The organism is Dactylosporangium sp. NBC_01737 (genome assembly GCF_035963215.1).
Classification (GTDB): domain Bacteria; phylum Actinomycetota; class Actinomycetes; order Mycobacteriales; family Micromonosporaceae; genus Dactylosporangium.
In genome coordinates, this window is the sequence record NZ_CP109153.1 from 9953954 (window position 1) to 10184639 (window position 230686).

The window sequence follows — 230686 nt, forward strand, 5'->3', positions numbered from 1 at the left end:
GGAGCACCGAATCTGCACGTTGTCACACGACTGTCACCGTTGTCGTCCGGCCCCGTCAGGTCGCTCACACGGCCGGACGGTCGGTACGATCGGGTCCTTGACGCCGCAGCCAGTCCAGGGCCGCGATGTGGTCGACGAAGTTCGGGAAGGTGCTCTGGAGACAGAGCAGTTGCAAGGCGTGCAGTACCGGCCCTGACGCGCTGACGATGCAGGTTCGCCGGTGATTGGCGATGGTCCGGTCACGGGCCCGCATGAGGACGTCGAGCGTTGCCGTGTCGACGATGCGGAGCAGGCTGAGATCGAACAGCAGGTGTCGGCCGGCTACGGGTCCGTCGTCGAGCAGGTCGTGCATCTCGACGTTGTCGAGAAGGCCGAGCCCGCCCTTGAGATGCACGACGGTCACATCCGACAGCACCTGGAGGGTGACACGGCTCGGGGTTGCGTCATCCTCGATGCCGCTCTGCGGATGGAGCGTCTGACCGATGGCACCGTTCCGATGCGGCGACAGCACACACCGGCCGCAGGCGTGCGGCCCTACCGCGAGCGGTGTGCCATGCCAGCCGTCCAAGGTGAACAGGCTCCACGCGACGTTCCAGTCGCGCATCGTCCCGGCAAGGTTGGGGATCAGGTGGCCACACTCGTCGCAGGCGAGGCTGAAGTCGGTGCCGTCGAGGCTCAGCAGCGCCGTCACAGCACGGCTTCCGTCGTGGGCGATCGCCACCAGCACAGATCTTCGCTCTGCCGTTCGCTGGTCACCTGCCTGGGGCGTTGCCGTGGTCTGCGGTGTCGCGACCGGTAGCCGGATGGCCGGTCCGCGCTCTGGAGGATCTCCTCCAGCCGCTCCGAGCGCAGTGGCAGGTACAGCTGCATCGATAGTCCGTGCAGTGTCAGCTGCCCGCCGCCGTCGCGGATGGTGCGATGCACGTCGGTGAGCAGGGCGGCGCCGGCCTGGTCGACGGCACTGCACCGGGTCAGATCGATGATGAGCTTTGCGGGCCGCATCGCGATCATCTTCTCGATCAACGCGAGATTGCGGCGTACCGAGTCCTCGTCCAACACGTCGGTGACGGTGATCTCCACGATGGGGGCTGTCCCAGTGGACGTGACAGGCCGCATGCGGCTCCTTACGGATGTCGGTTCGTGTCGTGTGCCCGGTCTCACCGGCGACGGATCAGGCGGAGGGGACCGGTTTCCGGCCATGCGTCGCGCCGGCATGCGCGTCCCGCCCTGCGACGGTGGAGACCGGTGCTGCCGGCCGGCGCCGACCGTCCCGATGCTTCGGCCGGTAGCCCGCAGGTGTCGGCGCCTGCGGCGGGACCTGGTCGAGCCGGGGATTCATGCCCCGCAGGGTGAGCCGTCCCCCGATGGCCCACATCCGTTCGTGTACGCGGGCGAGCAGCGCTGTACCGGCGTGGTCGACGTCGGCACAACCGGTGAGATCGACGACGAGATGTGCCGGCAAGGCTGCCACCGCATCGTCGAGCAGGCGCCGCCAGCGGGGCAGTGTCGCCGCGTTCAACGATCCTGTGACGACGACCTGGATGCGCGGAACGATGGGCGTGGTCACGCGGCCTCCCGGGCGGATGTCCTATACCTGCCTCACCCTGCGCTGTCCATGTGGAGAAGATTCGGCAGCGGTGTGACGGTTCCATGACGTACCCGCGCCGAGCCCGGCGGCCGCGGCAGCGCCGCCGGACGGTGGATGTCACGCAACTGTCACAGGGTTGAGGACTCTCCGCCGAACCCGACGGTGACGCTGGCATGCATGACCCGGAGGGAGATGTCATGCAGCCGATAGGTCAGACACCTGCGATGCGGTTGGTGGAGGTGCTGGTCACCGACCCGCTCGACACCGGTGCGGTGCCGCGCGTCCGGGCGCTGCTCGACGACGCCGCCGCGCTGCGGCCGGCGGACCTCGTTGTGGACATGACCGCCTGCGCGTACGTCGACGCCGCCGGTATCGGAGTGCTCCTCGACGTGCACCGCAGGGTCTGGAGCGACGGCGGCCGGCTCACGCTGCGCGGCCTGTCGCCGAAGGTCGCCCGCACTCTGCAGCTGGCCAGGGTCGATCGGGTCCTGCACGTCACCGAGGGGCCGGCCGTGCCGCCGGCGGCTTCGTCATAGAACTGTCATCTGTTCGCGGGACGGCTGCCATGCCCCGCCAGCAGGGTGGGGTCTTGTCCGCACCGTCCGATGGGGGCCACGATTGACTGCGCTGCTCAGCCTCGACAGCAAGAACTTCACCCTCGCCTGCGACGGATGCGGCCAGTTGGTCACCAACCTCGCCCCGACGATGGGTGAGTGGGACGTGGCGTGGAGCCTGTTCAGCCAGGACGGCTGGACCGGCGACGATCTCGCGACCGGTCCGCACACCTGCGGCCGCTGCACCAGGACGTCGCCGCCGCGGATGGTTGAGCAGGCGTTGACGCGGGAACGCACGACGCCCGCGACCCGGGAGTCGCGCCGGCTGACCGTCTCCCAGGTCGCCGGCGTGACCGTCGTGACGCTGACAGGCAACCCTGATCTGGTCATCAACGCTCGCCTGCGTGATCTCGTCCTCGACCTGCACGGCCGGGTGCGGCGCCTCGTCGTCGACGTGACCAGGGTGTCGCGGCTGGATTCCGGCGCCTTGGACGTGCTGGTGCAGGCCCACCGCCTCTCCATCGCCGTATGCCTGGTCGGCCCGGCCCAGCAGATCCAGGACGCGCTGCGGCTGCTCAATCTCGACCGTCTGTTCCCGACCTGCCTGACCCTGCCGGAGGCGCTGGCCGATAGTCAGGTCGTCGATGCCATCCCTCCCTCGGAGGGCGTGCCACGACCCGACCGGATCGATGCACTGTGAGCGTCTCGGTCAGCACCAGCATTGAGCACAACGGGACGGTGGCCGTCACCGTGCGCGGCGCGGTCGAACATGCCACGATCACGCCACTGTGCGACACGATCAACCACGTCGTCGAGCAGCACCGGCCCGCGCTCGTCCACGTCGATCTGCAATTCGTCACCTACATCGACGCCGCCGCGGTCGGCGCGCTCGAAGCGTGCCGTCGCAGCGCCCGCAACGGCGGGACGAACGTGGTCCTGCGCAACGCGAGCGCCGCCGTCGGCCGGACACTGCAGACGTCGGGGATGTTCGGCGACCACCGCACTTGAGCGCCCTTTCGACCATCACCGAGCCGAGAGGTTGACCCAGCTGATGCCCGATGCCGCGAAGCACCACTTCGTTGTCGTGACCGGGCACCTGCCAGTCGATCCGATCCCGGACGGCGGCGACCGGGTGCGGTGGCGAGCGAGCCGCAGCGGCGTGAACGCCGCGCTGCACCCGGTCGTCGCTCGCCGTCATGGCACGTGGATCGGCTGGCACGGCCTCGCCGACCGCCAGCTCGGCAGGTTCGACTGGGACGGCATCAGCGTGCAACCGGTGCCGATGCCAGCAACCGACGTCACAGATCACCTCGGCGGGCACTGTGAGACGTCGCTGGCGCCGCTGTACCACGACGCTGTGGAACCGCCGCAGTTCGACCGGCGTTGGCGGCAGGCATACCGACGGGTCAACGACCGCTACAGCCGCGCCGTCGCCGACATCGCCGCACCGGGCGCGACCGTCTGGATTCACGACTACCAGCTCCAGCTCGTCCCCGCGATGCTGCGCGTGCTGCGCCCGGACCTCCTGATCGGGTTCTTCCTGCACGTACCGTTCCCGCCGATCGAACTGTTCGAGAAACTGCCGCAGCGCGGCGAGATCCTCGGCGGGCTCCTCGGCGCCGACCTGGTCGGATTTCAGAACACGCGATCCTCGGCCAACTTCTGCCAGGCGGTCACCGAGTTCGGCGAGTTCCGCATGGACGCCGACGTGGTCCATCCCAACGGACGGCGGGTCTCCATCAGCGCGTTCCCGGTCTCCGTCGACGCGGCCGGCTTCGAACGGCGGGCCCGGGACCCGCAGACCCAGCACCGGGCGGCCGAGATCCGCGCCGAACTCGGCCAACCACGCACGATCCTCCTCGCCGTCGACCACCTCGACCCGGCGAAAGGCATCGAACAGCGCCTCGACGCCTACCACGAACTGCTCGCCGAGGAACGCCTCGACCCTGCCACCACGCTGCTCATCCAGGTCGCTGTACCCGGCCGGCAGCACGGCGCAGAACGGCCGGACGCGTGGACCCGGGTCGAGCGGAAGGTCGCCCAGATCAACGGCCTGTACAGCTGGATCACCCGACCGGCGGTGCACTTCCTGCACCAGGCACTCACCCCGCAGGAACTCGTCGCGTTGTACCTGGCCGCCGACGTCATGCTCGCCACACCGCTGCGGGCCGGCATGAACGTCAACGCGAAGGAATACCTGGCCTGCCGCACCGACGACACCGGAACCCTCCTACTCAGCGAAGGATCCGGCACCGCCGCCGGATTCCCCGAAGCAGTCACCGTGAACCCCTACGACATCGACGCCTTCAAGTCCGCGATCCTCACGGCAATCAAGCCCGGAAATTCGGACGGCCGGCGCATCCAGATGCGCGCGATGCGGCGCCGGCTCCGCGAACACGACGTCCACCGGTGGGCCACCCAGTACCTCGACGCTCTCAACGACACCGCAATGCGCAATCGGCCGGCCTCCTCGAGCCTCGCAGCCCGCGTACCGCTGCCGATGTCCAGGCGGACGCAGCCCTCGACGAACTGCGGGTCGAGCTGATGTACCCGCTCGACCAGGCCGCCTGGCGCTTCTTCCGCGCACGCGTGACCCGGCCGCACCCTGACCGGTTGGCAGAGGAGTTCTGTACAGTGCCGCGCCGTGCGTGCACGTAATTGGCCGGCTCACAGCCGCAGGTCTCGCCGGTGGTGGCCGAGCACGCCGGCAACCGTCAGGGTCGCTGCGATGCCGAGCATGGCGAGCGCTGCCGGCAGGTCTGGTGCGGCAGCGGGAACCCGTGCGAGGTGAGCGAACGGCGACAGCCAGCGGATCCAGGCGGGCACGCTGTCGCCGAGGGTGTAGAGGAGGAACCCGCCGACGGCCGGGGTCACGCCCACGAAGGTCACCGCCTGCGGTAGCCAGCCGAGCGCGAGGACGGCCGCGCCGAGGCAGAGCGCTGCGACCGGAAGCGCGTTGACGGCGCCGGCGACGGCTGACCCGATCCCGAGATCCGCCGTTACCGCGTGGGCGCCAAGCCAGGCGGCTGCGGCCGCGGCACCGGCCAATGCGGTGGCACCGGCCGCGGTGACTGCGGCCTCGGCGCCGACCAACCGGGTCCGGGACACAGGGGTGGCGAGGATCAGGGTGAGACGGCGAGCCGACTCGTCGGCGGCGAGCGCGCCGATGCGCACGGCGCAGAATACACCCGTGGGTATGCCGAGGAGCGCGAACAGCGTCGCCGTGTATCCCTCGACGGTGCCGAGGCCGCCGAACCCGGCCTGTGCGGCGAGGTCGGCGAAGCGCGGGTTGTCGGCGAGGAAGCCGGTCATGGACATCGCGAGCAAGCCGATGAGCAGGTGGTATGCGACGATGCCGAGCGCCCATCCGGTGAGTGGCGCCAGCAGCCGGCGGACCGCGAACCCGGGGACCGAGCGCAGTGTCCGCAGCCGGGGTGGCCGGCCGGTCCGGGCCGTCAGCAGGCTGCCCGAGACGTCGCGGCGGGCGGCGGCGAGGGCAACCGCTGCCGTGAGGCCGGCGGTTGCTGCCGCGAGCACGATGAGCGGCGCGACACGGTCGGCGTGGTACGGACCGGCGAGTGCGGTCAGGCCGAACGGTGACACCCAGCGCAGCCATGCGACGGCATCGATGCCGTCCGCGGCCATCCGGGTCAGCAGGTTGGCGCCGAGCAGCGCCAGGGCCGCACCGGTCGCGGCCGCGCGGCTCGGGAGGACCTGCGCGGACAGCATCCCGGCCGCGGCGTAGCAGCTGCCGAGCAGGGTAAGTCCCGTGCCGTGCAGAAACGCACCGGCCGGTGCGGTACCGGCCGCGGTCAGCGCGGCACCGGTCGCCAGACCGGTGCACGCCAGCGCGGCGACGATGACGGCGAGGTGGCGTACGACGATGGCGCCGACCGGGGTCCGCCCGGACAGCAGGAGGCTCCAGCGGCCGATGTCCTCCTCGCCGCGGCTGATCCGGGTCGCGGTGAGGATGCCCCACACGCCGAGGAGCACGCCCAGGACGGTGCCGGTGCGCCAGACGGTGAAACCGCCCGCGGTGTCCAGGGCGGCCGGGGCGCCGAACAGGGTCCGGACCGCTGGGTTCTGCGCCAGCGCGGCCAGGGCCGCCGCGTCAAGGGTGTCGCCGACGACATGTTCGTATGTGCCGGCGACCATCGCCGACATGCCCGCGGTGAGCACGGCGACGATGACGGCGGCGCGTCGGACCTGCCGTACGGCGAGCCAGGTCACCGCCCGCCCCGGATACGGATCGGTGACAGGTCGCACCGTCGAGGCGTCCAGCCTGGCGCCGTTCACGGCGTCGTCTCGCCGTAGTAGTCCAGGAAGATCTCCTCGAGCGTCGGTTCACGGACCACCAGGTTCGTCACGTCGGCGATGGCGAGTGCCCGCAGCGCCGGGCCGGGAGATCCTGTGAGCGCGAAACGGATCCCGTTCGGCCCGACCGCCTCGATGGTGTCCACGCCGTCGACCCCGAGCAGGTCGGGTCGCCGCCCGACGAAGGTCGCCTCGACCTCGGTGCGACGCAGCCGGCGTAGGTCAGTGAGCTCGGCGATCTGTACCAGGCGGCCGGCGCGCAGGATGCCGACCCGGTCGCAGACGGCTTCGACCTCACCGAGCAGGTGCGAGCTGAGGAACACGGTCTGCCCTCGGTCCCGGGCGGCGACGACCGCGTGCCGGAATTCGCGTTCCATCAACGGATCCAAGCCGCTGGTCGGCTCGTCGAGCACGAGGAGCGGGGCCCGGGTGGCGAACGCGGCGACGAGGGCGACCTTCTGCCGGTTCCCGGTCGAGTAGGTCCGGCCCGGTCTGGACACGTCCAGCGCGAACCGCTGCACGAGCTCGTCGCGGTAGGCACGGTCGACGCCGGGCCCGACGCGGCCGAGCAGTTCCAGGCTCTCGGCGCCGGTCAGTGTCGGCCACAGCGCCACGTCGGCCGGCACATGGGCGAGGTGCCGGTGCGCGGCCACCACGTCGGCGGCGTCTGTGCCGAAGATCCGGGCCAGGCCGGCCGTCGGACGGGCCAGGCCCAGCAGCAGCCGGATCGTGGTCGACTTCCCGGCGCCGTTGGGGCCGAGGAACCCGAACACCTCACCCGCCCCGACCGTCAGATCCAGCGCGTCGAGGGCCAGAACCCGCCCGTAGCGTTTGCTCAGCCGTTCGGTGTGGATGACAGGCACGTCCATGACGGAACCCTTCTGAGCCGACGACGATCACATTGCCGACCAGACTTCCCGGCGCACCTGTATCGACGGTACGCCGATGCGGCAACCCCCCGATACGGCTCGCACGACCGTAAGGCCGTTCGTATGATGGGTCGCAGGATGTCGGGCAGGGAGTGTGGTCGGTGAAGGTTCGCCGCGTCCTTCCCTGATGGAAGCGCCGCCGACGCGCGCAGACGAGTTCGCAGCGTCCTTTCGCACCGTCCGGGTAGTGGCTGGCGGTCATGCGGTACGGTCGCGTGCGGAGCGCCGGGAAGTCTGGTCGGCAACGTCAGCACCATGCCACCGACAGGACTCCCCATGACTCTGCTGTTCGTCTTCGCCGTGACGCTGCTCATCGCGGTGCTGTTCTCCGCCCTGGCCAACCGCACCATCCTCTCCACCGCCGTGCTGTTCCTCGTGGCCGGCTTCCTCGTCGGTGACGGCGCCCTCGGCATCGTCCACGTCACGCCCGCCTCACCCATCGTCGCCACCCTCGCCGAACTGGCCCTGTTCGTGGTGCTGTTCACCGACGGGATGCGGGTCGGCTGGAGCGACCTGCGCGCCGCGTGGCGGCTTCCCGGCCGGGCGCTCGGCTGGGGCCTGCCGCTCACGCTGCTCATCACCGCGCTCATCGCGCACTACGTCGCCGGGCTCGACTGGCCCGAGGCGCTGCTCATCGGCGCCATCCTGGCGCCGACCGACCCGGTCTTCGCCGCCGCGCTCGTCGGCAACGACAAGGTCCCGGGCCGGCTGCGGCACCTGCTCAACGTCGAGTCCGGCGTCAACGACGGCCTCGCCCTGCCGTTCGTCGTCGTCCTGCTCGCCGTCGCCGCCGACACCGATGACCTGCACCTGCCGGCACTCGGCACCGAACTGCTGCTCGGCGTCGTCATCGGCATCGCCGTGCCATGGGTGGCCATCCGCCTGGAACGCACCCGCTGGTTCGCCGTCTCCGAGCAGTACCTGCCGCTCAACGCCGTCGCCATCGGCCTGCTCGTCCTCGCCCTCGGCAAGGCCACTCACGCCAACCTGTTCCTCGCCGCGTTCGCCGCCGGCATCACCGTCGCCACCGTCGGCCGCCGCGAACGTAACGCGTTCGAACACTTCGGCGAACTGCTCGCCGAGATCTTCAAACTCGTCGCGCTGCTCGTCTTCGGTGCGCTGCTCACCCCGGCGTTCTTCGGCGACGTCGCCTGGACCGGCTGGGTCTTCGCCGTCCTGGCGCTGATCGTCGCCCGACCGGCAGCGCTGTGGATCTCGTTCCTCGGCTCCCGTCTCGGCCTGCGCGAGCAACTCGCCGCAATGTGGTTCGGGCCGAAAGGCTTCGCCTCCGTCGTCTACGGACTGCTCGTCCTCGCCGCCGGCATCGCCGCCGCGCAGGAGGTCTTCGCCCTCGTCGCCCTCACCATCGTGCTCAGCATCGTCCTGCACTCCTCCACCGACGTCCTCGTCGCCCGAGGCTTCGATCCCACCCTCATGCCCGCCTGGCAGCAACGCCTTGAACACCGCGGCCGCAGACTGCTGCGGCGCACACCCCGCGCCACCGACCCCAGCGCGTCAGCCGATGACTGACACCGCCACTGCACCTACCGACCAGCGTGGTAGCCGAAAGCGGTGCCCGCCCGGCATCTGGCGGGCCGCCACGCGCGAACGGCCGATATCCGGCCCGAGTGCGCTCAGCCGTTCCTGAGGTCACGCACCAGCCGGCGGTACATCGGCCGAAGCTCGACGTCGGTCTCAGCGGACCGCTGCGGGTCGGCCGGCAGCGTCGCCGGCGTCTCGTCGAGCACCTCGATACGCCGGCCCAGCGGCGGCGTGACCGCGAACGGTGACGCGGTGCGGGCGACATCGGCGTCACACCGCTCGGCCAGCAACGGCGCGTTCTTCGCCAGGACGGCGGCAGCGAGGGCAGGCCAGCCGGCGACTACCGTTTCGGGCTCGTCGCGTCGGACCGCTCCGGAGCGGTCACCGGCGCGGGCGTCTCGGCGCAGGACCGTCACCATCGGATAAACAGTCCCTTGGTGCCAGATCGACGAGTAGAACTCGAAGCGACCTTCCCCGGCAGCTTCCAGGTCGGGTCCGGCCATCACCCGCAGGGATGTCCGCCGCCTCGGCCGTGGCGGGCGTCGTCGTCGGCGCGCGGCAGCCCGGCGAGGTCGCGCACAACGCCGCGCTGCTCGCACACGCGATCCCGGCCCGGCTGTGGGAAGACCTGAAGGCCGCCGGCCTGTTGCCCGGCGACGCGCCTGTCCCGGCCGCGCCGGGCTGAGGCAGCGCCGCTTCCGCCGCGCTCCCGGTCCGTCAGGCGATCGGCTGGACGACCCGGGTCTGCCAGGTCGCGGGGTCGGGGCGCAGTCCGCAGCGGCGCCAGGTCCGCCAACCGGATGCGGCGACACTTTGCTGGAGGATGGCGTCGGGGACGTCGTGATTGGTCGCGGCGACGTGGGGCCCAGCGGGCCGCCGCCGCGGTCCGGGCCCCGGCGACGCGCGGCGACCACCGCGGACGGCTCCCCACGACCGACGGGCTGCGACGATTCGGAGAGCAGGACCGCCCGGACCTCTGCCCGGTCCAGCAGCGGCTGCAGCCGGTGCAGGTGGTGGCGTCTGGCCGGTGAGCACATGCAGGCGACGGAGCCGTCGCAGGGGCAGTCCTCAGTGGGACGGCCGTCGACATCGACAAGAGCGACACCTACGCTGCCGAGCTTGCCCATCGGCCGCTGACGGCCGGGTAGAGCTATACCGCAGCACGAACGCGCGCCCTGCGGCCATGTCCGGATTCGATGCCGAGCTCCGACGTACCAGGTGTGAACGACACCTCGCGAAGAGCGGCCGCACGGCTCGCCGCCGCCGCCATTGTCACCTACCAGGTCCTGCTCCTCATCGCGGTCATAGTTCGGTCCAACATCGATGTCACCCACAAGCCGGTCAGCGAGTACGCCATCGGCCGGCACGGCTGGATTGCCGTTACCGCGTTCCTGACCTGCGCGTTGAGCTACGCCGCGCTGGCCGCTGCGATCCACGGGCGGACGGCCCGAACCCTGCTCGCCATCTGCGCCCTCGGCACCGCCGGTGCCGGCGTCTTTGTCGCCGATCCGGTCACCACACCACTGGACCAGCTGTCAACCATCGGCACACTGCACGTGATCGCCGGCCTGACCGCGCTGGTCCTCCTACCCTTCGCCGCCCTCTTCGCCGGTGGCCGCCTCAACTGGCTACCACTGGCCGGGCTGCTGGGCCACTACGCACTGTCCGTCGTCATCCCACCCAACGGCTGGCCTCCGCGCCTGCTCTTCCTCACCTACGCGATCTGGGTCGTCCTCACGACCCGACGCACCATCCGGCAGTCCCGGCACCCGGCGCCGCCTCTCCACGAACCCGCCACCTGGCGCGGCGATCTCGATTGACCGCGCCGCGCACACGGCGGCATGGGCGCGCATCCGATCAAGCAGCCGAATAGCCGCGCCGATGCGTACATGCAGCGGTATTGATCACCAGTCGCGCCGTAAGGGTTCCGGACGTCCCACGCCGTGCCCGGGACGCCAGATGCGCAGAGGGCCACTCAGCCTTCGATGAGCGTCGCGATCCGGCGCGCGGTGGCGCGGTCCTGCACCAGCCGGCCGAGCACGTCGCGCAGTGCCTGGCCGGTCTCGTCGTCGGCTTCGAGCACGACTTGCAGGCGCGTGAGCGCGAGGGTGCGTTGCGCGGCGGGGTGCCGCTGTGACTGGTATGCGTCGAGCAGGGTCTGCGGCGCTGCGCCGCGCAGTACCGCGGCGAGGGTCTTGCCGAGGGTGACGGCGTCGAGCAGGCCGGTGTTGATGGCCGAGCCGCCGGCGCTGAAGATGTGCGCGGCATCGCCGGCGAGGAAGACCCGGCCATCGCGGTACCGTTCCGCGTGCCGGCTGTTCGCGACGACGCTCCTCGCGGCATAGGCCGTCGTGTACGGGAGATCGGTACCCAGGACGCGGCGAAGGCTCGCCCGCAGTTCGTCGTCGCTCAGTTCATCGGTCGGCTCGCTGTCACCACGCGGTTCGTGCGTGCTGACGATGTACACGTCATCCGGGGCGGAGCGGTCGAGCACGTCGGCGGGGGCAATGGTGATCGACCCATGTCCGGTCCGGTTGGGCTGGAAGGGCACGAGCTGGCCGATGCCGCGCAGGTCGATGCGATCGCCGACCCGGGCCACAGCTCCCGCCGGGATGGTGACCCGGGCCAGCCGGGAGATGTTGGTGCTCGTGACGCCGGGGAAGCCGATGCCGAGGCTCTTGCGCACAAAGCTGTGTGCGCCGTCGCAGCCTACGAGGTACCGGGCGCGCAGCTCGACGGACGAGCCTTCGGCGGTGGCCTGGACGGTCACACCGTTGCCGTCCTGCTCGAACCCGGTGACCTCGCGCCCGCGCAATACCGTGGCACCGAGGCGCACGGCGCGCTCCGCCAGCAGGCTTTCCAGCCGGTGCTGTGGCACCGGGAGCACGTGCAGCGGACTTCGCAGCAGACCGAGTTCGAGGGTGAACGGGCCGAAGCGAAACCGCGGTGGCCGCACCACCCGCAGCCCGGTGCCCCGCAGGAGCTTGCGCCGCCGCAACTCCAGAGCGGCCCGACCGACAACGCCGTTCCCTTTTGGGATCTGGATCGGCTCGGCGGTGCGGTCGAGAACGGCCACACGGACGCCTGCGCCGGCGAGGTCGCCGGCGAGCAGCAGGCCCGTTGGCCCGGCGCCGACGACGACCACGTCAAGGACGGATGCGTCAGTCAGGGTCGACATGGCTGTCAACCTAACTTGACACACGATCCCTGTCAACGTGAGTTGACAGAGAAGTGGCTACGCGGTCGACGTCAGTCTCCGACCAGGCACTCGATCGCTTCGCCGAGACTGTCGGACTGTTTGGCTTCGCTCGTTCGCGGTGCAGCCCGGTGGATCGCGGTTCGCCCGCGATCAGTCCACCGGGTTGTACCGCGGCATCCCAGCACCCTCGATCCGGCACGAGAGTGCAGCACGTCGTCAGAGCGTCTCGCCTGTGGCGCGTACGCAACGTGATGGGCGCCGGCAAACCGCAGCACCTGACCGGCGACAGATCCACGCACCTGTCGCGTGCGCCGATCAGTAATGGGCGAGGATCTGCGTGACAGGGCGACCGAGAAGCGCGGCCACATCGGCAAGTTCGACGGCATCCGGCTCCTACTTGGCTCGAGTCGGATTCATGGCGCACACCTCGAATCGCGCGAACCCGACCGGCCAGTCCTAACGCAGCGGGTGCAGGGCGACGATCGCGCCACAGCACGGTACACGAACGTCGAGGCTGTCGAAGCCCGCACCGTTCTCCTCGATCAGGTCGAAGCACGAGGGGTGTCACGCCCGGCAGCGCTGAGCTGCTCGATCTGGATTTCAGGAAGGACCGTCCTGAGCAGTCGCTCGACCGCTCATTCGGTGAAACTTTCACATTCCTGGTGCCGTAGCGGTGCAATATGACGGTCATTCTGTGCCAAATATTGTTCATTCCTGCCTGCTCGGCCGGCGAGGTAGATCAGGAGGCGGCCGTTTTCGAAAACGATTGACGCCCGCAGCGCTGCCGAATCACAATGCCGCCATCGACGCAAGTCGACTTCGCTGCATGAAAGGACGCGCACATGAACGAGGTTCCCGCATCTCCGAAGCGCCGGCGGCGCCATCGCGGAGGGCTGCTCATCGGCGGCGTGTGCGCCGTCGCGCTCGTCGTGGCATCGGTCGCAATGACCGGCACGGCGCACGCCGAGGCCGACCGGACCGTCACGTCGAACACGACCGGCACCCACAACGGCTACTTCTTCTCGTACTGGAAGGACAGCGGCAACGTCACCATGACGCTGGGCTCCGGTGGTTCGTACCGGGTCCAGTGGAGCAACATCAACAACACCGTCGTCGGCAAGGGTTGGAAGCCCGGCTCCAACCACACGGTGAACTACTCCGGCACGTTCAGCGTCAACGGCAACGGCTACCTGGCGCTGTACGGCTGGACCACCAACCCGCTCATCGAGTACTACATCGTCGAGAATTTCGGCAACTACAACCCCAGCACCGGCGCGCAGCGGCTGGGTTCGGTGAACACCGACGGCAGCACGTACGACATCTACCGCACCCAGCGCGTCAACCAGCCCTCCATCATCGGCAACGCGACGTTCTACCAGTACTGGAGCGTCCGGCAGCAGAAGCGGACCGGCGGCACCATCACCACCGCCAACCACTTCAACGCCTGGCGGAACCTCGGGCTGAACCTCGGCACGCACGACTACCAGATCCTGGCCACCGAGGGCTACCAGAGCAGCGGCAGCTCCAACATCACGGTCAGCGAAGGTCCGGTCGTCGGTCCCACCACCTCGTCGCCCCAGGTCCCGTCGGGCAACGCGAAGCGGATCGTCGGCTCCCAGTCCGGCCGGTGTATCGACGTGCCGAACTCGTCGACCTCCAATGGCACGCGGGTCCAGCTCTACGATTGCCACGGCCAGAGCAATCAGCTGTGGACGCCGACGTCGAGCAGGCAGCTGACCGTGTACGGCAACATGTGCCTGGACGCCGCAGGTTCCGGCAACGGCTCGGCGGTGCAGATCTACAGCTGCAACGGACAGGCCAACCAGCAGTGGAACGTCAACAGCAACGGCACCATCAGCAACGTGCAGTCCGGCCGCTGCCTGGACGTCTGGGGCACTGCTAACGGCCAGCAGGTGCAACTCTACGACTGCAACGGACAGGCCAACCAGCGCTTCAGCTTGAGCTGATCGGATGTGCTGACGACGGGGTGGCGGCAGGTCCTGCCGCCACCCCGTTTCGCCGTTCTCCTCAACCTCGGACCGCCAATCTTTGACGACGCCACCCGCGGGCCAGGTGTCCCGGCACCGTGACGGGTTTGGAGCGGACGGCTGTAGTGCTCGACACCCTGACCGACCGCCTCCAAGCCGACACCGTCACCCGCGGCGCGGTCGGGTGGACGCCGGACTTCGTGGGCACGTACGCGACCAGGCCCTGACCGCACCGAAGGTCGCCATCACCGAGTACAACTGGGGCGCGCCGCACGACGTCAACGGCGCGCTGACGCAGGCCGGTCTGCCCTGGCGGCTGGTGCCCGACGCAGACCGCCACGCCACACGCGGCCATGACCGCCGGGAGATCCGAACCCTGAAGATCCTTTCCGTCTCCACCGGCATCGACTTCCCCAACGCCGCCCAGGCCATGCAGATCCGCCGGCGCCGCCGACGGCTCGACGAACCCAGACGCTTCACCACCGAAACCGTCTACGCGATCACCGATCTCCTTGTCCACCAAGCGAAACCGACACACCTGGCCGACTGGATCCGCGGATACTGGCCCATCGAGAACAAGGTCCATTGGGTCCGTGACGTCACCTACGACGAAGACCGGTCCCAGATCCGCACCGGCACCGGCCCGCAGGTCATGGCCGCCATCCGCAACGCCGCCATCGGCGACCTCCGACTTGCCGGCGCCACCAACGTCGCCGCCGCCAACCGGCCGCTGGCCCTGCTCGGCATCACCTAACGACGTTGCCAGGGCGTCATCGGCATGGCCCCGCACAAGCGGTCCGCGACCATCGAGATCATCAATAGTCGGGAGAAGGTCCTGGCGCAGGGTCGGTTCGGCACCGACCGCGGCGGCTGCGCCGCGATGCTCCAGGCCGGCCGGCAGCACAATCGATGCCGAGCGTCGCTGGGCTGTCGGTCATGCCGCACGCGCTGCCGACGGCCGCCGGGTCCATTGACCGTCCGTCCGGACGGTCACCGCTCAACTGCATGGCCCGTGAGCGCGGCTGACCACCCCACGAGCCGCCCGGCGCAACGGACGTCGGTCAGGACCCAACCGTCAGCACGAGCTTCCCATGCACCCCGCCGGCCAGCACCCGCCGGTGCGCCGCGGCCGCTTCGGTCAACGGCATGGTGGCCGCCACGCGCGTGCGCAGCCGTCCCGCCGCCACCTGCCCGACCAGATCGGCCAGCAGCTCGCGGTCGAGCCGGATGAGTTGCAGGTCCTGACGTACACCGCGGGACGGGAGGATCGCCGGGGTCGGCCGGGTGGTTACCACGACCCCACCGTTCTGGACGGCCTCGGCCGCCGCCTCGCCGATCGGCACCGCGTCGAACACCGCCGCCACCGGCCCCACCGCGGCCAGCTCGGTGGAGCGCGAGATCACCTCATTGACGCCAAGGCTGTGAACCCATGCTTCATCCCCCGTGCTGGCCTGCGCCAGGACCCGGTAGCCGCTCTGAACGGCCAGCTGGGCGGCGAAGCCACCGACACCACCGCTGGCGCCGGTGACCAGGACGCTGCTACCCGCCAGCAACATGCCCCGCGCCACCAGCCCCAGCCCCTGGTGTGCGGTCATGGCGTTGAGCGGCACCGTGGCCGCCGACACGAAGTCGAGCTCGTCCGGCAATGGCACCAACCAGGTTGCGTCGGCGGCCACCAGCTCGGCATAACCACCGGGTGCACCCCGGGTCAGGTACCACGGGATCATCCCGACGACCCGATCACCCACCTGGAACTGCGCGGTGTCGGGGCCGACCGAGGCCACCTCGCCGGCGATGTCCCATCCTGGCAGGAACGGCGGCGGCACCGGCCCGAGCGGGATCTCCCCGGTGGTGGCGGCGACGTCGGCCGGGTGCACACACACCGCACGGATCCGGACGACGACCTGCCCGGGCCCAGCCTCGGGCTCCGGCAGCTCGGTCGCCTGCAACACCTCAGGTCCGCCCAGCGCGGCGGCAACGATCCCCAGCATGCGTCCACTGTAGACCGAGCCACAGATCTACGTGATCCGCGAGTGGGCGCCCGCCAAGAACCGGAGCCGATCCACCCATCCGCGCCCGATCTCAACGCGAACTGCAGCCAATTCGGATGCCGCTTTGGTCGGGTTCGGGCAGGATCGCGTTGTGCGGGACGTGCTGTGGGACGACGTTCGGCAGTGGTTCGACCCGGTCGGAAACGGTAGCGCACCGGACGTGATCGTGGCCGGCACGACGGTGGCCGACTGGGACCGGCTGCTCGGGTGGGGTGCTGCAGCAATTGTCCATTATCGGCATAAAAACGGTAGTGCGGGCCACGTCGAGCGTCGCGTCTATACCTACCAGGGACCGCCGGCAGCGCCCTCAATTCGGCCACGGGCGGACGAGGGAGACCCCGTTGTCGTCGCTTGTGCGTGGCGAGCGCATCGCGGCATAGAGCGTGCACCAGCCAACGAGACGCTGATCAAGCGCTTGGTTCGTGGGAACCGAGCCTGACTATGAGCCGCGGAACGGACCGGCAATGCCGCCGCTGGACACGATCGATGTACGCGCGGGGTGACCCCCCTCGTCCGTCTCATGGGCGGCCGTGGAACTGGTCGTTGATCGCATGCAGAGCTCGAACCATCCGCTCCACCACCTCGATCACCTCCGCGTCGGTAGCTGCTTCCCACCTGTGGTCGATGAGGCCAGCGACATCCGCTTCGAAGCCGTCAAGGACGGCATCGGTCGCTCGGATCAGCCGGTGTGCAGCTGGACGGAGACCGCTGCGCTTCCCGCACGGGTCTGAGACCGGCCCGGCAGGCACGCTACGCGTCGAGGTCGGGATCCCGGCGGCCGTAGACATGGCGCTCTGCGTTGGCGGGGATCCAGGGTCCCGGCCGAGTCGCCCAGCCGGCATCGTAGTGCCGCACCGCCTCGACGAACTCCGCCGGCGGCCGGTACCCGTGTGCGGTCACGTAGTGCCAGACCAGCGCCGGCGCCGCGAACATCACGGCCGGCCCGGCCGGCACCCGGATCTCGTGGTAGGCGAGGTACCTCGGCCCGAGCGGCATCTCAACCCCGTTGATGACGATGAAGCCCTCGCGGGGCCGAGGATCGAGGATGGCGCGACCCTCCCCGGGCGGGCAGAACTCGCAGTCGTGCAGGCCGCGGTACTGGTTGACGGACAAATTGCCGATCGCGCCGAGCAGCGCGCCGGCGAACCAGTCCGGCATCGGGCCCCGCTCGAACGGGTGCTCCGCGCTCAGCCAGCCGACGTTGCGCCGCTCGTACTCCGGGCGGTAGCTGACGTAGCCCCAGTCGTACTGCAGCGTGTCGGTGTCGGCATGGCCATATGCGTAGGGCGTCAGGTCCGCGAAGTAGGTCACGGCGCACGGTACACCGTCCGGCTCCCCGACCCCGGTCCGACCGTAGTCCCCGACCGTCGATTCGTACCTGGACGCGCCTCTGTGCACCGACCGTCGGTGCCTACATATCCCAGCAGGCCACAGCCGAGCGACACCGTCAGCGCCCCAGCGCTGGACTCTGACTTCCTGGCCTGAACCGATATCGTGGCCGACCCGAACTAACGAATTCATGATCCTGCCACCGGAGTGGTGGCACTCGACCTCACCGACCAATAGGCCCCATCCTCACTGGCAAAGCCACCCTTGGCCCAGCTCGCGAGCAGACGCGGAGCGCGGCGGCCGACCGAATCTCAAGCCGTAGCAGCGGTTCCGGGCCGCGCGCTCATCGGCTGCCCGCTGCGGTTTGATTCAGCCCCAGAGGTAGCGGACACCCATGAGGAGTGCTGTCGTGCGTTGCTGCCGCGTCCGGCGCTATCTCAGCGTTCGGATCACCGTTGTCGGGAGGCTCGCAGCACGCTGATGATCTCCTCGGCCTCCACCCGCTCGCAGCCGTGCCTTCACATCACCGTCGTAGTTGTTCAGGACAAACAGAACGGTGGGTTCGCCTGGCGGTAGGACCACGCCGAAATACCCTTCACACAGCCATTTGGTCTCCTGTACCGTGCCGTCGGCGGAGATACCCCAGGAGTGCTGCCGCCACAAACCTTCGGACAGGGCGTAGCCCGTGCCAACTGCCGTGATCTCGTCGTCGATCCACAGTCTCGCGACGTTGGCGTGGCAGTCGCCGCCCGGATCCGATGAGGCCAGCGCAGGTCCGTGCGGTATCCCGACCGTGAGCAACAGGTCCAGGTCGGATTCAGGAATCATTGGCGGCACGACCAGTTCACCGCCGTGGGTCAGCAGAACGCGGCACAGCGCCAACCACCGGTCGCTGAGCGTGCCGTCGATGTCGGCGTAGCCAGCAATGCGCTTCCGGTACAGCTCCAACAGGCGATCACGCTCGCTCAGCACGGGCCGACCTAACCACGACAGCACCCGCAAGACCAGTGTCGCGTAGACATCGCCGGGCTACAGACCGCCGTCCACGATCTGCGGCAAGCGACCCGCGGCAATGCGCTCAGCCGATCAAGCCGTCAGGGCTGCTGCAACCGCGCTCGATCGAGGGCATGTGACGATACGGCTGTCCGATGGTTCGGCCAGTGTGCTCAAACTGCTGGTCAGGTTGGGGTACTGGTCGCGCTATCTACGGGCGCCGGCCGCGATCCGCTGCTCGCCGACGTCCCGCACGGCGCCAACGTGCTCCTCGAGGCGCTCTTGGCCGCGTTCCGCCGGGGCGACGAGGGTTGCGGGGCCGCCTGTAGCCTGTCGCCGTGCGGGGGCAGCGGACTGGGTGGCTGTGCGGATCGGCGGTGACGGTGGCCGTCGCCGCGTTCCTCGGACTGGCCGCGTGCACCGGCTCACCCCGGTCCGGCTCGGAACCCGGTCCGGCTCGGGCGCCCGCCTCGACACTCGGGCCGGACCGCGCCGTAGCCTCGACGCCCCAGCCAGACCGAACGCCCGACTCGTACGACCACCCGGCCGGCGCATGGAGCTCGACGGAACACGGCGCGCGCCACGTCGAGGTCTCGATACCCAACGGCTGGCACCTGCATCTGCGGTTGCGCTGCACGGGCACCGGCCTGCTCCGCATCAAGATCAGCACCCCGCATCCGTTCGGCATGACCGAGGAATGGCAGTGCTACAGCAGGTGGGTGATCTCGGACGGCTGGTTCCCGGCGAGCGCCATCGACGTCGACGACCTGGACAACGGCCCGTTCACCATCACCGTCGACCGGCCGGACACCATCACCGCGTGGGACATCGAAGCGTACGACAGCGGGCAAACCGAGCAGGACACCCGCCTGCTCAGCCCGCGGCCGTCCACGTCCTGACCTGGGGCGGCATCCAGTTTCAGCCGCCATGCGTACCAGGAAACGCCGCCCGAAGCTGACGGCGGCGAGCCGGAGTGGTACCGCGCCGGTGGCGCCGACATGGTGAGCCGCTCGGCGTCGCCAGCAAGATCAGCGCGTTGCTGGAAGTTGCGCTGGAGCCGTGGGGCGAAGACTACTGGCTCAATCCGGACGGCACGCCGACCGCGCTGACCGCCGCGCTGACCGCCGCGCTGACCGCCGCCGGCGTGCAGGTCCGGTTCGTGACGACCGAGGACGGCGCTTGACGGCCACTATTCATCCGGTGAATAGTAAGAGCCATGTCCGCGCCGTTCGTGTTGCTCGGCCTCCTCGGGGACGGACCCAAACACGGGTACGACCTCAAGCACGCCTACGACCGCACCCTGCCCCGCGCCAAGCCGCTCGGGTTCGGCCAGGTCTACGCCACGCTCGGCCGTCTCGAACGCGACGGCTACGTCGAGCAGGCCGGACAGGAACGCGCCGGCGGCCCGGACCGCACCACCTTCGCCATCACCGACGCCGGCCGGGCCGAGCTGGAACGCTGGGTCAGCGAGGTCGAAGCGCCCGCACCGCACGTCGGCGCCGTCCTCCTGGCCAAGGTCATGGTGGCGCTCATGTGGCCCGACAGCGCCCGGGCCGTCGGCTACCTCGCCGCCCAGCGCGCCGCACACACCGCGCGGCTGCGCGAGCTGACCGCGATCAAATCTGATCCGTCCGCCGACGTCGGCGACGTCATCGCCGCCGACTACGCCATCGCCCACCTCGACGCCGACCTGGTGTGGCTGCACACCACGCTCGCCCGCGTCGCCGAACTGCACCCGGGGGTACCGCAATGACCAGCGTCCTACAGGCCAGAGGGGTGGTCCGCGCGTACGGCGCGACGCCCGCCCTGCGCGGAGTCACGCTCGACGTCGAAGAAGGCGAGATCCTGGCGGTCACCGGGCCCAGCGGCTGCGGCAAGTCGACGCTGCTGCACTGCCTGGCCGGGATCATGCGACCGGACTCGGGCGAGGTCGTCTACCGCGGCACCCGCATCGACACGCTGTCCGAGACGCGCCGCTCCCGGCTGCGGCGCGGCGAGTTCGGGGTGCTGTTCCAGTTCGGGCAGCTCGTCGCGGAGCTGTCCGCGGCCGACAACGTCGCGCTGCCGCTGCTGCTCGCCGGCACGGGGCGGCGAGAGGCGCGCACCGCGGCGTTGTCATGGCTGGAGCGGGTCGGGGTCGGCGACGTCGCCGACAGCCGGCCGGGGGAGATGTCCGGCGGGCAGCAGCAGCGGTGCGCGATGGCACGGGCGCTGGTCACCGAGCCGCGGATCATCTTCGCCGACGAGCCGACCGGGGCGCTGGACAAACTCGCCGGCGAGCAGGTCCTCACGCAGCTCGTCCGGGTCGCCCACGAGCAGCACACGACCGTGGTGCTGGTGACGCACGAGGCGCGGGTCGCCGGCTACGCGGACCGGGAGATCGTCCTCACCGACGGCGTGATCGACGACAGCGGCCTCGGCATCGCCCTCCCGGCAGGGCGGCACGGCCGATGAGACCGACGACGCTGGTGCGCCTCGGCCTGGCCGGTACCCGGACCGACGCGATGCGGGTCGTGCTGACCGCGCTGAGCACCGCCCTGGCCACCCTCGCCGTGCTCGCCGCCGCGAACGTGGTGGCGATCGGCCAGTTCGGCGACGGGTCGGGCGCGGCGGGCGGTTCCGAAGACTGGTCGCAGCAGTACAGCAACGCCCTGCTGCGCGAGCCCGGGCTGCGCCCCGGGGTGGCGATCACCCTGCTGCTGCTGACCTTGCCCGTGTTCGCCCTCGCCGGCCAGTGCGCGCGACTCGGCGCGCCCGCCCGCGACCGCCGGCTCGCGGCGTTCCGGCTCGCCGGGGCTACGCCCTGGCAGACGACCGCCGTCGCCGTCGCCGAGACCGGGCTGGCCGGCCTGATCGGGTCGCTGACCGGCACCGCGGCGTTCCTCGCCGGGCACCGGCTGCTGGACCGGCCCGGCCCCGACGGGCTGCTGCCGCTGCCGACCGACGTGTGGCCGGCACCCTGGTTCGTGGTCGTCGCCCCGCTCGCCATCCCGGTCGCCGGCGCCCTCGCCGCGGCGCTGGTCATGCGCCGGGTCACGGTCAGCCCGTTCGGCCTGGTCCGCCGGGTCCGTCGCACCGAGGGACCCCAGCCCTGGTCGGGCGTGTTCATCGTGATCGGCGTGCTGGCGTTCGCCGCGATCGGCACCGCCTCGCAGTGGGGCCAGCACGTGCACGTCAAGGTCCCGGCCTGGACCCTGCCGGCAGGCCTGCTGCTCGGCTCGGCATGCGCCGGCTTCGGCGTGGTGCTCGGCACCGGCTGGCTGGCGTACACCGGCGGCCGCCTGCTGCACCGCTTCTCGCGCCGACCGGCCGGGCTGCTCGCCGCGGGACGCCTCATGACCGACCCGTGGAGCGGCAGCCGGACCCTCGCGGTGCTGCTCGTCTGCGTGCTGTTCGGCGCCGGCGCCGCCGGGATGCGGGCCCAGTTCGCGGCGCAGGCCGCCATCCAGCGCGACGCGTACAAGGACTACTTCCCCAGCGAAGGGCTGGACCCGTTCTACATGCGCACCATGGACCTCATCGACGCGGCGCTCATGACCGGCCTGGTGCTGACCGCGCTGGCGATGCTGGTCGTCGTCGCCGAGGGCATCGTGACCCGGCGCCGCGCATACGCCTCGCTGGTCGCGACCGGCGTGCCACGCGGCACGCTGAGCCGCTCGATCCTGTGGCAGTCGCTGCTGCCGGCGGTACCGGCGATCCTGGTCGCGCTCATCGTCGGCGTCAGCCTCGTGCGCACCCTCGGCGCCGAGGTCCAGAGCGGCGGCGGCTCCGCCTCGCAGTGCATCGCCACGGCGGCCGAGTGCGAGAGCAGCGACCCGCAGGTCCGCGCGCAGGCCACCACCATCGTGGAGATCCCGACGATGACCCGCGCGGTCCCGGTGCCGTGGGCCGAACTCGCCCGCGACGGCGGCATCGCGGTCCTGGCGGTCCTCGGCACCACCGGGCTCGGCCTGCTCTTCCTGCGCCGCAGCACTGACCTGGAGGAGTTGCGCGCCACGTAACCTCCACGGCATGCATCCGAACGGTTTCCGCCCCGCCGTCGAGGCCGAGGTCGTGCTGGCCTTCCTGCGAGGGGAGGCCGGCTCGGTCCGCTTCGGCGACGACGTGCGGCAGGCCCTGGCCGACGCCGGCGGCCTGCACCTCGTGCACAGCCCGGACCTGGACTCCGCCGAGGAGAACCAGGCACGCGAACACGCCCTCGCCGCCGCCAGGGGCTGGCGAGACCGCGAACTGTTCACCGGCTTCCCCCGACACGTGGACTGGCACCACGGCGTCCTGCCACCCGACGTCCTCACACGCGTGCGGTACATCGACCACTCCTACTGGAGCGCGCTGTCGAGCGGCTCCCGCCGGCCCGCCGACGTCCTGCCGACCCTGCGGTCCGGCACGTTGTCCACGTGGGTGAGCGAGCTCGGCACCGACTGGTGCTTCCAGCTGGCGGCCCGGCTCGCCACCGCCGACGCGGTCGACGACCTCATCGTCATGGCGACACCCGACCTCGGCGAGCTCGTGCTGCTCGAAGGCCACGCACGCCTCACCGCCGTCTTCGTCGGCGGCCTGCAACAGCGCCTCACCGTCCGCGCGTACCTCGGTCTGTCACCGGCGATCGAGCAGTGGAACTCCTTCTGAGCCGGCCGAGGCTCAGGCGCGGTGACGGCTCAACCAGGCGTGCCGAGGATGCGGTTCAGCTCGCTGCGGGAACGGATGCCCAGCTTGGGGTAGATCCGCGACAGGGTGGGTGGTGACCGTCCGCGGGGACAGGAACAGGCGGGCGGCGATGTCGCGGTTGCTCAGCCCGTCGGCCGCCAACCGGGCGATCTGCGTCTCCTGCGGCGCCAGGCTCTGCGCGGCGTCGGTGCTGGGGCGGCGCAGCGTCTCGCCGGAGGCCCGCAGCTCGCCGCGGGACCGGTCGGCCCAGGCAGTCGCGCCGAGCGCGTCGAAGGTGGCCACGGCGGCACGCAGCAACGGACGGCAGTCGGCGGCCTTGCGCTGGCGGCGCAGCCACGTCCCGGGTCTTCGACCGGCGGATCAGGCGTATCACCCGTACACCCGGTTCAGTTTGTTCGGGCACCTCACCGACGCAGCGGTGGGCAGCGGCGCGCTGGGACCGCTGCGAGGGCTGGTCGAGCAGCTGACACCGATCGCGGCGCAGTGCCCGTCACCGGCCCTGCTGGCCGGCCTGCGATACACCCGCACGGCCCTGACGACGGCTATCCAGGCCCAGGCCTGCGCCTGGCGGCATCGCTGGACCTCCTGCACGCCGTCGCTGTGTCGTCCGCCGAGGCAGCGGCGATCAGCCACTTGAACGTCGACGGCGGCAACGAGATCTACATGCTCGTCGAACAGACCCTGGACATCGACACCGGCGGCGAATCCGACGACTACAACGTAACGTCGCTGGAGGGCATCCACGCACTGCCGGGCCTGCGGTCGTTGGACCTGGACGGCCACGGCTATCACCCAACGCCGCTGGATCTCACCCCGCTGACCGGCTACACGACGCTGTCGGAGCTGTTCCTCACCGGCGACTGCACAAGGGCGGGGGCGCTGGAGTCGCTGCCCGCGCTACGCAACCTGAATGTCACCCTCGCACGCCTCGACGTCCCCGATGTCCTGACCCGCCCGGAGGCTCGCAGAGTGACAGTCCACCACTGCAGGCGCCGTTGATCGAGTGATGACATGCCCAGGTCCTAAGCGCTCTCATCGGCAGGAGCGGAAGCCTCGGCGCCGCTTGGGTCTGTCACTAACTGTGACGACGACGGTCTGGCGCCGCGCAACACTCGCGGCATGAGTGCGCACGTGATCAAGCAACTCCGGGTGGTCGCCGGCGCCCCGGACGTTCGGAAAGCAATGCCCTTTCGCCCTTGACTGGAGGTGCTGATGCAAGCAGATGAGCCGGCCGTGGCCAAGACGGAGCGTGCGACAGCGGACCTGCTCCGCCTCGCGTTCGTCGAAATTCGATTCCTGACCGAGGATCGACAAGAGGATCAGTCGCCCGAAGCTGTCATCCGGCGCCGCAAGCGCGTCAACGCCATCGCCGACATCTGCCATAACCTTCCTGGCCTGCTCGCGCCGGGTCGGCCTGACCGTCTGGCTGATGGACTGCGGTATCTGTGGAGCACTGCCAGCGCGGTCAAGCGGTGTTGGCTGGTCAGCAACTGGGATCACCTCGCCTATGACCATTGGTGGCTCACCGCGCCGACACCGAAGGTGACAGCAGACGCCGCCGAGTGACGGTTCGCCGTAGGACCGCAGCACACCGGACAGCGGCATGAGCGCGCACCTGATCAAGCGCATCAGGTCGCGACCACTGCGAGTTCGGTAGATTCATCAAGCACCGGCTCTAGGTCGTGCCGCTAGGCTGCCCTGCTGTGAGTTACTTCGGCACGGTGTTGCTGACCCGCTCCGATACTGCGATGACGCGCTTGCCGCGCATCGAGGCTATCGGGTTCCGACACCGTCGCCTGCGCGACCTCGGGGATGGCTGGCAGGTTCTGGAGACGTCGGGCTGGAACGATCCGCCCGACCTGGAACAGGCTGTCACCGAGGTTGCGGCGTTGTGGAAGGCGTCGGTGTTCGCCGCGTATGTGGCTGACTGTTGTGCTCAGCTTCACGGTGCTGTCCCCGATGCGGCGACGTGGTCGGGGCACCTCGATGACCCGGCCGATGCGGACTGCGGGATGTTGCATCGGCCGCCAGTGCGAGCTGGCGGCACATTCGAAGCGCTCGAAGCCCAGATCATCAATTGGGCTGCGGCTGCGGGCCTGACGCCGTCGGTGCCGCGGCTGGACCATGCCCTGCACTACCGTCTGCAACGGCGCGACAGCGACGACGGGCCGTACCTCAGCGCGGACCAGCAGATTTTCGAGGTGGTCCGGGCGCTGGGTTTCCCGGTGTTACCGGAACCACGCGCATACGAGTTCGATCCGGACGACGAACCGTTCGCGGAGGTGACCGCTTACATGTGGGGGTTGGCGTCGCGGGCACGCTCCGCGGCGGCGTTCCGCGCCCACACCGGTGAGACGGAGCAGCCGGCAGCGTGGGAAGCGGAGGCGATCATGCTTGAGATGGACGTCTACGCAGCCCTGTACGGCGGCGGGCGGCCGTTGGCGGAACTGGCGGCTCAAGCCGCCTGGGTCAGCGCGGCGCACGACGCCGCTCGGCGCAACACGCCGCCGCCTCCGCAGGAGGTCATGGTTCAAGGACGACCAGTGACCAACATGCACCGCATCATGCATGACCACGGTCCCCGGCAGATCGCCGATCAGGTGACATTCGTGCAGAACCACGGCAAGGAGATGCCGAACGGGTCCTTCTTCAGCGATCGGATCACCGGGCCGGGGCTCTGGCCCGACCTGATTTGACCCACGACACGACCAGCCGCTGCCGGACGCACGGCGTTCGATCATCGGGCAGGCGCTCATCGGCAGGACAGAAAGCCTCGGCCTGGCGGAAGCTGGTCACGGTGGGTGGTGAGCTCGCACGGCCCATCGTGCGCCATCGGCGGCAGATGTGCGCGGTGGGTAACTGGCTTCGGCCAGCCGCCGGACCAGCTACGGCTCGCGCCGTCAGTACAACCACACAGGTCGCTTGACTCGCATAGATGTGGTGAACAACTCCCGCAGCAATGCCACTGAGCTGATGTAAATGTCAATGTCCATCGGTCTGTCTTCGGCCCTGAGCCGTGCCGGTCGCGGGCGATCAACTCCGGACCACGGTACTGGTGAGCTGTGCAGGACTTCGGCGCCCGTGATGTCGTTGCGGAATTGCCAGCCGTGTCCGGCCGCCTCTTGACGGAACTCGCGGGCGGCGAAGAGTTCGACGCCGTCGGCGTCGCGGACTCGGACGATTGCGTCCTCGTCGAGCCAGACCGTGGTCAGTGGCACATCAGGTAAGCCAGTCATGCCATGGATACGGTGTGCTGCGTCAACATTGACTGCGTACGGTGGCGTCATGGCATGGATACGGGGGAATGAGACCAAGCGGTCGGTGGAGCGGACGTGCAGCACTGTGCCATCGTCCGCGTCGATGAGTACGACCATGCGGTCGGCGCGCGTCAGTACGGCGAGGTGATCGAGCTCGGCCAGGCAGCGTGCGGAGTCGTCGGGGGGAACTTGGTCATCCACCGGGTCGAGGATCGCAGCGTGTAACGCCGGAAACGTGGCCGCGCCGCCGAAACCGGCGAGCGTCTCGCGCAGTTGGCCGCGGCTGATCTGGTCGTCAACGAGTTGAAGCCCGGGGTGCGCGCATGCGGCCTGGGCCCAGGTGTCGACATCGCGCTGCTGAGCCTGGTACCCGGGCGCGGGGGCGACCCATGGCCCGTGGAAAACGATCGGGCATGGCGGCGGCGTAGACACGCCCGTATCGAGGCAGTCGCAGAGCACGCATCCGTTGAAGGACATGGCGTCAGCATCGCAGGCCACCCCGGCCACGTCGTCGGCCGTCTTGGACACAGCTATGGCGTGGCCGTACCAGTACCAACCGCGCCCCCAGGGCGCCGCCAACGAATAGCAGCATCCCCAATTCGGCGCGGCCGGACGCTGGCGACCGGCGCCGCCGTTACATTGGGTGGCGAGCGCATCGCGGCATGAGCGAGCACCAGACCAAGGTCAACCTCCGCCGATCGGAGCGTTGCTGGTGCAGTTGCTCAATGGAGCTTCTGGCGGCTTCGCGATCCCAACGCCGGGCTACCATCGGCGGCACTGCAAGCCCTGCCGCTGACCACGGGCCCAGCGATCCGCCTGCTGCGTCTAGCATTCTGCGATGTGGAGCGACGGGAGCCGGTGGACGACGACAAATGGCCGGAGCGCCAGCTGGGCCGACGGCACATCATCGGCACAGTGGCGGTCGCCGGCGTCCTGGTAGGCGGTATCGCGGCGCTGATGCTGGCCATGCCAGACTACGACGACCCGCCGGACCCGCGCCGTACTCCAGCCGCTGGGCCGCCCTCCATATCGCAGAACATGCGACAGGGAGCCTCTGTGCGGCCCGTCGAGGGCGGTGAGCACGGAGGAGCCCAGCTACCCGCGTCGCCGCGATCGCTGCTCCCGCTGGAACCATGGGCGTCCGTTGTGCCAATCACACCGGCGACGCGGCCGACGCGATCGCCCGGACCCCCAACCGGGTTCACTCCTCCCCCAGGCGGGTGAGTCCCACCGACGACCGACCGTGATCCCAGCCAGCATCCTCCGACCGAGGCAAAGGCCAGGCTCGCACACCCGAGCCGGTCGAAGCTCTCGCTCGCGGGCCCTTCACCGTCGGTGCACGCCGCGGTACGTGCGGATACGTGATGAAGCGCGACCAGCGGCATGAGAGCGCAGCTGATCAACGTTTCTGGCGGCTGGTGCCGCCACGAATTGGCCAGGTAGGTGATCGACGTGTCAAGGTACTGCGGCTTTGATGTCAGCATGGTCAGCGGCATCCGAGCACGTAATGGTGACAGTCCTCGAGGTGGGCGGGTGGGTCGAGCGAAAACGGGCACGGCGAGATGACAAATCCCGCGCTTTGCCAGGTTGACGATTGTCGGATCAGTGCCGTCGCCCGCTGCAAGGGTCGGAACTGTGAAGTCCGGGGCGGAGCCGCTTTCTGCTGGTCACATGGCCAGATCGGCGGCTTCTGCGGCCTGTGCGTTCGCGCTCAGAGCCTGCGTATGCAGCGTGTGCAAGAGGCCGAGGACAGCGCTCGAGCGTGTGTCCGTACCCTTGCGGCCCAGTTGCAAGCCGGCGGCGTACGACCCGACGCCCGGTACCTGACCGGCCGGAACACTCGAACGAACTGGCGAGGCAAGGTCATCCAGTTCGAGGATCCATCCCGGGACCGGCACGGATGGCTGCTGCGTACTGAATCGCGGCAGAACGTATCGCCGACCGGAATCGCGGTACCGGTGACCATCGCGATCTACGCGAGTGCCGATGGCGAGCTTGTGACTTCTGGTGGCGGGCGAGTCGCGTCGCCGCAGGGCACCATGTACGCATTCATGCGAGATCAGACCGACATCGACTTCTGGGACGGTATCGCGGCGGACATGCGACGCGTCGCCCGCGAACGGGGCATGGCGTAGCGCCGTGCCGTTCCTCCTCGCGGTGATCAAAAATCTTGTTCATAGTTGAATCCGTTTGAGCAAACAGGCCCTGATCGACCAACGGTCTGGTGGATGGGCGGCCGCCAGCTGGGCTACCTGTATCGCCCGGTCAGTCGACAACATGGTCGGGACCTCGGTTATTGATCGCGTTGGCCAGGCCGGCGATCGACTGGCACGCGGCCTGCGGAACGGCACGATCAAAGCCGTGCGTGCGAGCCGTCGGCAGGACAATCGGCCTCGTGTGACCGGCCTACGCCGTCGCGTTTGTTCACCGGGTGGTCGGAGGAGTCTGAAAGTCCGTTGATCGTGCCGCGGACCTGGGAGAGACTCTGCTGCTCGAATTGGGGACAGGAGGCAGGTGATCGAGGCGTCGGTCCCGCGTTCGTGGCTCCTGTGCGGGCTTGCGGCCAACCCTGCCGTGCCGGCTGACCTCCTCGATCGGTTGATCGCCCTCGCCGACAACGAGGTGTGCCTCGAGCTGGCAGACCGGGACGACCTGTCGCCGTCGCAGCTTCGCACGCTGGCGGCCCGTGGCGGCGCCGGCACAGTGATCCGTCTGGCTCGTCGAGGGTTGGTGACCGCCGCCGAGGTGGACCCGGCGGACCCGCCGGCGGCGCTGGCGTTGCTGGACATCGGTAGCGCGCCCGCGTCGTGGGCGCATGTCATGAGTGATCACCCTGATCCGTCGGTGCGTGCCTGTGTGGCCGCCGCCGAGCACGTCCCGGTTGAGGTGCTACGGGCTCTGGCAGACGATCCGGACCCCGCGGTCGTCACCGAGGCCGCCCGGTCGCGCACGATGCCCGCCGACGTGATCGTGCGGCTTGCCCGGCACCTGCACGTCGCGGTCCGGCGTGCCGTCGCCACCAACGAAACAACACCGACGCCGGTGCTGACCGCGCTTGGCACCGACGGGGTACTGCCGCCGGCGAGGTTCTGCCCTGGATGCGACGGAACCACTGACCCGCCTGCCGGCAGTTGCTGCCGCGGTGAGCACGAGGACGCGTTAGCGGACCTGCGGTACGCGCTGGTGACGAACCCGGCCACGCCACCGGACGTCGTCGCGGGGTGCGCCGGGCATCCTGCGAATTGGGTACGGTGCGCCGTGGCAGAACGGCAGGACCTCCCGGCGGAGGTCTACCACCGATTGGCCGTGGACCGGACACCGGGCGTACGCGGCGCCGTGGCCGCCAACCCCGCGATCGGTGAGAACCTGATCCGGACGATGGCCGCCGACGACACGCACGACGTACGGCGCCGCGTGGCGCACAACCCCAACGTTCCGCTCGACGTGCTCACCACGATCGCGCCCATCACGAGGATCGGTCCGAGGCTACTGCCGCGCATCGCCGCCGCCACCCCGGACGAGATCGCCCAGCTGGCCCGCTCCCCGGTCGCCGCCATCCGGATGCTGCTGGCCGAACGGCCCGACCTGCCAGCGACGGTCGTGAACCTGCTCGCCGATGACCCGGACGCCAAGGCACTCAAGTCCCTGGCACCCAACCCCGCGCTCACCGAACAGCAGCTGCGCACGATGGTGGCCCGCCACGGCACTCGGGTCATCGCCCGGGTCGCGCGCAACCCCACCTGCGGTCCCGGCCTGTTGCGCGACCTCGCCGCGCACGTGCCTCCGGTCCAGAAGGCGTACCGCGTCATCGCGTCGCACTCGAACGCGGACGCTACGACCCTGATGCTGTGCCTGCGCGACCATCAGGCCCGACCTGTCGCCGCGCGCCATCCGGCCCTGCCCGCCGCGACCATCACAGCACTCCTGGAGGATCCCGATTACAGGGTCGCCGAGGCCGCCGCGGCCAACCCCTCCCTACCCCGCCCCGCGATGCTGACCCTGCTCAGCGCCACCGGGTGACACCGTCGCATCCACATCCAACCGACAACGACGGCCGCAAGGCCACCAGCACCCGAAACGGTCCAGCCGCGACCCGACAGATCTCGCAACGGTCAAGGAACGTCCCCGCGGACCGGAAGCGGGCCACATACCGACAACAGGCGCTCGACATTCCAGTCCCGAGCGACCAACCACGCGTACTCCACAGCGGAAAGATCACGTGCACTGTATTCGGCAGGAGCGGAAGCCTCGGCGCCGCTTGGTCTGTCACTCACTGTGACGACGGCGGTTCTGGCGCTGCGCAACACTCGCGGCATGAGCGGATGTCAAGATCGTTTTAAGTGCAGAGGGTTCGCCCGGCGGCAGCCTCGTGAACTGCGGGCCTTCCACACTTCGTGTCGGCGTCCTAGTGACGGCCCGGGCTCTTGCATCAGCCTGCAAGACCGGCAAGATCAGAACCGGCTCAAACAGGTGCGCGGTTTGTTGACCTTGCTGCAGGGATGATGCTGCCGGCTGAGTCACATCGGGAACAACTACGCAGGTTTCCGAGGACAACAAGCGGATTCATACCCCACAATGCTGCGCAACCTTGTGTGCACCCGGGGTGGTACCACCACCCTGCACACAAATGGGCGGCGCCCGACTCGCGATCGGGCGCCGCCCGGAAGTCCATTACCCATGGCTGAGCGAAAGGACCTGCTGGTGAGCAAAGTACCGCCCGATCCCTGCCCTCCGGACGGCAAAGGAGCAGGACGTACGACACACCCGTCACAGCGGCGAGGTAGTCGCGGTGCCACCCTGCGGGACTGGGCTGCGGTCCTGCTCGCGGCGACTGCCCTGACCACGGCCGTCGCGGCCGGGTTCAAGACGATCGTTACAACGGTCGTCGACACCCTGATGACCGTGTTCAGTTAGCGCGCCGAAGTCCAAGCGTGCCGCCTGGCGTGCCTTGACGTGTTCTGGGTAAGCCCCATGGCGCAACTCCGCGTTGCGGACGTACGGAACGCGGCGTACGCAGCACGGAGTTGCGTACGCCGCGTTCGGTGCCGCCAGCCGCCTGCCGGTCGCGATCAGCGCATACCCGCACCGGAACGCCCCGTGCCCTGCATCCGGAGCCCACCACACCTGCCAGCAGCAGCCGAGACGGCGTACGTAGCGTGACGCTCATCGACGAGCCGCCGAGCTCGCTCGGCGGCAGATGAGTGCGCCGTCGGTCCTGAGTGGCTCGATCGATCGTGCGGCTCAGCGTCGCATGGTTCACGCGCTGAATGGATGGTTCGTGCTCTGTGCCGTCATGCACTGGCACCTCGGCACCCTACGATCACGGGCGTGAGGTACGAACAAATAGGTTGTCGGTGCGTCATGTGCCACGACTACGGCGACCGAAGCGAGCGCGATCCTGCCGAGGTCAACACCGTCAGCCAGGTACAGGAGCATGGCTGGAGCGTGCTCATGGTCCCCGAGGACGATCACGGTCCGGGCTGGGCGTACACGATCGGCTTGTGGCACAGTCATCGGATTCCGGAGCTCGCCATGTTCGGGTTGGACGTTGAGATACTGCGTACCTGCCTCAACGACATCGGCAGGCAGGCCGTGGCCGGGCAATCGGTCGAGGCCGGCCAAACACTCGACGGTGTGATCGAGCGGTGGCCGCTCCAGCTCAGGGATGTCGACTTGCGTTGGTGTCGCGCGTTCTTCGGCCGCGCCATTGCCTTCTACCGGCGGCCACCGATCCCGTTTCTCCAGGTGTTATGGCCGGATCGCAACGGCCGCTTCACGTGGGACGCAGATAGCGAGGCAGTCGTTCGCGTACGTCAGCCGCAACTCTGGCTACCGCCTGCCCTGCATCCGAAGGGCGTATGGACTCAGGATCTGTGATCTGCAGCAGCCGGTCCTGGGCTGCCGTCTGTTCGGCCTCCAGTGCAGGGCGATTGGGAGAAAGCACCGGGCCGTTCCCTCGTCCGCGCACCGGCGTACAGCGAGTCACATGAGCCGGAGCCGGCGGCGCGCTCGCTCGGCGGTATGAGCGCGCAGCTGATCTGTGGCTACGGTCGGGGGTACGTTTCCAGCAGGCGGGTCGCTTCGGCGCGTAGCTCCGCTCTGGTGAGTCCGCCGCCGAACATCGAGTCGGCGACCAGGTCCAGGAACCGGATGAACTCGTCGGCGCCTGCCGGCGGCGGGTCGTCCAGCGGCTCGAAGTTCGCCGGTCCTGCGGAGGTTCCATTCCTGGATGACCCGCACGCTGGCGTTGTCGGCGCGCCGCCAGCACTCGTGCCAGTCGGCGTCGTTGAGCTCAACGGCCGGGTACACGGTGTCGACCGGGACGAGGCCGAGCGCCTGCACCAGTCCGTACACGGCGGACTCGTCGGTGTGGGTGCCGAGCGCCTCTGCGATACGTTTCGCGGAGGTGTCGAGCCCGGCTTCGCCGGCCCAGCCGGCCAGGTGGTCCGCCAGGCCGGCAGGGTCGTCCGCCGGCAGGTCGACGCCGGCAGGCAGTGGCACCGTTGCGTCGACGTGGTGATCGAAACTGCAGCGCTTGTGGCGATCGGCCGCGGCGGGGGCGGAGTGCGCCAGCCACTGTCGGCCGCCGGGGGTCGCACCGCCGTACTGCAGGCAGTAGCTTTCCTTGATCTCCACCGCCAGCACCGGTGTGCCGGTGGCGGTCGCCAGAGGTACCGGTCCGCCGTTGATGGTGGGCATCTCGTGGTACATCGGCGTCATGAGGCCGACCAGCTGCCACCCATCTTGGTACCGGTCGATGGACATGAACCTGCTGCCGAACGCCGAACGCATGCCGGGCACATGCGGCAGCAGTGTCGCCGACCGGGCCAGCACGTAGGTGCCATAGAAGCTCACTCAGCGCCCCTGCGCCTGGCCGAGGTGAACTCGTCGCGCATGAGGCGCCACCCGGCGTTGACCGTGCGGCCGGCCCCCGGCAATCCGACCGTCGACTTCCGCCACCAACGCCGAGGAGCCCAGCTCAACCCCAACGAGCCGAGCGCCGATGCCGCCGCGCGGACGCAGGAGTTCTGCAAACTTGTTGAGAGGTTCGTCTCGCATGCCGACAGGATGCCCTACGCGGTGAAGTCCGAGCACATCCCGGCCTGCAGGCGTCCAGACACTCGCGTGATCGGCAACAACCACTCAGACCAGCACCAGCAAGATCGGCGCGCCTCGCGAACCTCAGCAGCGACGCACTCCAACAGCGGAGATGAGGGTGTGCCGGACCGGAGAGGATTTGAACCCCCGGTGGGGGCGGGCACGCCAGCGACCCCACGCGCCTTCGAGCCGCCCGTGCGTGCCCGGCTTTCGGCTCCAAGCGCTGCAATAACCCGGCTCTGCCACCGGTCCGGACGCAGCATGGCTCAATCTTGCCGACCACGTCGACGGGATTACGGGCAGCACAGCGAGCGAATCGCGGCAGATGAGTGCGTCTGATCTTGGTGAGGCCGGGTGACTCTTCGGGTGTCAGACGACGACAGAATCGAGGCCGGCGTAGGAGCCTGTTTCGTAGTACGCCTTCACGATCGTCAGCACCTTGTCGATGTCTGTAAGGATGTTGCGCTGGGCGCAGAAGTAACCCTGGTTGCTGGTCCACAGGCGTACTTCCTCGTCCGAACCGGCCGAGTCGCTGTACTGCCAATCGCCCATCATGTGGAAGAGGGCGAATCTGCCGTTGCCGCCGATTACGTTGAATATCGTCTCGCCGTCGTCACGCTCGCTGCAGTTGAGTTGGACGATCGGGTAGAAGTGGTCGTCCATCCGGCGGATCGCGGTAACCACGTCGTCCCAGCCGGGGGTGGTTGTCGACTCGGCATCCCAGGGTCGATCATGGTGGTAGCGGATAGCGGTCAACTGACGAACAGGCGAAGTCACGGACTGGATTCTCCACGGGCGTCCCGCTGCGGGCAGGACGGACCTGCTGGGCTCGCACGGCGCCCGCGTATCAGTGACTCAGACGCGCGGCCGGCCACTATCTCGCTCGTCGCGAAGAGCGCTTCGCGGCATGAGACACGTCCGTCGAGCGGCGAGGTGACATGCGAGCGATCAGCACTCGGCTAGGTCGGCCTCGAAGACTGAGTGGGTGGTTCGCACGTAGAGGCGGCTTCCGCGGGTGCTGACGAGATCTATCTTCTTCAGCGGGGTCAGGACGGCTGGGCCGTGCTCGACGATGGTTCCATCGCGCAGCCGGCACTCGGTGAGCTCGTGCGGCTTGCCGCACCCACCGATGTCCATGGCCCAGTACACGGCAACCCGGCGAGCTGTCCTCGAGGCACTCGCTGCGCACCATGACGAGACACACACATCGCGCCTCGACGAGCTGGGAAGGCAGTTCGGCGAAGCTTTCAATCAGCTCGACGCGGCCGACCCGTTCATCGAAACCGTGGAACGAGAGGAACTGTTCGAGGCACTCGACGCCATCGTCGACCGTGCCCAGGCAGAACACGGCCGCACCTTCGACACCGCCCGTCACCACCTGACAGCCGGCGTTGACAGCGTCCGCGACTGGTGACCCACGGCGCCGACCCGATGCGCGAAGGCGCACGCGCCCGGATCGGGCACGAGCACGCACGTGGTCCGGCGTAGCGCGACCGGCTGCCGGCGGAACGATCGACGCCCGCTGCCGACGACGCCCGGCCAACGGCAGATGAGGATGCAGACGAGCCGTACGCCATCATTGGGGCTCGTGGGCGCCAGTGATCCCTACACGACTATCACCGAGCCGACGTTCGTGGCGCGGTTCCTGCTCGGGCCGGACCCGGCGGCCGTGAGCGCGGTGGCCAACGTCGACGTATTTGTCGACCTTCCGGACGGCTCCACGTGGGCGTTGACGATCTTCACCGTCGACGAGGTCGGCCGATTGCTGACACGGTGGAAGGAGACCGGCGAGGTTGCGAATGGCAGCTACTTCTGGGCCGTTGACCAGCTGATCGTGCCGGTGTCAGGCGTATCGGCAATGACTGCGGCGATCCGGGAACTTGTGCACAGAGGAGACATCACGACAGCCGGCGTCCGATGCGAAGACCGGGACCCAGGTGTCTCGGCGACTGCTGACGGTTGACCCTTCGGCCGTTGCGTCGAGCCCGATCAGCGGCAAATCCGTACGCCAAGATCACCTCAGCGGCGACCGGAGAGCACCCCGTCAACTGGCGCACGGCTTTGGATCGCGAGCATCGGCAGCGGGGCGGCATCTGTCACGATGGCGGTGTGACGGACAGGGTGGCCGCCTGGCCGGACGGTGCCGGCGAGTTCTGGGAGACGGAGCCCGGCTGGGTGCTGCTGGACGGTCGCGACGGCGATTACCTGCCCTTCAACCAGTTGACGTCGGGGGCCATGCTCATCTGCGACGAGGAGGAGTACGCCCGCGTCGTCGCGGGCATGCGGGCGTCCGGCTGTCCCATCCTCGACATGCCCGGCGACGACGATCGGCCGTGCTTCGCCGAGATCTACATTGACCAGGTCCCGCAGGACGCCATAAAGGTCCTGGTCGAACTTCGGCATCTGTTGGGCAAATCGTGGCCGTTCTCCGACCTCCGCACCATGCTCGCTGCCCAGCCGATCCACGTCGCGACCCGGGATATCGCCGAGTTGCGGACCGCGTTGACCGCCGCACCGCGCCTTCGGCCGTACCTGTTCCACGACAGCCGTGATGGACTCATCCCGGTCTGGCCCAACAGCTGATACACCACCGCCCTGACCGGCCTGCAATCCGGTCTGGCTCCGGTTGAGCAGGACGACCTTCAAACGCTCGAGCTCTTCGGCGCCGGACGCCGGCGCGGTTGGCGTCTGCATCGTGCACTCCAACGCCGGCGAGCGCCTCGCGGCAGATGAGCATGTGTTCAGAGGTGTCAGAGGCGCTCCACGCGGTCGGCCTGCTGGCCCCGGTCGCTCTGACGCACCGTGTACCGGACCTGGTCGCCCTGCTGCAGCGGTTCCGACCCGGCGACCACGGATACGTGGACGAACAGGTCGTCGCCTCCGGCGTCCGGGGTGATGAACCCGAACCCGCGGTCGCCGTCGTAACGTGCGACGACGCCGTGGCCCGCGCGTGCGGGCACGCCCCGTGACGGCGGCTTACTCCTGGCGGGTGGCGGCCCGGCCGGTGCCGGGCGTCGCGGTGGCGGCGCGGGCTCGGCCCCTCGGACCAGCTGCACGTCGCGGGCCTGCGGGCCCTTGTCGCTGCTGACCACCTCGTACGCCACGCGGTCGCCCTCTGTCAGCCAGGTGAGGCCCTCGGCCAGGGACCGGGCGTGGACGAAGACGTCCCCGGCGCCGGAGTCGGGGGCGATGAAGCCGAAGCCCTTGTCCTCGTCGTACCAGGAGACGGTTCCGTCCGCCCCGTCGGCACCGCCTGCCGTGGCGGACAGGCCGGCCCCAGGACCGAGCGGGATCACGTGCGCGGCCTGCGGGCCGCGCTCGCCCTCGACGACGACGAAGGCCACCCGCTGCCCGTCGCTGACCACGCCGCCGGTCACGATGGCCGAGCTGTGCATGAAGATGTCGGGGCCGCCGCCGTCTGGCGACGCGAACCCGTACCCCTTGGTCGGCTCGTACCAGTTGACCGTGCCGAGCAGGCCCACGGCACCGCCGGCGGCCTGCTCGGCGGTGCCGCGCACGCGCAGCGCCTGGGGACCGCGGTCGTTCTTGCCGGCCTCAAACTCGACGGCCTGGCCCTCACGGAGCACCTTCGAGCCGCCGTCCCCGACGATCTCGGAGGCGTGCACGAACACGTCTGGTGATCCGTCGTCAGGCGCGAGGAAGCCGAACCCCCGTTCGGCGTCGAACCAGCGGACGATCCCGTGCGGCATAGGAAAGCTCCAGGTCGTTAGAGCGGCATTGCTCCCAGTCTCGCTGACGTCGTCGTGCCCGGGACCACCGGGACCGGCCACGGTCAGTCGGTTGCAGGAGGTCGTAGGCGGCCAGGACGCGGGTGGCGGTCGCGAACGACTCCGACCGGCTCGTCGCGCCGGCCCGCCCGCCGCGCGGCCGCTCGACGTGGCCGACGATGAGTTCGACTCCGTGGCCGAGCGCGTCGTTGCCTGGTGGGCCCGCTCAGCGCCGACGGTGACCGGTCCAGACGCGCCGACACCGTGCCCGGCATGCGGCGCTGACCCGGACCAGTCCACCGACCCCCAGCACACGCTGCTCAGCGTCTGCTACTGCGGTCATCCCCGCTCCTACGACTACAAGCACCAGGACGAGACGTGCCCCTGCCTCATCGGCGCAACGTGACCAGCCCTCGATAACCAACAGCGCATTGACAGCGGCACATGTGTGCGGCGCCGAGCATGTTCTGCCGGGCCTGTTTCGATCGCAGGTCGGGCACTCCGATGCGTTCTCTGCTGAGGGTGCTGGGTCAGGCCGGTGCAGCGTCCGCCGAGGCCGGCCTTGGTGGCATGGCTGGGTGAGAACGTGATCGGCCCGAGCCAGCGGGCGTGCACCGCAGCGATCTGAGCCCGTCGTGGCCGTACGGGATGCAGGTCCCAGCCATGGGACCAGTTGTCCAGCAGGGCCCGGGTGGTGTCCAGGGCGGGTGGTGACCACGGTGCACGGCCGGCCCTGGTCGTCCCAGGTGTGCCACAGTGCCCAGCCCTCGTCGCGGGCGACGACGCCGAGACGCTCGCATCCAGCGTCGTAGGTGTCTTGGGCCGCTGTGGTCTGACCCGGTGTGATGACGGCGGCGCCGCCGAGTGGCAGCATTTCCCGGTCGGGGTCGAGGCAGCCGTCACCGTCGAAATGCCAGTGTGCCAGGGCGCGGGCAAGTTCGTTGACCGCACGGTGCAAAGCGGGGCCTCAGCCGCGTCGGCACCATGGGTCAGCCAGCCTTCCTCGGCCGCAGCGCGGACCACGTCGCCGGCCAGCAGCTCAACTTGCCGCAGGTACTCGTGTTCGTCGAGCTCCGGCTCCAGCACCAGCACCGTGTGCCGCCTACGTCCGAGGGCAGCACAGCAATTTCGCGTGTTCAACCCCGCGGCCAGAGTGAGCGAAGTGAATCAATGTCGGATTGCGGGCGCCTCCTGTCACGGGCACCTAGAGTCGACGTACACCGTCGGTACCGAGCACCTCGCGGCAGAAGCGGACGGTCGCCGGAACTGCGGGCAAGCCGCAATCGGCATTGAGCGACTCCACCCCATCGACCGAACCCGAAATGGTTGGACGGCCTCGCTCGTGTGAGCCGATACTGTGCGGCTGGTCTCCTTCGACCGGCGCTGGAAGCGGTCGCTTCACCCTGAGCCACGGTGGCGACAGGGCCGGGTGGTCGATCGACACGCGGAGGTTGCCATCACCGTTCTCGGTTGCCGAACCTGCGGAGCGGCTCTGACGGCACCGGTGTCAAGGGTGGCGCTTCCCGTACACACGCGGCAGAAGTACCACAACGGGCCGGGTTCACTCGACCCGGTGCTGGAGCCGGGCACGTATGCGGTGGATCCGCTGCCCTCCGGTTCGCCGTGGCGCCGGTGGGCCGACCTTGAAGCCGGTGAGGCCGAGGAACATGGCTGGTACGCGCCGAGGTTCAGCATCTCCGACGGACCGGCCGGCCAGGTGCTGCTCGCCCCAGGGGACGTCCGCGGCGCCGTCATCGACCCGTCGCTGGTCGGCGACTCCGCGTGTTGCGGGCTCGGCGGCGGCAAACCCAACATGGTCTGCGTCACCTGCGGTACGCCGGTGGCCACCCGGATCGACGACTGCGGCCGGTGGCAGGCGGTGTGGCTAGACCCACGGACGACCAGCGTGATCGAGATAGGTCCGGGCCCGCACCCGACGCTCGACTGGACGGACCTGATCGACCAGCGGCCCGGCATCCCGCCGTCGACACCGGACGGCAACTGGCACCCGATATGGGAGGCCGCCGCCGCCTCGGCGCTGGCGCATCTGCTGGCCGCCTCGGGCGGTGACCCGATCCTGATCCCGGATCACCGCGTCGCCGAAATCTTCCGGCCCACTCTCGACCGCCTCGTCGGCCCCGCGAGTACCGGGCCGGAACGCGCCCTGTTTCTAGCCGGACCCGGCCTGGCGGCCGCCGACGGCGACTTGGCCCTCGTGCCGGAACATCCGCAGACCGGTGAACTTTGGCCGCTGGCCCGGCCGGTGAAGCCGGTCCCGCTGGCCTGGGACGTCTGGGCCCATCTCGCATTCCACCGCGACCCGAAACCGGTCGGGCGGCCGGTGCCGATCCTGCCGGAGGCCCTGCCGGCACTGCTCCCAGGTTCCCGGCTCAAGCCGGACGGCCAGATCTTCCTCAGCGTCTTGTCCCGACTACCCAAGGTCAAACAGCTCTGGCTACGTGCCATCTACGACCGAGGACGCCCCTACAACTACAGCTACTACCCCTTCTGACCGGCTGATTCACTATCGTCGGCGGCAAGGTCACGTGCGCTGTAATCGGCAAAGTCGTGCACGCCGCCGCTGGCCCAGCCGCGACGGACAGTGACTGCCGCATCGGTGGACACGCGATGACAGCGGCAGATGTGCGCACGCAGGTCGGTGCTCCGCGGTGGACCTCGCGACTCTCCCGGGGACGAGCGCAGCACTGCGGCGATCGCGTGGGCCGTGCCAGCACCCTCGCCGTTCTCGTCACCGTCGATCCAGGTGTCGTATCAGTCGTTGCCGGGACGCGGCATCATCTCCAGGCCTGCCAGCGCCTGCGCCCGCAGTTCAGCGTCGACGTCACCGATCACGACCGAGGCCTCAGCGTCGTGCCCGATGTCGCCCAGCACCGCGCGCCGCTCGTCGTCGGTGCTCTGCACGAGCTGGTCGAGCAGGTCCTGACCGGAGTCGCTCGCGAACGGTGCGGTCCCCATGCCGCCATGCCTCGAAGTACAGCACGGCGAACAGGCTGGTCCGGGTTCCGGAAATCGGTGCGAGCGGGTAGAAAGAGCGTCGTGTTCGAACGGGTGACCGCCGAGGCGCGGCAGGTGCTGTTACTCGTGCCGCGGTACGCCGTCGCCGCGGGCCGGTCGGAGATCACCCCGGCTGATTTCGCCGCCGCCCTTGCCGGCCGGCCGATCGGCAACACCGCCGGCGTGTGGACGGCGCCGCCGTCGCCCGAGCCGGCCGAACCGACGAACGTACCCGGTGGAGGGACGGCGCCGAACAAGCCGACCCGGTTCAATCGGGCGGCGCGAGCGGCCCTGGAACGGTCACTGCGCGTCGCGCTGGACGAAACGGCAACGCACCTCGGCACCGAGCACCTGCTTGCCGCGCTGGTCCGCGGCGGGCCGCCGGACGTCGCGGCCGGCCTCGGCGCGCTCGGCGCGACGGCCGACGCCGTCGATGCGCTGCTCGCCGGGCTGGCCGGCGCGCCGGGTGCCGAAGGACCACCGGAGGATCCGCGCGCTGTCAACGGGGCGGGCTCCGTCCTGACCTACACGCGTCTGACGGTCGACGCCCGCGCCGTGGTACGGCAGGGTGCGGCGCTGGGACGTGCCGCGGGACGCACGAACGTGACGCCGGTCGACCTGGCTACGGCGCTCGCCCGGTACGACGGCGGCAACGTCGCCCGGGTGTGGGCCGAGGCCCCGGTCCCGCCGCCGCAACCCGCCGCGCGGATCAGCGACGTCGCTGCACTGGCAGGGCCGACCGAGCAGGTGCTGGGGACAGCCGCGACGATCGCACGGGAGGCGGGCGCCGCACAGGTCGGCACCGAGCATCTGCTCGTGGCCCTGATCCGCAACGACCACCCGGAGGTCGTGACGCTGCTGGCCGGGCGGGGCGGCACCGCGCAGGCCGCAGCCGCGCTGCTCGCCGACCTGGCCGGTGACCCCGGTGTCGAGGCGCCACCGCCTGCGGCCCGGCAGCCCTGGTGGCGCGCGATACAGGGATGGCAGGTAGCCGTTGCACTGAGCTCCTTGGCCGTGGTGCTGGTGATTGTGGTGGTGTGCGTGCTCGGCCCCATCTTCGGCCCGTAGCCACGCGCGGGCCGGACGGCACCGGACACGGACAGTGGGTGCAGCGCGAGAAGCCGGCCGCGGCGCAACCGGCGGGCTGGTTTCCGACACCCCGCCATCAGGTCGCCATGATGAAGCAGGCGCCGCCGACGAAGCGACGCTACGGTCATCACCGCTGTGAGCTGCCATCGGCCGGAGCCCTATCCGCCCGACGCCAAGCCGCCACAGTTGGTGGATTGATGTACGTCCGAATCCAAGATCAGACGCGCTGTCATCGGTACGACAGGAAGCCTCGGCCCCAACGAGCCGGGTCACCGTCCGTGGCGCACGCTGGCCCTGAACGCACGCACGCAGCGGCATGAGCGCGCACGCGGAGCGCGACGGGCGGACACCTGATCAAGCTGGCTCGGCTGCGTCGTCGCAGGCGGCGGCGGTCGATCGCTCGTCGAGGCATTCCCGGATGCGAAACCGGACCCAGGGGTCGGTCTCGGTTGTCTGCAGTTGGCGCAGCAGGGGAACGCTTGCAGGGTCGAACCAGCGGACCATGGCGACGCCGCATGAGCGAACCAGCGGATCCGGGTCGCGCAGCAGTCCGGCGATCGCGTCGCCGAGCAGTCCTCGGGGCGCGCTCGTCTCTGCGAATCGCCAGAACTCATGCGCTGCAGTTGCCGCGCGGCGGCGCCGTTCGAGGTCGGGACTTGCCAGCTCTGCCAGCATGTCGGCGAACGTCAGTCTTTTCAGCGCGCCAAGCGCACGCAGGTCTGGCGGGGTGCACGACCTGGCGTACCGCTCAATGTCATCCGCGATCTCCTCGGCGTCGTCGAACCGGCGCCCATGCTTGTTCCGTGCCCTGTTCAGCAGCAACCACATCGAGGCACGCACGTCGGCGTCCGCGTCGGCGGTCATGGCGCCCACCAACGCCGTCCACGAGCTGTCGCGTATCGCTGGCAGATCCAGCAGCGACACCCCGGCCCGGCTCCGCCTGTCGGGTGAGGCATCGCTGAGGAGTACGGCGACCAGCTCGGATTCCGGCATTGGGAGCCGCTCGCCGAACCAGCTGACGTCGTATCCGGCGACCGCCTCGTCCAACCACCGCTCGTACCAGGCCAGAAAGTCAACATCCTCGACGACGTACGGCGCTGCTCCGCCGAGGCTTCCCCCGTCGAGGTTGAACAGCCGCCCCCTCGCCGGTCCCGTCACGATTAACTGCGTGGTGAGAGAACACCCGTGAGCGGCGACTGCCAGCGTGCCGCGGAGAAAGTTCTGACCCGGACCCGGCGGGTTCTCGTGTCGCTGCTCCCAGTCAACGGGATACCGCGGCCCCGGCAGGTACGGACTGGGTTGAGCCAGATGACCCGAGCGCAGGTACGCACAGCACGAGGGCTCGAGACGGCATAGCCCGTAGCCCGGCCCGGCACCTCCGCCGCCCAACTCGGTCACGAACAACCGATACGCCGGCGGCAGCGACACCTCGTGCCATTCCTCGAACTCCGCCACCACGGCCTCTGACAACGGCGGCCCGACAACGAAGCCATGCACTTCCACCCCGAACGGCATCGGCACTACCGGCTTCGCACGTGCCTCGGCGAGCTTCTCAGCGATCCGCCCCAGCCGAACATGATCGGCATCAACCATCCGCCCAGCCTACAAACGGCCCCGTCGGCGGGGCAGAGGCGAATGCACGCTCATCGGCAAAGTCGTGCACGCAGCCGCTGGCCCAGCCGCGACGGACAGTCACTGCCGCATCGGTGGACACGCAATGACAGCGGCAGATGAGTATGACGACAACAGAGAATCGGTCGACTCGTATATCCTCGCGTCGAACGTATGCCCGGTAGGCGACCAGGGACTGAGGAGATGCGAAAATGCCTTGGACGGCCCAATTGTTGTCGGAGCAGATCCTTGACGGGATCAGGGAGGGTTCGTATAGCTTCGATATCCATAAGAGGCTTCCCGAGGCCCTGGCGGACGACTTGGCGGCAGCAGGTATCCGTCGAGATGCGGTGCTGACGGACGCGAGCGTTCGAATCGGCGAGGGATACAGCATCTCACCTCGTCCCTGGGACGCGGTAATTATGGAGGACGACCTACCGGTAGCTGCGGTCGAGGTCAAGATTAGTATCGGGCAAGCCGGAAAGGCTCTCCGTAACCGCCTGGATGATCTTGTGGCTATGGCGACCAATATGGCGCGAACATTCGACGGTCCGGAACGAAGGCCGTACCGACCGTGTGTAGCGCTGGTCTTCATTATGGAAAAGAGTGTCGAAACTACGACACCATTTGTCGCCCGCCGAACGGCCTCCCCGTTTGCAGGGCACACGTCCCGTGAACCGAAGTCATATCTTGATTTAGCGGGAGAAAAATTCTCCCAGATGCTCTCAGATGGACTGTTCGATGCTGTCTGTTATCTAACTGTCGACCGTGAAGAAATGAAGGTTTTCGAGCCTGTTGCCGAACAGTCTTTCGACGCCTTTGTTACGCGCCTGATCGCCTGCATTGCCGACTCGGCCCAGCGCCGCGCGAGCGAAGGATTGAGTGCTGCCGGTCTCGGCCGTATACTCGCGCGCGGCGAAAACGTTGAAGAGGTCGTCGCAGGGCTCACTTCTACGCCTGAAGGGCTTTCGGCTGCTGAAGCGGCGGTGATTCGCGAGCGACGAAGGGTTGTCGCGGACCTTCAGCAGCTAGCGCTTGACCCGGGCACCAACGAGACAAAGATGCATGCGGCCATCGGCAATCGGTATTGGGTTTTTGGGGGACAGTACGTCGGAATCGCGGACAGGCGCACCATGGTTCCGTTGGACCAATACGATATTCCGCTCATCTGTGCCGACGGCAGTCTGGAGATCGTTGAGCTCAAGGGGCCAGAGGCCAAGCTCGTCAGAAAACATCGGAATCATCTGATTGTGTCCGATGAGGTGCACGAGGCGGTTAACCAATGCCTCAACTATCTGCGCCATCTTGATGAGTTGGGCGCAGCGCTGAGGACGCACTACATCAATGAGCTTCAGATGGATGTCGACTTCCGCCGTGCGAAGGGCACTGTGGTCATCGGGCATCCCGGTAGGCATCTTTCGGCGGGATTTTCGAGAGAGCAGATCGATCAGACCATCCGATCTTACAATGCTCACCTTAGCAGGCTGACCGTTCTCACCTATGCCGACGTACTCGAAAGTGCGGATCGTACACTTCGCTTCGCGTCCGAGGAGTCTGCGCGCGACCATAACGCGGCGAGTACCCCGTGAAGTGGATCGCACGGTTCCTGAGCGTCGCACTGTCATCGGCAGAACAGGAAGCCTCGGCCTCGCCGAGCCAGCCACGGTCTGTGACGAGCACTGGCCAGCCGCCGCGCACCAACGGCGGCATGTACGGAGACGTGATCAAGGCTTCAGACGGGCACGTTACCGCCTACGGTAGGTGCACGGTCAGGCTGAGCACCCGGGTGATCTGATTGGCGGCGAAGTTGTCGTCGCTGATGAGCGTGACCGTCGCGTCGCCCGGTCCTTCGGTGACAGCCATGCCCTCGAAGTTGTCCAGGAGCGGGTTACGCTGCGCCTGTCTGGTCGGGGCAGCGAGGGCCGGGCATCGGGCCAGGTCCGCGACGAGCGACTTGGTCACCACGGCGGACGCCGGTCCTTGCGACAGGTTGGCGACGCCGCTCACGTCGGCGGCGTGGCTGATTCCAGTCACAGCGTACAGGCTGACGCTGTTGCCGGCTCCGGGGCTGTACGAGCCCTCGAGGACCAGCAGAGAGTCGGCGCCGTACGCCTGGATCTCGGGCACTCGGTTGCCGCGCTCGGTGCGGTACGTGATCTGTTTGGTCAGCTGCCAGCTTCCATGCTGGTCCCGGTCGTAGACGAGGAACCGGTTCAGGGTCGGGTCGGCGTCGCTGCTCAGCGGGCTCTCCATCGCCGCGACGATCCGCGTGCCCGCCGGCGCGATGGTCAGGCCCTCGAGGGTGGCATCGACAGTGGCCTGGCCCTGCGGGGTCGAGCCGGTGACGGCGAAACGGGCCGGCACGTCGAGGGAAGCCTGCTGCACACCGTCGCGGCCGAAGACCCGGATCGAGGGCTCGGCCTCCGAGCTCACCAGGAAGTCGCCGCCCGGCAGCACGGCCAGGCCCTCGTTGTCGGTGGTCCGGCCGTCGTACGCAGTGCCGTCGGGTCGGCGCAGCACCAGCGGGTCCCGGTCCACCGACGGGTTGCGCGAGTCGGACCAGAACCAGAGGCGGGCCGGGTCGGTGCCGTGGTTGTCGATCGTCGATGCCCAGGAGCCGGACTGCCGGTCGAACGCCAGGTCCGACAGCCCGCCGAGCGGTGCGCCACCGCGGACGAGCTTGTCGAGCCGGTCGCTGAAGCTCACCACGCGTGCCTGGGGCGGACACGCCCCGCCGTCCGAGGACGTCGGAGCGGCGGCTGGGTCCGCCGTGCAGGCGCCGACCAGCAGCGCCGCCGCGAGCAGGCTGCACGTCAACCTCCGCCGACGAAGCACGAGACCGCGACCCCCGAATGTGTGCCATCGCTTCCGCAATCATCTGACGGACACCCGAGCAGGCAGCGACGCTCGCTACGCGCAGGCGGTCGGTCACCTCCCGGGGCGCGCAGCGCCCGGGCCAGTTGCCGGGCGGCGGCCGCTCGGCGTCCGTGACCGGTTCGGTCGCCGGTGCCGGCGTTGCGCCGGAGGACAAAGTGCGGCCATCACGTGCAGCCAAGGGCCTTTTGGTATAGCAGGCAGGTAGGCACCGCCGATGGCTCGGCTCGGCGGCGTTGCGTTCTGGGTCATCAGCCGATCGGATGACCGAAGGCGATGATCGGCTATTTCCATGTGCGACGGACACCCTGCGACGCTTAGGAAGGAGGCATGGCCAACGAGGTGACCGTTCCCCTGCTGCCGTGCGCATCCATTGACGACATCGAAGCCTTCTACGGGGTTCTCGGTTTCCGCACCACGTACAAGCAGCGCAAGCCCAACGCGTGTGTGGGGGTGCAGCGGGAAGACCTGCAGCTGCAGTTCTTCGAGATCGCCGGATTTGACCCGGAGCAGTCCTATGGCTCCTGCCTCGTACTCACCCCGGACATCGAGGGACTACACCGGGCATTCGCAGCCGGCATGCGCGCCGCGTACGGCAAGGTACTGGTGTCCGGAACGCCGCGGATGACCCGGCCTAGGGCGCGGAAGAACGCCGACGGGTTGGGCGGGTTCAGCGTCATCGACCCGGGCGGCAACTGGATCCGCGTCTTTCGGAACGCCGCCACCGCGCCCATGCCGGCCACCACGCCTGCCGGGCGGCTGGGCAAGGCCCTGGCGAATGCTGTCGTGCAGGCCGATTCCAGGGGAAACGTCGGACAGGCCGTTCGAATCCTCGACAGCGCGCTGGCCCGCCCGCAAGCCGACGACGACCCGGTCGAGCAGGTAGAGGTCCTGGTCTACCGCGCCGAACTCGCGATGGTGCAGCACGATCCAAACACTGCGGCCGACATGCTGGCCCGCGCCCAGTCCGTCACGCTCACGGAAGACGAATCCGAAAGGGCGGCACCCGCGTTCGACAACGCCGCCGAACTCACAGCAGCACTGCGGTGACTCACCACACGAAACGCCTCCCTCATCTCAGCAGGACAGGAAGCCTCGGCCACGGTGCGCCGCTGACGGTCTGTGACGACCGTCCAGCGAGCCACAGCGCCCGACCGGCGGCTACTTATGAGCGTGCCCGGCGCCGGGCCCTCGACGCCGCGGAGCGATGCACCCGGATGCCGGGCGACGTCGACTCAGCGGGCGGGTACGGGCTCGGACGACGGCCGCCACTCTCGCCTGATCAGCCCGTAGACCCACGAGTCGGAGACCTCGCCGTTCACGACGCAGTCCTCTCGTAACGTCCCCTCACGCACGAACCCGAGCTTCTCCAGCACCCGGGCCGACGCCACGTTGCGCGTGTCGGTCTCGGCCTGGACGCGATTCAGGTCCAGCGTGTCGAACGCCCACCGCAGCAACGCGCGCGCGGCCTCCGTCGCGTAGCCGTGGCCCCACGCCGCATCGTCGAAGCAGTAGCCGAGCGATGCGCTGCGGTACTCCGGATTCAACCGGCTCAGGCCGCACCACCCGAGGAACGCCCCGTCGGCGTCGCGGTCGACGGCCAGCCGCGTCCCGGTGCCCTCCTCCGCCATCTCCCTGCAAGCCGCGATGAACCGTTCGGCGCGCCCGCGTTCGCTCCACGGCGGCGCGTCCCAGTACCGCAGCACATAGCCGTTGCTGTGCAGCGCGAAGAGGTCATCGGCATCCGCGTCGTCGAACGGGCGAAGTGTCAGGCGGGCGGTGTGCAACGTGGGGGTCGGCAGCGACATAGGTGTCCCGTTCTCTCCTGCGATTGGGTGGGCCAACCAACCAGACATCCGGTGCCGACCACCCGCAAGGGATTTCCGAACGCCCGTAGAGGGCAGACTGGGAGGCGTGGACGATCAGGGGCGGATGACGTTCGTGCTGCATGAGCACGCCAAACCGCGGCACCACTTCGACCTGCGCTTGGAGGAGGACGGCGTCCTGCGCTCGTGGGCGGTGCCCCGCGGCCTGCCGGACGACCCGAGGCACAACCGCCTGGCGGTCGCGGTATCGGACCACGACCTCGAGCACCTGACCTACACCGACGCCGACAAGTCGATCGCCGACATCGGCTGGTGGCAGGAGGTGGACCGCAATGACAAGCGCATCGTCTTCACACTGCACGGCCGGGGCGCCCCGCGAACGTACGCGCTGATCAGAACGGACTCGGACTGGCTGCTGCACCTCATGAAGGACTAGCGACCGGTTCGAACTGCGTGGGCCCGCCGTCCGTCGTCGGCGCGGCGAGCGCGATCCGCCCGATCGGGCCGGACGGTGCACCGTCCGGCCCGATCGGGGCGCAGAACCACTCCGGCTTCGTGCCGGAGATCCGGGGTTCAGCTGCAGGTGGAGCCGTTGAGCTTGAAGCCGGTGGGGGCACCGGCGTTGCCGGTGTGGTTGGCCTGGTAGCCAATGGTGGCGGAGGCGCCCGGGACGAGCGTGCCGTTGTAGCTGACGTTGGTCGCGGTCACCGTGCCGCTGGACGGGGAGTAGGTGGCGCTCCAGCCACCGGTGATGGTCTGCCCGGCGGGCAGGGTGAAGACCAGGTTCCAGCCGTTGATGGCGGTGCTGCCCGTGTTGGTGATCGTGATGTTGTTGGTCAGGCCGGTGTTCCACGCGCTGACCGCGTTCACGACCCGGCAGGTGCCGGTACCGCCCGGGCTGCTCTTCGAGGGCGAGGGCGACGGCGATCCGGGTGTCTTGGACGGCGACGGCGAGACGGGCGGGGTGGTGGGAGACGTGCCGCCGGCGGCGGTGATGATGGCGCTGATGATGCCCTGCTGGGTCACGGTGTTGGAGCTGCGGTTGAACAGGCCGAGCCCGTACTGGCCGTTGTAGCCGTTGTCCCAGTAGGCGCTCGCCCCGCCGTACTTCTTCGCGGTGGCGACCACTGCCTTGGCGAAGTTCGCACGGTAGGTGTTGTTCGCCGCGTCGGCCGACGTCTTGTCGACCGAGCCGAACTCACCGACGAAGAACGGATATCCCTTGGTGACGAAGGTGTCGTACATCTTCTTCATCGTCTGGTCCATGTAGTCTTCCTGGCCCCAGGTCGACTTCTTGGCCGGGTTGGTCGCGGCCGCACCCCACTGCGTGATGTTGCCGTCCTCCTGACCCGCGAAGTCCCACGGGTCGTAGTAGTGCACGGAGATCATGAGTCGCTGCTCGCCGCTGGGGATGGAGGACGACCGGTAGGTGTCGGTGGGCAGCGAGAAGCCATAACTGCCCGTCGTGTACTCGATGTTGGTGTTCCAGCCCGGAACGAGCAACCATCGCGACGCGTTGGTGCCGCCGGTCCGCCGGACGGTGTCCACGAAGATCTGGTTGTAGGCGACGATGTTCGAGTAGCACGGCTGGGTGGGGTTGCCGTACTGCCCGTCGAACTCCTCGTTCATCGACTCGAAGATCAGGTGATCGTTGTAGCTCGCGAACTTCGTCGCGACCTGCTGCCACACCTTCTGGTACTTGGCCTTGATCGTGGTCTGGTCCGATGCATCGCAGATCAGCCAGGAACCGGTCACGCTCTTGTAGCCGTCGCCGTGCATGTTGATCAGCACGTACAGGCCGGAGTTGTAGGCGTAGTTGACGACCTCCTGGATCCGGCTCAACCAGGCCGAGTCGACGGTGTAGTTCGGGGCGGCACCGATCTTTCCCAGGTACGACACGGGGATGCGGATCGTCTTGAAGCCCGATGCCTTCACCCGGTCGATGAGGGCCTGAGTGATGACCGGGTTGCCCCAGGCCGTCTCGCTGGGAATGCCATTGGCGTTGGCCTCCAGCTGATTGCCGAGGTTCCACCCGGCGCCCATGTCGGCGACCAGTTGGGGAGCGGTCAGCTGCACCGCGGCGTTGGCCTCGGTCGACCTCGCCACGCCGTACACGGCTCCGGTGAGGGCCAGGGCGGCGGCAAAGACTGCGAGCCCGGCCCTCCTAACTCTCGAACTCATGAGGCTTCCTCTCGTACGGTCTCGAGCGCCGGACGTGGCGGCGTCTCCGGTCCGAACCTGGCGAGGAGTGTTGCCACGGCCGCGACGGGTGTCAATCGATGCGCTTCGACGAACATGTTCGTTAGGCCGCCGCAGGCTGCTGAGCAGCCGGTTTGCCGCCGACGGCCGCGAAACCGGCTCTGCATCTTTCGGAAATTATCGACAATCCTGGTTGCCTGACCGGCGGGCGGGCCGCCGCCACTCGGCCGTCCCTGCGGTCAGCTGGCGCGAGGGTGCCAGCGGACCGTCCGGCGCCGCACTAAAGTCCCGCGCCATGGAGCAGCCTGGCTGGATCGCCGAGACGCGCACGTCGTACGACACGGTGGCGGCCAGTTACGCCGAGCTGCTCCGCGATTCCCTGGACAAGCAGCCGGTCGTGCGGCACCTGCTGGCGCTGTTCGCCGAGCTGGTCAATGCCGCCGCCGGCGGCCCCGTCGCCGACCCCGTGGGCCACGCAGCCGTCGCACTGCCCAGCCACCTTGAGATACATCCCGCGCCGATCGCGGCATGACCGGAAACCTGATCAGGGTTTCGGCGGCATTCGAGCGCCCGGCCGAACTGCCCGGTCGGCGGTCAGCGAGCGTTGCGGCCCTGCGGTTGCCGCGGATCGTAGGTGCCCTCGAGGTAAGCGATGAACCGCTCGGGATGCTGAACGTAGGTCGTGATGGTGCTGGGCCGATGATTGCCGGCAGCGAGGAGCTCTCGGTGGTACTTCGCGAGCTCAGCACGTAGCTGAGCGGCCGTCCACGTCCGCTCGGTCATGCCGACATCATGCCGCGTGGCGCAGACCTGACAGACGAAGCCGTGCGAGGGCGCGCACGGCGGCAGATCAGGACGGCTGCGTCACTGGCATGAGATGCCGGTCAAGTGGTCGGCCAGATTGAATCGAGTACTGCAGCTGGGACAGCTGAGCCGACCGAAGAGGCGCGTCAAGTGAGCGGCTACGGGCTCCCGGCCTGCCTGCACCGCCTCGGCATGCAGGCGCCCAGCCAGTTCCGAGGACAGCTCCGGTTCGATCCCGGAGTCTTCGGACTGCAGGTCGAGCAGCAACTCCTCGTTACACCCGGGGCCATTGCACGTCGATCTCCCCGTCGTTGAGGTGATCGAGCTCTTTGCCCCAGATCTCGTCACCGTCGAAGCCGAGAACGGCCTGTTGCAGGTACACAAACGTGCTGTCGCTCGATGCACCGGGCAGGCAGTCCACCGCGAGCGCGCGCAAGGTCGCGATCTCGCCAGCGTATGCGGCGCGGCCGGCGTCGTCGGCGTCCAGCGCGATGAAGCCGGCAAGCACCACCGCCCTCTCGCGGTCTTCCGGGGCGAAGGCGGCACAGGTCCGCGTCAGCCAGGGCAGCAGGACCGCGCTGGCTGGGTCACAGGTGCCCTGATGACACGACTCTTGCCAGATGAAGTCCCAGGCCGGAGAGGTCGGGTCGGCAGCCGCAGAAGCCAGAACTTCCGAGGAGATCGTCACCCGACCAAGTTTTGCACGTTCAAGATCGGACGCACTGTTCTCGGCAGTTGAGCGCGGAACCGGACCGACCGCCCGACACGGACGGTGACGAGGGCTGCAGGCTGTCGGCGCGCCATGACAGCGGCATGTGCGGAATCCAAGATCGACTGACGGTCGCGTCTGCGGCACGATGCAACCCGCGACGACTGGTCGGATCGGTGCGTGACATCCGTGCCGACCGGACGATGACTTGGTACATCGAGGCGGTACCGCAGCCGATCGCCCGACGATGCGGGATGAGCTTGAATGGCCTGTACCCCGAGCGCCGACGTCGCCCGGGGCGGCGTGGAGTGGATGCGCGGCCTCGCCTGAGCCGGCGGCCCTCTGCCCGAGCTGCCCGAATCTCCTCAGACGTTCCAGTCCCCTTGCCGATCACCCGGCTCGCCCGCTGGACGGCCTTGTTGGAGTGCTCGGGCACCACCCACTTCTTCATGGCCTCGACCGTACCTAACCCGCTCTGACGCCTCCGCCGAGTTCCCCTGCGTCCCGGGCGGTCCCGCGAGCTCCGAGTCGCGTCGGTTTGGTGCTGCGGACGCACGCACATCGGCACGCGCGAGCACTGCGGCCGTGGTGCGACGTGCCAGACCGCCACCAACGAAGCGTGACGATCTCAGTGTCGGCGGCAGTGCGCGACTGGCGGCAGATGAGTGCGGCTGATACTGCGGGATGCTCCGTGGTGCCGTCTCAGAACGTGTTGTCATGCCTCGAGGTGATGGAGCCGCCACCGCGGCGGGACCCGCGCCGCGGTGGCCGGTCGTGTGTGCGAGCGCGGTCCGGGTGGCTGAAGGCCGTGATCCGCAGCCGTTCACGGCGGTCCTGGACTCGCAGACCGCCCACGATGCCAAGGCACCCAATACTTTCTCAGGCAACGGCGCGGAAGAAAGCGTAGTTGCCGGCGACCCGGCGGCTGCCGTGTCCGGTCGTGGACACCTCGGTCAGCCCGCCCCGGCGCATGACCGCCTGGATCCGTTCCGGGGTGTGTCCGGCCAGCCGCGGGTGCTGGTGCCCCCGCGCGCCCGGGGGCCGCGTCCCGTCCGCGTCGAGCACGTGTAGTTCGCCACCGGGGCGCAGCACCCGGCGGATCTCGCGCATCGCCGCCACCTGCGGCTCCTCATCGAGGTGGTGGAGCATGTAGGAGGACAGGACCCGGTCGAGGCTGTCGTCCGGCAGTGGCAGTTCGTCGGCGTACGCGAGCGTGAACCGCACCGTAAGGCCGCGCCGGGCGGCCTTGCGACGGGCCTTGCGGAGGGCGGCTGGGTCGGGATCGATCCCGGTCAGGTCGGCTCCCGGCACCCGGCGGCCGAGCTGCATGAGCAGGTCGCCCGGGCCGCAGCCGACCTCCAGCACCCGGTGGCCGGGCTGGACGCCGGCCCGCTCGAGCAGCTCCCCGTGCACCTGGGAGAGGCCGGCCACCCGGGCGAACGGGTCGTAGAGGAACAGCATCCAGTGTCGGCCCATCGCCGGGATGTACGGCCGTACGGTGTCGGTCATGGCAGCCTCCGTGGTGGTGATCAGACGGACTTCGGTCGTACTCTCAGCGTCGTGCGCGAGCAGAGCGGTGCCATCGCCGGATCCGTGGCGGAGATAGGACATTCTTCGGATGCTCCGGCGCACGCACGGCTGACCCGGATGGCCCGCAGGACCACCGGCGGCGTGCCGGTCGCGGTGTTCCGCCGGGTGCCCGGCATCCCGCCGGTGGCGGTGACCCGGCTGCCCGACCAGCCGCTGACGCCGCAGCCGCTGCCCGGCCCGCAGACGCACACCCACGATTTCCTGGTCCTGCTGTATGCACACCGCGCCGGCGGCAGCTTCCTCATCGACGACCGCACGTGGACAGCTGTCGACGGAGATCTGTTCGTGATCGCGCCCAGCCAGGTGCTGTCCTTTCCAGAGCCGGCCGACCAGATCGTCGAGGACGGATGGGTGGTGTTCTTCCCGGCCGATGTGATCCGCAGCGGGGCGTACTCGTGGCGGGCGCACCCGCTGCTGTTCCCGTTCGCCTGCGGCACCGACCGGGCGCAGCGGTTGCGGGTCCCGCCGGAACAGCGGCCCGGCTGGGTGGAGCGGATCAGCGCTCTCGACGGCGAGCTGCGGACCCGGCGGACCGGATGGTCGGAGGCGTCGCTCGCGCACCTCATGCTGCTGCTGGTCGCAATGGCCCGGCTGGCCGGTGACGTCGCCGGTGAGCTGCGGTCGGCCAACGAGCCGCTGCTGGCCGCGGTGTTCGACGTGATCGAGCACCGGTTCACCGAACCGATCTCGCTGGCCGATGTGGCCGCCGAGCTGGCGCTGACCCCGGGGCACTTGACCACCTCGGTGCGTCGCCGGACCGGCCGAACCGTGCAGCAGTGGCTCACCGAGCGGCGGATGCAGGAGGCCCGCCGGTTGCTGACCGAGACTGATCTCACGGTGGCGGCGATCGCCCACCGGGTCGGCTATCTCGACGTCAGCTACTTCATCCGACGTTTCCGGGCCGAACACCAAATCACGCCGGCGCTCTGGCGGCGCGGCTGACAGGGTGGCCACAAGGGCCGCCCGCCACCCCGTGAGGAGGCTTACCGCATGGTTGGTGCAGGCACAGTCTCGAAATAGGGCTGGACCGTGCTCTGCCGCGTCGAGGTTGACGGCCACCAGCGCAAGGACGTCGGCCAACAAACCCAGATCGCGGGCCATGGGGTAAGGGACCAGGACATGGTGGTGGCCGACGCGAAACAGTTCGCCATAGCACTGCAGCTGCCAGCTAGCCATCCAGACGGGTCGCCACGGCGGCCATCTCTGACGCGTCGCAGCGGGCTGGATGCGGCGAGCGGCCACCAGCCGACGAAGTTCCACCCTGCTGCCGAAGATTCCGCTCGCGTACCCACGCACGACGGCCACATCGCGGCTACGCACCTGATCAAGGGAATTGGTGGATTGGGCGCGTTTTGCTTGGCGCGCTCGTGGCCTTCGACAGTGCAGCTCAGCGGGCCCTCTTTGTCGCCCGTTTGCGGGGCGGCGTCAGCAGGTCGGCGATCGCCGCGATCGCGGACGGCACCAGGCGGTAGTACGCCCAGACGCCGCGCTTGTCGCGCTCGAGCAGACCGGCCTCGGTGAGGATCCGAAGGTGATGACTCACGGTCGGCTGGGACAGACCAAGCGGCGCGGTGAGGTCACTCACGGACGCCTCGCCCGCCGGAGCGGACTGGATCAGACTGAGCAGTTGCAGCCGGGCCGGATCGGCGAATGCCTTCAGTACTCCCGCGAGCCGCTCAGCATCGGCACGATCAATCGGCTCGCCGGCAATCGGCGAGATGGCAGGCATGGCAGTTGTCGCAGTTCCCACGCCTTCCATCGTTCCACCAATACCATCGATAGGCCGGTGGAACCGGGATCAGGACCCCCGATGGCGACCGCGAGGCCGGGTCCCACGTTGCACAGTTGGGCGGCGGGTCTGGGCACGGACGGCGGTGAAACCGCAGGTCACCAGCTCGGCGGTCATTGATCACCATGCTGACCGTGGCGAGCGCTTCGCGGCATGAGCGGACGCCATGATCAGCAGCGTTTCGTGTGCGTCCGGCGGGTCCATGAATGTCATTGGCGAGATTGCGCCCGTCCCGACCGCCGCGCGTTCGGCGGCGTCGGGACGCCGCTGCGTGACGGCAGCCTTTGTCCTGTTCGCCGGCAAGCTGTGCGATGAGCGAGCATGCGGCTGTTGTCAGTGCCGACACCCTCTGTGGAGAGTGAGGAGTTGGGCTTGTAGCCATCCGGGGTGTGGGATTTTGGGTGGTTGCTGGTTGCTGGTTGTGGGCGGGGATGGGGCGGAGGTCGTGGAGGGCTTGCAGGATGAGCCGGCCGGTGGGTCGGGACGGTTGTCGAAGCCGTAGAACCCGACCATGTCGGTGGCTCAGCTGCGTCCGCAAGGTGGTTCGGGAGTAGCCAGCAGACTCCAACTGCCGGTACGCACGCTCGACCGTCCGTGCACTCAGCCGCGACGCCCGGGCCTGGCCCACATACGGGTAGCGAGCGGACCAGGCCCGCGTCTGCCCGGACCGGCAGCTCGCATCCCACCGTGATCGGATCGCGGCCGACTCGGGCGCACAAACCGTGCCCCCGAGTCGGCGCAACAATCGGCAGCCCGTTACCGGCGGTCGGGCTTGGCACTCACCTCTGCTGTCTGTCAGGCGGGTATGAACTGCCACTGCTGGTTGGTCCCGCCGTTGGTGGTCCACTGCACGACCTGCGCCCCGTCGCTGGTCGCCGCGCCGTAGACGTCGGCTGCCAGTCCGCTGCTGCGGCTGACGATGGTGTAGTAGCCGTCACTGGTGGGCCGCAGATACCACATCTGGTTGGTGCCGCCATTGGCTGACCACTGCTGCAGTTGCAGGCCCTGCGTGCTGCTGCCGCCGTTGACGTCGAGCACCTTTCCGGAGGCGGTGTAGCGCAAGGTGTAGGCGTCCTGCGTGGTGCTGATCGTCCATGTGGGGGTGCCGCTCTGCTGGACCGCCTTGGCACCGTCGGCGGTGGAGTTGCCGGCGATGGCGAGGGGCTTGCCGCTGTTGCGGTTGACGATGCGGTAGGTGCCTGGTGCGGGCCCGGTTCCGCCGCTTCCACCGAGGGTGAGGTACTCGACCGCGTCGGTGAAGACGGTGCTGCCGGACTTCGTGGTCGACAGCTGCAGGTACACGCGGCTGCCGGTGGCGGGGGCGGTGAAGGACACCGGCTGGGTGACCCGTGAGCCGAGCGGGATGGTCAGGGTGGTGCTGCCGGACGCGACGACCGTGCCGGTCGGGTTGTCGAGCCGGGCGGTCCAGGTGAAGCCCACCGAGGTGTTGGTGAGGTCGTCGTTGAACACGGTGATGTTGCGGGTCACCGTGGCGTTGCGGGCGTAGCTGGGGACCGCCTGCGGCAGCGGGAAGGTGCCGTTGGAGTCCGACGCGCCGGAGGCGGACCAGTACGGCAGGTCGACTGCGGCCACCGGGTTGAACGCCGCCTGCACGCGCTGGATCTGCGGGTTGCTCCAGGGGTCGGGCAGGTTGTCGGCGCCGTAGATGGGGTGACCGCCCTCCTCCGGGGTGAAGTCGGTGGACCGCACGCCGGGCACCACGCTGGCCCAGGCCGACAGCAGCGTGTACGGGCGCAGGTCGCTGGCGTTCTTGCCGCGCTTGGCCAGGGTTGCCGTGGCGAACCACTCGAAGCCCTGCTTGGTGTTGCATGCCGGCCAGATGTACTCGCCCTCGCCGTCGGGCCGCCCATTCACGGTGATCAGGCCCTCCCCGTACCTGCCGAAGCCGTCGACGTAGTGCGGGATCACCGCGAAGTTGGCGTACGTCATCCCGGGATACAGGCTGACATTCCCGCCGACGCCCACCTCGGCAATGATCGGCCGGGTGCCGTCGGCGCCGTTCATCGCCGCGTACAGGTCCTTCTCGAACTGTTCGGAATCCTGGCCGCTCTGGTTCGGCTCGTTGTTCTGACTCCAGCGGATGACCGCGGGGTGGTTGCGGTCGCGCAGGACCAGCGCACGGGCGTGGTTGACCATGTTGTCGTGCCCGGCGATCCAATCCTGCCCGGCCTGGGAGCCGCGAATCGCGGTCTCGTCGATGATCATCAGGCCCATCTCGTCGGCGACATCCAACATGTACGGGCTCGCGGGCTCCTGGTGGATGCGCACCACGTTGTAGTTCAGCCGCTGGTAGTTGTCCACCGCCTGCGGCCAGCCGCCGTTGCCGGACGACGGGGGCAGGAAGCCGGGCAGGGTGTCGAACGCGTCGCCCTTGCCGCCGTTGTTGATCCGGTCGTAGTCGGCACCCTGGAGGTTGTCGCCGCGGAAGTTCACGCGCACGCCGTTGAGGTTGTAGTACTCGCCGTTCTGGGTGGCCTCCCGGAACCCGAACCGGTACGTGGCGTCGCTGGTGTGCCCGTCATCGGTGACGGCATGCACCGTCAGCCCGTGCAGCTGCGCCCGATACCCCGACCGGTACGGCACGTTGGGCCACCAGTACGAGGTGCTGTCGAGGTTCCACGCGACCGGCCCGACGGTCACGGTCGCGGTCGAGCGGGCCGCCACGGTGACCGTACGGCTGGGCAGTGCCGGGTAGCTGAAAGCCGTTCCGTTGTTGGACGACAGCGACCCGGTCAACGTCACCGACCGGGAACTGCCCGACGTGTTACGCACCGACACGTCGTAGCTCAACGTCTTGTTCGCCACCGACGTCCGCACGAATGTGTCGCTGACGTACACCGCCGGGTACACCCGCAGGAACGCCGAACGGTAGATACCCTGGGGGACCGCCTCGGACCACTCGGCGGCGTCGGGCACCAGGTACCGGCCGTTGGATGCCTTCAATGCGCCGCGGCCCTTGACGTTCACCGTGATCGTGTGGGTGGTGCCGGGCGCCGCGTATGCGCTGATGTCGAAGTTCGACGGGGTGAACGCCGTCGTCTGGGTGGCGACCACGCGGCCGTCGACCGACAGCGTCGCCTGGTGATTGACGGCGCCGAACTCGATCCAGGTCGACTGCGGCTGCCCCGAGTCCGGCACGGTGATGCTGCGCGAGTACACCGCCTCGTTCACGTCGGTGAAGCCCTGTTTGTACCAGCCACCACCGGGTACCGCGATCGAGGTCGCCGCCCGACCCGCGGGCGTGAAGGTCCACGTCCCGCTCAGGTCGACCGAGGCGATCGCGGCGTTCCCGGCCGCCACACCGTCAGCACCGGCGGCCGCCACGCCCCCCATCGCACCCGGCGCGGCCAGGGCCGGCCCGTGGACCGCCAGGGTCAGGCCGCCGAGGACCACGGCTGCGGCCAGCCCTCCAGCCGCAGCCGGCAACCAGCCGCGCCGGCGGGCGTTCGAACGATGCATGCCAACTCCTATGACTCATCCGCCAGCTCCGCAACACCGGTTCAGGGCACAGCCTCAAGGCCGATACTCGAACCGGTTCGACGAATCTGCCGGCGTCGCCGTCCACCCGGAAGGGTGGTTGCGGCCCGGATACATAGGTATGAATTAATGGGCGTATCGAGCGTGAAGTCAAGGTTTCAAGACGGTTACTTTCCTGCTCCTGACGCCTCGCATGCTCCGAGTGGCCGCCGATGAGTACGACCCTTCCGGAGTGCTAGGCATCGCGCTCAGGCATTCCGTGTCGCCGGCCCACCGACGCGGCGCCGATCGAGCAGAGAACCGATTCGCCCCTGCGGCGCCCAGCCGCGTGACACGTCGAAGGCGTGGACAGCACTGCGATCCTCGGCGAAGTCGGCGGGCGGCCCGGCCCGACTTGTCCGGTTCGAAACTGGGGTTGGGGTGTTGGTGAGGAACGTGCTTCACCAGCGTCACGGGCGGGTTACGGGCTCTTGACGGCGAGGGTCTGATTGCGTAGACATGACAGCGCAATCATACAGGGTTGTGGCCGGCGATGAGAGGTGCCATGACGCGACTGGCGAGGCCGGGTGGAAGCCCTCCGACGCCGCGCAGCGTGGACGTCGCGCGGCTGGCCGGCGTCTCCCAGAAGACGGTGTCCAGGGTCCTCAACGACGAGCCGTATGTCTCGGCCGACGTGCGCCGGCGGGTCCTGGACGCCGCCGAGGATCTCGGCTACCGGCGCAACCAGGCGGCCCGGGCGCTGGCCTCCGGGCGGACCCGGTCGATCGGCGTGGTGACGCTCGGCAGCGCCTTGTAGGGGCCGGCGTCGCTGCTCACCGGATCTGCGACGCCTTCTCCTCCTGCGTCGCCCGGGCCAGCTCCAGGCCGGTCACCGGCGCGGCGCCGGGCGGGCCGAGGAAGGTGTTGACCCCGATGATGGGCAGCGACCCGTCGTGCTTGCGCTGCTCGTACAGCATCGACGACGTCAGCGCGGTCCACGAGATCCGGGTGGAGCAGCGCACCTGCCGCCGCGTCGTCGTCTTCGAACGGCCGGAGGGACGGCTGTCCACCATGCGCAACGCGCGAACCGAGACGTACGTCGTCACGCTGACCGCCGAGCCACCGCCAATCGCCACGCCGGTCCGCCCGGATCTGCACGCGCTGCTCGACGCGCACTGGCCGACCCGGTTCCCGCTGGTCGACTACGGCCGGTCGATGGCCCGTTCGACGCGGCCGCCGCGCCCGGAGGTCCGGTGGAGGCGCTGGTCGAACTTCGCGATCGGGGCTGCGCTGGTGACGAAGGCCCTCACCCGCAAGGGATGGTGGACCCAACCGGTGCGGGTCCACCAGGGTTTATCTGATCCACAGTTCCCGTGGCGGCGTCAACGCCTCGAGTTCGTCCCACAGTGCCGTGGGGATCGCATGGTTCAGCAGTGCCGCAGTCTGGGCCACCCGGGCCGGCGTGGAGATGCCCACGACCGTGGAGTCGATGCGTGGATCCCTCGTCGAGAACTGCAGGGCGGCCGCGGCCAGCGGCACGCCGTACCGCTCGCAGGCGGCCTGCATCGTGTTCGCGATGCCGGCCATCGATGTGTCGCCCAACCCGTAGGCGTACCTTGGTTGCTCCCCGGCCCCTTTCGCGAGCATGCCGCCGCCGTAGGGTGCCGCGTTGATGACGCCCATCCCGCGCGACCCGGCCGCGTCGATCACGGCCTCCGCGGAGCGGTCGAGCAGGGTGTACCGGTTGTGGGTCAGCAGAACGTCGAACGCTCCCGTTGCGACGTACTTCGCCATCTCGGCCAGGTTGCCTCCGGCAACTCCGATGTACGAGGCGAGGCCCCGATCGCGAAGTTCGACCAGCGCCTCCACCGGACCTCCGGGCGCGGCGGCCGCGTCGAACGGCATCACCTCGGGGTCGTGCAGGTGCAACAACTCGAAATGGTCGAGCCCCAGGCGCTCGAGACTCTCCTCGGCGGAGCGGCGAACCCGCGCGCCGGAGTAGTCGCCGGTCCGCCGATCGCCATCGACCTTGGTCGCGAGGACAAACCCAGGCGGCAGCCCGCCGCGGCGCCGGATGACCTCGCCGATCCGCCGCTCGCTGTCGCCGTCGGAGTAGGCGTTGGAAGTGTCCAGGAAGTTGAACGGACCGTCGAAGACGGCCTCCACAGCGGCGACGGCCTGCTCGGCGCTGACCTCGTAGCCGTAGAGGTGCGGCATGCTGCCCAGCGGACTGCCGCCGACGCAGACCGAGGTGACCTCGAGGCCGGTCGAACCAAGGTTCCGAGTATTCGTCCAGGAACCTGTCATGGCTGTGGCCCTTCCGTTCCGGCGTCGGCGAACCATCGGCTGTCAGCAGTCCCCGATGGCGTCGTTCGGGATCCGTCGCGCTGACAGGTGGGCAGCTGCCCGCGCAGGTGAAGCGATCATAACCTCCGGAACTCGGCCACCCGGCGGCTGTCGAACGCGCCACCGACCTGTACGAGGCGTACCCCGTTGTGCCACCTCGACGAGGCCAAGCGGCTCATCCGGGCCGCCGGCGCCACCGGCCGGGAGGTGCGGCTGATGGCCGCCAGCGACAGTGATGAGCCAACGCTGGTTCTGGGGGTGTTGGTAAGGAACGTATCACCAGGGGCCAGAAGTTGATCTAAAATTCGGGGGCTGTTGCCGGGGTCGCGACGGCCGGAATGATCTGCGGCTGTGAATGACAGACCTGGCACAGCTCCCCCGATCACCGCTCGCCGGCGTTACGGGCGGGTTACGGGCTCTTGACGGCGAGCGTCTGGTTGCGTAGACATGACAGCGTAGTCATACAGGACAGTGGCGGCGATGGGAGGTGCCATGACGCGACTGCCGAGGCCGGGTGGAAGCCCTCCGACGCCGCGCAGCGTGGACGTCGCGCGGCTGGCCGGCGTCTCCCAGAAGACGGTGTCCAGGGTCCTCAACGACGAGCCGTATGTCTCGGCCGACGTGCGCCGGCGGGTCCTGGACGCGGCCGACGAGCTCGGCTACCGACGCAACCAGGCGGCCCGGGCGCTGGCCTCCGGGCGGACCCGGTCGATCGGCGTGGTGACGCTCGGCAGCGCCTTGTACGGGCCGGCGTCGCTGCGCATGGGCATCGAGCGGGCGGTCCGGGAGGTGGGCTACACGCTGCGGGTGGCCGACACGATCGAGGGCGACCCGGGCGGCATCGCGGGCGCCCTGGCGTCGCTGCTGGACCAGGGCGTGGACGGCGTCGTCATCTCCGAGCCGATCGACGAGGGCGTCGGCCTCCTCAGCGTCGACGTGCCGGTCCTGGTCCTCGGCGCGCCGCCCACCTTCGCCGCGCCGCAGGTGGTGACCGCCAGGGTCGGCGCGGGCCTGCTCGCGCGGGCCGTGACCGAGCACCTGCTGGAGTTGGGGCACGCGACCGTCCATCACCTGGCCGGCCCGCAGCGGTGGTATTCGGCACGGGACCGTCTCGCCGGCTGGCGCGAGGCGCTGCGAGCCCACGGCGCGGACGAGCCGCCGGTCGTCGAGGGCGACTGGTCGGCCGCGTCCGGCTACGCGGCCGGCCGGGAACTGGCCGGCGACGGCACCGTCACCGCGGTGTTCGCCGCGAACGACGACATGGCGATCGGTTTCATCCGCGCGCAGCTCGAGGCCGGGCGCCGGGTGCCCGAGGACATCAGCGTCGTCGGGTTCGACGACATCCCGGTCGCCGCCTACGTCACTCCCCCGCTCACCACCGTGCGGCAGCCGTTCGACGAGGTCGCGCGGCAGGGCCTCGCGCGGCTGGTACACGTCATCGAGAAGCCGGACGTCGAGCTTCCACCGGCGATCGACCAACCGGTCGAGCTCGTCGTGCGCGCCTCGACGGCGCCACCACCGCCCCGGCCGATCCCGGGACGTGGCCGCCGAGCGATCCCCCATGCCCACGGTGGCCCGCACGGTCAGCCCGCCGGCAGCGAAGTCCCATCCGCCCAGCCCTGATCAGCGTCGATCTGTCCACCAACGACGGCACGTCACCCGAGGCCTGCACCGGCCGTCGCTGACGAGCGGCGGTAGCACCCGCGCGGACGCGCACCTCTCTGGATACCCCCTGCCCCCAGCACGCCGTTGCCCGGCGCGCCGGTCCCCCCTGCCCTTTTGACGGGAGTTCACCATGGCCACATCGTTCCCACAGTTCCCGGTAAGCCGCCGAACCTTGCTCGCCTCGGCCGGAGCAGTGTCGGTGAGTGCCGCGCTGGCCGCGTGCGGCGACGACGGCAAGGGCGGCGGTACCTCCGCCGCCGCGGCGGTGAGCCAGGCCGACATCGACAAGGCGATGTCGACCGCGACCGAGCTGACGTTCTGGACCTGGGTTCCGGACATCGCGCAAGAGGTGGCACTGTTCGAGAAGAAGTACCCGGCCGTCAAGGTCAAGGTGGTCAACGCCGGTCAGGGCGGCCCGGAGTACACCAAGCTGCGCACGGTGTTACAGGCCGGCACCGGTGCTCCCGACGTGGCGCAGATCGAGTTCCAGTACATCCCGACCTTCACCATCACCGACAGCCTGCTGGACCTGCGCCCGTACGGCGCGGCGGCGCTGAAGGACAAGTTCGTGGACTGGACGTGGGCGCAGGTCAGCGGGCCCAACGGCGAGGTCTGGGCGATCCCGCAGGACACCGGTCCGCTGGGCATGCTGTACCGCAAGGACATCTTCGACCAGTACGGCATCCAGGTCCCGACGACCTGGGACGAGTTCGCCGCCGCGGCCCGCAAACTCCATGCCGCCAACCCCGAGGTCTACCTGACCAACTTCTCGTCGAGTCAGCCCGCCGCGTGGCACGGACTGGTGTGGCAGGCGGGCGGCAAGCCCTACGTGAAGTCCGGCAAGAGCACCATCGCCATCAACGTCAACGACGCGACGTCCAAGAAGCTCGCCGCATACTGGGGCGGGCTGGCCAAGGAGGGCGTCGTCGGGATCGAGCCGGACTTCACCGATCCGTGGTTTGCCGCGCTCAACAGCGGCAAATACGCCACCTGGCTCACCGCAGCCTGGGGACCGGTCTTCCTCTCCGGCTCGGCGAAGTCCACCTCGGGCAAGTGGCGCGCTGCCCCGCTGCCGCAGTGGGACGCGTCCAAGCCGCAGTCGGGCAACTGGGGCGGTTCGACGAGCGCGGTCATCAAGTCGACCAAGAACCCGATCGCGGCGGCGGTGTTCGCCCAGTTCCTCAACACCGACCCGGACAGCGCCAAACTGTTCGCCACCAAGCAGTTCTTTTTCCCGGCGACGAAGGCGCTGCTCGCCGACCCCGCCTACGTCGGTGACACCCCCGCCTTCTACGGCGGCCAGAAGGTCAACGAGGTCTTCGCCGGGATCAGCAGCACCGTCAACACCACGTTCCAGTGGCCGCCGTTCCTCGACCGGGTGGAGGCGGACTTCAAGGAGACCGTCGGCAAGTCCCTCACCGACAAGACCGACGCCGTCATCGCGCTCGACGAGTGGCAGACCCGGATCACCACCTTCGCCAAGGGCCAGGGCTTCACCGTCCAGTAGCAGCCGGCGGGTTCCGCGGCCGGCGCCGGCCGCGGGACCCGGCACCCTCGACCGAAAGGCCCGACGATGAGTGTCATCACCGCACGGTCTTCCCGACGCACGGCCGGGCCGCTGTTCGTCGCCCCGTTCCTGCTGCTGTTCGTGCTGCTCTTCCTCGCTCCGCTCGGCTACGCCGCCTACCTGAGCCTCTTCGAGCACAAGCTCATCGGGGGCACGACGTTCGTCGGGCTGGACAACTACGTCACCGCCGTCAAGGACCCGCAGCTGATCCACGGCGTGCTGCGGGTCGCGACCTTCTTCCTGATCCAGGTGCCGGTGATGCTGGTCCTGGCGCTGCTCTTCGCGCTCGCGCTGGACAGCGGCCTGGTGCGGCTGGCGCGCGTGGTCCGGCTGGGCATCTTCGTGCCCTACGCCGTGCCGAGTGTGGTCGCCTCGCTCATGTGGGGCTACCTCTACGGGCCGGACTACGGCCCGTTCGCCCAGCTGAGCAAGGCGTTGCACGTGCCGGTCCCGCACTTCCTCAGCAGCGGCTGGATGCTCGGCAGCCTGGCGAACATCGTGACGTGGGAGTTCGTCGGGTACAACATGATCATTCTCTACGCCGCACTGCGCGCCATACCGCACGAGCTCTACGAGGCGGCGGAGGTCGACGGCGCCGGCGCGTGGCGGATCGCCTGGTCCATCAAGCTTCCCGCGCTGCGGCCGGCGCTCATGCTCACCCTGGTGTTCTCGGTCATCGGCAGCTTCCAGCTGTTCAACGAGCCGAACCTGCTGCAGCGCCTCGCCCCCGCGGTCATCGACAGTGCCTACACCGCCAACCTGTACGCCTACTCCCTCGCCTTCATCAGCCAGCAGATCAACTATGCGGCCGCGGTGTCCTTCCTCCTCGGGCTGGTCATCGTGATCGTCTCCTACGCCGTCCTGCTCACCGTGAACCGCAGGAGGACCTCATGACCACCACCGCCCCGGCCGCTCCGACCGTCGCGGCGACCGGCCGGGCACGCACCGCCACGCGGCGCCGGTCGCTGGCCAGGCGGCGCAGCACCCCGCTGACCATCGCCATGCTCGCCGCCCTGGCGTACTTCCTGCTGCCGCTGTTCTGGTTGGCGGTGGCCTCGACGAAGAGCACGCAGGACCTGTTCAGCACGTTCGGACTGTGGTTCTCCCGGGCACCGCAACTGCTGTCGAACATCCGAGCGACGCTGACCCACGACCACGGGGTCTTCCTGCACTGGATGCTCAACACCATGCTGTACGCGGTCGTCAGCGCGGTCGGGGCCGCGCTGCTGGCGACCGCCGCCGGGTACGGGTTCGCCAAGTTCCGGTTCCGTGGCGACCGCGCCGGATTCAACCTGGTGCTCGGCGCCATCATGGTGCCGACCACCGCACTGGCGATACCGACGTACCTGCTGTTCGCGAAGGTCGGCCTGGTCAACACGCCCTGGGCCGTGATCCTGCCCTCGCTGGTCAGCCCCTTCGGCCTGTACCTCATGCGCGTCTATGCGCAGGACGCCGTCCCGGACAGTCTCATCGAGGCCGCCCGGCTCGACGGTGCCGGCGAGGCCCAGATCTTCGTCCGGATCGCCCTGCGGCTGCTGGCTCCCGGCCTGGTGACCGTGGTGCTCTTCACCCTCGTCACGACCTGGAACAATTACTTCCTCCCGCTCATCATGCTCAGCGACCCCAGCCTGTACCCGATCACCGTCGGCCTCTCCTCCTGGGCCTCCCAGACCGCAGGGGGCGGATCCGGCGCGAACAGCGAGACGGTCGTGCTCGTGGTGACCGGGTCCATGCTCTCGATCGTCCCGCTCGTCGTGGCCTTCCTGCTGCTGCAGCGGTACTGGCAGAGTGAGCTGGCCACCGGCAGCGTCAAGCAATGACCGACCGCTCCACCTCGGAGGTTCCCCCCATGGCGGTGCTCCCCGCCCGCGTCCTCTTCGGCGCCGCGTACTACGTCGAGTACCAGCCCTACGAACGGCTCAAGACCGACCTCGACCTGATGGTCGACGCCCGCTTCACCGTCATCCGGGTCGGCGAGTCGGTCTGGTCGACCTGGGAACCGGAGAACGGACGGTTCAACCTCGAGTGGCTCCAGCCGGTGCTCGACGGCGCACACGAACGCGGCATCTCCGTCATCCTCGGCACGCCCACCTACGCCGTGCCGCCGTGGCTCGCCCGGCAGTACCCGGAGATCGCCGGCGAGCGGGCCACCGGGCAGCGCATCGGATGGGGCGCGCGGCAGGAGGTCGACTTCACCCACCCGGGCTTCCGGTTCCACGCCGAGCGGGTCATCCGGCAGATCGTCGGCCGGTACGCCGGCCACCCCGCGGTCATCGGGTTCCAGGTGGACAACGAACCCGGCAACGAACTGCTGCACAACCACGGCGTCTTCCAGCGATTCGTGGACCACCTGCGCACCACCTACGGCGACGTCGAGACCCTCAACCGCGAATGGGGCCTGGTCTACTGGTCCCACCGCCTCTCCACCTGGGCGGACCTGTGGACCCCGGACGGCAACGCCCAGCCCCAGTACGACGTCGCCTGGCGGGCGTTCCAGGCCCGCCAGACGACCGAGTTCATCGGCTGGCAGGCCGGCATCGTCCGGGAGTACGCGCGCGGCGACCAGTTCGTCACCACGTGCATCTCCTACGGCCGGCCCGCGGTGCACGACGACGAGCTGACCGAACGCCTCGACGTCGCCGCCGGCAACCCGTACTACGTCATGCAGGACGCCCTGGCGCTGCCGGACCGCGACCACGACGACGTCGAACAGCACTGGAAGACCGCCGGGGTGTGGGCGCTCTACCAGACCGCGGACCGGATGTTCTCGTCGCGCCAGGCGCCGTTCCTGGTCACCGAGACCAACGCCATGTCCATCGGCATGCCGTGGGACAACCGGCCGGCGTACGACGGCCAGTGGCGGCAGGCGGCCTGGGCGCTCGTCGCGCGCGGGGCGCAGATGGTCGAGTACTGGCACTGGCACACGCTGCACTTCGGCACCGAGACCTACTGGGGCGGGATCCTTCCGCACAGCGGCCGGCCGGGCCGCACGTACGCGGAACTGTCCCGCCTCGGCGCGGAACTGGACGCCGCCGGCCCGCTCGTCGCCGCCCTCGAACCCGACGCCGACATCACGATGGTCTACTCGATGCCGAGCAAGTGGCTCATGCAGAAGTACCCGCCGCTGTCGGCCGCGGACGGTGGACCGGACGCCGCGGCGTACCACGGCATCTTCGATCCCTTCTATCGCGGCGCATTCGACGCCGGCCGGCAGGTGCGCATCGTCCACGCCGGGCAGTTGCACGACCCGAGCGGTGAGCGGGCCGGCCCGGCGCCGGAGTCGGCCGCGCGACGGCATCCGGTCCTGGTCGTCGCGGCGCTGTACATCGCCGACGACGCGACGCTCGACTGGCTCGCCGCCTACGCGGCCGCCGGCGGCCACCTCGTGCTCGGCCCGCGGACCGGCTACGCCGACCACGAGGCCCGCGCGCGACACGAGCCGGCGCCCGGACGGCTCGTCGAGGCCGCCGGAGTCCGCTACGAGGAGTTCAGCAACCTGGTGCGCGACGTCCCGGTCCGTGCCGCCCCGGGCGGGCCGCTCGACCTGTCGAAGCGGGCGACGGCGACGCGCTGGGCCGACGGCCTCACCGTCGTGGACGCCGATGTGCTCGTCGAGTACCACCATCCGCACTTCGGCCGCTGGCCGGCGGTCACCACCCGCCGCCACGGCGCGGGCCGGGTCACCTGCGTCGGCACGATACCCGGACGCGACCTCGCCCAGGCCCTCGCCGCATGGCTCGCGCCGGTGCCGACCGGCGGATGGCACCGCCTCCCAGCCTCCGTCACGGCCACCACCGCCACCTCCCCGGACGGGCGCCGGGTCCACGTCGTGCACAACTGGAGCTGGGAACCCGTCGCGGTCGAGGCGCCGGTACCGCTGACCGACGCCCTGACCGGTGCCGCAGTCGCGCCGGGCACAGCGGTGCACCTCGGCGCGTGGGACGTGCGCGTCTTCGCATCGGCCGGAACCGAAGCCTCTGGCTGACCCACCGCGGGTGAATCGCGGATCAATGAAGCCGATCGTCGCGTTGCCGAGGGTTCGCGCTAGATCAGGACCTTCGGCGCGACGTCGGCGAACAGCCCCACCGGCAACCCGACCGCGCGGACCGCCTCCAGCCGGGAGACCTCGGTCAGCATCGAGGACAGGCTCACGTTCCCGGTCGCCGCCTTGATCAGCGCCAGCACGCTCGGGTCCGCCTCATCGACATCGGCGTCGGGCACCTGCACCAACGCCAGCAGCCGCGCCCGTACACCAGCCGGGAGCTGGCCGGCGATCCGTTCCGTCAGTGCCTGCTCCGCCTGGTGCAGCCCGGAGCGCACGATCCGGTCCACCCGGTCCGGCGTCGGCGACTCGATCGACTGGGCCCGGCATTCACCCAGCAACGCATCACGGACCAGCTCGTACCGGCGCTCGTGCTGCGCACAGTCCCCGGCCAGCCAATCGGTCAGCTGCGCGGCGTCCGCGACCGTGCAGTCTCGGAAGCCGTGATGTGCGCGGATCTCCGCACGGTGCCGTTCGATCGTGCGGCCGGTCCACTCATAGAACCCCAGCGAACCGGCATCAACACCGAGCTGCCGGGCGACGAACTCCACCGCGTCGTTGTGCAGCTCGGCCCGGCCGCGCGGGAACCGACCGAACCGGCCGTAGAACTTCAACAGCAGCGCAAACGCCAACTGCATATCGCGATGCTTCGCCGCGACCAGATCCTGCTCGGCACCGACCATAGTCCAGTGCTCAACCAGATCCCCAAGATTCAACGAAGGTCGATTCACAGCCGCAGATCATTCCGGCCGCCGCGACCCCGACAACAGCCCCCGAATCTAGATCAACTTTTTGGCCCACGGTGACACGCTCCTTACCAACACCCCACGAAGGGCAAATCATTGGGATATGAGCTCCACCGTGGATCCGCACCTGTACCCCATATCGGTCCCCCGATCACGCGTCAGCGTTCTCAGCGTCGGTGAGGGCATTCCTCCGCCCGGCCTCGGGGTCAGTTCGCCGTGTCGACGTACATGATCGAGTGCGCGATCATCGGCAGATCCGCTGCGCCGCGAGGCGTCCTGTTGTATCCCCAGCGCAGCTGGGAGGAACTCGGAGGGAGGTTCCTGGGTCTGATGGCTGACCTGGATCCGAAAGGTGAAGGGGACAAGAGCATGCCAGGAAAGCAGTGGTCGCGCCCAGGCGTCAGGGGCGGTGCGCTGCGGGACCCGCGGAATATGGCGAGAGCTGGATTGCCCGAAGCCCAATCTCCAGACGATGCAAGCCGACATCCACCGGCAAGACGCCCGAAGCCGGTGCCGTGCCGTGCGCTGGTGTTCCGGATTCGCCGGCGCAACCTTCGGGGCACAGGGCGATGCCCAGTGAGGGCATTCAAGGAGATGAGTGGGCCGCCTACGTTCCGCTGTCACGTACACCAGGGACGAACGCGGGATCGCCTACGGGACGCGAGTCCTATGGCGACGGAGGCCTCGTAGTAGTCGCAGGAGTCACGACCTGCCAGGGGGTCCGGGAGAGCCGGACACAGGGCGAAGGGGGCCAGGTGATCGGACACCACGATTCCGGGAGGTATGCGTAATGCAGAACGCCGAAACGGTACTGGATGTCCTGCGTGAGCGCGGTAGGCGTGGCCTGCCGTGTACCGAGCTGTATCGACAACTGTTCAACCCGGACCTGTACCTGATGGCCTACGGGCGCATCTACGCCAACCACGGCGCGATGACGCCCGGGGTCGACGGGGAGACCGCCGATGGCATGACCCTGGGCCGGATCGGGCGCATCATCGATGCGTTGCGCCACGAACGTTACCGGTTCATGCCCGCGCGCCGTGTCTACATTCCCAAGAAGGACGGGAAGAAGTTGCGGCCGTTGGGTCTGCCATCATGGGCGGACAAGCTCGTCGGTGAGGTGGTGCGGCTGCTGTTGGAGGCGTACTACGAACCGAGGTTCTCCGCCCGGTCACACGGTTTCCGTCCCGGTCGGGGGTGTCACACGGCGTTGACCGAGGTGGCGACCTGCTGGTCCGGGACAACCTGGTTCATCGAGGGTGATCTCGCCGACTGTTTCGGCAGCTTCGACCACGAGGTCATGCTGTCGATCCTGGCCGAGCACATCCACGACAACCGGTTCCTGCGGCTGCTGCGTAACATGCTGCACGCCGGGTACCTTGAGGACTGGGAGTTCAACGCCACCCTCTCCGGTGTTCCGCAGGGCGGGGTGGCTTCGCCGGTATTGAGTAACATCTATCTTGACCGACTGGACCAGTTTGTCGAAACACAGCTCATCCCCGAGTACACCCGAGGCGTGAGCCGGGCACACAACCCGGCCTACGGGCGGGTGAGAGCCGCGATCGAGCGCGCCCGGCGTCGCCGCGACGTCGAAGCAGTCCGCCAGCTGCGGCAGCAGCTGCGGACCCTGCCGCGGGGCAACCCCCGCGATCCCGACTTCCGGCGGCTCCGGTACACCAGATACGCCGACGATCACCTGCTGGGATTTACCGGACCACGACAGGAAGCCGAGTACATCAAGGCCCGGCTGGCGCAGTTCCTGCGCGATGACCTCAAGCTGGAACTCAACCAGGACAAGACGCTCATCACTCATGGGCGTACCGGCGCGGCGAGGTTCCTCGGCTACGAGATCACCGTCCAACACGCCGACCACAAGACCACCCGTGGTCACCGGTCGGCCAACGGGAAGGTCGCCTTGCGCGTCCCCCGGGACGTGATCACTGCCAAGAGCGCCGCGTTCATGAAACTCGGCAAACCCGAGTTGCGCCCCGAACTGCTGAACCACCCCGATCACGAGATCATCGGCAGGTACGGGGCACAGTGGCGCGGCTATCTGCAGTACTACCTGCCCGCGTAGGATGTGTGGAGGCTCAACCGGCTGCAATGGGTCATGTTGACCTCCATGCTCAAGACCCTGGCCGGCAAGCACCGCTCGACCGTGTCGAAGATGGCCGACAAGTACCAGGCCACCATCGACACCCCCGCAGGGCGACGGGTGTGCTTCCAAGCCACGGTCGAACGCGCCGACAGGAAACCGCGGGCCACACGGTTCGGCGGTATCCCCCTCAAACGGCAGAGGAAAGCGGTCCTCGACGACCGTCAACCCGCCCCACTGGCCGGCCGACGCAACGGCAGCGAACTACTCGCCCGCCTGCGCCGAGGCTGGTGCGAACTATGCGAGCAACGCGCCCAGGTGCAAGTCCACCAGGTCGCCAAACTCGCCCAACTCGCGACCCCGGGACGAACACAACCGGTATGGGCGCAACAGATGGCCAGGATGCGGCGCAAGACACTGATCGTCTGCCCACCCTGCCACAACAGCATCCACCACCGGCAACCTGCCAACACGCTCACGTAGCAGTCACTGGAGAGCCCGTTGCCGGGACAACCGGCACGGCGGGTTCGGGCCGGGGGTCGCTGGAAAAGGAACCGCGAACAACGGAAACCTCGCCAGCGACCTACCGGTGCGTAGCCGCCTTCACTGGCTCCTGCTACTCAACGTAGCTACGACGCGGCTCGATGACAGACCAACGCGCGACCCCCACCATTGTGATCGCGTCCGGCGCGACAGCGTGCTGCCAGGTGGGTCCGAACCTCACCGACAACGACCAAGGAACGTGACGCGCGCGGGCCCGGAGGTCACGCACAATCGGGCCCACTTCTCACAGACGGAGCCACGCCCCGCATGACGGCTCGCACCACCCTCGCCGGGTGAGCGGTCCCTCAAGGACGGCCGGACTACGTCGCGTCCCCGCCACATTCGCTGCTGTGCGAGTGCGATGCGGCGGGGCGCTCGGCCGGCTCGGTGGGCCTCAGCCGAGTGCCTCGGCTCGCCATCAGCGCATGCGGAGCCAGGACCGCAGGCGGGCGGCCGGCGTCTTGGGTTCGCAGGCGCACCGCTGGGACTGGGGTACGCCGGCGAGGACGGCGTCGACGTGGTTGCCGCATCCGGTGTAGGTGGCCTTACCGCACGTCTTGCAGGTGGCGCGTTGACACATGACTGCTCCAGGGGTTGTCGGTTGGTTGGGGAGGCTCGGATCGGTGGGTTCAGGAGACCGGGTGCTGAGCGGAGGCCGCCAGACGCTCGCCCGGGGACACGACCGGACGGGGCCGGCGGCGGGCGGTGACGACGGCCGTGGCGGCGAGCGCCGCGGTGAGTCCGGCCCAGACGAAGGGGTTGGTGCGCAGGTGTGCGGGGAGTTGCTGGCCGAGGACGAACAGGCCCATGGTGACGACGAACCAGCCGAACGCCTTGCGCAGGGTGTCGGCGGGGATGCGGTCGGCCAGCCGGACGCCGATGAGGCTGCCGGCGATCGCGGCGACGGTGACGACGGCGGCCACGCCCCAGTCGATGCTGACGCTGGAGAGGTAGCCGGCGAATCCGGCGATGGACTTCAGGGCGATGACGACGAGGGAGGTGCCGACGGCAACGGGCATCGGCAGCCCGCCGAGCAGGGCGAGGGCCGGCACGACGAGGAACCCGCCGCCGGCGCCGACGAGGCCGGTCACAAGGCCGACCACGATGCCGTCGGCGACGACCCGTACGACGGGCAGTTCGTGCGGAACCGGTTTGGTGGCGGTGGCGCGGCGGCCGCGGATCATCGCGGTCGCGGTGGCGAGCATCATGACCGCGAAGGCGGTGAGCAGCACACCGGCGGGTAGGTATCCGGCGGCCCGGCCGCCGGCGTAGGCGCCGGTCATGCCGGCGACGCCGAAGATGAGGCCGGTGCGCCAGCGGACCCGGCCGGCCCGCAGGTGCGGCAGGACGGCCACGGCGCTGGTCGTGCCGACGACGAGCAGTGAGGTGGCGATGGCTTCCTTGGTGGGCAGGCCGGTGACGTAGACCAGCAGCGGCACGGCGAGGATCGACCCGCCGCCGCCGAGCAGGCCGAGGCTGATCCCGATCACGACTGCCAGCGCGGCGGTGAGCACCAGCACGGTCACGGCCGTCCCCCGGCGGGGATGTCTCGCAGTTGCGTGATGATGGTGTCCAGGTTGCAGCTGGCGTCACGGTTGTAGGGCAGTTTGGCCAGCAGCATGCCCATGGCGCAGGTGTCGGTGAGAGCGGCGATCGCGAGGCCGGCGCCCATGGCGGCGGCTACCCACCGGGCGCCGGGCACTGCGACGGAGAGCAGGACGCCGAGCAGCACGATACTGCCGGCGACCAGGCGGACCTGTCGTTCCAGGTCCCAGCGTGGCCGGCCGCGGTTGACCGGTGCGCCGGCAGCCTGCCAGGCCACGATGCCGCCGTCGAGGATCTTCAGGTTCGGCAGGCCGGCCTGGGCGAGGCTCTGTCCGGCTCGGGTGGCGCGGGCGCCGGAGCGGCAGATCAGCACGACGTCGTCATCGAGGTGGGCGAGCAGCTCGTGGCGGTGCTCGCGGAGCAGATCCAGCGGCACGTTGTACGCGCCGGGGATGTAGCCGGTCTCGAACTCCGCCGGGGTCCGCACGTCGAGCAGGCGCGGCGCGCGGTCCGAGCCGAGGAGGTCCCGCAGCGTGGCAGGGTCGACGGTGCGGGTGGTGTTGTCGGCGTTCATGGCGGCCTCTCAGCGGCCGGTCGGGACGGTGGCCCGTGCCCCGGCGGTGATGGGCAGCCCGGCCTTGCCGGCGTTGGCGAAATCGTCGTCGACGCCGACGACGCGATGCCCGGCGGCGGCGAGGATGGAGGCGGCGATGGAGGCGCGGTAGCCGGCCGCGCAGTGCACCCAGACCTCCCCGCCCGGGACGTCCCCGAGCCGCTGCGGCAGCTCGTGCAGGGGGATGTGCACCGTGTCCTCGATGTGTCCCTCGGCGCGTTCGAGGTTGCGGCGTACGTCGAGGACGGTGACCGGCCGGTGGTGCCGTACCTGGGCGAGGTCGGCGAATGTGGCGCGCGGGTACGTGGCGAGCTCGCCGCCGCCGGCCCAGTTCTCCGCGGTGCCGGTGGCGTGCGCAGCCAACCGGTCGATGCCGATACGGACGAGCTCCCGCTGGGCCTGGGCGACCTGCTGGGCGGTCTCGCCGAGCAGGGTGACCGGGGTACCCCACGGGATGAGCCAGCCGAGATAGGTGGCGAAGCTGCCGTCCAGGCCGAAGTTCAGTGTGCCCGCCAGGTGGCCGGCGGCGAAGGCGACCCGGTTGCGCAGGTCGACGACCCACTCCCCGGCGGTGAGCCGCTGCTGCAGGTGGGCGGCGTCGGCGCGCTGCGGCGCGGTCAGGTCGGGTTCGGCGGGTCCGGCCAGGTTCGCCGAAGCCATGTGCGCGTAGTACGCGGGCCAGGCGTCCAGCGTGGCGAGCAGCTCGTCGACGAACTCCCGTTCCGCGGTCGTGAGCACGGAGTTGCTGCGCTTTTCCCGGCCGATGGTGGACGCGGCCGCTTCGGACTGGGTGGCCGAGCAGAAGCTGCCGAACCCGTGCGTCGGGTAGACCGCGGCGGTGTCGGGGAGCTCGGCGGCCAGGCAGTTGGCCGAGGCGTACTGGTGGTGCATGAGCGTCTCGGTGTGCGCAGGGCCGAGCAGGTCCGGTCGTCCGACCGACCCGTACAGCAGCGACCCGCCGGTGAACACCGCCGTCTGCGTCCCGTCCACCTCCAGCACGTAGGCAAGATGGGTGAAGGTGTGGCCCGGGGTGTGCCGGACTCGCACGCGCATGTGCTCGCCGACGGCGATGACGTCGCCGTCGCGGACCGGCTGACAGCTGAAGGAGACCGGGTCGTCGGCGTTGACGTGGTACGCCGCGCCGGTGATCCGGGCCAGGGCGAAGCCGCCTGTGACGTAGTCGTTGTGGATGTGCGTCTCGAAGACGTGCGTGATCGTCACGCCTTCGGCGGCCGCGAGGTCGAGCACCCGGTCGACGTCGCGCTGCGGGTCGACCACGAAGGCGGCGCGGCCGTCATGTACCAGATAGCCACGGTCGCCGAGGGATGGTGTGTCGATCGGCAGGATGGTCGGCACGACACCGGTCCTTTCACAGGTTGCGGGCAGCCCGGCGAGACGGCCGGCGGCAGGTCCAACCGCCACGGCGAACGCGGTTCGGCGCCACGGTTCGGGCTTGAGTGGTACTGAATCCAGCGTGCCAGATACCCCCGGGGGTATGCAAATATTGCAGCTTCAAGTGGCCGGCACCTTCCGGGGGTATCGAACGGTCGGGTTCGGCGTGCGAGCCATCACGAACGCCCCGCAGTGACGCTGGGCGCTGCGGGAAGGGCGCTTGGGCGCGGCCGGCGGCCGTCCGCGGGTCGCCGCCGAGGACCTGTGCCAGGCGGTCCGCGTCGTCGATCGCGCGGAGGGTCAGCGTGCGCTCGACACCGGGCAGGTCCTGCCGGTCGATCGGCAGCACCTCGGCGCGGGCCCGCACATCGAGACGGAACCGGGCGTTCAGACTGTGCGGATGCTGCAGCAGCAGGTCCTCGCGGCGCCCGATGACGTCAGCCGGCGCAGCCGGGTACCCCACCCACCGCGAGAGTCTTCACCATGCCCCCTTCGAATCCGGGCGACCAGCGCCACCCGGGCTCGAAGCTACGCCCGGGGGTACGTTGATCATCAGGTCAAAGGTCCCGCATCCCCCCGGGTCATGCCAGCGAGAGGAACAACTTCTCCAGCTGAGCGACGTCCAGCTGCGGCTCCTTGCCGGCCTCCTGAGCAGTGACACACTGCCGCAGACCCGTGGCAATGATCTTGAAGCCGGCCCGGTCCAGCGCCCGGGACACCGCGGCCAGCTGTGTCACGACGTCGGCGCAGTCACGACCTTCCTCCAGCATCGTGATCACCCCGCGGATCTGCCCCTCCGCGCGCCGCAACCGTTTGACCACATCGCCAACGGCGTCGCTGTCAATCTCCACCACTCGCCCCCAAACGGGTACTCGATATACCCCCCAGGGTACTTTGTCGACCAATGGTCGCCATCTGCTCTACGACTCACCCATGGCCGGCGGTCCAGGCGCGGCCCGCGGTCCGACTGGAAGGATCGTTCGCGGCGCCGCTGGACTTCAGGACGTGACGTCCACCAGCACCTTGCCGACCGTGCCGGTCTCCACTGCCCGGTGCGCGTCGGCGGTGCGGTGCAGCGGGAATCTGACCAGTGGCAGGCCGTGCTCCTCGCCGACCGGCATCGCGTCGTCGCGGACCGCGGCGGAGACGTCCTCGACGGCCGCGACGCGCGCCTGCGGGCCAGCCGTGTAGAGCACCAGGAACTGCAGGCGCGCGTTCAGCACCATGTTCTGCCCCACGTTCAACTCGACCGGTTGTCCACCCTCATTGGCGTACGTCGCGATCGTGCCGCGTGTACGCAGCACGGCCAGATCCAGAGCGAGGTTCGCGCCCAGCGCCACCTCGGCGACGATGTCGACGCCGTCCGGGGCGATCGCACGGATGGCGGCGGCAGGGTCGCCCTCGCGATAACTGATCACATGGTGGGCGCCGGCCGCGGTGGCCAGCTTCGCCTTCTCCGGGCCGCTGACCGTGCTGATCACGGTGGCGCCGGACCATCGGGCGAGTTGGATGACCGCGTGCCCGACCGCTCCGGCCCCGCCGGCGGCGAGCACCACCATGCCGTGCAGCGTCCCGGGCCGCAGTTGGCGTGGGCCGTCCTCGGCGACGGTGAGCGCGCGGTGTGCGGTCAGCGCGGGTACGCCGAGCGAGGCGCCGACGTCGAAGCCGACCCCGTCGGGCAGCGGCACGGCCCGGTCGGCGGGCACGACGGTGAACTCGGCGGCCGTGCCGGTGGGCCGCCCGGCGGCGGCCATGAACAGCCACACACGCTGCCCGACCCGGCCCGCGTCGACACCCTCACCCACGGCGTCGATCACGCCGGCGCCGTCGAGGTGCGGGGTGATCTCGGGGAACAGCTTGCGGTGGGCGATGCCGGAACGGGCCTGCCAGTCGGTCGGGTTGACTGCGGACACGGCAACCCGGACGCGGACCGCGCCAGGCCCCGGCGCGGGCCGGTCACGCTCGACGAGCTGGAGAACGTCGGGGCCGCCGTTGTCACGGTAGATGATCGCCTTCATGACCCATCCTATGTTCGGTCTGCATCGTACGGTTCGATGTGAATCGAACGGTACGACGTGGGTCGAACTTTCCGCAAGATCTGGCTACGCTTCGTCTCGTGACCGAGGTGACCGAACCCGCCATCGAGACCGTGACGATCGACGTCGTGCTCAGCGCGCTCGCCGACCCGGTGCGGCTCACCTTCGTGCGAGCTCTCGACGCCGCCGGGGACTGGACCTGCGGCAGCGACGTTCTCAGAGACACCGGCGTCACTATCAGCAAGTCCACCCTGTCGCACCACATCAAGGTGCTCCGCGATGCCGGTCTGATCCGCACCCGCGTCAACGGCATCCGCCGGCTGGTCACGCTGCGGTACGACGAGGTGGAACAACGCTTCCCCGGGCTACTGACCATGCTGCGCGAACGCAGCCCCGCCCGAGGCGCTGCGGAGTGGCCCGCCCCGACCGCATGACATGCCTGCTGCTGTGCTGCCACCCGGCGCTGTCGCCGCCGTCGCAGCCTGCCCGGCTCGCCGTGGTCGCGCACGTGCTGCACCTGATGTTCAACGAGGGGTACACGGACCTGCGGCGGTCCGACCTGACGACGAGGCGATCCGGCTCGTCCGGCTGCGGCACCGCGTCTGCGGCGCGACGGCGAAGCCGCCGGCCTGCTCGCGCTGATGCTGCTCACCGACGCCCGCCGTGCCGCCCGTACCGACGACGGAATGATCGTGCCCGTCGCCGAACAGGACTGCAGCCGCGGGGACACCGTCGCGGTCGCCGAGGGCCGAGTGCTGGGCACCCGCACGCCAGGCGCCGGACCGATCGGGCCGTCCAAATCACGGCCGGGGAGCGATGACCAGTCGCACCTCGTCGCCGACCGGCATCCCGTGGCTGACCCGTCACGTCCGGCTGTTCCGCTCGCACGGACCTACAGTGCGCAAAAGGGTGCGCGGACGAGGGGCTGTCACGGCGGGCGGCACGAAGGAGGACGATCGTGGGTGCTGAGGACTCCGCCGGGTTGTCCCGATCTGGATCTAGGTGCAGCAAAAGACCTACGAGGCGGTTTCCCTTCGCCAGCATTGCCTGGATCAGGTAGTGGGGATCGCCGACCGGCCTCTCGGCCATTCAGCCTCTCAGCTCAACTGTCATCCAGTTGGGCTCTCCCGCACGTCTCGTAGGCCCAACACCGAAACTACTCCCGCGGCAGGACGGGTGCGGGGTGAGGCACAGGGTGATCATCCCACCACCCGGCTACGCGGTCCGGGCGGCGGCATCGTGGAGGTGTGGTTGCAGTGGAAAATGCGGGTCGACTCGTCCACCCGCTCCGACCACGTAGCGGCGTACTCCTCCCACCGGACCACCCGCTCCCACCCGTTGCCGACCACCGAGCCGGTTGAACATGATCGAGATCTGGGTTCAGGTTGATCATCCGCCGGACCCGTTCGCCTCGGTCAAAGGCCCTGGCAGGCGGCGGCGGCCCAACTCCTCGACGCATGGAGGTCGCTCCTGCAGCCTGGCCGGATCGCGAACATCAATTGCCAGTGACCGCGCCGGTGACGCCACCGACCACCGCGCTGCGTGCCGAGGTACGTCAGTTTGGCGGTCGTGCAGGGGTCGGTCGACCAACCGCTGAATGGCAACGCGAAGCAGCACAGGGCGAGCAGGAACCCTGCCAGGTTGAGCCACCGGTCGCTGCGTTGCGGCAGACTCATAGCCGATGGTGTAGCACACCAGCACACACTCATCGGCCAGCTCTGATCGCCAAGCACGTCGGGCGTGTGCCACGACCCCTCCGACCGGACCGTGCCGCCCAGCCAGTCCGCGGAGATGGTCGTGTGGTCGGTGCCGTGCGCATATGGCCAGGCGTTCGTGAGGTACGCGGCCCGGCGCCGGTGGAAGGCGGCCTGCCGCCGGCTGGCCAGATCAGCCACGCGGGCTACCGTACGGCAGCGACCGCCGCGTCAGGACCGCCGCGCCACAGCGTGCCGGACTCGCTGAAGCCGGTGTCACGCAGGGCTTCCAGGTGCCAGGTGACCGCCGGCAGGAACTCCGCGCTCGCGCCCTTGGGGTGGATGACGGCCCGGTCCGCCGTCAGCGGGCCGAGCACCGGGTCGGCGGCGGCGAGGTCCCACCACGCGGACCAGGTCGGCGCGGCGCCGGCGGCGTACCTGGCGTCCCGCCGCGCGTCGGCGGAGGTGACCAGCTGCTTGGTGAGGCCCGGCAGCTGGGGGTCCGGCATCTGGTCGGCGTTGACGAGCAGGCCACCCGGGCGCAGGACGGTCCGGATCTCGCCGTACACCTCACGCAGCCGCTCCGGCCGGAGCCAGTGCAGGGCCGTCGCGGCGAGCACGGCGTCGTATCCGGCGTGCGGCAGCGCGCCCGTCCAGGCCGGATCGCGCAGGTCGGCGGTCACGACCTGGGCCCGGTCGCGCAGTGACGCCCGGGCGATGCACAGCAGCACGGGATCGACGTCGAGGAGGGTGACCTGGGCTGCGGGCAGCCGGCGCAGCACCCGCAGCGCGATCGATCCCGTGCCGCCGGCCAGGTCGAGCACCCGGGGTGAGTCCCCGCCGACCGCTTCCAGGGCGTCGATCATCGCGGTGATGCGGTGCTCCCGGTCCGGCATGAACGCGGTCTGCTGCAGGTCCCAGCTTTCCTGCCACGCGCCGGGGTCGGCGACGTAAGGCGTCATGACGTTTACGCTAGTTACCACTGGGATCGATGTCCAGCGTTACCCGGAGACCGTGGCCAGGATCCGGTCCGGTGCCGCCGGCGCGTGCATCCGGCGGTCCACGGCGAACACCAGCGCCGCGGCGGTCGTCGCCGCCGCCGCGAGCACCAGCCAGAACGGGACGGGCATGCTGATCAGGTACACCGCGACCGCCGGCCCGATCGTGTTGCCGACCTGGAACGTCGCCCACGCCGCACCGGTGGCCCGGCCCAGGGCGCCGGGTGGTGCCAGCCGCTCCACGAGGGTGTAGAACGCCGGGCTGTAGGCGCACTCGCCGAGCGCGAACGTGACCATCATGACGACGAGCAGCGCGACCCTGGTCCCGCCGGTCACGGCGCCCGCGGCGTACCCGAGCAGCCACGCGCCGGCCCACACGAGGCTCATCGCGATCAGCGCACGGGTCTTGTGCACCCGCTCCACCCAGCGGGACACCGGCAGCTGCCCGGCCAGCACGACGAACGTGCCGACGGCGTACAGGGCGCCGATCAGCGTGGTGGAGCCGCCCAGGTCGGTGCGCACGGCCAGCGGCACGCCGCTCTCCAGCTGCGCCATGCCGAACGTCGCCAGCAGCAGCTGCGCCACGAGCAGCAGCAGGTAGCTGCGTCCGGGCCGGAACCGCGCCAGGGTCTTGCGCTGCGACCCGACCGCGTCGGCGTCCTCCGGCAAGGGCACGAAGGCGGCGATCACCACGGCGTACAGCGCGCAGCTGACGCCGTCGGCGGCGAACAGCCACCGGTAGGTGGCGTCGCTCGCGGCACCCAGCAGGAGGCCGCCGAGCCCGCCACCGACGCCCAGGCCGAGGTTGAGCAGCAGGTACCGCAACGACATCGTCCGGACCTTGGCCGCCTCGCTGCCGCTGAGCCGGGCGATGATCGGGATCACGGCGGGCAGGAACAGCCCGGTGCCGACGCCGATGACGAGCAGCGCCACCAGCTGGGCCGCATAGCCGTGCCCGACCGCCAGCAGCAGCCACCCCGCCGTCTGCACCAGCAGCGCGCCTACGGCGACCGCCCTGGGCGAGCGCCGGTCGACGAGCGCACCGCCGTACACGGACATCGGCACCGCGGCACCGGCGAGCACGAGCAGCAGCACCGCCGTCTCCCCCGCCGGCAACCCCTGGAACTGGTGCAGATAGATCGCCAGGAAGGGGTAGCACAGTCCGGTGCCGACGGCCGAGAGCCCGTACCCGCCGACGAACCACCAGGCGGGGCGGCTCAGCCGCCGGTCCGCGCGGCTGGGTCGAGCGTTGCCCATGCCAGCTCCTTCGCTGTCCGTCAGCCGGTGCCTCGGACGTGCCGCACCATGTGGTCGAGTCGGTCGAGGACCTCCGACTCGGTCGCGCCCTCCACCGTGACGGCGGCGACGGCGTCGCTCCACCGGGCCGGCGCGGGCAGCACGTCGCCCGGGCGCCGGTGGTCCGACGGTCGACCACCCACGGCACGTCCGGCGCCGCGGGGGTCGCCTCCAGCACGCCGCCGGGCTGGTAGACCATCACGTAGCCGATCAGCGGCACCGGATCTGTCGCCGGGTCGTGCGCCGGGACCGGGAGCGGGTCGCCCAGTTGTGCCATGACGGCGGCCTCGTTGAGGTCCAGGCCGGTCTGGTGCCGGAAGCCGGGAATGATGCCGCCGCCGCCCGAGCGGCCCGCGATCTCGCAGAACACCACCTCGCCGACGCGGTCGACGAACATCTCGTGGTGGGTGACCCCGCTGAACCAGGGGAAGCACTTCAGCACCGCGGCGTTGAACGCCAGCAGCGCCTCCCCGACCGGCCCTGGCCCGATGTCGAGGTCCCGGCACGGCGCCGCGTCGTGATAGCTCGTGGTCGGGTCGACCGTCCTGGACACCGTGGCGACGACGGGCTCGCCGTCCCGCACGACGCTGTCCACGTGATGCAGAGTACGCGCACGGGCACGCCGAGCCGCTCGGCGGCGATCAGCCGCAGCGCCGGCACGTTGTTGGCCACGTTCCCGATGCCGGCCTCGGGCGACAGCCCGGCGGTGTGCAGGAGCGGGTGGACGGCGTCGGGGGTACGCGGCGTTGACCACCACGGGCCTGACCCCGCAGCGGCGGACGGCCGTCATCAGTCGCAGCACCGGCGTCAGGTGCATCGGCAGCCAGGGGCCGAAGTTGGCCCGGTACAGGCGCTGGAACGCCGCGGGTGGCAGCGTGCCGATGACCCACCACGACTGCAGGCTGGCAGCGTTGACGATGACGTCGGGGCGCAGCGCGGCGATGGTCTCGGCGGTGGCGGGCCGGCCGAGGTGCACTGCGACCTGACCGCCCCGGACGGCAGCCACTGGCGCTTCGGCGACCCCGACGAGGACTCCTCGATCACTGGCGCCGCCGGCGCGTTCTGCCGCGTCGGCGCGCAACGGCTGGCGCCCGCAGACGCCGGCCTGCACACCAGCGGCCCGCACGCCGGCACGGCACTGCGGCTGCTGCGCAACTACGCCGCCTGAGCCAACAAACACCGTCCTACGCATCGCCACGCATCTGTTCACCTCCGATCAACGCGTCGCGCATGGCAGCGTCTGACGGCGCCTTGCCGGGGCCACCCGCATCAAGCTCGCCTCCGCTTCGAAGCCACCGTCGGGTCAGGTCGGCTGCGTTGACCCAGGTGCTGGCGGTGCGGTCCCAGAAGGGGGTGCTGGGTCGTGTGCGGGAGTCATCGCGACCGGATTCAACGTCCCGCCGGGAACGTGACGGTCACCGTCAACAGCGGCGTGCAGCTCGTGGGGTAGGACGCCGCGGTGCGCATCGCCGGTCCGGTGACGTTCTCCGGTGCTCTGGCACCGACCGGCGACGCGCTGCTCGGATTCGGCGCCGGAACGCTCGGCGTGATCGCCGGGGAATCCTTAACCGGTGCCGCCATCGCGGTCAGCCAGATCGACTCCGTCTGACCAGTCCGGCTCGATCGGATCGCCTTCGACCCGGCTGAGCGGGACGGACAGAGGACGGGTTGGCGCAGGCGCTGCTTGCCCGGCACGGAGACGACCTGCGGTACTGCCCACCGGTCGGCCGACGGCGGCGGTTCCACAGCAAGGCCTTGTCCGCGTCGGGCGTTGCCGGCGTCACGCGACTCGCCCGCACCTCACCGGCCACCGTCGGACTCGACGCGCATCCGTATGACAGGTTTGGCCAGCTATCCGCAGATCCGGGTCAGAACGGATGATAGCTGCATTTAAGGCCGGTTTTAATCGAGCGGCGTAGGCGTTCACCGATCTCCGCGTCAACGTTGCAGATCCGGTCCAGAGCGCGCCAGATCGCCCGACTCACCGATAGCCGCGCACGTTCATCGTTGGTAACGAAGGAGCGCACATTGCCGCGCAGGCCAGCCGCCGCGGTGATCTCACGGACGAGCCAGGTGCGTTCGAGCCGCAACTGTTCGACCCGGCCGATGTCGTGCCGAACTTCGAACTCCTGGATCTCACTGTCGAGCTCCGACAGCCGTTGTTTGTAGGCCCGCTTCGCCGCGTCGTCCAACACGGGCTGCTCGGAGATCACGACACGCTTGTCCCCCGCAGCGTCGGGCGCCTGCACGCCCATCGCAAGCTCAACAGCGGGGATCTCATGACCGGGATTCCCGACGAGTGTTGCCAGGTAGACCATCCCCACGCTGTGCGGCACGACCGCCGACCGCCCGGTGACCGCAACCTCCCACTGCTGGCCGTGGCGATGCACGTCGGCGACCACCTTTTTGCGCTGCGCCGCCGCCACCGAAGGCCGCACCACCCCGGTCGCGGGGCCAGCAGCAGGCAGTGTCATGCCGAACGCCGCCGCGTCCTTCTCGGCGATCTCGATTTCGCGCGTCGCCCCAACCGTGTCGTCACCCTGTCGTCGCCGCAGCAACGCCGAGGCCAGGCGCCAGCGCGACAATGTCGCAGCAGGCAGGTGTCCGATACGGAGATTCCCCCGGACGGCCGACCGCAGATGCTCGATCGCACGGTCCGTCTCGCCGATCGTCAGCGAGGCGACGCCCAGCGCATGTTCGACCGAACCGAAACAGGTCACTCCGATGCTGGCCATCATCGGCAACGCACGATGTGGTTCAAGAATGTCATACGCCAGTGACGAGACTGCTTGATCACCGAGGAGGTTCGCCGCCTCGACCACGCCGTACATCGCCACCAGCCAACTGCTTGATCGTGCAACACGGGTGAGATCGGTCCCGGCAAGCCTGGCCAACGCTCCCGCGGCCTCGCGATGCTCACCCGCTGCGGCGGCCGCGACCGCGAGAGCACCGATGTGCGAATCGTCGGCCTCGCTGAGGGTCGGGGAAAACGCGAGATCACGAAGCATCGGCAGGAGCTCTGCGATCCGCCCCTGAAACCAGCGGATCGACACGAGCTGCCCCCCGTACCAGCCGGTCGCGTCGGCGTCGCCGGCGGCCCGCCCACGCTCGGCGGCGTCGGCGGCGGCGAGTTCGGCGGCGGCGAATCGACCCGCCCGGAGCGCTAGCATGACCTTGATCGATCTGACGACGTAGTCGACAGCGAGATGTTTCTGCTCTCCCAGCAGCCCACGCAGTTCCTCCAGACTGCGTTCCGCATGCGGGTCGGCGTCCAGAAAGAGATCAACGGTGCGCCAGAGCATCCCCATGAGCAGGTCACTTGGACGTTCTGTTTGAAAGCTCGCCGCGATGAGTTCGTCAGCGAGCCGTCGACGCAGAGCACCGTGGCCGGGTCCGAGTACGCAATGGTGGGCGAGGTTCGCCGTTTCGGCAAACGCAACCGGATCCCCTGATCTCCTGGCCTCCTCGACGATCGCCAGGATCGCGGCATGCCCACCGGACCGGTAGTCGGTCTCCCCGGCGAGGCGGGCCCGGATCCGCAGCGCAAGCGTCGACCCGGCGTCCACAACCGCCATGGCGCGACGCTGGCGCGACTCCATGAGGATCGCCAGCGCTGGTTTGCGGTACTCATGCACCCACAGACCGCCGAGGCCGATCGCGGCCAGGGCCATCGCGTCCGCGTCGCTCTCCCGCTCCGCCATCCGGTACGCCGCGTCAAACCAGTCTCGACTCGACGAAAGGTTCCCATCGATCCAAAGTGCCTCGTTCCCCCCGCGCAGGAGTGGCTCCACGGCGCGACCAGCAGCGGCCAAGGTCACTGTCGTCCGTCGCTTTACGGTGTTCACATGTCACCTGTCACGTGCTCGTCAAGGCGTGCGAAACTCAAATCCGGGCACTGCGGGTACACGCACCTCTACCGCACACCGGTTCAAGACGTGGCGACGCTCACGTGGTCGCCGTCCAGCAACATGGTGCCGCAGACCGTGAACAACACCTCCGATCACCGTTCTGCGCCTGGTGCACCTGGCGCCCGGCCGGTGGGAGGAAGCGGAGCGCGATGCCGAATGGCCATCGACGCCGAGCCCATCGCGCGCTGCCCGGCCCTCGTCACGGCGATCCCGTGAACGTTCCTGCCGCAGGGGTTGGCACTGCCCCTAGGATGACCTGCTGGCGGCCGCCGGCTGAGTGGCATGAGGCCGGTGTCTGGCAACGCCTGCACGAGGTGCTGCCGGCCGACTTGCGCGCCGCGGGCAAGCTCGACTGGTCCAAGGCGGTGATCGACGGCTCCACGTACGAGCGCTCAAGGACGGCCCAAAAACCGGCCTGGGCCCGGTCGACCGCGCCAAGACCGGCTCCAAACACCACGTCATCACCGACGGCGCGGGCATCCCACTCGCCATCGGCCTGACCGGCGGCAACCGCCACGACGTCACCCAACGTCAAGCGAACGTCGACGGCGATTCGCGGCCGGGTACGTCGACCGAGGATGAGCTGAGTTGATCGAGCTGGAGTTCCTCAACGTCGCGATAGGACAGGTTGAACCGCAGGTACCAGCGGTCCGCGACGACGATGACCTCGGGTGGGAACCAAAACCCGGCGAACGCCGATTTCGGAGACAGCCAAAGGCCAGTTCGGGTCGATGACTTCACTGCTCAAGTCTGCCCGACCTTGCCAGCGCTCAATGCAACGCCGCCGCACGACTCCTGAACATGATCTTCTGGCCTCGAGAACCTGAAGATCCGTCAGAAGTCGTGCGCGCCTGCTCTCCAACCGCTGGCATCGGCGGCTTCATGATGTAACGGGACAATACGAACAACGCCGTGGCCATGCCCTGCCCCACCGACCCGTCGCGGACGCCCACCCGGCATCCCGCGCCAGTCGGATCCAATCTGGAACCGTTACGCGTTCATCGTCATCTGATGCATTTGAGAGTGGCGGAAGCGTCGTAGCTCCTGAATTCGTTCAGATCGACAGACGAGTCGGTCTCTTCGCAGTTCCTGAGGGCGAATCCCGCATTTGTGGCCTTGGACTGGGCGCGGCTCAAGGCCGCGGAAAGGGCGGTCGTTGGTTTGGAGGCAGTGGCGGCTCCGGTGAAGAAACGTGTCTCGTTGACAGTCACTTCCCAGACAAAATATCTGGTGGTCGTCACGCCTGCGCCATCCGTGAGGGTATATGCCACATTGAAAACTCCGGGGACCGTCGGCGTGCCGGAGATTGCGCCGTTGGAGGTGAACGCCAATCCGGTGGGAAGGCCGGTGACGGACCACGTGTACGGCTGCAGGCCACCGGTTGCCTGCAGCTGATACGTTTGCAGGACGTCCATCTTGGTGAGGAAGTCCGGAACCAGACCGATCTGCAGCGAACTGGGGCCGAGAACCAGGGTATTGCGGAAACCGGGGGGTCCAGCGGGTGCAGCGGCGATCTGGTTCCAGACGAACGTCTTGGGTTCCTCCCAGAGTTTGATCGCCGCACTGGTGTCGCTGTTGTTGATGTCCCAGTCCCAGACTGTCCCGTCGGCGAGGACCACTCCGACGGTGGCGTAGTTCGCCGAGATCTGAGCCGCACGGTATACCCGCCCCGGGAAGGATGACGAGGGGTTCGCCCCGCCGTCGCCGAGATTCACACGCCTCGCGGTGCTGATCGTATCAATCGCCATAAAGGAATGGTCGTAGGTGTATGTCTCTTCACTCCCCGTAGGTCCATCGCCATAGGGAATCTCCATCAGGTCGTCCGGGTGCAAACCGGCCATGAACCCATTGCCGCCCCAAGCCCACACCGAACCGTCACCCCCGGCGATCGCATAACTCTCATGGAAACCGGCGGCGATTTGGGTGATCCCCTGGGGCAACCCCTGAATGCTGATGGGGTGCACGGCAGTTCCGGTGGGGAGTCCGTCGACCTTCAGATCGGAGGTGGCTTGGCCGTTCCTGGCGAAACCCCAGGCCCATGCCTTACCGGTCGAGTCCAGCGCCACCGCATGGTGGTAACCAGCAGCGACCTGGGTGGCGGCCGGCAGACCCGCCACCTGCACCGGGCCCAGCCCGCTGCGACCGTCTCCATCCCAGAGACCGCTTCCCCAGGCCCACACCTTGCCGTCCGCACCGAGAGCCATGCCGAATCCGTCGCCGGCCGAGACCTGAACGATGCCGCTGAGACCGGGCACCTGCGCCGGCGTGGTGTGATACGGATCGGTGGTCCCTGGCGGTGGTGCGCCGAACCCTAGCTGGGCAGCTGAGTTACTGCCCCAGGACCACACGGTGCCGTCCTTTTTGACGGCGAGGACGAACCGGTAGCCGGCGGAAACCTGCTTCACGTTGGTCAGCCCCGGCACCGTGCGCGGCGTGGTTTGCTGCGTTGTTGTCCCGTCCCCGAGTTGACCCTTGTCGTTGCTGCCCCACGCCCGGACAGTGGCGTCGCCCATGACAGCGACGTTCAGACCGCCCGTACCATCATCCACCGCGAACACGTCAACGCAGTGACATCCGCCATCCGCGTGGTTCGTGCTGGTGCTGATCACGTTGCCGTGGACGTCGAGTTTGCCCACCGCGACCTGAACGACATTGTCGCGCAATTCGGGAACCCAGGCGGCGTTCGTGTCTCCGGAACCGAGGTGGTCGAAAATCGAGACACCTCCCGGGAAAGATGACGCCGATGCCGGGCCGACACCCAAAGTGGCGAGCCCGATCGTGACGATGCCGCCCAACACTGCGAGGTACCGGGGCCTGAATCTGTTCATGTGCCTTCCCTAAATCCATAGGCGCCGGACGGACCCCTGGCATCCGAGGGCCACGACGCCGAACCAACGGTCTGCGACTTGCTCAAAACGGCGCCCGCCGCCGATGCCGGAGCAGCAAGCAAGGTGACCGCAGGCGCGATCACGCCGGTCAGAGCCAATTCAGCGAAGATGAATTGCCTGGCCGCCCACACGTGGCGGACAGCCAGGCGATTCGTGAATCTGGTCAACAGGTTCGGCTCGAGCACATCACCAGGTGTGCGACGTCGGGCATGCATGGGCGTCGCACGCGTCGCTGCCGGCCGCTCAGCTTCAGAAGCTTCCGCTCACTGTGCTGCTCGTCCCCTTGAGGACGTGGCCATCATCATCGATCCACCTGGCCTTGATGTAAATCTCGTCTCCGTCGGGAATGTCTTCGTCGAGCACGGTGCCCCGCTCGTAGAGGTTCACGATGGTCAGGTGGACACCGGTCGGAGTGCCCTGGAGCTGGCTGCCCGAATAGGTGACGGTGCCACTGAAGCCCGGCCTGGGGCAATCGGGAAGGAGATCATCGGCGATCGGGTCATCTCCCCAGCATTCGACTTCGATTCTGGCGCCGTTGTTGATGTAGCCCTGGGCGTCGAACTGGTTCATTGGAAGATGAACGTCGATCTGGTGCCGTATCAGGCCGGGGGTGGTGATTGATTGCGTCACGGTGATGATGGTCGCTGACTGAGCGGGGCCCTGCATCGCCACGACCGAGACCGCGGCGGCCAACCCGAGCACGGCGAGCAGTCTTCCAAGTCGTGTGAAGACCGGCTTCCTGGAGCGTTCCATGCGCTACTTCCTTCGATTGATTCGTCACGTCGACCTGGACCTGCCCCGTGGCGTCGTTAGCCTGACGGCCGACGGGAAGGCCGGTTCGACCTTCACCTGATCGGCGTTCCATCCCGTTCCATCACGTTCCGTCGCGCGCCTATCAACGGCGACTGGCCCTGCAGGGGCGCAGCACGGGCCGGTCTGGACCCTTCCGAAACAGCAGATCGCTCTCGGAACCTCCGGGTCCACAGTGGACGCACAGAGGAAGCGGTTGATCTGCGCTTCCTCAGGCCAGACGCCAGTCGATCAAGCGCGATGTGCTGGATTCGTGCCCAACGTGGACGTGGTCAGCCTGGATTGCGGCCATTGGATCCAGCAGGAGAAGCCCGAGGAAAACGAGCCAGGCGATGCTGAAGTGGCTGGACCAGCGGCAGGCCACCTAACCGGTCTGCACGACGCGGTCACCGGACGGCGGGTTGCGCAGCGCCTGGGTGGCCGGCACGTATGTCCACTGCTGACCGCCGGCGCCGGTGCAGTGGAACAGCTGCAGCTCGGTCCCGTTGCCGGTCTCGCCCGCAGCGGCGTCGAGGCACTTGCCAAGTGCAGGGTGCCGTCGCCCGGGCGGTCCACCGCTGGGTCCCGGTCCCGTTGCAGCCGTACCGCGGCGCAGGACTGCTCGGATGGCTCCGAAAGCGACAGGACCGCCGCACCGTCGAGACCCGCGCCGAGAGCGCGTATGTCGAGGCCATCTCGTCGTGTTGAGCTTCCTAGGCTGCTAGGTTGTATGTTCGAGGCCGCTTTGCCTCTGACAGACTGCAGCCCCGGCCGGTGCCGCCGACCGGCCCGCCGCCACGTCGTCGTCCACCGCGACGACCACGACGAACCAACCGCCAGGGCGTCCCGAGTGCCGACAAGATCCGGCCCGTCCCGACAAAGGTCCCGCTGGTCAACCGAGGAAGACGCGAGCCGCTCCACCAGCGGCCCAGATATCCGCATCGGCCTATCGGACACGCTCTATCAAGTGTCAGCGCTGAGCGACGCGCATACCCAGGCCAACCGTCGTGTCGCAGGCTCAGTCGACCTCGACCTGATCGCGCATCTGCCGGAGGCTGCGGAGCCGCCCGCCGAGGGCGTTGCCCGGGCCCACGAGATGCTGGAGCAGATCGCCGGTGCCGAATTCGCCACGACGTTCTCCGGCACGGACGTGCCGCTGATCGGAACCGGACGACGTGCACCGACCGACGCGGAGAAGGTCGATCTGGGCAGGCTGGTCGCGAAGATTCCGGCCATCCTTACATGATCTTCGCGATCTCCGCCGCTGACCGCCTCATACATCGCCCGTGCCGGCGCCGCGACCAAGCCTGACCCGCCGCACCGAACGGTCTTCGATCTTGCCATCGCGCACCGCCGGCGTCCGTCGTGTCGCCCGAGCACGGTGCCGCCGTTGCGTGCCGAGGTGCCTTTGCCGCAACGCAAGTGCGTCGCTAGTCGGGCGCAAGAGGTCCGCCGGAGGTTAAGGGCATCCCCGAGACGTTGGAGCGGACCATGACGATCACATCGACACACACGGAACCGGACCTGCGCGGCTTCCTGCTGGCGCACGCGGGCTTCCGGACCGAGTACGGCCGGCTCGCCGTCGCGGCCGGAGCGGTTCGCGATGCCGGGCACGCCGCGCTCATCGAGGACCAGCTGCGGATGGTCACCGACCATCTGGAACACCACCACGGCGACGAGGACGCCTGGATGTGGCCGTTGTTGCGCAGCCGGCAGCCGGGTGCCGTGGCCGCGCTCGACGCGCTGGAAGAGCAGCATGAGCACCTCGACCCGCTGCTGCGCCAGGTCCGCGACACCACTCGTGGCATGCCCGACCGGGTCGAGGCGATGGAGCAGCTGCACCGGCTCCTGAACATCCACCTCGACCAGGAGGAGCGCGACGCGGTGCCGATCCTGCGTGCGGTCGTGCTGCCCGACGAGTTCAAGGCCGCCGCCGACCGGGCGCTCGCGTCGGTGCCGAAGCGGCAGATCCCGGTGCTGTTCGGCTGGATGGCGAGCTGTGGTACCCCGGAACAGGTGGCATCGGTGCTGACCACGTTCCCGTTGCCGGTGCGGCTGCTGTTCCGGCTGGTGTGGTGGCCGGCGTACCGGCGGCGGTACAACAGCCTCTACGGCAGCGATCTGCGCCGGCACGCCGGTCGTTGACGGCGCAACCGGCAGCCGTGCGGGGACGGTCGGGCACTTGACGTCGCGGGCCCGGCATGCGGGCTTGACGAAGTGCGGGCGCGTGACAGGCTGTCGAGATGATCACGCCGTCCGTCCCGCACTTGTCCGTGCTGGGGCGGGTGGGCGCGTGGCGCGACGGGGTCGATCTGGATCTCGGTGGCCGCCGGCAGCGGGCGGTGCTGGCCCTGCTGATCGCAGCCCGCGGCCGGATCGTTCCGGCCGACCGGCTGATCGGCCTGGTCTGGCGCGACGAGCCACCGGCGCGGGCGTCGGGGGTCTTGCAGGCGTACGTGTCGCACCTGCGCCGGGCGTTGGAGCCGGACCGGCCGGCCCGCGATCGGACCGGGCTGATCGTGAGCGCGTCACCCGGTTACGCGGTGCGGGCGGAGGCGTTCACGGTCGACGCGTGGCAGTTCGAGGCGGTGGTCCGTGCGTGGACTCGCCCTGCGGTGCCCGCCGCGCCGGCCCGGGACGCGTTGAGCGCCGCGCTGCTGCTGTGGCACGGTACGCCGTACGGCGACTATGACGCGGAGCCGTGGGCGGTCGCCGAACGAGAGGGGCTGGAGGAGCTGCGGCTGGCCGGCCTGGAGGGGCTGGGCCGGGCCCGGCTCGAGTTGGGCGAGACGCACCAGGCGATCGCCGACCTGGAGGGGTTGCTCGCAGGGCATCCGCTGCGGGAAGAGGCGTGGCGGCTGCTGGCGCTCGCGCTGTACCGATCCGGGCGGCAGGGGGACGCGCTTGCCGCGTTGCGGCGGGCTCGCACCGCGCTCGCCGAGACCGTCGGGCTCGACCCTGGGCCGGGACTGCGGTCCCTTGAGGCCGACATCCTGGCCCAGGCGCCGCACCTGATGGTTCCGGCCCAGCCCGCTCACGTCGTGCACGACACGCCGCGCCCTGCCGGTGGCGTACCGCGCCGGGTCCTGGTCGGCCGGGACGCCGAGACGGCCGTGCTGCAGGCCGCCGCCCGGCAGGCCCGCACCGGCGCCGTCGTCGCGCTGGTGGAGGGTCCGGCCGGCAGCGGCAAGTCGTCGTTGCTCGAGGCGCTCACCGACCGGTTGCGTGCCGAAGGATGGGGCACCGCCTGGGGGCGCTGTCCCGAGGTGGACGGTGCTCCGGCCCTGTACCCGTGGGCGGCGCTGCTGGAGGCGCTCCCGGCGGACGCATGCGGGTCCGGGCACGACGTCGCACTCGATCCGCTGCGATCACCTGGCGCGCCGGGCGACGTGCCCGCGGACGGTGGCGATCCGGCCGCCCGCCGCTTCCTGCTGCACCGGGCGTTCACCCGCCGTCTCGCAGCCGCCGCCGCATCGGCTCCACTGCTGCTGGTCCTCGACGACGTGCACCGCGCCGACGACGCCAGCCTCGCCCTGCTGCGCGACCTCCTGCCGGACCTGCGGACCGCGCCGGTGCTGCTCGTTGCCACGTACCGGCCGGAAGAGGCACACGCCGCGCTGACCGGGGCGCTGGCGACCCTGGCCCGGCACGATCCGGTCCGGTTACGGGTCGGGCCGCTCGCGCCGGACGCCGTCGGCGAGCTCCTGCGCTGGCTCGCCGGCCGGCCGCTGTCGGTGCGGGAACTCGCCTCGGTGACCGCGCGCAGCGACGGCAACCCGTTCCACGTCAAGGAGTTGGGGCGGTTGCTGTCGGCTGGCGGCAACGTCGAGGAGGTGCCGACCGGCGTCCGGGACGTGGTGAGGCTGCGCACCTCCCGGCTCCCCGACCGGGCGGCCACCGTCCTGCGCCTCGCCGCCGTCATCGGCCGGGAGGTGCCGACCGAGGTGCTCCTGCGGGCCAGTGGCCTCACCGAGGACGAGGCGCTCGACGCCGTCGAGACCGCACTGGTCGGGGGCTTCCTGGACGCGGCCGCCCACGATCTGCGCTTCTCGCACGTGCTGGTCAGAGAGGCGCTCTACGCCGAGCTGTCCGCGCCTCGTCGGGCCCGGATGCACCACCTGGTCGCCTCGACGACGGAGGCGGTTGACCCGTCGGCGGTGTTCTCCCTGGCCCACCACTACCACCTGGCCGGCCCGGCACACGCGGCGTCGGCGGCCCGGTGGAGCGAGCTCGCGGCGGAGCAGGCAGAGAGCCGGCTGGCCTACGCGGAGGCCGCCCTGCTCTGGCGTCGCGCGGCAGACGCCGCGGCCGTCGCCGGTCGGCCCGCCGCCGGGCGCCTCGATCTGCTGCTCCGGCTCATCCGAACCCTTGCCTGGAGCGGCGACGTGGCCCGGGTCCGAGCCGTACGCGCCGAGGCCGTCGAACTGGCCGGTTCGACAGGCTCCGAGGCGATGCTCGTGGCCGCGCTCACCGCCTGGAGCGTCCCGAGCCCGTGGACCCAGCGGCACTACCTGGAGCTCGACCAGGCGCTCATCGACCTTGCCGAGCGCGCCCTGACCATGCCCGCGGCGGGCGACCCAGCGACCCGGTGCAGGCTGTTGTGCCTCCTCGTGGGCGAGGTCGACGGGGAGGGCGATCCACGCACCGTCGGCCGCGCCGACGAGGCCGTCCGCGCCGCCGAGCAGGCCGGCGATCCGCAACTGCTGACGTTGGCCCTCAACGCTCGGCTGCGCGCCCACTACGAGACCGACGACCTGACGCCCCGGCTGGCCGTCGCGCACCGGGTGGCCGAACTCGGCGAGTGGGCGCAGCTGCCGGCGACCGCGCTGCTCGGGCACCAGGCCGCCTTCGCCGCCCACGCAGGCCTGGCCGACCTGGTCGCGGCCCGGCGGCACCTCACGGCGCTGCAGGCGGTCGCCGAGCGACACCAGCTCGGCACCGGCACGGTCATGGTGCGCTGCGCCGACGCGCTGCTGTCAGCCCTGGACACAGACGACGCCGAGGCCCGGCGGTCCGTGTCGCGAATGGTCGAGGTGATGCGCGCCGCGGGCGAACACTCCGGCGACTCGCTGGGCGCACTGTGCCTGTTCATGCTCGACGAGGTGGCCGGCGTCGCGCACGATCCGGAGCAGATCCGAGGCTGGTACTCGGCGGTGCCGAGGTTGTCGCCGGAGTTCCTGGTGTGCGCATTGCGGCAGGCCGGACGCCCTGCCGAGGCGCGCGCGCTGTGGCGGCCCGACCAGCCGGTCCGGCACGACTTCCTGACGCTGACGATCTGGACGGTGCGCGCGCACAACGCCTTGGGGTTCGACGAGGCACCGGTGCTGGTTCGGTGCGCGGAGGCGCTCGCCCCGTATGCGGACCAGCTGGCCGGCGCCTCGTCGGGTGTGTTCACCCTCGAACCGGTCGCCGAGGTGCTCGCCCGGCTGGCAACCGCTCTCGGCGACCTGCCGGCAGCGCGCGAGCACTGGCAGCACGCGCTCGCCGTCGCGGAACAGGCCGGCGCCGCACACTTCGCCGCCCGGGCGCGCACGGCCCTCGCAAGTTAGCCGCTAGATCGGCACAACCGTCCGGCCCGACGCTCTCGAAGTCAGCGAATCACCGAGAGAAACGGCCCACCATGATGACGCTCACCGACGCCCGCATCCGCAACACCGAGTTGATCGCCCAGTACAACGCCCTGTTCGCGGCGAAGCGCTTCACCGACTGGTCGCTGTTGTTCCAGCCCGACTGCCGCTTCGAGGTCGCGTACCCGCTGCCGCCGCTCCCCGCCGTCCTGCGCGGACGCGACGAGCTGGTGGGGTTCATCGGCGCCCTGGCCGACGCCGTCGGCGACATCCGCATCGATCGTGAGTCGATGCACCAGACCGTCGACCCGGACGTCGTGATCACCGAGCACCGGCTGAACGTCGAACTGCTCAGCGGCGGCCTGTACCAGAACCAGTACATCAGCATCATCCGGCTGCGCGACGGGCTGATCGACGAGGTGCGCGAGTACTACGGCAGCATCGAACACGCGGCCTTCGTGGCGTCACTCGCCTGACGGCATCCGCCCGTGATCCGCGTCGACCGCCCGGGCGGCCCACGGGCAGGCGCGTGTCGGAACGCAGGCGCGTTGGTCCCCGGTGGTTGCCGGGGTGGGGAGCCGGCCGGTCTCCCGCGTTGACGCTTTGAGAGAAGCGCCTGGTCGCGGGGGCCGGCATGGGGCGCGAACGAAGCCGAACAGCGGCGTTGGTCGCTGGTTTGGGTGACCTCGGCGTTCGCGTCGAAGGTTGTGGCGGTCTACGGCGGTCCGTCAATGTTCGGTGCGACCGCAGAACAGCCGGAGAGGCGCCCGGCGCGCCAAAAGTTAGGCAACAGAGTCGCACAGGGTGCCATATGTGCGCGCCAGAGACGCGGCTGTCGGGTCATCCACCAGATGACTCGGGTACCTCAAGTGGCGCGGGCTGCTGTTCGTACTCGCCGAGGGCATGGCGGAGCCGGTGGTTGAGGTCGTTGATCGACTGGCGTAGGTCTCGTTCGGTCGCGCCAGATTCGAGAACTCCTGCCCGCTCGAGCCGGTCCCGAATCCGAGCCGACAAGCGCGGTGAGACCTCGCCGCCCATGAGCTCGCCTTCGATCACGGCAAGAATACCGATCAGCGCCGGCAGGTCCCGGGGGCCGAAGCTCTGACGAGCTGCAGCGCCCGACACGTTGGTGCTCATAATGCCAACGCTACGCGCGCCTGCATCGCGACGAGGGCGCGCGGGTCGCGGGATAGAAGGACGTTCTGCGTCTCGGTGCAGGATGTAGGAACGTCCCCTGATGCGCTTGTCGGGCTTGGTGTCTCATCACAGGAGCAGGACGTTCGTGGGTAACGGTAGCGGTGTGTCCCGTGGTGATCGCAACCGCAATGCGCGGCTCGCTCGGTTGTGGGTACTGGTTCCGGCCGTGAACGCGATCGTCGGCATCGATCTGGCAGATGGAAGCAGATGGTCGTGGTCACTGATCATGATTCGCAGGTGTTGGCACGCAAGACATTCCGGTGTCACGCCTGGGATCTGGGCACGGCGTTGGACTGAGCGGGGAAGCAGGCTGCGGCGAAGGGGTTCGCGGTGTACTCCGACTGGCAGCTGAGGCCACCGACCATGCCGGTTGTGATCAGGACCGCGCCGAGCGGGACGTAGCTGGCAGACCCGGTCAAGCTCGACCCGGTCGCCGATGAACTGCTCGACCACGTCGGTGTGCTGATCGGTCCACACGTACTGCCGGCGCTGGACTGTTGGGGGACGACCCGGCCATAGGCGTCGGCGGTGGTGTTGTGGACACCGCCTGCTCCCCTGGTCAGCCGCAGTCGGCGTCGTGTCCGTCGCGAGCACAGTCGTTCGTCGTGGCGCCCGCCTGGCTGCAGCGCGGGGTTCCCGGTGCCCGACAAGGCATGCCAGCTCCGAGCTAGCGTGCCGCGTCCGCTTGTTCCAGGAGCTCCGCGGTGGCCGCCCACAGGCGCCGCTCCCGATCGCGGTTGTGGGCGACCGGCTGCACCTCGGTCGGCTTCGTTTTCACCACGAACGCGCCGTCGCGCAAGTGCGACCACTTCTCGTCGACGGCCAATGCGGCCAGCAGCGGCCCCGAGCGTTGCGGGGTCGACACACCCGGAATGCGGCCCAGCGCGCGGCCGATCGCTTGGAACGCCTCGGGAGCACCGCGGCTCAGGGCGGTACCCGGCATCCAGCCGGGCTCAAACACCGACACGTTGATCCCGGCGCCGACGTGGCGCTGCAGCTCGTGGGCGTAGTACAGGATCGCGAGCTTCGCGTTGGAGTAGGCGATCCCGGACTCGGTCATGCCCGGGCTCGTATCGCCGCCGGCGGGACGGGCGAGCTCGACCGGGTCGGCCCACCTGGCCTCCGGCACGTGCAGCATCCGGCGCCACACGTTGGCGGCGTAGGTGTTCGAGCCGAGCAGCACGACCCGGGCCGGGGCCGTGAATGCGTCGAGCAGGTCGCCGATGAGCTGCGCGTGCGCCAGATAGTTGACGGCAAAGGTCATCTCGTAGCCGTCGGCGGACGCCTGGCGGGTGTCGACCGACATGGCGCCGGCGTTGCCGACCAGGGCGCGCAGCGGACGTACGGTGCCGGCGGCGAGCAGGTCGCGCACGGTGGCCGCGGCGGCGCGTACGTCGGACAGGCGCGACAGGTCGCAGCCGATCTCGCGGACCCGGGCGCCGCGTGCGCGGGCCTCGGCGGCGACCGTGGTCAGGTCCGGCCCGTGGCGGCCGACCAGCAGCAGGTCGGCGTGCCGCTCGGCCAGGGCGAGCGTCGCGTGGCGACCCAGGTTCCGCGTCGGGCCGGTGATCAGAACGGTTCCAGGTTCGGTGGAAGTCATGGCCTCAGCCTGCGGGCCCGGGGCAGCGTCAGGCAGTCGTGCGGTTTTCGTAGGACTGCCAGGACCAGGACAATCCCCGCGCGCTCGCGCAGACTGGACGGTGTGGAAGCGTGGGAGTTCGGCCGCACGGTGCGCCGCTGGCGGGACCGGGTGGCACCCGAGAACGTCGGCGTGCCCGTCGGGCGGCGTCGCCGCGCCAGCGGGCTGCGCCGCGAGGAGTTGGCTGCGCTCGCCGGCATCTCGGCCGACTACCTGACCCGGCTCGAACAGGGCCGCGCGACCGCGCCCTCGGCGCAAGTGGTGGAGTCCCTGGCCCGGGCACTACGCTTGGCCGACACCGAACGTGATCTGCTGTACCGATTGGCCGGGCACGCCGCACCGGGCCCGGACGTGGTGCCGTCCCGGGTCGCCCCGAGCGTGCAGCGGCTGCTCGACCGGCTCGCACACACCCCGGTGGTCGTCTACGACGCGAGCTGGACGCTGGTGCTGGCCAACGCGCCCTACGACGCACTGATGGGCGAGACGTCCACCTGGCGCGGCCTGGAACGCAACGCCGTCTGGCGCAACCTCGCCGGCCTGCCCACCCGGGTGGTGCACACCCCGACCGAGCAGGCCGACCATGAGGCCCGGCTGGTCGCCGACCTGCGCCTGACCGCGTCGCGCTATCCCGCCGACCACGCGCTGCGCCGGCTGACCGCCGAACTGGCCGACAAGAGCCCACGCTTCGCCGAGCTGTGGGACGCCGAACCCCCGCCGCTGACCGACCCGTCGAGGCACAAGGTCGTCGACCACCCGGCGGTCGGGCGCATCACCCTGGACTGCGACACGCTCGTCGTCGCACTGGACGATCTCCGCATCACGGTCTACACCGCCGAACCGGGCACCGAGGACGCCGAACGCCTCGCCCTCGCCCTGGCCCTCGGCACCCAGACACTTGTCGACCAGCCATCTCGCGTTAGATAGTGCGGCGTTTCCGACGGACGGGACACCCGCGCTCGGCCGTGCCGGCGGAGCGCCTGGAGGAAGATCCTGAGCTGCGGACACGCAGATGTACGCAGCCGATCAAGCCGCACATCCGAGGACACCGACGGTGGCGAGCCGGAGCACGTCAGCCGCGACATCGGGGCGGCATCGGCTGGACTGCGTGAGCATCGCGTCGGGGCGACAACGTCTCACAGGCTCTCCACGGACACCACTGACCCTGACCGCGGCACGAGACCAGCGGCTATGAGCGTGCACCGGGTGTGCGATCTGCTCAGGCGCGCAGCCGGTCCCATGCACCAGCCCACCGCTGGCGGGCACGGAACTCGTCCATGATGTGTGCCATCGCCGCCTCGTCGAGCGCCGTGACGATCACCGCGTACTGCTCGTCGGTCAGAGCCGGCCATGTTCCCACGTGATCCATCATGGACTGCAGGCCGCCGAGCCACGGCGCCCGGTCGGCGGCATGAACGGATGCCAAGATCGCTGATCATGTGATCGATGGTGTCTGGCGCGTTCGGGGATGCCGAGCAGGCTGGCGCCGCGCTGACGGTCCCGTTCCGCTGGCTCCGCTCAGCCCGCAGGACAACCCGGTCGAGCGGATCTGGGCCGCCCTGGTCGCATATCCGGCCAATACCGCCGCCGACTGGCACGACCACATTGACCAGGCTTGGGTGTTCCTCCGACCGTGGACCTCGACCGACGACCTGGCCACCGCAGGCCTGTGGAGCTCACCGTGGCTGCCACCCAGTTCCGTGCGGAACCTCATGCAGACTGCTCAGCCCGGGCGGTGTCCCCATGCCGAGATCAGCGGCGCGAGGGTGAGGTCGAGCTCGCCAGCGTCGACGGCGGCCAGGTGGGCGTCGATCTCGGCGTCGTTGGCCAGCCCTGCGGCGAGCAATTCGGCGCGGACCATGCGCACCGTCGCGGTCTCCAGCCGGTCGCAGGCCGCCCCGCCGACTGGGAAGCAGCCGGAAGCTGTGACATCGACCAGGCCGGCTGCACGCAGCGCCCGCGGCAGCGTACGGCCGTAGCGCAGGTCGGCGCCGCGGCGGGTCATCAACTCCCGGACAGCGCGCCGCAGCCGGTTGGCGCGCTGCTGTGCTGGGCCGACCTCGTCGAGGCAGGCCAGCGGCTGCAGCTCGGTGTCGGCGTCCTCGACCAGTAGCCAACCGCCGGGCCGCAGCGCCGCCACCATCGTCGCCAACGCCTGGTCACGGTCGGGGACATGAACGAGTACGAGCCGGGCGTGTACCAGGTCAAATGTGCCTGGCTGTGGCGGCGGGTCCCCGACGATGTCGTGCTGGAGCACCTCGTACCCGCCGTGCGGGTCCAACCAGGCCGGATTGATGTCCGTGGCCAGCACGTAACCGGTTGGTCCGACGGCCGTGGTGAGCGCCTCGGGAATGCTGGGGCCTCCGGCGCCGACTTCCCAGCAGCGCCAGCCCGCCCTCACTCCGAGCTGGTCGAAGTGCCCGCGCGTGACACCGTCGAACAGCATGGCCAGCCAGGTGAACCGCTCGCCTGCCTCCACCCGGGCGTTGTCGAGCAGGTAGCGGTGATCCGGGGAAGACTCGGGGACGTCCGGCGATGGGGGCCTGGACCGCGCGCCAGCAGCGTTCACCGGCCCGCCCACGGTCTCGTCCGGCTCGGGCCTGGGGTCGACGACGGGCTGTGATGAACTCACGCCCACATCCTCGCGCCCGACCGCGTGCCGTGTCAGCGCGACACCGGATGAAACTCGACACAGCTTGGCTCCAGCCAACCAGGCCGACCCCTCACCCTCAACACGATCGCCGGCTCATCCGGGACCTCCGCGTTCCCGACGCTCCCGGCCGCCTGGCCGCACTGCGCCAACCCCTGCTCCAGGCCCGCCATGAGGCGCACCCCTGCGGCGGTCCGCAGCAGTCAGCTCAGTGCCCGCCCCCGCCTCCGATCACACCGCCAGCAGATCGCCGGTACCAGCCGCGGTGTCCAACACGAAGGCCTCCATCTCGTGCAGCAGCGTCCGCAGGTCCGGCAGCGACAGGGCGTGGGTGTCGACATCGGCCGTCATCCGCACGACGTCATCCGGTGCGTCCTCGACGATGACCATGAGTTTCGGTCCGAGGAACCGCAGCGGCTCCTGCGACAGCACCCGGGTCTCGGCTCGCGCGGCCCGCGGGTCGGCGGCGACGGGACTGGGCCTCCGCGGGCCGCGCCGGTCGTTGTACAGGCAGGTCAGGTCGAGGTGCTCACCCCGGTCCCGGCTGACCCGCTCGGTGAGCGCGGCCCTGGCGGCGGGGTCGTAGTAGGCGTACTTCGATGCGCGCATCGACGCCGTCCCGGCCCGGGCGACGGCCTCCTCGGCGGTGACCCCGGCGACGTCCAGGACGCACAGCCCGTCCTGGGTGATGGGGCTGACCACCTCACGCAGCGCGGGCCGGAACCGGTTGCTGATGATCCCGATCGCGACGAACGGGCCACTGCCGGGCCGCAGCCGCTCCAGCCCGACGGCGAACGCGGCGAGCAGCACCCACGCCGGGTCGGCGCCGAGCCGGGCCGACACCAGGTCGGAGGCCAGGTGCATGGCCCGGGACTGCCATCGCAGCCGGGCGTACCTCGGCTCGCCCTCGTGGTCGGCGGGGCCGGCGGGCGGGCCGAACAGGGACGCGGGGATGGTGCGCAGGTGCGACTCCCAATAGCGCATCGCCGCGGCGGTCTGCCGGGCCGCCGACGGCTCCTGCTGCAGGCGGGCCAGGTCGAGGGGCTGAAGCGCCACCGGGCCGGCCGACTCCCCGGTGACCGGGTCCCGCCCGGCGAGCTCGCGCATCATGACCGCGACCCCGCCGAGGTCCGCAGCGATGTGACACATGAGGGCAACGACGTGGGTGACGGCGCCGCCGTGGCGCACCACGCCCATGCGCAGCGGCCACTCGGCCGCGTCGTCGAACCGGTGTGCCCGCCACCGCGTCGCGAGGTCCTCGGCGACCGCCGCCGGGTCGTCGTCGCCGGCGGTGTCGTGGACCTCCAGGACGGTCTCGCCGGCGCCGAACACCTCCTGGGTCACTGTCCCGTCGGCGGCGAAGCGCAGCCGGGTACGCATCGCGGCGTACCGGCACATGAAGAACCGCAGCTCCCCGGCGTAGTCCTGGACGGTCCGCCCGTCGGTGGCCGGGACCGCGCCGCCCATGCTCATCGACGAGCCGCTCTCCACCATGGCCGCCCACACCTGCCGCTGTCCCCACGTGAGGGGTCCGATCCCGGCGCCGGGCCCTTCGAACGGGACGACGATCCGCTCCACCATGTTGGTCTGCTCCCAGCCCGCGAGATCCATCCCCCATGCATTGGCGTGGATGTTGACACAAGTGGAACGTGCCGGGATCCGCCGTTCGGTGACTGTTCACCGACCGTGCGTCACAGGATTTCGTGCTCCGCCTAGGCCATCAGCTCCACGGAGTCGTCGCGGCCGAACCATTGCTCGCACAGGAGCAGTCAGCGGTCGGGCGGACATTCGCTGTGTTCGGGGTGATCGTTTGGGCTGCTGCCGTGCTGCAGGCGCGGCGTTCCCAGGTACGGCGGGCTGTGCCGACTTGTCACGGGCGCTTGACGTCAACCGCCGCGTCGGGACGATGGTGGCGTCAGCGCACTGCGGATCTTCCCCGGTCGGGCGCGAACGTAGAGGCGCCGGCGCGGTCAGCACCAGCATTGGCGCCAGCAGCGCCAGGACGGTGAGGAATCGTCGCAACATGCCCGAAACCGCATGGACTCCCAGCGATGATCCCGAAGCCGTTTCGAAACGCTCCGTTCACAGGAAACTTTTCGAAACCGGACGCGAGTGACGATCGGAGTTTCGGCGGCGAATCCTCCACCCGCACGATTGAAGATCGACGAACAGCCGATCCGTCCGCCCGATCGTGGATGGCGGGGGTGACGGCGCTGCGTCATGCTGAGGGCACGCACCGCAAGGGGGACCCATGCCGCGATCGATGGCTCACCTCAGGATCGCCCCGGTTCGCGCCGTGCTGCTGGCCGCGGTGCTGGCCGTCGACGCGGCTGCGATCGCGTTCGTCGGCAACGACGGGTGGCAGCTGTTCGCCGCCGCGCTGCTCGGCTGCCTCGCCGGCGTCGCCGGACCCGCCGTCGTCACCCGCGACGTGGGCCGCCCGGCGGGCTACGTACCGCCGTCGAACCTGCCGCCGCCGCCGACCCACATCGCCGGCCGGGAGACCGAGGGCGCCGACCTGCGGGCCTACCTCGAGGACACCGGCCAGCCGTTCCGGATCGCCAACCTGCACGGCGTCGCCGGCATCGGCAAGACGGCCCTGGCCGTGCACACCGCGCACCTCGCCGCGCCGAAGTTCGAGGCCGGCGAGCTCTTCGCCCGGTTCCTGCCGGAGACCACGCCCCGCGACGCCGTCGACGCGATCCGGCGCCGGTTCATCGCCGCCCTCAGCCCGACCGGCACCACCATCCCCCGGCAACGGTGGCGGCAGATCGTCGCGTACCGCCGGCTGGTCCGGCGGTTGCACGAGGACAACCAGCTGCTGATCGTCCTCGACGACGTCACCGACGCCGCGCTGGTCAGGCCCCTGCTGCCGCGGACCCGCCACTGCGCCGTGGTCATCACCTCCCGCGACCGCCTCGACGGCCTGCCCGGACGGGAGTTCCCGCTCGGCCGGCTCGACGACGCCGCGGCCCTGCAGATGCTCGGCGCGATCGTCGGCCGCGACCGGGTCAGGGACGAGCCGGTCGCCGCCGAGCACCTGGTGCGGGCCGCCGCCCGGCACCCGCTGGCGATCCAGCTGGTCGGCATGGCGCTCGCCAACCGGCCGAACGGCAGGCTCGACGTCGCGCTGTGGCGAATGATCCGCGGCGGCGAGAACCGCGAGGGCACCTTCGACAACGCCCTCGACCTCGCGTACAGCATGCTCACCAGCGCCGAGCAGGGTGCCCTCGCCGCGCTCGGGCTGCTCGAACGGCGCAACTTCGCACACTGGGAGCTCGCGGCGCTGCTCGGCAAGCAGGACCAGGACGGCGAGGCGTTCGAGTACTCGCTGCGGCTCGCCGGCGTCGGCCTGCTGGAGCGCAGCAGCGCCGACGCGGTCGGGGTGCAGGAGTTCCGGCTGCTGGAACACGTCGAGCGCTACGCCCGGCAGCGCGCCGCCGGCCGGTACAGCGACAGCGAACGCCGCGAGGCGACGGACCGGCTGCACGCGGCCCGGCGGCGACGCAGCACGCAGCAGGTGGAGCTCGCCGGGGTCTTCGAACGCGAGCAGCAGACCCTCGACGCCGGCAACATCTCCCGCGCGTTCAAGAACACCCGCGACGCCGTCGCGCTCGCCCGGGACTGCGGCGACCGGGAGGCCGAGGCCGAGGCGACGGCGATGCTCGCCGAGCTGCACGCGGAGCTCGGCGGCCTCGAGGACGTCCGCGACCTGCTGCAGCTGCCGCAACGGCCCGAGTTCCCGCTCCCCCGCATCCGGGCCCTGCGCATCCGGGCCAAGCTGCACCGCCGCCAGCGGCAGCTGGACGAGGCCCGTCGGCTGCTCGCCGAGGCGACCGAGCTGTGCCGGACCAGGCCCGACCCGTTCGAGGAGATCCGCCTGCTGCGGGAGCTCGCCATCGTCGAGTCCCTCGGCGAGCACCCGGCCGCTGGGCTGGAGCTGATCATGGCCGCCCGCCGGCGCGCCGAGATCGAGACCTGGCAGCACCGGCAGCTGCCCGCCCTGGCCTACGCCGAGGGCCGGGTCCTGATCGCCCTCGACCGGCTCGACGAGGCCGAGCGGGTCCTGCAGCTCGGCGCCCAGGACGCGGACCGGCAGAATCAGCAGCTGTCACGAAGCTGGATCGGCTACGAGCAGGCGCAGGTCGCCCGGCACCGCGGCGACCAGGAGAAGGTGATGACGTTCGCCGTCGACGCCCTGGACCGGTTCGGCGAGATGCGGCACCGGTACGGCAGCGCGCACTGCCGCGAGATCATCGGCCGGGTCCTCGCCGTCGACGACCCCGACAACGCCGTGCGGTTCCTCGCCGAGGCCCTCGAGACGTTCCACAACTGCGGCGACGCCTGGGTCGAGGCCACCGCCGCGGAGCGGCTCGCCGACGTCCAGGCGGACCGCGGCCACATCGAGCACGCCCTCGACCTGTGGGGCGCCGCCGAGCAGCTGTACGACGCGATCGGCCGCAACGCCGCGTCCGCCCGCGCCGAGGAGCGGCTCATGCGGGTGCGGGTACGGCTGCAGGCACACGGCCCGGCGATGGCAGGAGGCGCGACATGACCCGGATGACGTTCTGGATCGTCGTGGTGGTCCCGGCGCTCGCCGGGGTGACGATGATCGGCGTCGGCCCGATGCCCCTGCGCCTCGTCGGCGCCGCGATGCTCGGCCTCGCGGCCGCCGCCGCCGTCTACCCGTCCGTCTGGGGCGGCCGGTGGTCTGCGCCCGTCGAGCAGCCGCCGCCGCAGGCCACCGGCGGGCAGCTGCCGCGGCTTGCCACGTTCCGGGGCCGCACCCACCTGCTCGACGAGTTGCAGAAACGCTACACGGAACTGCAGGGGCCCGACGCGTCCAACGGCGCGATCATCCTGCCGATCCACGGCATGCCCGGCGTCGGCAAGTCGGCGCTGGCCCGCGAGTTCGCGTTGCGGATCGGCCGGGACTTCCCCGACGGGCAGCTGTACGCCAACCTCGGCAACGCCGGCAACATCCGGCCCGAGGCGGAGATCCTCAAGAGCTTCCTCGCGGAGCTGCGTCCCGACGTGACCAGCCCGGACTCGACCAGCGACCGCGCCGCGCTCTACCGGTCCCTGACCGCGACGAAACGTCTCCTCGTGGTCCTCGACGCGGCCCGCGACCACGAGCAGGTGGCCCGGCTCATCCCGGCCGGCGCCCGGTGCGCGGTCATCGTCACCAGCCGCCGCAACCTGGGGCCGGCGCTCGGCGTCGAGTCCCTCCCCCTCGACGTGCCGGGCATGGACGACGCCCTCGACATGCTGCGGGCCGTGTCCAGCACCAAGGACGAGGAGCGCAAGTTCGCGATCGAGATCGTGGAGCGGCTCGGGCGGCTGCCGCTCGCCATCCGGGCGGTCGGCGACGGCGTCGTCCGCGAGGGCGGAACCCTCGCCGAGGCCGCGGTGCGGCTGCGCCGGTCCCAGGACCACCCCGGCGAGGTCGCCGCGCCGCACCTCGCCGTCGTGTACGAGCGGGTCGAGAGCGAATACGCCCGCCTGGACCGCACCGAACGGCAGGCGTTCGAGCTGCTGTCGCTGATCGAGTCGCCGAGCTTCGTGCCGTGGGTCCTCGCCCCGCTGCTCGGCTACGACGCGGTCGAGCACCGCGCCGAACAGCACGCCGTGGAGAGCACCGTGAGCCGTCTCGCGGAGCGGCAGCTGCTGGCGGTCGCCGGGCTCGACGAGGTCACCGGCTTGGACCGCTACCGGTTCCATCCGCTGGTGCACAGCCTCGCGGTGTCGATGCGTGAGAAGACCCTGCGCGCCACCGGCGAGATCCTGGAACGCGTCGACGACGCCTACCTCGAGGCGCTCGACCTGGTCCTCGGCCAGTCCGAGACGGGATACCGGGAGCGCAACCCGGCACCGGAGCGGTTGCGCTGGTTCGCGAGCGCGTCGATGATGCGCAACATCGGCGACGGCCTGCCCGACCGGTGGGTCCGCGCCGAATACCGCAACCTGTTGCGCTGCGTCGCCGCCGCGTACCACCGGCGGCGCTTCGACCTGTGCTGGCGCATCGCGGTCCGGCTCGCCGACTGCGTCGCGGACGGGATCGAACGGGACCAGGTACTGGCCGCGCTCGACCTGGCCGCCGGCGCGGCGTCCGACCTCCGCGACGACGACGCGCGGACCCTCGTCGACCTGGCCGTCGGGCGGTACCTCGGGCGGCTCGCCTCCTACACCGCGGAGGGCGCCGACGAGGCCGACAGGCCGCCCGGCCTCGACGTCGCCTACGACCGTCTCGCCCTCGCCGCCCGGCAGGCGAACCACCGCCGCGACGACAGCGACGGCGCGCTACAGCTGGAAGTCCAGGCGTACCGGCACCTCGGCGCCGTCCACCTGCACCACGGCGCGTACCGCGACGCCGCCGTCGAGCTCGGCCGGGCCGCGCAGCTCGCCGACCGCTCCGGCGGCAAGGACCTCGTCCGCCTGGTCGAGCTGATGCGCGCCGCCGCCACACACCGGCCGCCGGCGCTGCCGGTACAGAAGAGTGATGACGACGAGACGATGTTCTGGGAGTCGTGGCTGGAGACGGAGAAGGCCCGCAGCCGGCACGAGTGGAAGGCGGCGTCGAAGGGGCTGCACCTGCTGCGCGAACGGTTCGCCGACGACGCGCTGCGCTCGGCGGTGCTCCTGCTGCGCCTCGCCGAGCTGCGCATCGAGCAGCTGCGCCTGGACCCCGACCACGAACGCGAACGTTCCAAGGTCCGCGCCGTGCACCGCTCCGCCGTCGCCCTGTATCACTTCCAGCGCATCCACGACCTGGCCGGCGCCGCCCGCGCCCGCTGCGTGCTGGTGCGGGCGCTGCTCGCGGCCGGGCGCACCGACGAGGCCGACGAGCAGCTGGAGTTCGCCCGTATGGACGCCGCCAGGGTCGAGCCGCTGCTGCGGCACCCCCTGTCGCCGCTGCAGGCGGCGCTGGACTGGGCCGGTGGTGAGTACACGCTGCACCGCGAAGGCGCGGACCGGGCCCGCCCACAGCTGATCAGCGCCGCGATGCTGTTCCGCCTGCACGGCGACCCGGACAGCGAGGCGGCCGTGCTGCACGCGGCCGGCCTCGCCGAGCTGCCCGCGGACGCGTTCGAGGCCGGCCCGCCCGGGCGCGGCACGTCGATCTGGATCGAGTCACCCGACGACGAGCTGCTGCTCTACCGTCCGTTCACGGTGCACTACCTGACCGGCCCGCCGGTCGTCACCGCGGACCTGCCGCCGGCCGGTGCCCGCCGGCTCGACGTCGTGCTGCACGTCGAGGGCGGCCGGGCCGAGCCGGTGACGCACCAGGTGCGCCTGGACCCGCTCGCCCCGCTGCCGGAGCTGCGGTTCCAGGTGCGGCCCGCCATCACCGGAGTCAGCCGCCTGCAGATCCTCGTCTACGACGCGGCGCACGGCGTCCTGCTGCGCCGCACCGAGGTGAACCCGCCGAAGACCGCCCGCCTGAGCCGCGTCGTGGCCATATGACCCGGCACGACATCGACGCCCACGACGAGTTCGACGCGAGCCACGCTCATCACGATCCCGGACCGCGTTGCGTGGGCCGCACGCGCACCCTCAAGCTGCACCTGCGCGCCGCGGCCACCGGATTCGAGGTCCACGCCTGGGGTGACAGCCTGCCCGAGAACACTGCCGAGCGGCACGTCGGTCACCTGTACGCCGGCCCGCAGGAGATCCGCCGGCTCGTACGGCAGCTGCACCGCGACTGGGCGACCTACCTGATCGACGTCGAGGACCCTGACGGCCATCGCAGCTACACGTTCGCCGACCGGTTCGACCTTTCGGAGATCACCGACCAGCGGCAGGTCGACGCGATGTGGCGGCGCCTCGCCGAGGCGGGCCATGAGCTGTTCCAGGCCCTCTTCGCCGGCGACAGGGCGCTGCGCGCGCTCGGCGAGCGGGTGGCCCGGGTGCTGCGCGGCAGCACCCAGGTCATCACCGTCCTGTCCGACGACGTCGTCGTGCCGTGGGCGATGCTGTACGTCCCCAAGAGGATCTGGGCACCGCTCCCCGCCGATTTCGAGGTCGAGCTGGATGCCTTCATCGGTCACCGGCACCACATCGAGCAGGTCCTCACCCTGCCCAGCGTGCCCGGCACCGAGATACAGGTCAGCGACGGCATGAGCGCGGGCGCCTACTACGACGACCGGCTCGACCGCATCCGCGACAACGGCCGGCCCGCCCCCGCCATCGTGAGTCCGATCGTGAAGATCCTCACCCAGTACGGCACCGTCCACGAGCGCACGTCCAGGGACGACCTGCGCGACCGGCTGCGCACCGACGGCGCCCACGACCACCTGCTCTACTTCTGCTGCCACTGCGCGGACGCCGAGGTGCTGATGCTCGGCCGCGACGCCGCGGACGGTGTCACCCCGGAGAACCTGCAGGGCTGGCTCCGCAAGGGTTTCACCAGAAGCCCGCTCGTCGTCGTCAACGCCTGCAGGGCGGGCGTGACCACCTCCAACTCCAACGGCCAGCTCGGCACCGCCCTGCTCGGCCGCGGCGCCGGCTGCCTCATCGGGCCGGTCGTCAACGTGCCGACGGTGTTCGCCGGCGAGTTCGCCCGGCGGCTGTTCGAGATGATCCTGCCCAACCACAGCGACCTGCGCTTCGGCGAAGCGGTCCGCACCGTCGCGCGGGACTTCGCGCACGACCACCGCAACCCGCTCGGCCTCGCGTACATGGTGTATCACGGGATCGACGCCCACTTCTGCCGCTGGGAGGCATGACCCGATGCGGGACACGGAACGCGCCATCGTCTTCGTGCACGGCACAGGTGTCCGGGGCCGCGCCTACAGCAGGTCGTTCCAGCAGATCCGAAGCCAGGTCGAGGCCAGGCCCGGCATCGGTCGCCTGAGCGGATGCTTCTGGGGTCAGCAGCACGGTGCTCGGCTCGCCGGCGAGCTGTCGATCCCGGACTACAAGCGCCTGCGTGGTGGGAGACGGGACGCCGGCGAGGAGGAGCTCGCGCTGTGGGCGGCGCTGTACACCGACCCCTGGTATGAGCTGCGCCTGCTCAGGTATGCGGGCGAGCCGGCCGGCGAACTGCCGCCCGGCGCCGTGCCGCCGGCCGCGGCGCTCCGGGCGCAGATCGATGGTTTCGTCCCGTCGGACAAGCTCCGCGCGAGCCTGGCCAGGCCGTTCAAGGGCGTCGCCGCACGGGCGGCGACCCGGCTGGTCGACCGGCGCAGGGGCGCGATCAGCGACCTGACGAATCCCGCGGCCGGTGACATCCTGCTGTACCAGGCCCGCGGCGAGCACATCCGTGCGGCGATCCGGCAGGCGATCGCCGACACCCGCGCGGACCGGGTGACCCTGCTGGCCCACAGCCTCGGCGGCATCGCCGCGGTCGACCTTCTGGTGATGGAGGACATCCCCGAGGTCGACCGGCTGGTGACGGTGGGCTCGCAGGCGCCCTATTCTCTACGAGATCGGCGCGCTCATCAGCCTGTGCCCGCCCGACCTGCTGCCGGATCATTTTCCGGAGTGGCTCAACATCTTCGACCCGCGCGACTTCCTCAGCTATGTCGCCGCCGGCGTCTTCCCGCCGGGTCGAGGACCAGCCGGTCGACAACGTCCAGCCGTTCCCGCAGTCGCACAGCGCGTACTGGTCCAACCGCTACGTCTGGGCAGAAATCCTCTCGTCGTGGTCAACGCCAGCAAGGTCGGCCCGACCGCGTCCAGCCAGAGCGGCCGGCTCGCTGGCGTCCTGCTCGAACGGGGCGCCGGCGGCGTTCGCCGGCGAGTTCGCCCGCCGGCTCTTCGAGATGATCCTGCGCAGCCACAGCGACGTGCCCATCGGAGCAGCGGTCCGCGCCCTCGCGCGGGACTTCGCCAGGGACCACCGCAATCCGCTCGGCCTCGCGTACATGGTGTACCACGGCATCGACACCACTTCTTCTGCCGTCATTGGGAGAGCGATGCGGAACCAGCTGCCGGCCGCCGATGAATTCGACGCCTTCGACGTGATCCGGCTCGACGAGGACGGCGGGCTGTTGGACGGCGCCGAGCGGGTGCCCCCGGGGCGGGTCGCCGCGCACCTGCGGGACCTGGTCGCGGTGCCGAGGGGCGTCACCGACGTGTTCGTCTTCGCGCACGGTTGGCAGAACACCGGCCCGCGCGCTGATGCCGCGTCGCGCCGGCTGTTCGCCGGGATCCGCGACGTGTACCGCGAGGACCCCGGCCGCTATCCGGCGCTGGACGGGTTCCGGCCCGCGTTCTTCTCCGTGCAGTGGCCGTCGCAGAGCCTGCCGACGGCCGGTGGGTACCGGAAGATCCGCGACCGGGCGCACGAGATGACGACCACCGGGCACGCCGCGCACGTCGTCGCCGCGCTGCTCGGGCTGCTCGACGCGGAGCGGGTCAGCCCGTACGGGCCGGACACGCTGCGGACCGCCGGCGGGCAGTACCTGCATTGCGTCGGGCACTCGTTCGGCTGCCGGCTGCTCGGCGAGGCGATCCGGGAGGCCGCGGCGCCGCCGGAGCATCGCGTGCTGGCGTGGCCGTGGGCGTCCCGGCACGAGTTTGCCGTCGACAGCTTCACCGGGCTGCAGATGGCCGCCCGTACCGACGTCTTCCGGCACCGGTTCCGGTCGCTGGTCGACGGGGGCGCGCCGATCGTCGGGCCGGTCGCGCTGACCGTGTCCCCGCACGACCGGGCATTGTCGCTGTGGCACCAGGTGCCCGAGGGCGAGCCGGGCCTCGGCGCCCGCGGGGCGCTGGACGCGCCGACCATCCCGCTGCACCGCGTGGACGAGGCGTACACCACGGCCGAGTTCGGGAAGGTCACCAACGTCGACGCCGGGTGGCGGTACACCGGCGGCTCGATGGTGCAGGGCGCGCACTCCGACATCTGGTACCCCGAGACGATCCACCTCCTGCTGTCCCTGGCGGCCCTGAGCCGTTGACGCCCTGTGGCACCCTCGGTTCGCTCAAGCACCGCAGGGAGTCGCATGGAGTTCCGGATCCTGGGTCCGCTGGAGGTCGTCGCCGCGGGCGGGGTCGTCTTCGAGCAGCTGCTCGTTGACAGGCTGCGATGAAGGTGTCCCGCCGCAGGTCAACGCATAACGGCTCTGCCAACTCAGAGCGGACGAGACAGCGCTACGTGTGGGTGTGTCTAAGCAGATGTGAAGCCGATCGGCGTGCCGCTGGATGTCAGCAGAAGCGTTCGGTCATCACTGTGATTGGCTCGTGCTGGCGCAACTCCGTCGTCAGCTCCCGCAGCAGCGGTCCGATGGCGTCGTCGCGAACGGTACTCAGGCAGGCGGTCAGGTCCACACAACCCGTGATGTGCGGGTGCGGCTGACCCCCGCCGAGTACGCCGTCTGGACCGCTGTCCGCGAACGCTCCGGGCGCCGGGACTTCGGTGCGCGGGGTCCAGGCTGTGGTGAACGATCTGGTCGATGGGTCGGTCGGCGACCGCGCCATCTACAGGGCCGTCGACGTCGGGCGGGAGCACCGGGTAGACGTTGCTGCGTAGGCCGCGCTCGCGCGTCGGGAGCAACCGCTGCGATTCGGCCTCGGACACCCGAAACCTGTCACACCAACAAATCCCGTCGATCAAGACAGGCCGAGGAGTCAAGGTCGACAGGTACTTCAGGACGGTTCTGCGCCGGCCACCCCGTTGCTACCGGCGGGTGCTCTACGAGTTGTACGCCTCGGGCGGCGCCTCAATCGTCTCGGCCGGCGAGGGCCGTACCGCGGGTGCGGTCGCGCCGTACTCAACGATTTTCAACTCGTACGGCACCCGGCCGGACTTCGAGACACCCGTGAACGTCGCCTTCACCCCGGCCAGCCGGCCCTGACTGTCGACCGTCGCCGTGAACGGGACCGCTGTCGCACCTGCCGGGTCGCCCTTGGCGAACAGGTCGGCGATCTCATTGGTGACGCCGCCGGCGGCCACCTTGGTCACGTCGAGCGTGCCGGTGAACGTTCCCGGCGCGTCCTGCTTGACGTTGCGTGCGGTGGTCAGAAATTTGATCCCGAACAACGGATCGGCAAGGAGCCGGAAGGTGGACCCCGACGAGAACCGCGACACAGACAGGTGCCACCAGCGACCTTGCGGATCGAACCCTTTCAGGTACACGTCGTCGCCGAGGATCACGTAATCGAGCTTGGTCGTGGTGCCGCCGCTGAGGGTGATCCCGCGAGTGGTCGTGTCGAAACCGCCGGACAGCGTTCCCTGGTTGCCGGTGATGGTGTATTTCAGGCTCTGACCGTCCAGCTTGGCGACCGCGGCGGCCAGCTGCTCCGATGCCGCTGCGGACGGCAGCGCGCTCGACGGCGGCGGATCGGCGTGCGGTGTGCGGTCCGAACCGCGGTCGCAGGCGCCCGATGCCGCCGCGAGAGCGGCGATGAGCACGCCGAGCGTGATGGTCCGTTTCATGCTCACTCCTGTCTGCCCATGGCCAAGGCATCAGGCTAGGTTCGCCCGGTGCCGGCTGGCATGAGGCTGGGAACCCGGTCCGGTCCCCTTTCCGCCAGGACCGCCCGCACGACCACCCAGGACTGCGGTCCCGGCCGGTGCAGGACGGGATCTGCGACGCCGGCATGAGCTGGCCCAGGTGCCGCGATCCGGAGCTTTCCCCGTCCCCCCGTCCTGCCGCCGCGGCGGGCTCGACCGCCGCGGCGTGGTCCATCCCGTACCGGGCGGCGCGTTCGGCGGCCTTGACCTGTTCAGCGAACCGCCGGAGCGAGCAGGCAGGGTCCTGACACACGAACACGCGGACCTGCAGGTACTCCAGTTCGAGGGACGCCGACCGGACCATCCCCGCGCACGCGGGGGTGGTCCCGGACCCACGATGGGCTTGTTGTTGACGTCATCGTGCTCCCCACGCACGCGGGGATGGTCCCTCTCCGCCGCAATAGGCACGAGCATGGCTTGTGGGCGCTCGGGCCGAAGGTTCGTGAATCGGGTTTGAGACATTCGAGGGAGGGAAGCCAGCGCGTCTTGACGTTGCAGGCGGGGCTGAGCGGTCCTTGTCGTCTGCTCGGTGATTGGACGTTGCATGGAGATCAAGCCTGCGGCGGTGGTGATCCCGAAGGACACCAGCCACCTGGAACAGGGCAAGTACGGCCCGATCTTCCCGCGCACGCCGGCCTGCTACGGATTCACGATCATCGCGAACGTGAAGCCCGGCCGTGCCGACGTGCTGCGCGAGTACGGCAACACCCTGGCCAAGGCCCTGGAAACCGAACCGTTCCTGCTGGCGCCGCTGAAGTTGCACTATCTGCGGTGGGTGCTGTTCGACGACGACAGCAGGTTCATGTACCAGGGCATCTTCGACACCGACTTCGACAGGTACACCGAGGACGCCGTCGCGCTGTTCACGAAGTCCGGGGTGAGCACGGCGTTCGAGAACCTTGAGGGGTTTCCGGAGGACTGGAAGACCAACCCGGAGGCATTCGTCCGGTTCATGCGTGAGCATCAGTGCCCAAGCTTCATCGAATACGGCGAGTACCCCTACGTCACCGCCGACGAGGTCAAAAAGGCGCTGCGGATCAAGGACGCCCTGTCCGAGATGCTCGACCAGCTCCAGTGAGGGCCAGATGACCGAGCAGCCCACCGCGCGGGTCTACAACACCAGGCATCAACCTCGACCGCTCACGCCCGGCCGGCGCCGCGTGAGCATCTACGTGGCGTGGAGTTACCCTGCCGAAGCCGGGCGCAACCCGCAGGAGCTGGACAACCGGTTCTCCACGATGACCGAGGTGCGCCGGGTGACCTGGCATCGTCACGCCGCTGGACGAGCGGGTGCTGGCCGACACCGACACGCTGTTCGTGTTCGGCTTGGACCATATGGTCACCGGGCAGGAGGCCACCGCCGCGGAGGTCGAGGCGGTCCGCACGTGGGTCAACCGGGAGGGCGCCCGCCTGGTGCTGGGCCCGCACCACGACGTCGGCGCCGGCGACGATCCCGCCGTGCGCGACATGGAGTACCACCACCACGGCGACGCACTCGTGCCGCGCCAGCAGCGCTTCGGCCGCTACACCCGCTCGCTGATGGAGGGCCTCGGCGTGCCGGTGCAGAACCGGTACGGGCTGCGCCCGGCCGTGGTCGGGCCGAACCAGGTCGCCCCACTGTCGATCAACCGGGATCTCGACACCCTCGGCTGGTTGACCGGGGTGACCAGCTTCAACTTCCACATGCACCTGCCGCACTACGCTGTCACCGTCGACGACGAGCAGGCCGTACGGGTGCTGGGCCGCCAGCCGATCGACCTGTCTCTGCCTGCGCACCCGTTCACCGAGGCGGGCAACACCGAGTTCAACATGTTCCTGTGGCTCCCGCCGGCCGGCCCACGCGCGGGTGACATCCTCATGGCCGACTCGACGATCTTCAGCACACTGTTCGGCGCCGACGAGAGCCTGCGTAACTTCTGGCGCAACATCGTCACCAGGTAGCGCGGAGGCCGGACCGTGGACCTGTACGACATCCAGCGCGGCGTGCTCAGTCCACGCCCCTCGCCGTACGCGGCGACCTACCTCGTGTTCCGCATCGACGACCGCGCCGACGGCCGCGAGCTGATGCGCCGCGCCGCCGCCGGGGTCACCTCCGCCGCCGACACGGTAAGTCCGCTCGGTGAAGCCTGGGTCAGCGTTGCCGTCACCTGCCACGGCCTGAAGGCGCTGGGGGTTCCGCAGGAGTCGCTGGACTCGATGGCGTGGGAGTTCCGCCAGGGCATGGCTGCGCGCGCCACGGCGCTGGGTGACACCGGGCCCAGCGCCCCCGAGGACTGGGAACCGCCGCTGGGCTCAACGGATGTACACGTCGTCCTGATCGCCCTGGCGCCGGACACGGCGCTGCTGGATGCGGCGATCGACCGGGCCCGGCCCGTGTACGAGCAGCTGACCGGGATCACCGCGATCTGGCGGCAGGACTGCCACGCCCTGCCGGCCGAGACCGAGCCGTTCGGCTACCGCGACGGCATCAGCCACCCCGCCGTCGAGGGCAGCGGCATCCCCGGTTCGAACCCGCTCGAGCAGCCCTTCAAGGCCGGCGAGTTCGTCCTCGGCTACCCCGACGAGCTCGGCGGCGTACAGACCACCACACCCGACATCCTCGGCCGCAACGGCAGCTACGTCACCTTCCGCAAGCTACGGCAGGATGTCGCCGCGTTCCGCCGCTTCCTGCGGGACAACTCCACCGGCGTCGACGACGAGGAGCTGCTCGCCGCCAAGGTCATGGGCCGGTGGCGCAGCGGCGCCCCGCTCGCGCTGGCATCCGAGCGCGACGACCCGGCGCTGGGCGCCGACCGCGGCCGCAACAACGCCTTCCTGTTCGGCGGCGATGATCCGGACGGGTTCACCACCCCCGGCGGCTGCCACATCCGCCGCGCCAACCCGCGCGACTCGGCCGTCGCCGGCGAGCCACGCCTGCACCGCATGATCCGCCGCGGCACCGCGTACGGGCCGCCGCTGCCCGACGGCGTCCTCGACGACGACGGCGCCGACCGCGGCCTGATGTTCGCGTTCGTCGGCGCCCACCTCGGCCGCCAGTTCGAGTTCGCCCAGACCCAGTGGCTCAACGACGGCGTCTTCTTCGGCGCCGGTAACGCCCGCGACCCGATCGCCGCCACCGGCGACGGCCCGGGCGACTACACCATCCCCCGCCGCCCCGTCCGCCGCCGGCTGCGGGACGTGCCGAGATTCGTCACCACCCGCGGCGGCGAGTACGCCTTCCTGCCCAGCCTCAGCGCGCTGCACTGGCTCGGCGAGCAGACCGACTGACCGAGGCGAGGCGAGGCGGACATGACCGTGCTGCACCTGCTGCTCAACGCCGTCACCGTAATCTTCATCGCGGGGACCATGTTCGCCGCCGGCCTCGGCGCGACGCTGCCCGCGCTGCGCGCAGTGTTCAGCGACGTGCCGCTGCTCGTGCTGGTGCTGCTGGTCAACCTGGCCGTCATCCCGCTGCTCGGCTGGGGCCTGGCCGTGGTGTTCGGCCTGGCCACTGCGCCGTTCATCGCGCTGCTGCTGGCCGCGTCCTCGCCCGGCGGGCCGTTCGGCGCCAAGCTCGGCATGGTCCAACGCGGCGACGTCACCCCCGGCGCCGCGATGCAGGTGCTGCTCGCGGCCGTCGGCAGCATCACCTTCGGCTTCACCGCCAACGCGTTGCTGACCGTAGCCGACGTCGGCGGCGGCATCTCCCTCGACGTCGGCGCGCTGGTCCGCACCGTCGCGATCCTGCAGCTGGTGCCGTTCGCGATCGGGCTCATCCTGCGCCACTACGCCACCGAGACCGCCCTGTCGTGGCACCCCATCGCGGCCAAGGTGTCGAATGTGACCTTCCTGATGGTCCTGGCCGGCATGCTGCTGGGCAACTGGAGCGACGTGATCGCTCTGCTTGGCACTCGGTCGCTGCTGGCCGGGTTCCTGTTCTCCGCCCTCTCGTTCGGCCTGGGCACACTCCTGGCCACCGGCCCCGTACGGCGGCGCACCACCATGGGTGGCGTCACCGCCGTCCGCAACGCCGGACCCGCCCTGGCAGCCATCGGCATCGCCTTCAACGACCAGCCAGCCATCCTCGGCGCGCTCGCCGCAATCCTGCTCAGCGGCCTGGCCGCAGCCATCCCGATCGCCGCGGTCCTCGGCCGCAGGCGATCCCGGTCGCCGGAGGCGGCCGTCGGAAGGCCCGATGTCATGTCATGAGTCGCAGGACCACGACGCCCCGGCCGCGGTTGCGCCGATGCAACGGTGATGCAGATTCTCAACGATGCTTTTCCGCGTGGCCGCCGAACTCGCTGCGCATCGCGGAGAGCACCTTGTCGGTGAACTCGCCGAGCCCGCGCGACTCGAACCGCTCGATAAGCGCTGTGGTGATCACCGGGGCGGGCACGCTCTCGTCGATTGCGGCCTGGACGGTCCAGCGGCCCTCGCCGGAGTCCGACACCCGCCCGGCGAAGTCCTCCAGCCGGGGCGAGCGGGCCAGCGCGTCGGCGGTGAGGTCCACCAGCCATGATCCGACGACCGAGCCGCGCCGCCACACCTCGGCGACCTCGGCGACGTCGATGTCGTACTGGTATGCCTCCGGGTCGCGCAGCGGCGCGGTCTCGGCGTCGATGATGCGGGAGGTCTTGCCCGCGTTGGCGTGCTTGATGATCGAGAGGCCCTCCCCGATGGCGGCCATCATCCCGTACTCGACGCCGTTGTGAACCATCTTCACGAAATGCCCGGCACCGCTGGGACCGCAGCGCAGGTACCCCTCGGGGGCGGTCCCGTCGCGGGTCCGGCTCGGCGTCGGCTCCGCGCTGCCGTGGCCGGGGGCGATGGTCTTGAAGATCGGGTCGAGCCGAGTCACCACCGCTTCCTCGCCGCCGATCATCAGGCAGTAGCCACGTTCCAGGCCCCACACCCCGCCGGACGTGCCGCAGTCCACGTAGTGGATCTGGTGCTTGGCGAGCTGCTTCGCGCGCGCGATGTCGTCGCGGTAGTACGAGTTTCCGCCGTCGATCACCACATCATCCGGGTCGAGCAGCGTAATGAGCTGGTCGAGCGTGGACTCGACGGCCGCGGCGGGCAGCATCAGCCAGACGGCGCGCGGCTTGTCGAGTTTCGCCACGAGATCCGCGAGCGAGTTCGCGCCGACCATACCCTCGCCGGCGAGTTGCTTGACGGTGCTCTCGGAGCGAGCGTATCCGACACATCGGTGACCGTCGCGTATGAGCCGGCGGACCAGGTTCGCGCCCATCCTGCCCAACCCGACCATGCCGACCTGCATGGGTTTCTCCGTTGTCATCGTTGTTCTCCCCCCAAGCGGCATCCGCTAGATCAGCCTTTGCCAGGCGGAACAACCAGATCCCCCCAGAAGCGCCGAACAGCACGATCACCTGATCGTCGCGGGGGCGCCGTTACGCCCCCTCGTGTTACCTGTGATACCTGACTGCGGTACCCGGCTCGGCGGGTCGTACACCGACGACCGCGCCGGTTGGAGTCAGCCACTTCGGGAGATGCTGAGCCAGATGAGCCGAGGCCGATGTAATGCCTCGGCCAGCCGGACGATGGGCAGTCGACCGGCAGCCGTACGGCGTTTGCTGTCCTTCGGTCCGGGTAGCGAGGGCCGTGTCGAAAGTGTTCGGGTCCCCGTACGACGTGTGGTGGGTCGTGGCCAAGACCCTGCTGCTGTATGCCACTGCAGTGGCCTGCTTCCGCGTCAGTGAACGCCGGACGCTGGCTGAGATGTCGGCGTTCGACTTCGTCGCGGCCGTCGCCGCCGGAGCCATCGTCGGCCGGGTACCCAACGCGCATGACGCCGGTTACCTGGCCGGCGCGGCGACGCTGATCGCGGTCCTGCTCGCCCATCGGCTCACCGCCCGGCTGCGCTTCCGGCCGTTGTTCGCCAAGCTGATCGACCATCCGCCGCGGCTGCTGGTCGCCGACGGCAAGGTGCTCGACGACGAGCTTCGCCGCGCCGGCCTGACCCGCCACGATCTGTACGGCCTACTGCGCCAGCACGGCGTCGACGAGCTCGGCTCCGTCCGGTTCGTGGTGTTCGAGCAACGAGGCCAGGTGTCGGTCGTGCGGCGCAGCGCCGCTGCCGACGCCGACCTCCTGCGTGACCTGTGATGAATGGAAGAGAGTGCCCACCCGCCGGCTTCGAGGTCGGTGCCGGTGACGTTGACGCACAGCCGCTGCCCGTGCCACAGCACGCCGGTGCATCGCTACGGTGCGCTACGAGATCGAGGTACTGCCGAGGCCGATCGTCATACCGTCGACCACGTACTCCGCGGCCGCCTCGGCCGCAGCCCGCTGCTCTCGCTCGACGTCTGCAGCCACATGATCTCCCGACGCCGGCGCCCAGTTGCGCGTGTTCGGAGTGTCGTGCTCAGGCTCTTCTTGACCTCATGAGCGCTTCAGACTGCGGTACCGGCGGATCAGCGCGTTGGTGGACGAGTCGTGGCCGAGTTCGGGTTCGTTGTCGCTGGTCAGCTCGGGGACGATCTGCACGGCGAGTGCCTTGCCGAGCTCGACCCCCCACTGGTCGAAGGAGTCGATCCCCCAAACTGTCCCCTGGGTGAACACGCTGTGTTCGTAGAGTGCGACCAGCGCGCCGAGCAGCCGGGGCGTGAGCTTCTCCGCCAGCAGGACGTTGGTGGGCCGGTTGCCCTCCATCACCCGGTGCGGTGCGACGTCCGGTGCGGTGCCCTCGGCCCGCACCTCCTGTTCGGTCTTGCCGAACGCCAACGCCTGCGCCTGGGCGAACACGTTGGAGGACAGGATGTCGTGGTGGTCGCCCAGCGGGTTGAGGGTCTGGCCGAACCCGATCAGGTCGACCGGGACGAGTCGGGTGCCCTGATGGAGGAGCTGGTAGAAGCTGTGCTGGCCGTTCGTGCCGGGCTCACCCCAGTACACCGGGCCGGTGTCGTAGTCCACGCGGTGCCCGTCGCGGGTGACGTGTTTGCCGTTGGATTCCATGGTGAGCTGTTGCAGGTACGCCGGGAACCGTTTCAGGTACTGCTCGTACGGCATCACCCCGATGCTCTGCGCGCCGAAGAAGTTCGCGTACCACACGGTGAGCAGGCCCATCAGTGCCGGCAGGTTCGCGTCGAGCGGTGCGGTGCGGAAGTGCTCATCCATCTCGTGGAAGCCGGCCAGCATCTCGGCGAACCGCTCTGGGCCGATCGCCAGCATGGTGGACAGGCCGATGGCGGAGTCCATCGAGTACCGGCCGCCCACCCAGTCCCAGAATCCGAACATGTTCGCGGTGTCGATACCGAACTTCGCGACCCGGTCGGCGTTGGTGGATACCGCGACGAAGTGTTTGGCTACCGCGGCCTCCTCGCCGAGCTGGCTGATCACCCAGTCGCGCGCGGAGTGCGCGTTGGTGAGCGTCTCCAGGGTGCCGAAGGTCTTGGACGAGATGATGACCAGGGTCTCGTCCGCGAACAGGTCGTGGGTGGCTTCCACGAAGTCGGTGGAGTCGACGTTGGACACGAACCGGAACGTCAGGTCACGCCGGGCGTAGTGGCGCAGCGCCTCGTACGCCATCACCGGGCCGAGGTCGGAGCCGCCGATACCGACGTTGACGATGTTGCGGATCGGTTTGCCGGTGTGGCCCTTCCACGCTCCGGACCGGACCCGCTGCGCGAAGCCCGCCATCCGGTCGAGTTCCTCGTGGACCTGAGCGACCACGTCCACCCCGTCGACGACGAGGGAACGTTCCTTCGGCGTCCGTAGCGCCACGTGCAGCACCGACCGGTGCTCGGAGGTGTTGATCGGCTCGCCGGCGAACATCATGTCCCGGCGCTGTTCCAGCTGGCACTCCCGAGCGAGTTGCTGCAGCAGTTGCAGGGTCTGGTCGGTGATCCGGTTCTTCGAGTAGTCGAGGTACAGCCCGGCCGCCTCGGCGCACAGCCGCTCCCCGCGCTGCGGATCCTCGGCGAACAGGTCCCGCAGGTGCCGTCCGCCGATCTCGGCCTGATGCTTCTGCAGCGCCTTCCACGAAGAGCGTTCACGCAATGGGATGGTCGGCATCGAGCCTTACCTCCAGTCGATTCGGGTCAGGTCAGCGCCGTGCGCTGTGCGGCGATCCTTTCCAGCAGATCGGTCCAGGCCGCGACGAACGACTTCGCGCCCTCGGCCTGCAGCTTCGTGGCCAGTTCGGTCACGTCGATGCCGGCGTCGCGGAACCGGGCCAGCATGGCGTCGCAGTCACCGCCGTCGGCGGGCATCGGTTCGCCCACCTCGCCGTGGTCGTAGAACGCCTGCAGCGTCGCGTCGGGCATGGTGTTGATCGTGAACGGCGCCGCGAGCCCGTGCACGTAGAGCGTGTCGGAGGCAGCTGGATCCTTGGTGCTGGTGCTGGCCCACAGCAGCCGTTGCACCCGCGCGCCGGAGTTCTGTACACGCTGGACCCGCTCGGAGTCCAGAAGCTGCCGGTACGCCCGGTAGGTTGCCAGCCCGACGGCGAGTCCGAGCTGCTCCTTCAACTCCTCCGGCACGCGCCCGGCGACCGCGGCGTCCCAGCGGGACATGAAAACCGAGGCGACCGACCCCACGGCAGGATCGAGCTCACCCTCGACGCGGCGTTCGACGCCGGCCAGGTACGCGTTCGCGGCGGCCTCGTACTGCTCGGCGGAGAACAGCAGGGTGACGTTCACGGGTACGCCGGATGCGATGCACTCGGTGATCGCCGGCAGGCCCTCAGGGGTGCCAGGGATCTTGATCAGCAGGTTGGGTCGTGCGGCCCGCGCGTGCAGCGTCTTGGCGGCCTCGATGGTTGCCGCGGTGTCGTGCGCGAGCAGCGGTGACACCTCCAGCGACACCCAGCCGTCCACGCCGTCGGTGCGTTCGTGGACCGGCAGGAACTCGTCCGCCGCCCGCCGGAGGTCCTCGATCGCCAATTCGAAGAACAGTTCCTCGTCGGAGCGGCCGGTCCTGGACTTGTCCCGGATCGCGTCGTCGTAGTAGCCCGACTCGACGGCCTTGTCGAAGATCGACGGGTTTGAGGTGAGGCCGGTGACCGCGTACCTGTCGATGTACTGCTGGATCTGGCCGGAGTCGAGCAGCCTCCGGGTGATGTTGTCGAGCCAGAGGCTCTGCCCGTGCTCGTGCAGGGTCTGGGTTGCCTTCACGTCTCCTCCTTGCCGGGGTCCGACAGCGCCGCGGCCAGCGGCGTCGGCAGCGCGCTGACGGTGCCGGCCGTGGCCGCCGCAGCGCTCATGTGTTTGCGGCCACTTGTTCGCGGGCGGCCTGCGATACCCGTTCGGGAGTGAACCCGAACTTCCTCAGGAGCTGTTTGAGTGGCGCGGAGGCGCCGAAGGTGTGCATGCCGACGACCGCGCCGGCGTCGCCCACGTACCGTTCCCAGCCGAGCGTGGACGCCTGTTCAACCGCGACCCGGGCGCGTACCGCGGGGGGCAGTACCTGGTCACGGTACTGGCGTGGTTGCCGGTCGAACAGTTCCCAGCACGGCATGCTCACCACCCGGACGGCGACGCCGTCGGCGGTGAGTTCGTCGCGTGCCGCGAGTGCCAGCGCCACCTCTGAGCCGGTGGCCAGCAGGATCACGTCCGGGTTGCCGGACGGCGGGTCGGCCAGCACGTACCCACCCATCGCCACCCCGGCCGCGGGGGCCAGCCGGTTGCGGTCGAAGGTCGGCAGCGGCTGGCGGGACAGCACGATCGCCGCCGGCTCGTGCCGCAGACCGGCGACGACCCGCCAGGTCTCGACCACCTCGTTCGCGTCGGCCGGGCGGAACACCAGCAGCCCGGGCATGGCCCGCAGTGAGGCGAGCTGCTCCACCGGCTGATGGGTGGGTCCGTCCGCACCGACCCCGATCGAGTCGTGGCTGAAGATGTGCAGCGTCGGGATCTCCATCAACGCGGAGAGCCGGATCGCGGCGCGGGCGTAGTCGGAGAAGATCAGGAAAGTCGACCAGTACGGGCGGAGCTTGGTGAGCGCCATGCCGTTGGCGATCGCTGCCGCGGCATGCTCGCGGACACCGAAGTGGAGGTTGCGTCCGGACCGGTCGTCGGCCTGGAAGTCGCCGGCGCCGGAGAACGTCTGGCGGGTCTTGGTGGACGGAGAGAGGTCCGCCGAACCACCCAGCAGCCACGGCACCGCCTGCGCGAGCGCGTTGAGCACCTGACCGGATGCGTCACGGCTGGCGATGCCCTTCGCATCGGCCGGGAAGGTGGGCAGCGCATCCTGCCAGCCGTCCGGCAGTTCACGTCGTTGCATCCGCTCGATCTCGTCGGCGAGCGCCGGGTACTGCACGCGGTACGCATCGAACCTCGACTGCCAGGCGGTGCGGGCCGTGCCGCCGCGCGTGCCGATGCCCTGGGCGAACCCCTCGTACACCTGGTCGGGGATGTAGAAGTCGGTGTCCTCGGGCAGGCCGAGGAATCGTTTGGTCTCCCGGACGGCGTCCGGGCCGAGTGGCTCGCCGTGTGCTTTCGGGGAGCCTTCCAACGGGGAGCCGTATCCGATGTGGCTGTGTACCAGGACCAGCGTGGGCCGCTCGGGTTCGGCCTGGAAGCTGTGCAGCGCCCGCTCCACAGCGTCGAGGTCGTTGGCGTCGGCGACGGTCGTGACGTTCCAGCCGTACGCCAGGAACCGCTCGGCCAGGTCCTCGGTGAACGTGATGTCCGTGTGGCCCTCGATGGTCGTGCGGTTCGAGTCGTAGATCCAGCACAGGTTGGCCAGGCGCAGGTGGCCGGCGAGCGAGGCCGCCTCTGAGGAGATGCCCTCCATCATGTCGCCGTCCCCGGCGATCGCGTACACGTTGAAGTCGAACAGGGGGAGGTTGTCCCGGTTGTACCGGGCGGCCAGCCACTGGCCGGCGATGGCCATCCCGACGGAGGTCGCCACGCCCTGGCCGAGCGGCCCTGTGGTGGTCTCGACGCCGCTGGTCCACCGGTACTCGGGGTGACCCGGACAGCGCGAGTCGAGTTGGCGGTACGTCTTCAGATCGTCGAGGGTGACCGAGGGACGGCCGAGGATCTCGTAGTCGGGGTCGACCGCCCGTACCCCGGTCAGGTGCAGCAGCGACCACAGCAGGGCCGAGGCGTGGCCCTCGGACAGCACGAACCGGTCCCGGTTGGGCCAGATGGGATCAGCCGGGTCGAACCGTAGGAACCGCTGCCAGAGGGTGTACGCGACCGGCGCGATCCCCATCGGGGTGCCCGGATGCCCGGACTCGGCCCGCTGGACCGCGTCCATGCACAGGCCACGGATCGTGTTCACGGACAACGTGTCCAGATCGGTCGTCATGGTCGTCAACGTGGCCTCCCTACATCCTGCCCAGCGTCGGTACTCCGACATGCCGACCGCGGCAGGGATGGACTCGGAACCGGGCCCGGTGCGCGGCGATCCGCTGGTTCGCACCGGAGATCTGCGGTACGTCGCAGACGCCCTCGGGAAAGCGCCTGGAAGCGCTCTTGTGATTCACCGTATCCACAGGTTCGCCATCGGGCCCAATACCCGGACCGAGTGATTGTTCTGTTGCGGATCGGCGCCGACGCAATCCTCACGCTCGCCGCGCTGCAACGCAGCGCGGCGAAACTTGGCCAACACCAACCCATCGCCCCTGTCGTGCGGAAAGCTGATCGCTCAGTCTGAGATGCACGTGGGGTGGCCGGCTACGCCGGTCGGTCCCGGTCCCTCATGTGGTCGAGGAGTGGTAGATGGCGGCGATGGAGGTGTCGAGCGCCTGGTTGAACTCGTCGTCGGTCTGCTGGTGCCGCAGGTTCTCGGTCAGCGCTCGAGAGAAGCTGGCGATCAGGCCGTGGTTGCGGGCGAGCCGGGCGTCGGCATCGTGCTGGGAGTAGCCGCCGGACAGGGCGAGCACCCGCAGGACTTTCGGATGCTCGATCAGCTCGGCGTAGAAGTCGTCCTGGGACGGGATGGACAGCTTGAGCATCACCTGCCGCCCGTCCGGCAGGGCCGGAAGGCGGTCGAGGATGCCCTGCCGCAGCAGTTCCTCGGCCGACCGCTTCTCGCCGCTGTGGATGTCGACCTCAGGCTCGATGATCGGCATGAGGTCGGCGTCGAGGATCCGCTCGGCGTAGCCGAACTGTTGATCGAGCACGGCGGCGACACCCGCCGGGTCGGACCGGGCGATGAACGAGCGCATCTTGGTGCCGAACACGCCGCGGCGGGTGGCCCGCGCAAGCACGTCGTCCAGCTTGGTGAAGGGCTTCATCAGCCGCACGCCGTCCGTCTCGTCGGCGAGCCCCTCGTCCACCTTGACGAAGGGGACGACCTGCTTGCGCTGCCACAGGTACAGCGGGGTGGCCGTGCCGGCCACCTCGCGGTCCATGGTCTGCTCGAACAGGATCGCGCCGAGGATGCGGTCTCCGGTGAAGGTCGGCGCGGTGATGATCCGCGACCGGAACTCGTGCATGCGGTCGAACATCTCGTCCTGGGTCGCATAGCCCGACTCCGGCACCCCGTACTGCGCCAGCGCCTTCGGGGTGCTGCCACCACTCTGGTCCAGTGCGGCGAGGAAACCGCGGCCGTGCCCGATCTTTGCCCCTTGTTCCTGGTCCATGCCCCGATCCTGGCACCAACGCCGGCCGCCCGTAGACGAATGGCGACGAGCTCACCACCACCAGGTACCGCCGCACGGGTGGAAACGGTCACGGTCCGGTTGGTGGCGGGCTCGGATGGTGCGGCAATGGGCGGGGCGGCGCCGGACAGGATGGTTCTCATCCCCTGGCCCCACCTGCAACGCCACATCGATGACGATCATGCTCGTGGCATGAAACCGTGATTCCGCCCCGCCACCGGCTTCCTACCTTGGACGGCTCCAAGTCCAAGCACCGGTGGTCAGGGGGACCGTGATGGCGATCAGTAGAAGAGCCCTGTTGGGCGCGGCCGCAGTCGTGCTCGCCGGCGCCGGCGTGGAAATGTTCGCCAACCGCACCGCCATCGGCGCGACGGACGGCAGGCCGCTCGCGACCCCGCCGCCCACGACGCCGCCGGCGAAACTCATCGGCGACGGCAGTACCCAGGACACCGGTCCGCAGCCGAACCAGCCACTCCCGCAGCGCCTCGCGCCGGGCGAGCAGCCGCCGCAGTTCGTCGTCATGTCCTGGGACGGCGCCGGGGAGACAGGCGCCCAGCTGTTCAGCCGGTTCCGCGGCCTCGCGCAGGAACTGCCCGGCGCCATGACGTTCTTCCTCTCCGGGATCTATCTGCTGCCCGAACGCAACCGGACGGTCTACAAGCCGCCACGACACCAGGCCGGCGCATCCGACATCGGCTACCTCTCCGACGAGTCGGTGCACGCCACGATCGAGCAGGTCGGCAAGGCCTGGCTCGACGGCCACGAGATCGGCACCCACTTCAACGGGCACTTCTGCGGCGACCGCGGGGTGAAGACCTGGTCCCCCGGCGACTGGGACGCCGAGATCGACCAGGCCGTCGCGCTGGTCACCCAGTGGCGCACGAACACCGGCTTCACCGACCTGCCGCCGCTGCCGTTCGACTACACCAAGGAGCTCATCGGCGGGCGTACGCCGTGCCTGGAGGGACAGGCGAATCTGCTGAAGGCCCAGCGGGTGCAGCGGTGGCGGTACGACACGTCCGGCACGGGAACGCAGCGCTGGCCGGCGAAGTTCGCCAACGGCCTGTGGAACCTGCCGATGCAGCAGATCCCGTTCCCGGGCCACAGCTTCGAGGTCCTCGCGATGGACTACAACATCATGTACAACCAGTCGGGCAACCCGAACGGCGACGCCGCCAAGCGCGCCACCTGGCAGCAGCAGGCCCGCGACGCGTTCCTCGCCGGCTTCCGGCGCGCCTACACCACCAACCGCGCGCCGCTGATCGTCGGCAACCACTTCGAGCGGTGGAACGGCGGCATCTACATGGACGCGGTCGCCGACGCCGCCCGCCAGATGGCCCAGTACGACGGCGTGCGGTTCGTGTAGTTCCACCAGCTGATCGACTGGCTCGAGGTGCAGGACCCGGCGGTGCTCGCCAAGCTGGGGACCCTACCCGTCGGGCAGAAGCCGGCCGGCGGCTGGGCCACCTTCCTCGGCGCCGCTCAGCAGTAGACGGAGATCCGACGCGCAGCCTCTACCGCTAGGCGGTCGATGAGCTCAGGGAGCGTGATCCGCTCGCCAGTATGGTCGCGATCAGTGCCTTGACGGCCGGACGCTGCTCCGCGCGCGGATTGGCCAGCAGTACCAGGTCGATGGTGCCGAGCTCGGGCAGGCGGTGCGCCGGGCCGAGGACGGTGAGCTGCGGGGGTACCAGGCTGGCCGGCAGCGCGGAAACGCCGATGCCGGACGCGACCCCCGCGATCAGGCCGTTGACGCCGCGGCAGACGCAGGCGCTGCGGTATGGCAGTTGCGCCCGGTGGAGCGCCTTGCGCATCTCGTCGCGGGACAGGCTGGGCGCGGCGTACACGACCAGCGGGATCGGTCTGGTCAGGTCGAGTTTCGTGGCGGGCGTGCCGACCCAGACGAGCCGGTCGCGCCGGACGAGCTGGCCGCGTTCGTCGCCCGGCGCGCGTTTGCCGACCAGCACGTCGAGCTTGTCGTTGACCATCCACTCGTGCAGGACTCGGCTCTGTTCGACGGTCAGGTAGAAGTCGACCATCGGGTTGTCGCGGCGGAACTCCCAAAGGATCTGCGGCAGCCGGGTCAGGGCGAGGTCGTCGGACATCCCGATCCGCAGGCGGCCGCGGGGGCGGGAGCCGGTGAAGTACGCGACCGCCTGCTCGTGGGCGGCGAGGATGGTGCGCGCGAAGCCGAGCATCGCCTCGCCGTCGGCGGTGAGCGCCACCGTGTGCGTGGTGCGGTGCACGAGCGTGCGGCCGACCTGCTCCTCGAGGCGGCGGATGTGCTGGCTGACCGTCGGCTGGCGGATACGCAGCCGGGCCGCGGCCTGCGTGAAGCTGCCGGTCTGCTCGACGGCGAGGAGGGTGGCGAGCAACTGCGGATCGTATGCTGCGGTCATAGCAATTCAATATAACTGCGAGTCGGATCATCGGTCTTCCGTATGTCGGGCAGGCCAGGAAGGGTTGAGGCCGTGACAACGGCTTCAGCAATCGCCGAGAGTCCGTTCGCCGCGTTACGTTTCCGCGGCTACCGCATCTATCTCACCGGGCAGGGTCTTGCCAACACCGGCGCCTGGATGGGCAGCATCGCGCTGGACTGGCTGGCGCTGCGGCTTACAGACAGTCCGACGGCCGTCGGTGTCACGATGGCCCTGCAGTTCCTGCCCATCCTGTTCCTGGGCGTGCACGGCGGTCTGCTCGCGGACCGGTACCCGAAGCGCCGACTCCTGCTCATCACCCAGACGGTCAACGCCGGGCTCTGGGGCACACTCGCCGTGCTCACCATCGCCGGGTCCGTGCGCATCGGGCACGTGTACGCCTTCGCGCTGCTGACCGGGCTCGTCTTCGCCGCCGACGCCCCGACCCGTCAGGTGTTCGCGAACGAGGCCGTACCGGCGAGCCATCTGCGCAAGGCCGTCGCCCTCAACGCCTCGGTCTTCCAGGCCACCCGGCTCGTCGGCCCGGCGCTCGCGAGCCTGCTCATCGGCACGGCCGGCATCGGCTGGGCCTTCGCCGGCAACGCCCTGTGCTACATCGGGCCGACCATCGCCCTGCTGCGGTTACGGCCGGGCGACCTGACCCCCGCGCCGCCGGCGGAGCGTAAGCCGCGCGCGTTCCGCACGGCGGCCCGCTACGTCCGGCGGCGGCCGCGGGTGTTCTGGACCATCGTCCTGGTCGGCGTCATCGGCACCTTCGGCCTGAACTTCCCGATCGTGCTGACCGCGGTCGCGACCGAGTCGTTCGCGGGCACCGCCGGCCTCTACGGACTGTTCAACATCGTGCTGGCTGCCGGGTCCGCGCTGGGTGCGCTGGTCGCCGGAGCCACGGTGTCGACCGGTTTGCGGCGCATCCTGCTGTACGGCGGATTGTTCGGCGTCGTCCAGGCGCTCGCCGCGATCGCGCCGAACCTGCTCGTCCTCCTGCCGCTGCTGGCTGCGCTCGGGTTCGTGAACCTGGCGTTCCAGGCCCTCGCGAACGCCTCCGTCCAGCTCTGGGTCGACCCGTCGATGCGTGGCCGCGTGATGGGCCTCTACATGCTGGTGTTCACCGGCGGTACCCCGCTGGGCGCACCGATCATCGGAGCGCTCACCAGCGCGTTCGGCGCGCGCGCCGGGATGGCCGTCTGCGGGGTGATCCCCGCCGCGGCGGCCGGGGCGATCGTGCTGATCCAGCTCCGCCAGCGGAGAACCTCGGAGCTCTCCGCACGGCTTGAGCATCCCCCGCCTTGAGGGACATCAACCGCTCCATCAAAGCGGGGAAGCTTACCTGCCTGGCTCGTCGCCGCATCGACGTCCTCCACGCAATGCTGCGCGACCGAACCCCGGACCCAGATGTGGCTGCGCGAGACAACCCGCGAGGACCTCAACGCCACCTCAAGCGCCGGACTGTGGTTCGGCGCTCCAGCCGTCGCCTTCGCCATCAGCACCGCACCACCGGGCCAATGCGTGCAGGCTCTGGAGCAGCTGGACGCCGCCGTCATCCGATTGACCCGACGCCAGCTCCACGCTGTCGATGCCCGGACTTGACCTCTGCGACCGTTCGCATTGCGATCCCCGCCCTGCCGGGAGGCCGGGCGCAGCCGTTCACGAACAGGAAAATTGTTACGCAACGATAGCCTCACCCAGACTCGACATCGGATTTGCCGGGTTCTATCCGAATTTGCGGTTCGGGAGCCGCGGCAGTCGTATGTGCGCCTACGGTTCCTAGATAACTGACGAGCCGCGCGGATCGATGGCGCGGGCTCTACGGCCAGGTACCCCTTCCCGGAGCCGGTCGATGTCCTCGTCGGATAGATGTAGGGCACTGCCCGGTGGCTGGACCTGGGGAACACCCCGGCGGGTGGGACATCGATGGCCGGTCCGAGGCGCTGAGGAAACGGGCGAAACCGAGGGCCGTGCTGAGCCCGATCGCCCACCACACAGGCGCGGCGCCGGCCGGCTGCTTCGCCCAGGACACGGCGTGCCCGATCGTCTGGCGCTCGGCACCCACGCCGTCGAGGTAGGCGGCGAATTGGTCGAGCGTCTGGCCCCGGCAGGCGAGCTTCTAGCCCATGGCCCGGCGGGTGGCCAGATAATCAACCGCGGCGGAGGAGAAATCGAATCACGCCTTGTGAACCGCGATCGGATGTGACCGATGCGGCTCAACTTCGGGCCTGCCCGTTGTTCGGAGTAGGGATTCGTGGCAGTAGGACGGCCGAAGTGAGGCCGAGGACCGCGACAACGGTGAGGACGGTCAGTGATGCTGCGTAAGGGTGGCGGCCGGGTTGCGCGGCGGAGACGATGACAGAGCCGGCGAGTGCAGTACCGAGCGATGAGCCGAGGTTCGATACGGCGCGGGAGAGCCCGGAAATGTCGCTTTGGTCGCGATCGGGGAACGCGGATTGCACGAGGTTGACCGACGCGGTGAGCATGGTGCCGAGGCCGAGCCCGGCGAGGAGGAGGCCTGGGATGGTGCGCCAGACGCCGGTGCCGGCGGCGACGAGGACGAGCAGGAGGGCCAGGCCGGCGACGGTGGCGGCGAAGCCGCTGATGATCAGGGTCCGCTGGGTGCGGCGGCGGGCGAAGCGTTCCGCGGCGGCTGAGGAGGCCAGGATGCCGGCGGTGGCGGGGGTGAGCACGAGACCGGTCAGGATCGCGTTGTAGCCGCGGGCGTTCTGGAGATAGACCGCAGTCACAAAGAAGGTGCCTTGCATGACGAGCCATTGGGCCGCTTGGGTGCCGAGGCCGAGGTTGGCCACGTTGTTGCCGAACAACCTCAGATGCAGCAGCGGTTCGTGGCCGCGGCGTTCGGTGCGGCGCAGGTGCAGGATGAACGCGGCGAGTGTGAGCGTGCCGAGGGCGAGCGTCGGCCAGACCGGGGACACGCCGCCTTCGGCGATCAGCACGTGGCCGGCGATGCTGAAGTCGGTCCGGGCGGTGGTCCAGCTGTAGGTGGTGGACTGCAGGACAGCAAGGACGACCAGCAGCAGGCCGGCGGCGGACAGCAACGCGCCGGTGACGTCGAAACGCGGGGCTGGTCCGGGGCGGGGTGGGGTGGGTAGGTGCCGGATCAGCACGATGATCCAGGCGATGACGAGGACCTGCAGTAGGAACGACGCTCGCCAGCTGATCAGGCTGGTGATGAGACCCCCGATAAGCGGGCCGGTGGCGGCGCCGAGGGCGCCGGCGCCGCTGACGATGCCGAAGTACTTCGCGCGGGTGGCGACGTCGGGGGACATGACGGTGACCAGGATGTAGATCGGCGGGATCATGAGGGCCGATCCGATGCCTTCCAGCAGCGCGTTGCCCAGGAGCATGAGGCCGAGGCCGGGAGCGATCGCGGCGAGCAGAGCGCCGGTGCCGTACAGCAGCAGCCCCGCGACCAGGCATCGTTTGCGTCCCCAGACATCGGTGAGTTTGCTGCCCGGGATCATCAGCGCGGCCATGGTGAGCGTGAACAGTGTGATGGTGGCCTGGATGCCGAAGACGGTGGTGTGCAGGTCGTGGGCCATCGGGGTGATGGCGACGTTCATCGCGGTGCCGGCGTAGCTGCAGATGAACTGGGCCAGCGCGAGGGGCAGGATCGTCGCCCGCGCGGCGTCGGCAGGCTGGCGGGTCGGCACTCATCGATCCTGGGCGGTGTCCCGTCGTATCGCACCATCTGGTCAGGGTGACGTGAGCGCAAGCCCGATCACTCCTTTCGAGTGAACCCACCTTCCGGGCATCGCCGAACGGTGGAAGCCGAGACTGCACCGGCGGAAGGGACGGATGATGGCGGCCACACACTGGTATCAGCGCAGCGCGGGCGGGGATCGGTCCTCGCCGTTCGATGAGGATTACCTGCAGGTGCTGGTGCTCGGCGTGGTCACGGCGTTGTTCGGGCTGGCGGTGCTGATCTGGCCCGGGCAGACCTTGCGGCTGCTCGGCGTGGTGGCCGGGGTCTGGCTCATCGCGCTCGGGGTCATGCGGGCGGTGACGGCGTTGCGGTCGGACACCAGTTCCAGTCGTCGGGTGCTGGCCGGGGTGATGGCGGTCGTGCTGCTCGCGATAGGGGTTACCTGTGTGCGCAACGCGGACGGCGGGGTGGTGGTCCTGGCGGCGCTGCTCGGGATGGGATGGCTGCTGAGCGGGTTCGCGGTGCTACTGATCGCGATGCCGGCCAAGGGATCGGCGCGGGGCTGGCTCAGTGTCCTCGGGGTCGCGTCGGTGCTGGTCGGGATCGCATTCCTGCTCTGGCCCGGCCCGTCGCTGACGACGCTGGTCCTGATCAGTGGGATCGGCGCCGTGCTGATCGGTGCCGGCGAGGTCGTCTTCGCCCTGCGGCTGCGAACCGAGGGCCGCCAACTCCAGACCGGTTCCTAGCTGGGCCACCGTCACGTCACCAACCTGGCTGGGCCAGGTCCTCCGCGGGGAGCGAGGTGCACGCCACGGCCGTCGGCAAGCCTGGACTGCACGTACGCTGCGACGCCAGGGGGACATCGTGCACCGTTACGGGCCCGTCCGGCTCTCGCTCACTGATCACCACAGCGGTCCGGTACCACCGTCACCCCGGTCGCGGCACCCCGCGACCGATGCGTGAGCGGCGCCGACAATGAGCGCCGCTGAGGTGCCGGGGACGCAGCGCCGCGACCGATGGTCCCGGCTGCTGCCGGCCGGGCAGCGCAGACCGATCGCAGAGCTGGCCGACCAGGTCGACCTCACCGCGGGCGACCAGGCCGCGAAACGGTCCGCGTTCTGGTCGATGCTGGCACTCTCGGCGGTGATCGCCGCTGCCGGAGTCCTCGCCGACTCGACCGCGACCGTGATCGGCGCGATGATCATTGCACCGCTGTCCAGGCCGATCATGGGCATGGCGCTGGGCATCGTGACTGCCGACCGGCGCCTGCTGCGGCAGTCGGCCGGCATCGTCACGGCCGGCATCGTCACGGTCGTCGGCATCGGTGTCATCGCCTCGCTCGCGGTTCCAGGCGGTGTGCACCTGCTCGCCAACAGCCAGGTGTCCGGGCGCACCGCACCGCGCCTCGCCGACCTCATCGCCGCGGTGGCGACCGGGGTGGCCGGCGCGGTGGGCCTGTCCCGGCGCGATGTCAGCGACGTGCTGCCCGGTGTCGCCATCGCCATCTCGCTCGTGCCGCCCCTGGCCGTGGCCGGGGTCTGCGTCGGCCAGGGCGAGCTCGCGCTCGCCGGTGGCGCCCTGGTGCTGTTCGCCTCCAACGTGTTGTCGCTGGTCCTGGCCGGCACGGCGGTGTTCGCCACGTACGGCTACGCGAGGCGGACGCGTGGCCTGGCACGCGCCTACGTGACCATCGCGCTGCTGATGGTGGTGCTGCTCGTGCCGCTCGGCGCGAACACCGCCGCGAACCTTCTGGTCAACGCCTGGACCAACCGGATCACCGCCGCAGCGATCCGGTGGGTCGCGCCCGTCCCAGGCGCCGAGGTCCGCACGGTCACCATCGCCTCGCACACCGCGCTGATCGACGTGCTCGCACCACAACCGCTACCACCGGCCGGCACTCTGCTCGACGCCCTGCACGGCCAGGTGCCAGCCGGAATCCGGATCGTCATCACCGTCGCCAACGGCCGGCAGATCGACGCGGGCAGCGTCCGCTGACCGGCCTCAGGATGGTCGACGAACCGATTGTTGCGGCCTTCGGCCAACGGCACCGGCCACGACGGCATCCCAGACGTGTACGAGATCACCGGTTCGGACAAGACGTCGGTGTTGCCGCCGGCGGGGTTGCGCCAGGTCATGCCGGCAGCGGTCAGTTCCAGCGGGACGCCACGCCGGCTCGGCACCGTCACCATGACTGCCAGCAGTGTCATCAGCACGATGACGCCGGCCATGAACCAGACGAACGCGGTGGTCATGGCCGACGACGCCGGGTCGTTGCTGCTGAACCGCCGGACCTGCGCCACGACCGTCGTCATGAAGGCGCAGAAGGTCCGCATCCACAGCACGGTGGCGCCTGATGACAGAAGCAGACCGATGCCGAACCCCGTGTCCGTCAGCACGAACCGCGCCGGTCGTGCGCGCCGCGCCGCTGTGCTCAGCGCCCACAAGTTGTAGGCGGCGGCAGAGACCTGGACCACCAGGACGCACGTTGCGACCAGTGCGGCGATGAGAAACCACAGGACCGTGCTGTGCACCCAGTGCAGGCTGATCGCGGCGGCGTACACCACGACACCGGCCACGATCACGAGCCGGGACCGAACCGGCTCCTTGCCCACCCGTTGACGCCAGGTCATGCCGATCATGGCGTCCGTGGGACGCAGGCTCCGCAGCGTCGGGTGATCGAGTAACCTGGCAGACAGGTGTGCCGGGAAGCCTGGTCGGCGATGTTTTTGCCGACCCTTCCCGCAGGAGCCGCATGAATCCCGTACCTGACCGGACACGTCAACGCCCGCTGCTGCTCGGACGCGGGAGTTGGGGCGAGGCCAGCCGGATCGGCGACATTCTGCGCACGGAAACGGTCGGCGGTGCGCTGCTGCTGGTCGCAGCGGTGATCGCGCTGGTCTGGGCGAACTCGCCGTGGCGGGGCCTCTACCACGACCTGAGCGCGGTCCGGGTCGGTCCGCACGCGCTGCGCCTGGACCTGACCCTGGCGCAGTGGGCCGCGGACGGTCTCCTCGCCGTGTTCTTCTTCGTCACCGGGTTGGAGCTCAAGCGGGAGTTCGTCGCCGGGGATCTGCGGGATCCGCGCCGGGCGGCGCTGCCGGTGATCGCCGCGGTCGGTGGGATGATCGGCCCCGCGGTGCTCTACGTGGCGGTCAACGCCGGCAACCGCGAGGCCCTCGCCGGGTGGGCGACGCCGACCGCGACCGACATCGCATTCGCCCTCGCCGTGCTGGGCGTGATCGGCGCGCACCTGCCGGCGGCCCTGCGGACGTTCCTGCTGACCCTCGCCGTCGTGGACGACCTGCTCGGCATCACGATCATCGGACTGTTCTACACCGACGACGTCAACCTCGTGCCGTTGGCGCTGGTACTGGTCCCGCTCACCCTGTTCGCGATGCTCACCCACCGGCAGGTGCGGGCGTGGTGGATGCTGCTGCCACTGGCGGCCGCGACCTGGGTACTGATGCATGAATCCGGTGTGCACGCCACCATCGCCGGGGTGCTGCTCGGGTTCGCGGTGCCGGTGCGACGCCGCCCCGACGGTTCCGGCTGCGAGCTGGCGCAGCAGTTCGAGCGGCGGTGGCGGCCGATCTCGGCCGGTGTCGCGGTGCCGATCTTCGCGTTCTTCGCTGCCGGCGTGACCGTCGTCGGGGATGGGCCGCTCGCCCCCCGGCTGGCCAACACGGTCACCGTCGGGATCGTCGTCGCCCTGGTGCTGGGCAAGACGATCGGGGTACTCGGGTCGACCTGGCTGGTGCAACGCTTCACCCGCGCCCGGCTCGCGGCGGATCTGAGCTGGTGGGACGTGTTCGGGCTGTCGGTCCTGGCCGGGATGGGGTTCACCGTGTCGCTGCTGATCGGTGAGCTCGCGTTCGGCGCCGGAACCGAACGCGACGCCCACGCCAAGATCGGCATCCTGCTCGGATCGCTGCTCGCCGCCGTACTCTCCTCGGTCGTGCTGCGCATCCGCAACGCGCACTACCGCCGCGTGCGCAAGATCGAGGAGCTCGACCTCGACGACGACGGCATACCCGACGTCTACCAGACTGAGGATCCGCGTCCCTGAGCCGCACTTCCGTCCTTGCGTGCACGGCGTACGTCGACGGCAGGTGCTGCGCGGTCGTATCGTCGTCGGCCTATTAAAGATCTTTCGGTTTGTTGGTGAGTCGTTGCCGGTCGATCGGGTTGCTGCGTATGACAATCAGGTTCATGACTGCTTCACCTCGGTCTGCCGGTCCGCGCCGCAGGGTGGTTCGCGACGTGGAAGCGTTGCGGGAACAGCGGATCGCGGAGCCGCCGCGCACCTCGACGCTCGACCGGCCGACGCCTCACGCGTGAGGCCGCTCGCAGTATCGTCCGGTCGGCGGTCGCAGTCAGGAGGAACTCATGACACGGGTGCTGGTGGCCGAGGACATGCAGGTGCTGCGCGACACGCTGGTCACGGTGCTCGCGCTCGAGGACGACCTGGACGTCGTCGGCGAGGTGTCCCGCGGCGACGCGGTGCTCACGGCCGCCACGACCCTGCGACCCGACGTGGCGGTCATCGACATCGACCTGCCCGGCATGGACGGGCTCGTCGCAGCCGCCGCGCTGCGGGACGAGGTTCCCGAGTGTCGCGTGCTGATCCTCACCGCCCTGGCCGTGCCGGCCAACCTGCGCCGCGCCCTGACCGCACAGGTGGCCGGCTTTCTCGGCAAGGACACCCCAGCACAGGAGCTCATCGCCGCCGTGCGGCGGGTCGCCGCCGGCGAGCGGGTGATCGACGCCCGCCTGGCAGTGGCGGCGCTCGAGGTTCCGCCGAGCCCGCTGTCGCCGCGCGAGGCGGAGATCCTCGCGCGCTTCGCGGAGGGCAGCGAACCGGCCGACATCGCCGCCGAGCTGCACCTGTCATATGGGACGGTGCGCAACTACCTGGCCTCGGCCGTCACGAAGCTCGGCGCCCGCAACCGGATAGACGCCATTCACGTGGCGCGGCGGTCAGGGTGGCTGCAGTAGTCCGGAGTCGTCCCGGAGGTTTGTGCCGCCTAGCCCTCGCCCGGCGACCCGGCGCCGGTCGCCGCCCCGGCGTATGACCAGCACAGCTCGACGGCCAGCCGCGACTTGCCGCACCCCCCGGCGCCGGTCAAGGTCACCAGCCGATGCGACTCCAGCAGGTCATGAACACGGCCGAGCTCCCGCAACCGTCCGACGAACGAACTGACCGGAACACGCAGGTTGTGTCCCACCATGACGTCGATCGTAGGTCGCCGCCGGCGCCGTCTCGGCCACCTGCCCGTCGAGACGGCGTAGACGGTAAGGCGCCATCGAGGGTCGAGCGCGGGGTCCTCAGGGTGCGGCCGGATCGATGACGTCGGCGAGGCCGATCGGACGGCCGGCCGGCGCGGGCGGCAGGGGGGCCCGGACGTCGAGCGTGAAGCGGCCGTCCTCCGTGCTCGCGGCGAGGCCGCCGCCGACGCTTGCGACGCGCGCGGTGAGGTTGGACAGCCCGCGCCCACCGGCGACCGGTTCCACCGGCCGCGCGGGCTGACGATTCGGCTGTACGGCCGCGACCCCATCATTGCTGACGCGGAGCACGACCTCGTCACCGCGCGTGCTCAGGTCGATCTCGCACTGCGCGGGCATGGCGTGGCGCAGCACGTTGGCGATCGCCTCCCGCAGCACGGTGGCCAGCAGCGCGTCGGCCTCGGCCGGCAGCGTCTCGGCGGCCGGCCCGATGCGGGCGTCGACATCGATGCCGGCCGAGGCCAGCACCTTGCGCGCGGCGCCCAGCTCGGCTCGCAGCGACAGGGCCGGCTCCCCGGTGGTGACCGCCTGGATGTCGGCGCGGGTCTGCGTGGTCAGCCGCACCAGCGCCTCGAGCTCGTCGCGCGCCCCGGCGTTGTCGCGGCCGATCAGGCGTCCCGCCAGATCGCACTTGAGCGCGGCCACGGACAGTCCCAGGCCCAGGAGGTCGTGCGCGTCGCGAGCCGCCCGGAGGCGCTCGGCGTCGGCGGCCGCGCGGGTCAGCTCCTGCCGGGCGACCGCCAGCTCCTCCGCGAGTTCGGGTAGGCGCGACAGCCCGTACACCGCCAGGCCCGTCGACGCCACCAGCCCCATGAAGTACACGCTCGCCGGCGCCTCATCCGGGTACAAGAGCGCCCGCGGTACCGACACGCTCGCGACGACCGCGGTGAAGCACAACCACGCCCACCGCCCCGGCACCAGCAGCAGCAACGAGCCGGCCGGGAAGCCCACCATCCCGACCAGGGACGTTCCCTTGTCGGCGAACGTGACGGCGATAACCACGATCGGCAGCAGCACCTGTACCGCCAGCGTCGCGGCCCAGGCGCGCGGGCGCCGGCCGGCTCGGATGCCCAGCGAGTGGTAGGCCTGCAGCGCGGCAACGACGGCGATGACGCCGACTCCGGCAGTGACGGCCGGCCCGCCGTCGAACTCGTCGGCAACGACCACCAGGTGGTGACCGGCGAAGGCGCCCAGGTCGACGACGAGCACCAGCAGCGCCAGCCGCGGCGCCACGGTGATGCCGACCCGCCACGGTGTCGGCGGCTCCGTGCGACCGGCCGGATCGGCGACGACGGTCTGGCGCACCTGCTCCGTCGCCTGGCGCGCGACCCGCGCCGCCTCGGCCAGGTGCGCCCGCGCCCGGTCCGGGTCCGGCCCGAGCGCGGCCAGCGCGGCGCCGGCATGTGCCGTCACCGCCTCGAGCCGATCGCCGACCGTCGCGCGCAGGCGTGCGGCCGTCCGCAGCCGCTCCTCGGTGACGGCGGCGTCGGCCAGTTCGGTGCGGGCCAGGCGCAGCTCGGCGACCAGGCTCGACAGCCGGACCAGGCCGAACAGTGGCAGGGCCATGTCGATCGGCACGACGAACACCCAGGAGACGAACTGGGCCCCTCCTTCGGGGTACACACCGAAGACGGCGAGGCGGAGCACCGCCTCGACCGCGACGATGGTGGCGAGCAGCAGCCACGACACGCGGGGTGCGACCGTCAGCAGCAGCAGGCCGCCGAGCAGGCCGGACAGCCCGACCGCCCACTGCCCGCCGAACACCAGGAACGGGACGTACGTCAGCACCGCCTGCGCGGTGAGCAGCGGCCAGGTGTAGGCGTCCCACAGCCGGCGGCCGCGCGGAATGGTGTACAGCAGCGGCAGCCCGAACAGCGCCGCCGCCATGAAGGCGCCGGCCAGTCCGGTCCCCAGGCCGACCGCGACGCCGATCCTTGCCGGGAGCAGCAGGCACAGAAACACCGTCGGGAAGGCCCAGGCGAGTGCGGAGGCCCCCGCGGCACGGCTGCGGCCACCACCCATCACACCGCCTCCGTCCCACGTCGCCCGCGCCGGCACGAACCTACGCTGCGAGGTCACGGCAAGCGGACCTGCTCCGACCGTAACGTCCGCCGGCTTCAGAACGGCTTCGCCTAGACGTACCGCTCCTCGTCGGACTTTTGGTAGTCGTGGATCTCGTCGAGCCGGCCGGCCGCGGCCAGGGTCGCCCACGCCGGGTTGCCCAGCAGGACGCGGCCGAGGGCGACCAGGTCGAACTCACCCGCGTCGAGGCGATCGAGCAGGCCGCGCAGCGCCCCCGAGCTCAGGAACGCGCGGGTCAGGCCGACCGAACCGACGGTGATGGACGGCAGTCCGGTGATGTGCCGGGCCCAGCCGGCCAGATTGCGTGACGAGCCGGGAAACGCGGGATCGGCGAACCTGCGCTGCGAGGCGTGCAGCACGTCGGCACCGGCGGCGGCGAAGGCCTCGAGGATCACCGCCAACTCGGCGGCTGAGCCGGCAATCCGAGCGGCGTAGTCGCGCTCCTTGAACTGGGAGAACCGCACGATGAGCGGCATGCCGGCGGGCAGCTGCGCGCGGACCGCGCGGATGATCTCGGTTGGGAAGGCGGCCCGGCCGGCCGCCGATCCGCCGAAGCCGTCGGTGCGCCGATTGGTGCGCGACCAGAGGAACTCGTCGAGCAGGTAGCCGTGCGCGGCATGGATCTCGACCGCGTCGAAGCCGGCCCGGACCGCCGAGCGGGCGGCTTCGGCGTACACCGTGACAACGGTGTCCAGGTCGGCGAGGGTCATCGCGTGGGTGCCGTGCGGCACACCGGACGGGGTCCACGCCGCGATGCCGTCGGTGCATTCGCGGGCGCTGCCCACGTGCCACAGCTGGGCGGCGATCCGGCCACCGGCGGCGTGCACCTCATCGGTGACCAGCCGCCAGCCGCTCTCGGCCGGGCCGGCCGTCATCCGCGGTACCGCCGTCTCGTGGCCGGCGCTTGGATGGCCGACGAGAACCCCCTCGGTGATGATGAGGCCGATGCGGTGCTCCGCGCGGCGCCGGTAGTAGGCGGCGACCTCGGGCGTCGGGACGCCGCCCGGTGAGCGGCCTCGCGTCATGGGAGCCATTACGAGCCGGCTGCCGAGCTGGAGCCCGGCGAGCGTGGTCGGCGCGAGGAGCGAGCCCAGCAGCGTTGGCGCCGCGGTACTGATCCCGTCGATGTCCTGCATGGTGGCCTCCATCGCCGGCGCCGCTCAGATGTCCTCGACGCGTTCGAGTCTGGCCGCCGGGGAAGGGCCCGGCAAGTGCCGCGGTCACGACTTCGACGTGCGGTGCACCCGCGCACCGCATGCACGTTGCACGCTCGACCGGCTCGCCCGGCCGACGTTGATGAAGCCGGGCTGAAGCCGCCCCTGCGTAAACTGTTCCGGCCGTGTTGGGCGCCCCCGCACGGGTCGAGCACGGCGAGGCGAGGTAGATGACCGACAGGCGACTGCGACCGGCGGATACCGCCGACGTCGAGGCGATCGCGCGCATCTGGCACGACGGCTGGCATGACGGGCACCGGGGACACGTGCCGGACGCCTTGCACGAACATCGCCGGCTCGACGACTTCCGCCGGCGGGTTCCCGGCCGGCTGGCCGCGACGACCGTGGCGACGACCGGGTCCGGGCTCGTCGGATTCGTCACCGTGCTCGACGACGAGGTCGAGCAGGTGTACGTGAGCCGGGAGGCCAGGGGCAGCGGCGTGGCGGGCGCGCTGATGGCGGACGCCGAGGCCCGGATCGCGCAGCGGCACCCGGTCGCCTGGCTGGCGGTGGCCGTCGGCAACGCCCGCGCTCGCCGGTTCTACGAGCGGCTGGGATGGTACGACGCGGGACCCGCCGACTACCAGGCCGAGATCACCGGCGGCACATTGGCGGTTGCCGTTCGCCGCTACGAGAAGCGGGTGGCGCGGCCCGCCTCCGGTGCCTTCTCGGGGGCGTGGGCCGCGTTACGCGCGACCGTCGCCGGCCTGCGCGACGAGGACTTCGCCCGGCCCTCCGGCTGCGCCGGCTGGCTGGTGCGAGACCTGGTGTGTCACCTCGTCATCGACGCCCAGGACGTGCTGATCACCTTGGTGACGCCCGCCGGCACGGCGCCGACCCGCGACGCGGTGACCTACTGGAGCGTCGCCGAGACGCTGCCGACCGGCGACGACCCGCTCGATGCGCTGACGGTCCGGCTCGCCACGGCCTACGACGAGCCGTGGCTGCTGCAGCACCACCTCGACGACGTCGGTGCGGCCGCCGGGCGCGCGGCCGAGCTCGCCGACCCTGGCCTGCGGGTCGGCACCCGCGGCGAGGTGCTCACCGTGGGCGAGTACCTTCGTGCGTACGTGCTGGAGTGGACGCTGCACCACCTCGACCTGGTCGCGCATCTGCCGCATGTCGCCGGGCCGCCGGCGGACGGGCTGGCGGAGTCGCGCGAGCTGCTCGAGAAGATCTGCGGTGCCGCGTTCCCCGGCTCATTTTCGGATACGGACGCGCTGCTGCTGGCCACCGGCCGGCGGGCACCGATCGACGACGACCGGGCCGCCATGCGCGAGCTCGCCGCGCGGCTCCCGATCGTCCTGACGTGACGTGACCGGCGCCGACCGGTCGTTACGAGGGGACCGGTCCCGGCGGTGTCGACCGGATGGCGGTGGCGGTCATGCGCGGCCGCCGGCGATCCGCCGCACGACCGCGACGATGTCGGCCGCGGACGCCGCCTTGGACAGGTAGCCCGCGGCGCCGCAGGCCCGGACCCGCGGCTCGATCCCGGCGACCGCCAGGCCCGTCAGGATCAGCACCCGGCAGGCCGGGAGCGCGGCGCGCAGGGCCGCGGCCGCGGCCAAGCCGTCGACACCGGGCAGGTCCAGGTCCAGCACCGCGACGTCCGGCGCCAGGACCCGGGCGACCGGCACGATCCGGTCCCCCGAGGCCAGCGCGGCGACCACCTGCAGGTCGTCCTCCAGCTCCAGGACTGCAACCAGCGTGTGGCGGTACACCTGCGAATCTTCAGCGACGAGGACCCTGATCGCCGTCACGGCACCGCCTCGACCGCCTCCCGGGTGACCTCCGCGGTCCGTTCGGCCCGGCCACCGCGCCGGCGACGGAGCGCCCCGACGGCCCACCACACCGCGCCGACGCAGGCCACGCCGCCGAGGCCGTAGAGCAGCGGCAGCAGCAGGGCCCACCACGGCCAGCCCGGTCCGGTGACGCCCTTGAGGTCCGACGGCGGGTACTCCAGGGTCTTGGCCCGCCACCGGGCGGTCGGCACGTCGACGGTCCGGGCCATGTCGCGCAGCGCCGCGTCGAAGGCGAAGCCGGGCTGGGCGTGCGGATACTCCGGTACGAGGCCGAGCGACCGGCGCGCGCGGGCGTCAAGGTCGGCCCGCTTCGTGACGGCAGCCCCGGCGCCCGGGACGATGAGGCGGTCCAGGCCGCGTTCGGCGAAGGCGTCGCCGCGCGGGACGAAGACCAGACCGTGCCGCGAGCGCACCGGTGCTGTGGACCCGGCGCCCAGCGCCACCGTGCGCGCGGCGTATGCGGCCTCGGTGTACGTGCAGAAGATCGAGGCGAGCTCAACCTCGCCGACGCCGTCGGTCAGCACCACGCCGATGGTGGGTCTCGGCCGGAACGTCAGGTTCACCCCGGCGACCGTGTCGCGAAGCCCGAAGGTCGACTCCGGCAGCGGCGCCGGAGCGCCGGGCGAGTAGTGCCGCCACCCCACCGCGGCCGCTGCGGCGGTCGCCGCCGAGGTGCCCAGCATACGCTCGATGACCCGCAGCGAGCCGTCGATGCCGGACAGCACCCCACCGGTGGTGATGATGTCGTCGTCGACGTAGCGGGTACCCCGCCGCCAGCCGACGCCCGGGTACGCCTCCTCCAGCGCGCCGAGCCGGTACCAGTGCGACGTCGCATCCCGCCCGTCCAGGAGCCCGGCCGCGGCCACCAGCTCGACGCCGATGCACACGCCGAGCACCAGCGAACCATGCCCGGCCTGGCGTGCCAGCCACTCCCGCACCGGCGCGTTGACCGGCTGGTCGGGCTGTGGCGTCTGCGGCACCACGACCACGTCCGGCGCCTTGCCAGCGAGCTGGCTGTCCAGCTCGGCGAGGCTGAGGTCGGGAACGATGTCCAGACCGCCGAGCAACGGCACCCGCCGGCGCTCCGGCGCGACGGTGTAGACGTTGAACGCCCCGGTCGCGGCGAAGGTCTCGTACGGGTTCAGCGCGTCGCCCACGTTGGCGCCCAGGTTGCCCAGGAGGATCACCACCGTGCGCTTGGCCGGATCGTGGACCGGCGGCTTCGTGTCCCGCAGTTCCGCCGGCACCGCCGTATCGGCGGCCATCTCGTACAAGGTGTTCTTGTACGAGATGGCGTTCGTGACGCCCACCAGAGTGGGTGGCATCGCCACGGCGAGGATGAAGACGCCGATCCGCAGCAGCCGGCGGCGCCATTTCCCGAGTCTCATGGTGTCCTCCCTCGCGTTGTGCCGACGGTGTCGAGTCTGTCGACGACACGGCGCCCGCAACTAGTGGCGAGGACACGAATGCGGCATGCACTTCGCACACTCCCGGGATGCACAACGGCGGTGGATGTCGTGCGCGCGACACCTGGCGCCCGGGAGCCGGCGGCGCCGAGACTGCCACCATGGACAAGACCGAACACCTCGGCGCCGCCGCACCGGCGCGCCGGTCGCCGAACTGGGGCCGTTTCGCCCGCCACTACGTGGAAATGGTGGTGGCCATGTTCGCCGGCATGCTGCTGCTGGGCGGCGCGCTGCGCGTGACCCTCGCCATGTCCGGCGCCGACTACTCGATGGAGCGTTTCCCCGAACTGACGCTCGTGGAGATGGGCGCCACGATGGCCCTCGGCATGGCCGCCTGGATGGCGATCCGGCGCCACAGCTGGACGAGCAACCTGCAGATGAGCCTGGCCATGCTGGTGCCCGGCGTCGCGATGGTGCCGTTCGTCCGGCTCGACCTGCTGTCGGCCGGCACCGCGATGGTGATCGAACACGCGGCGATGTTTCCGCTGATGCTGCTGATCATGCTGCGCCACCGCGACGAATACCTGGGCCACCACCACCGCTGACCATCCAGCAGCGCGTCCAGCTCCCCGGCCTGTGATCGGTCGCCTGCGCCAGCCGGCGACCTGGGCGATCAGCCCAGGTCGCGGTCCGCGACAGCAGGATCCGACGCTGGATGGGCGATGCCGCAAGGGGCCGGCATCGCCCTGGCGCTCACAGGTCACGGTCGCGCATGCCCACACCTCCGATCTGGCCCCGGATCCATAGATGCCGTAGCGGATTCAACTACACGCCAGGCTTCACATCGGCTTCGACAGAGCCGGCCAGGTGGGTGCGGATGGCCTCGACGTTCGTTCCCTCGTCGAAGGTGTGGTCGACGCCGGGGCTGATCAGCATGTTCAGTGCCAGTTGCCAATGCGGGCGGACCCGGGCGGCCGTCCTCCTCCCGCCCGCACATCACCGTCGCGACATCGCTGGCGCTGAGGTCGATGGCGGCGATCGGCGTCGCCATCGCGGCCGTGGCCGGGCTCGCCGCGGTCTCGCTGATCTGGCCGCAGACCGCAATGCTGCTGCCGATCGCCCGGTTCCTCGGCCTGGTCTGGCTGGCGGTCGCCGGCTACCGCCTGTCTCAAGGCCACGCAACACCCCCCATGTCAGTGACTGACCGGCACGAGGGCGCTCGCCGCTGTTTCAAAGCCCGCCAGCTGTCGTGGCCGCCGCGGTCGGGTCCGCCGGGCTCCGGTTTCCGCCGGACGTGATCGTGGTCGCTGTCCGCTGCGACTGCGCACCGAACGCCGAGCCGACGTCCATCAAGCACTCAGCAGCCTGGCCCGCTCAGTGATCTGCCTCCGCCAACTCTTTCTGAACTGAGTTCTTACTCAGGAGGGACTCAGGGGGCGGATGTGGTTGGGATGGCCGCCTGCAGTAGGGTGCCGCCGCTGGTGGGGCTTGTGACGGTGAGGTGTCCGCCGAGTGCTTCGACGCGGTCCTGCAGGGCGGTGATGCCGGTCCCGCGGTGCGGGTCGGTGCCGCCGACGCCGTCGTCGCGGATCGACACGTGCAGGGTGCCGTCCCGGGTTGCCGCCTGCACGTGCACGACTGTGGCGTGGGCGTGTCTGGCCGCGTTGGTCAGCGCTTCGGACACGACATGGTAGGCGGCTGTCTCAACTACCGGGGGCATGCGCGGGCAGGTGTGGAGGTCGAGTTCGACCGGCACCGGCGATCGGCGGGCCAGTGCCTTCAGCGTTGGTGCCAGGCCGCCTGCGGCGAGCAGCGTTGGATGGATGCCCTGGGAGATCTCCCGCAGGTCGTCCACAGCATTGTTCAGACCGCACAGGGCGCGCGACAGCTCCGCCTTGGTCTGCTCCAGCTCCGGCGGCAGGCTGGCCTTTACGACACCGAACTGCATCGCGACGGCGAGGAAATGCTGCAGCGCACTGTCGTGTAGGTTGCGCTCGATGCGCTGGCGGGCCTGGTCCGCGGCGGCGACCAACCGGGCCCGGGACGCGGCGAGCTCGGCCCGGCTGTCGGCGTTGGCGACGGCGGTGGCGGCAAGGTCCACAAAGGCCGCGACGCGGGCCTCGGTATCCGGCGGCAGCGGCTCGGGCCGGGTCGACCCGACGCCCGCCACACCCCACAGCCGCCCCTCAACCACGATCGGCACCCCGACCACAGACCGGACGCTCAGCTCACGGGCGAACGCGCCGATGGGACCGGCGGCGTCTTCGAAGCTGTCCATCCGGGCGGCACAGCCGGTGTCCCGCACCAGCGCCAGAACGTTGTCGCCCTCGACCGGCAGGCGCAGTTGGTCGGCGCTCAGGCCGGACACGCTGGTCGAGACAACGCTGGCCGCGGCGTCGGTTTCAAAGCGGCACAACCACGTGCTGTAGGACTCACCCAGCAGCCTGTACAGCTCTGTTGTGACGGCGTCGAAGACCTCGGGTGGACGGCCACCGTCCGCCACGAGTTTCGCCACCCGCCCCAACGCGGCTTGCTCGGCGGCGAGCCGACGCAGATGCTCCCGGCTCGCTTCCAGCGAATCCAACACGGCCGCACGTTCGCAGCCGGCGTGCAGCAGCGACGCCAACGCCGGCACAACGGACTCCCGCAGCTGCCGCATCGTCCGTTCGGGCACGTCGACCGGCACCACCAGGGTCCCAAGCGGGGCAGCGCCGACGCGAAGCGGAAACGCCGAGTGCCGGTCATCGCCGGGGACGACGGCGAGGTGGATCGCCGTGTCCGGCAGCTTGAACGATCGCGCGATGCACTGCGCGACCGCGGGCAGCACCGTGGGGAGGTCCTCTGCGTGCAGCAGCAGCCGGGCCATCTCGGCGGTGAGGTCAGACTCCTCGGCCTGGACGGTGCGCAGCCGGGACAGGTCCGCCACCGCGCTCATGGCCACAGCGACGATGAGCAGGACCGCCAATCCGACGACTTGCGGCACGTCGGAGGCGCCGAACGTTTCGACGGGTTGGACGTGGAAGAAGACGAACGCCACGGTGCTCGCCACCGCGGTGGCCATCCCGAGCCGCATTCCCCACACCATCGAGGCAACCAGCACACCGACGATGTAGATCATGCCCGGGTAGAACGGTGTCATGGCCTGCTGGAGCGGATAGACCAGGAGGGTCTCCGCCACGATCAGCACGACTGTAACGGCGATCCCCAACCCCAGGGGCGGGGGTGTCGGTCGCACCAGCCGGGACAGCGAACCGACATTCATGTGCACTATTTTAGCCAAGTTTCCTGTTTTAGTCCGGTTCTGTGTCGCGTTGCGTGCTTGCCACCTCCCGCCGGCGGGAGGTGCCGTTCGGAGAACATCCCACCCGACCATCAAGGTTAGATCGTGGATGCGGCACCGAACCCACGTCGCCCTCGTAGGTTGATCTCGTGGTTCGGCGGGACGAATCGGAAGTCGTGGCACTGCTGGTTTCGTGGAGGCACAGCTGCAGGTGTCACGCAGCGTCCTGGCGTACCTCGCGGGCCGCGACATCGACGGGGCAGAACTGGCCGGTCCCCATGCTGCTCGACCAGCTGAAGGCCGCCGTCGCAGAGGCGCAGCGCGTCCTGCCGCCTGTCGACCTTGAATGTGGCCGGACGGGTCTCTGGGTCGCCTGTCGCTGACTTACAGGCCGAACAGAGCGGTCAGGCCGCTGAGTGCCAGCCGCTGGTGCAACATGGCGTTGACCCCACGAGGGTGAGTCCGCAGCCGACCTTGACGCATTCCCGGCGAGTGGCGACCAGCGCGGCGAGGCCCTCCTCATCGAGGTACGTGACCAAGGTCAGCTCCAGGCAGAGCCGCTACCGCGGATCGATCACCCCGTCGCCCTGGCCAGCAGCCTGATGAGGAGCATCACCGACCCGATCGGGTCTTGTGGAGAGCCCGGTGCATTGAAAGGTGCACGCCGGGTTCGGGAAGCGGCCCGGGGAAACGGACCAGCCTCACGGGCTGGCACCGAGACCCGGGCCGACTTCACCGACCCGACCCGGCGACGGTCATGACGTTCATCGACGAACAGCCCTGCGACCGGGACCTGGTGGACCTCGGCCTGATCTCCAACATCCACGAGGTCCGCTCCGCCGTCGCGATCGAGCGCCAGCAGAACCTGGTCCACTGCGCGTTCTCGTTCTGCTGGAAGGCCTGGTTCGACCACCACTCCGATCAACCGTCCACACTCGACACTCCCAGTGAACCGAGCGCGGACCCGTCACCCGACAGCCCCGGAGAGAGGGGCCTTCCACCGCCGCAGCCAGCACTACACCTGTGCTGGCCCAAGACCCTCCGCGCGGTACGCGCCTGGCTGACCCCATGGTTGCGGCTGCAACGCTGGTGGAAGCCTGGTCCGACAAGCCCCCACCCATTTCGGTGATTTGATCACTTCGCCGGCCGACTGCCGCAACCGACGGTCTCGAGCGTCCGCCGCCACGCACCGGTTCGGTCCGTCCTTTATGGACGGTTCCCTACGGCCTGTCCCGCGGCGGTGAGTTCGCCGCCGCGAGCGGTGCGATCCGCCATCGAAGTACCCGGCAGCGACCCCCGCCTATTGACAACAAATCTGGGACTGCAACGGCAGCGGCGCACAGAAGTTCACGCTCCCGCAGTGACGACAGGCCCTCTGGCCGGCACGCAGTACGCCCGGCCCGAGGGCGCCCGCCCGCCACTGCAGTGCCGCGTCCCGGGGCCCGTTCGGATGCCGCCGCAGCTGCGCGGTGAGAAGTTCCACAAGGGTGTCTGGCCAGCATATGGCGGCGATACGGTTGCGTGGCGCCGCTTCTGGCGCACCTGACGTTCCACGCAACGAAAGAGGCACCGCCGATGGCCCGCCTGGCCCAGACGCCCGGTCTGACCGATGTGCAGCAGTCGATTCTGGAGACGGTGCGAGCGTTTGTGGACAAGGAGATCATCCCGTATGCGCAGCGGTTGGAACATGGTGATGTGTATCCGGCGGACATTGTGGACGGGATGCGGGAGATGGGGCTGTTCGGGCTCACGATTCCGGAGGAGCACGGTGGTCTGGGTGAGTCGCTGCTGACGTACGCGCTGGTGGTGGAGGAGTTGTCGCGGGGCTGGATGTCGGTGTCCGGGATCGTGAACACGCATTTCATCGTGGCGTACCTGGTGGCGCAGCACGGCTCGGCGGAGCAGAAGGCCAGTTTGTTGCCGCGGATGGCGGCGGGGGAGATTCGTGGGGCGTTCTCGATGTCGGAGCCGGGTTGCGGGTCCGACGTGGCGGCGATCCGGACGAAGGCGGTGGCTGACAGCGACGGTTATGTGATCAACGGTCAGAAGATGTGGCTGACCAACGGTGCGCATTCCTCGGTGGTGGCGACGCTGGTCAAGACCGATCTCGGGGCGGAGTCGGTGTACGGGAACATGACCACGTTCCTGTTGGAGAAGGCGCCGGGTTTCGGGGAGAACGAAGCGCTGCCGGGGCTCAGCATCCCGGGGAAGATCGAGAAGATGGGGTACAAGGGCGTCGAGACGACCGAGATGGTCCTGCAGGATGTGCGGGTGCCCGCCGGTGCGGTGCTCGGCGGGCCGGGCGGGGCAGGTCGTGGTTTCTATCAGATGATGGATGGTATCGAGGTCGGCCGGGTCAACGTCGCGGCGCGGGCGTGCGGAATCTCGATCCGGGCATTCGAGCTGGCGATCGGGTACGCGCAGCAGCGGCAGACGTTCGGCCAACAGCTGGTCAAGCATCAGGCGATCGCGTTCAAGCTGGCCGAGATGGCCACGAAGATCGAGGCGGCGCACGCGCTGATGGTCGGCGCGGCCCGGCTCAAGGACTCCGGGCAGCGCAACGACGTCGAGGCCGGTATGGCGAAACTCCTGGCCAGCGAGTACTGCGCCGAGGTCGTCCAGGAATCGTTCCGCATCCACGGCGGCTACGGCTATTCCAAGGAGTACGAGATCGAACGCCTGATGCGCGAAGCACCGTTCCTGCTCATCGGCGAAGGCACCAGCGAGATCCAGAAGACCATCATCAGCCGTGGACTGCTCAAGGAATACGGAGTCCGTTGACGACGCAGGCGGTCACGTGCACACCGTCCACCGTGGACAGTGACAGCTCGTCGGTGCCGGCGATGCGGGCCTCCTGGCCGCAGAACAGCGGCCGCACGTTGCGGTGGGTCACCTCGCTCACCGGACCGGCGCCGCGCACGCGGACGGTCTCCAGCAGCGCCAGGGTCATCAGCGGCCCCTGCACGACAAGCCCCGGGTATCCCTCCACGCCCATGGCGTAGGCCAAGTCGTAGTGGATGCGGTGGCCGTTGGCGGTCGCGGCGCTGAACCGCATGAGCCGCACCGGGTCGGTGCGCAGCACCCACTCCCCTGGCCCGCCCGGCGACAGCAGCGCGTCGACCGAGGACGCCTCCGGCAGCACCGGCGCCACGGAGATCGGAGGCGAGGCCGGCCGGTACACGATGTCCTGCGTCTCGGCCACGGCCAGCACCCCGTCCTCGCGAGTGAGCCGGGTCTGCACCGTGGACAGGACGAACTCGCCCTGACGGCCGGACTTCGGGGTGGTGGAGAGGACCTCGACGGTGCGATCGACCGTCGAGCCGACGGTGAGCGGGGCGAGCAGGCGCACGGTGCCACCGGCGAACATGCGGCGCGGGAAGCCCGGCGGATGCGGCGGCGTCACGTGCCGCGGGTGCCCGTCTGGTCCGGTCTCCCCGGCCGGCGGCCACGCCGGCAGCGCGGCCCAGTGCCACAGCGGCGGCAGCGGGTCACCGGGTCCGGGCGCGGGCAGCCCGGTGTCGAACAGCGCGGCCAGCGCCTGCACCGGGCCGGCCTGCAACAGCACCTCAGCCACCGGCTCCTCCTCGCTCCAGCACACGGCGGGCCCGTTCTACGACCGGCCGGTCGACCATGCGGCCGTCCACGGTCACGACCGCCCCGCCGGCGGCGGCCGCCGCGACGATCCTGGCCGCCCAGGCCATCTCGTCCGCCGACGGGCGGAACGCGGCGTCGACGAGCGGGACCTGCCGCGGGTGGATGCACAGTTTGCCGGTGAAGCCGAGGCTGCGAGCGTAGGTGACGTCGTCGGCCAGCAGCGCGTCGTCGGACAGGTCGGTGGTGACGCCGTCGATCGGGCCGGGCAGGCCCGCCGCCGCGCTCGCCAGGACCAGCGTATGCCGGCAGGTGGCCAGCGCCGCCCGGTCCGCGGGGTCGACGCCGAGCTGAGCGGAAAGATCAAGGTGGCCGAACGCCAGCCGGGCCACACCGCGGACACGGGCGATCCGGGCCGCGTCGAGCACCCCGGCCGCCGTCTCCACAAGCGCGATCACCGCCGGCGAACGACCCAGCCGACCCGCGAGGGCCTCGATCGCCGCCGGGTCCTCGGCCTTCGGCAGCATGACCGCGGCGTCCACGGTGGACAGTCCGGCGACATCGTCGTCGTGCCACTCGGTGCCGACGGCGTTGATCCGCACCGCGGCCAGGTTGCCGGCGGCCAGCCAGGCGATCGCCGCCGACCGGGCCGCGGCCTTGTCCGGCGGCGCGACCGCGTCCTCGAGGTCGATGACGACGGGGGCGCCGGTGCCGGCCGCGCGATCGAAGCGCTCGGGCCGGCCGCCGGGCACGAACAGCACACCCATGGCGCGGGCGATCCGGTCGGCGAACGCGCTCATGCCGTCCCCTCCGCTACGCTCCGGACCGCTCATGCGATCGCCGCCGGGACCTGGGCGGTGAACCAGTCGGCCACGGTGCCCGGACCGGCGAAGGTGACCGACGGGTCGGCGGCGAGTTCTTCGACGATGTCGAAGAAGCCGCCGACGCGATGCGGCACGCCCAGCAGGTGCGGGTGCATCGGCAGCGCCAGGACCCGGGCACTGCGCTCGGCTCGGGCCTCGGCCTTGAGGACCGCGACGGTGTCACGGACCCGCCGCACATATTCCGGCATCGGCTGGTGCTCCACTGCGACCACCACGCTGTCGTTGAGCTCCAAGTTGTACGGCACGGCCAGCAGCGGCGGCGCGGTGCTCATCCACAGTGGATGGTCCGCGACCGCCCAGTCGAGCACGTAGCGCACGCCGAGGTCGGCCAGCACCTGCGGGGTGTGGACGGTCTCGGCAAGACCCGGGCCCATCCAGCCGCGCGGGCGCCGGCCGGTGCTCGCGGTGAGCAGGTCCAGCGACTCCTGGATCGCGGCGCGTTCGTCGGGGGCGCCGGTCACCGCCTCCTGGCGTACGCCGTGTGCGATGAACTCCCACCCGGTGGCCAGCAACAGCTCGAACACGGCGGGATAGTCGGTGTGGATGGCCGCGTTGACGCTCAGCCCGACCGGCAGGCCGCGGCCGGCGAAGCCGTCCACGAGCCGCTCGATGCCGGCCCGCAGGCCGTAGTCCACCCAGCTGAAGTTCGGCACGTCGGGCACGTTGTCGCGGCCGTGCGGGGCGGTGAGCAGCTTGCGTGGCATCGGCCGGTCGAAGGGCCACGACTCCACGTTGAGGATCGGCATGACCACCAGGTCGGTGCCGTCCGGGCCGGTCAGCCGGGGCAGCTGCGCCGGCAGCTGGTGCGGTATCCACGTCATCGCGACGATGCTCCTATCGGGTCTGACCGCCGTCGACGGTGATGCTGGTGGCCACGATGTGCGCCGCCCGTGGCGACAGCAGGTACGCGGCCGCCGCGGCAACATCGCCGGGCTCGGCCGGCTGGCCGGTGGGAATCTGTGCGTTGAGGGTCGCCGCCGCCGTGGCCTCGTCGACGCCGGCGGTCGCCGCGCGGTGGGCCAGCAGTGCCGTGTACCGGCCGGTGCGGGTCGGGCCGGGGTGCAGCCCGGCGACACCGATGCCGTGCGGCGCGAAGAAGCGGCCGCCGCTGGCGACGAGGCCGTCGAGTGCGGCGTTGATGGCGGTCGAGGTCACCATGCCGGGCGGCGCGTCACGGGCCGCGTTGCCGGCGACGAGCACGATGCGCCCCCCGTCGCCGTCGCGCATCAGCGCCGCTGCCGCACGCATCACCCGTACCGAACCCAGGAACTTCGTGGTGAACGCCGACTGCCAGGCGCCGTCGTCGATCTCGTCGAACGTGCCGATCGGGGTCGATCCGACGCAGGCGAGCAGCCCCCACAGCGGCGCGTGGCGGGCTGCCGCGGCCGACAGTGTGGCCACGCCCTCGGTCGTGGTCAGGTCGGCGGCGACGACGGTGACCTCGGGCGCGCCGGCCTCACGGGCCTGCGCGGCGAGCGCCTCAAGCCGGCCGGGGTCGCGGGAGGCCAGGACAAGCCGGGCGCCCTCGGCGGCCAGTTGCAGGGCGGCGGCCCGGCCGATGCCCGCCCCCGCGCCGGTGACGGCGACGAGGCGGCCGGCGAGTTGCAGGTCCATCAGGCGTCCTTCCAGATCGCGGCGAGCTCGTCGGTGGTGCAGACGGTGGCGTAGCGGTGCCGGGCCGTCTCCAGCGCGGCCTCGTGCAGCGGCACCGACCAAGAGCCGCAGGCGTCCTCGGGCAGCACGACGTAGTAGTCGGCGCTGAACGCCTCGCGGGCGGTCGCCTCGACGCACACGTTGGTGGAGACCCCGGCGCAGATCACGGTGCACACCCCGGCGGACCGCAGCAGCAGGTCCAGGTTGGTGCCGGCGAAGGCGCTGTAGCGGTACTTCTGCACGACCACGTCACCGCCCTCGGGGGCGAGCTCGTCGATGATGCGCTGCCCCCAGCTGCCCTGCACGCACAGGTCAGTGACGGAGAACGTGGCCCGCGACCGCGCGTCGAGCCACGGGCCGGAGTCGCTGGCGTGCCCGGGCAGCGTGGTGTGCTGCGCGTGCACCACGAACAGCCCGGCCGCCCGCGCCGCGGTCAGCAGCCGGCGCATCGCCGGGATCACCCGCCGGCCGTGGTCGAGGGACCGGCCGCCGCGGGTCGCGGTCTTGCCGCGCGGGTCGAGGAAGTCGTTGCACATGTCGACGAGCACGAGGGCGGTGTGCGCCGGCTGCACCTTCTCCGCGAGGGTGCCGAGGATCTGCGGCGTCATGCCCGGACCAGCTCGCGCAGGCCGTCGCCGGGGCCGTCGACGCTCATCGCGGCCCGCCAGCGTCGCGCGGCGCCGTCGTCGCCGAGCACCGGCACGGCAAGCAGCCGGAACTTGGCCTCCAGCTGGGCGTCGGTCATCGGCGCGGCGACGCTGCCGGTGGCGTGCCGAACGGTGAACGTATGGGTGACCCCGCCGGGCAGCCACACCTGTACGCGGCACGCGTCCTTCGGCATCTCCGGGTCGGTGACCGCCTCGACCTTGCGCCGCAGCCCGACCACCTGTGGGTCGCTCGCCCGCGCGTCGGTGTACTGCGCCGGGCCGGCCCCACCGTCGAGCATCCCGACAGCGAAGCAGTGGTACACCGAGAACTTGCTCTGCAGCCCGTCCACGGGTTCGTGCACGCCCATCACCTCCAGCACCACCGGCCGGACCGTCACCACGACCCGTTCGATGTCCTCGGCCGGCAGCCCGGCGTCCCGCGCCGCGATCGCCGCGTCGATCACCGGATGGGAGACGATGCCGCAGCTGTACGGTTTGAAGGCGTTCTGTTCGGCCTCCCACTTCTCGCCGAGGTGCTCCAGCGCGGCGCCCGGGTCGTAGGCGGGCGCGAGCGCGGCGGCGAGGCCGGCGGGCGCGCCGAACGGGTCGGCGGCACCGGTCAGCCCGGCACGGGCCAGCAGCGCCGCCTGCAGCCCGTCTGCGGCCGACCGGCCGACGTGCATGGCCTTCGTCATCGAGCCGAGCTGCTCGGTGACGCCAGCGGCGAGCGAGCCGGCGATCGCCAGGGCGTGCCGGGTCTGCTCGGCGTCGAGCCGCAGCACCCGGGCCGCGGCCGCGGCCGCGCCGACGTGCCCGGCGGTCCCGGTCACGTGCCAGCCGCGGTCGAAGTGCCCGGGCCCGAGCGCGATGCCGACCCGGCTGCCGACCTCGATCCCGGCCACCACGCCGGCGAGCACGTCCCGGCCGTCGGCGTCCACGACGGCCGCGGCGGCGAGGGCGGCGCCGACGACCGGGGCGCCGGGGTGCAACACGGTGCGCAGGTGCGTGTCGTCGAAGTCCTCGACGTGCATGGCGTACCCCATGAGCAGCGCCGCCGCGTATCCGGACACGGTCTCGCCACGCCCGGCGACAGGCACGCCGCCGCGCAGCCCGAGGTCGCGGAGGGTGTCGGCGACGGCCAGCACGGCGGGGTGGTCGGCGGCGTCGACGGCGAGGCCGATGACGTTGGCCAGGGCGCGCCGCCCGGCGTGGCGGGCGCTCTCGGGCACGGTGTCGAGGTCGAGCCCGCTGGTGAAGGCGGCCAGCCGCGCCGCGAGATCCGCACCGGCGACCGGTTCGACGGGGGCGGGTTCGACGGGGACAAGTTCGGCGGGCACCAGCGCCGCGTGGCGCTGGGGTTCCAGGGCGATCCAGACGGTGCCGAAGCCCTCCAGCAGGGTGGCCGCGGCGGCCCGGTCGCCGTACGCGAACAGCAGGCCGCGTGGCCCCTCCAGCGCGGTCGGCGACGCCGTGACGCCATGGCCGGCCAGTGCCGCGGCGAGCACGCCCGCGGCGGCGGCGAAACCCGGTGTCAGGTCGCCCAGCGGCGTTCCGTCGTGCAACCGGTGGCCGCCGGTGAGGCTGGCCGCGATGCACAGCGACGTGGTCAGCCGGCCGTGTGTGGCTCCACCGGCAAGGCATGCGGTCACGGCCGCCCCGAGCACGCCGACACTGCCCGCCGGATCCCAGACGGCCGCGTGGCGGGGCCCGAGCGCGGCGGCGAGCCGCACGGCCAGTTCCGCGCCGATGAGCACGGCCAGGGCGGGATCACATCCGGCGCCGGCGGGATCGCGGGTGGCGGCCGGCCGGGGCGCGTCCACCCCGGCGGCGGCCGCAGCACACACGCGCCACGCCCACGCCGCCCCGGCGGACCCGTCCTGGCGGTGCCGGTCCTCGGGCAGTGCCGCGGCCAGCAGGGCGGTGGTGAGCGGGTCGGTGATGTCCGGGCCGTACGGCGCCTGTGCCGCGATCCGGTGCAGCGCCGGCGCGGCCCTCGCGCCGGTCCTCGCGCCGGCCGACGCGAGGGCCGCCTTCGCAGCGGCCAGTGCGGACGCGTCGACCGGCGCGGCGCAGGTGCGCAGCGCGCGATCGGCGAACGATGATGCGAGCACGACCCCAACCCCTAACACTCAACTACAGTGCTTAAGTGAGGTTAACTACTTGGGGACGTCGCGTCCAGGACGGGTCGGTCACAGCGCCGCTCAGGCGGCGCCTCGGGCAGACGCCGCCCGCGCGGTGCGGCCGCCGGGCTTTACCGTGGCCTCCTCGACCGGCGCGAGCTGCAAGCTGGCCCGCAGACTCTCCCCCACGGGCGATCCGGCCTTGATCCCCACGAAGAACGCCAGCACCACCAGTGCCGCCTGACGCTGGTCTTCAGAGAGCTGGCGGTGAAACAGCCCCGCGTGGGCCTGGACCTGCTCGTTGATGCCGGCAAGGACCGGGCCGACCTCGGCGGTGGCGACCACGCGGGTCATCCGCTTGTCCTGGTCGGTGCGCTGCCGCTCGACCAGTCCGCGCCGCTCCAGGTCCCGGACCAGGCGCGAGGCGAACGCCGGGACCACGTCGAGACGCTCCGCCAGCTGACTGACCGTCAGCGGCTCGTCCATCACGCCGAAGATCTGGATCAGCGCCTGGTGCGCCAGCGGGTCGAACCCGTGGTCGCGGGCCGCGTCGTCGACGATGCGGATCACCTTGCGGATCACGTAGCGGGCGGCAGCGACGGCCTGTACGTACGTTTTCTGATCGGTGACCTGCTCCTGGCCGTTCTGCACCCAGGCAGCCAGCGCGATCTCGGTCTCGTTCACGTGCGTCCCCTTCACCGGCCCGTTGGAGCCTCAAGTATCACACTAGGAATAAGTACCCAGGATCATTACGCTGATGGCCATGGTACCTCCGACAGCGATCCGCAATAAGTGGGGCGTCATCATTCCGTCGACCAACATCATGGTCGAGCATGACCTTGCCATGCTCTGCCCGCCCGGCGTGACCTTCCACGCCGGGCGCGCATACATATCCCGGCCGTCGATGGCTTCCGACGCCGCCGCCAAGGACCTGCTCGACCAGATGGAAGCGTCGTTCGACGTGGCCCTGCGCGATGTGCTCACCCTGGCCCCCGACCGCATCGTCATCGCCATGTCGGCCGAGGTGATGCGGCGCGGCGTGCGCGGCGGCGCCGAGTTCGTCGACGCCGTCGCCCAGAAGGCCGGCCTGCCCGTCACCACCGGCCCGGCCGCGGTCATCGCCGGCCTGCAGCGCATCGGCGCGACCCGCATCGCCGTGCTGACGCCCTACCAGCCCGAATCGGACCAGCTGACCAGCCAGTACCTGCGGGACTGCGGCTTCGATGTGGTGCACGTCAAGAGCCTGCGTCGCACCTCCGCCACCGACATCGCAAAGACGACTCCCGGCCAGGTCATCGCCGGCCTGCGCACGCTGGCGACGCACCGCCCCGACGCGATTGTGGTGGTCGGCACCAACCTGGGCGCGGTGGCGCTGGCCGCCGAGGCCGAGCACTGGCTGGGTGTCCCCACGATCGCCATGAACGCCGCCACGGTCTGGCACGCCCTGCGCGAGGCGGGCATCCCCGACCGCCGCGCCGACGCCGGCTTCCTCCTCCGCGACTTCTGACCCGCCGCTGCACTGCCGCGGCGGCGCCGGGCTGCGCCCGATACACAGATCGAAGGTCAGGACCGGCCACCTGGATGACCGGTCCTGACCTTCGTCATAGGCGGGGGTGCCCCGGAGAATCTGGCTACCGCAGCGGGGTGAACGTCCAGCGGCGAGAGGTGGCGTACCAGGGCCGGGCCGCCACCTCCGCCCGCTTGGGGCCGCGCTGAGCGGCGGCGCGCTCAGGTCCGTCGAGGACCTGCAGGTCGGCCAGCTCGTGCAGCACGAAACAGTTGCGCTCCCCCGGCGGGACGTCGCTGGCGAGCAGGCGACGGACGCGCAGCCACGACGGGGCCGCCAGCAGCAGCGGGGCGTGCTCGGTGTCGTACCAGTCGTCGAACTGGGCCAGCCCCGACGGCGGCACCGCGAAACTCACCATCAGCAGGTAGGCGCCGGGGGTGGCCGGGCCGGAGTCGGCGCGCACCTCGCACAGCGGGCCGCCGTCGACAGGATCGTGCGGGACCAGGGCCAGGCCGTCGGCCGGGTCGTCGACGGAGATCCAGCGCTCGACGAGCGGCAGCGTCCCGACCGGGCCGCGCAGCAGCGTGATCACCAGCGTGTCCTCATGTTGACCGCCTTCACCTCGGCGTACGTGCGGAGCTCGTCCAACGTTTCCTCGCGGCCGAGACCGCTGTCCTTGACACCGCCGAACGGCTGGCCCCAGTAGTGCCGGCTCACGTCGTTGACCCAGACGTAGCCGGTGTGCAGGCCGCGTACCACCCGCATCGCCTGCTGCAGGTCGTTGGTCCACACGGCACCGGTGAGGCCGTACTCGACCGCGTTGGCCTGGGCCAGCACCGTGTCCACCGAGGACCAGCGCAGGACGGACACGACGGGGCCGAAGATCTCCTCACGGGCGATGCGCATGTGCGGCTCGACCCGGTCGAACAGCACCGGCGGCTGGAAGAACCCGCCCGGCAGACCGGGATCCGCGCCCGTGGCGACCATTCGGGCGCCCTCGCCGCGACCGGCGGCGACGTAGCCGGCCACCCGGTCGCGGTGGGCGGCGGAGACGAGAGGGCCCATGGCGGTGCCGCCGAGATAGGCCACACCCGGCACGAAACGGGCGATGCGCTGCGTCACGGCGTCCACCACGGCGTCGTGGACGTCCTCATGGACGAAGACCCGCGACGTGGAGCCGCACGACTGCCCAGCGCAGCTGTCGAGGTTCATGCCGGCCACGACGGCGTCGGCGACGGCCTCGACCGGCGCGTCGGGGAACACGATCATCGCGTTCTTCCCGCCGAGCTCCAGCGACACGTGCTTGACCGCGCTCGCCGCCGCGGCCCGCTGGATCGCCAGGCCCGTGGCGACGCTGCCGGTGAAGCCGATCCGCCGCACCAGCGGGTGGCCGACCAGCGAGGCGCCGGCCTCGGCGCCGCCGGTGACGACGGTGAACACGCCCGGCGGCAGCACCGACTGGGCGATCTCGGCCAGCCGCAGCGCCGACAGCGGGGTCTGCTCGGCCGGCTTGAGCACCACGGCGTTGCCCATCACCAGCGGGGGCAGCATCGCCTTGATCGCGAAATACGCCGGGTGGTTGTAGGCGACGATGCGGGCCACCACGCCGAACGGTTCGTATTCGGTGAAGTGCAGGTCCCGCGGGTCGATCGGGATCGTGGCGCCGCCGGTCATCCCGGCCACGGCGGGCCAGGTGACGAACTGGTGCAGGCAGCGCTCGACGTCGGACAGCATCGCCGGGTACGGGTTGCCGCCGTCCAGCGCGTCGAGCATCGCCAGCTCGTGACGGTGCTCACGGACGGCGGCCCCGAGCGCCTCCAGCAGCCGGCGGCGGCCCGGCACGCCGAGGTCGCGCCAGGCGGGCTGGGCGGCCGCGGCCCGCACGGCACGGTCGACGGTGGCGGCGTCGGCGACCGGCACGTCGGCCAGCGGCGAGCCGGTCGACGGGTCGATCGTCGGCGCGTGGCGCAGGCCGGTGACCGGCTCCCCGGCGACCAGGATGCGGGGTGCGATCCGGTCCCGGACGTTCTGCGGATCGATCATGACGCACCCGTATCGGGGAACAGCTCGGACCAGCGGGCGCGGACCTGGTCGCGGGCACCGGCCGGCACGTCGACGATGATCGAGCGCTCCGGGTCGGCGCCCAGCGGGCGGGTCGCGTCGATGCCGAGCTTGGAGATGGTCCGGCCGACGGACATCGGGTCGACCGGGTTGGACTTCATGCCGGGCACCACGAGCAGGTCCTCGTGGGCCCGCATCCGGGTGGCGACCGCCCACTCGACCTGCCGGGAATCCGCCGGGTCGATGTCGTCGTCGACGACGGTGACGTGCTTGATGAGGTCCTGCGTGGTGAACGCAGCCAGCATCGCCAGGCGGGCCTCGCCCGGGTTGCGCTGCTCGATCGCGATGACCGCGTGGAAGCGGCAGCTGCCGGCCTCGGTGAGCACCACGCGGCGGGTGCTCGGCACGACCGCGCGGACCGCCCGCAGCAGCGTCGCCTCGCGCGCGACGGCGCCGGTGACGAGGTGCTCGGGGTGGTTGCCGCCGACGATCATCGTCAGCCACGGGTCGCGCCGGTGGGTGACCGCGGTGACCCGCAGCACGGGGTTGTCGCGCATCGGCGCGTACAGGCCGGGGAACTCGCCGAACGGACCCTCCGGGGCACGGTCGCCCGGGTACAGCAGCGCCTCGACGACGATCTCGGCCTCGGCCGGGACCAGGACGTCGACCGTGCGGCCGCGGACCATCCGCAGCGGCTCGCCGAACAGCGCCCCGGCGGCGTGCGCCTCGTCGAACGGCACGAGCAGCTGCGATGCGGCCACGACGGCCGGGTGGCAGCCGAGCGCGACCGCCACCGGCATCGGCTCCCCGCGCGCCCACCACTCCTGCAGGAACTGCCAGGAGTGGGTGGGCGCGAAGTTGACGCCGAGCCGGTCCGGGCCCTGCACCTGGAGCCGGGCGATGGCGAGGTTCTGCCGGCCGCCGCCGGGCGGGGCGCACAGCAGCACGCCGGCGGAGAGGTACCGGCCGCCGTCGCGCTCGCTGATCGCCGGGATCGGCAGCAGCGCGGTCAGGTCGATGCCGTCGGTGAGGACGACCTCCTGGCAGGGGCCCTCGTCGACGACCACCGGCGGGACCGGCGCGTCGAGGGCGGCGGCGAGCACCTCGCCGAGCCGCTCGTCGTCCACGCCGAGCACGCAGGCGAGCTTGTCGCGGGTATTGAGCAGGTTGCCGACCAGCGGAACGCGGTAGCCGGGCACGTCGTCGAAGCGGACCGCCGGGCCGTGCGCCAGCTCCCACAGCACGGCCGCCGCCTCGTACTCCCAGCCGACCGGCTCGGAGACGACGACGGCCTTGCCGTGCCGCCGCAGGGTCTCGAACGCGCCCCGCAGGTCCTGCCCCAAGGTCACCTCCGCACCGGGTCGAGCGCGTCGCCGGCCGGCGGGAGCGCCGTGTCGCGCAGCCCGCTCAGGTCGTAGCTGGCCAGCATCGTGTCGACGAGCCGGCTACCCGCGCCGAAGTCGTAGGCGTCGTACATGCGCATCTTCACCACGAACGGCGCCCCCGCGTAGAACATCTCATACTGGTGGTGGCGGCTGGCGAACTCCGAGCCGACCATGTCCCATACCAGCTTGAGCAGTTTGACGCGCTCCGTGGCGGGATATCCCGGAGATTGCACGAACCGGTTCACGTCGGCAGCGATCGCCGGGTTGGCGAAGTCGTTGGCCGAGGACGGCAGCTGGATCAGCCCGCCGCCGCACAGGTCGCGGATCATCACCAGCAGCTTGGCGTACAGGTCGGGCTGCAGTGCCATGTTGGCGAAGCACTCGGCGCGCCCGGGCCAGGCCACGCCGTGCTCGTCGACGGTCGCGTGCTGCTCCTGGGCGAGCACCAGCCCGGTGACGGTGGCGACCTGCGCGGCCATCTCACCCAGCGCACCCTTGACCGGCGGCAGGTTGACCGAGCCGTTCATCTCCGCGACCCGGTGTGCGAGGCCGACCAGGAACTCCAGCTTGGTCCAGAACCGGATCTGGGCCTGGTTGTTGCCCAGCAGGTGCCCGGCGGTGGCGAACCACTGGCGCTTGACGACGTCGATGTTGCGGTAGGCGAACACGTGCTCCCACGGCACGAACACGTCGTCGTAGACGAGCAGCGAGTCGGTCTCGTCGAAGCGGGCGCTGACGGGGTAGTCGAACAGGCTGGAGGAGGCCGCGGCGTAGGAGCGACGGGCGTAGATCTTCACGCCGGGCGCGCCGACCGGGATCATCGCGGCGAGCGCGTACGCCTCGTCGCCGGGCTGCAGCGGCGCGATGTTGCTCAGATAGACGTAGTCGGAGATGGCGGTGCCGGTGCCGAGCATCTGCGCGCCACGCACCACGATTCCGCCGTCGCGCTCGGCCACCACGCCCGCGTAGAGGTGCGGGTCGGCCTGCAGGTGCGCGGGCTTCGAGCGGTCGATCTGCGGCGGGAGGATGGTGTACGTCATGTACAGGTCCTCGTCGCGGGCCTTGGCGTGGAACGCCTCGACGTTGCGGGCGAAGTGCTCGCCGCCGGCGGCGAAGACATGCGAGTGCCCGGCGAACCCGGCCATGAACCCGGCCACGTGCTCCGGGCCGCGACCCATCAGGCCGTAGGTCTGCTCCGCCATCGTCTTGAGCGCGATCCGGCGCCGGGTCAGGTCCGCCGACGAGCGCGGGATGAGGTGGGCGAGGCTGACCGGCTCGCCGGTGGCCGGCGAGGCGAACGTGAGCTGGTCGCGGTTGGCCTTGTCGTCGACGGTGTCGTAGAGCGCGGCGACGGAACGCACGGCGCCCTTGAACGCCGGGTGCCGGGTGATGTCGCCGACGAGCTCGCCGTCGATGAAGACCTGGCGGCCGTCGCGCAGCCCCTCGAGGTACTGTTCGCCGCTACGGGTCATCGGGTGCTCCCGTTGGCGGTGAGCGGGGCGGTGAAAGGCATGCGCGTCGTCTCCTGTAACGGGTGCAAGGCTTGGTAGCCGCGCTGGTAGTGCACCAGCGGGCCGGGATCGGGAGCCAGGCCCAGCCCAATGCCGCGCACCCGTCCCACGATGACGTGGTGGGTGCCGGCCGGGAAGTGCCGGTAGGTTTCGCAGTCGACGAAGGCGAGCGAGCCGGCCACCGCCGGTGCTGTCCACTGTGGATCGTCAACGAGCCATTCCGGCGGGAGCACCTTGGACCCGCCGGGCCGCGCGCAGTGCTCCGCGATCGGCCCGGCGTCGACCCCGAGCAGGTTGACGCCGAAGTAACCCGAGCGCAGCACCCGCTCGTAGGTCCTGGTCGCACCGTGCACGCAAATGAGCACCAGGGGCGGCTCGCTGGACACCGAGCTGAACGCGGTGGCCGTCATGCCGACCGGCACACCGTCGGCGTCATGGACCGTGATGAGCGTGACTCCCGACGCGTAGCGGCACATCGCCTCCTTGAAACTGTCCGGCGTCAAGCCGGCCGGTGTCATCGTCACAGCGACTCCCGTATTCTAGGTCTGGTATAAGACTAGCTTACCTAGGTACAGTAACCAAGACCTTTCCTTCCGGTCGCGAGCGAGGAACCCATGAACCACACCAGCAACGGGCCACTGCAAGGGCTGCGCGTGATCGAGCTGGCAAGCTACGTCGCCGGACCGCTCGGCGGCCTGACCCTGGCCCAACTCGGCGCCGACGTGCTGCGCGTCGACCCACTCGGCGGGAGTCCCGACCGGCACCGGTGGCCCCTCGCCCCGAGCGGCGCCAGCCTCTACTGGACCGGCCTCAACCGCGGCAAACGCTCCATCGCACTCGACCTACGCGCCGCGCAGGGCCGGCGGCTGCTCGCCGAGCTCGTCGCCGGCGCCGGCACCGTGCTGACCAACGCCGGCAGCCGGCCCGGGCAACGCTACGAGGACCTGCGCGCGACCCGCGACGACCTCATCTATGTCCAGGTGGCCGGTGCGCGGGGCGGCCGCGGCTCCGTCGACTACACCGCCGACGCCGCGGCCGGGTTCCCGCTCGCCACCGGCACACCCGAGACGTCCGAGCCGACCGGGCACGTCCTGCCCGCCTGGGACGTCGCCTGCGGACTCTACGCGGCCGTCGGGCTGCTCGCCGCCCAGCACGACCGCACCACGACCGGCCGCGGCGCGCACCTCGTCATCGGCCTCGACGACGTCGCCCTCGCCACCGCCGGCAACCTCGGCTACCTCGCCGAAGCCGAGCTCACCGGCGTCGGCCGCCCCCGCGTCGGCAACGCCGTCTACGGCACGTACGGTCACGCGTTCGCCACCCGCGACGGCCACCTGATGATCGTCGCGCTGACCGCCCGGCACTGGAACGACCTGCTCACCACGACCGGCCTCACCGCCGCCGCCCACGCCGTCGAGGCGGCGCTCGGCACCGACTTCACCCGCGAGGAGGAGCGGTACCGCCACCAACGCCTCCTCGACGCGCTGCTGCAGCCTTGGTTCGCCGCGCGGAGCACCGCCGAGGCCGAGGCGGCGCTGCGCCCCACGTCCGTGCTGTGGTCGCGGTTCCGTACATTCCGCGAGATCGTCACCGACGGCCGCGACGAGCTGCTGGCCGGGCCGCTCTTCGACGTGCTCGACCAGCCCGGCGTCGGACCACACCTGGCCCCCGGCTCCCCCATCACCGGCGGCGGTCGCACCCTCGGCGGCCCGCATCCCGCGCCCTGCCTCGGCCAACACACCCGCGAGGTGCTCACCAGTCTCGGCCGCACCCCCGCCGACATCGACCAGCTGATCGACTCGGGCACCGTCGCCTGACGTGCCACACCACAAGGAGGTCGACGGATGTACGACGCCGTCATCTGCGCCCCGCTGCGCACCCCGATCGGCCGCTTCGGCGGCATCCTGCGCGACGTCCCCGCGGCCGAACTGGCCGCGACCGTCATCCGCGCCGTGATCGAACGCACCGGCCTGGACCCGGCCGCGGTCGACGACGTCATCCTCGGCCAATGCAGCCCCAGCGGCGAGGCACCGGCGATCGGCCGGGTCGCCGCCCTCGACGCCGGGCTGCCCGAGACCGTCGGCGGCGCCCAGGTCGACCGCCGCTGCGGCTCAGGGCTGCAGGCGATCCTCACCGCCTCGATGCAGGTGCAGACCGGCGCCAGCGACCTCGTCCTCGCCGGCGGCGCGGAGAGCATGAGCCAGGTCGAGCACTACGCCACCGGGCTGCGCTGGGGCGCCGGCGAACACGTCGCGTTGGTCGACCGGCTGGCCCGGGCCCGCGCCACCGCCGGCGGCCGTGACCACCCCGTGCCGGGCGGCATGGTCGAGACAGCCGAGAACCTGCGGCGGCACTACGGCATCTCCCGTACCGAGCAGGACGAGCTGTCTCTGGAGTCGCACCGGCGGGCCGTCGCGGCACAGGATGCCGGCATCTTCGCCGAGGAGATCGTGCCGGTGACGGTACCGTCGAAAAAGGGACCGCAGACCGTCGACACCGACGAGCATCCACGCCGCGACAGCTCAGTCGACGCCCTGGCACGCCTGCGTCCCGTGCTCGGCCGCGACTATCCCGACGCCACCGTCACCGCCGGCAACTCCAGCGGCCAGAACGACGGCGCCGCCGTCTGCATCGTCACCACCCCGCAGCGGGCGGCCGAACTCGGCCTCACCCCGCTCGTGCGGCTCGCCGGCTGGTCCCTCGCCGGCGTCGCGCCCGAGGTGATGGGCATCGGGCCGGTCCCCGCCACCCGCCGCGTCCTGGCCCGCGCCGGGCTGACACTCACCGACATCGACCTCATCGAGCTCAACGAGGCCTTCGCCGCGCAGGTCCTCGCCGTCACCCGGGAATGGGAGCTCACCGGCGCCGATTTTGCGCGGCTCAACGTGCACGGCTCCGGCATCGCGCTCGGCCACCCGGTCGGCGCTACCGGCGCCCGCATCCTCACCACCATGGCGTACGCGCTGCACCGCCACGACGCCCGGTACGGCCTGGCGACGATGTGCATCGGCGGCGGGCAGGGCCTGGCCGCACTGTTCGAGCGGGTGGCCGCATGAGTAGCCCGGAGCGCAGCGGAGGGGACCGCATGAGCGAGGTGCTGCTTGACGTCAAGGACAGCGTCGCCCGGATCACGCTCAACCGGCCCGAGCGCGGCAACGGGGTCACCTACGCCCTCGCCGCGCGGCTGCACGACGTCGTCGCCGAGGTCGCGGCCTGCCGGGACGTGCGGGTCGTCGTGCTCACCGGCGCTGGCCGGCAGTTCTGCGTCGGCGGTGACCTGGCCGGCGACGCGTTCGCCGCCGCTCGCCACGACGTGCCGGTCGAGGACGACGTGCGGGCGCAGTTGGAGCGCGGGCGGCTCACCGAGGCGATCCGCGCGCTGCCGCAGGTGAGCATCGCCGCTATCAACGGCGGCTGCGCCGGCGCCGGGCTCGCCCTGGCCCTCGCGTGCGACCTGCGGGTCGCCGCCGAGCATGCCATGTTGCGTACCGCCTACCTCGACGCCGGGGTCAGCGGCGACTACGGCATCACCTGGCTGCTGCCGGCCCTGCTGGGCGAGGCGCGGGCAAGGGAACTGCTGCTGCTGTCGGAGAAGCTCGACGCGAAGGCGGCGCTGCGGTACGGGCTGCTGCACCGGATCGTGCCCGGCCCGGCGCTCGACATCGCCGTCGACGCGCTCGCCGAGCGGTGCGCAGCCCACGCACCGCTCGCCGTCGCAGCCATCAAGCAGAACCTCGCCGACGCCCTCGGCGTGCCGCTCGGCGAACACCTCGCCGCCGAGGCCCGCCGTCAGGTCGCCACGGCCCGCTCCGCCGACGCCGCCGAGGCGGCCGCCGCGTTTCTCGCCAGGCGGCCACCCGACTTCCACGGGCGGTAGCGGGGCTCAGCCACGCGCCGCGGCGCCACCCGCCCGCTTGCTGCGGTCGGTCATCGAGAACCGCAGCCGGGCCATCATGTTCTCCGCCCCGGGGTCCCGCCCGGCCTGCGCGAACAGGTCCGGTACCCCGGCGGCCAGCTCGTCCTGGGTCCAGCGGCGCTCATCGTTGCGGATGAACGCGACGCTGGTGAACGGCTCGTAGAGCTCCACGACGTCACCCTGCACCCCGAACACCTTGCCGGAGATCGCCCCGGCCGCGTCACTGCACAGGAACGCCACCATCGGCGCCACGTTGTCCGGCGACCAGAAGTCCCAGCCGTCGCCGCCGCCGATCTCACCGTAGGCGCCGGCCGTCATCCGGGTCCGCGCGGCGGGGCACACGACGTTGCTGACCACACCGTAGCGGGCCATCTCCTGGGCGATGATCGACGACATCGCCACGATGCCGGCCTTCGCCGCGCCGTAGTTTGCCTGGCCGAAGTTGCCCAGCAGCCCGGCCGTCGACGACGTGCCGACGAGCCGCCCGCCGGTGCCGGCGTCGCGCCAGTACACGCACGCGGCATGCGCGACCGCGTAGTGCCCGCGCAGATGCACCCGGATCACGTCGTCCCACTCGTCCGCCGTCATCTTCACGAACGTGCGGTCGCGCAGGAACCCCGCGTTGTTCACCACCGCGTCGAGCCGGCCGAACGTGTCGACGGCGGCGGCCACGATCGCGTCGGCGACAGCGGTGTCGGCCACGTCGCCGGCGACCAGCACGGCCCGCCCGCCGCCGGCCTCGATCTCCTTGACGACCGCGGCGCCGGCGTCGGCGTCGAACTCCGCGACCACGACGCTGCCGCCGAGCGCCGCCACTTCGAGGGCCTCGCGGCGGCCGAGGCCGTGCCCGGCGCCCGTGATCGCGACGACCTTGTCCAGCAGGCCCATAGGGGTTCCCGCGCTGCGCTCCGGACCACTCATGCCACTCCTCATTCCGCCGACGGGTAGTCGCCGGCCAGCCGGCCCTGCTGGACCGCCGTGATCGTCTCCTTCATGCCCAGCTCCGCGCGGCGGGCCGCGATGAACTCCGCACCCGGCGCCTGATGGCTCACCGCGGAGAACTCGGCGCCGGACAGCACTGCGTCGCGGAAGCCCTGCAGGTTCATGGTGCGGTTCAGGGCGTACTTCTTGACCGCCAGCACGTCGCTGGGCGTGTTCGCGATCCGCATCGCCAGCTCGTGCGCCCGCTCCTGCAGCTCGCTGGCCGGGTACACGTGGTTGGCCCAGCCGAGCTCGACGGCCTCCTGGGCGCTGAACCGGCTACCGGCGATGTACGCCAGCTCGCGCGCTTTCTTCGGGCCGACGAACCAGCTCGCCACCGGCGACAGCAGCCCGCCGCCGACCGGCAGCTGCGGCCAGCCGATGACGGCGTCGTCGGCGACGACGGTCAGGTCGCACATCACCGCCAGGACGGTCGCGGTGCCGAGGCAGTAACCCTGCACGGCGGCGACGACCGGCTTCGGCGAGTCCCAGATCCGCAGCCAGCGCTCCAGGCTCGCGCGCTGCCGCTGCCAGTCGGTGAAGGAGGAGCGCTGCGCCGACGCGGCCCGGCCCGGGCCGGACATGTCGCCGCCGGTGCTGAACGCGCGTCCGGTCGAGCAGACCACGACGACCCGCACGTCCGGGTCCGCCTCGTGCGCGGTGAGCCCGGTGGTGAAACCCTCGAGCATCTCCGGGGCGAGCGCGTTGAGCTTGTCGGGCCGGTTGAACCGCAGGTACCCGACCCGGTCCCTGGTGAACACCTCCAAGAGCTCGGTCATGCCGTCACCTCCGCTGCGCTCGCCGTCAAGGCGGCCACGACGAGCCGGTGCGCCTGGGTGACGTGGCGCAGCGACCAGTGCAGGTCGCACTCCCAGGTGTAGCCGATCCCGCCGTACACCTGGATGGCCCGTTCGACGACGGAGGCGCACAGCTGCAGCACATACGGCGCGCCGCCGGTCATCGCCGCCGGGTCGTTGCTGAACCAGGTGACGCCGCTGCGGGCCAGTTCCACGTCGCGGTGCATGTCGGCGAGGGTGTGCTTGACCGCCTGGAACGAGCCGATCGGCCGGCCGAACTGGACCCGGGTCTTGGCGTACTCCACGGCGTCCTGCAACGCCCGGTCGGTGGCCCCGACGGCCTCCGCCGTCGCCAGCAGTGCATAGTCGCGCAGCGCACCGGCCGGGGCGAGCGGTCCGGGCGCGGTGCCGGCGCGGCCCAGCGGCAGCGACGGCGCATGGTCGTCGACGGTGCTCTCCCCCGCGACGGATGCGGTACCGTCGCCGGTCAGCACCAGTGCCGCCTGCGCCGGGTACGGCAGCAGGAAACGGTCCCACTCGGGCACCACAAGGGTGATCGCCGTGCCGGCGGGCGGTCGCTCGGCCAGCCAGCGGCGCGCGGCCAGGGTGCTCAGCAGCGGCAGCCCGACCAGGGCCCGGCCCCACGCCTCGGCCATCACGCACAGGTCCAGCAGCGTCACGTCCGCGTCGGCGCCCGGGGTGTCGCCGTCGGCGAGCTCGGTCCAGCCGCCGGCGGCGAGCTCGGCCCACAGCTTCGCCGGGGACCAGCGCTCCTCGCCTGCGGTGCCCTCGACCGCCATCTGGTGCACCGCGTCGGTGACCTCCAGGCCCAGCGGACTGGGCAGGTATCGCGTGCTCACGCCTTCGCGCTCCCTTCGCGGGGCAGGCCCAGAACCCGCTCGCCGATGATGTTGCGCTGGATCTCCGAGGTGCCCGACACGATCGTCGAGGCCCGGTGGAACAGCAGCCGGGTGCGGTACAGGTCGGTGTGCTCGGGGCAGCCACCGAACGCGGCCAGGTGCACGATCTCCTGCACCAGCTCGCTCCAGGTCACCTTCAGCACCGCGCTGGAGCGGGGCGAGGCGTCGCCGCCGGCCATCTTCTCCAGCGAGCGCATCATCTGCCAGCGCAGCAGCTCGACCCGGGTGACGAACTCGGGCAGCCGGGCCGCGATCGCCGGGGCGTGCGCGGCGCAGTGCTCGGTGAACAGCCGCAGGTAGCCGTGCAGCTGGTTGAGGGCGATCGCGCCGAAGCCGACGCCGCGCTCATGGGTCAGAATGGTGCCCGACACCACCCAGCCCTCGTCCTCGGCGCCGACGAGCAGGTCGGTGCTCGTCTCGGCGCCGTCGAAGAAGACCTCGTTGAACTCGTGGGTGCCGGTGATGTTGATCAGCGGCCGGACCTCGACGCCGGGCTGGCGCATCGGCACGAGCATCAGCGACAGCCCGCGGCTGCGGGAGCCGGCCGCGCCGGTGCGGGCCAGCAGCAGGCACCAGTCGGAGAACTGCGCGTACGTCGTCCACACCTTCTGACCCTGGATGCGGTACACGTCGCCGTCGCGCACGGCCCGGGTGTGCAGCGAGGCCAGGTCGGAGCCGGCGCCCGGCTCGGAGAAGCCCTGGCACCAGTTCTCCTCGCCCTTGAGGATCGCCGGCAGGAACCGGGCGCACATCTCGGGCGTGCCGTGGTGGATGATGGCCGGACCGGCGAGCAGCCGCCCGACCCGGCCGAGCCCCTCGGGGGCGTCCATGCGGGCGGCGATGTCGTTGAACGTGAAGTCCTCCACGACGCCGAGACCGCGGCCGCCGAAGCGCTCGGGCCACGACAGCCCCGCATACCCGGCGTCGAAGAGCTGCCGGTCCCAGGCCCGGCGGATCTCGATCTCCTCGTCCATCGTGAGGTGGTCGCGACGCTCCCGCCACTCGGCGGGGATCGCGGTCGTCAGCCACGCCGTCACCTCGCGGCGGAACTCGTCCACCGCGGGGTCGGCGAATGATGTTGCCGGCACTCGTGCAGCCTCCTGATTCAGCGGTCCCAGCCCAGGCGGCGCAGCAGCGCTCCGCCCATGACCAGGTCGAGGTCGTCGTCCTTGAGGAACGGCAGCTCCTCGGTGAACATCGCGACCGCCTGCGCGTAGGTACACGGCAGGCGGGTCGCGTCGGTACCCCAGAACACGCGCCCGGTACCGAAGGCGTCGACGACCCGCTCGATGCGGGGCGCGAGACCACGGTAGGGGTAGGGCTCGTCGGTGGCGCACGGCAGCGCCGACGCCTTCACCGACACGTTGTCGTGCGCGGCGAGCGCGACGAGCTCGTCGAGGATCGGGTCGAGGGCGTCGTCCTTGTCCTCGACGAACAGCCCGAGGTGATCGACGATGAGGTTCAGGCCGGGGTGGGCGGCGGCGACCGGGCCGAGCTTGGCCAGCTGCCCCGGCGCCCACACCATGACCGGCAGGCCCTGCGCGGCGGCGACCGGCCAGAACCAGTCGGCGGTGCCGTCGTCGAGCCAGGAGACCTTGTGCCACGGCGGGAACGCAACCCGCACGGCCACGACCGCGTCGTTCGGCCACGCGGTGACCTGCTCACGCGCCTCCGGCTTGTCGAGGGCGAGGTGGGCGGTGGTGCGGAACCGGTCGGGGTGCGCCGCGACCGCGTCGAGGCTGAGCTGCATCGCCGCCGGGAACGGCGGGACGAGCACCGCACGGTCGATGCCGGCGGCGTCCATGTCGGCGAGGATCGTGGCCAGCGGGATGACCCGCTGCCCGAACTTCGCGGCCCGCTCCTCGTGGCCTTCGGGGAAGAGGTGGATCTGGCTGTCACAGGTGAGCATCGGCCGTCCTTTCCGATCGGGCGTGCTGGACGGCGGCGACGAGCGCGAGGCCGTTGGCCCGGGTCTGCTGCGGTGTGCCGCCGGAGGTGAGCTGCAGGACCAGTTCGTCGATGCCGGCGGCGTCGAAACGCCGGGCGGTGGCGGCGATCTGCTCGGCGCAGGAGTCCGGGTCGCCGGCGACGGCGTAGGCCGCCACCATGTCGTCGGGCACGAGCGCCGCCACCGGCCCCCAGTCGCGGAACTGCAGTTCGGTGGCAAGGTCGCGGATGCGCTGCGCCACCTCGGTCCACGGGGTGCCCGCCAGGACCGGGTGGTAGCTGGGGGTGGAGAAGTAGAACGCGAGCTGCCGGCGCACCGCGTCGGCGGCGGCCGCCGGGTCGTCGTCGACGACGCAGATCTTCCACGCCGCGAGCTTGGGCCGGCCCGGACCGGCGATGGCGGGGGCGACGACGTCACGCAGGTAGGCCGGCGCGGTGGCGAGGCTGTGCAGCGCGATCCCATCGCAGGACCGGGCCGCGGCGCGCAGCATCGCCGGGTTGAGCGCCGCGGCGTACAGCGGCACCCCGGCGCGCAGCGCGGCGTCCTGCGGCATGTCCAGCTGCGGGAAGTCGCACTGGTAGAACCGGCCCTCGAAGCGCAGCCCGTCCTCGGACCGCAGCGCGGCGCGGACCAGGTCGACGTACTCGGCGGTGCGCGGCGCCGGATGGTCGTAGCCGGCCGCGTCGAAGCGTCTGGCCCGCACCCCGCGGGTGCCGGCGCCCAACCCGAGGGCGAACCGGCCGCCGCTGAGCTCGGCGAGGTCGGCGGCGGCCATCGCCACCGCGAGGGGGGCCCGGGTGAACGAGTAGGCGATGCCGGTGCCGATGCCGATGCGGCTGGTGTGTGCCAACAGGTGCCCGGCGCGGACGATCCCGTCGCCGCCGAAGCCCTCGGTGGTCCACACCCGGTCGAGGCCGGCCTCCTCGGCGGCCCGGGTGATGTCCAGCAGCGGGCCCAGGTGACTGGTGGCCAGTGCCATCGAGATGCGCACGGTCATGCCGTCACCTCCGCTTCGCGACGGCGCCGGCCTGACCCAAGGCTGCACTGCCGATGACCGGCTCCTCCGCTTCGCTCCAGACCGGTCACCCCGTCACCTCCGCTGCGCTGCGGCGCCGGCCTGACCCAGGCCCGCACCGCCGATGACCGGCTCCCCCGCTTCGCTGCGCTCCGCCGGTCACTAGGGCACCATCCTTCTGACAGGGCCCTCTGAGAGGGTTGTTGTTGGAACTCGGCGAGAACTGAGAGACGGCCTGTGCCGGTCGCCCTTCGAGGGCCTGCATGACACCGCCGCTCTCGGTTCTTGTCGGGGCTGCCGACCGGCAACAGGGAGAAGCGCCGTAGAGCGCCGGTTAGTGACCACCCGGCAGTCAGCCCCGTTCGTCGAGTCACATCGCTGCCAAGCTGAGGAGAACCGTTGTCGCTCAACGTTGTTGGAGCTGAGTTCTTCGTCGGGATCGATTGGGCCTCGGCCACCCACGCGGTCTGTGTCCAGAACAGCGCCGGGCGGCGGGTCGCCGCGTTCACCGTGGAGCACACCGCCGTCGGTCTTGCCGGGCTGCTGCGCCGCCTGGCCGGTCTCGGGCACCCCGAGGCCATGCCGATCGGGATCGAACGACCCGACGGTCGGCTCGTCGACATCCTCCTGGAGGCCGGACACCCTGTGGTGCCGGTCAAACCCAACGCGATCAAAACCTGGCGGGACGGCGAAGTGTTGTCCGGCGCCAAGTCCGACGCGGGCGATGCGGAAGTCATCGCCGAGTACCTGCGGTTGCGGCACCACCGGCTGCAGCTGGCCACCCCGTACACGGCGCAGACGAAGGCGCTGCGCACCGTGACCCGGACCCGCGGGGACCTGGTCGACATGCGCGTCGCGGCCACCAACCAGCTCACCGCGCTGCTGGACACGCACTGGCCCGGCGCCGTGGCCGTCTTCGCCGACGTCGAGTCCCCGATCGCCCTGGACTTCCTGACCCGTTACCCGACCGCCCGCCACGCAGCGCACCTCGGCGCGAAACGCCTCACCGCGTTCTGCGTCAAACACGGCTACTCCGGCCGGCGCACCGGCGAGCAGCTCCTCGCCCGGCTGCGCGCCGCCCCAGCGGGGACTACCGACGAAGTCCTGTGCGAGGCCGTCCGCGACGCGGTGACCGCCCTCGTCACCGTCCTGCGCGCGGTCGTGGCCGCGTTGAAAACGCTCAGCCGCAGTGTCGTCGCCACACTCGGCGAACACCCGGACGCCGAGATCTTCACATCGCTGCCAAGGTCTGGTCAGATCAACGCCGCGCAGATCCTCGCCGAGTGGGGCGACTCCCGCGAAGCCTACGCCGGACCCGACTCCATCGCCGCGCTCGCCGGTGTCACCCCGGTGACCAAGGAATCCGGCAAACACCGAGCCGTGCACTTCAGATGGGCGTGCAACAAACGCTTCCGCGTCGCGGTCACCACCTTCGCCGACAACAGCCGCCACGACAGCGACTGGGCAGCAAGGGTCTACGCCGCCGCCTGCGCCCGCGGCCTGGACCACCCACACGCCATCCGCGTCCTCGCCCGAGCCTGGATCCGCGTCATCTGGCGCTGCTGGACCGACCAGACGCCATACAACCCCGACCGGCACGGCAACGCTGTACGACTGAACCAACCCACACAAACCACGTTGGTCGCTGCCTGAGGTTGACACAGGGAGTGTCATGCCGGCCCGGCCACAGGCAGCAGCACGATGTCGAGGATCTGCGGCCCGGCGGCGGCGTCGACCATGACCGGGTTCAGCTCCAGCATCGACCAGGCGGCGAGCCGGCCGCCGACGAACTCGGCGGCGAGCCGGGCGATGAGCGCGGCGGTGGCGGCGCGCTGCCCGTCCGGCACCGGCAGGCGGTCCAGGGCCCGCTCGACGGCACCGTCGGCGGCGGGCAGCGCGATCAGCGACGAGTCGGTCTTGGCCTCGACGTCGCCGCCGCCGGAGCCGACGATGAGGTACGGCCCGTACCACGGGTCACGGTTGAGCGACACGAACAGCTCGACGCCGGTGCCGGTCTCCTCGACGAGCACGCCGCGCACGCCGGGCAGCCCGGCCGCGGCGGCGGAGGCGAGGACCCGCCGGGCGGCCGCCTCGGTCTGCTCCGCCGTGGCGCAGCCGAGCACGACGCCGCCGACCTTCACCTTGTGCAGCAGCCCGTCGGCGACGATCTTCACGACGTGCGGATATGCGAGGCCGGTCACGGCCCCGGCGACGCCGTCGATGTCCTCGGCCGCCACGAACGCCGCCTTCGGCATCGGCACGTCGAGCGCGTCGAGCAGGTCGCGGGCGGTGCGGCCGTCGGGCGCGTCACCGAGCACGTCGGCCGCCCCCACTGCCTGCGGTGCCCCTGCCGCCTCCGGCTCCGTCCGCGGGTAGAGCCGCGCCAGCATCCGGGCGGTGGTGGCGATCCCCCGCACCAGCAGCGTCTCCGGGTGCCGCTCCCGGAACGCGACGGCCCAGTCGGTCCACGCGAAGTCGCTCAGCGTCGACACGATGGTGGGGCAGCCCGAGGCGGCGCCCAGGTCGGCGTAGCGGTCCAGCGAGCGGCGGTGCACGTCGCGCTCGTCGTCGGCGGTCGGGAAGGTCAGCGCGTACGGGATGACGACGGCACGCACGGCCGGGTCGGTGTAGACGGCGTGGAACGCGGCGGTCACCTCCTCGTACGGCTTCGGCGAGGCGGTCAGGTCGATCGGGTTGCTCACGTACGCGCCGTCGGGCGCGACCGCGCGCAGCGCCGAGGTGGCGGTGTCGCCGAACGTGGCCAGCCCGACGCCCTCGTGGGTAAGCAGGTCGGCGGTGAGGGCGGCGGCGCCGCCGGACGTCTCGATGACCGCGACGCCGCCACTGGCGCCGTCGGCCTTGCCACCGGCGGCGGGCCGGCGGCTGAGGTAGTCGGCGATCGCGGCGGCCCGGGTCAGCTCCTCCATGCTGCGCACCCGGATCACGCCGTGCGCCGTGAGCACCTCTTCGACGAGGCGGTCGGGGCCGGCCAGGGCGGCGGTGTGCGAGCGAGCGATGGCCGCGCCGATCGCCGACCCGCCGGACTTCGCCAGGACGATCGTGACGCCCTGCGCGCGGGCGCGGGTCAGGGTCCGCTCCAGGCGTGCCCGGTCGCCGCCGAACGACTCGAGGTAGGCGGCGATGACGGTGGTGCTCGGCCGGTCGAGCATCGTCTCCATCGCGTCGACAGGGTCGAACGCGGCGCCGTTGCCGATCGACACGCACAGGTCGACGCCGGCGCCGTCCTCGGCCAGGCCGCCCATGATGGTGGAGGTCAGCGAGCCGCTCTGGGACACCACGGACACGCCGCCGACCCGCAGGTCCGCCGGGATGGGCGCGCCGAGCGGGGCGATGCCGGCGCGGAAGTCGGCGAACCCGACGCCGTTGGGCCCGTAGAGCCGGCTGCCGGAGCCCTCGACGATGCCGACCAGCTCCCGCTGCAGCCGGATGCCCTCCTCGGTGCCGCGCTCGGCGTACCCGTCGGAGATGAGCACGATGTGCGGGACCTTCATCTCGACCGCCTGGGCCACGACCGAGTTCGCGACCGCGGAGTTGACGATGAGCACGGCAACGTCGGGGGTCCGCGGCACGAGGCTGAGGTCGGCGACGGTCGGCACGCCACGCACCTCGGGACGGGTGCGGCTCACGGGCCAGATCTCGGCATCGCCGAAGGTGCGCAGGTTGTGGAACAGCAGGTAGGTCCAGAGGCTCCCGTCGCGGGCCCCGACGAGTGCGACGCCCGGCCGGGGCGTGCTCTGTACGGTCATGTGGTACTCAGCTCCGATCGCGGTTCATGACGGCGTCCACCAGCACCGGGCGGCGCTCCTCGCGCACGATGCGCGCCGCGCGGGCGAGCGTCGCGGGCAGTTCTGCCGCGTCGGTGACCGGGCCGATGCCCTCGACCCCCTGGCTGCGGGCCAGGGTGGCGAAGTCGACGTCGGGGCCGGTGATGTCGATGCCGGCGGTCACGTCGGTGTCGCGGCCACGCTGGTGGCCGATCTCGGTCTGGTGCATCCGGTCCTGGTTGTAGGTGCGGTTGTTGGCCATCACCACGAGCAGCGGCAGCCGCTCGTGGGCGGCGGTCCACAGCGCCGAGGCGGTGTAGAGGAAGTCGCCGTCCGGCTGGATGTCCACGACGAGGGTGTCGTCGTGGCGGTGTGCGAGCGCGGCGCCCAGGGCCGCGGGGACCCCGTAGCCGAGCCCTCCGCCGCCGGAGATGCCGAGGTAGCAGTTGAACTCGTCCATGTCGAACGCGCGGCGTGAGTTGCCGTACAGCGCGCCGAACGCGAGCTGCCACGGACCGCCACGGACCGCCTCGAACGTCTCGGCGGCCAGCCGGGCGGGGCCGAACACGCCGGGCGCGCGGGACAGCCGGTCGCGGAACACCGCCGGGCCGCTCGCCGTGGCGCGCAGGGCCGCGGTGCGCGCGGCGGCGCCCGGCACCGGCAGCTCGGCGACGATCTCGGCGAGGCGCGGCAGGGCCACGGCGGCATCGCCGGTCAGCACCGCCTCGACCCGGTCCCAGGCCGCGGCGGCCCGGTCCAGTGGGGCCCGCTCGATGAGTGCCGCGCCGGACAGCACGAAGACCCGCGCGCCGGGGCGGGGCAGCCAGGCGAAGTCGCGGTTGGCGACGTCGGTGCGGCCGAGGGCGAAGTACGGGTCGCGTACGTCGACGGCCAGGATCACGTCGGCCTCGGCGACGTCGGCGTGGTGGTGCTGGGTGCGGTCGGCCCAGTGCGTGTTGGAGAAGTTGTGCCGGGCGCCGAGGTCCACGACGCCCGCGCCGAGCCGCTCGGCGAGCGCGGCGAGGGCCCGGTAGGCGGCCTCGCTGCGCCCGGCGGTGTCGGCCAGCAGCAGCGGTCGCTCGGCGGTGGCGAGGGCCTCGGCGACGGGGAGCAGGTCGGCGTCGGCGACCGTCGGGGTGCTCTGCCGGGCCAGCGCGGTCGCCGGCGACCACAGCGCGTTGCGCGGCTCGCCGTCGACCACGTCCTCCTGCAGCCCGGCGTCGAGCGCGACGTAGACGGGCGCCTGCGGGTAGGCGGTGGTCACGGCGTGGGCGCGGGCGAGGCTGTGCACGGCGGCGTCGAGGCTGGCCGGCTGATCGTCCCACTTGGTGTAGGAGCGGACCTGCGCGGCCTGGTCGCGGGTGGCGTGGATCCAGTCGATCCACGGCCGGCGGCGGGCGGCGTCGGCCGGGCCGCTGCCGCCGACGACGAGCATCGGCACCAGGTCCAGGAACGCGTTGAACAGCGCCATGGAGCCGGTCTGCAGCCCGACGAGGTTGTGCAGCGCGACACCCATCGGCCGCCCGGTCGCCTTGGCGTAGCCGTGGGCCATGCCGACGGCCACGTTTTCGTGCAGGGTCAGCAGCATCTCCGGCTTTCCCGCGCGGACCAGTGACTCGTGCAGGCCGCGCAGGGTTGCGCCGGGGTTGATGGCGAGGTGCTCGATGCCGAGGCGGGCCAGGACGTCGACCATGACGTCGCTGCCGTACCGCACCGCGTCGTCGGCGCTCATGCCGTCACCTCCGCTGCGCTCCGGCGCCAGCCTGAGCTCCACCCCGCGCCCATGATTCGCAGCCCTCCGCTGCGCTGCGGCCCGCTCATGCCGGCACCTCCGCTGCGCTCCGGCGCCAGCCTGAGCTCCACCCCGCGCCCATGATTCGCAGCCCTCCGCTGCGCTGCGGCCCGCTCATGCCGGCACCTGCGTCGCGTAGTGCTCGGCGACGGCGCCGGGGGTGGTGAGCCAGATGTCGTCGCGGCGCTCGGCGAGCAGGTCCAGGACCCGGCGCAGGGCGTGCAGCCGGTGCGGCTGGCCGGCGGTGAACGGGTGCAGGCTCAGCGCGTACACCAGCGGGGTCCGCGCCGAGTCCGCACCCGCCTGGGTCAGCATCTCGGTCAGGTGGTCGTGGGCGATGTCGGCGAACTCGCGGCCGGTGTGCCCGCGGGAGAGCACCTGCGGATAGTCGTTGGTCTCCAGCGGGTACGGCACGTTGAGCAGCGGCCCACCGCGGGTCGACAGCCACACCGGCTGGTCGTCGATCGGCCAGTCGAGGGTGTACGTGTAGCCGGCCTCGGCCAGCAGGTCCGGGGTGTTGGCGCTCTGCGTGGCGCCCGGGGACATCCAGCCGGCCGGGCGGGTCCCGAACGCCGCGGTGAGCAGCGCCGTGGACTCCTCGATCAGGGTCCGCTCCTCGTCCTCGGCCATCCCGCCCTGCAGCTCGGAGTTGGTGCGGCCGTGCCCGACGATCTCACCGCCGGACGCGCGCAGCGCCTCGGCGACCGGCGGGTACAGCTCGGGGACCCAGGCGTTGAGCAGGAACGCGGCCGGAAGGTCACGGGCGGCGAGCTCGTCGAGGATGCGCCACAGGCCGACCCGGATGCCGTAGTCCCGCCAGCCGTAGCGGCGGTGCTCGCTGTTCGGCGGATCCATGCCGGGCGTCAGCGTCGCCCCGCCACCGCCGTAGGCGAAGCACTCCACGTTGACGGCGACGTAGGCGGCCAGGCCGCCGCCGTGCGGCCAGGCGAACGCGGGCCGGTCGGTGATGGGGCGGTAGGCGTACCGCCCGGAGTCAGGCAGCCGCATGGAACGGTCCCCTCTCGGCCCGCGCGACGTAGTCGTGGGCCTCGTCCAGGCCGATCACGTCGGCGTACTTCTGGTCCAGGTCGAACAGGTTGATCCAGTGCGACGCCTCGATGCGGTCGAATGTCAGCTCCTGCACGACGCCGACGCGATAGTTGAGCGAGAACGCGTCCAGGACTGTGGAGCGGATGCAGCCGCTGGTGACGCCGCCGCCGACGAGCAGCGAGTCGACGCCCCAGTCGGTGAGGTACGCGGCCAGGGGGGTGCCGAAGAACGCGCTGGGCTTCTCCTTGTCCAGCACCACGTCGGTGGGGGCCGGCGTGATCGGGTCGACGATGTCGAAGGCGCGCGGCGCCGGCCTCATGTCCTCACGGCCGCGGCGGTTCTTGTCCAGCCAGCGACCGCGGTTGAGCCCGTCGGGGCGGGGGCGCACCGGCCGGGTGTAGACGACCGGCAGGCCGCGCTCGCGGGCGGCGGCGGCGAGGCCGGCCATGGCCTCGACGGCCCGCCACGCGGCCGGGCCGCAGGAGTTGCGGTACAGCGCCAGCGACTCAGCCTCGCTGAGCCCGGGATCGCCGCAGAACAGGTAGGTGGCGTCGATGAGCAGGACGGCAACGTTGCCGCCGAGCCCCATCCTGGCGCCGTAGCCGGCTTGTGCGGCGATCTCCCGGTCGTGCTCGGTCAGAAACCTGTCCCACCCGGTCATGCGTCCTCCGCTGCACTGGGGTACCGCAATATATGCACGGTATCATGTACTCAAGTTCTATACTAGAGATATACATCTCGCGGACAGGTGCACCTCGCCACCCGGTGCCGAGGCGCGCCCCGCGCCGATCAGGCGTTGATCCCGCCGCGCTCGACGAGCTGGCGGGCGATGACGTTGCGCTGGATCTCGTTGGTGCCCTCACCGACGATCATCAGCGGGGCGTCGCGGAAGTACCGCTCGATGTCGAACTCGGTGGAGTAGCCGTAGCCGCCGTGCACCCGCATCGCGTCCAGCGCGATCTGCATGGCCGTCTCGGACGCGAACAGCTTCGCCATCCCGGCCTCCAGGTCGCAGCGCCGCCCGGCCTCGGCACGCTCCGCCGCGTACAGCACCAGCTGCCGGGCGGCGGTGAGCTTCGTCGCCATGTCGGCGAGGTAGTTGCCGATCGACTGGTGCTGCCAGATCGGCCGGCCGAACGAGTGCCGCTCCTGGGCGTAGCGCAACGCGTCCTCGAACGCGGCCCGTCCCACGCCGAGCGCCCGGGCCGCCACCTGCAGCCGCCCGGTCTCCAGCCCGGTCATCATCTGGGCGAACCCCCGCCCCTCGACGCCGCCGAGCAGCGCCCCGGCCGGCGCCCGGTACCCGTCGAACGACAGCTCGCAGCTCTCCACGCCCTTGTAGCCGAGCTTGGGCAGGTCCCGCGAGACCGTCAGGCCCGGGCCGTGCTCGACCAGCAGGATGCTCACGCCCTTGTGCTTCGGCACGGCGTCCGGGTCGGTCTTGCACAGCAGCGCGATGAGCTGCGAGCGCCGCGCGTTGGTGATCCACGTCTTGGCGCCGCTGATCACGTACCCGTCGCCGTCGCGGCGGGCGGTCGTCGTCATGGCCTGCAGGTCGGAGCCGCCGCCCGGTTCGGTGAGCGCCATCGTGGCCCGGATCGCGCCGGTCGCCATCCCCGGCAGGTACCGCTGCCGCTGCTCGTCGGTGCCGAACGCGAGCAGCAGCTTCGCCACCACCGTGTGCCCGCCCATCGCGCCGGCAAGGCTCATCCAGCCGCGGGCGAGCTCCTCGGTGACCTGCACGTAGCAGGACATGGACACGCGCGCCCCGCCGTACTGCTCGGGAATCGCCAGCCCGAAGACGCCGAGTTCCTTCATCGTGTCGATGAGCCGCTCCGGGTACTCGTTCGCGTGCTCCAGGTCGCGGGCGACCGGGCGCACGTCCCGGTCGACGAAGTCGCGTACCAGGTCGACCACGGCGCGTTCCTCAGCGTTGAGGTCCGTCACACCGTCACCTCCTTTTGCTGATTCAGATGGCGCCGGCATCGCGCAGGGCGGCGATCTGCTCGGCGGTGCGGCCGAGGTCGGCCAGGATCCGTTCGGTGTGCTCGCCGACGGCCGGGACCGGGTCCATGCGCACCTCGGCGCCGCCGAGCACGGCCGGAGGCAGCAGCGCCCGGACCGGCCCGCCGGGGGTGTCCACGTCCCGCCAGCGCGCACGCCCGGCGAGCACCGGGTGGGCGAGGAAAGCGGCCACGTCGTTGAGCCGGGCGTTGGCGATGCCGGCCCGGTCGAGCAGCTCGTGCGCGGCCGCGGCGTCCAGGGTCGCGAACCGCGCGGCGACGACCACGTTGAGCTCGTCGCGGTGCGCGACCCGGGCCGAGCTGCGCGCGAAGCGCGGGTCGTCGATCAGCTCCGGACGGTCCAGCACCGCGCGGCAGAACAGCGCCCAGTCGCGGTCGTGCTGCACGGCGACCAGGACGGTGCCGCCGTCCGCGGTGTCGTAAGGGCCGTAGGGCGCGATGGTGGCGTGTGCTGCGCCGACCCTGGCGGGCTGCCCCGGCCCGTACGCGGTGTAGTACGCCGGCTGCCCCATCCACTCGGCGAGCGCCTCGAACAGCGACACCGACACCGGGTGCGCGACGCCGGTGGTCGCCCGCGTGTAGAGCGCGGTGAGAATGCCGCTGTAGGCGTACATCCCGGCGGCGATGTCGGCGACCGAGATGCCCACCTTCGCCACCCCGTCGGGGGTACCGGTGAGCGACACGAGCCCGGTCTCGAACTGCACCAGCAGGTCGTAGGCCTTGCGCCCGGCCCACGGGCCGTCGGCACCGAAGCCGGTGATGTCGCAGACCACGAGCCGGGGGTGATGCTCGGCCAGGGTCGCGGCGGCCAGCCCGAGCCGGTCGGCAGCGCCGGGCCCGAGGTTCTGCACCAGCACGTCGGCGTCGCGCAGCAGCTCCTCAAGGACGCGGCGGCCGTCGGGGTGCTTGATGTCCAGCGTGAGGGACTCCTTCGAGCGGTTCAGCCAGACGAAGTAGCTGGACTCGCCGTGCACCGCCTCGTCGTACCGGCGGGCGAAGTCACCGGCGCCGGGCCGCTCGATCTTGATGACCCGCGCGCCGAGGTCGGCCAGCTGCCGCGTCGCGAACGGCGCGGCAACCGCCTGCTCGAGGCTGACCACGGTCAGCCCGGCCAGCGGCATCATCGCGACACCGGTGACGTCGCGGCCAGTCCGGCGGCGATCTTCTCCGCCATCGCGTACACGGTCAGGATCATCATTCCCCGCGGGATGCTCGGCATCAGGCTGGCGTCGCCGATGTACAGGTTGGTGAAGCCGTGGACGCGCCCGTCGAGCCCGGCCACCGCCAACGGATCGCCGACCGGGCCGAGGCGGCCGGTGCCGGTCGCGTGATGGAACAGGAAGATGTTGCGCCGGATGTGCTCGCGCAGGTCCGCGTCCACGGGGGCGGCCTCGGCGGCGGCATCGGCGGCGAACCAGCCGCGCACCGCCGGGTCGGTGAGCCGGCTCCGCAGCCACCGCAGGCCGCGGGCGATCGCGTCGAGATCCTCGTCTCGGCCGATGTCGAGGTCGATGACCGGATGCGAGTGCGGGTCCGCGTCCGCGACCGTCACCGAGCCCTCGGCAGCCAAATGGATGAGGAACACGGTGATCGGCAGCAGGCCGTCCGGCGGTGCGGTGTCGCCGTGGTTGACGCCGATGCTCAGGTCGTACGCGGGCAGGGCCGGGTCGCTCTTCACCCGGGCGAACAGTGACTGGCGCGTGCCTGGGACGTGCCCGCGCGCTGCCAGCCGCTCGGCGAAGTCGGGCGCCGTGCGCATGAACAGCCGGCTGCCGTAGTGGTCGTGCAGGTTCCGGCCGACCCCGGGCAGGTGGTGCAGCGGCACACCGGCGCCGAGGATCGGCGCGAGGGCGGCCGCGTCGCCGATGCCGGAACGCTGCAGGACCGTGGGCGTGCCGATGGCGCCGGCGGCCAGCACGACCCGGCGGGCACGCAACTCGCGGCGCCGGCCGTCGCGGATGACGGCCACGCCAGTCACCGTGTCGCCGTCCCACAGCACCCGGTCGATGAGCGTGTCGCCGATGATCGTGAGGTTCGTCCGGTCGCGCACGTCGTCCAGGTAGGCCCGAGCGGCGTGGTGCCGCTCGTCGCCGTCGGCGTTGCGGGTGCCGTACCCCCAGCCCTCGGCGGCGTCGGGGCCGGAGGCGTCGATCGGTCCCGGGAGGCCGGCCGCGGCGTAGGAGCGGCGCAGGTCGTCCAGGAGCGGCGACGTCGCCCGGTCGCGGGTGACCAACAGCGCGCCGTCATGGCCGCGGCCCGGGGCGTCGTCGTCGTGGAGCCGCTCGACCTTCAGCAGGTACGGCCGGAGGTCCTCGAACCCCCAGCCCTCGGCGCCGAGCTGCACCCATCGCGCGTAGTCCTCGCGCAGGCCCCAGTTGATGCCGACGGCGTTGATGACCGAGGAGCCGCCGAGGACCCGGCCGCGGATGAAGGGGATGTCGTAGCCGTACGGCGCGACGTGGTACCCCCAGTCGTACGGGGTCGGCACGTAGGCCGCGTGGTTGAGCGCCGGCGGCCAGGCGCCGCCGCGGCTGTGGCCGAAGTCCGGGCCGGCCTCCACGAGCGCGACCCGCTCGCCGGTGGCCGACAGCCGGTTGGCCAGGACACAGCCGGCGGTGCCGCCGCCGGCGACGACGGTGTCGAACGTGACCTCGGACAGATCTTCCAGCGTGACTTCCGGCATGGGGCTCAGGACCGGTCCCTCCGTTTCGCGACCTTCGTGAGCTTCTGGTTGGCGACGAGCCCCTGCGTCACCGGATGCTGCGGCGCGGTCATGATCTCCTCGACGGTGCCGGTCTCCACGATCCGGCCCAGGCTCATCACGACGATCCGGTCGGCCAGCCGGCGCGCGACGCGCAGGTCGTGGGTGATCACCACGAGGGTGTTCGTCCGCTTCAGGACGCCGAACAGCTCGATGACCTCCTTCTGCGTGGTCGGGTCCAGCGCGGTCGTCGGCTCGTCGGCGACGATCACGGCCGGCCGGTTGACCAGGGCGAGGGCCACCATCACGCGCTGGCGCATGCCGCCGGACAGCTCGTGGGCGTAGCGCCGCATCGCCGCGTCCGGGTCGAGCTCGGCCGCGGTCAGGGCCTCCCGGGTCCGCGCCGCGATCTCGTCCTTGCCGGTGGTGCCGTGGGCCTTGAGGACATCGGCGAAGATCTTGTCCAGGCGTCGCACCGGGTTCAGCGCCGAGGTCGGGTCCTGGAAGATCATCGTCACGGTGGAGCCGCGCAGCGAGCGCAGCGTCTTGTCATCGGCGTCGAACAGTGAGGTGCCGGCGACGCGCACCGAGCCGCCGGTGACCCGGCCGCCCGGGCCGAGCATGCCGAGCAGCGCCTGGCCGATGGTGCTCTTGCCGGCGCCCGAGGTGCCCACGACGCACACGCACTCGCCGCGGCCGATCTGCAGGTCGACCGGCCCGATCCGCACCCCGTGGCCGTGGTCCGGGTCGCCGAGCTCGACGGTCAGCTGGGACACGTCGACCACCAGCTGGGCCGTCCCGGGCGTCCCGGGCGTCCCGGTCGCCTCGGTCGCCCCGGTCGTCTTGGTCGTCTCGGTCATCGCGGTCCCCGATCTGCCGGTCCGGTCGCGTCCAGGTCTGCGGCCTCGGCCGGTGCGAGCAGCTCCGTCATGGTGACCGCCGTGCCCGACCGGGACGCCGCCGCGGCCAGGCGGTCGGCCAGCATGTTCACGAACACCAGCAGCACGACCAGCGCCAGCGCCGAGCTCAGTGCGATCCAAGGATCGCGGTTGAGGTACTGCTGCCCGTCGGCCAGCATGTTGCCCCAGGACGAGGTCTCCAGCGACGGCCCGATGCCGAGCAGGGACAGCGCCGCGGCCGCGCCGAGCACGTCGCCGAACACGAACGCGCTGACGACCGCGACCCGGATGAGCAGCGCGGGGATCAGGTGCTCGCGGATGACCCGCAGCCCGTTGCCCCACACGAGGTTGCTGTAGACGACGTACTCCTGCTCGCGCAGCTGCAGCGTCTCGCCGTGCACGACCCGGGCGACGAGCGGCCACAGCGCGATGCCGAGCACCAGCGCGATCTGCAGGGTGCCCCGGCCCAGCACGCCGATCAGCACCACCGCCATCACGACGAACGGGAACGCCACCTCGAAGTCGACCAGCCGGAGGATCGCCCGTGCCCACCAGCGCCCATACCACCCGGACGTGACCCCGACGAAGGTGCCGACGACCGCGGCGATCAGCGTGGCCAGCAGGGCGACCTCGACCGACCAGGGCAGCCCGTGCAGCAACTCCTGGAGGTTGTCCCGGCCGGCGCCGTCGGTGCCCAGCCAGTGCTGCGCGCTCGGGCCCTGCAGCCGGTCACGGATGGCCTGCTCGGCGTGCCCGGCCCCGTGCTTCCAGACGGTGAGACCGAGGATGAGCAGGCTGATCAGCCAGTACAGTGAACTCTTCACGCCGCGTGGCAGCAGCCGCCGGCTCCGGGTGCCCGTCGTGGTGGCCATCAGCCGTTCCTCCGCAGTCGGGGATCGGCGATCCGGTACAGCACGTCGGAGACCGCGGTGACGGCGAAGACGACCAGGCCGATGAGGGTGACGCCGGCGGCCAGCGACGGGAAGTCCGCGTTCTGCACGCTGACGACCAGCAGCTGACCGAGGCCGTTGATGCCGAAGAGCTGCTCGACGATCACCGCGCCGGACAGCAGCAGCGTGAACTGCGTGCCCGCGGTGGCGATCAGCGGCACCAGCACGTTGGGCAGCACGTACTTGTTGCGGATCGTCGCGGGCGACAACCCGTAGGCGGTCGCGGTGTGCACCAGCTCCGAGGACCAGACCTGCCGCGCGGCGCTCTGCACGACCCGGGCCAGTCGCGGCGCCGCCAGCCAGGCGAGGCTGATGCTCGGCAGGATCCACGAGTCGGCCCGGTCGAACCCGATCGCCGGGAGCACCTGCAGCTTGATGGCGAACACGGTGATCAGCAGCAGCGCGATCATGTAGTACTGGATGCCCTGGGCGGCCAGCACGATGCCGCTGACGACCTTGCGCAGCGGCCGGCGCCGGCCGGCGGCGGCACCGGCGCCTGCGCCGATGTAGATGCCGATCGGCGTGGCGACCGCGACGTTGATGACCGTCGCGATCACGCACAGCAGGAGCGTCGTGGTCAGGCGGCCGGCCGCGAGGTCCAGCGCGGGGACCCGTTCGGTGATCGAGTTGCCGAAGTCGAACAGCAGGAACTGCCGCAGGAAGTTGAGGTACTGGATGATCAGCGGGCTGTCGAGCCCGTAGATCACGCGGATCTGGGCCACGTCCTCGGGGGTCGCCTCGGGGCCGGCCAGGATGACCGCCGGGTCGCCCTGGACCCGGGCCAGGAAGAACAGCACGGTGACGAGCAGGACCAGGAACCCGACCAGCTCGATCACCCGGACCCCGAGCCGGAGCGCGATGCGGCGGGCCACGGGGTCCTGGGCGTCCTGCGGCGGGGCGGCCTCGGCGGGCCGGGAGGAGAGCTGCTGGGTCATCGGGCCGCCGCCGTGGTGAGTTCGGGGCCCGAGCCGTCCCATTCGTCGAGATACCGGCTCGCGGCGATGAGCATGGCGGTGTGCGGGTGCTGCGGGTGGTCCAGCACCTCTTCGGCCGAGCCGGACTCCACGAGCCAGCCGTCCTGCATCACGTGCACGTCGTCGGCGAGCTGGGCGATGACCGACATGCTGTGCGAGACGATCAGGATGGCCAGCCCGACCTCGGCGTGCAGCTCCTCGAGGAGGCCGAGGATCTCGGCGGTGGTCACGTTGTCCAGGGCGGTGACCGGCTCGTCGGCGACGAGGATGGCCGGGCGCACCGACAGCGCCCGGGCGATGGCGACGCGCTGGCGCTCGCCGCCGGACAGCTCGCGGGGCAACGAGTGCAGCTTGCTGGTGGGCAGGCGCACCCGGTCGAGCATCTCGCCGACGCGGCGGGCGATGTCGTCCTTGCTCATCGGCTCGCTGCCGCGCTGCCGGGACCGGGCCCGCAGCGGTTCGGCGATCGAGTCCGCCACCGACCAGCGCGGGTCGAGGCTGGCATAGGGGTTCTGCATGACGACCTGGATGCGGTTACGCAGCGCGAGGGCCGTCTTCGCCGACACGGTCGACAGGTCGGTGCCGGCGATCTCGACGACGCCGCTGCTCGGCTTGGTCAGGCCCAGCAGGGCGCGCAACACGGTCGACTTGCCCGCGCCAGACTCGCCGATAAGCCCGACGATGCGGCCCTGCGGGATGTCGATGCTGACGTCACGGGCGGCGTACACCTGCCGGGCACCGCGGCGATAGGTCACGCTCAGTGAGCGCACAGCGGCGGCGGATGGTGCCGTACTGATACCGGTATCGGCCATTCGTATCGTCCTTCTGATCAGGTGCCGGCACCGTCTTGCCTGGTGCCGGCACCACTGAACGAGTCTGGAGATCAGCTACTTGAAGTACACCGTCTCCCAGGATGTGTTCGTTGAGGAGTCGATTGTGTAACCGGCCACACCGCTGCTGTACGCGATGACCTTGAGCCCGTTGTTGAAGAACAGCGCCGGCGGGTTGTCGTGGATGGCCTTGGCCAGCGCCTTGAGCGTTTCCGCCCGCTCCGGGGTGCCCACGGTCTGGGTCAGGGCCTTGCTGATGAGGTCGGCCTGGGTCTGATCGCACCACGAGCCGGGCTTGCGCAGGCAGCTGTTGAAGGAGTACGCCTTCGTCGCGTCCTGGGTCGGCGCCGTGAGGTACGCCGTGGTGAACATGTCGGCCGGCCACTGCCCCTTGAGCAGGTAGCTCGTCATGTTCGCGGTGGTCTCCTGCTTCATGGTCAGCTTGATCCCGACCTTGGCAAGGTCGCTCTGCGCCTGGGCCAGGAAGTCCTTGTCACCGGCGAAGGCACCGAGGGAGTAGACGCCGGTGAGCTCGAAGCCGTTCGGGTAGCCGGCCTGGTTGAGCAGGTCCTTGGCCTTGGCCTGGTCGTACGGGTAGGGCTGCAGGTCAGCGTCGTGGCCGGTGGTGCCCGGGGCGGTGCCCTGGCTGGCCGCCGTGGTCAGGCCCTGGAAGACCGACTTGATGACCGCGTCCTTGTCGACGGCGTAGTTGATCGCCTGGCGGACCAGCGGGTTGTCCAGCGGCTTCGAGCCGCCCGTGGACGCGATGAACTGCAGCAGGAAGACGGCCTGGTTCTTCAGCGGGAAGACCGTGAAGTCCTTGGCCTTGACGTTGTCGATCTGGTCGAGGTCCACGAGGGTGTTGATGTCGGCCGCACCGGACAGGATCGCGTTGGTCCGCGCCGTCTGGTCGGCGACCTGCTTGATCTGCAGGTTGCCGATGATCGGTTTACGCCACGATGTCGGGTTCGCCTTCAGCGCGATCTCGGTGCTGCTGATCGACGTGACCGTGTAGGGACCGGTGCCGACCGGGGCCTTGGTGAAGCCGTCCATCCCGACCTCGGCCAGGTACTTCGGCGGCACGATGTACAGCGCCGCGATCTCCTGCGGCAGCACCCCGTCGGGCTTGGCGGTGGTGATGTTGACGGTGGAACCGTCGATCTTGCTCGCCCCGGACAGCGTCGGGTTGTACAGCTTGGCGACGCTGCCGGTGCCGGCAGCGCCGAGCAGCGCGGTCACGGTCCCCACGACGGCGTCCGCGTCGACCGGCTCGCCGTTGGAGAACGTCACGTCGGTGCGTAACGAGAACTGCCAGGTGGTGTCGTTGACGCGGTTCCAGGACTTGGCGAGCCACGGCACGGGCGTGCCGGTGTTGTCGACCCGGGTGAGCGCGTCGAAGATCGCCGAGGTGGACTCGGCGCGAGGAGGCGACGCCGCCTGGAACGGCTGCCCGAGGAACTGCGAGATCGAGGGCACTACGACGCGCAGCGTGGCCGCGGCGTTCTTGGCCTCATCGGGCTTGCCCGACGAGGCCGTCGCCGGGTCGGAACTGGTGGAGGATCCGCCGCATGCGGCCAGGGTGGTGGTCAGGGCCAAAATCGAGCAGGTCAGAGCAGTCTTCAAACGGGTCACCGGGTCTCCTTCATATAAGCGAGAGATGGTCGCGACCGGGCTGTGACGCGGAGCAATGCCCTCCTCGCGCAGGCGACCATGCCACCCGTGGCGTCGCTGCGGAAGCTGAGTACAGACACTACACTCATGTACCGGAGTACACTATCAGAGTTAACTGCCTCGTAATAAGAGCCGGTCAGGACCTTTTCGAAGCGGCGGAAGACACCAGGAGTTGTGTGTGGAAACCTACGTGAACTACCTCTACGTCGCAGGTCGCCGCGAACGCGCCCACAGCAGTGCACGACTGGACATCACAAACCCAGCTAATGAGGAACAATTCGGGTCAATCGCCGACGGCGACGCCACCGACGTCGACGTCGCGGTGCGCGCGGCCCGCAGTGCCCTGACCGCCGACGCCTGGCGCTGCCTGACCCCCGCGGCCCGCGGCGACCTGCTCGACAACCTGGCCGCGGTGCTGGACCGGCGCGCGGACGAGTTCGTCGAGGCCCTCCTGCCGCAGAACGGGTTCCCCGTCAGCATGCAGCGCCTGCACGTCATGGGCGCCGCCAATCTCTACCGGTACTACGCCGGCGTGGTCCGTGGGTACGAGTTCGAGGAGCTGCGCACCTATCGCGGCTCGAACACCCTCGTGCGGAAGGATCCGGTCGGGGTCGCCGGCCTGATCGCGCCCTGGAACGGCCCCCAGCCCCTGGCCGCGTTCAAGATCGCGCCGGCGCTGGCCGCCGGCTGCACCGTGGTGCTCAAGCCCGCACCGCAGACCAGCCTCGACGCGTTCCTGCTCGCCGACGCCGTCGCCGAGGCCGGCTTCCCGCCCGGCGTCTTCAACGTCATCACCGGCGGCGCCGCCACGGGCGCCGCGCTCGTCACGCACCCCGGCGTGCGCAAGGTCGGCTTCACCGGCTCCACGGCGGCCGGCCGCGCGATCGCCCAGGCCTGCGCCGCGGACTTCAAGCCGGTGACCCTCGAGCTCGGCGGCAAGTCGGCCGCGATCCTGCTCGAGGACGCCGACATGGAGCTCTTTGCGTCCAAGGCCGCACGGCTGTGCGCGCCCGAGACCGGCCAGGTCTGCTTCTCTCACACCCGCGTGCTGGCACCCCGCGCGCGGTACGACGAGACGGTCCAGGCCGTCACCGCCGCGCTGGCCGCCACCGTCACCGGCGACCCGCGCGCGGAGGACACGACCATGGGCCCGCTCATCTCGCAGGCCCAGCGCGAACGCGTCGAGCAGTACATCGCGCTCGGCCGGGAGCAGGGCGGCCGGGTCGTGCTCGGTGGCGGGCGGCCCACCGGCCTGGACCGCGGCTACTACCTCGAGCCGACCGTCTTCGACTCCGTCGACAACAGCATGCGGATCGCCCGGGACGAGATCTTCGGCCCGGTCGTCGCGGTCATCCCCTACGGCAGCGAGGCCGAGGCGATCGCCATCGCCAACGACTCGGACTACGGCCTCGCCGGCTGCGTCTTCAGCCAGGACGTCGAGCACGCCCTGCAGGTCGCCCGGAAGATCGAGACCGGTTCGATCGGCGTCAACATGTACGGCACCTCGCACGCCGCCCCGTTCGGCGGCGTGAAGGCCAGCGGCATGGGCCGCGAGCTGGGCCCGGAGGGCCTGACCGCCTACCTCACCTACAAGTCGATCTACGGTGCCCCGGACGACGCCGTCCGGGCTCCGGCGGGCTGAGCCGCGCTGACCGGCCGGCACCGGTGACCGCGGTGCCGGCCGCTGGCGACTGACCGTGCGCTCCTCGTCCGGTGGATGCAACGCTTCGCGCCGGCGAACTCGCATGCCAGGTCGTCAGAGCAGAACTCCGGACCATCCCCGCATGCGCGGGGAGCACACCGCCGGCCACGGCAAGACTCTGGACCTCGGCGGACCATCCACGCGTACGCGGGGAGCACCCAGCTCTACACCTGGAACGGTACCGGTTCGAGGGACCATCCCCGCGTGCGCGGGGCCCTGGCCATGGCCGGCGGCCACGGAGGTCAGGACGCGGTGCGCGTCCACTGCTGGTTGTAGCCGGTGCCGCAGGTCCACTGCTGGATGTCGGCGCCGTCACCCGTGCCGGACTGGTAGACATCAAGGCATTTGCCGCTGTGCCGGGCCACCAGGCGGAAGTAGCTGCCCTCGGCCTGCCACTGCCACTGCTGGTTGGTGCCGCTACCGCAGGTGTACTGGACGATGTTCGCGCCATCGGTGGCTGCTGCGGAAGCGACGTCGAGGCACTTGCCGCTGTTCTGGTTGACGATGCGGAAGTAGCCGCCGCCCACGTCCTCGAAGCGCCATTGCTGGTTGGCGCCGCCCCACCAGCTCCACTGTTTGATCTCGGCGTTGTTGGCGGTGGACTGCCCTGAGACGTCCATGACCTTGCCACTGTTGCGGTTGGTGACCCGGTAGTACGTGCCCGACGCCGGCGGCGTCGTGGAGTCACCACCGACGGTGTCACCCCAGGCATACCGGATCCGGTCAGCGCCGGAGATGTTGCGGACGGTCAGGTTGAGATCGGTGCCGCTACCGCTCAGGGCGAACATCGAGTACCAGTCGTAACCGGAGCTGCCGACCTTGCCGCCGAGAGCGGGCCAGTAGGTGCCGCCCATGTGATTGTCACGCATGACCTGGGCCATGGCGCGGATGTAGCGCACGAAGTTGTCGGTGCTGTTCGCATCGCCGTAGTTGAGACCGTTGTCCATGGGCGCACCGAACTCCGTGGCGACCGCACGCGAGGAGCAGTTGCCCAGACGCGTCTGAATGTGGCTCCGGAATGCGTCATAGGTCATCGCACTGTAGAAGAACGCGTAGTAGTGGAACGACAGCAACGTACCGCTGAAGCGGCTGTCGTTGCAGATGTCCCGTAGGTCCTGACTGAAGCCGGTGCCGCCGATGAGCACCCGGCCGGGCACGGCGGAGTAGTGATAGCTGAGCCAGTTGGCCGCGACGTCGCGCCATTCTGTCGAGCTGTAGCCGTGCGGTTCGTTCATCGGCTCGAAGTACACGTTGGTGTTCGAGCCGTACGTGTTCGTGACGCTGGACCACATCGCGTTCCACGCGGCGAGGTTCGTGATCCTGCCGCCCGAGGCGGAGGCGGCGTCCTCCCAATAGGCGAGGATGACCTTGAACCCGCGCTCAGTGGCGGCATCGATGGCGCCCCGATAGGCGTTCCACCACGTCGTGTTGGACACGGTGTAGGTGTTGATAGGCAGCCGGACGGTGTTGATCCCCATGGTGGAGGCCATGTCGTCGTAGAGGGCGTTGGCCTTGGCCCGCACTGTCGCGTTGCTGTCGGACTGACTCAGACCCTGCAGGACGAGCGGGTTCCTGTTGAAGTTGTCTCCGAGCACCGCCCAGTTCATGCCCCTGAACTGGGCGGTGGCGGCCTGCGCGGGGGTAGCGGTCATCACGACCGACATGCCGGCGATGGCCAGCGCCGTTGCCGCTGCCAGCCCGGCGGCCCTGATCTTCGTGCGAAATCTCATGCAGTTTCTCCTCTCAGACGGTGGTCCGTGACCACTGCTGGTTGCTACCGGTGCCGCAGGACCGCTGTCGGATGACGGCGCCGTCGTCCGTGCTGGACGGGTGGACATCGACGCACATGTCGCGCCGCCACGCGTCCGGCCGCTCCGCGCACGCCGATGCGCCGAGTCGGACGGTCGCCACACCCCAACCGGGAGGCCGTAACCTCCCAGCAACATCTTGATAATCGAACGTGAACGGCGCCATCATTCGAACCCGTTCGTTCAAAATCACGCACAGACGAACATGCGTGAGCCCGACGTGCCGTCGATCAGGATCTGCACCCGCCCGTATCAGGTACGGCGTGGACACGCTCATGGAGAGGATGCGGTGGTTGCGGGCGAACGTGTCCAGTCAGGACGTCGACGGTTTGGTTGAGCTGGTCATGGGCCGGATTGCGGCGGACGCTCCGCCCGGCGAGACCGCCCGCGTGATCTTTCGCGGAACTCGCTGGCCGGCTCGGGATGACGATGCCGGCTGTCCACGGGGCCGCCCTGCTCACCGGCGCCACGATCAGGCGCGTGAGGGCCTGCGGGTAGTCGGCATCGGATCGGCGGAAGCTGCCGCTCACGCCACCGCCGACCCAGGCGGCAAGCAGCAGTGCACCGGCGGACACGAACGCGACCGTGCCGAACAGGGTCGCGGCTGCCGCGGTCCACAGCGCGGCGGCCGGCCCGGACCAGGTCAGCAGCGCCGCGGCCAGCAGCGGCGCGACAAGCAGCAGGACCTGCTGGATCAACGATTCGGCGGCGTAGGCCGTGCCGGTCGTGGTGCCGTCCGGGACGAGCCGCGGCCACAGCGCCTTCATGCTGCCGGAAACGGGCGGGAATCCGGCCCTCGTCGGCGGGGTCACCGCAGGTCCTCCTCCGCGCAGACAAGTTCCGAGCGCCCGCTCAGCGCCCTCCTTGCGGACGCCTACGACCTGTTGATCTGTGCCTTGGTCTGTTCAATGAGGCTTGTCCGGGTCGGCTTTGACCGTTCCCCGGCAGTCCGGACACCGGCCGTTCGGGCGCGGTGGTGTCGGACGCGGTGGTGCTGTGGCGCGGGTCGGCGAGTGGCCGCGACGACGCGGCACTGTTGGAGATCAGTGATGCGCGGTGGACGGCTCCTGTCGTGTCGCCCCTCCGGTGGGGGCGGGTGGTGACGAACCGGCCGGGCCTGCGGGTGGAGGCGTGAGTCCAGAGGTCGGCCGGTCCAGCCGATCCCGCACCCGCTGGACTTCGAAGGTGTCGAGGTCGCCATACGCGGCGAGCGCCTGCCGCCAGTGGTGGGCGGCTGTGGCAGGGCGTCACGACCCGGGACACGAAGTTCTGGTTCCACTGCAGCGGCGGCGTTATCACGTCCGGTGAGACGATCCAGGACAACTACGGCAAGCTGCGCTTCTGGAACGGCCAGGCGACCTCCGCGGTCAAGGTCTGGACCGGCGCCTACGGCGCCGAGTCCCTCAGCTACTTCGGCGACGACAGCAGCTCACCCGACACCCTCTTCACGCTCAGCGAACACCCGGGCTATCGCGGGGTGATCGCGATCCAGGCATCCGACTTCGACTGACCGCCGTCGGTCAGGACGGGTCGGTGCTGATGACCGACCCGTCCTGGTCCGGGCCGTCCGCGCATCCAACTCCGCCTGGTCCAAGACGCCGACGTCCTCATCGACGGACCTGAGCACCTCGCCGGGGTCCTCAACGCGCTGTGGGCACGGCAGCTTCATGCACTGCGCGACAGCCGACAGCCCAATCCCGCGCCGAAGGCCGGCAACGGGCCCGCCGCCACGGCGACCGCCGCTGGCTGCGGCACGTCGTCAAAGCCCTCCTCAGCCCCGACGACGCCGCCGTCGACGACCTCTGGCACGCCGGGCAACTCGCCGCCCTGCTCCTCGCCCGCGTCGACGCCCGGATCGTCACCGGCAAAGACGTCCGCGGTGTCCGCGCCGCCGTCACCGGCGTCCTCGGCCGCAAGCGTCTGCGGTAGCCGCGTGACATTTGGCGGGACGCACACGGCACCGGCCGCCGACGACGGCCGCTTCCCGGGCCGCCTGACCGCGGCCCTCGCCGAATACCTCGCCGTCGCCTACGGCATCACCCCGGCCCGGTACGCCACGCTGCTGCTCACCCACCGGCACGGCCCACCCGAAACCTGCCAGCGGCACAACATAACCGGCAACTGCGCCCGGCAAACTCCTGCGATAGACGACGTACGGCGAGGCCGCAGTTCGCCATATAGCCGCTAAATCCATATTAGGCGGTATGTGGCACACTTTTTCGGGTGATTAACTCACCAAAACTCCTTTCCGGTCGGTACCGGCTAATAGAGCCCCTCGGCGAGAGCGGCACGTCGATGGTCTGGCGGGCATACGACGAGGTGCTCCGGCGCCGGGTGGCGGTGAAACTCCTTGCCGCCTGGCCCCGTGACGCGGGCCAGCTGCACGCTGGCGTCCAAGTCGCCGCGCTGCTGAACCACCCCAACGTCAGCGCCGTCTACGACTACGGCGTGGCCGGCGACGAACCCTTCGTGGTGATGGAGCTCGTCGACGGCGTGTCCCTGGCCGACCGGCTCACGCGCGGCCGGCTGCCGTGGCGGGGCGCGGTCGAGGTGTGCGCGTACGTCGCGGCCGCGCTGTCGGCCGCCCATGCCCGCCGCCTGGTGCACAGCGACATCAAGCCCGGCAGCATCATGCTGACCGAGGACGGGGTCAAGGTTCTCGGCTTCGGCATCGCCGCGGTCACCTCGCCCCGCCAGACGGCAGGCCCGGCCGCCGACGTCTACGCCCTCGGCATGCTGCTCTTCTCCGTGCTGACTGGCCAGCCGCCGGCGGACCGGAAGGCGGGGCTGCTGCGCGGCGATCCCGGGCTCACACCGCTGCCGCTGATCCCGGGGATGCCCCTGGAGGTCGCGGCGCTCTACCAGCACTGCGTCGCACCGGATCCGAACCTGCGCCCCTCCGCGGCGGCGCTCGCCCGCCGGTTCGCGGATCTGGCCGGGGTACGGGTCGGCGCCGTCGACGTGCGGGAACGCCCTATCGCCGGCTCGGTCGTGGGCTTGGGCACCAGCGCGACCGCGACGATGCGGTTGACGGGCACCCGGGACCTGCCGGCGACGCCGGCGCGTCGGCCGCGGGTTCGCCGCGCATCGGTGATCGTGGCCGTTGCGGGCGCGGTCGTGGCCGCTGCGATCGGGGTCGCCGTGGCAGCCACCGCGCTGGGACCGGCACTGTCCGGCGGTTCCACCGCGGCCCGCTGGTCGGGCACGCCCCAGCCCTCCGCCAGGTCCGCCACACCGGCCGGCGAGACGGGATCCGCGTCCCTCGGCGCCAAGGCGCCGGACGAGCCGTCGTGCAGGGTGACGTACCAGGTGAAGCAGATCTGGGACAACGGCGCGACCGTCGCGTTGTCGATCGCCAACACCGGCGAGGTCGTCACGCAGCGCTGGACCCTGACCTTCGACCTCGCCGAAGGCCTGCAGACGCGGGATGGCTGGAACGGCGCCTGGCAGCAGCAGGGCGCGCGGGTCACCGTCGCGGGCCTGCCGGGCCATCCGGACCTCGCGGCCGGCTCGTCCGTGAGTGACGTCGGTGTCAGCATCGACGGTCGCGGCGCCACCGGCATTCCCGGCAGCTTCGTGCTGAACGGGCAGCGCTGCCAGGTCACCGCGCAACCGTGATTAGCTGCTGACCGGAAGAAACCACGACAATCGGTAACGAAACCGCATCCATCCTGCTCAGCTGCGTAAACGCGTCATAACCTCCTGCCGGGAACGCTCCGAACCCCTCGTTCCCCGCAGTGAGGAGCACCGTGACACGTCCGTCCCGCGCGCTGGCGACCATCGGCCTGATGCTCGCCTCATTCATCACCGCCGCCGTGGCCGGCGGCGGCACGGCGCAGGCCAGCACCCAGATCTGCGACAAGTACGGTTCGGCCACCGTCCAGGACCGCTACATCGTCATGAACAACCGCTGGGGCGTCGACACCCCGCAGTGCGTCAACGTCGGTACCGCGGGTTTCGCCATCACGGCAAGCCACAACAAGCCGACCAACGGCGCGCCCGCGTCGTACACGGCGATCTACTACGGCTGCCACTACGACAACTGCTCACCACACACCACCCTGCCGATGCAAATCGGCAAGATCAGCAGCGCGACAAGCAGCGTCAGCTTCTCGTATCCGGCCAGCGGCGTCTACAACGTGTCGTACGACATCTGGCTGGACCCGGCGGCCAACAGCCACGGGACGAACAAGCAGGAGCTGATGATCTGGTTCGCCAAACGCGGACCGATCCATCCCGTCGGCTCGCGCGTTGCGACGGCGACCATCGGCGGCCACACCTGGGACGTATGGTCCGGCTTCAACGGCTCCAGCGACGTCGTCTCGTACGTCGCACAGTCGCCGATCACGAAGTGGAACTTCGACGTGCGGGCCTTCATCGACAACGTGAAGACGCGCAGCACGGTCACCAACGCGTGGTACATGACCAGCATCCAGGCCGGGTTCGAGCCCTGGGTGGGCGGCACCGGCCTGGCCGTCAACGACTTCGCCGCGAACGTCAGCGGCGGCGGCACCAGCGGCGCGGTCCCACCGCCGGCGCCGTCACACACCCCCTCGTCACCGGCGCCGTCACATGTGCCGTCACATGTGCCGTCACAGAGTCATGCCGCCTCGGCCGGCAGCACCCCTTCGACGCGGCCGGCCTCACCGAGCGGCCGCCCGTGCCGATGATGCCCGGTTGGTAGCCTCCGGAGCCTCTCACCGACGAAGACCACCGAGGCGCTGTCCCCGACGTCGCCGCATCGCCCGTCAGGTCTCCTCGACCGCTTTTGACGCCGGCGAGCGGGTGACGCCGCCGCGGCCCGAAGCTGGCGCGGCCGTACATCTGCTTGGGCAATCCTCGTGTCCCCCACGCGCTCCAGGAGGTCCGCACACGCCGCGCGACCAAGCACGCCTCGGCGAGACCGGGCGGCGCACCGCGGGTCGAGGTCGGACACCGAGGTCGTCTGCGGGTGCTGATCGGACGACCGGCCGAGGAACGGGCGCGGCTCGATAACGGCCACGCGCGCCGCCCATACCAGCCCGGCGACGTCGTCGATCACCGTGCTCTCGGAGGGTCGTTCCCGTACGGGGAAGGACTTCTCCCGGGTACCCAGCGTCAACGGGCGCCCGGGTAGGTTGCGGCAGCAACGCGTCAGCCATTGCGACGCAGTTCGCGATCAGCTCCGCTTTGCTGTATCCGCCCAGCGCGTTGAGCACGAGATCGGGCCGGAGACGATACCCGCCGGCCGCCCATCCTGACCGCCCGGGAGATCACCGCAACCTCCACTGGCCCGGGACGCTGCGGTAGCAAGTGCAGGCTGTCCGCGCTCGGTCAGGGGCGCAAGACGCCGGTGATGTCGAGAACGTCCCGGACCACGTGTGTGGGCCTGACCCGTTGAACGAATATCTCAACACGTGGCCCGGGGACCCCGGGCCCGGCGCGTCCCGATCCCTCCGTCGTCGTGGCTCTCCTCAACCCTCGCCGACGTGCTTGCGCCAGTCACGCATCGCGTCACGGACCTTGTCGAACACCGCGATCGGCGCCCCGATGAAGAGATTCGCGACGGCCGACTCTCCCGCCGCAGGGTGCGGACGCGGGGGTGCCAGCGCCTCCGCCGCCTCGAAGGCACGCGCCATCCGGCGGAGCCGGTCCGCGTCGGCATGCTTGCGAAGCTGCGTGAACTCCGTGCGCTCCTCCTGGGCCGCGTGCGCCAGGACCGATTCGCCGAGCATACCCACGCGTTGGTCGAACTCCGGGTGGTCTACCCCCAGATCGTAGAGATCGGACAGTGCCTGCTTGGCGTCCGACTCTTCGTGGAGCCGTTCGTCGATGATCTGGTCGCCGTTCGGAATGATGGTGCGCGCCGCCGGATGCACGACCTGCTCCTCCGCGCTCTCGTGGACGGCGAGTAGCCGGACGAGGTCATGGAACAGTTCGTCCTTTTGCGGGCCCTGAGCGGAAGCCACCTGTGCAAAGAGCTGTTTGATCTCGGTGTGCCGGGCGAGCAGGATGTGCACTACGTCCTGCTGTTGAGCCTGCGTCTGCCTGCCGACGGCCTGGCTGACGTCGTTCGGCGAGTTGAACCGTTCACCGGGCATAGTCCGCAGAGTCTGTACCACGTCGCTGTCGGCACCGTGCTCGCGGGCGTATTCGACGAGATGCTTTTTGTCCGTCGGGTAGTCCACGTCGCCGAGATACCGCTGTACCTGGGTTGGCGTAACAGTCATGGTTGGGTGCCTACCCAATGACGCGCTGACCACGCCCGGCCCTACGGCACCGCAAAGGCCTTTCATGCCAGTGGGTGCGTCCACCAGGCGGCAAACCGAACCGCAGTCCCTGACTGGAAAGACGCGACCGCGTGACGCCAAACATGCGGAGCGATCGAACCGTCATTGGGCGGTCTTCATGGCACCTGTGTCGGCGCCGACGCGCAGCCGGCTGAGCGGATCCGGGCCGCGCATGCCGCCTCCGACGGTACTACGGGTTCAATCTTGCGCCTCCCGAAGTACGGCGTCGGCCGCCCTACGGTCTCGAGCGACCCGGACCAACGCCGCAGCCAGTTTCGGCAACTGCGCCGTTGACACCAGGCCGGCGAGTTCGTCGGCCGACCGGGGAAGGTGCAGTCGCTCTGCACCATCGACGACCTTGGCGTCGGCGAACGGCGCGATGTCCGGCCACACCGCCTGTACCTCACGCAAAAAGATGTCGGCTCCCGTGGGCCCGATACCCGGGAACTCGGTCAGCAGCACGCGAAGCCGGTCGACATCGCCATCTGCCTCGCGGTGCAGGCGACGCAGATCGCCGTGCCAACGATCTTGGCAGAGGTGGGCGGCGTCGCCGAGCATGGCCGCGGTCCGCTCCTCGTAGCGCCGATAATGGCCACGAGCCAAGGCGTCCACCCGGTCCTGCCAGGTCGCCTCGATCATTCTTTGCGGTGTGCGATATCCGGCCCGAAACAGCTCCCGGCCTGCGGCCACCGCGACGTCGGCCGAAATGCGGGCGCTGAGCAACGTCGAGAGCACCAGCAACTGGTACAGGGGGGCGGGCTTGTCGGCCAGCGTGATGCCAGCGTCCTCGGTAAAGCTGCTGCCTTGGCGGTCCAGGAGCGCCGTAACCGTGCGTTCGTTGTCCAGAGTTGCCATGTTCCTGCTCCACTCATCGAGAGCACTACGCCAGAGCACCACGCCGGCGCACCGTCACCGGCCTGGTGGGGCTGGACCCCGCACTGAGCCGCCCTGCGACGTGCCATGCCACCTGGTCATACCTACGGGGTGGCTACCCGACGTTCTTGTACCGCGTGCCCACTGCAGCACGGCGCAAACGGAATCGGTCAAGACTTGCGGGTATCGATGTCGGCGTACGGCTCACTGGCTCTCGCACAGTCTCGGTGGTCCTGGTTGGTCGGTCACAGCAGGCGGGATGCGCCTGGCGAGTAGATGACACGGCGCCAGGACCCGTGTTGCCGGTGTCTGGGCGCACCACGGATGGGTGGCATGCCGACATCCCGCACCGCGACAGGTAGACCGTCTTTCTCGAGGTCGCCGAACTGCTCCGCAGGCGTGTGCCGAGGGTTCGTCGGTGACCTGCGGGTAGGTGTCAAGTGACCAGTGAAGCAAGGAGACGACAAGGAGTTGTGCAATGGCCGAGTCTCATACCCCTGCCGATGACATCGTCTACGACCTCGTAAGTATCCAGTACCACGCCCTCAAAGGCAGCCAGGTGTGCGCGAAGTACGCTGCCGACGCCAAGGGCCACGACGACGTCGAGGCGTTCATCGAACAGGTCCGCCGCGAGGACGCCGACCGCGCCGTGCGCGCCCACCAGTTGCTGGGCAGACTCACCACAGCGCGCGCCGGCATCGGCTGAACAAGGAAACATCTGCGGGCCGAACTCCGATCGGGCGCACAGCCGCTACATACGACGCCTGACCGACACTGCGATCGGGGGCCGTGAGGTCCGGCTTGACCTCATGGTCCGCCGGTACTTCTGCCAGCAGGCCACCTGCGCGCGGAAGATCTTCGTCGAACAAGTGCCCGAGATAGCGGTGGACACGAGCATCTGTGGTTCGCGCTGGACGTCGAGGACGGCGACCGGCAGGTGCCAGCGACGGTTCAGGTAGCGGACCTCCTCAGGCAGGCGCAGCTCGGCGCCGGGCAGGCTGCCGCGGGCGCGGCTGAGCCTGTTGGTGGTGAACATCCACACGGTGGCGAAGAACCCGGCCCGTTTATCGGCGTGGTTGCGTCGTTGTAGCTCATCGACAGCGATGGCGCTGTCCTGCACCTCGACCGCGACCCGGACCGGGCCGTTGCGGCCCTGGATGGTGACCGCGACGTCGACCCGCCGCCAGCCGCCGCTGTGCGGCTCCTCCAGGGCCACCTCGTGGCCGTGTTCCCGGAACCGCTGGGCGAGGAGGACCTTCGCGCGCATGTGTGGGATCGACTCGCCTGCGCGCCGCACCGCGGTCCGGCCGGCCGGTGCGCAAAGTGTGAGACCACCACCCGGCCGGGTTTGGCGACGACCGTCCAGCCGCACACCGGGCAGCGGTAGTCGGGGGACGCCGGCAGGCGCTTCGACGCCTCGACCCGTTCCCCCGAGCGCGCGTGGACGGCCACGAGCATGCCTCAAGCCCGCCACGTACGGCTTCCACCCCGCCACGTCGCGGAGACCCGCGGCCGGGCTGCCACGACACCCGGATCGGCGTGCGGGCCCACTGGTAGATGCACGGGCCGTGCGCGCCCGCGCCGGCAGACAACCGCCGCCACGCCGAGGCCGGCAACACCGCGACGAGGTCGTCGACCCGCACGAACCCCATATGCGTGGTGACCACGTCGTCGTTGCTCCTGGTCGCCATCACGCAGCCGACATCGCGTTCCTCCAGCCACACCCGCAACGACTTCACCTGGCCGTAGGCCTCGTGCTGGCGCAGGGCGCGGCGGGTCCGGCCGAGGAGCACGACGAGCCCGGCCTCGTCCGCGGTCCCCCACCCGCACGGCACACCCGCGTCCAACGCCCGGGCCAGCATGACCTTGGCCTGCTCAGGTTCGGTGGCGAGCCCGACCTCGTCCGGCGCGCCGGCACGCGGCACCGGTCCCGGTCTTCGGTCCACGACGCAGGCAGGTACAACTCCCGGTCGATCAGGGCGTGCCCGGCCTCACCGGCAGTTCTCGGTCCGCCCAGCGGTGCCTGAGTACTGCCGCTGCACCCCGGCCGACCGGGTGCCGTTCTTCAGAAACCCGGTGTCATCGACGATCAACACCCGTCCCGGCGGCCCAGATGCTCAACCGCCGCGCGTCGCAAGTCAGGCGTCGCGGGCGATTGTGCCCGGCGGTGGTTGGGTACGGGCCAACTATGTGTGGAATTGTCGGGTGGGTCGCGTATAACCGGAATCTTGTCCACGAGCAGTCGGCGCTCCGGGCTATGACGGCCACCGCCGCGCTCCGCGGACCCGATGCCGAAGGGCTTTGGCTCGATCAGCACTGCGGCTTCGGCCATCGCCGGCTGGCCGTGATCGACCTGGCGGGCGGCGTTCAGCCCATGCTCGCCGAAGAGGACCGGCAGCCGACCGTCGCCCTCACCTACAGCGGGGAGGTCTACAACTACCGGGAGCTGCGCGCGGAGCTGCGCGCGCTCGGACACGACTTCCGGACCGACTCCGACACCGAGGTCGTGCTCCACGCATACCTCGAGTGGGGCGAGGATTTCCCCGAACGGCTCAACGGCATGTACGCCTTCGGGGTGTGGGACGGCCGCCGACAGCGCCTGTTGCTGGTCCGGGACCGGATGGGGGTGAAGCCGCTGTACTTCCATCCGACGCCGGACGGGGTGCTCTTCGCCTCAGAGCCGAAGAGCATTCTGGCCCATCCGGACGTGTCGGCCGAGGTGGACCTTGACGGACTGCGGGAGCTGCTGGCGCTGGTGAAGACGCCGGGGCACGGCGTGTATCGCGGGGTACACGAGGTCCGGCCGGGCCACGTTGTTGTCGTTGACCGAGACGGGACTCGGACGCGCCGCTACTGGGGGCTGTCGGCGCGGCCGCATCCGGACGACCTCGATACGACCGTACACACCGTGCGAGACCTGCTGGAAGACATCATTCGTCGGCAGTTGATAGCGGATGTACCGCTGTGCACCCTGCTTTCCGGTGGGCTCGACTCGTCGGCGGTCACCGCGCTCGCCGCTCTCGGGTTGCGGGAACAGGGACTCGGGCCGGTGCGCTCGTTCGCGGTCGACTTCGTCGGGCAGACTGAGCACTTCCACCCGGACGCGATGCGACCGGAGCCGGACACGCCCTACGTCCACGAGGTCGCCGAGCACGTCGGCTCCCAGCACGCCGACATCGTGTTGAACAGCGGCGAGTTGACGGATTCGTTGTACCGCACGGAGGTCATGGTCGCCAACGACATCCCGACCGGCCTCGGCGACCTGTACACCTCCTTGTTCTTGCTCTTCCGCGCGGTGCGGGAGCACTCGACCGTCGCGTTGTCCGGCGAGTCGGCGGACGAGGTGTTCGGCGGTTATCGCTGGTTCCACGACCCCACCGCGGTCAACGCCAACGGGTTCCCCTGGCTGACCGCGCTGCCGGAAAGACCGGGCAGCATACAGGGACTGTTCGCCCCGGAGTTGGAGCGCGCGCTGGATCTGCACGGGTACCGGGACGCCGCCTACCGGCAGGCACTGGCCGAGGTCGATCACCTGCCCGACGAGTCGCCGACCGAGCACCGGATGCGCGAGATCTCCTATCTGCACCTGACCCGATTCCTGCAGGTCCTGCTGGACCGCAAGGACCGGATGAGCATGGCGCACGGGCTGGAGGTCCGAGTGCCATACTGCGACCACCGGCTGGTGGAGTACGTCTACAACACGCCGTGGTCGATGAAGGCATTCGACGGCCGGGAGAAGAGCATGCTGCGCGCCGCCGTCGCCGACCTACTGCCCGAGTCGGTTCTGCGCCGGCGGAAGAGCCCGTACCCGTCGACGCAGGATCCAGTGTACGAACGGACGTTGCGCCAGTCGTTGATCAAGGTCGTCGACGACCCGCAGGCACCGATCGCGGAGCTGATCAACCCGCCGCGGGTCCGGGAGACGCTGGCCGCCCCGCTGGAGGAGAGCGGGTTCGGGATGAGCCGGCGCTCGGTCGAGCTGCTGCTCGGCCTCAACCTGTGGCTGCGCCGCTACCCGGTCCGGCTGGTGCTCACCTGATCGAGGCGTAAGAGGCGCTGTTGCGTTCGGCGATGAGTAGGCCGCGCATCGGTCTGAGCGGGTGCTTGAGGTGGCTCCTCACCGCCGCAGCCGACGCCGCGGCCGCCGCCACAAACATCGAATACGACTGGGCCCGCGGAGTATCCGACCGCGTAGCATCAGCACGTCGGTGACACCCCGGTTCTTCAGCTCGGTCAGCACTGCGGGTGCCGAAAACCTCATCCGCGCTGGCCAGAGCCACCTTGATCACCGGGATTGAGATCCGCCACGGTGACGAGCTGCCGACCCCCAACGCAGCGGGGATCCACGCCGACGACTGCGCAAGGATGACCCGCTGTGCTGTTTCGACTGGCCTACCCCGGCGTGGCCAACGCGCTCGCGCTGCTCCGGCTACTGCCGATGAGTGACCGGGACAAAGACGCCGAGATCCTCGCGCTCCGGCATCAGCTCTCGGTTCTCGAACGGCGGCTGGGCGAGTCTCCCGACACCACAGTCCACCAGTCCGGTGACGCTCAACGCATGGACCATTCCGGGCAGCGCAAGGCTCTTTGACTCATCCCGGCACAAGGTCAAAGCGTCTTTCCCCCAGGTCACCACAAAAGCACAACCGGCCGAGCAAAGGAGTCTACGATCCAACCCGACCGGCCCAAATGACGTCCACAATGGACGATCGACGAGAAGTACGCAGACCACCGGGTCGTCACTCAGAATCGGGTTCGACATGGCAGCGCCAATATTCCGGCGACAGTCCGGATGGTGCAACCCGCGCCACCAGGCGCTCGGGCAGTCCCCGACGACGGACACCGGTCGGCCCAGCCTTGCCGCCCTGCTGTGGCACGCAACCTCATCGTCAACGCAACCCACCTGCCGGAGCCGGACCGGCAGCGGGCCGCCGCCGCCGAGCTCTGAGCCGTAGTCGGCCGTCGACCCTATAACGACCCCTGGTTGCCGCACTCAAGTCTTCTCGTCACCACCGCAGCGTGTTCTCATGCCGGGAGGCGGCGATCCCGCCTGCTTACATCGGTCTGTGGAAGGTGAACGATGCGCAGAAGATCAACACTACGGCTGGCGGTCATGACCGCTGCCGTGGCGACTTTCGTGGCGGCGGGTGGCGGTTCCAGCGTGGCCGGCGCGGCCGGTACCGTGCATGCCTCCGCGGGCGCCGCGGCGTGCAACCCGGGTGCCAGCGGGGCGCGGGTGAGCGAGGGCGCCACCGCTCAGGAGCCGGAGCTGTACCCGAAGAACGAAGCGAATGCCTACGGTGTGATCAAGGATTCGCCGCGTCTGGCCAACGGCAGCGTCACCGTGCCCACGGTCTTTCACATGATCTCCGACCACCCGTTCAGCGCGGCCGAGAAAGACCGGTGGAACACGCTGATCGCGGCACAGATGGCGGTGCTCAACGACTCGTACGCGGGTCGCACGGCTGCGGACGCGTCCGACACGCCGTTCCGGTTCTCGCTCACCAGCACGACCTGGACGGTGAACAGTGACTGGTACACCGTCGTGCCGGGCAAGAACGAGCGGGACATGAAGCAGGCGCTGTACACCGGCGACGCCCGCACCCTCAACGTGTACGCGGGCAACATCGGCGGCGGGCTGCTCGGCTGGGCGTACTTCCCGAAGGGGTACAACAACGGCCGCGACTACATCGACGGCGTGGTCATGCTCGACGAATCGATGCCCGGCGGGACGGCCGGCAAGTATGCCGAGGGCGACACCCTGACGCACGAGGTCGGGCACTGGCTGATGCTGGAGCACACCTTCGCGCACGGGTGCGCCGCGTCCGGCGACTACGTGGCCGACACCCCGCGCGAGGCCATCCCTCAGTTCGACTGCCCGGTTGGCGCGGACACGTGCAGCGCTCCCGGGCCGGACCCGATCCACAACTTCATGGACTACTCGCAGGACTCGTGCATGAACATGTTCACCGCCGGGCAGGCGGAGCGGATGAGTGACGCCTGGGTGGCATTCCGCGCCGGTGGCGGGAAGTAGCCAGGGATCGAAGCCGACGGCCCGCAGCGCACGACCCGGTGCGCTGCGGGCCGCGTCATGTCCGCAGACGGCGGAGAAGCCTTCCACGCGGGGGGATCGGCACCGCGCCGCCCAACACGTGCGAGGGCGGCATCGGCGCCGGGGCAAACGGCGCTGAGCATCCCGGTTCCGCTGCCGCCGCTGCGGCAGGCATGACCCGGGCGCCATTTGTAAAGCACCTTGCCCTTTGCTCGGGCCCATGCCATCCTGGCTGAGCTGGGGATCGTCAAATGCAAATACCTGCTGGTGGGTGCGAGCCCGCCCGCAGGCTGGTGCGTTCTGCGAGAGGACCGTCATGGCCGCCCCCTCCCTGCCACGACGACTCGGCGGGGCCCTCACCGGCCTCGGCGTTGTCGCCGCCCTCCTGTCCGCCACCACCGCTCCCGCCGTCGCCGCGACCGCTGTCGCGTTCAGCTCGGTCGTCCCGGTCCCGGTCACGGCTACCGCCACGCCCGGGGTCAGCCACGGCATCACCGCGTCCACCACCATCTACGCCGCGCCCGGTTCCGCACCGGCGGCGGCCATCGCCAACCAGCTCGCAGCCCGGCTGCGGGTCTCGACCGGGCTGCCGCTGCCGGTCGTCACCACCGTCGCCGGCCCGGCCGACGGGATCGCCCTGCTGCTCACCGGTGCGCCGCCCAGCGTCGGCGCCGAGGGCTACCAACTCGACGTCACCGCGAGCGCGATCACCATCCGGGCGAACCAGCCCGCCGGGCTGTTCCGCGGCGTGCAGACGCTGCGGCAGCTGCTGCCCGTGACCGCCGACGCGGCAACACTCCAGTCCGGACCGTGGCCGGTGCCGGGCGGGCAGATCGTCGACCACCCGCGGTTCGCGCACCGCGGTGCGATGCTCGACGTGGCGCGGCACTTCTTCACCGTGTCCCAGGTCCAGCGGTACCTCGACCAGCTCGCGTTGTACAAGATCAACGTGCTGCACCTGCACCTGTCCGACGACCAGGGCTGGCGCATCGCCATCAACTCCTGGCCGAACCTGGCGACCTACGGCGGCGGCACGCAGGTCGGCGGCGGGCCGGGCGGCTACTACACCCAGGCGGACTACACGGCGATCGTGAACTACGCGGCCGACCGGTACATCACGGTCATTCCCGAGATCGACATGCCCGGGCACACCAATGCCGCGCTCGCCTCGTACGCGCAGCTCAACTGCGACGGCGCGGCGCCAGCCCGGTACACGGGCACGCAGGTCGGGTTCAGTTCGCTGTGCGTGCCGCTGGAGCTGACGTACACGTTCATCGACCAGGTGATCGGGGAGATCGCCGCACTGACCCCGGGCCCGTACGTGCACATCGGCGGCGACGAGGCCAGCTCCACCACCGCGGCCGACTACTCGTACTTCATCAACCGGGTACAGCAGATCGTCGCCGCGCACGGCAAGACCGTCGTCGGATGGCACGACGTGGCCAACGCGACCCCGCTGCCCTCGACGGTGGCCCAGTTCTGGGGCACCACCACCAGCAATGCGCCGCTGGCCGCGGCGGTGGCGAACGGTACCAAGGTGGTCATGTCCCCGGCCAACAAGACCTACCTGGACATGAAGTACCGCAACAACACAAGGCTCGGTCAGAAGTGGGCCGGTCTCATCGACGTGAACACGGCGTACGAATGGAACCCGGGCGCCTACCTCACCGGTGCCGGCGAGACCGCCGTGCTCGGCGTCGAGGCACCGCTGTGGTCAGAAACGCTCGTGACCACGGCCGACATCGAGTACATGGCCTTCCCGCGGCTGCCCGCGATCGCCGAACTGGGCTGGTCGCCATGGAGCACGCACAACCTCACTGCGTTCAAGCAGCGCCTCGGTGCGCAGGGACCACGCTGGAACGTCATGGGCATCAACTACTACCACTCGACCCAGGTCACCTGGCCGAGCGGCTCGTAACCGCCGGCGGGGCCGTTACGCCACCGGGCTTGCGGCTCCGCATACCGTCGGAGGTGCAAATTGTCACGAAATCGGATGAAGTATCGGCGGGTGCTGGCCACGCTCCTGCTCACCGTGACCTCGGTCCTGACCATCGGTGCGCTCGGCCCCGGCGGCGCCTCGGCCGCCACCGTGGGCTCCACCGAGCTGACCTCGGGCTGGGCCCTGCGCTCCGCCACCGGCCTGGCCGACACCGGCACCACGATCTCCCAGGTCGGCTACCCGACCGCCGGCTGGAGCCCGGTCACCCTGCCCTCGACCGTGCTGGCCGGGCTGGTGGCGAACAACGTCTACACCAACATCTACGCCGGCACGAACCTGCAGTCCGTGCCGGACCTGACCGGCCAGGACTGGTGGTACCGCGGCCAGTTCACCGCCGCGGCCGCGAGCCCCGGGCAGGCCTACTGGCTGCGGCTGCAGGGCCTGAGCTACCGCGCCCAGGTCTGGCTCAACGGCACGCAGCTCGACGCGAACGCCGTCGGCACGTTCGTCTCGCACGAATACAACGTCACCGGCGCCATCGTGCCCGGTGCGTTGAACGCCATCGCGATCCGGGTGACCCCGCCGCGGCACGCCTGCGCCGACCTGTCGGTGTGCACCGTCGACTGGAACCCTGAGGCGCCCGACATGAACGCCGGTATCTGGGGCCGCACGTTCGTCGACACGACGGGTCCGGTCGCCGTCCGTGACCCGTACGTCAAAACCGTCCTGCCACTGCCCGCCACCAATGCGGCCGACCTCACCGTCTACACCGATGCGATCAACGCGACGGCGGCGCCGGTCACCACGACCGTCACCGCCACCATCAGCAAACCGGGCCAGCCGACGATCACGGCGAGCCAGACCGTGACGCTGGCGGCGGGGGAGCGCCGCGAGCTCGTCTTCGATCCCGCCGGTCACCCGCAGCTGCACGTCGTCAACCCCGTGCTGTGGTGGCCGTACCAATTCGGCAGCCCCGAGCTGTACCAGGTCACCACGGCGGCAAGCGTTTCCGGGGCGGCGTCCGACAGCAAGACGATCAATTTCGGCGTCCGGCAGTTCACCGACTACCGCACGACGGTGCAGGGCACCTCCTTCGTCGGGTACAAGGTCAACGGACAGCCGATCCTGTTCCGCGGCGGCGGGTACGTCTGGGACCTGCTGCAACGGTGGGACACCAGGACGAACAAGGCGCACGTCGACTACGTGAAGGGCATGGGCCTCAACACGATCCGCCTCGAAGGGACACTCGGCAACCAGGAGCTCTATGACCTCGCCGACGCGGCCGGCATCATGATCATGCCGGGATTCGTCTGCTGCAGCGCCTGGGAGAACGACAGCGGTTGGACGGCGGAGCAGGCCACCGTCGCCCAGGCATCGCTCAACACCCAGATGCGGGCCCTGCGCGCGCACGCCAGCACGTTCATGTGGAACTACGGCAGCGATCAGCCGCCGACGGCGGCGCATCTGACCGCGTACAAGAACATCGCCGCAGGCCTGCACTGGCAGAACCCGACCGTGGACAACGTCGCGACCTGGTCCAACGCGAACGCGGGCATGAAGATGGACGGCCCCTACAAATGGGAGCCGCCGGTGCTGTGGTGGGACCTCACCCGCCAGGGCTCGGCGTTCGGGACCACCGGTGAGGAGGGCACCGAGGCGCCGCCGCCGCTGGAGAGCCTCTCGCGGTTCCTCACCCCGGCACAGACCTGGCCGGTCGGCAACGCGGCCTGGAACTACCACGCAGGCCGGGGCGGCAGCGTCTTCGACAACACCGACGTCTACACCACTGCCCTCAACCGGCGGTACGGCACCACGACCAGCGCCGCGGACTACTCGAAGAAGTCCGAGGTCATGAACTACGAGAACACCCGCTCGTTCTTCGAGGCGTGGAGCGCCCGGCAGCACACCCAGTCGTTCGGCAGCATCTGGTGGATGCAGAACAACGCCTGGCCGGCGCTGCACTGGAACCTGTACGACTACTACTTCAAGCCGGGCGGATCGTTCTACGGCACCAAGAAGGCCACCGAGCCGGTCCACATCGCCTACGACTACTTCAGCCGCAACGCATATGTCGTGAACTCCACCCTCACCGGCCGGACCGGGCTGACCGCCACCGCCACGGTGTACAACGTCCCGGACCTGACCCAGAAGTACACCACCAGCGTCGCGGTCAGCGCGCCCGCGAACGCCTCCGCGCCGATCTTGACGCTGCCGGCGATCACCGGACTGACGTCGACCTACTTCGTCCGCCTCCAGCTGAAGGACTCCAGCGGCACGACCGTCAGCAACAACCTCTATTGGTACTCCACCACAGCCGACGCGCTGGGCAACAAGAAGAACTGGTACTCCACCAGCGTCAAGACCTACGCCAACCTCACCGGGCTGAACAGCCTCGCCGCCAACACCGGCGTCACCACGGGCGTATCCCGATCGGTCGCCGGCGGGCAGGAGACGGTCACGATCATGTTGACCAACACGAGCCCGACCAACATCGCGTTCTTCGTACGCCCGGAGGTGACCGCCGGCAACGGCGGCAACGAGGTCGTGCCGGTCTCCTACACCGACAACTACGTCTCGCTCTTCCCCGGCGAGTCGACCCAGGTCACGGCGGTCTACGCCACCGCCGACCTGGGCGGGTCGCCCGTTTTCCTGCGGGTGCGCGGCTACAACGTCCCGGCGGTCTCGGTGCCGGTGCCCTGATCCGGAGTCCGGGGGCGGGGGGTCAGAGGCCCGCCGCCCCCGGCGTCGTCGGTGTCAGCGGGCGGGCGCCGTCCGTTCGAGGACCAGGTCGCGTGCCTCGGTCAGGCCGACGGCGAGCGCGCCGAGCAGGACCGCGTCGGTGCCGAGCTGGAGACCTCGACGTCGAGGGGTGTCCCGGTCGAAGGACGCGTCACCGCCGGGCGCATTTGCAGCAGCCGGTGCACGCGGCCGGCGCCCACCCTGGCAATGTTGCAGGGCGGGCGCCGGCCCTGCACCGGGCATACCGTCATTGCGGGCCGGGTCCCCTCGATCCGCGGCATTTCGTGGCCGGCGCGTGCCGGTGCCAGCTACCGGTACCGAAGCCGCCGGATCGGGCAAGGACGAACTCGCGCAGCATCCGGTCCCCGAACGGTCGCGTCGACCGGAAGCTCGTCACGATCGATGACGGTCACCCGGTCGTACACGTCGGCGAGCACCCGGGCGGCGAGCAACCCGGCCATGCTGCCCCCAGCACCACCGCATGCGAGCGAGGCGATACACGGCCTGGTGGGGCCAGGACCGGTCCACCACCGATCAGCACGTGGTGAGCCCGGCGGCGGGAGGAGCCGCCGCCGGGAGCGGCTACTGCCGGGCGAGGCGGAAGGAGTAGTCGCGCACGGCTCCGCCGAACGCGATCACCTCGACCGCGTACCGGCCGGCCGGGTCGGGCAGCTCCATCGTGAGGCCCTCACAGAGCGGCGCGGGCACGTCGAGGCCCAGGCGTTCGCCGGTGCGGGCGTCGAACACACGGAGCCGGATGTCGTCGCAGGCCTTCTCCCCGCCGGCGCCGCCGGTTGTGCGGATGCCCTTCGCGCCGGCGGCGTCGAACTCGAAGCGGTCGACCCGGCCCGGCACCTCGAGGCGCCCGCTGATCTGCTCGCCCAGCGCCACCGTCCGGCTGCGCGGCTTCAGGGTGACGATGGTGAAGGTGTATGCGCCGCTGCCCTTGACGGTCACGCTCGTGCCGGCCGGGCCGGGCGGCCGGACCAGGACCGGCAGGCCGTAACAGCCGCTCACCTCGAACGGCCGGGCGGCCGGCGTCACCACTTGGATCGTCACTCCACAGTCGCCGGTGGTGCCGTTGACCCACAGGCCCGGCGCCCCCGCCAGGTCGAGCCCGTACGTCCGGGACTCCCCGGCCGCGAGCGTCCCGGCCGTCCGGTCCCCGTCGTGGATCGCCGCGCCGGTGCCGGACGCGCCCGAGGCGGCGGGCGGCGGGTTGCTCGCGTAGCTGTCGGCGGCGCCGACCGCGAACGCCGGCTGGCCGGTCACGGCGACGTCCAGGACACACTCGTCGAGGCGGGCCGGTTCGGTCACGCCGAGCTGGCGGCACACCTCGCGGGCGGCGTCGGCGCGGTCGGCGGGCAGGCCGGCCACGGTCAGCTCGCGGTCCGGGAACCTGCGGTCGGTGTACGTCTCGGTGCTCTCCCCCGCCGTGTAGTCGAACAGCGACCCGGCCGCCGTGACCCGCCACGAGTCGCCGAAGGCCCGCACGTCGGTCCCCGTCACGCGGCGGCCGTCACGGCCGGTGAGGTCGTTGTCGCCCGCGCCGTCGAAGTTGCCGAACAGTCCTGCCACCTTGCCCTTCCGCGCCGCGGCGAGGGCGGTGAACACCCGCAGCCCGTACCCCCCGATGCGGTCCAGCCACAGCGCCGAGCCGTCCGGCCAGGTCACGGTGTAGCCGTCGCCGTTGCCGGGCACGTCCGACGGCCGCCGGGTCACCGTGCCGCCGCGCGCGAGCCTCGTGTCGCCGGCGGGGAGGGTGATCGGCCGGCCGTCGCGGTGCACGACCACGTCGCCGTCGAGGAGGTAGAAGCCGAGCCGGGTCCCGGCGACGCGCATCGCGGCCGCCGTGTTGACCGAGGCCGTGCGGGAGCCCGGCACGGCCGTCTGCCGGGTCTGGACCTCCAGGTCGGCGCCGGCGGCGCGCACGGCCGTGAACTCGCCGACGAGCTGCAGGTCGTAGCGCACGCCGTCGTACGTCTCCAGGTGCGGGTCGCCGTCGGTGCGGCTGCACGACCCGGCCGCCGCGCCCGCGCACACCCCCTTCGCCCGCAGGTCCCGCTGCGTCTTGTCCTCGCACGAGTCGGCCGGCGGGAGCTTGACGCCGTGGTACGAACCGCGCGGCGTCAGGCCCTTCGCGGTGCGGTACTGGTTCTCTGCCGTCGTCGCCCGGACCTCTTTCGTCTTCACTCCCGAGTCTCCGCACATCGCCTCGCCCAGGGCGCCCTTGTTGAAGTCGGTCGCGTGCGCCATCTCGTGGTAGAGCGCGGCGCACGCCTCGACGGGCACGTTGTCGAGCACGAACTTCGCGGTCGGGTCCCAGTAGATGTCGGAGCCGAGCTCCGGATGGTGCACGTTGCCGGTCGTCTCGATCGTGCCACGGACGGGCGACTGGGCCACGCCGGTGCGCGGGTCGCTGATCTGATGGACGCGCACGGGCGGGTTCTTCGGGTCGCGCAGGTAGCCCAGCAGCCCGGCCGGGTCGCCGCCGGGCGCGCGGAACTGGGCCAGGCACGTGTCCACGATCGCGCCGAGGCCGGGCGTGAGGGCGTTCTCGTCGACCACCAGCGCGGCCTTGGCCGGTTGCGCCTCCACGGTACTGGCGGCGGCGATGAGCGCCAGCACCACGACCAGCGTCGCCGGGCCCCGGCGGCGGCGCCGCAGCAGCAGGACGGCGAGGAGCAGCGCCCCGGCCACCGCGACGACGATCCCGGCGAGCCAGGCCGGCCCCGGCCACCCCGACCGGTCCGTCGGCGGCGCCGCGGCGGCGGCCCGGACGGTGAACGCCACGGTCACCGGCGCGCTGCTGCCCGCGCACGTCGTCGTGCCCGGCACCGTCGGCGCCTGGTAGGCGGCGGTCACCTCGTACCGGCCGGGCTCCTCGACCGGCCAGCTCGCCACGAGCCCGTCGCCGGCCGGCATCGCCGCGACCGCCCGCAGCTCCAGCAGCGGGAAGGAGACGGACTGTCCGGGCCGCACGGTGACCAGGGCGCCGCGCTGCGCGTCGGCGATCCCATTGAGATAGAACGCCGTGCCGTACCGCGGCGCCCGCGCGACCCCGTCGCGTTTCACGTCGATCACCTGCACGGCGCCGTCGGCGAGGGCCGGCACCGAGCAGGCCGCGCCGCTGCGGTTGGTGACGGTGAACGTCAGGGGCAGCGGCTCGCCGCTCGCCACCTCGGGCCGCGCGGCCGTGACCGCGAGCCCGACGGCCGCGTCGGCGTGGGCCGGCCCGGCGACGAGCACGCCGGCCAGCGCGGCGCCGGCGCTCAGCACGGTCAGGACGACGAGCCGCCGGAGTCGTACGGCCACCGCGTTCAGTCCCCCTTCGGCTCGAGCGCGGGCCGGCGGGCGGCGCGGGCGCTGCGGACGAGCGACGGCACGGCGACGGCGACGGTCGCGGTCAGGGCGAGGGCGAGCCACACGGCCGGGTGGGTGCCGGAGAGGCCGTCGAGGCGCACGAACGTGCTCCAGTACCAGCTCTGCACGTCCGCAGCGGCACCCCGGTAGGGCGGCACCTGCCGGTCCCAGACCACGTTGAGCAGCAACAGCCCGCCGCACTCGGCGACCACGAACCAGCCGATCGGGCGCATGCCACGATGGACGGCCGGGCTGCGGACGATCGCGGCGCGCAGGGCCGCGCCGAGCAGCAGGGCCGCGCCGAGCATGAGGGCCAGACCGAGGAGGTAGCCGCCCCACCAGCCGATCGCGCCGCCGTTGAGCATGAGGCCGCGCAACGGCTGTACGTCGCGGGCTTCGCCGCCGTTGAACGCCGGGTACGCCCACGGACGCCGGCTGCCGGTCGCGAGCACCAGCAGCGCGCCCGCGGCCACCCACACCGCGAACCAGCCGGGCCGGCCCGGACGGCGGCGCGGCGCGACGAGCGGATCGACCGACGGCGGGCGGGCGGCGAGGTACACCCCGACGATCAGCACGGCGACCGCGGCCACGGCGACGACCCACAGGGCGGCGGCGCTGAACTGCTCGCCGCGGGAGGCGTCGCCGTCGGTGATCGAGAACGCGTCGCCGCTGTGCCGGGTCAGGCCGAGCATGAGCAGCGCGACGGCCCCGCCGCCGGTGGCGAGCATGGCCGGGCCGAGCGCCCGGTGGGCCGGCGCGGCGATGCGCCCGGGCGCGCCGCCGACCGCGACGCCGATGACCATCGCGAGCAGGACGAGCACTGACTTGGGCAGCAGCGGGGTGAGCAGGCCGGACACGAACGGCGGCCCGTAGTCGTCGTCGAAGTCCCCGGCGAGCAGCGAGAGCACGCCGAGCGCGGCGATGACCGCGAACGCGATGAACGGCCACCGACCGCCGGCCCGTATTGGCTCCGGCTCCGGCTCCGGCTCCGTGGGTGGGGCAGGTGCAGGCGCAAAAGGCGGCGTGGGCGTGGGTGCTGCCACCGGCGCCGGCGCCGGCGCAGCGGCGGGCGGAACCGGCAGTTCCGGCGCGGCGGGCGGCGGTGGTGGCGGGGTGGTCAGGACGGTGGGCAGGGTGGCGGTCGGGAGCGGGCCCGGGTCGGTGATCAGGCTGCCGTGGGCGACGACGAGCTCCGGCTGCTCCAACACCACCGGGGCGATCCCCAGCGCCTGGTGCAGCAGCGTCGCCACGAGCGGGACTCGGCTCGCCCCGCCGACCAGGAAGACGCCCGCGAGCCGACCCGCGGTCACGTCGCTGGCGAAGAGCGTGGCCGTGGTCAGCGCCACGGTCCGGTCGACCCACGGCCGGGCGAGGGTCTCGAACTCGGGCCGGGTGAGGTACACGTCGACGTCGTACAGCGGGATCGTCAGGCCCGCGCTGGTGGCCCGGCTGAGCAGTTCCTTCGTCGAGCGGGCGTCGTCCCACAGCATCCGCCGGTGGCGGCGGTCGGTCACGGTCGCCGGGCGCTCGAGGCGCTCCCACAGCTCCGGCGCCCGCGCGGCGACGCGGGCGCGGGTCCAGTCGACGACCGCGGCGTCGAGGTCGATGCCGCCGACGTCGTCCAGGCCGCTGGCCGCGGCGACGTGCCAGCCGTCGCCGAGGCGCCGCACGACGCTGATGTCGAAGGTGCCGCCGCCGAAGTCGTAGACGACGACCGCGTGGCCGTCGGGCACGCGGTGGCCGAGAACGCCGGTGAAGTACATGGCCGCCGCGACCGGCTCGGCGACCAGCGTGGGGTCGGCCAGCCCGGCGTTGCGGGCCGCCGTGGTGAGCAGACCCCGGCGGGTCGCGCCCCAGCCGGCCGGATGGGTCAGCACCGTACCGCCCGGCGGCCCGCCGAGGATCCGGCCGGCCTCCTCCCCCACGCGGCGCAGCACCGACTCGATCAGCCGCTCGACCGGCACCTCGCGTCCGCCGAGCAGCACGCTGCCCTCGTCGATGCGGCGCTTGGGGTGCGGCTCGTAGGCGGCGGGCTCGATCCGGGCGCTGTGCTCCGCGTCCCGCCCGACGAGCATCGTCTCGTCGTCGGCGAGGTACACCGCCGACGGCATGAGCGGCGAGGCCTCGAACAGCAGCGCGTCAGCGCGGCCGCCCGGACGGCCGAGCACGGCGACGGTGTGCGAGGTGCCGAAGTCGATCCCGAGTCTTACGGTCTGCACTGTGTCGACCTCCATGACGACGTCTTCTGGCCGGCGGAGTGCCTCGGCCCCGGTCTGCGCCACCGCTGACGCGCTCAGCAGCTGAGCTCGACGTTCACGCGACCGGAGCCGATGCTGGTCGGGTACTCGAACACGACGACGAACCGCTGGCCGCCGGAGTAGCTGCCGCCGATGCGGACCACCACGCTCGCGCCGTCGGCGAGCGAACCGGACGAGGGGGACACCGTGACCGAGCCGATGACGTTGCCGGCACCGGTGTCCGAGACCTGGTCGACCGCCCGGGCGGTCCAGTCGACCGGGCCCTTGCTCGCGGTGAGCCGCTCCTCGGTCTGGATGTTCGAACACGCCACGCGGGTCTTGGTCTGGGCGGTCGAGCGCACCGAGAGCGTGCCCAGCTTCGTGCTGCCGGTCGTCTTCGCCGGCGGACCCTTCGTCGCGGTGGTGGCCGGCACCGGCTCCGGTTGCTGCGGCTGTGGCTGCGTCTGCGGCTGGCTGCCCTTGGTGAGGCCGCAGCCGATGAGCAGCGCCGCCACCGCGGCGGTGGCGACGGTCGTGCTGACTCGGCGGACGTCCATGGCGATCCCCTGCCCCTCGTAGTCGCCCTCGTACTCCCCTGGTCCGTGGGCGTCGTACCGAGGATGGGCGCGTCGGCGGGCGAAGTCGTCAGTGCTAGTACTGACGACGGCCGCGCCCGGAGGCTGGAAAGGTGGTGCGATGACGTCGCGGGTGCTGATCGTCGACGACCACGCCGGCTTCCGCGAGTTGGCGCGGGCGCTGCTGGAGCCTGAGGGCGTCGAGGTCGTCGGTGAGGCCGCCACCGGCAGGGACGCCCTGGCGATGATCGCGGCGCGGCGGCCCGACGCGGTGCTGCTCGACGTACAACTGCCGGACATCGACGGGCTGGCCGTGTGCCGGGCGATCCGGGCCAACTGGCCGGGCATCCGGGTGGTGCTGTGCTCGGTGCGGCCGATCGCCGCGTACGGCCCGCGCTACGCCGAGTGCGGCGCCCACGCCTTCGCCGCGAAGGACGAGTTCTCCGGGCCCGCGACCGCGCTCATGCTCGGTCCTGACGGGCCCGCCAGTACATGAGCACGGCGAGCACCCGCTGGTGGGTGTCCTTCTCGTCGGCGATGCCGAGATCCTGGTAGACGGCCCGGGCGTGGGTCTCGACGGTGCTGCCGGAGATGCCGAGCCGCCCGGCGATCGCGCTGTTGCTCAGCCCCTCGGCCATGAGCCCGAGCACCTCCGCCTGGCGGTCGGTGAGCCCGGCGAGCGCGGGCTCCGGCCGGCCGTGCAGCAGCCGCGCGGAGATCTCCGGGTCGACGACGCAGCCACCGGCCGCGATCCGGCGCACCGCGGTGACGAAGCCGTCCGTGCCGCTCACCCGCTCCTTGAGCAGGTAGCCGACCTTGCGCAGGCCGTCGGTGACGAGGGTGGTGAAGAACTGCGCCTCGACGTACTGCGACAGCAGCAGGACCCCGACGTCCGGGTCGGCGCGCCGGATCTCGACGGCGGCGTGCAGGCCGGTCGGGCCCGGCCCGGGCGGCAGGCGGATGTCGACGATCGCGACGTCGGGGCGGGTGGCGCGCACGGCCTGGCGGAGGCGGACGGCGTCGGCGGTCTCCGCGACGACGTCGACGCCCTGGTGGCGCAGATGTTCCACGAGGAGCTCGCGGTAGAGGGCGTGGTCCTCGGCGATCACGACGCGGATCGCCTCACCGGCCGTCATCGTCGGCCTCCAGGGTCGGCGTGGGATCCGCGGGCAGTACCGCGGAAATCGTCGTGCCCGCACCGGGCGGACTGGTCACCGTCAGGGTGCCGCCGACCGCCTCGACCCGGTCCTGCAGCCCCAGCAGGCCGCGTCCCCGATCGACCGCGGCCCCGCCCACGCCGTCGTCGCGCACGCGGACCTCGAGCTCGGCGCCGGTGTGCCGCAGCCGCACGCCAGCCCGGGTGGCCTGCCCGTGCTTGAGCGTGTTGGCGAACGCCTCCTTGACCAGCATGTACACGGTGAGCTCCACGGTCGGGGCGAGTCGCGGGACGGCCGGGGCGCTGAGCTCGACCGGGATCGGCATCGCCGCCGCCAGCGCGTCGAGGGCGGGGCCGATGCCGAGCTCGGTGAGGGCGGCCGGGCGCAGTCCGTGGGCGATCTCGCGCAGCTCCCCGGTCACGTCGCGCAGCGCCCGGTCGCTGCGGCGCAACGCCTCCAGCACCGTTGCGTCCGCCGTGTCGTCGAGCCCCCCGACGGCCTTGCGCAGGTAGGCGGCGGCGACCGCGAGGTTCTGCTGGGCGCCGTCGTGCAGGTCCTGACCGAATCGGCGGCGCTCGGCGTCGGTGGCGGCGACGATCCGCTCGCGGGATCGCTCGACCTGGGCCAGCATCTCCACGGCGAGGCGCTGCCGTTCCAGGGCGACGGCGGTACCGGCGGTCACGGCGTCGAGCCGGGCCCGGTCCTCGCGCAGTGCCGGGTCGTGGATGAGCAGGGCGAGCGGGCGGCCGCCGAAGCCGACCTCGGTCGCCGCCCTCGCGGCGCCGTCGGCCGGGACCGGCACCGGGCGCCCGTCGTCGTCGACGTAGGACCGGCTCGCCTCATGCCACAGGCCGACCTGCATCGAGGGTCGCCCAGGCTGCGGGCGAGCAGCGTGCGCAGGTCCGCGGCCGACCCGCGGCCGGGCGCGCCCAGCTCGACCAGCAGCGTGTCCACCCGCGTCGGCCCGACCCGCACGCGCAGGACGCCGGCCAGGAACCCGAGCGGCAGCAGGCAGCACAGGACCTTGTAGGCGGTCAGGACCACCCGCGCGGACGGGCTGTCGTACCCGGCGACCCCGCCGACGGCGGTGGCGAGCGCGGCGGCGACGCCGGTGATCAGCACCGGGGCGAGGATGAACCGCAACGGGCGGCCGGCGCGGAACCAGCGATGCAGCAGTACCACCGCGATACCGCAGGCCACCACCCCACCGGCCAGCTCCATGCTGTCGGACACGAACCGCACGAATTCCGGATCGTCCCGGATCATCAGCAGGTTGTCCGGTTTGTGCAGGCCCTGGCTGGCGGGCGAGGAGAACAGCGTGCCGAACGCGGGCCAGACGAACGCCACCAGGTACGCGAGCCCGGCCAGCACCCGCGCCGCCGTCGAACTGAGCCGCCCGGTCGGATAGGCCAGCACCAGGTGCGCGCCGAACGCGGTCGAGACGTGCGAGAACAGCCCGCCGACGGCGAACACCCACGGCACCCACGAGAACTGCAGGTCCTCGGCGAACCAGCCGACCCCGACGAGCACCATGAGCAGCCCGACGCGGTTGTCCGGCTTGCGGGCATGGGCCACGAGCCCGGCCGCGAGGAACAAGAACCCGTTCACGCCGCCGAACACGAGGTCGGCGGTCGGATGGGAGCCGTCCTCGGCCTTGAGCATCAGGCCGACGACCCCGAGGGCGGCCCCGCAGGTCGCCAGCAGCGCCGGCCCGACCGGCGTCCGCATTCCCACACCGCGTGTGTACCGGATGCCCGCAACCTCGCCGTCACCGGGCCTGCCGCAATCCGAAGCTCCTGCTCGGCAGCCGGGCCGACCCGGACGGCCGCACGGCACCGCGATCCGCACCGGCGCTGCTTAAGGGCGCCCGCGGCGGCCGACCCGCTTCGGGTCGCGGCTCACCGTCACCCGCCGGCCCTGTCGCCGTGGAGCGCCACGAGCCGCGCCGCGACGGCGTCCCGGCTCGACGGCCTGCCCTCCTCAGGGCTGTCGACGGTGTCCGACAGCAGCCAGTCCCCTAGCGCCCTTGCGGGCCGACGTCAGCGGGTCAGCTCGATGCGACGCAGGCCGTTGGTCGACGCGCCGGCCACCAGCAGCGCCGAGCCGTCCGGGGTGAACGCGAGCGCGGCCAGGCTGCCCGGGATCCCGCGGTAGGCCACCGTCTCCCCTGACAGCGACACGTGCCGCACCTGACCGTCGCCGAACCCGGCGGCGAGCCACCCGTCCGGGTGGAACGCCAGTGCACGCACCGGCGCCCTGGTCCCGAACGCGGTTGTGTTCACGGCGAACCGGACGAGGCCCGTGGCGGCCTCCAGGATCAGCAGGTTCGGATCGTCGTGCCAGTGGTTGCCGCCGAACGCGACCAGCTGCCCGCCGGGGTCTGCGGCCGCGGCGTACCAGTGCGAGACGAACTTCTGCGGATGCCCGACCGGCGGCTGGCACCAGGTGGGCGGGCCACCGTCGACCGGCAGGCCGACGACCCGGTGGCAGCTGGCCACGACGGCGAGTCCGGCCACGACGGCCAGGTTCGCCGTCTGGTACAGCGTCTCGTCCAGCACCGGCGAGGCCGCGAGCGTCGCCGTCACGTTCCCCGCCGGGTCCGCGACCACCGCCCGGACCACGCGGTCGACCTCCAATGTGGACAGTACCGCCGCCGCCGGGCCGACCGGTGGGGTCTTCCGGTTGAACGGGTGCCGGGTCAGCGCGAGCAGCCCACCGCCGGGCAGCCAGCCGAACTCGCCGCCGAGGCACCAGCTCAGCTCGGCGCCGCCCGGGTGCAGCGCGACGGTGCGGATCGTCGGGAAGTTCACGTCGTGGCGGTGCGGCCTGCTCCGCTCGGCGGCGGCGAACCACGCACCGGTCCGGTCGACGGCGAGCGGGGTGCCGAGCCCGGGGTGCTCGGACCGCACGACGTCGAGGTGCTCCCCGGTGCGCACCTGCAGGGTCGGCGGGCCCTTGACGCCGCGGGGCGGGTCGTAGGCGACGACCACCGTGCCGTCCGGTGCGACGCCGAGACCGTTCGCCGGTCCGGGAACCCGGTTCGTGGCCGTCCAGGTCGCCCTGACCCTGCCCGGCGGCGGGGGCGCGGCGCACGGGCCGGACGCACGCCACGACCACCCGCGCCCGACGTCGTACAGCTCGCCGCCGAGGCGCGCGGCCAGCCGCAGCGCGGTGAGCATGCCGGCGGGCCGCCCGGCGCCGACGCGGATGCGACGGCCGTCGATCTCGACATCGGGCGCCCCGACCGGCACCGGGGACGTGCCACCGCGCAGCTCGAACTCGTACAACATCCGCCCAGGATGCCAGTCGGGCGTTCCGGCGTCGCATGAGCGTCCGATGTGCACTGTGGCAGACGCGGGCCGGGCGCCGTCAGGCCCGCGGGACCCCGTCGATGAGGGCGTCGATCGCGTCGGTGAGCTGGGCGGCATCGGTCATGGCGAGGTACCGCTGCCCGCGTTCGCCCGCAACCCACGCGTTCGTGCCGTCGGCAGCGACCGTGTTGTGGCCGCCCGCCCCGGCGAGCGTGTAAACGCGGCCCGTCCCGGCGACGGCGTAGTCGGCGGCCGTCGGGTCCCAGGTGCCGTCGGCCTGGCTCGTGCCGCAGCCGTGGAACAGGTCGAAGACGGCCCGGACGGGGCCGCTCACCGGATGGGTGGCGCAGACGCGGTTGCCGGCGAACACCTGGGCGCCGATCTCGAATCCGTCGTAGACGGTCGGCGTGGCCCAGGTCGCGACCACTCGCCGCGTGGCGGGCAGATCCAAGCCGAAGTTCCACTCCGGTGCGCTCGCCGCCGGATACTTCGCCGCGACGGCAAGCGATCCGGGTGGTTCGGTGGCCCGCGTCGAGTTCCTCAACGGCTCGACGGTGCTCGGCTCGGACACCACGTCGCCGTACACGTTCGGCTGGACGAACGTCGCGGCCGGCTCGTACTCGGTGAGCGCCCGCGCGGTGGACAACCTCGGCGCGACCACGACCACCACCCCGCTCTCCATCCGGGTCAACGCGCCGAACACCGGCGGGGCGGCCCCCGCGCTGCACGTCGCCGGCAACCGCCTGGTGACCGGGGCCGGGGCGACGTACCGGCTGCTGGGGGTCAACCGGGCCAGCGCCGAGTTCACCTGCGTGCAGGGCAAGGGACTCTGGGACGGCCCGCAGCCCGACCAGGCCGGCGTCGATGCGATGAAGGCCTGGAACATCCACGCCGTGCGGATCCCGTTGAACGAGGACTGCTGGCTGGGCACCTCCGGTACGCCCAGCGGCCGCGTCGGTGGCCTCCGGCACGGCGGCCCGGGATCGGGCATTCCGCGACTCGTCGGGGGTCGGGGGACGGGTGCGGGCCCCGCCCATGACCGGAGGAACGGCCATGGGCGGGGCCCTGGGGATGGCCTCGCCTACGGCGAGGTGGTCATCCTTTCAGCTCAGAGTCGGGTAGGCGTTGCGCATCAGTTCCTGGAACTGCGCCGGGAACCAGTTCCCGGAGAGCGGCGCGTTGGGCAGAGCACCGGTCAGATTGTTGCCGTTGCCGGCGTTACCGGTGTACTTCGGGTCGCACATCTGGTCGAGGCCCTTGCCCTGCCCGTTCGGGGTCGCCTCGCTGGCACCGTCGGACTCGCCTGGCGGCTTGATCCAAACGTAAGCGTCGATGCCCTGGGCTGGGGCGGCCTTCGGGCGCTCGCCGAGACCGGCGCCGCTCTGGTTGCACCAGTTGCCGGCTTGGATGCGGCGGTCGACACGGGACTGGTTGACGAACGTGTTGATGTCGGTTGAGGTACTGGGGCCGGTCGGCCGATTGGGGCCGCCCCACCCGTTGCGGGACGTGTCAATGAGCATGCCGATGCTGGGGCTGAAGCCGTTCGAAATGAGCTTGTTCCGGAACGCCTGCGCGAACGTCAACTCGTCGACGTAGTCATTCCAGTCGACCCACTTGGACTGCCGGACCGAGGTCCCGTTGACGGTGGTGTCGATTTTGACGTACGGCTCGGTCAGCGCCGAGTAGTTCGCCGTGTCGGTGATGAAGCCGTCCACGGTGGCAAGGCCACCCGTGGCGGACTTGGCCACGGTGGCGAACAGGTCGGCAGCCCGTCCGAAGTTGCTCGAGTGGCCGATCCAGCCGTGGTGCGCGGCGTCGATGTAGTTGTAGACGTTCGCGATCGAGTGGAACTTGCTCAGGGCGTACGAGACGCCCTTCTGGTAGTTGCCGTTCTGCTGCATCGTCTGGCACATGGCGGTGGCACTGGCGCCACTGGTGTTGGTAACCATGTTCGGCAGCGAGTCGACCTCGATGATGTTGATGATCCGCAGGTTGCGGTACTTGGGGTCGGCCTGGATCGCCGCGATCGGGTCGATGTAATCGGTCTGGTAGCGGTCGATCTCCGTCGGACCCAGCTCACCGTTGGAGGCCAGCGCGGCGCAGTCACGGCCGGGCAGGTTGTAGATGACGAACTGGATGTAGCCCGCGCCCTGTGCCAGCGCGGCGTCGAGGTGCGCCCGCACGCCCATGCCGCCGTTGACGCCGCTGATCGCCGCGATCCGGTCCAGCCACACGCCGGTCGGGTTGTTGGAGATGCGGCTGCCGCCGGGCTCGGCGTTGGCCTTCGCTTTCCACTCCGGGTTGACGTAGCCCTTGGCGCCCACGTACGGGTTGTCGACGTGCGTTCCGGGCGAAGGTGAACCGGTGGAAGGCGGGGTCGTCGGGGGTGCGGTCGTGGAGGGTGCAGTCGTGGGAGATGGAGGAGATACGGGTGGCGTCGAACCGCCGCCACCGCTGACGCTGGCGGCAAATGAGGTGACGGCGAGACCTGTGCCGCCCACCCACGGTTCGAACCCGGCCTGAATGCTTGTCAGGTACCACGAGTCGGTGACCTTGCCACGGGTCTTCGTGTCGTTGACGAAGTCCAGGACGCTGAAGTCCCAGCTGTTGATCGGCGACCGCGCGACATACGAGATCACGTCGTTGGAGCCGTTGTTGCCGGTCCAAACGTCCCACGCACGACCGCCGACGGTTGCGGACGCGACCTTTGAGCCGACCGGGTGGATCGGGCCACTGTGGTTGAACCAGATCATGAGCTCCTGCTGGTTTGCCCCGTCTTTTTTGGGCGTCGGGTCCAGCCAGATGTCGTATGAGGCGTTGTAGACGCCGCTGTCTGGGTACGAGAAGGCGACGCTGCTCGTCGCGCTGCTGATCTGGCTGACCTGCATGGGCAGGTTCGTGCCGGGGGAACAGTTGTTGTAGTGGCAGCCGGAGTAGACCGCGGTGTACGACGCCGGCGCGCCATTCGTCTGCTTGTGGTGGTCTGCGGTGACCGCGAATCCGTGGTCAGTCACGTTGATGCATTGCGCGGTGTCGGCGCCCCAGCGGTTGTTCATGACGATGTACCGGTCCTGGATCGTCGTCGAACCGAACGTGTCACAGAGCTGGGTGTCCGCCTGCGCTGCCCCACCACTGGTGACTGCGACGGCAACGAACGAAATTGCGAGCATCACGCCGACGTTCGCCAGCGAGCGGAGTGGACGTGCCAATTGCTCCTCCTTGGTGCGAGAGCTCTCGGGAGCGCTCCCATGGGCGGAGGTTATGGCAGTTTTTGCGGGTTTGGATAGTCAAAGATGCGGCTTCGTTACCTGATGCACAGGTTGGAGATAATACGAGCGGCCATAAAGGCGTTCATATAAGGCAAATCGGACAGTGTTCGTTATGGACTCAGGACCGGGCTCCGGCAACGGTGACCACGACAACCAGCTGATGGCGGAGGCCCTGACAGGCGGTGGGACCGTGGCCGCATGGGCCGGGCACACTGGTGTCCATGTCGCCGTTGGCTTCTGGGGTACGCCTCCACGATCGGTTCACGCTGCGCGACCGTATCGGGGTGGGCGGTATGTCCCAGGTCTGGCGGGCCGAGGACGAGGTCCTGGGCCGCCAGGTGGCGGTGAAGGTGCTCACCACGCCGCTGGCCGCCGACCCATTGCTGCGCGCCGCAACCTGGACCGAGGCGCGCGCCGCGGCCCGCCTGGCCCATCCTCACGTGACCCAGGTGTACGACTACGGTGAGGCGGCGCTACCCAGCGGCGCGGTGGTGGCGTACCTGGTGATGGAGCTCGTCGAGGGGCAAAGCCTCGCGGATCGGCTGCGGTTCGGACCACTGCCTTGGCAGCAGGCGACCATCATGGCCGCTCAGGTCGCCGCGGCGCTGGCCGCCGCCCACCGCATCGGCGTAATACATCGCGACATCAAGCCCGGCAACGTGATGCTGACCCACATAGGCGCCAAGATCCTCGACTTCGGCATCGCCGCGTTGAGCGGCGGCGAACCGGACGCCGACGGCGGTCGGCTGGTCGGCACCCCGACATACGCGGCACCCGAGCGGCTCCGGCCCGGCGCGGCGTTGCCCGAGAGTGACGTCTATGCCTTGGGTGTACTGCTGTACGAGGCGCTGACCGGGCACCCGCCCGTCAGGATCGCCACCTGGCGGGAGGCGGCCGCGGCGCACCGGACCGGACCGCCGGTTCCGCCGCCGCAGGTGCCGGGACTGCCACACGAGGTGCGCCGGCTGTGTATGGACTGCATGTCTCCCGACCCCGCCCGACGGCCCAGCGCCGAAGCCGTGGCGCAGGATCTGGCCGCGGCCGCCGGCCAGCCGCCGCAGGTCACGACCGCCCTGCCGATACTCGTTGCCGATCCACCGCCGGCCACGCACACCGCACGCGCTGGATACGCCGTCGGATCGGCACCACTGCCACACCCACCCACCATGATCGAATCCCGATCGGCGGTACCTGCCGAGGAGCCGGACGTCCCCGCCGCGCGGCGCATGTCGCGGCCGTTGCTGGGCGGGCTGATCGGCACGGTGGTGGTGCTGGTGCTCGCGCTGACCGTCGTTACCACGATGCTGCTGTCCCGTCCCGCGGACAGGACCGCCCAACCGGGCTCGCCGACCCAGACAAGCCCGCCGACGTCCCCGTCCGCGGCCGCGTCACCCGTCCCTTCCGCCACCACCCCGCAGGCCATCGTGAACAGACTCGACGTCGTCATCGCCGACGCTCTCGCCGACGGCAGGATCGACTCCGACACCGCGGACAAGCTGCGCGACAAGCTCGACGACCTACGCCAGAACATCGGCCGCAGCAAGCAACGTAGGACGGCCCAGGACCTGCAGCGGAGGATCAACGACATGCGCGACGACAGGGACCTCGACGAACAGACCGCCGACACCCTCACGGCCCTGCTGCGCCCTCTCCTGGACTGAGTACACCGCGTCGGTCGTACAACTTCGGCAGCTTCTCCCAGGCCGTCGCCGGCTCACCAGCCGTAGGGGGCGTCGCTCGCCGAGGTGCCGCGGCGCGAGGTTGCGTAGGGCTCAGAGCTCGTGGCGTACCGGACGGACAATTCGGGCTCGGTGTCCTGCTGCGGAATGTTCAGCCCGAGCCCGTCGACGCCGACCGGACGGTCCTCAGCGGTGCCCACGCCCGCCTGGTAGTAACACGCCCGGGCGGCGCCGTCCTCGGACCGCTTATCGAGTACGTTGTACAGTCGGCGAAATGTTGGTGACGGACGCCATTCCGGGGTGTTCCGGGTGTCGTCACAGCACACGATGAGATAACACATGATTCCCCCCAAGGTCTCCACAGAGGACGATCACTGCGAGTACGCCCAGCGAAATTCGACAAAATCCGCCGGGACGGCGTTTGCGTCGATGCGCTCGATCGGCGGCGACCCGGATCGTCGTGCCCCACCTGGCTGGGGACGATGACCGACGTCAGCGCCGCCGGGAGCGCGGGGTCGCGATCGGGAAGCGGACCTGGCGGTGCTTCCGATCAGGCAGGCACGGGCTCCACCAGCTGTTGCGTCAGGTAGATTCGGATTCGGAGGAGGTCCATCTTGTCCTTCCGCACGGGTGGCGAAGTCGTCTTCCAGCACGCCGCCGGTGTCCCTGGGGTCCGGGTTCAAGCAGAAGTCGGGTGTAACCGATGCGGTTGTCCCAAAAGAACTCGACCAGGGTGCGCTGCCAGATTCCTTCGTTGATATTCGGATCGACCGACCGCGTGCGTCGACAATCGTGCCACACTGGGCGCGCAGTGGTGTTTTCATGGTACACCTCGACCTTGATAAGACTCGATGGGTGAATGCGGGTACGCCATTCGGCCCAGCACTCCAGCCGCACTTCATAACCTTGTGACTGGCGCCTTGCATGGTTCTCAGTAGCTGAGCGTTTTCAGGTGCGGACGGGTGGAAGTTGGCCGACGTTGGCGATCCTGTGTCCGCCGTCGGCGTTGCACCACCACGTCGGTGTTCCAAAGCCCGCGCCGGCAGACCGGTCTGGTCCGGCCCAGTCCGGCCACACGTGCAGACCGAGATCATGCCCTGGGCAGATCGGCCATAGCGTGCCAAGGACGACCGCCAGCAAGTCCTGCGCTGCTTCGGCCACCGTCCACAACGCGGCGGCGTCTCCCTCGCCGTCCACGTCTGGCCCGCCGCCCCAGTAACTACCGTCATCAAGGGCTACGACGTAGGAGCCGTCGACGTCCTCGATATGGAGTTGCCGCCGCACGCCGCTGGCCTCCAAGTCCCGTTGGACGAGCGCCAAGGCGTTACGCAGTCGGGTTCGTGGCTCTTGCTCCACGTCATGTCCATATCACGGCAAGGCAGACAACCAAAGATCGCGAGGTGGCCGCTGCGGCCATGGTAGAGGCTGGGCGGGTCGGGGAGAAACTCGGTGCGCTGCTGGGCCGGTTCGGTTCGTACTGTGCCCGGGTGGAGCCGTTGCGGCAGGCCGGCAAGTACCTGCGCGGACTGCTGAGTGACCTGCCCCGCAAGAACTGCTGGACCCTCGCAGAGTATGTCGGAGACCGCACCCCGGATCGGATGCAGCGGTTATTGGAACGCGCGCACTGGAACGCCGCGATCGCTGAACGCAGCCCGGATCAACCCACGGTCTCGAAGGCCGTTCTTCTCGATGGTCGTGCGCACTCCAGTCGGCACGAGCGAGCGCTGCTGCGCCTCGTCGTACCGGTTCGCCCCGAAGCTGCAGATCGCCGAGTCCATGGCCGTGCGAGATCTGCGGCGGAAGCGGGTGCCAAGATCGCCTCTTTGGCCGGCGCCCCTTCCATGGGGTCACCTCTCGGCCGGCCCTGACCGGTAGGCGCCTGCCCGGCGGGACCGCGCCGAGCACCTATGCTGGCCGGCATGTCAGCCGCGGTGCTCGCGATTGTGCTCGCATTCGTCACGATTGTCGGGACCTACGTGACCAATGTCTATCTCTCGCGCCGGCAGGAACGGCTCGCCCGGGTCAACGAGCAGCTCGGCGAGTTCTACGGACCGCTTCTGGCCGCACTGTCCGCCAACGGCCAGGTGTTCGGCACCTGGAAGCGGCACGTGCGGCCGGACGGTCGGTCGATGTTCGCCGCGGACGGACCTGCACCGACCGAGGCCGAACTCGCCGAATGGCGACTGTGGTTCACCACCGCGTTCCTGCCCAACGTCCAGCGCGCCCGGCAGGTCATCGTCAGCCGCGCCGACCTGCTCATCGAGCCGTCCATGCCGCCGGTACTGCTGGAACTGTGCGCGCACGTGACGTCCTGCGAGATCCTGGTCGCCCGCTGGGCCGCCAGCGACCTCACCGACCAGATCGCCCTCATCCGCTACCCGGCCGGCGCCCTCGACTACGCCAGCACCTCGTTCGCCACCCTGAAACGCCGGCAGGCGCAGCTGCTCGGCGACCCGGCCACCCGCCGCCTGTTCAGCAGGGCACGGCGGCGAGAGTGACCTGACCATCGCGGACATCGCGCCCGGCAATCGCGCTCGCTCTGCGGCAGATCCGTGCACTCCATATTGCGCCGGGACGCAGAGGGATCGGGTTTCAACTCAGTGGGACTCGATCGGTACCGGGCGTATGTAGTCCCGGGTTCAGCACTCGCTTCGACCGTCCGGGTCTGATCCGGAGCCGTGACCGTGGCGGTGGTGGAAGCCGCGACACCGGGAGCGCTTCTGGGCGCAACCTTTGAGGTTCGGGCGGAGTGTCCTTGTTATGAACGTCGCTGCGGGACAGGGTGGAGCGTTGGCGTGAGGCGACCTGGGGAGCCTGAAACGTCTGCCGCTGACTTCACCGCACTCTATGAGGCTAGATTCGTTGACCTCGCCGGACAGCTGTATGCGTTCACTGGCGACAACAGTGAGACCTACGACCTGGTGCAGGAGGCGTTCATCCGCGCCTGGCAGCGGTGGGCGACGGTCGGGAGGTACGAGGATCCGGTCGCGTGGGTGCGCCGGGTGGCCTGGAACCTGGCGATGAGTCGGTATCGCCGCCTGCAGCGGTCGCGGTCGATGCTGCGTGACGACAACCACGTGGTACCCGGCATGGAGCCGGACCGCGTAGCCCTTGTCCTGGCGTTGCGAACGCTGCCCGAGCAGCACCGACGGGCGGTCGTTCTGCACTACCTGGCCGACCTGTCCGTGACCGAGATCGCCGCAGAGACCGGGACTGCGGTCGGCACGGTCAAGTCGTGGCTGCACCGCGGCCGCGTCCAGTTGGCTGCGGCGCTCCAAATCCATGAAGGGGTGGACCGATGACCGACCCGATCGGCACGGCATTGTCGGAGGAGTTCGCGGCGTTCCGGCAAGCAGCTCCCAACGCCTTTACGCCGCCGCCAGCGAACGCGGTATTCACCACCGCACGTACCCGCACGGTGCGTCGGCGGGTGCTCGCGAGCGCGGCAGTGGTCGTCGCGGTCGCGGTCGCGGCTGGGATCACGTTGCTGCCAGCATCGGCTATCGGCCCACCGATGCCGCCGGCCGATATCGTGACGACGGCTGTCGCGACAGCGACTCCGCCGCCGAGCGCTTCCGGTCCGACCGGTTCAACAGGCCAGGCTTCCGGCGGCGCGATCACATCGCTGCCAGCGACACCCGGGTCGGGCCGGAGCGGCCAGCCCGGTCAGATCCGCCAGACCGACTGGAGCAACGCATCCATCCGGGGCCTTGATTTCTGCGGTGAGAGCGACGACATCGTCGAATTCCGCAATGGTTCGAATGGCTACGACATCCCTTGTGTGATCCTGCCGGGAGGAGCGCGGCCGGTGTACGCGGAGTTCCTCGTCGAGGAGCCGGCCAACCGGCCGGCTACCGAGGATGCACTGGTGCTGGTGGAACTCGGCAATCAAGGCGCCGCGCGACGGCAGGCGTTGGTGCCGGTCGCCATGGGCGCCGACGGCCGGACCCTGATCGCATGGCCCGCGATCGAGGGCGACCAACCCAGCCCGACGGGTGACCAGGTCATGACGTTCACGGCGTACCGGATCGAGCAGAACATCGTCGTGGCCACAGTCAATCGGTTGGACGGGACCCGGGAGACCCGACGCTATCGCCAGGGCGGCATGTACGGTCCGTGGGAACAGTTCTAAAGATCTTTTGAAATTATGGTGAGTCGTTGTCGGTCGATGTGGTTGCCCGGTAAGACGATCATGGTCATGGTTGCTGCTGTGCGGTCGACAAGCCCGCGTCGTGGTCCCGGTCGTGATGTGGATGCGTTGCGGGAGAGGCGGATGCGGGCGGTGGAGTTGTTCGAAGCCGGTCGGCGGCAGGCTGATGTGGTTGCCGAGTTGGGAGTGTCGGCGCAGACCGCGTCGCGGTGGCACCGGGCCTGGCAGGACGGCGGGAGAGACGCCTTGGCCGGCGCCGGTCGGCTGGGTCGCACCCCACGACTGTCCGACGAGCAGTTGGCCGAAGTCGAGACCGCACTGCTGGACGAGCCAAAGGCCAACGGGTTCAGCACGGACATGTTGACCCTGGCGCGGGTCGCCGACGTGATCGAACGGGTGACCGGGGTGCGGTACACACTGTCGCAGACCTGGCTGATCCTGCGGCAACGCCTCGGCTGGACCCGGCAACGACCCGCCCGCCGAGCGGTGGAACGCGACGACGCGGCGATCGAGACCTGGGTCAAGCAGGACTGGCCCAGGATAAAAAGGGGGCCCGACGAACCGGCGCCTGGATCTGCTTCCAGGACGAAAGCGGATTCTCCCTCCTGCCCGTAGTCCGCGGGACCTGGGCGCCGCGCGGGCAGACACTCCGTCGTGCGGCACCGGTTCTCCTGGACCCGCATGTCGATGGCCGGCGTCCTGGCCTACCGGCCAGACCGTTCCCGCGCCAAACTGATCTTCCAGACGAAACCCGGCAGCTACAACACCGACTGCCTCATCGAGTTCCTCAAACAACTGCGCCGGCACCTGCGCGGCAAACCCGTGATCCTGATCTGGGACGGGCTGTCCGCACACCGCTCCAAGGACATGAAGCCTGGCTCGCCACCCAGCAGCACTGGCTGACCGTCGAGGCCCTGCCCGGCTACGCCCACGACCTCAACCCGATGGAACTGGTCTGGGGCAACCTGAAGAACACCGAACTGGCCAACCTCTGCCCCGACATCCTCCACGACGCCGACACCGCAGCCCACACCGGCCTGCACCGCATCGGCAGCAGCTACCAACTCTGCTTCAACTTCCTCGACCACACCGGCCTACGCCTCTGAGCCTCACCCAAATACCGAAAGGTCTTTAGCACAACGCCATGTGGCGTTCGCCGACTCGATGTCGGACGTGGTGAATTGAGATTCACTGTTAACTGATCGTCTGATCTAGATCGGCTCCCGAGTCACTAGCATCGTCACGATCGCGGCTGTCCGCCGCGTGGAAACGGAGATGCAATGCAACAGAAGCTCCAGACCCGTGCGTTCGGGCAGGTGACGCCGATCCTGCAGCCCGGCGAGCAGCCGCTCGTCGCGACGCGGGTCATGGTCGGGAAGTTCTCGGCCGGTCGCCTCGGTGCGGTCGTCAGCCAGGCGATGATCGCGGAAGGCGGAGGGTTGCTGGGCGCGGCACTGGCGTCGACCGGCAAGCAGTTCGTCGTGCTCACCAACTACCGCATGATCTTCCTGTCGCAGACGTTCCTGGGCGGCCCCGGCAAGAATGTCCTCGGCGAGGTGCCCCGGGCGCAGCTCTCGCTGGCCGAGGTCAAGATGGGCATCGTGAGCCTGCTGCGCCTCTCGTTCGGCACTCCGGGCGACGGTGTAGCGCTCACGTTCCCACGCGTGGACAAGAAGAATGCCGAGGCGCTCGCGGAAGCGCTGCAGCAGGCTCCGGTCGCCTGACCATCGCCTCCGAGTTGCGCTCCGCTGCCGCCGACCGCGTATGCCGGTCGGCGGCAGCGTTCGTCCCGCTCAGACCCCGACGCCTGCCCATCCAGCCGAGGCATGGCGACATGGGTTTCTCGCCGGTCATGTCTCCGTCGGAAGTACGCCTCGCTGCCGCAGCCAGGTTTCGAGTTCTTCGATGCCCCGGTCAACGGTGGTTTGTCAGCGGTGAAGTACGAATGCGGCGCAATGGATACACCTTCGACGACGCGGCAGTTGTCCTCCTCGGGTGCGGCAGGATCCAGGTCCCGGGCCGACAGCGACGCCATGGAGAAGATGGCGAACCCTCCCCGCCCGGCAGGACGTGGACTGACCATCGTTCCGTCCGGTGGCGGCCTAACAGTTCAGGCTGACCCTCTGACGGCGGTGGGCGCCTGGAAGTGCGCTCGCGGACCTGGCCGACCCGACAAGGTCACGTGCGCGCTCATCGGCCAGAAGCGGATGCTGCTGCGCCCGTGTGTTCAACGATCGGGTTTCACTGTCTGCAGTCGGCCAGTCGGGGATCGCATAACCGATCAACCGGAGTCGGACAGCCACCAGCCAGCCAACCAGCAGCCAGCCAGCCGCTGTGTGAGAACTTCTGT

At 70.3% G+C, this 230686-nt stretch carries 205 protein-coding genes, 1 tRNA gene and 9 pseudogenes; 100 read left to right on the top strand and 115 right to left on the bottom strand.

Translation table 11 applies throughout. The features are described from left to right. Nucleotides 1–64 precede the first annotated feature (64 nt). The 3 genes from OHA72_RS45640 to OHA72_RS45650 all read right to left on the bottom strand — a co-directional run bounded on the left by OHA72_RS45640 (nt 65) and on the right by OHA72_RS45650 (nt 1567). Entirely contained in the window at nt 65–721 is a 657-nt protein-coding gene (locus OHA72_RS45640; RefSeq protein WP_327002354.1) for an STAS domain-containing protein, read from the bottom strand. Then, nucleotides 688–1080 carry an STAS domain-containing protein gene (locus tag OHA72_RS45645; RefSeq protein WP_327002355.1) on the bottom strand — a complete coding sequence of 131 codons (393 nt, stop codon included), beginning with the start codon at nt 1078–1080 and terminating at the stop codon, nt 688–690. Before OHA72_RS45645 ends, OHA72_RS45640 begins: the two co-directional genes overlap by 34 nt. A gap of 91 nt (nt 1081–1171) precedes the next feature. Next, entirely contained in the window at nt 1172–1567 is a 396-nt protein-coding gene (locus OHA72_RS45650) for an STAS domain-containing protein (protein WP_327002356.1), read from the bottom strand. A 245-nt stretch (nt 1568–1812) separates the two neighbouring features. On the opposite strand from OHA72_RS45650, the gene OHA72_RS45655 reads away from it, so the two are divergent. From OHA72_RS45655 to OHA72_RS45670, 4 genes are all read left to right on the top strand, one after another. After that, on the top strand, nt 1813–2124 hold the full coding sequence (locus tag OHA72_RS45655; protein ID WP_327002357.1) for an STAS domain-containing protein: 312 nt from the start codon (nt 1813–1815) through the stop codon (nt 2122–2124). An 82-nt stretch (nt 2125–2206) separates the two neighbouring features. Beyond that, complete coding sequence (locus OHA72_RS45660) at nt 2207–2842, top strand: STAS domain-containing protein (RefSeq protein ID WP_327002358.1); 636 nt, start codon at nt 2207–2209, stop codon at nt 2840–2842. Continuing rightward, nucleotides 2839–3150, top strand: coding sequence for an STAS domain-containing protein (locus tag OHA72_RS45665; RefSeq protein ID WP_327002359.1), 312 nt, complete (start codon nt 2839–2841; stop codon nt 3148–3150). The genes OHA72_RS45660 and OHA72_RS45665 overlap by 4 nt, the downstream gene beginning before the upstream one ends. Before the next feature lie 43 nt (nt 3151–3193). Continuing rightward, nucleotides 3194–4687 (top strand): alpha,alpha-trehalose-phosphate synthase (UDP-forming), encoded by a 1494-nt coding sequence (locus OHA72_RS45670; RefSeq protein WP_327011785.1) that lies wholly within the window; start codon nt 3194–3196, stop codon nt 4685–4687. A gap of 122 nt (nt 4688–4809) precedes the next feature. Here OHA72_RS45670 and OHA72_RS45675 read toward each other — a convergent pair whose 3' ends face one another. Both OHA72_RS45675 and OHA72_RS45680 read right to left on the bottom strand, forming a co-directional pair. Continuing rightward, the gene (locus OHA72_RS45675; protein ID WP_327002360.1) at nt 4810–6438 is read right to left on the bottom strand and encodes an efflux permease Rv1217c-related protein; all 1629 of its coding nucleotides are present in this window, start codon (nt 6436–6438) and stop codon (nt 4810–4812) included. Then, a complete protein-coding gene (locus OHA72_RS45680) occupies nt 6435–7325 on the bottom strand; it encodes an ABC transporter ATP-binding protein (protein ID WP_327002361.1) in 891 nt (296 codons plus the stop codon). The genes OHA72_RS45675 and OHA72_RS45680 overlap by 4 nt, the downstream gene beginning before the upstream one ends. Before the next feature lie 336 nt (nt 7326–7661). Between OHA72_RS45680 and OHA72_RS45685 the strand changes: the two genes are divergently transcribed. Beyond that, a complete protein-coding gene (locus tag OHA72_RS45685; protein ID WP_327002362.1) occupies nt 7662–8915 on the top strand; it encodes a cation:proton antiporter in 1254 nt (417 codons plus the stop codon). A gap of 104 nt (nt 8916–9019) precedes the next feature. Here the strand turns inward: OHA72_RS45685 and OHA72_RS45690 are convergent, their stop codons facing one another. Then, the gene (locus OHA72_RS45690; protein ID WP_327002363.1) at nt 9020–9430 is read right to left on the bottom strand and encodes a hypothetical protein; all 411 of its coding nucleotides are present in this window, start codon (nt 9428–9430) and stop codon (nt 9020–9022) included. An 11-nt stretch (nt 9431–9441) separates the two neighbouring features. Here OHA72_RS45690 and OHA72_RS45695 point away from each other — a divergent pair, with 11 nt between their 5' ends. Continuing rightward, nucleotides 9442–9612 (top strand): hypothetical protein, encoded by a 171-nt coding sequence (locus OHA72_RS45695; protein WP_327002364.1) that lies wholly within the window; start codon nt 9442–9444, stop codon nt 9610–9612. Nucleotides 9613–10147: 535 nt separating this feature from the next. Beyond that, entirely contained in the window at nt 10148–10747 is a 600-nt protein-coding gene (locus OHA72_RS45700; RefSeq protein WP_327002365.1) for a DUF998 domain-containing protein, read from the top strand. A gap of 155 nt (nt 10748–10902) precedes the next feature. Here OHA72_RS45700 and OHA72_RS45705 read toward each other — a convergent pair whose 3' ends face one another. After that, nucleotides 10903–12141: an FAD-dependent monooxygenase gene (locus OHA72_RS45705; protein WP_327002366.1), complete on the bottom strand. Its 1239-nt coding sequence runs from the start codon at nt 12139–12141 to the stop codon at nt 10903–10905. 827 nt (nt 12142–12968) lie between these two features. On the opposite strand from OHA72_RS45705, the gene OHA72_RS45710 reads away from it, so the two are divergent. Together OHA72_RS45710 and OHA72_RS45715 are read left to right on the top strand one after the other, a co-directional pair. Continuing rightward, nucleotides 12969–14093 carry a glycoside hydrolase family 11 protein gene (locus tag OHA72_RS45710; RefSeq protein WP_327002367.1) on the top strand — a complete coding sequence of 375 codons (1125 nt, stop codon included), beginning with the start codon at nt 12969–12971 and terminating at the stop codon, nt 14091–14093. A gap of 205 nt (nt 14094–14298) precedes the next feature. Next, entirely contained in the window at nt 14299–14868 is a 570-nt protein-coding gene (locus OHA72_RS45715; RefSeq protein WP_327002368.1) for a hypothetical protein, read from the top strand. Between the two features lie 307 nt (nt 14869–15175). On the opposite strand, the gene OHA72_RS45720 is transcribed toward OHA72_RS45715, so the two are convergent. Then, nucleotides 15176–15991, bottom strand: coding sequence for an NADP-dependent oxidoreductase (locus tag OHA72_RS45720; protein ID WP_327002369.1), 816 nt, complete (start codon nt 15989–15991; stop codon nt 15176–15178). Nucleotides 15992–16256: 265 nt separating this feature from the next. On the opposite strand from OHA72_RS45720, the gene OHA72_RS45725 reads away from it, so the two are divergent. Then, nucleotides 16257–16604, top strand: coding sequence for a hypothetical protein (locus tag OHA72_RS45725; RefSeq protein WP_327002370.1), 348 nt, complete (start codon nt 16257–16259; stop codon nt 16602–16604). A gap of 91 nt (nt 16605–16695) precedes the next feature. Continuing rightward, nucleotides 16696–16896, top strand: a complete 201-nt coding sequence (locus OHA72_RS45730) for a hypothetical protein (RefSeq protein ID WP_327002371.1) — start codon at nt 16696–16698, stop codon at nt 16894–16896. 19 nt (nt 16897–16915) lie between these two features. Here OHA72_RS45730 and OHA72_RS45735 read toward each other — a convergent pair whose 3' ends face one another. Both OHA72_RS45735 and OHA72_RS45740 read right to left on the bottom strand, forming a co-directional pair. Further along, nucleotides 16916–17476 (bottom strand): DUF7919 family protein, encoded by a 561-nt coding sequence (locus OHA72_RS45735; RefSeq protein ID WP_327002372.1) that lies wholly within the window; start codon nt 17474–17476, stop codon nt 16916–16918. Nucleotides 17477–17926: 450 nt separating this feature from the next. Then, nucleotides 17927–18466 (bottom strand): hypothetical protein, encoded by a 540-nt coding sequence (locus OHA72_RS45740; RefSeq protein WP_327002373.1) that lies wholly within the window; start codon nt 18464–18466, stop codon nt 17927–17929. A 398-nt stretch (nt 18467–18864) separates the two neighbouring features. Between OHA72_RS45740 and OHA72_RS45745 the strand changes: the two genes are divergently transcribed. From OHA72_RS45745 to OHA72_RS45770, 6 genes are all read left to right on the top strand, one after another. After that, a complete protein-coding gene (locus tag OHA72_RS45745) occupies nt 18865–19386 on the top strand; it encodes a hypothetical protein (protein ID WP_327002374.1) in 522 nt (173 codons plus the stop codon). 137 nt (nt 19387–19523) lie between these two features. Further along, nucleotides 19524–19670: a hypothetical protein gene (locus OHA72_RS45750; protein ID WP_327002375.1), complete on the top strand. Its 147-nt coding sequence runs from the start codon at nt 19524–19526 to the stop codon at nt 19668–19670. Between the two features lie 33 nt (nt 19671–19703). Next, entirely contained in the window at nt 19704–20240 is a 537-nt protein-coding gene (locus tag OHA72_RS45755; protein ID WP_327002376.1) for a helix-turn-helix transcriptional regulator, read from the top strand. Further along, nucleotides 20237–20941: an ABC transporter ATP-binding protein gene (locus OHA72_RS45760; protein WP_327002377.1), complete on the top strand. Its 705-nt coding sequence runs from the start codon at nt 20237–20239 to the stop codon at nt 20939–20941. Before OHA72_RS45755 ends, OHA72_RS45760 begins: the two co-directional genes overlap by 4 nt. Further along, nucleotides 20938–22488 carry an ABC transporter permease gene (locus tag OHA72_RS45765; protein ID WP_327002378.1) on the top strand — a complete coding sequence of 517 codons (1551 nt, stop codon included), beginning with the start codon at nt 20938–20940 and terminating at the stop codon, nt 22486–22488. The genes OHA72_RS45760 and OHA72_RS45765 overlap by 4 nt, the downstream gene beginning before the upstream one ends. Before the next feature lie 10 nt (nt 22489–22498). Further along, nucleotides 22499–23116 carry a hypothetical protein gene (locus OHA72_RS45770; protein ID WP_327002379.1) on the top strand — a complete coding sequence of 206 codons (618 nt, stop codon included), beginning with the start codon at nt 22499–22501 and terminating at the stop codon, nt 23114–23116. A gap of 12 nt (nt 23117–23128) precedes the next feature. Here the strand turns inward: OHA72_RS45770 and OHA72_RS45775 are convergent, their stop codons facing one another. Beyond that, the gene (locus tag OHA72_RS45775; protein ID WP_327002380.1) at nt 23129–23437 is read right to left on the bottom strand and encodes a helix-turn-helix domain-containing protein; all 309 of its coding nucleotides are present in this window, start codon (nt 23435–23437) and stop codon (nt 23129–23131) included. Nucleotides 23438–23755: 318 nt separating this feature from the next. On the opposite strand from OHA72_RS45775, the gene OHA72_RS45780 reads away from it, so the two are divergent. From OHA72_RS45780 to OHA72_RS45790, 3 genes are all read left to right on the top strand, one after another. Continuing rightward, on the top strand, nt 23756–24154 hold the full coding sequence (locus OHA72_RS45780; RefSeq protein WP_327002381.1) for a DUF6892 domain-containing protein: 399 nt from the start codon (nt 23756–23758) through the stop codon (nt 24152–24154). Nucleotides 24155–24388: 234 nt separating this feature from the next. Further along, on the top strand, nt 24389–24721 hold the full coding sequence (locus tag OHA72_RS45785; RefSeq protein ID WP_327002382.1) for a hypothetical protein: 333 nt from the start codon (nt 24389–24391) through the stop codon (nt 24719–24721). Nucleotides 24722–24858: 137 nt separating this feature from the next. Further along, complete coding sequence (locus OHA72_RS45790; RefSeq protein WP_327002383.1) at nt 24859–25851, top strand: hypothetical protein; 993 nt, start codon at nt 24859–24861, stop codon at nt 25849–25851. Nucleotides 25852–26055: 204 nt separating this feature from the next. On the opposite strand, the gene OHA72_RS45795 is transcribed toward OHA72_RS45790, so the two are convergent. Further along, nucleotides 26056–26940, bottom strand: a complete 885-nt coding sequence (locus tag OHA72_RS45795) for a hypothetical protein (protein WP_327002384.1) — start codon at nt 26938–26940, stop codon at nt 26056–26058. 1430 nt (nt 26941–28370) lie between these two features. Here OHA72_RS45795 and OHA72_RS45800 point away from each other — a divergent pair. The 3 genes from OHA72_RS45800 (at nt 28371) to OHA72_RS45810 (ending at nt 32289) form a co-directional block, all read left to right on the top strand. Continuing rightward, nucleotides 28371–28547 (top strand): hypothetical protein, encoded by a 177-nt coding sequence (locus OHA72_RS45800; protein ID WP_327002385.1) that lies wholly within the window; start codon nt 28371–28373, stop codon nt 28545–28547. 379 nt (nt 28548–28926) lie between these two features. Next, entirely contained in the window at nt 28927–30432 is a 1506-nt protein-coding gene (locus OHA72_RS45805) for a hypothetical protein (RefSeq protein WP_327002386.1), read from the top strand. 1341 nt (nt 30433–31773) lie between these two features. Then, a complete protein-coding gene (locus OHA72_RS45810) occupies nt 31774–32289 on the top strand; it encodes a DUF4262 domain-containing protein (protein ID WP_327002387.1) in 516 nt (171 codons plus the stop codon). A gap of 105 nt (nt 32290–32394) precedes the next feature. Here OHA72_RS45810 and OHA72_RS45815 read toward each other — a convergent pair whose 3' ends face one another. The 4 genes from OHA72_RS45815 to OHA72_RS45830 all read right to left on the bottom strand — a co-directional run bounded on the left by OHA72_RS45815 (nt 32395) and on the right by OHA72_RS45830 (nt 34647). Next, entirely contained in the window at nt 32395–33177 is a 783-nt protein-coding gene (locus OHA72_RS45815) for a hypothetical protein (RefSeq protein ID WP_327002388.1), read from the bottom strand. Between the two features lie 457 nt (nt 33178–33634). Next, a tRNA-OTHER gene (locus OHA72_RS45820) sits at nt 33635–33762 on the bottom strand. Nucleotides 33763–33879: 117 nt separating this feature from the next. Beyond that, nucleotides 33880–34287 (bottom strand): Imm1 family immunity protein, encoded by a 408-nt coding sequence (locus tag OHA72_RS45825; RefSeq protein ID WP_327002389.1) that lies wholly within the window; start codon nt 34285–34287, stop codon nt 33880–33882. A 171-nt stretch (nt 34288–34458) separates the two neighbouring features. Then, nucleotides 34459–34647, bottom strand: a complete 189-nt coding sequence (locus OHA72_RS45830; protein ID WP_327002390.1) for a hypothetical protein — start codon at nt 34645–34647, stop codon at nt 34459–34461. Between OHA72_RS45830 and OHA72_RS45835 the strand changes: the two genes are divergently transcribed. From OHA72_RS45835 to OHA72_RS45845, 3 genes are all read left to right on the top strand, one after another. Continuing rightward, the gene (locus OHA72_RS45835; protein WP_327002391.1) at nt 34646–34924 is read left to right on the top strand and encodes a hypothetical protein; all 279 of its coding nucleotides are present in this window, start codon (nt 34646–34648) and stop codon (nt 34922–34924) included. The genes OHA72_RS45830 and OHA72_RS45835 overlap by 2 nt on opposite strands. A gap of 174 nt (nt 34925–35098) precedes the next feature. Continuing rightward, nucleotides 35099–35473 (top strand): hypothetical protein, encoded by a 375-nt coding sequence (locus OHA72_RS45840; RefSeq protein WP_327002392.1) that lies wholly within the window; start codon nt 35099–35101, stop codon nt 35471–35473. An 11-nt stretch (nt 35474–35484) separates the two neighbouring features. Beyond that, nucleotides 35485–36093 carry a hypothetical protein gene (locus OHA72_RS45845; RefSeq protein ID WP_327002393.1) on the top strand — a complete coding sequence of 203 codons (609 nt, stop codon included), beginning with the start codon at nt 35485–35487 and terminating at the stop codon, nt 36091–36093. Between the two features lie 167 nt (nt 36094–36260). Here OHA72_RS45845 and OHA72_RS45850 read toward each other — a convergent pair whose 3' ends face one another. Together OHA72_RS45850 and OHA72_RS45855 are read right to left on the bottom strand one after the other, a co-directional pair. After that, nucleotides 36261–37028, bottom strand: coding sequence for a cold-shock protein (locus OHA72_RS45850; RefSeq protein WP_327011786.1), 768 nt, complete (start codon nt 37026–37028; stop codon nt 36261–36263). Then, nucleotides 37023–37220 (bottom strand): annotated as a pseudogene (locus OHA72_RS45855) (cold-shock protein); the annotation flags it as partial. The gene OHA72_RS45850 and the pseudogene OHA72_RS45855, both read right to left, overlap by 6 nt. A 91-nt stretch (nt 37221–37311) precedes the next feature. Between OHA72_RS45855 and OHA72_RS45860 the strand changes: the two are divergent. Together OHA72_RS45860 and OHA72_RS45865 are read left to right on the top strand one after the other, a co-directional pair. After that, on the top strand, nt 37312–37644 hold the full coding sequence (locus OHA72_RS45860; protein ID WP_327002394.1) for a hypothetical protein: 333 nt from the start codon (nt 37312–37314) through the stop codon (nt 37642–37644). Nucleotides 37645–38694: 1050 nt separating this feature from the next. Beyond that, on the top strand, nt 38695–39750 hold the full coding sequence (locus tag OHA72_RS45865; RefSeq protein WP_327011787.1) for a hypothetical protein: 1056 nt from the start codon (nt 38695–38697) through the stop codon (nt 39748–39750). A gap of 260 nt (nt 39751–40010) precedes the next feature. Here OHA72_RS45865 and OHA72_RS45870 read toward each other — a convergent pair whose 3' ends face one another. Then, entirely contained in the window at nt 40011–40214 is a 204-nt protein-coding gene (locus OHA72_RS45870) for a hypothetical protein (RefSeq protein WP_327002395.1), read from the bottom strand. Between the two features lie 81 nt (nt 40215–40295). Here OHA72_RS45870 and OHA72_RS45875 point away from each other — a divergent pair, with 81 nt between their 5' ends. After that, nucleotides 40296–41321, top strand: a complete 1026-nt coding sequence (locus OHA72_RS45875; RefSeq protein ID WP_327002396.1) for a Clp protease N-terminal domain-containing protein — start codon at nt 40296–40298, stop codon at nt 41319–41321. A gap of 375 nt (nt 41322–41696) precedes the next feature. Here the strand turns inward: OHA72_RS45875 and OHA72_RS45880 are convergent, their stop codons facing one another. After that, nucleotides 41697–42935: a hypothetical protein gene (locus OHA72_RS45880; RefSeq protein ID WP_327002397.1), complete on the bottom strand. Its 1239-nt coding sequence runs from the start codon at nt 42933–42935 to the stop codon at nt 41697–41699. A 230-nt stretch (nt 42936–43165) separates the two neighbouring features. On the opposite strand from OHA72_RS45880, the gene OHA72_RS45885 reads away from it, so the two are divergent. Then, nucleotides 43166–44542, top strand: coding sequence for a Shedu anti-phage system protein SduA domain-containing protein (locus tag OHA72_RS45885; protein ID WP_327002398.1), 1377 nt, complete (start codon nt 43166–43168; stop codon nt 44540–44542). Between the two features lie 163 nt (nt 44543–44705). Here OHA72_RS45885 and OHA72_RS45890 read toward each other — a convergent pair whose 3' ends face one another. Next, nucleotides 44706–45659, bottom strand: coding sequence for an esterase-like activity of phytase family protein (locus OHA72_RS45890; RefSeq protein ID WP_327002399.1), 954 nt, complete (start codon nt 45657–45659; stop codon nt 44706–44708). Nucleotides 45660–46157: 498 nt separating this feature from the next. Here OHA72_RS45890 and OHA72_RS45895 point away from each other — a divergent pair, with 498 nt between their 5' ends. Further along, nucleotides 46158–46877 (top strand): DUF8817 family protein, encoded by a 720-nt coding sequence (locus tag OHA72_RS45895; protein ID WP_327002400.1) that lies wholly within the window; start codon nt 46158–46160, stop codon nt 46875–46877. Between the two features lie 185 nt (nt 46878–47062). On the opposite strand, the gene OHA72_RS45900 is transcribed toward OHA72_RS45895, so the two are convergent. Then, entirely contained in the window at nt 47063–47635 is a 573-nt protein-coding gene (locus tag OHA72_RS45900; RefSeq protein WP_327002401.1) for a GNAT family N-acetyltransferase, read from the bottom strand. A 106-nt stretch (nt 47636–47741) separates the two neighbouring features. Between OHA72_RS45900 and OHA72_RS45905 the strand changes: the two genes are divergently transcribed. Then, on the top strand, nt 47742–48089 hold the full coding sequence (locus OHA72_RS45905) for a DNA polymerase ligase N-terminal domain-containing protein (protein ID WP_442788385.1): 348 nt from the start codon (nt 47742–47744) through the stop codon (nt 48087–48089). A gap of 137 nt (nt 48090–48226) precedes the next feature. Here the strand turns inward: OHA72_RS45905 and OHA72_RS45910 are convergent, their stop codons facing one another. Next, nucleotides 48227–49834 carry a cellulase family glycosylhydrolase gene (locus OHA72_RS45910; RefSeq protein ID WP_327002402.1) on the bottom strand — a complete coding sequence of 536 codons (1608 nt, stop codon included), beginning with the start codon at nt 49832–49834 and terminating at the stop codon, nt 48227–48229. A 313-nt stretch (nt 49835–50147) separates the two neighbouring features. Between OHA72_RS45910 and OHA72_RS45915 the strand changes: the two genes are divergently transcribed. Continuing rightward, nucleotides 50148–50384, top strand: coding sequence for a hypothetical protein (locus OHA72_RS45915; RefSeq protein WP_327002403.1), 237 nt, complete (start codon nt 50148–50150; stop codon nt 50382–50384). Nucleotides 50385–50446: 62 nt separating this feature from the next. On the opposite strand, the gene OHA72_RS45920 is transcribed toward OHA72_RS45915, so the two are convergent. The 3 genes from OHA72_RS45920 to OHA72_RS45930 all read right to left on the bottom strand — a co-directional run bounded on the left by OHA72_RS45920 (nt 50447) and on the right by OHA72_RS45930 (nt 52874). Continuing rightward, nucleotides 50447–50635 (bottom strand): hypothetical protein, encoded by a 189-nt coding sequence (locus OHA72_RS45920; RefSeq protein WP_327002404.1) that lies wholly within the window; start codon nt 50633–50635, stop codon nt 50447–50449. A gap of 295 nt (nt 50636–50930) precedes the next feature. Beyond that, complete coding sequence (locus tag OHA72_RS45925) at nt 50931–51344, bottom strand: hypothetical protein (RefSeq protein WP_327002405.1); 414 nt, start codon at nt 51342–51344, stop codon at nt 50931–50933. Between the two features lie 900 nt (nt 51345–52244). Beyond that, nucleotides 52245–52874, bottom strand: a complete 630-nt coding sequence (locus OHA72_RS45930; RefSeq protein ID WP_327002406.1) for a class I SAM-dependent methyltransferase — start codon at nt 52872–52874, stop codon at nt 52245–52247. Between the two features lie 162 nt (nt 52875–53036). On the opposite strand from OHA72_RS45930, the gene OHA72_RS45935 reads away from it, so the two are divergent. After that, nucleotides 53037–53897, top strand: coding sequence for a helix-turn-helix transcriptional regulator (locus tag OHA72_RS45935; protein ID WP_327011788.1), 861 nt, complete (start codon nt 53037–53039; stop codon nt 53895–53897). Nucleotides 53898–54342: 445 nt separating this feature from the next. Here the strand turns inward: OHA72_RS45935 and OHA72_RS45940 are convergent, their stop codons facing one another. Both OHA72_RS45940 and OHA72_RS45945 read right to left on the bottom strand, forming a co-directional pair. Continuing rightward, nucleotides 54343–54684, bottom strand: a complete 342-nt coding sequence (locus OHA72_RS45940) for an ArsR/SmtB family transcription factor (RefSeq protein WP_327002407.1) — start codon at nt 54682–54684, stop codon at nt 54343–54345. An 855-nt stretch (nt 54685–55539) separates the two neighbouring features. Next, nucleotides 55540–58224, bottom strand: a complete 2685-nt coding sequence (locus OHA72_RS45945) for an RICIN domain-containing protein (RefSeq protein WP_327002408.1) — start codon at nt 58222–58224, stop codon at nt 55540–55542. A gap of 610 nt (nt 58225–58834) precedes the next feature. Between OHA72_RS45945 and OHA72_RS45950 the strand changes: the two genes are divergently transcribed. Next, entirely contained in the window at nt 58835–59038 is a 204-nt protein-coding gene (locus OHA72_RS45950; protein WP_327002409.1) for a LacI family DNA-binding transcriptional regulator, read from the top strand. A gap of 16 nt (nt 59039–59054) precedes the next feature. Here OHA72_RS45950 and OHA72_RS45955 read toward each other — a convergent pair whose 3' ends face one another. Together OHA72_RS45955 and OHA72_RS45960 are read right to left on the bottom strand one after the other, a co-directional pair. Further along, nucleotides 59055–59327, bottom strand: coding sequence for a hypothetical protein (locus OHA72_RS45955; RefSeq protein ID WP_327002410.1), 273 nt, complete (start codon nt 59325–59327; stop codon nt 59055–59057). A gap of 247 nt (nt 59328–59574) precedes the next feature. After that, entirely contained in the window at nt 59575–60528 is a 954-nt protein-coding gene (locus OHA72_RS45960; RefSeq protein ID WP_327002411.1) for an aldo/keto reductase, read from the bottom strand. Nucleotides 60529–61107: 579 nt separating this feature from the next. Here OHA72_RS45960 and OHA72_RS45965 point away from each other — a divergent pair. From OHA72_RS45965 to OHA72_RS45985, 5 genes are all read left to right on the top strand, one after another. After that, nucleotides 61108–62190, top strand: a complete 1083-nt coding sequence (locus OHA72_RS45965) for a LacI family DNA-binding transcriptional regulator (protein WP_327002412.1) — start codon at nt 61108–61110, stop codon at nt 62188–62190. Between the two features lie 241 nt (nt 62191–62431). After that, the gene (locus tag OHA72_RS45970) at nt 62432–63739 is read left to right on the top strand and encodes an ABC transporter substrate-binding protein (RefSeq protein WP_327002413.1); all 1308 of its coding nucleotides are present in this window, start codon (nt 62432–62434) and stop codon (nt 63737–63739) included. A 66-nt stretch (nt 63740–63805) separates the two neighbouring features. Next, nucleotides 63806–64693: a carbohydrate ABC transporter permease gene (locus tag OHA72_RS45975; RefSeq protein WP_327002414.1), complete on the top strand. Its 888-nt coding sequence runs from the start codon at nt 63806–63808 to the stop codon at nt 64691–64693. After that, a complete protein-coding gene (locus tag OHA72_RS45980) occupies nt 64690–65619 on the top strand; it encodes a carbohydrate ABC transporter permease (protein WP_327002415.1) in 930 nt (309 codons plus the stop codon). Before OHA72_RS45975 ends, OHA72_RS45980 begins: the two co-directional genes overlap by 4 nt. 29 nt (nt 65620–65648) lie before the next feature. Next, the gene (locus OHA72_RS45985; protein WP_327002416.1) at nt 65649–67784 is read left to right on the top strand and encodes a beta-galactosidase; all 2136 of its coding nucleotides are present in this window, start codon (nt 65649–65651) and stop codon (nt 67782–67784) included. Nucleotides 67785–67843: 59 nt separating this feature from the next. On the opposite strand, the gene OHA72_RS45990 is transcribed toward OHA72_RS45985, so the two are convergent. Beyond that, nucleotides 67844–68524, bottom strand: a complete 681-nt coding sequence (locus OHA72_RS45990; RefSeq protein ID WP_327002417.1) for a DUF4158 domain-containing protein — start codon at nt 68522–68524, stop codon at nt 67844–67846. An 853-nt stretch (nt 68525–69377) separates the two neighbouring features. On the opposite strand from OHA72_RS45990, the gene OHA72_RS45995 reads away from it, so the two are divergent. Next, on the top strand, nt 69378–70664 hold the full coding sequence (locus OHA72_RS45995) for a reverse transcriptase/maturase family protein (protein WP_327002418.1): 1287 nt from the start codon (nt 69378–69380) through the stop codon (nt 70662–70664). Between the two features lie 45 nt (nt 70665–70709). Further along, complete coding sequence (locus OHA72_RS46000) at nt 70710–71165, top strand: HNH endonuclease (protein WP_327002419.1); 456 nt, start codon at nt 70710–70712, stop codon at nt 71163–71165. A gap of 689 nt (nt 71166–71854) precedes the next feature. On the opposite strand, the gene OHA72_RS46005 is transcribed toward OHA72_RS46000, so the two are convergent. The 6 genes from OHA72_RS46005 to OHA72_RS46030 form a co-directional block, all read right to left on the bottom strand. Next, nucleotides 71855–72751, bottom strand: a complete 897-nt coding sequence (locus tag OHA72_RS46005) for a sulfite exporter TauE/SafE family protein (RefSeq protein ID WP_327002420.1) — start codon at nt 72749–72751, stop codon at nt 71855–71857. Continuing rightward, a complete protein-coding gene (locus tag OHA72_RS46010; RefSeq protein ID WP_327002421.1) occupies nt 72748–73344 on the bottom strand; it encodes a rhodanese-like domain-containing protein in 597 nt (198 codons plus the stop codon). Before OHA72_RS46010 ends, OHA72_RS46005 begins: the two co-directional genes overlap by 4 nt. A 9-nt stretch (nt 73345–73353) precedes the next feature. Further along, nucleotides 73354–74730, bottom strand: coding sequence for an MBL fold metallo-hydrolase (locus OHA72_RS46015; protein WP_327011789.1), 1377 nt, complete (start codon nt 74728–74730; stop codon nt 73354–73356). Nucleotides 74731–74752: 22 nt separating this feature from the next. After that, nucleotides 74753–75238, bottom strand: coding sequence for a hypothetical protein (locus OHA72_RS46020; RefSeq protein WP_327002422.1), 486 nt, complete (start codon nt 75236–75238; stop codon nt 74753–74755). Nucleotides 75239–75356: 118 nt separating this feature from the next. Next, entirely contained in the window at nt 75357–75626 is a 270-nt protein-coding gene (locus OHA72_RS46025) for a metal-sensitive transcriptional regulator (RefSeq protein ID WP_327002423.1), read from the bottom strand. Between the two features lie 147 nt (nt 75627–75773). Next, the gene (locus OHA72_RS46030) at nt 75774–76793 is read right to left on the bottom strand and encodes an NADPH:quinone reductase (protein WP_327002424.1); all 1020 of its coding nucleotides are present in this window, start codon (nt 76791–76793) and stop codon (nt 75774–75776) included. Between the two features lie 98 nt (nt 76794–76891). On the opposite strand from OHA72_RS46030, the gene OHA72_RS46035 reads away from it, so the two are divergent. Then, complete coding sequence (locus OHA72_RS46035; protein ID WP_327002425.1) at nt 76892–77245, top strand: ArsR/SmtB family transcription factor; 354 nt, start codon at nt 76892–76894, stop codon at nt 77243–77245. A gap of 207 nt (nt 77246–77452) precedes the next feature. After that, entirely contained in the window at nt 77453–77953 is a 501-nt protein-coding gene (locus OHA72_RS65145; RefSeq protein ID WP_442788386.1) for a hypothetical protein, read from the top strand. Nucleotides 77954–78226: 273 nt separating this feature from the next. On the opposite strand, the gene OHA72_RS46045 is transcribed toward OHA72_RS65145, so the two are convergent. Genes OHA72_RS46045 through OHA72_RS46060 form a run of 4 tightly spaced genes read right to left on the bottom strand, consistent with a single transcriptional unit; the run spans nt 78227 to nt 80942 of the window. Then, complete coding sequence (locus OHA72_RS46045) at nt 78227–78706, bottom strand: hypothetical protein (RefSeq protein ID WP_327002426.1); 480 nt, start codon at nt 78704–78706, stop codon at nt 78227–78229. Between the two features lie 5 nt (nt 78707–78711). Next, nucleotides 78712–79467, bottom strand: a complete 756-nt coding sequence (locus OHA72_RS46050) for a class I SAM-dependent methyltransferase (RefSeq protein WP_327002427.1) — start codon at nt 79465–79467, stop codon at nt 78712–78714. A 39-nt stretch (nt 79468–79506) separates the two neighbouring features. Then, nucleotides 79507–80760 carry an MFS transporter gene (locus tag OHA72_RS46055; RefSeq protein ID WP_327002428.1) on the bottom strand — a complete coding sequence of 418 codons (1254 nt, stop codon included), beginning with the start codon at nt 80758–80760 and terminating at the stop codon, nt 79507–79509. Nucleotides 80761–80780: 20 nt separating this feature from the next. Continuing rightward, entirely contained in the window at nt 80781–80942 is a 162-nt protein-coding gene (locus OHA72_RS46060; RefSeq protein ID WP_327002429.1) for a hypothetical protein, read from the bottom strand. A gap of 95 nt (nt 80943–81037) precedes the next feature. Here OHA72_RS46060 and OHA72_RS46065 point away from each other — a divergent pair, with 95 nt between their 5' ends. Together OHA72_RS46065 and OHA72_RS46070 are read left to right on the top strand one after the other, a co-directional pair. After that, nucleotides 81038–81967, top strand: a complete 930-nt coding sequence (locus tag OHA72_RS46065) for a hypothetical protein (RefSeq protein WP_327002430.1) — start codon at nt 81038–81040, stop codon at nt 81965–81967. Nucleotides 81968–82258: 291 nt separating this feature from the next. Beyond that, nucleotides 82259–82408, top strand: a complete 150-nt coding sequence (locus OHA72_RS46070; RefSeq protein WP_327002431.1) for a hypothetical protein — start codon at nt 82259–82261, stop codon at nt 82406–82408. A 259-nt stretch (nt 82409–82667) separates the two neighbouring features. On the opposite strand, the gene OHA72_RS46075 is transcribed toward OHA72_RS46070, so the two are convergent. The 4 genes and pseudogenes from OHA72_RS46075 to OHA72_RS46095 form a co-directional block, all read right to left on the bottom strand. Then, on the bottom strand, nt 82668–84500 hold the full coding sequence (locus OHA72_RS46075) for a hypothetical protein (protein WP_327002432.1): 1833 nt from the start codon (nt 84498–84500) through the stop codon (nt 82668–82670). Between the two features lie 807 nt (nt 84501–85307). After that, nucleotides 85308–85418: pseudogene (locus OHA72_RS46085) on the bottom strand (IS6 family transposase); the annotation flags it as partial. A gap of 293 nt (nt 85419–85711) precedes the next feature. Further along, nucleotides 85712–87535 carry a putative Ig domain-containing protein gene (locus OHA72_RS46090; protein ID WP_327002433.1) on the bottom strand — a complete coding sequence of 608 codons (1824 nt, stop codon included), beginning with the start codon at nt 87533–87535 and terminating at the stop codon, nt 85712–85714. 309 nt (nt 87536–87844) lie between these two features. Continuing rightward, nucleotides 87845–88348, bottom strand: a complete 504-nt coding sequence (locus tag OHA72_RS46095; protein WP_327002434.1) for a hypothetical protein — start codon at nt 88346–88348, stop codon at nt 87845–87847. Between the two features lie 1003 nt (nt 88349–89351). Here OHA72_RS46095 and OHA72_RS46100 point away from each other — a divergent pair. The 4 genes from OHA72_RS46100 (at nt 89352) to OHA72_RS46115 (ending at nt 94427) form a co-directional block, all read left to right on the top strand. Continuing rightward, complete coding sequence (locus OHA72_RS46100) at nt 89352–89630, top strand: hypothetical protein (RefSeq protein ID WP_327002435.1); 279 nt, start codon at nt 89352–89354, stop codon at nt 89628–89630. A 245-nt stretch (nt 89631–89875) separates the two neighbouring features. Beyond that, a complete protein-coding gene (locus OHA72_RS46105; RefSeq protein WP_327002436.1) occupies nt 89876–90529 on the top strand; it encodes a hemerythrin domain-containing protein in 654 nt (217 codons plus the stop codon). Between the two features lie 98 nt (nt 90530–90627). Beyond that, nucleotides 90628–93933 carry an ATP-binding protein gene (locus OHA72_RS46110; protein WP_327002437.1) on the top strand — a complete coding sequence of 1102 codons (3306 nt, stop codon included), beginning with the start codon at nt 90628–90630 and terminating at the stop codon, nt 93931–93933. A gap of 71 nt (nt 93934–94004) precedes the next feature. Then, nucleotides 94005–94427, top strand: a complete 423-nt coding sequence (locus OHA72_RS46115; protein WP_327002438.1) for a nuclear transport factor 2 family protein — start codon at nt 94005–94007, stop codon at nt 94425–94427. 364 nt (nt 94428–94791) lie between these two features. Here the strand turns inward: OHA72_RS46115 and OHA72_RS46120 are convergent, their stop codons facing one another. Together OHA72_RS46120 and OHA72_RS46125 are read right to left on the bottom strand one after the other, a co-directional pair. Beyond that, entirely contained in the window at nt 94792–95088 is a 297-nt protein-coding gene (locus OHA72_RS46120) for a hypothetical protein (RefSeq protein ID WP_327002439.1), read from the bottom strand. A 727-nt stretch (nt 95089–95815) separates the two neighbouring features. Beyond that, nucleotides 95816–96748 carry an SDR family NAD(P)-dependent oxidoreductase gene (locus OHA72_RS46125; protein ID WP_327002440.1) on the bottom strand — a complete coding sequence of 311 codons (933 nt, stop codon included), beginning with the start codon at nt 96746–96748 and terminating at the stop codon, nt 95816–95818. 102 nt (nt 96749–96850) lie between these two features. Here OHA72_RS46125 and OHA72_RS46130 point away from each other — a divergent pair, with 102 nt between their 5' ends. Beyond that, a complete protein-coding gene (locus tag OHA72_RS46130; RefSeq protein WP_327002441.1) occupies nt 96851–97711 on the top strand; it encodes a helix-turn-helix transcriptional regulator in 861 nt (286 codons plus the stop codon). Nucleotides 97712–98003: 292 nt separating this feature from the next. On the opposite strand, the gene OHA72_RS46135 is transcribed toward OHA72_RS46130, so the two are convergent. The 3 genes from OHA72_RS46135 to OHA72_RS46150 form a co-directional block, all read right to left on the bottom strand. Next, nucleotides 98004–98210, bottom strand: a complete 207-nt coding sequence (locus OHA72_RS46135) for a hypothetical protein (protein ID WP_327002442.1) — start codon at nt 98208–98210, stop codon at nt 98004–98006. Nucleotides 98211–98507: 297 nt separating this feature from the next. Then, nucleotides 98508–99365: a methyltransferase domain-containing protein gene (locus OHA72_RS46145; RefSeq protein ID WP_327002443.1), complete on the bottom strand. Its 858-nt coding sequence runs from the start codon at nt 99363–99365 to the stop codon at nt 98508–98510. Between the two features lie 300 nt (nt 99366–99665). Then, nucleotides 99666–101045 carry a condensation domain-containing protein gene (locus tag OHA72_RS46150; RefSeq protein WP_327002444.1) on the bottom strand — a complete coding sequence of 460 codons (1380 nt, stop codon included), beginning with the start codon at nt 101043–101045 and terminating at the stop codon, nt 99666–99668. A gap of 652 nt (nt 101046–101697) precedes the next feature. Here OHA72_RS46150 and OHA72_RS65150 point away from each other — a divergent pair. The 5 genes and pseudogenes from OHA72_RS65150 to OHA72_RS46175 all read left to right on the top strand — a co-directional run. Then, nucleotides 101698–102480: pseudogene (locus OHA72_RS65150) on the top strand (AAA family ATPase); the annotation flags it as partial. 1505 nt (nt 102481–103985) lie between these two features. Further along, nucleotides 103986–106898: an NB-ARC domain-containing protein gene (locus OHA72_RS46160; protein ID WP_327002446.1), complete on the top strand. Its 2913-nt coding sequence runs from the start codon at nt 103986–103988 to the stop codon at nt 106896–106898. Next, entirely contained in the window at nt 106895–108160 is a 1266-nt protein-coding gene (locus OHA72_RS46165; protein ID WP_327002447.1) for a CHAT domain-containing protein, read from the top strand. Before OHA72_RS46160 ends, OHA72_RS46165 begins: the two co-directional genes overlap by 4 nt. 4 nt (nt 108161–108164) lie before the next feature. Continuing rightward, on the top strand, nt 108165–109202 hold the full coding sequence (locus OHA72_RS46170) for an esterase/lipase family protein (RefSeq protein WP_327002448.1): 1038 nt from the start codon (nt 108165–108167) through the stop codon (nt 109200–109202). After that, nucleotides 109199–110338 carry a hypothetical protein gene (locus OHA72_RS46175; RefSeq protein ID WP_327002449.1) on the top strand — a complete coding sequence of 380 codons (1140 nt, stop codon included), beginning with the start codon at nt 109199–109201 and terminating at the stop codon, nt 110336–110338. The genes OHA72_RS46170 and OHA72_RS46175 overlap by 4 nt, the downstream gene beginning before the upstream one ends. 247 nt (nt 110339–110585) lie before the next feature. Here the strand turns inward: OHA72_RS46175 and OHA72_RS46180 are convergent, their stop codons facing one another. Both OHA72_RS46180 and OHA72_RS46185 read right to left on the bottom strand, forming a co-directional pair. Then, complete coding sequence (locus tag OHA72_RS46180; protein WP_327002450.1) at nt 110586–110708, bottom strand: hypothetical protein; 123 nt, start codon at nt 110706–110708, stop codon at nt 110586–110588. Between the two features lie 364 nt (nt 110709–111072). After that, nucleotides 111073–111816, bottom strand: coding sequence for a hypothetical protein (locus OHA72_RS46185; RefSeq protein WP_327002451.1), 744 nt, complete (start codon nt 111814–111816; stop codon nt 111073–111075). A gap of 622 nt (nt 111817–112438) precedes the next feature. Here OHA72_RS46185 and OHA72_RS46190 point away from each other — a divergent pair. The 4 genes from OHA72_RS46190 (at nt 112439) to OHA72_RS46205 (ending at nt 116082) form a co-directional block, all read left to right on the top strand. After that, entirely contained in the window at nt 112439–112972 is a 534-nt protein-coding gene (locus OHA72_RS46190; protein ID WP_327002452.1) for a hypothetical protein, read from the top strand. Nucleotides 112973–113184: 212 nt separating this feature from the next. After that, nucleotides 113185–113835, top strand: a complete 651-nt coding sequence (locus tag OHA72_RS46195; protein WP_327002453.1) for a hypothetical protein — start codon at nt 113185–113187, stop codon at nt 113833–113835. Between the two features lie 15 nt (nt 113836–113850). Then, a complete protein-coding gene (locus tag OHA72_RS46200; protein WP_327002454.1) occupies nt 113851–115161 on the top strand; it encodes a Dyp-type peroxidase in 1311 nt (436 codons plus the stop codon). Between the two features lie 21 nt (nt 115162–115182). Continuing rightward, nucleotides 115183–116082 (top strand): bile acid:sodium symporter family protein, encoded by a 900-nt coding sequence (locus OHA72_RS46205; RefSeq protein ID WP_327002455.1) that lies wholly within the window; start codon nt 115183–115185, stop codon nt 116080–116082. Between the two features lie 58 nt (nt 116083–116140). Here OHA72_RS46205 and gnd read toward each other — a convergent pair whose 3' ends face one another. Beyond that, complete coding sequence (gene gnd, locus OHA72_RS46210; protein ID WP_327002456.1) at nt 116141–117169, bottom strand: phosphogluconate dehydrogenase (NAD(+)-dependent, decarboxylating); 1029 nt, start codon at nt 117167–117169, stop codon at nt 116141–116143. 323 nt (nt 117170–117492) lie between these two features. Here gnd and OHA72_RS46215 point away from each other — a divergent pair, with 323 nt between their 5' ends. Next, nucleotides 117493–117996, top strand: coding sequence for a DUF421 domain-containing protein (locus OHA72_RS46215; protein ID WP_327002457.1), 504 nt, complete (start codon nt 117493–117495; stop codon nt 117994–117996). A gap of 276 nt (nt 117997–118272) precedes the next feature. Here the strand turns inward: OHA72_RS46215 and pgi are convergent, their stop codons facing one another. The 4 genes from pgi to OHA72_RS46235 form a co-directional block, all read right to left on the bottom strand. After that, the gene (gene pgi / locus OHA72_RS46220; protein ID WP_327002458.1) at nt 118273–119904 is read right to left on the bottom strand and encodes a glucose-6-phosphate isomerase; all 1632 of its coding nucleotides are present in this window, start codon (nt 119902–119904) and stop codon (nt 118273–118275) included. 26 nt (nt 119905–119930) lie between these two features. Beyond that, nucleotides 119931–121004: a transaldolase gene (gene tal / locus OHA72_RS46225; RefSeq protein ID WP_327002459.1), complete on the bottom strand. Its 1074-nt coding sequence runs from the start codon at nt 121002–121004 to the stop codon at nt 119931–119933. 85 nt (nt 121005–121089) lie between these two features. Continuing rightward, the gene (gene tkt / locus OHA72_RS46230) at nt 121090–123144 is read right to left on the bottom strand and encodes a transketolase (protein ID WP_327002460.1); all 2055 of its coding nucleotides are present in this window, start codon (nt 123142–123144) and stop codon (nt 121090–121092) included. A 391-nt stretch (nt 123145–123535) separates the two neighbouring features. Further along, on the bottom strand, nt 123536–124423 hold the full coding sequence (locus OHA72_RS46235; protein ID WP_327002461.1) for a fructose bisphosphate aldolase: 888 nt from the start codon (nt 124421–124423) through the stop codon (nt 123536–123538). Between the two features lie 316 nt (nt 124424–124739). Between OHA72_RS46235 and OHA72_RS46240 the strand changes: the two genes are divergently transcribed. Beyond that, entirely contained in the window at nt 124740–125807 is a 1068-nt protein-coding gene (locus OHA72_RS46240; RefSeq protein ID WP_327002462.1) for a polysaccharide deacetylase family protein, read from the top strand. Between the two features lie 154 nt (nt 125808–125961). On the opposite strand, the gene OHA72_RS46245 is transcribed toward OHA72_RS46240, so the two are convergent. Continuing rightward, nucleotides 125962–126840: a LysR family transcriptional regulator gene (locus OHA72_RS46245; protein WP_327002463.1), complete on the bottom strand. Its 879-nt coding sequence runs from the start codon at nt 126838–126840 to the stop codon at nt 125962–125964. Nucleotides 126841–126912: 72 nt separating this feature from the next. Here OHA72_RS46245 and OHA72_RS46250 point away from each other — a divergent pair, with 72 nt between their 5' ends. Next, complete coding sequence (locus tag OHA72_RS46250; RefSeq protein WP_327002464.1) at nt 126913–128169, top strand: MFS transporter; 1257 nt, start codon at nt 126913–126915, stop codon at nt 128167–128169. A 730-nt stretch (nt 128170–128899) separates the two neighbouring features. Then, nucleotides 128900–129070 carry a hypothetical protein gene (locus tag OHA72_RS46255; protein WP_327002465.1) on the top strand — a complete coding sequence of 57 codons (171 nt, stop codon included), beginning with the start codon at nt 128900–128902 and terminating at the stop codon, nt 129068–129070. Between the two features lie 10 nt (nt 129071–129080). Here OHA72_RS46255 and OHA72_RS46260 read toward each other — a convergent pair whose 3' ends face one another. Continuing rightward, nucleotides 129081–130541: an MFS transporter gene (locus tag OHA72_RS46260; protein WP_327002466.1), complete on the bottom strand. Its 1461-nt coding sequence runs from the start codon at nt 130539–130541 to the stop codon at nt 129081–129083. A gap of 148 nt (nt 130542–130689) precedes the next feature. Here OHA72_RS46260 and OHA72_RS46265 point away from each other — a divergent pair, with 148 nt between their 5' ends. From OHA72_RS46265 to OHA72_RS46285, 5 genes are all read left to right on the top strand, one after another. After that, nucleotides 130690–131280, top strand: a complete 591-nt coding sequence (locus OHA72_RS46265; RefSeq protein ID WP_327002467.1) for an HdeD family acid-resistance protein — start codon at nt 130690–130692, stop codon at nt 131278–131280. Between the two features lie 229 nt (nt 131281–131509). Then, on the top strand, nt 131510–132529 hold the full coding sequence (locus tag OHA72_RS46270; protein ID WP_327002468.1) for a TIGR00341 family protein: 1020 nt from the start codon (nt 131510–131512) through the stop codon (nt 132527–132529). Nucleotides 132530–132604: 75 nt separating this feature from the next. Further along, complete coding sequence (locus OHA72_RS46275; protein WP_327002469.1) at nt 132605–132985, top strand: hypothetical protein; 381 nt, start codon at nt 132605–132607, stop codon at nt 132983–132985. 301 nt (nt 132986–133286) lie between these two features. Beyond that, a complete protein-coding gene (gene nhaA / locus OHA72_RS46280; protein ID WP_327002470.1) occupies nt 133287–134600 on the top strand; it encodes a Na+/H+ antiporter NhaA in 1314 nt (437 codons plus the stop codon). 320 nt (nt 134601–134920) lie between these two features. Next, the gene (locus OHA72_RS46285; protein WP_327002471.1) at nt 134921–135529 is read left to right on the top strand and encodes a response regulator transcription factor; all 609 of its coding nucleotides are present in this window, start codon (nt 134921–134923) and stop codon (nt 135527–135529) included. Nucleotides 135530–135558: 29 nt separating this feature from the next. Here the strand turns inward: OHA72_RS46285 and OHA72_RS46290 are convergent, their stop codons facing one another. The 3 genes from OHA72_RS46290 to OHA72_RS46300 all read right to left on the bottom strand — a co-directional run bounded on the left by OHA72_RS46290 (nt 135559) and on the right by OHA72_RS46300 (nt 139035). After that, entirely contained in the window at nt 135559–135762 is a 204-nt protein-coding gene (locus tag OHA72_RS46290) for an AAA family ATPase (RefSeq protein ID WP_327002472.1), read from the bottom strand. A 97-nt stretch (nt 135763–135859) separates the two neighbouring features. Beyond that, nucleotides 135860–137839: a sensor histidine kinase gene (locus OHA72_RS46295; RefSeq protein ID WP_327002473.1), complete on the bottom strand. Its 1980-nt coding sequence runs from the start codon at nt 137837–137839 to the stop codon at nt 135860–135862. A 110-nt stretch (nt 137840–137949) separates the two neighbouring features. After that, entirely contained in the window at nt 137950–139035 is a 1086-nt protein-coding gene (locus tag OHA72_RS46300; RefSeq protein WP_327002474.1) for an oxidoreductase, read from the bottom strand. Between the two features lie 248 nt (nt 139036–139283). Here OHA72_RS46300 and OHA72_RS46305 point away from each other — a divergent pair, with 248 nt between their 5' ends. After that, a complete protein-coding gene (locus OHA72_RS46305) occupies nt 139284–140426 on the top strand; it encodes a GNAT family N-acetyltransferase (protein ID WP_327002475.1) in 1143 nt (380 codons plus the stop codon). Nucleotides 140427–140495: 69 nt separating this feature from the next. On the opposite strand, the gene OHA72_RS46310 is transcribed toward OHA72_RS46305, so the two are convergent. Together OHA72_RS46310 and OHA72_RS46315 are read right to left on the bottom strand one after the other, a co-directional pair. Continuing rightward, on the bottom strand, nt 140496–140873 hold the full coding sequence (locus OHA72_RS46310; protein WP_327002476.1) for a response regulator: 378 nt from the start codon (nt 140871–140873) through the stop codon (nt 140496–140498). Then, nucleotides 140870–142303, bottom strand: a complete 1434-nt coding sequence (locus OHA72_RS46315) for a DJ-1/PfpI family protein (protein ID WP_327002477.1) — start codon at nt 142301–142303, stop codon at nt 140870–140872. The genes OHA72_RS46310 and OHA72_RS46315 overlap by 4 nt, the downstream gene beginning before the upstream one ends. A gap of 179 nt (nt 142304–142482) precedes the next feature. Here OHA72_RS46315 and OHA72_RS46320 point away from each other — a divergent pair, with 179 nt between their 5' ends. Beyond that, nucleotides 142483–142926 carry a hypothetical protein gene (locus OHA72_RS46320; RefSeq protein ID WP_327002478.1) on the top strand — a complete coding sequence of 148 codons (444 nt, stop codon included), beginning with the start codon at nt 142483–142485 and terminating at the stop codon, nt 142924–142926. 423 nt (nt 142927–143349) lie between these two features. Further along, nucleotides 143350–143619 (top strand): hypothetical protein, encoded by a 270-nt coding sequence (locus OHA72_RS46325; RefSeq protein WP_327002479.1) that lies wholly within the window; start codon nt 143350–143352, stop codon nt 143617–143619. 131 nt (nt 143620–143750) lie between these two features. Here OHA72_RS46325 and OHA72_RS46330 read toward each other — a convergent pair whose 3' ends face one another. Next, nucleotides 143751–145508: a GAF domain-containing sensor histidine kinase gene (locus OHA72_RS46330; protein WP_327002480.1), complete on the bottom strand. Its 1758-nt coding sequence runs from the start codon at nt 145506–145508 to the stop codon at nt 143751–143753. Nucleotides 145509–146358: 850 nt separating this feature from the next. Between OHA72_RS46330 and OHA72_RS46335 the strand changes: the two genes are divergently transcribed. Both OHA72_RS46335 and OHA72_RS46340 read left to right on the top strand, forming a co-directional pair. Next, nucleotides 146359–146730, top strand: coding sequence for a hypothetical protein (locus OHA72_RS46335; protein WP_327002481.1), 372 nt, complete (start codon nt 146359–146361; stop codon nt 146728–146730). Between the two features lie 446 nt (nt 146731–147176). Next, nucleotides 147177–148382, top strand: coding sequence for an acyl-CoA dehydrogenase family protein (locus OHA72_RS46340; protein WP_327011790.1), 1206 nt, complete (start codon nt 147177–147179; stop codon nt 148380–148382). Here OHA72_RS46340 and OHA72_RS46345 read toward each other — a convergent pair. The 7 genes from OHA72_RS46345 to OHA72_RS46375 form a co-directional block, all read right to left on the bottom strand. Continuing rightward, the gene (locus OHA72_RS46345) at nt 148360–149175 is read right to left on the bottom strand and encodes an HTD2 family dehydratase (protein WP_327002482.1); all 816 of its coding nucleotides are present in this window, start codon (nt 149173–149175) and stop codon (nt 148360–148362) included. The two genes, OHA72_RS46340 and OHA72_RS46345, sit on opposite strands and share 23 nt — an antisense overlap. After that, a complete protein-coding gene (locus OHA72_RS46350; protein ID WP_327002483.1) occupies nt 149168–149992 on the bottom strand; it encodes an HpcH/HpaI aldolase/citrate lyase family protein in 825 nt (274 codons plus the stop codon). Before OHA72_RS46350 ends, OHA72_RS46345 begins: the two co-directional genes overlap by 8 nt. 29 nt (nt 149993–150021) lie before the next feature. After that, on the bottom strand, nt 150022–150897 hold the full coding sequence (locus OHA72_RS46355; protein WP_327002484.1) for a polysaccharide deacetylase family protein: 876 nt from the start codon (nt 150895–150897) through the stop codon (nt 150022–150024). A gap of 13 nt (nt 150898–150910) precedes the next feature. Continuing rightward, a complete protein-coding gene (locus tag OHA72_RS46360) occupies nt 150911–151690 on the bottom strand; it encodes an SDR family NAD(P)-dependent oxidoreductase (protein ID WP_327002485.1) in 780 nt (259 codons plus the stop codon). Continuing rightward, nucleotides 151690–152337, bottom strand: a complete 648-nt coding sequence (locus OHA72_RS46365; RefSeq protein WP_327002486.1) for a cysteine hydrolase family protein — start codon at nt 152335–152337, stop codon at nt 151690–151692. Before OHA72_RS46365 ends, OHA72_RS46360 begins: the two co-directional genes overlap by 1 nt. After that, a complete protein-coding gene (locus tag OHA72_RS46370) occupies nt 152334–154487 on the bottom strand; it encodes an MmgE/PrpD family protein (protein WP_327002487.1) in 2154 nt (717 codons plus the stop codon). Before OHA72_RS46370 ends, OHA72_RS46365 begins: the two co-directional genes overlap by 4 nt. A gap of 90 nt (nt 154488–154577) precedes the next feature. Then, nucleotides 154578–155180 (bottom strand): MarR family winged helix-turn-helix transcriptional regulator, encoded by a 603-nt coding sequence (locus OHA72_RS46375; protein WP_327002488.1) that lies wholly within the window; start codon nt 155178–155180, stop codon nt 154578–154580. Nucleotides 155181–155253: 73 nt separating this feature from the next. Between OHA72_RS46375 and OHA72_RS46380 the strand changes: the two genes are divergently transcribed. Then, nucleotides 155254–156003, top strand: coding sequence for a maleate cis-trans isomerase family protein (locus OHA72_RS46380; RefSeq protein ID WP_327002489.1), 750 nt, complete (start codon nt 155254–155256; stop codon nt 156001–156003). A 124-nt stretch (nt 156004–156127) separates the two neighbouring features. On the opposite strand, the gene OHA72_RS46385 is transcribed toward OHA72_RS46380, so the two are convergent. The 5 genes from OHA72_RS46385 to OHA72_RS46405 are packed head-to-tail and all read right to left on the bottom strand — an operon-like array spanning nt 156128 to nt 161463. After that, nucleotides 156128–156595: a hypothetical protein gene (locus OHA72_RS46385; protein WP_327002490.1), complete on the bottom strand. Its 468-nt coding sequence runs from the start codon at nt 156593–156595 to the stop codon at nt 156128–156130. After that, nucleotides 156592–158046 (bottom strand): aldehyde dehydrogenase family protein, encoded by a 1455-nt coding sequence (locus OHA72_RS46390; protein WP_327002491.1) that lies wholly within the window; start codon nt 158044–158046, stop codon nt 156592–156594. The genes OHA72_RS46385 and OHA72_RS46390 overlap by 4 nt, the downstream gene beginning before the upstream one ends. Then, the gene (locus tag OHA72_RS46395; RefSeq protein ID WP_327002492.1) at nt 158043–159413 is read right to left on the bottom strand and encodes a UbiD family decarboxylase; all 1371 of its coding nucleotides are present in this window, start codon (nt 159411–159413) and stop codon (nt 158043–158045) included. Before OHA72_RS46395 ends, OHA72_RS46390 begins: the two co-directional genes overlap by 4 nt. Next, nucleotides 159410–160921 (bottom strand): 4-hydroxyphenylacetate 3-hydroxylase family protein, encoded by a 1512-nt coding sequence (locus OHA72_RS46400; protein ID WP_327002493.1) that lies wholly within the window; start codon nt 160919–160921, stop codon nt 159410–159412. The genes OHA72_RS46395 and OHA72_RS46400 overlap by 4 nt, the downstream gene beginning before the upstream one ends. After that, complete coding sequence (locus OHA72_RS46405) at nt 160918–161463, bottom strand: flavin reductase family protein (protein WP_327002494.1); 546 nt, start codon at nt 161461–161463, stop codon at nt 160918–160920. Before OHA72_RS46405 ends, OHA72_RS46400 begins: the two co-directional genes overlap by 4 nt. Nucleotides 161464–161574: 111 nt before the next feature. Here OHA72_RS46405 and OHA72_RS46410 point away from each other — a divergent pair, with 111 nt between their 5' ends. Genes OHA72_RS46410 through OHA72_RS46420 form a run of 3 tightly spaced genes read left to right on the top strand, consistent with a single transcriptional unit; the run spans nt 161575 to nt 164837 of the window. After that, on the top strand, nt 161575–162777 hold the full coding sequence (locus OHA72_RS46410; protein WP_327002495.1) for a CoA transferase: 1203 nt from the start codon (nt 161575–161577) through the stop codon (nt 162775–162777). Nucleotides 162778–162804: 27 nt separating this feature from the next. After that, complete coding sequence (locus tag OHA72_RS46415; RefSeq protein WP_327002496.1) at nt 162805–164016, top strand: acetyl-CoA C-acetyltransferase; 1212 nt, start codon at nt 162805–162807, stop codon at nt 164014–164016. Between the two features lie 29 nt (nt 164017–164045). Next, on the top strand, nt 164046–164837 hold the full coding sequence (locus OHA72_RS46420) for an enoyl-CoA hydratase-related protein (protein WP_327002497.1): 792 nt from the start codon (nt 164046–164048) through the stop codon (nt 164835–164837). A gap of 6 nt (nt 164838–164843) precedes the next feature. Here the strand turns inward: OHA72_RS46420 and OHA72_RS46425 are convergent, their stop codons facing one another. Genes OHA72_RS46425 through OHA72_RS46450 form a run of 6 tightly spaced genes read right to left on the bottom strand, consistent with a single transcriptional unit; the run spans nt 164844 to nt 170519 of the window. Then, entirely contained in the window at nt 164844–165797 is a 954-nt protein-coding gene (locus tag OHA72_RS46425) for an SDR family NAD(P)-dependent oxidoreductase (RefSeq protein WP_327002498.1), read from the bottom strand. A gap of 8 nt (nt 165798–165805) precedes the next feature. After that, nucleotides 165806–166636, bottom strand: coding sequence for an enoyl-CoA hydratase/isomerase family protein (locus OHA72_RS46430; RefSeq protein ID WP_327002499.1), 831 nt, complete (start codon nt 166634–166636; stop codon nt 165806–165808). Next, on the bottom strand, nt 166633–167514 hold the full coding sequence (locus tag OHA72_RS46435; RefSeq protein WP_327002500.1) for an acyl-CoA dehydrogenase family protein: 882 nt from the start codon (nt 167512–167514) through the stop codon (nt 166633–166635). Before OHA72_RS46435 ends, OHA72_RS46430 begins: the two co-directional genes overlap by 4 nt. Further along, nucleotides 167511–168662: an acyl-CoA dehydrogenase family protein gene (locus OHA72_RS46440; protein WP_327002501.1), complete on the bottom strand. Its 1152-nt coding sequence runs from the start codon at nt 168660–168662 to the stop codon at nt 167511–167513. The genes OHA72_RS46435 and OHA72_RS46440 overlap by 4 nt, the downstream gene beginning before the upstream one ends. Nucleotides 168663–168679: 17 nt before the next feature. Then, complete coding sequence (locus OHA72_RS46445; RefSeq protein WP_327002502.1) at nt 168680–169483, bottom strand: amidohydrolase family protein; 804 nt, start codon at nt 169481–169483, stop codon at nt 168680–168682. Continuing rightward, on the bottom strand, nt 169470–170519 hold the full coding sequence (locus OHA72_RS46450; protein WP_327002503.1) for an LLM class flavin-dependent oxidoreductase: 1050 nt from the start codon (nt 170517–170519) through the stop codon (nt 169470–169472). Before OHA72_RS46450 ends, OHA72_RS46445 begins: the two co-directional genes overlap by 14 nt. A 417-nt stretch (nt 170520–170936) precedes the next feature. Here OHA72_RS46450 and OHA72_RS46455 point away from each other — a divergent pair, with 417 nt between their 5' ends. Further along, nucleotides 170937–172190, top strand: a complete 1254-nt coding sequence (locus OHA72_RS46455) for an IS110 family RNA-guided transposase (RefSeq protein ID WP_327001770.1) — start codon at nt 170937–170939, stop codon at nt 172188–172190. 17 nt (nt 172191–172207) lie between these two features. Here OHA72_RS46455 and OHA72_RS46460 read toward each other — a convergent pair whose 3' ends face one another. The 12 genes from OHA72_RS46460 to OHA72_RS46515 all read right to left on the bottom strand — a co-directional run bounded on the left by OHA72_RS46460 (nt 172208) and on the right by OHA72_RS46515 (nt 187174). Then, on the bottom strand, nt 172208–174304 hold the full coding sequence (locus tag OHA72_RS46460) for an acetate--CoA ligase family protein (RefSeq protein WP_327002504.1): 2097 nt from the start codon (nt 174302–174304) through the stop codon (nt 172208–172210). Nucleotides 174305–174311: 7 nt separating this feature from the next. Next, nucleotides 174312–176054, bottom strand: a complete 1743-nt coding sequence (locus OHA72_RS46465; RefSeq protein WP_327002505.1) for a thiamine pyrophosphate-binding protein — start codon at nt 176052–176054, stop codon at nt 174312–174314. Nucleotides 176055–176228: 174 nt separating this feature from the next. Further along, complete coding sequence (locus OHA72_RS46470) at nt 176229–177122, bottom strand: polysaccharide deacetylase family protein (RefSeq protein WP_327002506.1); 894 nt, start codon at nt 177120–177122, stop codon at nt 176229–176231. Next, entirely contained in the window at nt 177109–177825 is a 717-nt protein-coding gene (locus tag OHA72_RS46475; RefSeq protein ID WP_327002507.1) for an isochorismatase family protein, read from the bottom strand. Before OHA72_RS46475 ends, OHA72_RS46470 begins: the two co-directional genes overlap by 14 nt. Nucleotides 177826–177953: 128 nt before the next feature. Beyond that, nucleotides 177954–179111 (bottom strand): acyl-CoA dehydrogenase family protein, encoded by a 1158-nt coding sequence (locus tag OHA72_RS46480; protein ID WP_327002508.1) that lies wholly within the window; start codon nt 179109–179111, stop codon nt 177954–177956. A gap of 22 nt (nt 179112–179133) precedes the next feature. Beyond that, nucleotides 179134–180312 (bottom strand): CaiB/BaiF CoA transferase family protein, encoded by a 1179-nt coding sequence (locus OHA72_RS46485; protein ID WP_327002509.1) that lies wholly within the window; start codon nt 180310–180312, stop codon nt 179134–179136. After that, nucleotides 180309–181871 (bottom strand): GMC family oxidoreductase, encoded by a 1563-nt coding sequence (locus tag OHA72_RS46490; protein ID WP_327002510.1) that lies wholly within the window; start codon nt 181869–181871, stop codon nt 180309–180311. The genes OHA72_RS46485 and OHA72_RS46490 overlap by 4 nt, the downstream gene beginning before the upstream one ends. 5 nt (nt 181872–181876) lie before the next feature. Further along, nucleotides 181877–182749 (bottom strand): ABC transporter ATP-binding protein, encoded by an 873-nt coding sequence (locus OHA72_RS46495; RefSeq protein ID WP_327002511.1) that lies wholly within the window; start codon nt 182747–182749, stop codon nt 181877–181879. Beyond that, the gene (locus OHA72_RS46500; RefSeq protein WP_327002512.1) at nt 182746–183660 is read right to left on the bottom strand and encodes an ABC transporter permease; all 915 of its coding nucleotides are present in this window, start codon (nt 183658–183660) and stop codon (nt 182746–182748) included. The genes OHA72_RS46495 and OHA72_RS46500 overlap by 4 nt, the downstream gene beginning before the upstream one ends. Then, nucleotides 183660–184673, bottom strand: a complete 1014-nt coding sequence (locus tag OHA72_RS46505) for an ABC transporter permease (protein ID WP_327002513.1) — start codon at nt 184671–184673, stop codon at nt 183660–183662. Before OHA72_RS46505 ends, OHA72_RS46500 begins: the two co-directional genes overlap by 1 nt. Beyond that, nucleotides 184670–185467, bottom strand: coding sequence for an ABC transporter ATP-binding protein (locus tag OHA72_RS46510; RefSeq protein WP_327002514.1), 798 nt, complete (start codon nt 185465–185467; stop codon nt 184670–184672). The genes OHA72_RS46505 and OHA72_RS46510 overlap by 4 nt, the downstream gene beginning before the upstream one ends. Nucleotides 185468–185599: 132 nt before the next feature. Beyond that, nucleotides 185600–187174 (bottom strand): ABC transporter substrate-binding protein, encoded by a 1575-nt coding sequence (locus OHA72_RS46515; RefSeq protein ID WP_327002515.1) that lies wholly within the window; start codon nt 187172–187174, stop codon nt 185600–185602. A 229-nt stretch (nt 187175–187403) separates the two neighbouring features. On the opposite strand from OHA72_RS46515, the gene OHA72_RS46520 reads away from it, so the two are divergent. Beyond that, entirely contained in the window at nt 187404–188855 is a 1452-nt protein-coding gene (locus OHA72_RS46520) for an aldehyde dehydrogenase (RefSeq protein WP_327011791.1), read from the top strand. Nucleotides 188856–189157: 302 nt separating this feature from the next. On the opposite strand, the gene OHA72_RS46525 is transcribed toward OHA72_RS46520, so the two are convergent. Both OHA72_RS46525 and OHA72_RS46530 read right to left on the bottom strand, forming a co-directional pair. Continuing rightward, on the bottom strand, nt 189158–190753 hold the full coding sequence (locus OHA72_RS46525) for an RICIN domain-containing protein (RefSeq protein ID WP_327002516.1): 1596 nt from the start codon (nt 190751–190753) through the stop codon (nt 189158–189160). 200 nt (nt 190754–190953) lie between these two features. Next, nucleotides 190954–191421 (bottom strand): hypothetical protein, encoded by a 468-nt coding sequence (locus OHA72_RS46530; protein WP_327002517.1) that lies wholly within the window; start codon nt 191419–191421, stop codon nt 190954–190956. 952 nt (nt 191422–192373) lie between these two features. On the opposite strand from OHA72_RS46530, the gene OHA72_RS46535 reads away from it, so the two are divergent. From OHA72_RS46535 to OHA72_RS46545, 3 genes are all read left to right on the top strand, one after another. Continuing rightward, nucleotides 192374–192652 (top strand): hypothetical protein, encoded by a 279-nt coding sequence (locus OHA72_RS46535; protein ID WP_327002518.1) that lies wholly within the window; start codon nt 192374–192376, stop codon nt 192650–192652. A 294-nt stretch (nt 192653–192946) separates the two neighbouring features. Beyond that, on the top strand, nt 192947–194341 hold the full coding sequence (locus OHA72_RS46540; RefSeq protein ID WP_327002519.1) for a serine/threonine-protein kinase: 1395 nt from the start codon (nt 192947–192949) through the stop codon (nt 194339–194341). 131 nt (nt 194342–194472) lie between these two features. Beyond that, a complete protein-coding gene (locus OHA72_RS46545; protein ID WP_327002520.1) occupies nt 194473–195393 on the top strand; it encodes a GH12 family glycosyl hydrolase domain-containing protein in 921 nt (306 codons plus the stop codon). Between the two features lie 783 nt (nt 195394–196176). On the opposite strand, the gene OHA72_RS46550 is transcribed toward OHA72_RS46545, so the two are convergent. Both OHA72_RS46550 and OHA72_RS46555 read right to left on the bottom strand, forming a co-directional pair. Beyond that, nucleotides 196177–196890: a DUF2795 domain-containing protein gene (locus tag OHA72_RS46550; protein WP_327002521.1), complete on the bottom strand. Its 714-nt coding sequence runs from the start codon at nt 196888–196890 to the stop codon at nt 196177–196179. 300 nt (nt 196891–197190) lie between these two features. Further along, complete coding sequence (locus OHA72_RS46555) at nt 197191–197847, bottom strand: hypothetical protein (protein ID WP_327002522.1); 657 nt, start codon at nt 197845–197847, stop codon at nt 197191–197193. A gap of 496 nt (nt 197848–198343) precedes the next feature. Between OHA72_RS46555 and OHA72_RS46560 the strand changes: the two genes are divergently transcribed. Further along, on the top strand, nt 198344–198571 hold the full coding sequence (locus OHA72_RS46560; RefSeq protein ID WP_327002523.1) for a hypothetical protein: 228 nt from the start codon (nt 198344–198346) through the stop codon (nt 198569–198571). A 45-nt stretch (nt 198572–198616) separates the two neighbouring features. Here the strand turns inward: OHA72_RS46560 and OHA72_RS46565 are convergent, their stop codons facing one another. The 3 genes and pseudogenes from OHA72_RS46565 to OHA72_RS46570 all read right to left on the bottom strand — a co-directional run. Further along, entirely contained in the window at nt 198617–199132 is a 516-nt protein-coding gene (locus OHA72_RS46565; RefSeq protein WP_327002524.1) for a competence protein CoiA family protein, read from the bottom strand. Nucleotides 199133–199218: 86 nt separating this feature from the next. Then, a pseudogene (locus tag OHA72_RS65155) lies at nt 199219–199323 on the bottom strand (hypothetical protein); the annotation flags it as partial. Between the two features lie 47 nt (nt 199324–199370). Continuing rightward, nucleotides 199371–200005: pseudogene (locus OHA72_RS46570) on the bottom strand (transposase); the annotation flags it as partial. Nucleotides 200006–200032: 27 nt separating this feature from the next. On the opposite strand from OHA72_RS46570, the gene asnB reads away from it, so the two are divergent. From asnB to OHA72_RS46595, 5 genes are all read left to right on the top strand, one after another. Continuing rightward, complete coding sequence (asnB, locus tag OHA72_RS46575; RefSeq protein ID WP_327002525.1) at nt 200033–201904, top strand: asparagine synthase (glutamine-hydrolyzing); 1872 nt, start codon at nt 200033–200035, stop codon at nt 201902–201904. A gap of 336 nt (nt 201905–202240) precedes the next feature. After that, nucleotides 202241–202456 carry a hypothetical protein gene (locus tag OHA72_RS46580; protein WP_327002526.1) on the top strand — a complete coding sequence of 72 codons (216 nt, stop codon included), beginning with the start codon at nt 202241–202243 and terminating at the stop codon, nt 202454–202456. Between the two features lie 489 nt (nt 202457–202945). After that, the gene (locus OHA72_RS46585) at nt 202946–203899 is read left to right on the top strand and encodes a zinc metalloprotease (protein ID WP_327002527.1); all 954 of its coding nucleotides are present in this window, start codon (nt 202946–202948) and stop codon (nt 203897–203899) included. A 334-nt stretch (nt 203900–204233) separates the two neighbouring features. Further along, a complete protein-coding gene (locus OHA72_RS46590) occupies nt 204234–205835 on the top strand; it encodes a beta-N-acetylhexosaminidase (RefSeq protein WP_327002528.1) in 1602 nt (533 codons plus the stop codon). 75 nt (nt 205836–205910) lie between these two features. Then, a complete protein-coding gene (locus tag OHA72_RS46595; RefSeq protein WP_327002529.1) occupies nt 205911–208556 on the top strand; it encodes a glycoside hydrolase family 2 protein in 2646 nt (881 codons plus the stop codon). Nucleotides 208557–208610: 54 nt separating this feature from the next. On the opposite strand, the gene OHA72_RS46600 is transcribed toward OHA72_RS46595, so the two are convergent. The 4 genes from OHA72_RS46600 to OHA72_RS46615 all read right to left on the bottom strand — a co-directional run bounded on the left by OHA72_RS46600 (nt 208611) and on the right by OHA72_RS46615 (nt 214752). Further along, nucleotides 208611–208838: a hypothetical protein gene (locus OHA72_RS46600; protein ID WP_327002530.1), complete on the bottom strand. Its 228-nt coding sequence runs from the start codon at nt 208836–208838 to the stop codon at nt 208611–208613. A 339-nt stretch (nt 208839–209177) separates the two neighbouring features. Further along, entirely contained in the window at nt 209178–211910 is a 2733-nt protein-coding gene (locus OHA72_RS46605) for a VWD domain-containing protein (RefSeq protein ID WP_327002531.1), read from the bottom strand. A gap of 5 nt (nt 211911–211915) precedes the next feature. Further along, nucleotides 211916–214192: an Hsp70 family protein gene (locus OHA72_RS46610; RefSeq protein WP_327002532.1), complete on the bottom strand. Its 2277-nt coding sequence runs from the start codon at nt 214190–214192 to the stop codon at nt 211916–211918. A 59-nt stretch (nt 214193–214251) separates the two neighbouring features. Beyond that, nucleotides 214252–214752, bottom strand: coding sequence for a hypothetical protein (locus OHA72_RS46615; protein WP_327002533.1), 501 nt, complete (start codon nt 214750–214752; stop codon nt 214252–214254). Nucleotides 214753–214891: 139 nt separating this feature from the next. Between OHA72_RS46615 and OHA72_RS46620 the strand changes: the two genes are divergently transcribed. Continuing rightward, entirely contained in the window at nt 214892–215266 is a 375-nt protein-coding gene (locus OHA72_RS46620) for a response regulator transcription factor (RefSeq protein ID WP_327002534.1), read from the top strand. Here the strand turns inward: OHA72_RS46620 and OHA72_RS46625 are convergent. From OHA72_RS46625 to OHA72_RS65160, 5 genes are all read right to left on the bottom strand, one after another. Beyond that, on the bottom strand, nt 215232–215906 hold the full coding sequence (locus OHA72_RS46625; RefSeq protein WP_327002535.1) for a response regulator transcription factor: 675 nt from the start codon (nt 215904–215906) through the stop codon (nt 215232–215234). The two genes, OHA72_RS46620 and OHA72_RS46625, sit on opposite strands and share 35 nt — an antisense overlap. Next, entirely contained in the window at nt 215893–216558 is a 666-nt protein-coding gene (locus OHA72_RS46630; protein ID WP_327011792.1) for a sensor histidine kinase, read from the bottom strand. The genes OHA72_RS46625 and OHA72_RS46630 overlap by 14 nt, the downstream gene beginning before the upstream one ends. 47 nt (nt 216559–216605) lie before the next feature. Next, nucleotides 216606–217655, bottom strand: a complete 1050-nt coding sequence (locus OHA72_RS46635) for a hypothetical protein (RefSeq protein WP_327002536.1) — start codon at nt 217653–217655, stop codon at nt 216606–216608. 311 nt (nt 217656–217966) lie between these two features. Further along, nucleotides 217967–219217 (bottom strand): WD40 repeat domain-containing protein, encoded by a 1251-nt coding sequence (locus tag OHA72_RS46640; protein ID WP_327002537.1) that lies wholly within the window; start codon nt 219215–219217, stop codon nt 217967–217969. A gap of 79 nt (nt 219218–219296) precedes the next feature. Continuing rightward, nucleotides 219297–219782: a nucleoside hydrolase gene (locus OHA72_RS65160; protein ID WP_442788389.1), complete on the bottom strand. Its 486-nt coding sequence runs from the start codon at nt 219780–219782 to the stop codon at nt 219297–219299. Here OHA72_RS65160 and OHA72_RS65165 point away from each other — a divergent pair. Continuing rightward, a pseudogene (locus tag OHA72_RS65165) lies at nt 219760–219810 on the top strand (hypothetical protein); the annotation flags it as partial. The gene OHA72_RS65160 and the pseudogene OHA72_RS65165 overlap by 23 nt on opposite strands. Before the next feature lie 531 nt (nt 219811–220341). Here the strand turns inward: OHA72_RS65165 and OHA72_RS46650 are convergent. Further along, nucleotides 220342–222447, bottom strand: a complete 2106-nt coding sequence (locus OHA72_RS46650) for a glycoside hydrolase family 6 protein (RefSeq protein ID WP_327002539.1) — start codon at nt 222445–222447, stop codon at nt 220342–220344. A 353-nt stretch (nt 222448–222800) separates the two neighbouring features. On the opposite strand from OHA72_RS46650, the gene OHA72_RS46655 reads away from it, so the two are divergent. Then, a complete protein-coding gene (locus OHA72_RS46655; protein WP_327002540.1) occupies nt 222801–224168 on the top strand; it encodes a serine/threonine-protein kinase in 1368 nt (455 codons plus the stop codon). Nucleotides 224169–224221: 53 nt separating this feature from the next. Here OHA72_RS46655 and OHA72_RS46660 read toward each other — a convergent pair whose 3' ends face one another. The 3 genes and pseudogenes from OHA72_RS46660 to OHA72_RS46665 form a co-directional block, all read right to left on the bottom strand. Further along, the gene (locus tag OHA72_RS46660) at nt 224222–224386 is read right to left on the bottom strand and encodes a hypothetical protein (RefSeq protein WP_327002541.1); all 165 of its coding nucleotides are present in this window, start codon (nt 224384–224386) and stop codon (nt 224222–224224) included. Between the two features lie 45 nt (nt 224387–224431). Then, a pseudogene (locus OHA72_RS65170) lies at nt 224432–224527 on the bottom strand (hypothetical protein); the annotation flags it as partial. A 607-nt stretch (nt 224528–225134) separates the two neighbouring features. Further along, on the bottom strand, nt 225135–225542 hold the full coding sequence (locus OHA72_RS46665; RefSeq protein ID WP_327002542.1) for a hypothetical protein: 408 nt from the start codon (nt 225540–225542) through the stop codon (nt 225135–225137). 59 nt (nt 225543–225601) lie between these two features. On the opposite strand from OHA72_RS46665, the pseudogene OHA72_RS46670 reads away from it, so the two are divergent. The 8 genes and pseudogenes from OHA72_RS46670 to OHA72_RS46705 all read left to right on the top strand — a co-directional run. Beyond that, nucleotides 225602–225820: pseudogene (locus OHA72_RS46670) on the top strand (IS701 family transposase); the annotation flags it as partial. Nucleotides 225821–226105: 285 nt separating this feature from the next. Continuing rightward, nucleotides 226106–226684, top strand: a complete 579-nt coding sequence (locus tag OHA72_RS46675; protein ID WP_327002543.1) for a hypothetical protein — start codon at nt 226106–226108, stop codon at nt 226682–226684. A gap of 297 nt (nt 226685–226981) precedes the next feature. Beyond that, the gene (locus tag OHA72_RS46680) at nt 226982–227488 is read left to right on the top strand and encodes an RNA polymerase sigma factor (RefSeq protein ID WP_327002544.1); all 507 of its coding nucleotides are present in this window, start codon (nt 226982–226984) and stop codon (nt 227486–227488) included. After that, complete coding sequence (locus tag OHA72_RS46685) at nt 227485–228318, top strand: hypothetical protein (RefSeq protein ID WP_327002545.1); 834 nt, start codon at nt 227485–227487, stop codon at nt 228316–228318. The genes OHA72_RS46680 and OHA72_RS46685 overlap by 4 nt, the downstream gene beginning before the upstream one ends. Before the next feature lie 141 nt (nt 228319–228459). Then, nucleotides 228460–228951 carry a winged helix-turn-helix domain-containing protein gene (locus OHA72_RS46690; RefSeq protein WP_327002546.1) on the top strand — a complete coding sequence of 164 codons (492 nt, stop codon included), beginning with the start codon at nt 228460–228462 and terminating at the stop codon, nt 228949–228951. A 72-nt stretch (nt 228952–229023) separates the two neighbouring features. Next, nucleotides 229024–229253: pseudogene (locus tag OHA72_RS46695) on the top strand (transposase); the annotation flags it as partial. 27 nt (nt 229254–229280) lie between these two features. Further along, nucleotides 229281–229442 (top strand): hypothetical protein, encoded by a 162-nt coding sequence (locus OHA72_RS46700; RefSeq protein WP_327002548.1) that lies wholly within the window; start codon nt 229281–229283, stop codon nt 229440–229442. Between the two features lie 174 nt (nt 229443–229616). After that, nucleotides 229617–230060 carry a hypothetical protein gene (locus OHA72_RS46705; protein ID WP_327002549.1) on the top strand — a complete coding sequence of 148 codons (444 nt, stop codon included), beginning with the start codon at nt 229617–229619 and terminating at the stop codon, nt 230058–230060. Nucleotides 230061–230686: the final 626 nt, after the last annotated feature.

Excerpts from the sequence above, each read along its gene's own strand:
- OHA72_RS45655 (WP_327002357.1), top strand. The coding sequence starts at position 1,813 with ATGCGGTTGGTGGAGGTGCTGGTCACCGACCCGCTCGACACCGGTGCG.
- OHA72_RS45670 (WP_327011785.1), top strand. The coding sequence starts at position 3,194 with ATGCCCGATGCCGCGAAGCACCACTTCGTTGTCGTGACCGGGCACCTG.
- OHA72_RS45680 (WP_327002361.1), bottom strand. The coding sequence starts at position 7,325 with ATGGACGTGCCTGTCATCCACACCGAACGGCTGAGCAAACGCTACGGG.
- OHA72_RS45685 (WP_327002362.1), top strand. The coding sequence starts at position 7,662 with ATGACTCTGCTGTTCGTCTTCGCCGTGACGCTGCTCATCGCGGTGCTG.
- OHA72_RS45690 (WP_327002363.1), bottom strand. The coding sequence starts at position 9,430 with ATGGCCGGACCCGACCTGGAAGCTGCCGGGGAAGGTCGCTTCGAGTTC.
- OHA72_RS45695 (WP_327002364.1), top strand. The coding sequence starts at position 9,442 with ATGTCCGCCGCCTCGGCCGTGGCGGGCGTCGTCGTCGGCGCGCGGCAG.
- OHA72_RS45710 (WP_327002367.1), top strand. The coding sequence starts at position 12,969 with ATGAACGAGGTTCCCGCATCTCCGAAGCGCCGGCGGCGCCATCGCGGA.
- OHA72_RS45755 (WP_327002376.1), top strand. The coding sequence starts at position 19,704 with ATGTCCGCGCCGTTCGTGTTGCTCGGCCTCCTCGGGGACGGACCCAAA.
- OHA72_RS45760 (WP_327002377.1), top strand. The coding sequence starts at position 20,237 with ATGACCAGCGTCCTACAGGCCAGAGGGGTGGTCCGCGCGTACGGCGCG.
- OHA72_RS45765 (WP_327002378.1), top strand. The coding sequence starts at position 20,938 with ATGAGACCGACGACGCTGGTGCGCCTCGGCCTGGCCGGTACCCGGACC.
- OHA72_RS45770 (WP_327002379.1), top strand. The coding sequence starts at position 22,499 with ATGCATCCGAACGGTTTCCGCCCCGCCGTCGAGGCCGAGGTCGTGCTG.
- OHA72_RS45810 (WP_327002387.1), top strand. The coding sequence starts at position 31,774 with ATGTGCCACGACTACGGCGACCGAAGCGAGCGCGATCCTGCCGAGGTC.
- OHA72_RS45815 (WP_327002388.1), bottom strand. The coding sequence starts at position 33,177 with ATGTCCATCGACCGGTACCAAGATGGGTGGCAGCTGGTCGGCCTCATG.
- OHA72_RS45835 (WP_327002391.1), top strand. The coding sequence starts at position 34,646 with ATGGCCCAGTACACGGCAACCCGGCGAGCTGTCCTCGAGGCACTCGCT.
- OHA72_RS45830 (WP_327002390.1), bottom strand. The coding sequence starts at position 34,647 with ATGGACATCGGTGGGTGCGGCAAGCCGCACGAGCTCACCGAGTGCCGG.
- OHA72_RS45870 (WP_327002395.1), bottom strand. The coding sequence starts at position 40,214 with ATGGGGACCGCACCGTTCGCGAGCGACTCCGGTCAGGACCTGCTCGAC.
- OHA72_RS45880 (WP_327002397.1), bottom strand. The coding sequence starts at position 42,935 with ATGGTTGATGCCGATCATGTTCGGCTGGGGCGGATCGCTGAGAAGCTC.
- OHA72_RS45885 (WP_327002398.1), top strand. The coding sequence starts at position 43,166 with ATGCCTTGGACGGCCCAATTGTTGTCGGAGCAGATCCTTGACGGGATC.
- OHA72_RS45895 (WP_327002400.1), top strand. The coding sequence starts at position 46,158 with ATGGCCAACGAGGTGACCGTTCCCCTGCTGCCGTGCGCATCCATTGAC.
- OHA72_RS45900 (WP_327002401.1), bottom strand. The coding sequence starts at position 47,635 with ATGTCGCTGCCGACCCCCACGTTGCACACCGCCCGCCTGACACTTCGC.
- OHA72_RS45910 (WP_327002402.1), bottom strand. The coding sequence starts at position 49,834 with ATGAGTTCGAGAGTTAGGAGGGCCGGGCTCGCAGTCTTTGCCGCCGCC.
- OHA72_RS45915 (WP_327002403.1), top strand. The coding sequence starts at position 50,148 with ATGGAGCAGCCTGGCTGGATCGCCGAGACGCGCACGTCGTACGACACG.
- OHA72_RS45920 (WP_327002404.1), bottom strand. The coding sequence starts at position 50,635 with ATGACCGAGCGGACGTGGACGGCCGCTCAGCTACGTGCTGAGCTCGCG.
- OHA72_RS45930 (WP_327002406.1), bottom strand. The coding sequence starts at position 52,874 with ATGACCGACACCGTACGGCCGTACATCCCGGCGATGGGCCGACACTGG.
- OHA72_RS45940 (WP_327002407.1), bottom strand. The coding sequence starts at position 54,684 with ATGCCTGCCATCTCGCCGATTGCCGGCGAGCCGATTGATCGTGCCGAT.
- OHA72_RS45945 (WP_327002408.1), bottom strand. The coding sequence starts at position 58,224 with ATGCATCGTTCGAACGCCCGCCGGCGCGGCTGGTTGCCGGCTGCGGCT.
- OHA72_RS45960 (WP_327002411.1), bottom strand. The coding sequence starts at position 60,528 with ATGACAGGTTCCTGGACGAATACTCGGAACCTTGGTTCGACCGGCCTC.
- OHA72_RS45975 (WP_327002414.1), top strand. The coding sequence starts at position 63,806 with ATGAGTGTCATCACCGCACGGTCTTCCCGACGCACGGCCGGGCCGCTG.
- OHA72_RS45980 (WP_327002415.1), top strand. The coding sequence starts at position 64,690 with ATGACCACCACCGCCCCGGCCGCTCCGACCGTCGCGGCGACCGGCCGG.
- OHA72_RS45985 (WP_327002416.1), top strand. The coding sequence starts at position 65,649 with ATGGCGGTGCTCCCCGCCCGCGTCCTCTTCGGCGCCGCGTACTACGTC.
- OHA72_RS45990 (WP_327002417.1), bottom strand. The coding sequence starts at position 68,524 with ATGGTCGGTGCCGAGCAGGATCTGGTCGCGGCGAAGCATCGCGATATG.
- OHA72_RS45995 (WP_327002418.1), top strand. The coding sequence starts at position 69,378 with ATGCAGAACGCCGAAACGGTACTGGATGTCCTGCGTGAGCGCGGTAGG.
- OHA72_RS46000 (WP_327002419.1), top strand. The coding sequence starts at position 70,710 with ATGCTCAAGACCCTGGCCGGCAAGCACCGCTCGACCGTGTCGAAGATG.
- OHA72_RS46010 (WP_327002421.1), bottom strand. The coding sequence starts at position 73,344 with ATGAACGCCGACAACACCACCCGCACCGTCGACCCTGCCACGCTGCGG.
- OHA72_RS46030 (WP_327002424.1), bottom strand. The coding sequence starts at position 76,793 with ATGAAGGCGATCATCTACCGTGACAACGGCGGCCCCGACGTTCTCCAG.
- OHA72_RS65145 (WP_442788386.1), top strand. The coding sequence starts at position 77,453 with ATGCTGCTCACCGACGCCCGCCGTGCCGCCCGTACCGACGACGGAATG.
- OHA72_RS46050 (WP_327002427.1), bottom strand. The coding sequence starts at position 79,467 with ATGACGCCTTACGTCGCCGACCCCGGCGCGTGGCAGGAAAGCTGGGAC.
- OHA72_RS46055 (WP_327002428.1), bottom strand. The coding sequence starts at position 80,760 with ATGGGCAACGCTCGACCCAGCCGCGCGGACCGGCGGCTGAGCCGCCCC.
- OHA72_RS46075 (WP_327002432.1), bottom strand. The coding sequence starts at position 84,500 with ATGGCGGAGCGGGAGAGCGACGCGGACGCGATGGCCCTGGCCGCGATC.
- OHA72_RS46090 (WP_327002433.1), bottom strand. The coding sequence starts at position 87,535 with ATGAACAGATTCAGGCCCCGGTACCTCGCAGTGTTGGGCGGCATCGTC.
- OHA72_RS46095 (WP_327002434.1), bottom strand. The coding sequence starts at position 88,348 with ATGGAACGCTCCAGGAAGCCGGTCTTCACACGACTTGGAAGACTGCTC.
- OHA72_RS46105 (WP_327002436.1), top strand. The coding sequence starts at position 89,876 with ATGACGATCACATCGACACACACGGAACCGGACCTGCGCGGCTTCCTG.
- OHA72_RS46110 (WP_327002437.1), top strand. The coding sequence starts at position 90,628 with ATGATCACGCCGTCCGTCCCGCACTTGTCCGTGCTGGGGCGGGTGGGC.
- OHA72_RS46115 (WP_327002438.1), top strand. The coding sequence starts at position 94,005 with ATGATGACGCTCACCGACGCCCGCATCCGCAACACCGAGTTGATCGCC.
- OHA72_RS46120 (WP_327002439.1), bottom strand. The coding sequence starts at position 95,088 with ATGAGCACCAACGTGTCGGGCGCTGCAGCTCGTCAGAGCTTCGGCCCC.
- OHA72_RS46125 (WP_327002440.1), bottom strand. The coding sequence starts at position 96,748 with ATGACTTCCACCGAACCTGGAACCGTTCTGATCACCGGCCCGACGCGG.
- OHA72_RS46150 (WP_327002444.1), bottom strand. The coding sequence starts at position 101,045 with ATGGATCTCGCGGGCTGGGAGCAGACCAACATGGTGGAGCGGATCGTC.
- OHA72_RS46160 (WP_327002446.1), top strand. The coding sequence starts at position 103,986 with ATGACCCGGATGACGTTCTGGATCGTCGTGGTGGTCCCGGCGCTCGCC.
- OHA72_RS46165 (WP_327002447.1), top strand. The coding sequence starts at position 106,895 with ATGACCCGGCACGACATCGACGCCCACGACGAGTTCGACGCGAGCCAC.
- OHA72_RS46170 (WP_327002448.1), top strand. The coding sequence starts at position 108,165 with ATGCGGGACACGGAACGCGCCATCGTCTTCGTGCACGGCACAGGTGTC.
- OHA72_RS46175 (WP_327002449.1), top strand. The coding sequence starts at position 109,199 with ATGATCCTGCGCAGCCACAGCGACGTGCCCATCGGAGCAGCGGTCCGC.
- OHA72_RS46185 (WP_327002451.1), bottom strand. The coding sequence starts at position 111,816 with ATGAAACGGACCATCACGCTCGGCGTGCTCATCGCCGCTCTCGCGGCG.
- OHA72_RS46190 (WP_327002452.1), top strand. The coding sequence starts at position 112,439 with ATGGAGATCAAGCCTGCGGCGGTGGTGATCCCGAAGGACACCAGCCAC.
- OHA72_RS46205 (WP_327002455.1), top strand. The coding sequence starts at position 115,183 with ATGACCGTGCTGCACCTGCTGCTCAACGCCGTCACCGTAATCTTCATC.
- gnd (WP_327002456.1), bottom strand. The coding sequence starts at position 117,169 with ATGACAACGGAGAAACCCATGCAGGTCGGCATGGTCGGGTTGGGCAGG.
- pgi (WP_327002458.1), bottom strand. The coding sequence starts at position 119,904 with ATGCCGACCATCCCATTGCGTGAACGCTCTTCGTGGAAGGCGCTGCAG.
- tkt (WP_327002460.1), bottom strand. The coding sequence starts at position 123,144 with ATGACGACCGATCTGGACACGTTGTCCGTGAACACGATCCGTGGCCTG.
- OHA72_RS46235 (WP_327002461.1), bottom strand. The coding sequence starts at position 124,423 with ATGGACCAGGAACAAGGGGCAAAGATCGGGCACGGCCGCGGTTTCCTC.
- OHA72_RS46245 (WP_327002463.1), bottom strand. The coding sequence starts at position 126,840 with ATGACCGCAGCATACGATCCGCAGTTGCTCGCCACCCTCCTCGCCGTC.
- OHA72_RS46265 (WP_327002467.1), top strand. The coding sequence starts at position 130,690 with ATGGCGGCCACACACTGGTATCAGCGCAGCGCGGGCGGGGATCGGTCC.
- OHA72_RS46270 (WP_327002468.1), top strand. The coding sequence starts at position 131,510 with ATGAGCGCCGCTGAGGTGCCGGGGACGCAGCGCCGCGACCGATGGTCC.
- nhaA (WP_327002470.1), top strand. The coding sequence starts at position 133,287 with ATGAATCCCGTACCTGACCGGACACGTCAACGCCCGCTGCTGCTCGGA.
- OHA72_RS46285 (WP_327002471.1), top strand. The coding sequence starts at position 134,921 with ATGACACGGGTGCTGGTGGCCGAGGACATGCAGGTGCTGCGCGACACG.
- OHA72_RS46290 (WP_327002472.1), bottom strand. The coding sequence starts at position 135,762 with ATGGTGGGACACAACCTGCGTGTTCCGGTCAGTTCGTTCGTCGGACGG.
- OHA72_RS46295 (WP_327002473.1), bottom strand. The coding sequence starts at position 137,839 with ATGGGTGGTGGCCGCAGCCGTGCCGCGGGGGCCTCCGCACTCGCCTGG.
- OHA72_RS46300 (WP_327002474.1), bottom strand. The coding sequence starts at position 139,035 with ATGCAGGACATCGACGGGATCAGTACCGCGGCGCCAACGCTGCTGGGC.
- OHA72_RS46305 (WP_327002475.1), top strand. The coding sequence starts at position 139,284 with ATGACCGACAGGCGACTGCGACCGGCGGATACCGCCGACGTCGAGGCG.
- OHA72_RS46315 (WP_327002477.1), bottom strand. The coding sequence starts at position 142,303 with ATGAGACTCGGGAAATGGCGCCGCCGGCTGCTGCGGATCGGCGTCTTC.
- OHA72_RS46320 (WP_327002478.1), top strand. The coding sequence starts at position 142,483 with ATGGACAAGACCGAACACCTCGGCGCCGCCGCACCGGCGCGCCGGTCG.
- OHA72_RS46325 (WP_327002479.1), top strand. The coding sequence starts at position 143,350 with ATGGCGGCGATCGGCGTCGCCATCGCGGCCGTGGCCGGGCTCGCCGCG.
- OHA72_RS46335 (WP_327002481.1), top strand. The coding sequence starts at position 146,359 with ATGACGTTCATCGACGAACAGCCCTGCGACCGGGACCTGGTGGACCTC.
- OHA72_RS46340 (WP_327011790.1), top strand. The coding sequence starts at position 147,177 with ATGGCCCGCCTGGCCCAGACGCCCGGTCTGACCGATGTGCAGCAGTCG.
- OHA72_RS46350 (WP_327002483.1), bottom strand. The coding sequence starts at position 149,992 with ATGAGCGCGTTCGCCGACCGGATCGCCCGCGCCATGGGTGTGCTGTTC.
- OHA72_RS46355 (WP_327002484.1), bottom strand. The coding sequence starts at position 150,897 with ATGACGTGGATACCGCACCAGCTGCCGGCGCAGCTGCCCCGGCTGACC.
- OHA72_RS46360 (WP_327002485.1), bottom strand. The coding sequence starts at position 151,690 with ATGGACCTGCAACTCGCCGGCCGCCTCGTCGCCGTCACCGGCGCGGGG.
- OHA72_RS46365 (WP_327002486.1), bottom strand. The coding sequence starts at position 152,337 with ATGACGCCGCAGATCCTCGGCACCCTCGCGGAGAAGGTGCAGCCGGCG.
- OHA72_RS46380 (WP_327002489.1), top strand. The coding sequence starts at position 155,254 with ATGGCCATGGTACCTCCGACAGCGATCCGCAATAAGTGGGGCGTCATC.
- OHA72_RS46390 (WP_327002491.1), bottom strand. The coding sequence starts at position 158,046 with ATGATCGATCCGCAGAACGTCCGGGACCGGATCGCACCCCGCATCCTG.
- OHA72_RS46400 (WP_327002493.1), bottom strand. The coding sequence starts at position 160,921 with ATGACCCGTAGCGGCGAACAGTACCTCGAGGGGCTGCGCGACGGCCGC.
- OHA72_RS46410 (WP_327002495.1), top strand. The coding sequence starts at position 161,575 with ATGAACCACACCAGCAACGGGCCACTGCAAGGGCTGCGCGTGATCGAG.
- OHA72_RS46415 (WP_327002496.1), top strand. The coding sequence starts at position 162,805 with ATGTACGACGCCGTCATCTGCGCCCCGCTGCGCACCCCGATCGGCCGC.
- OHA72_RS46420 (WP_327002497.1), top strand. The coding sequence starts at position 164,046 with ATGAGCGAGGTGCTGCTTGACGTCAAGGACAGCGTCGCCCGGATCACG.
- OHA72_RS46425 (WP_327002498.1), bottom strand. The coding sequence starts at position 165,797 with ATGAGTGGTCCGGAGCGCAGCGCGGGAACCCCTATGGGCCTGCTGGAC.
- OHA72_RS46430 (WP_327002499.1), bottom strand. The coding sequence starts at position 166,636 with ATGACCGAGCTCTTGGAGGTGTTCACCAGGGACCGGGTCGGGTACCTG.
- OHA72_RS46445 (WP_327002502.1), bottom strand. The coding sequence starts at position 169,483 with ATGCTCACCTGTGACAGCCAGATCCACCTCTTCCCCGAAGGCCACGAG.
- OHA72_RS46450 (WP_327002503.1), bottom strand. The coding sequence starts at position 170,519 with ATGACCGTGCGCATCTCGATGGCACTGGCCACCAGTCACCTGGGCCCG.
- OHA72_RS46460 (WP_327002504.1), bottom strand. The coding sequence starts at position 174,304 with ATGACCGTACAGAGCACGCCCCGGCCGGGCGTCGCACTCGTCGGGGCC.
- OHA72_RS46465 (WP_327002505.1), bottom strand. The coding sequence starts at position 176,054 with ATGAGCGCCGACGACGCGGTGCGGTACGGCAGCGACGTCATGGTCGAC.
- OHA72_RS46470 (WP_327002506.1), bottom strand. The coding sequence starts at position 177,122 with ATGCGGCTGCCTGACTCCGGGCGGTACGCCTACCGCCCCATCACCGAC.
- OHA72_RS46475 (WP_327002507.1), bottom strand. The coding sequence starts at position 177,825 with ATGACCGGGTGGGACAGGTTTCTGACCGAGCACGACCGGGAGATCGCC.
- OHA72_RS46485 (WP_327002509.1), bottom strand. The coding sequence starts at position 180,312 with ATGATGCCGCTGGCCGGGCTGACCGTGGTCAGCCTCGAGCAGGCGGTT.
- OHA72_RS46490 (WP_327002510.1), bottom strand. The coding sequence starts at position 181,871 with ATGCCGGAAGTCACGCTGGAAGATCTGTCCGAGGTCACGTTCGACACC.
- OHA72_RS46495 (WP_327002511.1), bottom strand. The coding sequence starts at position 182,749 with ATGACCGAGACGACCAAGACGACCGGGGCGACCGAGGCGACCGGGACG.
- OHA72_RS46500 (WP_327002512.1), bottom strand. The coding sequence starts at position 183,660 with ATGGCCACCACGACGGGCACCCGGAGCCGGCGGCTGCTGCCACGCGGC.
- OHA72_RS46505 (WP_327002513.1), bottom strand. The coding sequence starts at position 184,673 with ATGACCCAGCAGCTCTCCTCCCGGCCCGCCGAGGCCGCCCCGCCGCAG.
- OHA72_RS46525 (WP_327002516.1), bottom strand. The coding sequence starts at position 190,753 with ATGTCCACCCGTCCAGCACGGACGACGGCGCCGTCATCCGACAGCGGT.
- OHA72_RS46555 (WP_327002522.1), bottom strand. The coding sequence starts at position 197,847 with ATGGCAACTCTGGACAACGAACGCACGGTTACGGCGCTCCTGGACCGC.
- OHA72_RS46560 (WP_327002523.1), top strand. The coding sequence starts at position 198,344 with ATGGCCGAGTCTCATACCCCTGCCGATGACATCGTCTACGACCTCGTA.
- OHA72_RS46565 (WP_327002524.1), bottom strand. The coding sequence starts at position 199,132 with ATGCGCGCGAAGGTCCTCCTCGCCCAGCGGTTCCGGGAACACGGCCAC.
- OHA72_RS46585 (WP_327002527.1), top strand. The coding sequence starts at position 202,946 with ATGCGCAGAAGATCAACACTACGGCTGGCGGTCATGACCGCTGCCGTG.
- OHA72_RS46590 (WP_327002528.1), top strand. The coding sequence starts at position 204,234 with ATGGCCGCCCCCTCCCTGCCACGACGACTCGGCGGGGCCCTCACCGGC.
- OHA72_RS46595 (WP_327002529.1), top strand. The coding sequence starts at position 205,911 with ATGAAGTATCGGCGGGTGCTGGCCACGCTCCTGCTCACCGTGACCTCG.
- OHA72_RS46600 (WP_327002530.1), bottom strand. The coding sequence starts at position 208,838 with ATGCCCGGTGCAGGGCCGGCGCCCGCCCTGCAACATTGCCAGGGTGGG.
- OHA72_RS46610 (WP_327002532.1), bottom strand. The coding sequence starts at position 214,192 with ATGGAGGTCGACACAGTGCAGACCGTAAGACTCGGGATCGACTTCGGC.
- OHA72_RS46615 (WP_327002533.1), bottom strand. The coding sequence starts at position 214,752 with ATGGACGTCCGCCGAGTCAGCACGACCGTCGCCACCGCCGCGGTGGCG.
- OHA72_RS46620 (WP_327002534.1), top strand. The coding sequence starts at position 214,892 with ATGACGTCGCGGGTGCTGATCGTCGACGACCACGCCGGCTTCCGCGAG.
- OHA72_RS46625 (WP_327002535.1), bottom strand. The coding sequence starts at position 215,906 with ATGACGGCCGGTGAGGCGATCCGCGTCGTGATCGCCGAGGACCACGCC.
- OHA72_RS46630 (WP_327011792.1), bottom strand. The coding sequence starts at position 216,558 with ATGCTGGCCCAGGTCGAGCGATCCCGCGAGCGGATCGTCGCCGCCACC.
- OHA72_RS46635 (WP_327002536.1), bottom strand. The coding sequence starts at position 217,655 with ATGCGGACGCCGGTCGGGCCGGCGCTGCTGGCGACCTGCGGGGCCGCC.
- OHA72_RS46640 (WP_327002537.1), bottom strand. The coding sequence starts at position 219,217 with ATGTTGTACGAGTTCGAGCTGCGCGGTGGCACGTCCCCGGTGCCGGTC.
- OHA72_RS46655 (WP_327002540.1), top strand. The coding sequence starts at position 222,801 with ATGTCCCAGGTCTGGCGGGCCGAGGACGAGGTCCTGGGCCGCCAGGTG.
- OHA72_RS46675 (WP_327002543.1), top strand. The coding sequence starts at position 226,106 with ATGTCAGCCGCGGTGCTCGCGATTGTGCTCGCATTCGTCACGATTGTC.
- OHA72_RS46685 (WP_327002545.1), top strand. The coding sequence starts at position 227,485 with ATGACCGACCCGATCGGCACGGCATTGTCGGAGGAGTTCGCGGCGTTC.
- OHA72_RS46690 (WP_327002546.1), top strand. The coding sequence starts at position 228,460 with ATGCGGGCGGTGGAGTTGTTCGAAGCCGGTCGGCGGCAGGCTGATGTG.
- OHA72_RS46700 (WP_327002548.1), top strand. The coding sequence starts at position 229,281 with ATGGAACTGGTCTGGGGCAACCTGAAGAACACCGAACTGGCCAACCTC.
- OHA72_RS46705 (WP_327002549.1), top strand. The coding sequence starts at position 229,617 with ATGCAACAGAAGCTCCAGACCCGTGCGTTCGGGCAGGTGACGCCGATC.